At 31.9% G+C, this 230,686-nt stretch carries 204 protein-coding genes, 4 tRNA genes, 1 pseudogene and 1 riboswitch (2 of these 210 running past the window's edge); of the genes and pseudogenes, 115 read left to right on the top strand and 94 right to left on the bottom strand.

The window, feature by feature from the left end:
* Positions 1 to 859: the 3' portion of an FAD-dependent monooxygenase gene (locus ACEWL1_RS01850; protein ID WP_409231585.1), read on the top strand. 233 nt of this gene lie to the left of the window's left edge; 859 of the gene's 1,092 nt are visible here — the last part of the coding sequence; the start codon falls outside the window, past its left edge; the stop codon is at positions 857 to 859.
* Here ACEWL1_RS01850 and ACEWL1_RS01845 read toward each other — a convergent pair.
* From ACEWL1_RS01845 to ACEWL1_RS01830, 4 genes are all read right to left on the bottom strand, one after another.
* Positions 856 to 1,620, bottom strand: a complete 765-nt coding sequence (locus ACEWL1_RS01845) for a LytR/AlgR family response regulator transcription factor (RefSeq protein WP_409231584.1) — start codon at positions 1,618 to 1,620, stop codon at positions 856 to 858. The genes ACEWL1_RS01850 and ACEWL1_RS01845 overlap by 4 nt on opposite strands.
* A gap of 95 nt (positions 1,621 to 1,715) precedes the next feature.
* A complete protein-coding gene (locus ACEWL1_RS01840) occupies positions 1,716 to 2,723 on the bottom strand; it encodes a sensor histidine kinase (protein WP_409231583.1) in 1,008 nt (335 codons plus the stop codon).
* Complete coding sequence (locus ACEWL1_RS01835) at positions 2,713 to 3,261, bottom strand: hypothetical protein (RefSeq protein ID WP_409231582.1); 549 nt, start codon at positions 3,259 to 3,261, stop codon at positions 2,713 to 2,715. The genes ACEWL1_RS01840 and ACEWL1_RS01835 overlap by 11 nt, the downstream gene beginning before the upstream one ends.
* A 16-nt stretch (positions 3,262 to 3,277) precedes the next feature.
* A complete protein-coding gene (locus ACEWL1_RS01830) occupies positions 3,278 to 5,650 on the bottom strand; it encodes an outer membrane beta-barrel protein (RefSeq protein WP_409231581.1) in 2,373 nt (790 codons plus the stop codon).
* A gap of 216 nt (positions 5,651 to 5,866) precedes the next feature.
* Here ACEWL1_RS01830 and ACEWL1_RS01825 point away from each other — a divergent pair, with 216 nt between their 5' ends.
* The 6 genes from ACEWL1_RS01825 (at position 5,867) to ACEWL1_RS01800 (ending at position 10,250) form a co-directional block, all read left to right on the top strand.
* Positions 5,867 to 6,898: an asparaginase gene (locus tag ACEWL1_RS01825; protein ID WP_409231580.1), complete on the top strand. Its 1,032-nt coding sequence runs from the start codon at positions 5,867 to 5,869 to the stop codon at positions 6,896 to 6,898.
* Positions 6,899 to 7,170: 272 nt separating this feature from the next.
* Positions 7,171 to 7,890 carry a MotA/TolQ/ExbB proton channel family protein gene (locus ACEWL1_RS01820; RefSeq protein WP_409231579.1) on the top strand — a complete coding sequence of 240 codons (720 nt, stop codon included), beginning with the start codon at positions 7,171 to 7,173 and terminating at the stop codon, positions 7,888 to 7,890.
* Between the two features lie 8 nt (positions 7,891 to 7,898).
* The gene (locus tag ACEWL1_RS01815; RefSeq protein ID WP_409231578.1) at positions 7,899 to 8,360 is read left to right on the top strand and encodes a hypothetical protein; all 462 of its coding nucleotides are present in this window, start codon (positions 7,899 to 7,901) and stop codon (positions 8,358 to 8,360) included.
* 3 nt (positions 8,361 to 8,363) lie between these two features.
* The gene (locus tag ACEWL1_RS01810; protein ID WP_409231577.1) at positions 8,364 to 8,984 is read left to right on the top strand and encodes an ExbD/TolR family protein; all 621 of its coding nucleotides are present in this window, start codon (positions 8,364 to 8,366) and stop codon (positions 8,982 to 8,984) included.
* 21 nt (positions 8,985 to 9,005) lie between these two features.
* The gene (locus tag ACEWL1_RS01805) at positions 9,006 to 9,473 is read left to right on the top strand and encodes an ExbD/TolR family protein (protein ID WP_409231576.1); all 468 of its coding nucleotides are present in this window, start codon (positions 9,006 to 9,008) and stop codon (positions 9,471 to 9,473) included.
* 102 nt (positions 9,474 to 9,575) lie between these two features.
* Positions 9,576 to 10,250: a porin family protein gene (locus tag ACEWL1_RS01800; protein ID WP_409231575.1), complete on the top strand. Its 675-nt coding sequence runs from the start codon at positions 9,576 to 9,578 to the stop codon at positions 10,248 to 10,250.
* Here ACEWL1_RS01800 and ACEWL1_RS01795 read toward each other — a convergent pair.
* The 10 genes from ACEWL1_RS01795 to rplM form a co-directional block, all read right to left on the bottom strand.
* On the bottom strand, positions 10,245 to 10,844 hold the full coding sequence (locus ACEWL1_RS01795; RefSeq protein ID WP_409231574.1) for a hypothetical protein: 600 nt from the start codon (positions 10,842 to 10,844) through the stop codon (positions 10,245 to 10,247). The genes ACEWL1_RS01800 and ACEWL1_RS01795 overlap by 6 nt on opposite strands.
* Positions 10,845 to 10,847: 3 nt before the next feature.
* A complete protein-coding gene (rpoN, locus tag ACEWL1_RS01790; RefSeq protein WP_409231573.1) occupies positions 10,848 to 12,305 on the bottom strand; it encodes an RNA polymerase factor sigma-54 in 1,458 nt (485 codons plus the stop codon).
* A gap of 20 nt (positions 12,306 to 12,325) precedes the next feature.
* On the bottom strand, positions 12,326 to 13,759 hold the full coding sequence (gene asnS / locus ACEWL1_RS01785; protein ID WP_409231572.1) for an asparagine--tRNA ligase: 1,434 nt from the start codon (positions 13,757 to 13,759) through the stop codon (positions 12,326 to 12,328).
* A 106-nt stretch (positions 13,760 to 13,865) separates the two neighbouring features.
* On the bottom strand, positions 13,866 to 16,247 hold the full coding sequence (locus tag ACEWL1_RS01780; RefSeq protein WP_409231571.1) for an efflux RND transporter permease subunit: 2,382 nt from the start codon (positions 16,245 to 16,247) through the stop codon (positions 13,866 to 13,868).
* A gap of 101 nt (positions 16,248 to 16,348) precedes the next feature.
* Complete coding sequence (gene frr / locus ACEWL1_RS01775) at positions 16,349 to 16,903, bottom strand: ribosome recycling factor (RefSeq protein ID WP_409231570.1); 555 nt, start codon at positions 16,901 to 16,903, stop codon at positions 16,349 to 16,351.
* Positions 16,904 to 16,931: 28 nt separating this feature from the next.
* The gene (pyrH, locus tag ACEWL1_RS01770) at positions 16,932 to 17,639 is read right to left on the bottom strand and encodes a UMP kinase (protein ID WP_409231569.1); all 708 of its coding nucleotides are present in this window, start codon (positions 17,637 to 17,639) and stop codon (positions 16,932 to 16,934) included.
* A gap of 163 nt (positions 17,640 to 17,802) precedes the next feature.
* A complete protein-coding gene (tsf, locus tag ACEWL1_RS01765) occupies positions 17,803 to 18,774 on the bottom strand; it encodes a translation elongation factor Ts (protein WP_409231568.1) in 972 nt (323 codons plus the stop codon).
* 24 nt (positions 18,775 to 18,798) lie between these two features.
* Complete coding sequence (rpsB, locus tag ACEWL1_RS01760; protein ID WP_409231567.1) at positions 18,799 to 19,584, bottom strand: 30S ribosomal protein S2; 786 nt, start codon at positions 19,582 to 19,584, stop codon at positions 18,799 to 18,801.
* 149 nt (positions 19,585 to 19,733) lie between these two features.
* Complete coding sequence (rpsI, locus tag ACEWL1_RS01755; protein WP_409231566.1) at positions 19,734 to 20,120, bottom strand: 30S ribosomal protein S9; 387 nt, start codon at positions 20,118 to 20,120, stop codon at positions 19,734 to 19,736.
* Positions 20,120 to 20,575 carry a 50S ribosomal protein L13 gene (rplM, locus tag ACEWL1_RS01750; protein WP_409231565.1) on the bottom strand — a complete coding sequence of 152 codons (456 nt, stop codon included), beginning with the start codon at positions 20,573 to 20,575 and terminating at the stop codon, positions 20,120 to 20,122. The genes rpsI and rplM overlap by 1 nt, the downstream gene beginning before the upstream one ends.
* 256 nt (positions 20,576 to 20,831) lie before the next feature.
* Here rplM and ACEWL1_RS01745 point away from each other — a divergent pair, with 256 nt between their 5' ends.
* Positions 20,832 to 23,492, top strand: coding sequence for a DUF5916 domain-containing protein (locus ACEWL1_RS01745; RefSeq protein ID WP_409231564.1), 2,661 nt, complete (start codon positions 20,832 to 20,834; stop codon positions 23,490 to 23,492).
* A 33-nt stretch (positions 23,493 to 23,525) separates the two neighbouring features.
* On the opposite strand, the gene ACEWL1_RS01740 is transcribed toward ACEWL1_RS01745, so the two are convergent.
* The 5 genes from ACEWL1_RS01740 to polA form a co-directional block, all read right to left on the bottom strand.
* Entirely contained in the window at positions 23,526 to 25,202 is a 1,677-nt protein-coding gene (locus ACEWL1_RS01740; protein ID WP_409231563.1) for an RluA family pseudouridine synthase, read from the bottom strand.
* A 65-nt stretch (positions 25,203 to 25,267) separates the two neighbouring features.
* Positions 25,268 to 25,984: a LamG domain-containing protein gene (locus ACEWL1_RS01735; protein WP_409231562.1), complete on the bottom strand. Its 717-nt coding sequence runs from the start codon at positions 25,982 to 25,984 to the stop codon at positions 25,268 to 25,270.
* A 157-nt stretch (positions 25,985 to 26,141) separates the two neighbouring features.
* Positions 26,142 to 27,182: a ligand-binding sensor domain-containing protein gene (locus ACEWL1_RS01730; protein ID WP_409231561.1), complete on the bottom strand. Its 1,041-nt coding sequence runs from the start codon at positions 27,180 to 27,182 to the stop codon at positions 26,142 to 26,144.
* A gap of 155 nt (positions 27,183 to 27,337) precedes the next feature.
* The gene (locus tag ACEWL1_RS01725) at positions 27,338 to 27,718 is read right to left on the bottom strand and encodes a hypothetical protein (protein WP_409231560.1); all 381 of its coding nucleotides are present in this window, start codon (positions 27,716 to 27,718) and stop codon (positions 27,338 to 27,340) included.
* An 11-nt stretch (positions 27,719 to 27,729) separates the two neighbouring features.
* The gene (gene polA / locus ACEWL1_RS01720; RefSeq protein ID WP_409231559.1) at positions 27,730 to 30,594 is read right to left on the bottom strand and encodes a DNA polymerase I; all 2,865 of its coding nucleotides are present in this window, start codon (positions 30,592 to 30,594) and stop codon (positions 27,730 to 27,732) included.
* Between the two features lie 309 nt (positions 30,595 to 30,903).
* Between polA and ACEWL1_RS01715 the strand changes: the two genes are divergently transcribed.
* Entirely contained in the window at positions 30,904 to 31,197 is a 294-nt protein-coding gene (locus ACEWL1_RS01715) for a thioredoxin family protein (RefSeq protein ID WP_301402527.1), read from the top strand.
* Here the strand turns inward: ACEWL1_RS01715 and ACEWL1_RS01710 are convergent.
* Together ACEWL1_RS01710 and ACEWL1_RS01705 are read right to left on the bottom strand one after the other, a co-directional pair.
* Entirely contained in the window at positions 31,194 to 31,838 is a 645-nt protein-coding gene (locus ACEWL1_RS01710) for a polysaccharide deacetylase family protein (protein WP_409231558.1), read from the bottom strand. The two genes, ACEWL1_RS01715 and ACEWL1_RS01710, sit on opposite strands and share 4 nt — an antisense overlap.
* An 11-nt stretch (positions 31,839 to 31,849) precedes the next feature.
* Complete coding sequence (locus ACEWL1_RS01705; RefSeq protein ID WP_409231557.1) at positions 31,850 to 34,963, bottom strand: DUF2723 domain-containing protein; 3,114 nt, start codon at positions 34,961 to 34,963, stop codon at positions 31,850 to 31,852.
* A 160-nt stretch (positions 34,964 to 35,123) separates the two neighbouring features.
* On the opposite strand from ACEWL1_RS01705, the gene ACEWL1_RS01700 reads away from it, so the two are divergent.
* Positions 35,124 to 35,195, top strand: a tRNA-Gln gene (locus ACEWL1_RS01700).
* A 54-nt stretch (positions 35,196 to 35,249) separates the two neighbouring features.
* On the opposite strand, the gene ACEWL1_RS01695 is transcribed toward ACEWL1_RS01700, so the two are convergent.
* On the bottom strand, positions 35,250 to 36,077 hold the full coding sequence (locus tag ACEWL1_RS01695) for a universal stress protein (protein WP_409231556.1): 828 nt from the start codon (positions 36,075 to 36,077) through the stop codon (positions 35,250 to 35,252).
* Between the two features lie 165 nt (positions 36,078 to 36,242).
* Between ACEWL1_RS01695 and rimP the strand changes: the two genes are divergently transcribed.
* From rimP to infB, 3 genes are all read left to right on the top strand, one after another.
* The gene (gene rimP, locus ACEWL1_RS01690; protein WP_409231555.1) at positions 36,243 to 36,704 is read left to right on the top strand and encodes a ribosome assembly cofactor RimP; all 462 of its coding nucleotides are present in this window, start codon (positions 36,243 to 36,245) and stop codon (positions 36,702 to 36,704) included.
* Between the two features lie 12 nt (positions 36,705 to 36,716).
* Positions 36,717 to 37,973: a transcription termination factor NusA gene (nusA, locus tag ACEWL1_RS01685; RefSeq protein WP_409231554.1), complete on the top strand. Its 1,257-nt coding sequence runs from the start codon at positions 36,717 to 36,719 to the stop codon at positions 37,971 to 37,973.
* 97 nt (positions 37,974 to 38,070) lie between these two features.
* Positions 38,071 to 40,851 carry a translation initiation factor IF-2 gene (infB, locus tag ACEWL1_RS01680; RefSeq protein ID WP_409231553.1) on the top strand — a complete coding sequence of 927 codons (2,781 nt, stop codon included), beginning with the start codon at positions 38,071 to 38,073 and terminating at the stop codon, positions 40,849 to 40,851.
* A gap of 59 nt (positions 40,852 to 40,910) precedes the next feature.
* On the opposite strand, the gene ACEWL1_RS01675 is transcribed toward infB, so the two are convergent.
* Positions 40,911 to 41,261: an SPOR domain-containing protein gene (locus ACEWL1_RS01675; RefSeq protein WP_409231552.1), complete on the bottom strand. Its 351-nt coding sequence runs from the start codon at positions 41,259 to 41,261 to the stop codon at positions 40,911 to 40,913.
* 223 nt (positions 41,262 to 41,484) lie between these two features.
* Between ACEWL1_RS01675 and ACEWL1_RS01670 the strand changes: the two genes are divergently transcribed.
* From ACEWL1_RS01670 to ACEWL1_RS01610, 13 genes are all read left to right on the top strand, one after another.
* Complete coding sequence (locus ACEWL1_RS01670) at positions 41,485 to 42,771, top strand: c-type cytochrome (protein WP_409231551.1); 1,287 nt, start codon at positions 41,485 to 41,487, stop codon at positions 42,769 to 42,771.
* 29 nt (positions 42,772 to 42,800) lie between these two features.
* The gene (locus ACEWL1_RS01665) at positions 42,801 to 45,935 is read left to right on the top strand and encodes a TAT-variant-translocated molybdopterin oxidoreductase (protein WP_409231550.1); all 3,135 of its coding nucleotides are present in this window, start codon (positions 42,801 to 42,803) and stop codon (positions 45,933 to 45,935) included.
* A gap of 21 nt (positions 45,936 to 45,956) precedes the next feature.
* On the top strand, positions 45,957 to 47,351 hold the full coding sequence (gene nrfD, locus ACEWL1_RS01660) for an NrfD/PsrC family molybdoenzyme membrane anchor subunit (RefSeq protein WP_409231549.1): 1,395 nt from the start codon (positions 45,957 to 45,959) through the stop codon (positions 47,349 to 47,351).
* On the top strand, positions 47,344 to 47,868 hold the full coding sequence (locus ACEWL1_RS01655) for a DUF3341 domain-containing protein (RefSeq protein ID WP_409231548.1): 525 nt from the start codon (positions 47,344 to 47,346) through the stop codon (positions 47,866 to 47,868). Before nrfD ends, ACEWL1_RS01655 begins: the two co-directional genes overlap by 8 nt.
* A gap of 11 nt (positions 47,869 to 47,879) precedes the next feature.
* The gene (locus ACEWL1_RS01650) at positions 47,880 to 48,434 is read left to right on the top strand and encodes a c-type cytochrome (protein WP_409231547.1); all 555 of its coding nucleotides are present in this window, start codon (positions 47,880 to 47,882) and stop codon (positions 48,432 to 48,434) included.
* A gap of 26 nt (positions 48,435 to 48,460) precedes the next feature.
* Positions 48,461 to 49,840, top strand: coding sequence for a quinol:cytochrome C oxidoreductase (locus ACEWL1_RS01645; protein ID WP_409231546.1), 1,380 nt, complete (start codon positions 48,461 to 48,463; stop codon positions 49,838 to 49,840).
* Between the two features lie 26 nt (positions 49,841 to 49,866).
* On the top strand, positions 49,867 to 50,874 hold the full coding sequence (locus ACEWL1_RS01640; RefSeq protein WP_409231545.1) for a cytochrome c oxidase subunit II: 1,008 nt from the start codon (positions 49,867 to 49,869) through the stop codon (positions 50,872 to 50,874).
* A gap of 32 nt (positions 50,875 to 50,906) precedes the next feature.
* Positions 50,907 to 52,676, top strand: coding sequence for a cytochrome c oxidase subunit I (locus tag ACEWL1_RS01635; RefSeq protein ID WP_409231544.1), 1,770 nt, complete (start codon positions 50,907 to 50,909; stop codon positions 52,674 to 52,676).
* A 131-nt stretch (positions 52,677 to 52,807) separates the two neighbouring features.
* Complete coding sequence (gene ruvB, locus ACEWL1_RS01630) at positions 52,808 to 53,830, top strand: Holliday junction branch migration DNA helicase RuvB (RefSeq protein WP_409231543.1); 1,023 nt, start codon at positions 52,808 to 52,810, stop codon at positions 53,828 to 53,830.
* Positions 53,831 to 55,558 carry a SulP family inorganic anion transporter gene (locus tag ACEWL1_RS01625; RefSeq protein WP_409231542.1) on the top strand — a complete coding sequence of 576 codons (1,728 nt, stop codon included), beginning with the start codon at positions 53,831 to 53,833 and terminating at the stop codon, positions 55,556 to 55,558.
* Positions 55,559 to 55,573: 15 nt separating this feature from the next.
* On the top strand, positions 55,574 to 56,986 hold the full coding sequence (locus ACEWL1_RS01620) for an MBL fold metallo-hydrolase (protein WP_409231541.1): 1,413 nt from the start codon (positions 55,574 to 55,576) through the stop codon (positions 56,984 to 56,986).
* A 5-nt stretch (positions 56,987 to 56,991) separates the two neighbouring features.
* Positions 56,992 to 57,384 carry a rhodanese-like domain-containing protein gene (locus ACEWL1_RS01615; RefSeq protein ID WP_409231540.1) on the top strand — a complete coding sequence of 131 codons (393 nt, stop codon included), beginning with the start codon at positions 56,992 to 56,994 and terminating at the stop codon, positions 57,382 to 57,384.
* Complete coding sequence (locus ACEWL1_RS01610) at positions 57,384 to 57,656, top strand: heavy-metal-associated domain-containing protein (RefSeq protein ID WP_409231539.1); 273 nt, start codon at positions 57,384 to 57,386, stop codon at positions 57,654 to 57,656. Before ACEWL1_RS01615 ends, ACEWL1_RS01610 begins: the two co-directional genes overlap by 1 nt.
* A 95-nt stretch (positions 57,657 to 57,751) precedes the next feature.
* Here ACEWL1_RS01610 and ACEWL1_RS01605 read toward each other — a convergent pair whose 3' ends face one another.
* The 7 genes from ACEWL1_RS01605 to ACEWL1_RS01575 form a co-directional block, all read right to left on the bottom strand.
* Complete coding sequence (locus tag ACEWL1_RS01605) at positions 57,752 to 60,109, bottom strand: TonB-dependent receptor (RefSeq protein ID WP_409231538.1); 2,358 nt, start codon at positions 60,107 to 60,109, stop codon at positions 57,752 to 57,754.
* A gap of 384 nt (positions 60,110 to 60,493) precedes the next feature.
* On the bottom strand, positions 60,494 to 60,898 hold the full coding sequence (arfB, locus tag ACEWL1_RS01600; RefSeq protein ID WP_409231537.1) for an alternative ribosome rescue aminoacyl-tRNA hydrolase ArfB: 405 nt from the start codon (positions 60,896 to 60,898) through the stop codon (positions 60,494 to 60,496).
* 9 nt (positions 60,899 to 60,907) lie between these two features.
* Positions 60,908 to 61,675, bottom strand: a complete 768-nt coding sequence (locus tag ACEWL1_RS01595) for a phosphatase PAP2 family protein (protein WP_409231536.1) — start codon at positions 61,673 to 61,675, stop codon at positions 60,908 to 60,910.
* Between the two features lie 189 nt (positions 61,676 to 61,864).
* Entirely contained in the window at positions 61,865 to 62,464 is a 600-nt protein-coding gene (locus ACEWL1_RS01590; protein ID WP_409231535.1) for an AAA family ATPase, read from the bottom strand.
* Positions 62,425 to 63,135, bottom strand: coding sequence for a nicotinamide riboside transporter PnuC (gene pnuC / locus ACEWL1_RS01585; RefSeq protein WP_409231534.1), 711 nt, complete (start codon positions 63,133 to 63,135; stop codon positions 62,425 to 62,427). Before pnuC ends, ACEWL1_RS01590 begins: the two co-directional genes overlap by 40 nt.
* Positions 63,136 to 63,154: 19 nt before the next feature.
* Positions 63,155 to 63,880: a phosphoglycerol geranylgeranyltransferase gene (locus ACEWL1_RS01580; protein WP_409231533.1), complete on the bottom strand. Its 726-nt coding sequence runs from the start codon at positions 63,878 to 63,880 to the stop codon at positions 63,155 to 63,157.
* Positions 63,881 to 64,008: 128 nt separating this feature from the next.
* On the bottom strand, positions 64,009 to 64,632 hold the full coding sequence (locus ACEWL1_RS01575; RefSeq protein WP_409231532.1) for a 4'-phosphopantetheinyl transferase family protein: 624 nt from the start codon (positions 64,630 to 64,632) through the stop codon (positions 64,009 to 64,011).
* A 64-nt stretch (positions 64,633 to 64,696) separates the two neighbouring features.
* Between ACEWL1_RS01575 and ahcY the strand changes: the two genes are divergently transcribed.
* From ahcY to ACEWL1_RS01560, 3 genes are all read left to right on the top strand, one after another.
* Positions 64,697 to 66,010 (top strand): adenosylhomocysteinase, encoded by a 1,314-nt coding sequence (gene ahcY, locus ACEWL1_RS01570; protein ID WP_409231531.1) that lies wholly within the window; start codon positions 64,697 to 64,699, stop codon positions 66,008 to 66,010.
* A 432-nt stretch (positions 66,011 to 66,442) separates the two neighbouring features.
* The gene (locus ACEWL1_RS01565; protein WP_409231530.1) at positions 66,443 to 66,913 is read left to right on the top strand and encodes a DUF1569 domain-containing protein; all 471 of its coding nucleotides are present in this window, start codon (positions 66,443 to 66,445) and stop codon (positions 66,911 to 66,913) included.
* Positions 66,914 to 66,995: 82 nt separating this feature from the next.
* Positions 66,996 to 68,429 carry an alpha/beta hydrolase gene (locus tag ACEWL1_RS01560; RefSeq protein WP_409231529.1) on the top strand — a complete coding sequence of 478 codons (1,434 nt, stop codon included), beginning with the start codon at positions 66,996 to 66,998 and terminating at the stop codon, positions 68,427 to 68,429.
* Here the strand turns inward: ACEWL1_RS01560 and ACEWL1_RS01555 are convergent.
* Positions 68,426 to 69,961, bottom strand: coding sequence for a YifB family Mg chelatase-like AAA ATPase (locus tag ACEWL1_RS01555; RefSeq protein ID WP_409231528.1), 1,536 nt, complete (start codon positions 69,959 to 69,961; stop codon positions 68,426 to 68,428). The two genes, ACEWL1_RS01560 and ACEWL1_RS01555, sit on opposite strands and share 4 nt — an antisense overlap.
* A gap of 255 nt (positions 69,962 to 70,216) precedes the next feature.
* Here ACEWL1_RS01555 and ACEWL1_RS01550 point away from each other — a divergent pair, with 255 nt between their 5' ends.
* Entirely contained in the window at positions 70,217 to 72,961 is a 2,745-nt protein-coding gene (locus ACEWL1_RS01550; RefSeq protein ID WP_409231527.1) for a TonB-dependent receptor domain-containing protein, read from the top strand.
* 69 nt (positions 72,962 to 73,030) lie between these two features.
* Here the strand turns inward: ACEWL1_RS01550 and ACEWL1_RS01545 are convergent, their stop codons facing one another.
* From ACEWL1_RS01545 to ACEWL1_RS01520, 6 genes are all read right to left on the bottom strand, one after another.
* A complete protein-coding gene (locus ACEWL1_RS01545) occupies positions 73,031 to 74,521 on the bottom strand; it encodes a S10 family peptidase (protein WP_409231526.1) in 1,491 nt (496 codons plus the stop codon).
* 58 nt (positions 74,522 to 74,579) lie between these two features.
* Complete coding sequence (locus ACEWL1_RS01540; protein ID WP_409231525.1) at positions 74,580 to 76,568, bottom strand: protein-disulfide reductase DsbD family protein; 1,989 nt, start codon at positions 76,566 to 76,568, stop codon at positions 74,580 to 74,582.
* A gap of 112 nt (positions 76,569 to 76,680) precedes the next feature.
* Complete coding sequence (gene tilS / locus ACEWL1_RS01535; protein ID WP_409231524.1) at positions 76,681 to 77,991, bottom strand: tRNA lysidine(34) synthetase TilS; 1,311 nt, start codon at positions 77,989 to 77,991, stop codon at positions 76,681 to 76,683.
* A 17-nt stretch (positions 77,992 to 78,008) separates the two neighbouring features.
* Positions 78,009 to 79,271: a serine hydrolase domain-containing protein gene (locus tag ACEWL1_RS01530; protein ID WP_409231523.1), complete on the bottom strand. Its 1,263-nt coding sequence runs from the start codon at positions 79,269 to 79,271 to the stop codon at positions 78,009 to 78,011.
* A gap of 38 nt (positions 79,272 to 79,309) precedes the next feature.
* Positions 79,310 to 79,558 (bottom strand): hypothetical protein, encoded by a 249-nt coding sequence (locus tag ACEWL1_RS01525; RefSeq protein ID WP_409231522.1) that lies wholly within the window; start codon positions 79,556 to 79,558, stop codon positions 79,310 to 79,312.
* The gene (locus tag ACEWL1_RS01520; RefSeq protein WP_409231521.1) at positions 79,530 to 80,873 is read right to left on the bottom strand and encodes an anthranilate synthase component I family protein; all 1,344 of its coding nucleotides are present in this window, start codon (positions 80,871 to 80,873) and stop codon (positions 79,530 to 79,532) included. Before ACEWL1_RS01520 ends, ACEWL1_RS01525 begins: the two co-directional genes overlap by 29 nt.
* Positions 80,874 to 80,971: 98 nt before the next feature.
* Between ACEWL1_RS01520 and ACEWL1_RS01515 the strand changes: the two genes are divergently transcribed.
* The gene (locus ACEWL1_RS01515) at positions 80,972 to 82,792 is read left to right on the top strand and encodes a sodium:solute symporter family protein (RefSeq protein WP_409231520.1); all 1,821 of its coding nucleotides are present in this window, start codon (positions 80,972 to 80,974) and stop codon (positions 82,790 to 82,792) included.
* Between the two features lie 12 nt (positions 82,793 to 82,804).
* Here ACEWL1_RS01515 and ACEWL1_RS01510 read toward each other — a convergent pair whose 3' ends face one another.
* Both ACEWL1_RS01510 and lpdA read right to left on the bottom strand, forming a co-directional pair.
* Positions 82,805 to 83,998: a hypothetical protein gene (locus ACEWL1_RS01510; RefSeq protein ID WP_409231519.1), complete on the bottom strand. Its 1,194-nt coding sequence runs from the start codon at positions 83,996 to 83,998 to the stop codon at positions 82,805 to 82,807.
* Positions 83,999 to 84,127: 129 nt separating this feature from the next.
* On the bottom strand, positions 84,128 to 85,528 hold the full coding sequence (gene lpdA, locus ACEWL1_RS01505; RefSeq protein WP_409231518.1) for a dihydrolipoyl dehydrogenase: 1,401 nt from the start codon (positions 85,526 to 85,528) through the stop codon (positions 84,128 to 84,130).
* A 97-nt stretch (positions 85,529 to 85,625) separates the two neighbouring features.
* On the opposite strand from lpdA, the gene ACEWL1_RS01500 reads away from it, so the two are divergent.
* Positions 85,626 to 86,099, top strand: a complete 474-nt coding sequence (locus ACEWL1_RS01500) for a heme-binding domain-containing protein (protein WP_409231517.1) — start codon at positions 85,626 to 85,628, stop codon at positions 86,097 to 86,099.
* A complete protein-coding gene (locus ACEWL1_RS01495) occupies positions 86,100 to 87,347 on the top strand; it encodes a glycosyltransferase (RefSeq protein WP_409231516.1) in 1,248 nt (415 codons plus the stop codon).
* Here the strand turns inward: ACEWL1_RS01495 and ACEWL1_RS01490 are convergent.
* The 7 genes from ACEWL1_RS01490 to ACEWL1_RS01460 form a co-directional block, all read right to left on the bottom strand.
* Complete coding sequence (locus tag ACEWL1_RS01490) at positions 87,336 to 87,848, bottom strand: hypothetical protein (protein ID WP_409231515.1); 513 nt, start codon at positions 87,846 to 87,848, stop codon at positions 87,336 to 87,338. The genes ACEWL1_RS01495 and ACEWL1_RS01490 overlap by 12 nt on opposite strands.
* A 271-nt stretch (positions 87,849 to 88,119) precedes the next feature.
* A complete protein-coding gene (locus ACEWL1_RS01485) occupies positions 88,120 to 88,689 on the bottom strand; it encodes a hypothetical protein (RefSeq protein ID WP_409231514.1) in 570 nt (189 codons plus the stop codon).
* Positions 88,690 to 88,784: 95 nt separating this feature from the next.
* Positions 88,785 to 90,002, bottom strand: a complete 1,218-nt coding sequence (locus tag ACEWL1_RS01480) for a carboxypeptidase-like regulatory domain-containing protein (protein ID WP_409231513.1) — start codon at positions 90,000 to 90,002, stop codon at positions 88,785 to 88,787.
* Between the two features lie 56 nt (positions 90,003 to 90,058).
* Positions 90,059 to 92,080: a M3 family metallopeptidase gene (locus ACEWL1_RS01475; protein WP_409231512.1), complete on the bottom strand. Its 2,022-nt coding sequence runs from the start codon at positions 92,078 to 92,080 to the stop codon at positions 90,059 to 90,061.
* 90 nt (positions 92,081 to 92,170) lie between these two features.
* A complete protein-coding gene (gene purE, locus ACEWL1_RS01470; RefSeq protein ID WP_409231511.1) occupies positions 92,171 to 92,650 on the bottom strand; it encodes a 5-(carboxyamino)imidazole ribonucleotide mutase in 480 nt (159 codons plus the stop codon).
* Between the two features lie 69 nt (positions 92,651 to 92,719).
* Positions 92,720 to 93,883 (bottom strand): 5-(carboxyamino)imidazole ribonucleotide synthase, encoded by a 1,164-nt coding sequence (locus ACEWL1_RS01465; protein ID WP_409231510.1) that lies wholly within the window; start codon positions 93,881 to 93,883, stop codon positions 92,720 to 92,722.
* Between the two features lie 59 nt (positions 93,884 to 93,942).
* Entirely contained in the window at positions 93,943 to 94,368 is a 426-nt protein-coding gene (locus ACEWL1_RS01460) for a hypothetical protein (protein ID WP_409231509.1), read from the bottom strand.
* Positions 94,369 to 94,485: 117 nt separating this feature from the next.
* On the opposite strand from ACEWL1_RS01460, the gene greA reads away from it, so the two are divergent.
* The 4 genes from greA to ACEWL1_RS01440 all read left to right on the top strand — a co-directional run bounded on the left by greA (position 94,486) and on the right by ACEWL1_RS01440 (position 96,775).
* The gene (gene greA / locus ACEWL1_RS01455; RefSeq protein ID WP_409231508.1) at positions 94,486 to 94,959 is read left to right on the top strand and encodes a transcription elongation factor GreA; all 474 of its coding nucleotides are present in this window, start codon (positions 94,486 to 94,488) and stop codon (positions 94,957 to 94,959) included.
* 117 nt (positions 94,960 to 95,076) lie between these two features.
* Positions 95,077 to 95,514 carry an RrF2 family transcriptional regulator gene (locus tag ACEWL1_RS01450; RefSeq protein ID WP_409231507.1) on the top strand — a complete coding sequence of 146 codons (438 nt, stop codon included), beginning with the start codon at positions 95,077 to 95,079 and terminating at the stop codon, positions 95,512 to 95,514.
* Between the two features lie 48 nt (positions 95,515 to 95,562).
* Positions 95,563 to 96,288 (top strand): iron-sulfur cluster repair di-iron protein, encoded by a 726-nt coding sequence (gene ric / locus ACEWL1_RS01445; RefSeq protein WP_409231506.1) that lies wholly within the window; start codon positions 95,563 to 95,565, stop codon positions 96,286 to 96,288.
* 94 nt (positions 96,289 to 96,382) lie between these two features.
* Positions 96,383 to 96,775 carry an HIT family protein gene (locus ACEWL1_RS01440; protein WP_409231505.1) on the top strand — a complete coding sequence of 131 codons (393 nt, stop codon included), beginning with the start codon at positions 96,383 to 96,385 and terminating at the stop codon, positions 96,773 to 96,775.
* On the opposite strand, the gene ACEWL1_RS01435 is transcribed toward ACEWL1_RS01440, so the two are convergent.
* Complete coding sequence (locus ACEWL1_RS01435; RefSeq protein WP_409231504.1) at positions 96,772 to 97,920, bottom strand: sensor histidine kinase; 1,149 nt, start codon at positions 97,918 to 97,920, stop codon at positions 96,772 to 96,774. The two genes, ACEWL1_RS01440 and ACEWL1_RS01435, sit on opposite strands and share 4 nt — an antisense overlap.
* An 81-nt stretch (positions 97,921 to 98,001) precedes the next feature.
* Here ACEWL1_RS01435 and ACEWL1_RS01430 point away from each other — a divergent pair, with 81 nt between their 5' ends.
* The 3 genes from ACEWL1_RS01430 (at position 98,002) to aat (ending at position 99,965) form a co-directional block, all read left to right on the top strand.
* On the top strand, positions 98,002 to 98,862 hold the full coding sequence (locus ACEWL1_RS01430; RefSeq protein ID WP_409231503.1) for a flavin reductase family protein: 861 nt from the start codon (positions 98,002 to 98,004) through the stop codon (positions 98,860 to 98,862).
* Between the two features lie 8 nt (positions 98,863 to 98,870).
* Positions 98,871 to 99,236 (top strand): DUF3127 domain-containing protein, encoded by a 366-nt coding sequence (locus tag ACEWL1_RS01425; RefSeq protein WP_409231502.1) that lies wholly within the window; start codon positions 98,871 to 98,873, stop codon positions 99,234 to 99,236.
* Positions 99,237 to 99,323: 87 nt separating this feature from the next.
* The gene (gene aat / locus ACEWL1_RS01420; protein WP_409231501.1) at positions 99,324 to 99,965 is read left to right on the top strand and encodes a leucyl/phenylalanyl-tRNA--protein transferase; all 642 of its coding nucleotides are present in this window, start codon (positions 99,324 to 99,326) and stop codon (positions 99,963 to 99,965) included.
* Positions 99,966 to 99,968: 3 nt separating this feature from the next.
* Here aat and ACEWL1_RS01415 read toward each other — a convergent pair whose 3' ends face one another.
* The 4 genes from ACEWL1_RS01415 to ACEWL1_RS01400 all read right to left on the bottom strand — a co-directional run bounded on the left by ACEWL1_RS01415 (position 99,969) and on the right by ACEWL1_RS01400 (position 103,503).
* Complete coding sequence (locus ACEWL1_RS01415; RefSeq protein ID WP_409231500.1) at positions 99,969 to 101,426, bottom strand: aminopeptidase P N-terminal domain-containing protein; 1,458 nt, start codon at positions 101,424 to 101,426, stop codon at positions 99,969 to 99,971.
* Between the two features lie 61 nt (positions 101,427 to 101,487).
* Positions 101,488 to 102,555 carry a ribosome small subunit-dependent GTPase A gene (gene rsgA, locus ACEWL1_RS01410; protein WP_409231499.1) on the bottom strand — a complete coding sequence of 356 codons (1,068 nt, stop codon included), beginning with the start codon at positions 102,553 to 102,555 and terminating at the stop codon, positions 101,488 to 101,490.
* On the bottom strand, positions 102,552 to 102,971 hold the full coding sequence (locus ACEWL1_RS01405; protein WP_409231498.1) for a GNAT family N-acetyltransferase: 420 nt from the start codon (positions 102,969 to 102,971) through the stop codon (positions 102,552 to 102,554). Before ACEWL1_RS01405 ends, rsgA (ACEWL1_RS01410) begins: the two co-directional genes overlap by 4 nt.
* A complete protein-coding gene (locus ACEWL1_RS01400; protein ID WP_409231497.1) occupies positions 102,964 to 103,503 on the bottom strand; it encodes a TetR/AcrR family transcriptional regulator in 540 nt (179 codons plus the stop codon). The genes ACEWL1_RS01405 and ACEWL1_RS01400 overlap by 8 nt, the downstream gene beginning before the upstream one ends.
* 98 nt (positions 103,504 to 103,601) lie before the next feature.
* Here ACEWL1_RS01400 and ACEWL1_RS01395 point away from each other — a divergent pair, with 98 nt between their 5' ends.
* Positions 103,602 to 103,928, top strand: coding sequence for a nucleotide pyrophosphohydrolase (locus tag ACEWL1_RS01395; protein ID WP_409231496.1), 327 nt, complete (start codon positions 103,602 to 103,604; stop codon positions 103,926 to 103,928).
* Positions 103,928 to 104,176, top strand: coding sequence for a hypothetical protein (locus ACEWL1_RS01390; RefSeq protein ID WP_409231495.1), 249 nt, complete (start codon positions 103,928 to 103,930; stop codon positions 104,174 to 104,176). Before ACEWL1_RS01395 ends, ACEWL1_RS01390 begins: the two co-directional genes overlap by 1 nt.
* 44 nt (positions 104,177 to 104,220) lie before the next feature.
* On the opposite strand, the gene ACEWL1_RS01385 is transcribed toward ACEWL1_RS01390, so the two are convergent.
* A complete protein-coding gene (locus ACEWL1_RS01385) occupies positions 104,221 to 107,331 on the bottom strand; it encodes a WD40/YVTN/BNR-like repeat-containing protein (RefSeq protein WP_409231494.1) in 3,111 nt (1,036 codons plus the stop codon).
* An 88-nt stretch (positions 107,332 to 107,419) separates the two neighbouring features.
* Between ACEWL1_RS01385 and ACEWL1_RS01380 the strand changes: the two genes are divergently transcribed.
* The 4 genes from ACEWL1_RS01380 (at position 107,420) to ACEWL1_RS01365 (ending at position 112,013) form a co-directional block, all read left to right on the top strand.
* On the top strand, positions 107,420 to 108,625 hold the full coding sequence (locus tag ACEWL1_RS01380) for a 3-phosphoshikimate 1-carboxyvinyltransferase (RefSeq protein WP_409231493.1): 1,206 nt from the start codon (positions 107,420 to 107,422) through the stop codon (positions 108,623 to 108,625).
* A gap of 74 nt (positions 108,626 to 108,699) precedes the next feature.
* Positions 108,700 to 109,749 (top strand): tRNA preQ1(34) S-adenosylmethionine ribosyltransferase-isomerase QueA, encoded by a 1,050-nt coding sequence (queA, locus tag ACEWL1_RS01375; protein WP_409231492.1) that lies wholly within the window; start codon positions 108,700 to 108,702, stop codon positions 109,747 to 109,749.
* An 89-nt stretch (positions 109,750 to 109,838) separates the two neighbouring features.
* Positions 109,839 to 110,876 (top strand): 23S rRNA (adenine(2503)-C(2))-methyltransferase RlmN, encoded by a 1,038-nt coding sequence (gene rlmN, locus ACEWL1_RS01370; RefSeq protein ID WP_409231491.1) that lies wholly within the window; start codon positions 109,839 to 109,841, stop codon positions 110,874 to 110,876.
* A gap of 159 nt (positions 110,877 to 111,035) precedes the next feature.
* Entirely contained in the window at positions 111,036 to 112,013 is a 978-nt protein-coding gene (locus tag ACEWL1_RS01365) for a polyprenyl synthetase family protein (protein WP_409231490.1), read from the top strand.
* 7 nt (positions 112,014 to 112,020) lie between these two features.
* Here the strand turns inward: ACEWL1_RS01365 and ACEWL1_RS01360 are convergent, their stop codons facing one another.
* A complete protein-coding gene (locus tag ACEWL1_RS01360) occupies positions 112,021 to 113,892 on the bottom strand; it encodes a mucoidy inhibitor MuiA family protein (protein ID WP_409231489.1) in 1,872 nt (623 codons plus the stop codon).
* 137 nt (positions 113,893 to 114,029) lie between these two features.
* A complete protein-coding gene (locus ACEWL1_RS01355) occupies positions 114,030 to 115,565 on the bottom strand; it encodes a GH3 auxin-responsive promoter family protein (RefSeq protein ID WP_409231488.1) in 1,536 nt (511 codons plus the stop codon).
* Positions 115,566 to 115,677: 112 nt separating this feature from the next.
* Here ACEWL1_RS01355 and ACEWL1_RS01350 point away from each other — a divergent pair, with 112 nt between their 5' ends.
* On the top strand, positions 115,678 to 116,469 hold the full coding sequence (locus ACEWL1_RS01350) for a DUF2797 domain-containing protein (RefSeq protein ID WP_409231487.1): 792 nt from the start codon (positions 115,678 to 115,680) through the stop codon (positions 116,467 to 116,469).
* Positions 116,470 to 116,542: 73 nt separating this feature from the next.
* Positions 116,543 to 117,499 carry a carbon-nitrogen hydrolase family protein gene (locus ACEWL1_RS01345; protein ID WP_409231486.1) on the top strand — a complete coding sequence of 319 codons (957 nt, stop codon included), beginning with the start codon at positions 116,543 to 116,545 and terminating at the stop codon, positions 117,497 to 117,499.
* Here the strand turns inward: ACEWL1_RS01345 and ACEWL1_RS01340 are convergent.
* The 5 genes from ACEWL1_RS01340 to ACEWL1_RS01320 form a co-directional block, all read right to left on the bottom strand.
* Entirely contained in the window at positions 117,441 to 118,769 is a 1,329-nt protein-coding gene (locus tag ACEWL1_RS01340; RefSeq protein ID WP_409231485.1) for a mannosyltransferase, read from the bottom strand. The genes ACEWL1_RS01345 and ACEWL1_RS01340 overlap by 59 nt on opposite strands.
* A gap of 101 nt (positions 118,770 to 118,870) precedes the next feature.
* Positions 118,871 to 120,364 carry a cellulose synthase family protein gene (locus ACEWL1_RS01335; RefSeq protein ID WP_409231484.1) on the bottom strand — a complete coding sequence of 498 codons (1,494 nt, stop codon included), beginning with the start codon at positions 120,362 to 120,364 and terminating at the stop codon, positions 118,871 to 118,873.
* The gene (locus ACEWL1_RS01330; RefSeq protein WP_409231483.1) at positions 120,361 to 121,065 is read right to left on the bottom strand and encodes a glycosyltransferase family 2 protein; all 705 of its coding nucleotides are present in this window, start codon (positions 121,063 to 121,065) and stop codon (positions 120,361 to 120,363) included. The genes ACEWL1_RS01335 and ACEWL1_RS01330 overlap by 4 nt, the downstream gene beginning before the upstream one ends.
* Positions 121,066 to 121,107: 42 nt before the next feature.
* A complete protein-coding gene (locus tag ACEWL1_RS01325) occupies positions 121,108 to 122,730 on the bottom strand; it encodes a 4Fe-4S binding protein (protein ID WP_409231482.1) in 1,623 nt (540 codons plus the stop codon).
* A gap of 5 nt (positions 122,731 to 122,735) precedes the next feature.
* Positions 122,736 to 124,076, bottom strand: coding sequence for an NAD(P)/FAD-dependent oxidoreductase (locus ACEWL1_RS01320; RefSeq protein ID WP_409231481.1), 1,341 nt, complete (start codon positions 124,074 to 124,076; stop codon positions 122,736 to 122,738).
* A 140-nt stretch (positions 124,077 to 124,216) separates the two neighbouring features.
* Between ACEWL1_RS01320 and ACEWL1_RS01315 the strand changes: the two genes are divergently transcribed.
* Both ACEWL1_RS01315 and ACEWL1_RS01310 read left to right on the top strand, forming a co-directional pair.
* Positions 124,217 to 125,221 (top strand): glycoside hydrolase family 113, encoded by a 1,005-nt coding sequence (locus ACEWL1_RS01315; protein ID WP_409231480.1) that lies wholly within the window; start codon positions 124,217 to 124,219, stop codon positions 125,219 to 125,221.
* A gap of 85 nt (positions 125,222 to 125,306) precedes the next feature.
* On the top strand, positions 125,307 to 126,140 hold the full coding sequence (locus ACEWL1_RS01310) for a universal stress protein (RefSeq protein ID WP_409231479.1): 834 nt from the start codon (positions 125,307 to 125,309) through the stop codon (positions 126,138 to 126,140).
* A 22-nt stretch (positions 126,141 to 126,162) separates the two neighbouring features.
* Here ACEWL1_RS01310 and arsM read toward each other — a convergent pair whose 3' ends face one another.
* The 6 genes from arsM to ACEWL1_RS01280 all read right to left on the bottom strand — a co-directional run bounded on the left by arsM (position 126,163) and on the right by ACEWL1_RS01280 (position 131,005).
* Entirely contained in the window at positions 126,163 to 127,131 is a 969-nt protein-coding gene (gene arsM, locus ACEWL1_RS01305) for an arsenosugar biosynthesis arsenite methyltransferase ArsM (RefSeq protein ID WP_409231478.1), read from the bottom strand.
* A gap of 80 nt (positions 127,132 to 127,211) precedes the next feature.
* Complete coding sequence (locus tag ACEWL1_RS01300) at positions 127,212 to 128,027, bottom strand: purine-nucleoside phosphorylase (protein WP_409231477.1); 816 nt, start codon at positions 128,025 to 128,027, stop codon at positions 127,212 to 127,214.
* Positions 128,028 to 128,029: 2 nt separating this feature from the next.
* The gene (locus tag ACEWL1_RS01295) at positions 128,030 to 128,728 is read right to left on the bottom strand and encodes a TIGR04282 family arsenosugar biosynthesis glycosyltransferase (protein ID WP_409231476.1); all 699 of its coding nucleotides are present in this window, start codon (positions 128,726 to 128,728) and stop codon (positions 128,030 to 128,032) included.
* A 60-nt stretch (positions 128,729 to 128,788) separates the two neighbouring features.
* Positions 128,789 to 129,841 carry an arsenosugar biosynthesis radical SAM (seleno)protein ArsS gene (arsS, locus tag ACEWL1_RS01290; RefSeq protein ID WP_409231475.1) on the bottom strand — a complete coding sequence of 351 codons (1,053 nt, stop codon included), beginning with the start codon at positions 129,839 to 129,841 and terminating at the stop codon, positions 128,789 to 128,791.
* A gap of 78 nt (positions 129,842 to 129,919) precedes the next feature.
* Entirely contained in the window at positions 129,920 to 130,252 is a 333-nt protein-coding gene (locus tag ACEWL1_RS01285; protein WP_409231474.1) for an arsenosugar biosynthesis-associated peroxidase-like protein, read from the bottom strand.
* Between the two features lie 51 nt (positions 130,253 to 130,303).
* A complete protein-coding gene (locus tag ACEWL1_RS01280) occupies positions 130,304 to 131,005 on the bottom strand; it encodes a queuosine precursor transporter (RefSeq protein WP_409231473.1) in 702 nt (233 codons plus the stop codon).
* Positions 131,006 to 131,083: 78 nt separating this feature from the next.
* Between ACEWL1_RS01280 and fabD the strand changes: the two genes are divergently transcribed.
* On the top strand, positions 131,084 to 131,968 hold the full coding sequence (gene fabD, locus ACEWL1_RS01275) for an ACP S-malonyltransferase (RefSeq protein ID WP_409231472.1): 885 nt from the start codon (positions 131,084 to 131,086) through the stop codon (positions 131,966 to 131,968).
* A 56-nt stretch (positions 131,969 to 132,024) separates the two neighbouring features.
* Here the strand turns inward: fabD and ACEWL1_RS01270 are convergent, their stop codons facing one another.
* From ACEWL1_RS01270 to ACEWL1_RS01255, 4 genes are all read right to left on the bottom strand, one after another.
* Positions 132,025 to 132,219 carry a hypothetical protein gene (locus tag ACEWL1_RS01270; RefSeq protein WP_347173724.1) on the bottom strand — a complete coding sequence of 65 codons (195 nt, stop codon included), beginning with the start codon at positions 132,217 to 132,219 and terminating at the stop codon, positions 132,025 to 132,027.
* A gap of 265 nt (positions 132,220 to 132,484) precedes the next feature.
* Entirely contained in the window at positions 132,485 to 133,549 is a 1,065-nt protein-coding gene (corA, locus tag ACEWL1_RS01265; protein ID WP_409231471.1) for a magnesium/cobalt transporter CorA, read from the bottom strand.
* 71 nt (positions 133,550 to 133,620) lie between these two features.
* Positions 133,621 to 134,634, bottom strand: a complete 1,014-nt coding sequence (gene galE, locus ACEWL1_RS01260) for a UDP-glucose 4-epimerase GalE (RefSeq protein WP_409231470.1) — start codon at positions 134,632 to 134,634, stop codon at positions 133,621 to 133,623.
* Positions 134,635 to 134,739: 105 nt separating this feature from the next.
* On the bottom strand, positions 134,740 to 135,867 hold the full coding sequence (locus ACEWL1_RS01255; RefSeq protein ID WP_409231469.1) for a DegT/DnrJ/EryC1/StrS family aminotransferase: 1,128 nt from the start codon (positions 135,865 to 135,867) through the stop codon (positions 134,740 to 134,742).
* Between the two features lie 109 nt (positions 135,868 to 135,976).
* Between ACEWL1_RS01255 and ACEWL1_RS01250 the strand changes: the two genes are divergently transcribed.
* Complete coding sequence (locus ACEWL1_RS01250; RefSeq protein WP_409231468.1) at positions 135,977 to 138,358, top strand: penicillin acylase family protein; 2,382 nt, start codon at positions 135,977 to 135,979, stop codon at positions 138,356 to 138,358.
* Positions 138,359 to 138,775: 417 nt separating this feature from the next.
* Here the strand turns inward: ACEWL1_RS01250 and ACEWL1_RS01245 are convergent, their stop codons facing one another.
* Genes ACEWL1_RS01245 through ACEWL1_RS01220 form a run of 6 tightly spaced genes read right to left on the bottom strand, consistent with a single transcriptional unit; the run spans position 138,776 to position 144,037 of the window.
* Positions 138,776 to 139,513 (bottom strand): nitroreductase family protein, encoded by a 738-nt coding sequence (locus ACEWL1_RS01245; protein WP_409231467.1) that lies wholly within the window; start codon positions 139,511 to 139,513, stop codon positions 138,776 to 138,778.
* A 3-nt stretch (positions 139,514 to 139,516) separates the two neighbouring features.
* Positions 139,517 to 140,893, bottom strand: a complete 1,377-nt coding sequence (locus ACEWL1_RS01240; protein ID WP_409232253.1) for an aldehyde dehydrogenase — start codon at positions 140,891 to 140,893, stop codon at positions 139,517 to 139,519.
* Between the two features lie 5 nt (positions 140,894 to 140,898).
* Positions 140,899 to 141,930 (bottom strand): alkane 1-monooxygenase, encoded by a 1,032-nt coding sequence (locus tag ACEWL1_RS01235; RefSeq protein ID WP_409231466.1) that lies wholly within the window; start codon positions 141,928 to 141,930, stop codon positions 140,899 to 140,901.
* A 32-nt stretch (positions 141,931 to 141,962) separates the two neighbouring features.
* On the bottom strand, positions 141,963 to 142,649 hold the full coding sequence (locus tag ACEWL1_RS01230; protein WP_409231465.1) for an RluA family pseudouridine synthase: 687 nt from the start codon (positions 142,647 to 142,649) through the stop codon (positions 141,963 to 141,965).
* A 5-nt stretch (positions 142,650 to 142,654) separates the two neighbouring features.
* On the bottom strand, positions 142,655 to 143,266 hold the full coding sequence (yihA, locus tag ACEWL1_RS01225) for a ribosome biogenesis GTP-binding protein YihA/YsxC (RefSeq protein ID WP_409231464.1): 612 nt from the start codon (positions 143,264 to 143,266) through the stop codon (positions 142,655 to 142,657).
* 6 nt (positions 143,267 to 143,272) lie between these two features.
* Positions 143,273 to 144,037 carry an alpha/beta fold hydrolase gene (locus tag ACEWL1_RS01220; protein ID WP_409231463.1) on the bottom strand — a complete coding sequence of 255 codons (765 nt, stop codon included), beginning with the start codon at positions 144,035 to 144,037 and terminating at the stop codon, positions 143,273 to 143,275.
* A gap of 210 nt (positions 144,038 to 144,247) precedes the next feature.
* Between ACEWL1_RS01220 and mraZ the strand changes: the two genes are divergently transcribed.
* From mraZ to ACEWL1_RS01100, 24 genes and pseudogenes are all read left to right on the top strand, one after another.
* A complete protein-coding gene (gene mraZ, locus ACEWL1_RS01215) occupies positions 144,248 to 144,712 on the top strand; it encodes a division/cell wall cluster transcriptional repressor MraZ (protein ID WP_409231462.1) in 465 nt (154 codons plus the stop codon).
* On the top strand, positions 144,699 to 145,595 hold the full coding sequence (gene rsmH, locus ACEWL1_RS01210) for a 16S rRNA (cytosine(1402)-N(4))-methyltransferase RsmH (RefSeq protein WP_409231461.1): 897 nt from the start codon (positions 144,699 to 144,701) through the stop codon (positions 145,593 to 145,595). The genes mraZ and rsmH overlap by 14 nt, the downstream gene beginning before the upstream one ends.
* 4 nt (positions 145,596 to 145,599) lie before the next feature.
* Complete coding sequence (locus ACEWL1_RS01205) at positions 145,600 to 145,929, top strand: FtsL-like putative cell division protein (RefSeq protein WP_409231460.1); 330 nt, start codon at positions 145,600 to 145,602, stop codon at positions 145,927 to 145,929.
* Positions 145,930 to 145,985: 56 nt separating this feature from the next.
* On the top strand, positions 145,986 to 147,953 hold the full coding sequence (locus tag ACEWL1_RS01200; protein WP_409231459.1) for a penicillin-binding protein: 1,968 nt from the start codon (positions 145,986 to 145,988) through the stop codon (positions 147,951 to 147,953).
* Positions 147,954 to 147,958: 5 nt separating this feature from the next.
* Positions 147,959 to 149,422, top strand: coding sequence for a UDP-N-acetylmuramoyl-L-alanyl-D-glutamate--2,6-diaminopimelate ligase (locus ACEWL1_RS01195; protein WP_409231458.1), 1,464 nt, complete (start codon positions 147,959 to 147,961; stop codon positions 149,420 to 149,422).
* A 2-nt stretch (positions 149,423 to 149,424) separates the two neighbouring features.
* A complete protein-coding gene (mraY, locus tag ACEWL1_RS01190) occupies positions 149,425 to 150,651 on the top strand; it encodes a phospho-N-acetylmuramoyl-pentapeptide-transferase (protein ID WP_409231457.1) in 1,227 nt (408 codons plus the stop codon).
* Positions 150,652 to 151,989, top strand: a complete 1,338-nt coding sequence (gene murD, locus ACEWL1_RS01185; protein ID WP_409231456.1) for a UDP-N-acetylmuramoyl-L-alanine--D-glutamate ligase — start codon at positions 150,652 to 150,654, stop codon at positions 151,987 to 151,989.
* A gap of 6 nt (positions 151,990 to 151,995) precedes the next feature.
* Complete coding sequence (locus ACEWL1_RS01180) at positions 151,996 to 153,186, top strand: FtsW/RodA/SpoVE family cell cycle protein (protein WP_409231455.1); 1,191 nt, start codon at positions 151,996 to 151,998, stop codon at positions 153,184 to 153,186.
* Entirely contained in the window at positions 153,170 to 154,267 is a 1,098-nt protein-coding gene (murG, locus tag ACEWL1_RS01175; protein ID WP_409231454.1) for an undecaprenyldiphospho-muramoylpentapeptide beta-N-acetylglucosaminyltransferase, read from the top strand. Before ACEWL1_RS01180 ends, murG begins: the two co-directional genes overlap by 17 nt.
* A gap of 63 nt (positions 154,268 to 154,330) precedes the next feature.
* Positions 154,331 to 155,677 (top strand): UDP-N-acetylmuramate--L-alanine ligase, encoded by a 1,347-nt coding sequence (gene murC / locus ACEWL1_RS01170; RefSeq protein ID WP_409231453.1) that lies wholly within the window; start codon positions 154,331 to 154,333, stop codon positions 155,675 to 155,677.
* A complete protein-coding gene (locus tag ACEWL1_RS01165; RefSeq protein ID WP_409231452.1) occupies positions 155,678 to 156,397 on the top strand; it encodes a cell division protein FtsQ/DivIB in 720 nt (239 codons plus the stop codon).
* A 6-nt stretch (positions 156,398 to 156,403) separates the two neighbouring features.
* On the top strand, positions 156,404 to 157,720 hold the full coding sequence (ftsA, locus tag ACEWL1_RS01160) for a cell division protein FtsA (RefSeq protein ID WP_409231451.1): 1,317 nt from the start codon (positions 156,404 to 156,406) through the stop codon (positions 157,718 to 157,720).
* A 53-nt stretch (positions 157,721 to 157,773) separates the two neighbouring features.
* On the top strand, positions 157,774 to 159,669 hold the full coding sequence (gene ftsZ, locus ACEWL1_RS01155) for a cell division protein FtsZ (RefSeq protein ID WP_409231450.1): 1,896 nt from the start codon (positions 157,774 to 157,776) through the stop codon (positions 159,667 to 159,669).
* A 115-nt stretch (positions 159,670 to 159,784) separates the two neighbouring features.
* Complete coding sequence (locus ACEWL1_RS01150; protein ID WP_409231449.1) at positions 159,785 to 160,234, top strand: GatB/YqeY domain-containing protein; 450 nt, start codon at positions 159,785 to 159,787, stop codon at positions 160,232 to 160,234.
* A 98-nt stretch (positions 160,235 to 160,332) separates the two neighbouring features.
* Positions 160,333 to 160,518 (top strand): annotated as a pseudogene (locus tag ACEWL1_RS01145) (GIY-YIG nuclease family protein); the annotation flags it as partial.
* Positions 160,519 to 160,572: 54 nt separating this feature from the next.
* Positions 160,573 to 160,646: transfer RNA gene (locus tag ACEWL1_RS01140), tRNA-Arg, on the top strand.
* A 223-nt stretch (positions 160,647 to 160,869) separates the two neighbouring features.
* Positions 160,870 to 161,472 carry a hypothetical protein gene (locus ACEWL1_RS01135; protein ID WP_409231448.1) on the top strand — a complete coding sequence of 201 codons (603 nt, stop codon included), beginning with the start codon at positions 160,870 to 160,872 and terminating at the stop codon, positions 161,470 to 161,472.
* 11 nt (positions 161,473 to 161,483) lie between these two features.
* Positions 161,484 to 162,035 (top strand): hypothetical protein, encoded by a 552-nt coding sequence (locus ACEWL1_RS01130; RefSeq protein ID WP_301402670.1) that lies wholly within the window; start codon positions 161,484 to 161,486, stop codon positions 162,033 to 162,035.
* Between the two features lie 119 nt (positions 162,036 to 162,154).
* Positions 162,155 to 162,952, top strand: coding sequence for a LuxR C-terminal-related transcriptional regulator (locus ACEWL1_RS01125; RefSeq protein WP_409231447.1), 798 nt, complete (start codon positions 162,155 to 162,157; stop codon positions 162,950 to 162,952).
* Between the two features lie 291 nt (positions 162,953 to 163,243).
* Entirely contained in the window at positions 163,244 to 164,404 is a 1,161-nt protein-coding gene (locus tag ACEWL1_RS01120; protein WP_409231446.1) for a toxin-antitoxin system YwqK family antitoxin, read from the top strand.
* Positions 164,405 to 164,423: 19 nt separating this feature from the next.
* Positions 164,424 to 164,660: a hypothetical protein gene (locus ACEWL1_RS01115; RefSeq protein ID WP_409231445.1), complete on the top strand. Its 237-nt coding sequence runs from the start codon at positions 164,424 to 164,426 to the stop codon at positions 164,658 to 164,660.
* Positions 164,661 to 164,712: 52 nt separating this feature from the next.
* Positions 164,713 to 165,615, top strand: coding sequence for a formylglycine-generating enzyme family protein (locus ACEWL1_RS01110; RefSeq protein WP_409231444.1), 903 nt, complete (start codon positions 164,713 to 164,715; stop codon positions 165,613 to 165,615).
* Positions 165,616 to 165,618: 3 nt separating this feature from the next.
* Positions 165,619 to 166,335 (top strand): formylglycine-generating enzyme family protein, encoded by a 717-nt coding sequence (locus tag ACEWL1_RS01105; protein WP_409231443.1) that lies wholly within the window; start codon positions 165,619 to 165,621, stop codon positions 166,333 to 166,335.
* Positions 166,335 to 166,955 (top strand): hypothetical protein, encoded by a 621-nt coding sequence (locus ACEWL1_RS01100; protein ID WP_409231442.1) that lies wholly within the window; start codon positions 166,335 to 166,337, stop codon positions 166,953 to 166,955. Before ACEWL1_RS01105 ends, ACEWL1_RS01100 begins: the two co-directional genes overlap by 1 nt.
* 15 nt (positions 166,956 to 166,970) lie before the next feature.
* Here ACEWL1_RS01100 and rpe read toward each other — a convergent pair whose 3' ends face one another.
* From rpe to ACEWL1_RS01085, 3 genes are all read right to left on the bottom strand, one after another.
* Entirely contained in the window at positions 166,971 to 167,621 is a 651-nt protein-coding gene (rpe, locus tag ACEWL1_RS01095) for a ribulose-phosphate 3-epimerase (protein ID WP_409231441.1), read from the bottom strand.
* A 353-nt stretch (positions 167,622 to 167,974) separates the two neighbouring features.
* Entirely contained in the window at positions 167,975 to 168,838 is an 864-nt protein-coding gene (locus tag ACEWL1_RS01090) for a sigma-70 family RNA polymerase sigma factor (protein WP_301402685.1), read from the bottom strand.
* A 290-nt stretch (positions 168,839 to 169,128) separates the two neighbouring features.
* Entirely contained in the window at positions 169,129 to 169,743 is a 615-nt protein-coding gene (locus ACEWL1_RS01085; RefSeq protein WP_347173621.1) for a deoxynucleoside kinase, read from the bottom strand.
* A gap of 131 nt (positions 169,744 to 169,874) precedes the next feature.
* Between ACEWL1_RS01085 and ACEWL1_RS01080 the strand changes: the two genes are divergently transcribed.
* From ACEWL1_RS01080 to ACEWL1_RS01070, 3 genes are all read left to right on the top strand, one after another.
* Complete coding sequence (locus tag ACEWL1_RS01080) at positions 169,875 to 170,294, top strand: hypothetical protein (RefSeq protein WP_409231440.1); 420 nt, start codon at positions 169,875 to 169,877, stop codon at positions 170,292 to 170,294.
* A gap of 190 nt (positions 170,295 to 170,484) precedes the next feature.
* A complete protein-coding gene (locus ACEWL1_RS01075) occupies positions 170,485 to 171,621 on the top strand; it encodes a geranylgeranyl reductase family protein (RefSeq protein ID WP_409231439.1) in 1,137 nt (378 codons plus the stop codon).
* Complete coding sequence (locus tag ACEWL1_RS01070; RefSeq protein WP_409231438.1) at positions 171,621 to 172,376, top strand: hypothetical protein; 756 nt, start codon at positions 171,621 to 171,623, stop codon at positions 172,374 to 172,376. Before ACEWL1_RS01075 ends, ACEWL1_RS01070 begins: the two co-directional genes overlap by 1 nt.
* Before the next feature lie 171 nt (positions 172,377 to 172,547).
* On the opposite strand, the gene ACEWL1_RS01065 is transcribed toward ACEWL1_RS01070, so the two are convergent.
* From ACEWL1_RS01065 to metK, 4 genes are all read right to left on the bottom strand, one after another.
* Positions 172,548 to 172,970 carry a DsrE family protein gene (locus tag ACEWL1_RS01065; protein ID WP_409231437.1) on the bottom strand — a complete coding sequence of 141 codons (423 nt, stop codon included), beginning with the start codon at positions 172,968 to 172,970 and terminating at the stop codon, positions 172,548 to 172,550.
* Positions 172,967 to 173,377 carry a DoxX family protein gene (locus ACEWL1_RS01060; RefSeq protein WP_409231436.1) on the bottom strand — a complete coding sequence of 137 codons (411 nt, stop codon included), beginning with the start codon at positions 173,375 to 173,377 and terminating at the stop codon, positions 172,967 to 172,969. The genes ACEWL1_RS01065 and ACEWL1_RS01060 overlap by 4 nt, the downstream gene beginning before the upstream one ends.
* 69 nt (positions 173,378 to 173,446) lie before the next feature.
* Complete coding sequence (locus ACEWL1_RS01055) at positions 173,447 to 173,797, bottom strand: hypothetical protein (protein WP_409231435.1); 351 nt, start codon at positions 173,795 to 173,797, stop codon at positions 173,447 to 173,449.
* A 183-nt stretch (positions 173,798 to 173,980) separates the two neighbouring features.
* On the bottom strand, positions 173,981 to 175,237 hold the full coding sequence (gene metK, locus ACEWL1_RS01050; RefSeq protein ID WP_409231434.1) for a methionine adenosyltransferase: 1,257 nt from the start codon (positions 175,235 to 175,237) through the stop codon (positions 173,981 to 173,983).
* A 280-nt stretch (positions 175,238 to 175,517) separates the two neighbouring features.
* Positions 175,518 to 175,642, top strand: a riboswitch (SAM riboswitch).
* A 122-nt stretch (positions 175,643 to 175,764) separates the two neighbouring features.
* On the opposite strand from metK, the gene ACEWL1_RS01045 reads away from it, so the two are divergent.
* The 10 genes from ACEWL1_RS01045 (at position 175,765) to ACEWL1_RS01000 (ending at position 188,019) form a co-directional block, all read left to right on the top strand.
* On the top strand, positions 175,765 to 177,057 hold the full coding sequence (locus ACEWL1_RS01045; RefSeq protein ID WP_409231433.1) for an O-acetylhomoserine aminocarboxypropyltransferase/cysteine synthase family protein: 1,293 nt from the start codon (positions 175,765 to 175,767) through the stop codon (positions 177,055 to 177,057).
* Positions 177,058 to 177,084: 27 nt separating this feature from the next.
* Entirely contained in the window at positions 177,085 to 178,050 is a 966-nt protein-coding gene (locus ACEWL1_RS01040) for an alpha/beta fold hydrolase (protein ID WP_409231432.1), read from the top strand.
* A 17-nt stretch (positions 178,051 to 178,067) separates the two neighbouring features.
* Positions 178,068 to 180,485 (top strand): bifunctional aspartate kinase/homoserine dehydrogenase I, encoded by a 2,418-nt coding sequence (gene thrA, locus ACEWL1_RS01035; protein ID WP_409231431.1) that lies wholly within the window; start codon positions 178,068 to 178,070, stop codon positions 180,483 to 180,485.
* A gap of 10 nt (positions 180,486 to 180,495) precedes the next feature.
* The gene (locus ACEWL1_RS01030) at positions 180,496 to 181,665 is read left to right on the top strand and encodes a trans-sulfuration enzyme family protein (RefSeq protein ID WP_409231430.1); all 1,170 of its coding nucleotides are present in this window, start codon (positions 180,496 to 180,498) and stop codon (positions 181,663 to 181,665) included.
* On the top strand, positions 181,658 to 182,671 hold the full coding sequence (locus tag ACEWL1_RS01025; RefSeq protein ID WP_409231429.1) for a homocysteine S-methyltransferase family protein: 1,014 nt from the start codon (positions 181,658 to 181,660) through the stop codon (positions 182,669 to 182,671). Before ACEWL1_RS01030 ends, ACEWL1_RS01025 begins: the two co-directional genes overlap by 8 nt.
* Positions 182,672 to 182,673: 2 nt before the next feature.
* On the top strand, positions 182,674 to 185,349 hold the full coding sequence (gene metH, locus ACEWL1_RS01020) for a methionine synthase (RefSeq protein WP_409231428.1): 2,676 nt from the start codon (positions 182,674 to 182,676) through the stop codon (positions 185,347 to 185,349).
* A gap of 150 nt (positions 185,350 to 185,499) precedes the next feature.
* A complete protein-coding gene (gene metF, locus ACEWL1_RS01015; protein WP_409231427.1) occupies positions 185,500 to 186,456 on the top strand; it encodes a methylenetetrahydrofolate reductase [NAD(P)H] in 957 nt (318 codons plus the stop codon).
* A 115-nt stretch (positions 186,457 to 186,571) separates the two neighbouring features.
* Positions 186,572 to 186,889 carry a thioredoxin gene (trxA, locus tag ACEWL1_RS01010; protein WP_409231426.1) on the top strand — a complete coding sequence of 106 codons (318 nt, stop codon included), beginning with the start codon at positions 186,572 to 186,574 and terminating at the stop codon, positions 186,887 to 186,889.
* A gap of 71 nt (positions 186,890 to 186,960) precedes the next feature.
* Complete coding sequence (locus ACEWL1_RS01005) at positions 186,961 to 187,881, top strand: DUF58 domain-containing protein (protein WP_409232252.1); 921 nt, start codon at positions 186,961 to 186,963, stop codon at positions 187,879 to 187,881.
* Positions 187,882 to 187,945: 64 nt separating this feature from the next.
* A tRNA-Asp gene (locus ACEWL1_RS01000) sits at positions 187,946 to 188,019 on the top strand.
* A gap of 46 nt (positions 188,020 to 188,065) precedes the next feature.
* Here ACEWL1_RS01000 and ACEWL1_RS00995 read toward each other — a convergent pair.
* Positions 188,066 to 188,389, bottom strand: a complete 324-nt coding sequence (locus tag ACEWL1_RS00995) for a potassium channel family protein (protein ID WP_409231425.1) — start codon at positions 188,387 to 188,389, stop codon at positions 188,066 to 188,068.
* A 268-nt stretch (positions 188,390 to 188,657) separates the two neighbouring features.
* Here ACEWL1_RS00995 and ACEWL1_RS00990 point away from each other — a divergent pair, with 268 nt between their 5' ends.
* The 9 genes from ACEWL1_RS00990 (at position 188,658) to ACEWL1_RS00950 (ending at position 198,974) form a co-directional block, all read left to right on the top strand.
* Positions 188,658 to 189,485 carry a prephenate dehydratase gene (locus tag ACEWL1_RS00990; protein ID WP_409231424.1) on the top strand — a complete coding sequence of 276 codons (828 nt, stop codon included), beginning with the start codon at positions 188,658 to 188,660 and terminating at the stop codon, positions 189,483 to 189,485.
* The gene (locus tag ACEWL1_RS00985) at positions 189,482 to 190,627 is read left to right on the top strand and encodes a pyridoxal phosphate-dependent aminotransferase (protein WP_409231423.1); all 1,146 of its coding nucleotides are present in this window, start codon (positions 189,482 to 189,484) and stop codon (positions 190,625 to 190,627) included. The genes ACEWL1_RS00990 and ACEWL1_RS00985 overlap by 4 nt, the downstream gene beginning before the upstream one ends.
* Positions 190,628 to 190,721: 94 nt before the next feature.
* On the top strand, positions 190,722 to 191,570 hold the full coding sequence (locus tag ACEWL1_RS00980) for a prephenate dehydrogenase (RefSeq protein WP_409231422.1): 849 nt from the start codon (positions 190,722 to 190,724) through the stop codon (positions 191,568 to 191,570).
* A 20-nt stretch (positions 191,571 to 191,590) separates the two neighbouring features.
* Positions 191,591 to 192,673, top strand: coding sequence for a chorismate mutase (locus ACEWL1_RS00975; RefSeq protein WP_409231421.1), 1,083 nt, complete (start codon positions 191,591 to 191,593; stop codon positions 192,671 to 192,673).
* Between the two features lie 96 nt (positions 192,674 to 192,769).
* Entirely contained in the window at positions 192,770 to 193,729 is a 960-nt protein-coding gene (gene rsgA / locus ACEWL1_RS00970; RefSeq protein WP_409231420.1) for a ribosome small subunit-dependent GTPase A, read from the top strand.
* Positions 193,730 to 194,182 (top strand): D-aminoacyl-tRNA deacylase, encoded by a 453-nt coding sequence (dtd, locus tag ACEWL1_RS00965; RefSeq protein WP_409231419.1) that lies wholly within the window; start codon positions 193,730 to 193,732, stop codon positions 194,180 to 194,182.
* 106 nt (positions 194,183 to 194,288) lie between these two features.
* A complete protein-coding gene (locus ACEWL1_RS00960; protein WP_409231418.1) occupies positions 194,289 to 194,921 on the top strand; it encodes a YceI family protein in 633 nt (210 codons plus the stop codon).
* 89 nt (positions 194,922 to 195,010) lie between these two features.
* Positions 195,011 to 196,936, top strand: a complete 1,926-nt coding sequence (locus ACEWL1_RS00955) for a DUF3857 domain-containing protein (protein WP_409231417.1) — start codon at positions 195,011 to 195,013, stop codon at positions 196,934 to 196,936.
* A gap of 10 nt (positions 196,937 to 196,946) precedes the next feature.
* Entirely contained in the window at positions 196,947 to 198,974 is a 2,028-nt protein-coding gene (locus ACEWL1_RS00950; protein WP_409231416.1) for a DUF3857 domain-containing protein, read from the top strand.
* 36 nt (positions 198,975 to 199,010) lie between these two features.
* Here the strand turns inward: ACEWL1_RS00950 and ACEWL1_RS00945 are convergent, their stop codons facing one another.
* The gene (locus tag ACEWL1_RS00945; RefSeq protein WP_409232251.1) at positions 199,011 to 199,469 is read right to left on the bottom strand and encodes an Lrp/AsnC family transcriptional regulator; all 459 of its coding nucleotides are present in this window, start codon (positions 199,467 to 199,469) and stop codon (positions 199,011 to 199,013) included.
* 154 nt (positions 199,470 to 199,623) lie between these two features.
* On the opposite strand from ACEWL1_RS00945, the gene ACEWL1_RS00940 reads away from it, so the two are divergent.
* From ACEWL1_RS00940 to ACEWL1_RS00930, 3 genes are all read left to right on the top strand, one after another.
* Positions 199,624 to 200,823, top strand: coding sequence for an aminotransferase class I/II-fold pyridoxal phosphate-dependent enzyme (locus ACEWL1_RS00940; RefSeq protein ID WP_409231415.1), 1,200 nt, complete (start codon positions 199,624 to 199,626; stop codon positions 200,821 to 200,823).
* A 249-nt stretch (positions 200,824 to 201,072) separates the two neighbouring features.
* Positions 201,073 to 202,557 carry a Na+/H+ antiporter NhaC gene (gene nhaC, locus ACEWL1_RS00935; RefSeq protein ID WP_409231414.1) on the top strand — a complete coding sequence of 495 codons (1,485 nt, stop codon included), beginning with the start codon at positions 201,073 to 201,075 and terminating at the stop codon, positions 202,555 to 202,557.
* Positions 202,558 to 203,016 (top strand): GNAT family N-acetyltransferase, encoded by a 459-nt coding sequence (locus ACEWL1_RS00930; RefSeq protein ID WP_409231413.1) that lies wholly within the window; start codon positions 202,558 to 202,560, stop codon positions 203,014 to 203,016.
* Between the two features lies 1 nt (position 203,017).
* Here ACEWL1_RS00930 and ACEWL1_RS00925 read toward each other — a convergent pair whose 3' ends face one another.
* Positions 203,018 to 203,254: a hypothetical protein gene (locus ACEWL1_RS00925; RefSeq protein WP_409231412.1), complete on the bottom strand. Its 237-nt coding sequence runs from the start codon at positions 203,252 to 203,254 to the stop codon at positions 203,018 to 203,020.
* Between the two features lie 80 nt (positions 203,255 to 203,334).
* Positions 203,335 to 205,281 (bottom strand): putative porin, encoded by a 1,947-nt coding sequence (locus tag ACEWL1_RS00920; RefSeq protein WP_409231411.1) that lies wholly within the window; start codon positions 205,279 to 205,281, stop codon positions 203,335 to 203,337.
* 84 nt (positions 205,282 to 205,365) lie between these two features.
* Here ACEWL1_RS00920 and ACEWL1_RS00915 point away from each other — a divergent pair, with 84 nt between their 5' ends.
* The 3 genes from ACEWL1_RS00915 to ACEWL1_RS00905 all read left to right on the top strand — a co-directional run bounded on the left by ACEWL1_RS00915 (position 205,366) and on the right by ACEWL1_RS00905 (position 207,614).
* A complete protein-coding gene (locus ACEWL1_RS00915; protein WP_409232250.1) occupies positions 205,366 to 205,965 on the top strand; it encodes a ribonuclease HII in 600 nt (199 codons plus the stop codon).
* 75 nt (positions 205,966 to 206,040) lie between these two features.
* Positions 206,041 to 207,090: a nucleoid-associated protein gene (locus tag ACEWL1_RS00910; protein WP_409231410.1), complete on the top strand. Its 1,050-nt coding sequence runs from the start codon at positions 206,041 to 206,043 to the stop codon at positions 207,088 to 207,090.
* Between the two features lie 32 nt (positions 207,091 to 207,122).
* Positions 207,123 to 207,614, top strand: a complete 492-nt coding sequence (locus ACEWL1_RS00905; RefSeq protein WP_409231409.1) for a hypothetical protein — start codon at positions 207,123 to 207,125, stop codon at positions 207,612 to 207,614.
* Positions 207,615 to 207,617: 3 nt separating this feature from the next.
* Here ACEWL1_RS00905 and lipB read toward each other — a convergent pair whose 3' ends face one another.
* The gene (lipB, locus tag ACEWL1_RS00900) at positions 207,618 to 208,316 is read right to left on the bottom strand and encodes a lipoyl(octanoyl) transferase LipB (protein ID WP_409231408.1); all 699 of its coding nucleotides are present in this window, start codon (positions 208,314 to 208,316) and stop codon (positions 207,618 to 207,620) included.
* Positions 208,317 to 208,400: 84 nt separating this feature from the next.
* Here lipB and ACEWL1_RS00895 point away from each other — a divergent pair, with 84 nt between their 5' ends.
* Positions 208,401 to 210,620, top strand: a complete 2,220-nt coding sequence (locus ACEWL1_RS00895; protein ID WP_409231407.1) for a reprolysin-like metallopeptidase — start codon at positions 208,401 to 208,403, stop codon at positions 210,618 to 210,620.
* Positions 210,621 to 210,681: 61 nt separating this feature from the next.
* Entirely contained in the window at positions 210,682 to 211,575 is an 894-nt protein-coding gene (gldA, locus tag ACEWL1_RS00890; protein WP_409231406.1) for a gliding motility-associated ABC transporter ATP-binding subunit GldA, read from the top strand.
* On the opposite strand, the gene ACEWL1_RS00885 is transcribed toward gldA, so the two are convergent.
* On the bottom strand, positions 211,572 to 211,976 hold the full coding sequence (locus ACEWL1_RS00885; RefSeq protein WP_409231405.1) for a hypothetical protein: 405 nt from the start codon (positions 211,974 to 211,976) through the stop codon (positions 211,572 to 211,574). The two genes, gldA and ACEWL1_RS00885, sit on opposite strands and share 4 nt — an antisense overlap.
* A gap of 6 nt (positions 211,977 to 211,982) precedes the next feature.
* On the bottom strand, positions 211,983 to 212,396 hold the full coding sequence (locus ACEWL1_RS00880; protein ID WP_409231404.1) for a hypothetical protein: 414 nt from the start codon (positions 212,394 to 212,396) through the stop codon (positions 211,983 to 211,985).
* Between the two features lie 115 nt (positions 212,397 to 212,511).
* On the opposite strand from ACEWL1_RS00880, the gene ACEWL1_RS00875 reads away from it, so the two are divergent.
* Positions 212,512 to 212,766: a hypothetical protein gene (locus ACEWL1_RS00875; protein WP_409231403.1), complete on the top strand. Its 255-nt coding sequence runs from the start codon at positions 212,512 to 212,514 to the stop codon at positions 212,764 to 212,766.
* Here ACEWL1_RS00875 and dnaE read toward each other — a convergent pair.
* Positions 212,763 to 217,142: a DNA polymerase III subunit alpha gene (gene dnaE, locus ACEWL1_RS00870; RefSeq protein WP_409231402.1), complete on the bottom strand. Its 4,380-nt coding sequence runs from the start codon at positions 217,140 to 217,142 to the stop codon at positions 212,763 to 212,765. The genes ACEWL1_RS00875 and dnaE overlap by 4 nt on opposite strands.
* A 150-nt stretch (positions 217,143 to 217,292) precedes the next feature.
* Between dnaE and ACEWL1_RS00865 the strand changes: the two genes are divergently transcribed.
* The 6 genes from ACEWL1_RS00865 to ACEWL1_RS00840 all read left to right on the top strand — a co-directional run bounded on the left by ACEWL1_RS00865 (position 217,293) and on the right by ACEWL1_RS00840 (position 221,852).
* Positions 217,293 to 218,027, top strand: coding sequence for a glycerophosphodiester phosphodiesterase family protein (locus ACEWL1_RS00865; RefSeq protein WP_409231401.1), 735 nt, complete (start codon positions 217,293 to 217,295; stop codon positions 218,025 to 218,027).
* A gap of 13 nt (positions 218,028 to 218,040) precedes the next feature.
* Entirely contained in the window at positions 218,041 to 219,579 is a 1,539-nt protein-coding gene (locus ACEWL1_RS00860; protein ID WP_409231400.1) for a glycerol-3-phosphate dehydrogenase/oxidase, read from the top strand.
* Positions 219,580 to 219,756: 177 nt separating this feature from the next.
* Positions 219,757 to 220,344 (top strand): 30S ribosomal protein S16, encoded by a 588-nt coding sequence (locus tag ACEWL1_RS00855; RefSeq protein ID WP_409231399.1) that lies wholly within the window; start codon positions 219,757 to 219,759, stop codon positions 220,342 to 220,344.
* A gap of 22 nt (positions 220,345 to 220,366) precedes the next feature.
* Positions 220,367 to 220,894, top strand: coding sequence for a ribosome maturation factor RimM (gene rimM, locus ACEWL1_RS00850; RefSeq protein WP_409232249.1), 528 nt, complete (start codon positions 220,367 to 220,369; stop codon positions 220,892 to 220,894).
* Between the two features lie 66 nt (positions 220,895 to 220,960).
* Positions 220,961 to 221,045, top strand: a tRNA-Ser gene (locus ACEWL1_RS00845).
* A gap of 84 nt (positions 221,046 to 221,129) precedes the next feature.
* Positions 221,130 to 221,852 (top strand): tRNA1(Val) (adenine(37)-N6)-methyltransferase, encoded by a 723-nt coding sequence (locus ACEWL1_RS00840; RefSeq protein WP_409231398.1) that lies wholly within the window; start codon positions 221,130 to 221,132, stop codon positions 221,850 to 221,852.
* Between the two features lie 101 nt (positions 221,853 to 221,953).
* Here ACEWL1_RS00840 and ACEWL1_RS00835 read toward each other — a convergent pair whose 3' ends face one another.
* Positions 221,954 to 223,324 (bottom strand): saccharopine dehydrogenase family protein, encoded by a 1,371-nt coding sequence (locus ACEWL1_RS00835; protein WP_409231397.1) that lies wholly within the window; start codon positions 223,322 to 223,324, stop codon positions 221,954 to 221,956.
* 106 nt (positions 223,325 to 223,430) lie between these two features.
* Here ACEWL1_RS00835 and ACEWL1_RS00830 point away from each other — a divergent pair, with 106 nt between their 5' ends.
* Positions 223,431 to 223,808: a DUF423 domain-containing protein gene (locus ACEWL1_RS00830; RefSeq protein WP_409231396.1), complete on the top strand. Its 378-nt coding sequence runs from the start codon at positions 223,431 to 223,433 to the stop codon at positions 223,806 to 223,808.
* 102 nt (positions 223,809 to 223,910) lie between these two features.
* Positions 223,911 to 225,503 (top strand): phosphoenolpyruvate carboxykinase (ATP), encoded by a 1,593-nt coding sequence (pckA, locus tag ACEWL1_RS00825; protein ID WP_409231395.1) that lies wholly within the window; start codon positions 223,911 to 223,913, stop codon positions 225,501 to 225,503.
* A 66-nt stretch (positions 225,504 to 225,569) separates the two neighbouring features.
* Here pckA and ACEWL1_RS00820 read toward each other — a convergent pair whose 3' ends face one another.
* The 3 genes from ACEWL1_RS00820 to ACEWL1_RS00810 form a co-directional block, all read right to left on the bottom strand.
* Complete coding sequence (locus ACEWL1_RS00820) at positions 225,570 to 228,089, bottom strand: sodium-translocating pyrophosphatase (RefSeq protein ID WP_409231394.1); 2,520 nt, start codon at positions 228,087 to 228,089, stop codon at positions 225,570 to 225,572.
* Between the two features lie 117 nt (positions 228,090 to 228,206).
* Positions 228,207 to 228,734, bottom strand: coding sequence for an inorganic diphosphatase (locus ACEWL1_RS00815; RefSeq protein WP_409231393.1), 528 nt, complete (start codon positions 228,732 to 228,734; stop codon positions 228,207 to 228,209).
* Between the two features lie 85 nt (positions 228,735 to 228,819).
* Positions 228,820 to 230,686 carry the 3' portion of a DUF5686 family protein gene (locus ACEWL1_RS00810; protein WP_409231392.1) on the bottom strand. It continues 635 nt past the right edge of the window, so the window shows 1,867 of its 2,502 coding nt (coding positions 636-2,502); the start codon falls outside the window, past its right edge — the gene reads right to left on this strand; it ends in the stop codon at positions 228,820 to 228,822.

Below are 230,686 nucleotides of genomic sequence, written 5' to 3'. Positions count from 1 at the left end.
ACAAATCAAAGTTGAAGCTTATATTTTAGACAAAAAGAAAGTGCACCAAGAATTAATCGCATCTTTAGACCCTAATTTTGTTGAGATACAATTAGGAGTTCATGTTAAAAATATTTTAACAAATTCTGAAAACAATTTTACTTCTGTTACAGATAAAAATGACACTAAATTTGAAGCTAAAATATTTGTAGATGCTTCGGGTACAATGGGTGTTTTAAGTAAAAAAATTGGTATAATTCCTAAAACTACAGAGCTAGCCACAGGTGTTGAGTATAATGTTAAATATCTTGGATTGGATAATGAAGCACATTTAATGATCGGAAAAGATTATAAAGGAGGTTATGGTTGGATTTTTCCATTAAAAAATAAAAGAGCTATAGTTGGGTTTGGCACTTTTGATAAAACCATGGTAAAAGGGTTAAAAGATAATTTACATGCTATTTTACAATTGCCAAAGATTAAGGAGTTGGTTGTTAAAGATAATGATCAAGTTGAAGGAGGAAGCGTACCTATAACTCCTGTTTTAGATAAATTTGTAAAAAATAATCTTGTTTGTGTTGGCGACTGTGTTTCTCAAGTAAACCCAATTGTTGGAGAAGGTTATAAATTTATTTTTGAATCTGCAATTATGGCAAGTAAAGCGATCCATGAATCGTTATTAAAAGATGATTTAAAACTACTTTTAGACTATGAAACTGAATGGAGACAACGATTTTTGCCTAATTATAAGCGTTCAAAGGTGGCTCAACAAAGAATTTTTTCGTTCTCTAAAAATGATTTTTTAACAGATTTTGGAATGATATTATTAAAATTAAGAGCAAACCACAAAAATGTTCAAACGCTTTCTGGAGAGTATTAATTTTCTAACCATTTTCTAAAATCAGAAGTTGTAGAAGAACTTGTCATTACTTTTTCTTTGACATTGTAGATTGTAATTAACAGCCTGTTTTTAAAATAACTTTCTATATGTTCTATCGCATCAATACTTACAATTTCACTTCTGTTAATTTTAAAGAATTTTGCTGGATTTAACTGCTGAAGAATCAATCCTAAGGTTTGTGAAATAGCATGTCTTTTTCCGTCTTTATCTGTGGCAATACAGAAATCACCAGAAGCTTCTATCAAACAGATATCAGTAACGTTTAACAACTGGATTCCTGTTGCTTTTTTAATGACAAAACGTTTTTTATAAATAGTGTTTTCTTCCTTTAAAGCAGATTTTAAATTAGACAAGGTTTCAGTGTTTAAGGCGTTGTAATTTCCTTGTTTAAATAAAGATTGATATTTCTCAATTGCCTTATTAAACTCATCTTGAGAATAGGGTTTTAAGATGTATGCAATTCCGTTTGTGTTAAAAGCTTTGAACAAATATTCATCGTGAGCAGAACAGAAAATAATTGGACAATCAATTGAAACTGTATCAAATAAATCGAACGAAATTCCGTCTAACAATTGAATGTCAGACACGATGAAATCGTATTTATTTTTAGATAAAAATTCTTTTCCTTCTTTGTTGGTTCTTGCCCAATCGAAAGATATTTTTACATCAAAAAACAGATCAAAACAATTGATTAATTTTTGATATGCCGGAATTTCATCTTCGAGAATTAGTATTTTCATATTGTTTACTTTGACTGTCATTTCGACTTTATGGAGAAATCTTTTTATTTTTGATGAGATTTCTCAATTCCACTTCGCTTTATTCGAAATAACAATTAGCTACTTAATTCAATTATTGGTATAAATACTTCAAACTTTTTATCCATATCATGAATTTGAATTTGCTGATCTGATAGTAATTTATAACGCGCTTTTAAATTTTCTAAACCTGTGCCAAAAGATTCTTGATTTGTAACAATTTTAGATTTTGTGTTTGTAATAATTAACCAACCATCATTAATTGTAATTGTTGTTTTAATAGGTTTATTATCTTCAGATTTATTGTGCTTTACAACATTTTCTAGCAATGCTTGAATTGCTCCAGTTGGAATAAATTTATCAATAATATTGGTGTTTGTTTCGATGTTAAATTCGTAATCATTTCCAAAACGAGTTTTCATTAAGAAGATGTAATTTTCGGCAAACTGTAGTTCGCTTGAAAGCTCCATCACTTCGGCATCTTTTGTTTTAATCAAGTAGCGATAAATTAAAGACAATCTGTTAATATATTCTTTTGCTTTTTTAGCATCTGTATCTATTAAAGAATCTAAGGTGTTTAAATTATTGAACAAAAAATGTGGATCTATTTGCGAGCGTAATAACTTCAATTCGTTCTCCTTTTGTTGTTCTTTAATTTTTGAAATTTGAGATTGAGATTCGTAAAATTTCTTTGTAAGTAAAACACCTAACGCAAGTCCGATAGAATCTGAACCATTAAAAATAGAATATAATATCAAATTAAAAACTGAAGGAAAATTTTCTAAAGCTGCTCCGCTTGATAAAAAGCCAGCTACCCTTTCTAATATTCCTATGAAACAAACTGTAAGAAGTCCCCAAAAAGCAAAAAGCAAATAGTTTTTTTTCTTAATTAAGAATGCAGGAATGATAAAGTACATAAAAGCAATAACACCTAAAAAAGAGGTAATCATAAACACAGGAATGTCTATTAAGTATTCAATTAGATCCTCTTGGTCTTGATAGTAATCTAAAATGTTTATTGCAGCACTTATTATGTAAAAAACGGCAAGAATTATATAATCAGATTTGTTAAGTTTAGTGTTCATTAATAAGTGGTTTTTTATAGAAGATAACACTATAACCTATTGCGGTAGTTAAGTATACAACTATCAATCTAAACGGAATAAATCGACCGAAAAATAAAATGAATGTTGCTAAAATAATAAACAGAACACCCAGTTTATTTTGTTTAAAATAATTGAGTGCTAAAAGGAATAAACCAACATTTAAAAAATTTGGACCTGTTGTAATAAAGGGTTTCCATATACTAGGAATTTTAGATATTTGACCCGCAAATTCATTTCTAATTTCTTGTGTTGGCTGACTCCACCAAATAAAATCTAACACACACATTCCTATAATACACACAATACCAATAATTATAGTTGGAACACCAATATAAGTAAATATACTTTTTGGAAACTGTCCTAATTGTGGCATTAATAATGCAACTCCCATCAATAAAGACCAATGCGCAAAATCTATTGGTTTTAATGCGTACACAAAACCGTTTCCTTGTGCTAAAAGAATTTGACCGAAAGCTTCAAGCAATAAGCCAATTATAAATAGTGGTTTGTAGTTCATGTTAATTCAAAGTTACTTAATTATTGTTATTAATTCTTTCTTCTTCGTCTTTTGCAGAGTTTCTTCTAGACTTCTTTTTTCCGAATTTAGAACCAAAACTATAGGTTAACCTCAATTGTATATTTTGACGAGAACCATTACTTTCTACACTTGCAACTCCGTTTCCATAATCAATGGTTCCAACAAATCCACGATTTAATACTTTATTAATTCCTAGGTTTACTTTTAATTTATCGGCTAAGAATTTTTTACCGAAAGACATATCTACTTCTGCCAACCAATCAACTTCAATCTGTCCTTCTAAAGCACCAGTTCCGTAATTTCCACTTAATTCAAAATTAACATCCCAAGGCAATTTATAATTTGCTTGTACAAACCAGAACAAGTTCCATTTATTTAAATCTACATTAAAAGTTGATGATTGATAATCGGTGTTCATTACTATAAAACCAGTATAACCATCAACTCCTTTTATAAAGCTTAACGGTGCAAATAATCTAATATTCCAGTTAGAATTGTTTTCTACATTTACATCTCTTTGTCTTATTTGAGCGGTTGCATTGTCTTGTTGAATCAACTGAAAAATAACATCTTCAGTTTTACTATATCCAACAGAAAAGAAAGGTTGACCTTCATATGTTAAATTAAATTGATAATTGTTTGTAAAAGAGGGTTTTAAATTTGGATTTCCAACTCCAGAAGAATATGGATCTAAATAGGTTGCAAAAGAATTTAAACTGTTGTACGATGGTCTTTGAATTCTATAACTATACGATACACTTGCGCCTAAAACTTCAGAAATTTCTCTGCTAAAAGAAGCACTCGGAAAGATTTTATTAATTGGTCTTTTATTAGTTTCTATTGTTGGAACTCCATTTTTGATAAAATGCGATGTTCCGTTTGTATTGCTGTTTTCATAGCGCAATCCACCAGAAAATGACCATTTACCGAAAGTTGCATTTACTTTAGAATAGATGGCGAAAATAGATTCATCAATTAAAAATTGACTGCTATTATCAACGTCTGCATCAAATCCGTTTGTGTTATTTTCTGTAAAAGATTGCAAATCGTTGTCTGTGTTTACAGCTGCATATTTACTTCCGAAACTCAATTTTAAATTGTCAGAATAGGTTTTAGAATAATCTGCTTTGTAGGTTTTGATATTGTATTTTCCGTTTTGAACATATCTTTTATCTTGATATGTAATTGTACTTCCAGCAACATCAGATAAGGTATTCATGCTATTATTTTCATAATCGATATAATTAAAATCGATGACTAATTTTTCCGAATCTGTTTTGTATTCGTAATACGGATTGAAGTTAAAATTTTTACTAACTCGATCAAAAACATTTTCTGAAAACAACACATTTGAAGTATTTGCATCAGAAATAATGGTTTTACTTGAAACAATTCTGTCAGAAATTCTTTTGTTCCAACGACCGCCAATTCCGATTGAATGTTTATCACTTAAATAATAATCCACATTTCCGCTATAGGTTAAATTGTTTGGATTGTGTGGTTCCTTCGTTTCTTGATTATAGGTTTCGTTGCCAACAGTTCTAACTAAAAATAAATCGTCTCTCCAAGTAGGTTTTGAGTGGTTCACATTTGTTTGCCAATTTAATTTATTCTTATAACTGGCTAAAGTAAATCCTGTTCCATATTCAAAACCATTGTCTTTTCCAACCCAACCATTTACACTTCCGTGCGTTCCTAAACGCACATTTTTCTTTAAAATAATATTGATAATTGCACCAGAACCAGAAGCTTCATATTCTGCACCAGGTTGTTCAACGATTTCAATTTTAGAAATATTATCCGCAGGAAAATCGCGCAACAAGGTTTCTACATCCATATATTCTGTAGTTTTGCCGTTGATAAGAATTCGAACACCACTTTTGCCAGCAATCGAAATTCCGTTATTGGTAACTAAAACACCAGGAATTTTACGCATTATATCTTGTAAAGTGGTGTTTATCATTTCAGATTTTTCTAAGTCAACAGTTAGTTTTTCTGCAGTTTGTTTAATTACGGGGCGCCTGCTTGTGATAACCACTTCATTTAAAGTCTGACTTTCTTCTTTTAAAGTGATGTTGAAAATTTTGTCTTCATTTAATTGAAATTGATTGATTTTTTGAGTTTCAAAACCAAGCATCGAAATTTCAATTTTATAATTTCCTGCTGCTATGTTTTCAAATTTATAATTCCCATTGTCATCAGAAACAGTTCCTTTCGGATTTTTTTCTTCTCCTATTTTATATAAAACGATGTTTGCATAAGGTAAAGTTTGATTTTGAGCATCAACTATTTTTCCTTTGATGCTGTTTTGAGAAAACCCAAAATTGAATGCAAAGAGTAATATTAGTGTTGTTGTGATAAATTTCATAATTGTCTTTTTTTGATTGACACTTCAAAAGTGCAGTGCTTTTATTGTTTTAAAAATCAAAATCTGATGAAACGGTATAAATTACCGACGAACAGATATTGAGAATCTATGTAAGTAGAGACGCTAAGTAGTTGATAATGGTTTCCTCGAAGCAAAATCTTTATTTCTAATTCAATTATTAATGATAAATTTACCCGACAATAACAGACATCAAAAATGACAAAGCCAAAAATTTTACTAATATATACAGGAGGAACCATTGGAATGGTAAAAGATTACGAAACCAATGCATTAAAAGCATTTAATTTCGAACAACTTTTAGATAGAGTTCCAGAGTTAATTCAGTTAAATTGTACCATAGACACCTATTCATTTAAAGAACCCATTGATTCTTCTAATATGAATACCGAATATTATGTAACTATCGCAGAAGTAATAGAAAATAATTATTCTAAATTCGATGGATTTGTTGTTTTAACTGGTTCTGATACGATGGCATACACATCATCAGCAATTAGTTTTATGTTAGAGAACTTAGCAAAACCAATCATATTTACGGGTTCGCAATTACCAATTGGTCACTTAAGAACCGATGCAAAAGAAAATTTAATTACATCCATTGAAATAGCTTGTTCTAGAAAAGATGATAAACCCGTAATTTCTGAAGTGTGTTTGTATTTTGAATATAAATTATACAGAGCAAACAGAACCACAAAAATAAATGCAGAACAGTTTGAGGCGTTTGCTTCGTTAAACTATCCTCCTTTGGCGGAAAGTGGTGTGCATTTGCACTTTAATTACGATTTACTTTTAAAGCCAACCACAAAAGATGCTCACCTTATTGTGCGTAAAACATTGAATAATAATATAGTTGTATTAAAATTATTTCCAGGTTTGACAGAGGAAGTGGTAAAAAGCATTATCGAAATTAAAAATTTAAAAGGCATTGTGTTAGAGACTTATGGCTCTGGTAATGCCCCGACGTATCCGTGGTTTATCCAATTGTTAGAAAAAGCTGTAAAAAATGGCATACAAATTGTAAATGTTACACAGTGTGTAGGAGGAAGTGTTATTTTAGGACATTATGAAACCAGTGTAGAATTAAAGAGAATTAAGGTAATTGATGGAAAAGATATTACCACAGAATCTGCCATTGCAAAATTAATGTACTTATTAGGAGAAAAAATTTCGAATAAAGAGTTTAAGGAAGTATTTGAAAAACCATTAAGAGGAGAATTAGATTTTTAAAAAAAAATGATATTTCATGTAAATTTAATAGTGTAAAAGTTACTTCATTATTAAATTAACATACAATTGAGTTAAATTTTACTTTTTAAGTATAAAAATCTTCCATTTTTTTTTAGAGACTCAACAATTTTTTGTTAATTGGCACTCTCAAAACGATAAAATTTGAATTTGAATAATTTTTTTCTAAAATTTGAAAAGACATTTTTTGTTAATTTGAAATTAAAATCAATACCTTTAAACCCGTTAACTATTAAAATTAATTTATAACAAAGATGAAAAAAGTATCAAACATCCTAACAGTAGCAGGATTCATGTTTTTTGGAGCTATTCAATCAACTTTTGCTCAAGAAGCAGCTCAATCAGAAACTTTCCACCAAGAATTAAAGAAACGTTTTATTGAAGGAGATCCTCAATTTATGGGAATTGTATTAGTAGCCTTAATCTTAGGGTTAGCAATTGCCATCGAAAGAATTATTTATTTAAACATGGCAACAACAAATACTAAGAAATTAGTGGCTAGTGTTGATGAAGCATTAAGTTCTGGTGGTGTAGAAGCTGCAAAAGAAGTTTGTAGAAACTCAAAAGGTCCAGTTGCATCTATTTTCTATCAAGGATTAGACAGAATGGACGAAGGCGTTGAAGCTGCAGAGAAAGCTGTTGTTGGATATGGTGGAGTTCAAATGGGGTTATTAGAGAAAAATGTTTCTTGGTTGTCTTTATTTATTGCTTTAGCACCGATGTTAGGTTTCATGGGAACAGTAATTGGTATGATTGAGGCATTCGATAGAATTGCAGTCGCAAATGATATTTCTCCAGGAGTTGTAGCAGGTGGTATTAAAATAGCACTTTTAACAACTGTATTTGGATTAGTAGTAGCAATTATTTTACAGATTTTTTATAATTACATTGTTTCTAAAGTAGATAGTATTGTAAACAGCATGGAAGATGCGTCTATCTCTTTAATTGACTTATTAGTGAAATATAAAAAATAATTATAGTTATGAATCTATCAAAAATATTAAGTTTATTTGTTGCTCTAATTGCGGCGATAGGAGCTATTCTATTTATTAGAATCTTCTCAGCCGATGCCGATGCAATAGTAAACGACCCTGAGGTTCAGGGTAGCATTATAGACCCAATTATTACTTTTTCAACAATGTTATTTTATTTAGCTGTTGGAACTGCTGTAGTAATGTCTGCTTTAGCTTTAATTAAAAACCCAGAAAGTTTAAAAAAGACCTTACTTGGTCTAGTTGCTTTAGGAGTTATTTTAGTATTAGCATATTTTACTGGAGATAGTTTAGCTGTAACAGATCCACAAGGAAAAATACTTCCTGGAGGAGAAGCTGGTTCTTCTGTAAATAAATGGGTGAGTACTGGAATCTGGTATAGCATGTTCTTAGGAATTATTGCCGGAGCATTCTTTGTATACGATTTAGTAAAAGGATTAATAAAATCTTAAATTATGGCAAGAAGAGAAACCCCAGAAATTAATGCAGGTTCTATGGCGGATATCGCCTTCTTGTTATTAATCTTTTTCTTAGTAACTACTACTATGGATGTGGATTCAGGAATTTCAAAAAAATTATCTGAAAAACCACCTAAAGATTATGTACCTCCTGTTATTAAAGAGAAAAACATATTTGAAGTTAATATCAATAGAAATAATGAATTGCTTGTTGAAGGTGAAACTATGAAATTAGGAGAACTTAAAGAAGCTGCGATAAAGTTTATTGATAATGGAGGTGGTGAAGGAAAAGAAATTGACGGTGTCTCTACAGGTCCTTGTGATTACTGTAAAGGTGCAAGAAGTGCTACTTCTTCAGACCATCCAAATAAAGCTATTATTTCTGTTCAAAGTGACAGAGGTACAGAATATGGAATGTATATTAAAGTGCAAAACGAGTTGTTAAGAGCTTATACGGAGCTAAGAAATAGATTGGCTTTAGAAAAGTATAATGTTTCTTATGATCAACTAGAAGAAGACTTTAAAAAGGATTTAAAAAATGAAGATTTGAAGAAAAAAGTTGAGTTTGTAAAAACTAGCTATCCTCAAATTTTATCTGATGCAGAACCAACATCATAATCAATTAAAAAAATAATAAATATGTCTAAATTCGGAAAGAAGAAAAAAGAAATGCCAGCTGTAAACACGGCGTCTTTACCTGACATTGTTTTTATGTTATTGTTCTTTTTTATGGTTACCACAACGATGAGAGAAACAGATTTAAAAATTGAAAACCCAGTACTTCCAAATGCTACAGAAGTAAAAAAATTGGAGCATAAAAGTTTGGTTAGTACGATTTACGTTGGTAAAGCAAAAGATAAAAAACTAGGAGGTGGAGATAAAATACAATTGAATGATAAGATTGCAACTCCAGATGATGTAACTGCATTTATTTTAAACGAAAGATCTCAAAGATCTGAAGCGGAAGTACCATTTATGACTACTTCAATTAAAGCAGATATTAAATCTAGTGTTGGTACGATTACAGATATTAAACTAAAACTTAGAGACGTAGGTGCTTTAAAGTTGAGTTTATCTAGTCGTAAATCAGAAGCAATTCAAGAATAAGTTATTTCTATAGAATACTTTAAAAAAGGGCAATCATTTGATTGCCCTTTTTTTATACAAAAACTGTATATTTATACGTTCTAAGTTTGTCAATACTGGTATATGAAAAAGCTATTTTCAGTTTTATTTTTAATGTTGTCTTTATGTGTTTTTGCACAAAAGGATTCCTTGAACTTAGGAGATGCATATTTGGAAGACCAATTGTATGTTAGTCTTAGTTATAATCAATTATTTAATCAACCAAACAATGTAATTGGGAGCGGTTTTTCATACGGAATCAATACAGGTTACATCAAAGACATCTCATTGGTTAAGAGTGGTAGATTCGCTTTAGGAATCGGTTTTGGATATGCTTTCGATTCTTTTAATCATGGGTACAAAGTTACCAAACCAAATAATACTGTAATTATAGATGTCGATTCAAATATTACTACTAGAAGCGGACTTAAATTACACTCTTTAGAATTGCCTTTTGAAATAAGGTGGAGAACGTCAAATGCAAATAAGTACAAGTTTTGGAGAATTTATACGGGTTTTAAAATTAGTTATAACTTAAAAAACACCATTGAGTATACAACAAATAATGTTTTAACAGAATATAATACCATTGAACGTTTAAATAAAGTACAGTACGGATTAACTATAGCCGCTGGCTATTCTACGTTTAATTTTAGCTTGTATTATGGTTTAACTCCGCTATTAAAGTCATCTACTTTAGGAACTAATCCAATAGACACAAAAGTTTTAAAATTAGGGTTGATTTTCTATATCTTATAACAAACTATAGGCAATAAACTGTCCGGCTAAACCAATAAAAAAACCAAGATATATTTCTTTTTGATTGTGTGCCTTTAGATATAATCTTGAGCTTGCTAAAACTCCTATTAGTAGTATTATAATAATCGCTATTGGTAAAATAGAGATAGAATATACATTCCCTAAGAGAAGAAAAAATCCTAAAGCACTACTCAAAGACATAATATGCAAGCTAGATTTTATTTGAAATGAGAATAATAAATAAATAATAGCTAGAGAAACATTTGTCCCGTAAAATAGCATTCCTAACTCTTTAAAATCTGAAATTTGGATAAGATTTCTTCCTAAAATATAAAAAATAAGCAACATTAAAAAGAGCGGAATCTTCCGTTCATTTATGCTTTCTACTTGAAAACTTTTAATAAACCCAAGTGTTTTTAAGATGATTAATGAAATTAAGGGAACAATATAAGTTGAAAAAAACACAATACTAATCAATAAATATTGACGTTCTTTTCTGATTTCATTTGGTGTAATGCTAAGAAATAATAAAACTCCAATTGTTGGTATTACAATTGGATGTAAAATTACGGATATGAATTTGTGAAACTTCAAAAACTAAATTTCTTTTCGTAATCTAGCAACAGGAATGTCTAATTGCTCTCTATATTTGGCAATGGTTCTTCTGGCAATTGGGTATCCTTTTTCTTTTAAAACTAAAGAAAGTTTATCGTCTGTTAATGGTTTTCTTTTATCTTCTTCGCCAATAACATTTTGTAATATTTTCTTAATTTCTCTTGTCGATACATCTTCACCTTGATCATTCTTCATCGATTCTGAGAAGAATTCTTTAATCAATTTTGTTCCGTAAGGTGTAGAAACATATTTGCTATTTGCAACTCTAGAAACCGTAGAAATATCCATTTTAATTTGATCTGCAATATCTTTTAAAATCATAGGTTTTAACTTTCGCTCATCGCCCGTTAAAAAATAGTCGTATTGATAATGCATGATGCTGTTCATAGTAACCAACAAGGTTTGTTGTCGTTGTCTGATGGCATCAATAAACCATTTTGCAGCATCTAATTTTTGTTTGATAAACTGTACAGCATCTTTTTGAGACTTAGATTTCTCTTTAGACTCTTGATATCCTTTAAGCATATTATTATACTCTCTAGATACATGCAATTCTGGCGCATTTCTAGAATTTAGCGTCAGATCTAATTCACCGTCTATAATTTTGATAGAAAAATCTGGAATAATCTGTTCGGCAAATTTATTATTACCAGCATATGAGCTGCCAGGTTTTGGATTTAATTTACTAATTTCTTGAATAACCTCTTTAAGTTCTTCTTCAGAGATATCAAATTTCTCCATTAATTTTTTGTAATGTTTCTTTACAAAATGATCAAAAGAAGTTTCTAAAATGGAAATTGCTAAAGCTCTTATTTTTTGAACTGGTTTTGCTTTTAGCTGTATGATAAGACATTCTTTTAAATCTCTTGCGCCAACACCTATTGGGTCTAGTTTTTGAACCACATTAATCAATAATTCAAGAACTTTATCTTCACTTGTGTATACGTTTTGTGTAAAAGCCAAATCATCTACTAGGTCTAAAATGCCTCTTCTAATATATCCACTATCGTCTATACTACCTACTAAAAATTCTGCAATAGCTCTTTCTTCATCATTAAGGCGAAACGTGTTTAATTGGTTTTGTAATGATTGATGAAAAGAGGTTCCAGATGCATACGGCATATCTCTATCTTCATCATCAGCAGCGTAGTTGTTAGCTTGTGTTTTATAAGTAGGAATTTCATCGTCACTTAAATATTCATCAATATTGATGTCTTCTGTATCAATTTTTTCGTTCCCATCATCTTCGTATTCATTCTCTAAAGAATCTTCAAAATCTTCGGGTTCTTCTTTGCCTGTATCTAATGCCGGATTTTCTTCTATTTCTTGTTTTAAACGCTCTTCAAAAGCTTGTGTAGGCAACTGAATTAACTTCATCAGCTGTATTTGCTGTGGAGATAATTTTTGTAGTAGCTTAAAATTTAAACTTTGTTTGAGCATTTAATTTTTATAAAATAATATTAAAATTCTGCGTTTTGTGGCGTTCTAGGAAATGGAATTACATCTCTAATGTTCCCCATTCCGGTTGTAAACTGAACCAATCTTTCAAATCCTAGGCCAAATCCAGAATGCACAGCTGTTCCGTATTTACGAAGATCTAAATACCACCATAATTCTCTTTCATCAATATCTAAAGCAGCCATTTTTTCTTTCAACACATCTAAACGTTCTTCTCTTTGAGAACCACCAACAATTTCTCCAATTCCGGGAAACAAAACATCCATGGCTCTAACTGTTTTTCCGTCTTCGTTTAAACGCATGTAAAATGCTTTTATGGATGCAGGATAATCAAATAAAATAACCGGGCATTTAAAGTGTTTTTCTACTAAGAAACGTTCGTGCTCAGATTGCAAATCTGCGCCCCATTCGTTAATTGGATATTGAAATTTCTTCTTTTTGTTTGGTTTGCTATTTCGTAAAATATCAATTGCTTCTGTATAACTAACTCTTTTAAAATTATTTTCAGTGATAAAATGCAGTTTTTCTAGTAAAGACATTTCACTGCGTTCTGCTTGTGGTTTTGATTTTTCTTCTTGTGTTAATCGTTGGTCTAAGAACGCTAAATCATCTTTACAGGTTTCTAATACATCTGATAAAACCGATTTGATAAAATCTTCTGCCAAATCCATATTGCCATCTAAATCCATAAAAGCAACTTCTGGTTCTATCATCCAAAACTCTGCTAAATGACGCGTTGTATTTGAGTTTTCTGCTCTAAAAGTTGGACCAAAAGTATATACTTTACCCAATGCCATTGCAAAGGTTTCTGCTTCTAACTGACCAGAAACGGTTAGGTTGGTTTCTTTCCCAAAAAAATCTTGTTTGTAATCTATATTTCCGTCTTTGTCTGTCGGAGCTTTGTTAGGTTCAAAAGTAGAAACACCAAACATTTCTCCAGCTCCTTCTGCATCAGAACCAGTAATTATCGGAGTATTTACATAGTTAAATCCGTTTTCTTGAAAGTATTTATGTACAGCAAAAGAAAGTGCAGAACGAACTCTCATTACGGCGCTAAATGTATTAGTTCTTACGCGTAAATGTGCGTTTTCTCTTAAAAACTCTAAACTGTGTTTTTTAGGTTGAATTGGAAACTCATCAGGATTCGAATCTCCTAAAATATCCAAATCAGAAACCTGAATTTCTACGTTTTGTCCTTTTCCTTGACTTTGAACTAAAGTCCCTTTTACACTTACTGCTGCACCAGTTGTAATTCTTTTAATTGTAGCTTCATCTGTTTTTTCAAAATCTACTACACACTGTATATTATGAATGGTAGAACCATCATTTAAAGCAATAAAACGATTGCTTCTAAAAGTTCTAACCCAACCTTTTACGGTTACTTCTTGTAAAATTTTGTCTGCTTGTAATAATTCTAATACGCTACTTCTAATCATCTTCTTAAAATAAAAAATTAACAGGATTACTAAGGTAATAATGAAAAGCAAAGATACCTTTTTAGCGTAAAATTAACAACGAAACTGTTGTTAATAAAATTTGAATTTATTCTGCCTCTTCTTCCTGATTTTCCTTTGGAGGAAAAATTCTCATAGAAGGTTCTTTAAACACTTTCTTATTGGTAATTTTCTTTTCAAAAGAAAGTAATAAAGAGGGTAATAACAGAAGGTTAGAAACCATTGCAAATAATAAAGTTACAGAAACCAAACCGCCTAATGCAATGGTGCCTCCAAAGCTAGAAACTGTAAACACTAAAAAGCCAAAAAACAATACTATGGAAGTGTAAAACATACTCACACCAGTTTCTCTTAAAGCGCTGTACACAGATTTTTTAATTCGCCAATTGTTGGCTTGTAATTCTTGTCTGTATTTTGCTAAAAAGTGAATGGTATCATCTACAGAAATTCCAAATGCAATACTAAATACCAATATGGTTGATGGTTTTATCGGAATGCCAAAAAAGCCCATTAATCCAGCTGTAATTAGCAATGGTAGCATATTCGGAATCAAGGAAATTAAGATCATTTGATACGATCTAAACATCCAAGCCATAAATAATGCAATTAATAAAATGGCGAGTGATAAAGAAATAACTAAATTATTGATTAAATAATTGGTACCTTTTAAGAAAACCAATGCTTTTCCTGTAAGGTGAACATCAAATTTATCGGCAGGAAATTCTTTAGCAATCACAGCATTTAAACGATCTTGAATGATAGTCATTTTATCGGTGCCAATGTCTTTCATAAAAGTGGTGATTCTAGCATATCTACCGGTTGAATCAACAAAATTAGTTAACATGTTAGAGTTGCTGTTAGAATTTTTGGTATATGCAAAAATATAACTTTGTTCTTGCGATGTTGGTAATTGATAGTATTTTGGATTTCCTAAATAATAGGCTTGCTTAGAATATTTTACCAAATTTGTAACAGAAATGGGTTTAGATAACTCAGGAAATTGTTCAATAGCATCATTGATTTTTTCCATCTTTTTTAACGTAGAAAGTTTCATGACACCTTTTTCTTTTTGGGTGTCAATAAAAATCTCTAACGGCATTATTCCGCCAAATTCTTTTTCGAAAAACTTAATGTCTTTGTAAAACTGCCTTCCTTTTGGCATGTCTTCAATCAAACTTCCAGAAACTCTAATTTGATAAACTCCTATTATTCCTAAAATGATAATAATAACTGTTGTTATATAAATAGCAATTCTGTTATGGCGCACCATTTTTTCCATCCAATTAACAACATTATCAATCCATTGTTTTTCTAAATGATTTAGATGCTTTTTCTTTGGCAAAGGCATAAAACTATAGATAATCGGAATAATTAATAAGGCCAAAATAAAAATACCAACGATGTTTATAGAAGCGATAATTCCGAATTCTTTTAAGAGCTGACTCTTCGTAAAAACAAAAGTTGCAAACCCAGAAGCCGTTGTAATATTGGTCATTAAAGTGGCATTTCCTATTTTAGAAATAACACGTTGTAACGATTTTGCCTGGTTCCCATGTTTCTTAACTTCTTGTTGATATTTATTAATTAAGAAAATGGCATTTGGTACACCAATTACAATAATTAAAGGCGGAATTAAAGCTGTTAAAACCGTAATTTCATATCCGAATAAACCAATAAAGCCAAATGCCCAAGTGACACCAATCATCACAACTAAAAGTGTAATAAAAGTTGCACGATACGATCGGAAAAAGAAGAAGAAAATAATTGCTGTAATTAATAATGCGCCAACGACAAATAGCAAAATTTCGTCTTGTATATTTTGAGAATTTAAGGTCCTTATATAGGGCATACCAGAAACACGAACTTGTAGGTTGTGCTCTTTCTCAAACTTTTCTATTGTGGGAATTAATACATTAAAGATAAAGTCTTTACGAACGGGTGTGTTAACAATTTTTTTATCAATATAAATTGCTGTTTGAACTGTTCCGGTTTTTTTATTGTATAATAAATTGTCATAAAAAGGAAGGTTTTCGAACAATTGTTTTTTTATTGCCGAAACTTCTTTTTGGGTAGTAGGAGTTTTATTTAATAGTGGTTCTAAAACAAATTTTCTGTTTTTTCTATCTGCTTTTAATTGTTGAACATCCGCAATTGAAACAGAAAATTCTACTTCTTCAGTAGCATCAATTTCTTTGGTAAGATTGTTCCAAGCATTAAATTTTTCTGGAGTAAATAATGTAGAGTCTTTAACAGCAAGGATGATTAAATTTCCTTCTTCGCCAAAAATTTCTAAAAACTGATTGTATTCTATATTGGCTTCATGATTTTCTGGAAGTAAGTTTGCTTCTGTATATGAAAATTTCATATACTTTGTTTGTGAGGCCAAAAAAGCAGTAAAAGCTGCAACTAATACTAAAACAAGATATCTATTTCTTAAAATTAATCCGGCAACTTTGGTCCAAAAATTCATGCTGTAAAATTTATGCAAATGTAGGAAATGTTTAAGAACCTATCGCATAAAAAAAGGAGCGTTCTAGAACGCTCCTTTTTTATTTTATACATATTTCTTTATTAAACAGTCATGATCTCTTTTTCTTTAACGTCAAGAATTGCATCAATTTCTTTTACATATTTATCTGTTAAAGTTTGTACTTCTGCTTCAGATACTTTCTTTAAATCATCAGAAATATCTAATTTTTTAATTTCATTATTTGCGTCTTTACGAGCATTTCTAACTCCAATTTTAGCATGCTCACCTTCAGCCTTTGCTTGTTTAGATAAATTAATTCTTCTTTCTTCAGTTAAAGGCGGAACGTTTATCATGATAAGGTCACCATTATTCATCGGATTAAAACCTAAGTTTGCAATTTGAATGGCTTTTTCAATTTCTTGTAACATGTTTTTCTCCCAAGGCTGAATGCTAATGGTTCTTGCGTCTGGCGTGTTTACGTTTGCAACCTGACTTAACGGAGTTTGAGAGCCGTAATAATCTACCATTACGTTTGTTAACATTGCAGGTGTTGCTTTACCAGCTCTAATGGCTCTTAACTCTTTTATCAAATGCTCAATAGCATTTTGCATTTGTTCTTTTGCGCTGTCTAAAATAAATTCAACTTCTTCGTTCATCACTTAAAATTTTATAAAATATAGCTAATTAATTATTAACAATTGTACCTATTTTTACTCCAGAAACTAACTTTAATAAGTTTCCTTTTGTATTCATATCAAAAACAATAATAGGTAATTTATTTTCTTCACTTAAAGTAAAAGCGGTCATGTCCATTACTTTTAAACCTTTTTCAATGACTTCTTTAAAAGTGATGTTTTCGAACTTTATTGCATCTTGATTTTTCTCAGGATCTGATGTATAGATGCCATCAACACGTGTTCCTTTTAAAATGGCATCAGCATTAATCTCGATAGCTCTTAAAACTGCAGCAGTATCTGTTGTAAAATATGGGTTCCCTGTTCCGGCTCCAAAAATAACAACTCTTCCTTTTTCTAAATGACGAACTGCTCGTCTCTTAATAAAAGGCTCTGCAACCTGTTCCATTTTTATAGCAGTTAGCAATCTTGTTTTAACACCAGCAGATTCTATGGCGCTTTGTAATGCTAATCCGTTTATACAAGTAGCTAACATTCCCATATAATCTCCCTGTACGCGATCCATTCCGTTACTGGCTCCTGCAACACCTCTAAAAATGTTTCCACCACCAATAACAATTGCAACTTCAATACCTTTTTCTACGACTTGTTTTATTTCTTTTGCATATTCAGAGAGACGTTGCGGGTCAATTCCATATTGTCTATCTCCCATTAATGCTTCTCCGCTTAATTTTAAAAGAATTCTTTTGTATTGCATGTGTTGCTTTTATATTTAAAAGGTTTCCACTTTCGTGGGAACAAAGGTTTGGCAAATATAAGAATTTCCTAGAAAGCTTTTTGTATTGATGATTGTGATTTTGTAAATAAAAAAAACCATCCTAAAGAGGATGGTTTTTGATATAATTCTTGAGAATTTAAGATTACCCTAAAGTAACTCTTTTAAATCCGCTTATAGCAACATCTCCATACGATTTAACGTATTCTGCAACATTTTTCTTCTCGTCTTTAATAAAAACTTGATCTAATAAACATTGTTCTTGATCTAATGTTGTGTTGTCAGAAATAAATCTTTCCATTTTACCTGGTAAAATTCTATCCCAAATTTGTTCTGGTTTTCCTTCAGCTTTTAATTCAGCTTTTGCAGCTTCTTCAGCTTTAGCTAAAACTTCTTCAGTTAATTGAGCCATAGAAATATATTGAGGAACATTTTTCAATGTTTTTCCTAATCTACCTAACTCAATATTATCTTTTTCGATAACTGCAATTCTTGCTTCAGTTTCTGCAGCAATAAATGCAGGATCAAAATCTTTATAAGATAAAGTTGTAGCTCCCATAGATGCAATTTGCATTGCAACATCTTTTGTTAAAACATCTGCATTGTCAACAACACTAGTTAAACCTACGATTGCAGCAATTTTACCAATGTGAGTATAAGAACCAACATAAGCAGCTTCAATTCTTTCAAAAGCTGTGATGTCTAATTTTTCACCAATAACTCCTGTTTGTTCAACTAATTTTTCTGCAACCGTCATTCCTTCAAAATCAGCTGCTAAGAATTCTTCTTTGCTTTTGTAATTTAAAGCGATGTCTGCAAATTGACCAGCTAAAGCCACAAAAGAATCATTTTTACCTACAAAGTCAGTTTCACAAGCTAAAACGATAGCAACACCAGTAGTGTTGTCTGCGTTAATTCTTGTTACTGCAACTCCTTCTGTAGATTCTCTATCAGCTCTTTTTGCAGCAATCTTCTGACCTTTTTTACGTAAAATATCAATTGCTTTGTCAAAGTTTCCTTCTGCTTCTACTAATGCCTTTTTACAGTCCATCATTCCAGCTCCAGTTGCTTCTCTTAAATTTTTAACATCAGCAGCACTAATCTTTACTGTTTCCATGTTATGTATGTTTTTTGATTATAATTATTTTGTTTCTTCAGTAGAAGTTTCAGTTTTTTCAGCCTTAGGCGCTTTCTTTTCAGAAGCTTCTTCTTTAACTTCTTTTGTCTTTTCTTTTCCTGCTTTTCTTTCAGCTAAACCATTGGCAATAGCATCAGTAATATAACTCAATACTTTTTCAATAGATTTAGAAGCGTCATCGTTTGAAGGAATCACAAAATCAATTGGTCTTGGGTCAGAATTAGTATCAACCATTGCAAAAATTGGAATGTTTAAGTTTTTCGCTTCTGCAATTGCAATGTGCTCTTTCTTAACATCAACTACAAAAATTGCACCAGGTAAACGAGTCATATCAGTAATAGAACCTAAATTCTTTTCTAATTTTTCTCTTTGACGGTTGATTTGTAATTTTTCTCTTTTTGACAATGCATCAAAAGATCCATCTAACTTCATTCTATCAATAGTAGCCATTTTTTTAACAGCTTTTCTAATTGTAATAAAGTTTGTTAACATTCCACCAGGCCATCTTTCTGTGATGTAAGGCATGTTAATGTCTTTTGCTTTTTCAGCAACGATGTCTTTTGCTTGCTTTTTAGTTGCAACGAATAAAATTTTTCTACCTGAATTAGCGATTTTCTCTAATGCAGCAGCAGTTTCTTCTATTTTTGCAGCAGTTTTATACAAGTCAATGATGTGTACACCATTGCGTTCTGTATAAATGTAAGGAGCCATGTTTGGATCCCATTTTCTAGTTAAGTGACCAAAATGCACTCCACTATCTAGTAATTCTTTAATGTTTACTTTTGCCATTGTTTACTTTCTTTTAATTGTAGCAATAAGTAAGTAGCCTTATAAAAAGAGTCTTACCTATTTAGATGCTAAACTGTTTATTTAAATTATAAATGAACAATTCACTGCCACGTTTGAATAGAAATATCGAAATAAATTCGAGTATGCTATTAACGTTTCGAGAATTGAAATTTCTTTCTTGCTTTTTTCTGACCAAATTTCTTTCTTTCTACCATTCTTGGATCTCTTGTTAATAATCCATGAGGTTTTAAAATCGCTTTGTCTTCTTCGTTTATAGAAACTAATGCTCTAGTAATTGCTAAACGAATGGCTTCAGCTTGACCAGTTACACCACCACCAAAAACATTTACTTTAATGTCATAAGACGTTAAGTTATCTGTTAATTGTAGCGGTTGTTGAACTTTATATTGTAAAGTTGAAGTTGTAAAGTAATTTGTAAACTCTCTTTTGTTGATAGTAATATTACCTTTCCCTTTTGTAAGATAAATACGAGCAACAGCTGTTTTTCTTCTACCTATTTTGTGTACAGTTTCCATTATCTAAGATCGTTAAGGTTAATAGCTTTTGGCTCTTGAGCAGTTTGTTGGTGCTCAGCCCCAGCATATACATATAAATTTCTAAAAAGTGCCGCTCCTAATTTATTTTTAGGTAACATTCCTTTTACTGCTTTTTCGATTAATCTTGTAGGATCTTTCTCAAACATTTCTGTTGCAGTTAGCGATCTTTGTCCACCAGGATAACCTGTGTGACGGATGTACGATTTATCAGCCCATTTGTTTCCAGAAAGGGTGATTTTTTCTGCGTTAATTACTACAACGTTATCACCACAATCTACGTGAGGTGTAAAGTTGGTTTTGTATTTACCTCTAATTAGCATTGCTATTTTAGAAGCAAGACGACCCAATGTTTGCCCGTCCGCATCAACAACCAACCACTCTTTTTTAGCAGTTTCTTTGTTTGCTGATACTGTTTTGTAACTTAATGTGTTCATTACACTTTAGTTTTTGTCAATTAATAAATAAATTTTTTCCCTTAAAAAAGGTCTGCAAAGGTACAACTAAATATGAAATAGACAAACACTGTTTGCGTTTATTTTATATGCTGGATATTAAGTGGATACATAGAAGTTTTAACAAATAATTAAGATAGTAAAAACCTACTTTCGTTTTGTCAATGTAACAATTCCATTTTTTCGAAGTCTTTTTAAAAGTAAAAGAACTTTTTCGATTAAAAATCAATTATTAAGGATGATAAAAAAACTCTCAATTTTTCTTGCATTTTTTGTTGTGCAAATAACCTATAGTCAAGAAGATACAAACAAAAAAGTACCAAAAAGAATTTACACTACAAAAAAAACAAACAAAGCACCAATTATCGATGGTAATATTACTGATGAAACTTGGAACGCTGTTCCTTGGAATGCTAATTTTACACAATTATCACCTGTAGAAGGGAATCCACCAACACAAAAAACAAAATTTAAAATTATTTATGACGACAAGAATTTATATTTAGCTGTTCGTTGTTTTGATTCTGAGCCAGATAAAATTGTAAAACGCTTGTCTCGTAGAGATGGAAATGACGGAGATTGGATTGAAATAAATTTAGATAGTTATCACGATTTAAGAACGGCTTTTGCATTTACAGTAACTGCTGCAGGAGTGAAAGGAGAAGAATTTGCTTCTTTAAACGGTAAAAGTTGGGATAAAAGTTGGAACCCAATATGGTTTGTAAAAACCAAAATTGACGAAGAAGGTTGGACGGCAGAATTTAAAATTCCGCTTTCTCAAATTCGATTTACAGATGCTGTAGAACAAGTTTGGGGAATGCAAATTCAACGAATGGATTTTAGATTAAATGAACGTACGCTTTGGCAAAGAATGCCTAGAACTGTTTCTGGTTGGATTAGTAATATGGGAGAATTACACGGAATTAAAAATATCAAACCACAAAAACAATTAGAAATTCAACCTTATGCAGTTGGACAAACAGAAACGTTTGAAAAAGAAATCGGAAATCCGTTTGCAACAGGAAAAAGAAGCAGCACCAATTTTGGATTAGATGGTAAAATTGGAATTACAAATAATTTAACGTTAGATTTTACGGTAAATCCAGATTTTGGCCAAGTTGAAGCAGATCCATCTGCAATTTCGTTAGATGGTTTTCAAATTTTTCAAGAAGAACAACGTCCGTTTTTTGTAGAAAATAAAAACATTTTTGATTATCAAGTTACCAAAGCAGAAGCTGGCGGTCCTTTTACAAGAGACAATGTTTTTTATTCTCGTAGAATTGGTAGAAGTCCGCAAGGAGGAACAACAGCAGGAACTGGAGAATTTGTGCAAAGACCTGGAAATACTACAATTTTAGGAGCCGCAAAATTCTCTGGAAAAACAAAATCAGGTTTATCCATCGGAATTTTAGAAGCAGTTACTCAAGAAGAATTTGCAGAAATAGACATTAACGGAACGCGAAGACAAGAAGTTATTGAGCCTTTAACAAACTACTTTTTAACAAGATTGCAAAAAGAATACAACAATAGTAATACGCTTATTGGCGGAATTTTTACGGCATCAAATAGAAATTTAACAGACACACATATTACCGATATTCATAATGCTGCTTATACTGGCGGAGTTGATTTTAAACATCAATGGAATGAAAGAACTTGGTACGCCTCAGGAAACTTAGTTATGAGTAAAGTTTTAGGAAGTAAACAAGCAATTTACAATACGCAAACAAGTCTTAGACACAATTTTCAAAGAGTTGATGCAACGCATGTAAATGTTGATCCAAACAGAACTTCTTTAACAGGAACTGGAGGAAATTTTAAAGTAGGAAAAGGTGGCGGAGGAAAATTCCTTTTTGAAAGTGGAGTAACTTGGCGTTCACCAGAATTAGAAATGAACGATATGGGTTTTCAACGAAATGCGGATGACATCACGCATTATAATTGGATGGCGTATAAATCATTAAAACCATTTTCTGTTTTTAGATCTTTACAAGTAAATTACAATCATTATGCTTCTTGGAATTTTGAAGGAAAACATACGTATTTAGGTTTTAATAATAATGCACATGCAACATTTAATAACAATTGGGGAACTGGTTACGGAATGCACTATGCTGTTGTAGACTTTACAGACTCTGCTTTGCGTGGCGGACCCATGTTGCGTTTGCCAAAATCATTTGAAACAAATTGGTATTTACAAAGTGATGAAAGAAAAAAACTTCAATTTAGAATAAGCTTAAATCAAACCAAAGGTGAAAGCAATTCGTTTACAAGAAAAAACGCATCGATAAACTTGAAGTATGTACCAATAAACTCGTTCAATATTTCTGTATCTGCAGGTGTTAATTCAAACAATCAAGAATTGCAATATGTAACTTCTAACACTTTTGGAAACGGAAATAATAGCATTGCAAGATATATCAATGCAAGTTTAGACCAAGATACTTTTAATTTGTCGCTAAGATTAAATTATACAATTACTCCAGAATTAACCATTCAATATTATGGTTCTCCGTTTATTTCTAGAGGAAGATATAGTAACTTTAAATACATTACCAATTCGTTGGCGAGCAATTTTACAGATAGATTTCAACAATACAATAGCAATCAAATTATGTACGATTCTAATTCTGACAGCTATTTGGTGGATGAAAATACAGATGCAACTACAGATTATACTATTGGAAACCCAGATTTTTCTTTTATCCAATTTCAATCTAATTTAGTTGCCCGTTGGGAATATATTCCGGGTTCTGAAATCTTTTTAGTTTGGTCTCAAGGATTGACGAGAAACGGAAATCCGATGGATAATTTATTGCCCAGTTTAAACGATAATATTTTTGGACAAACAGCACACAATATCTTTTTGATAAAAGCAACGTATCGATTTATGTTGTAGTTGATTATAAATAGATACCAGAAAGCCGAGTTTTTAAAACTCGGCTTTTTTATGAAACGCCATTTTCTCTTTTGTTGTTGGGTGTGTAAATTCTAGAAAAGCAGCATGTAAATGCAATCGATTTGCTTTTTTACCATACAAATCATCGCCAATTATTGGTGTATTTAATCCCAAAGAATGCGATGTGTGAACTCTTAATTGATGTGTTCTACCAGTTATTGGAAATAAATGAATTCTTGTTTTGTTGTCTTTTCGTTCGATAACTTCCCATTTAGTTTCTGCTTTTTTTCCGTATTCAAAACAAACCAATTGTCTTGGTCTGTCATCTAAATCTACTCGCAAAGGCAAACTAATTGTTCCAGAATCTTCTTTAAGATTCCCATCCAATAAAGCCACATATTTTTTGGAAACTGTTTTATTGATAAACTGACTTTGTAAGTCTTTGTGTGCCTTTTTGTTTTTTGCCAAAACTACTAATCCAGAAGTAGACATGTCTAATCGATGTACAATTATTGGCCCTGAAATTGTTGGACATAGTTGTTTGATTCTCGTATAAACAGAATCTTGAATGTGAATTCCAGGAACCGATAAAAACTCAGCAGGTTTGTAAACAACGATTACATCTTCATCTTCAAAAATGATTTCGAGTTCTTTTCCAATTGCAGGATTTTGCAGCATCGGATTTGTGTCCATTTCAATTTCGGATAACATGTGTGCTAAAATTGGTTTGCACTTTCCTTGACACGCTGGATAAAAATATTGGTGTTTTCTGACTTCTGTATTTGGCGATTTTCCCCACCAAAACTCAGCCATTGCAATGGGTTTTAAATTGTGTAGAAATGCATGTTGTAATAATTTTGGGGCAGCACATTCTCCAGAACCCGCAGGCGGATTTTGTTCTGTTGTTTTCGCAAAAAGTTCTGATAAATTTTTAGATTCTTTTGCCGAATTTAAAAACTGATATTGTTCAAATAAATACTGTTGTAAAGCAGCAGATTTTAGTTTTCGCTCTTCTTTTAAAGCATCAATTTGAGTAGTAAAAACAGCAAGTTTTTCTTTGATAGCATTTAAAGTATGTTCCCAAAAACGAGTTACATTGTTAAAAAAATATTTAGCTTCTAAACTTTCTGTACTCAACAATTCTTCATAAGCGGCATAGGCTTCGAGTTGCAATTCTGATTGTGCTTTTATTCTTTTGATATCGCGCTCTTTTTTAGCAGCTTTTAAAGCTTCTTTTTTCTCTCGAATATCAATCGCCGCTTTTTTCTTTTCTGATTTTAATTGAGAAATCAACTCTATATATTCTGTATTGTTTTCTAGGTTCTCAAGTTTAGAATTGATGTCATTTAAAACAGCTTCTTCCTGTAAGAAATAAGAATCTTTGGTCAACATATCAAAAACGGGCGGAACAAACTTTTTATGAATATTTGTATTGGCTAATTTCCCAGAAACCGCAGTAATATAACCAATTTGGTTTTGTTGGTTTTCAACAACCAAAACACCAAACATTTTTCCAATAGCCAATCCTTTTTTAGAAGGATCTAAACCAAAATTATGCTCAAAATCAGTTTGAGTTTCTATATAGTTTTGTACTTCTTTTGCTGCTATTTCACATAACAAATGCGGTTCATAATAAAACGGAAATGTAAACTTTTTGGGAAGTTCAATTTCGTTTATAGATCTAGAAAAGGTTTGAAAATATGTAGACACAAAAGCTTGAATAAAATTGTATGCAAATATACTTTATAAAATTCAGGTTTTTAAAGTTGGTTTTTTTAATGAAACGTAAAAGAATTAAACAGCACATAATTTTCTTTAGAAGGTAAATGTTCTCCCATAAACGATAAATTTTCTAGACTGTTATGAACAGTAAACTTGTGTTTTGTTTTTATTTTGGTTTGTAATGTTTTTACCAAAACATCATTAATATACCATTTTACAAAATATCTATTCTTTTTTTCTGTCAATTCAAGTTTAAAAGTATGCCATTGTTCGGTAATTACTTTAAAAGTACCAGAAGAATTAGGGCTGTATTGCGATGTGCAATGTACAAGTGCTTCATTAGGTTTTGCGTTTACTTCTTTTCGATCTTCCTTGTTTCCTGATCCTATTTCAAAATCTATTTCGTAAGATGTTTTTCCTGAATGATAAATAAAAGCACCAATACTGCATTGGTCGTTTAAGTCAAATTGTGGTACATATATATTCCATTGATAAGTGCCAAGTCCAAAATCTTTTCGTACAGTTTTTACTTTTACTCGGTCTTTTCGGTGAGCACGAGTTGTAATTTTTAAACGATTGTTTTCTAAGGAATACGATTTTGGATGCCCAAAAGAGTTGTCTTTCCAATTTGAATTAAATGTTTCTTGATTATCAAAATTCGCTACAAAAGGAACGTTTTTTACAGGAACATTTTTTAGAAATAAATAATTGGTACAACTGTTCATAACAATAATTAGTAATATCAGAAATGCTTTAGAATTGGTGTTCATTTAAAATGGGCAACTAAGTTGAACTTTAAAGATAACATTATTTTATATGAAAAAAAACAACTGTTGTTTTATCTGTTTTGTGTTTGATTAGTTGCAAGGATTTTTATAAGTAGGCGAGAACTAGTCATTAATTATATACGGTGTTAGCTGCTGCCTTTTATTCATTTTTCAACTGGGTTAGGTCGGTCAACTTCTCTCCATCATATTTCCACAAATTTCCTTTTCTGCCACCAAACCACAAATTTCCATCTTTATCTTCTATGATTGTTCTTATTGAAATTCCTGATAATTTGTCTAAAGATTTGAAACTCCCATTTTCAAAATAGCAAAGAGCTTCTCTGTCGCTACCTAACCAAACTTTTCCGTCTGAACTTTGGAATATAACGGCAATATTATTACTGCACAAACCATTACTTTCATTAAAGTTTCTAAAGTTTTTTCCGTCAAACTTATCCAATCCACCATTTCGATTTCCATTTGTTCCTATCCAAACATTCCCTTCTTGGTCTTGATAGACATAACGAACCATATTATCACTTAATCCACTTCCTGTTTTGAACTCTTGGAATGTATCTCCATCGTATTTCGTTAATCCGCCATTACTCATTGAAGCAAACCAAATGTTTCCAGCTTTGTCCTGTATTATGCTTTGTATAACGTTGTGATGAAGGCTATCTTCATATTTCCTGCCTTTCTCAGCCAATATGTTTTGAAATGTTTTTCCGTCATATTTGTAAGCTCCACCACCTGAAGTCCCAATCCAATATATTCCATCTTTATCTTGAATTATTGAATTTGCCTGATTTGGGTTTACTGTTGGGTAAACCCTTTTGTACCATTCACTACTTGTGTCAATGTAAGGAATTGTAATCTGGGTAAAAGTTTTACCATTGTATTTGAACAAGCCCTTATTTGTTGCCAACCAAATAATTCCTTTGTCATCTTCAATGATGCTCCAAATTTGGTTAGTGCAAAGTCCATCATCTTCATTAAAATTTGAGAATTTTTCACCATCAAATTTATAAAGACCTTCGGTTGATGTCCCAAACCATAGGTCTCCATTTTTGTCTAATAAACTGCTTGTAACAATGTCAGCACTCGTATAAACTTTAGGCTCTTTTAATTCAACTGTTTTTGGTTTCTGTCCGTTACAAGAAAAAAATAGAAGCAAAGTTATTATTGAAATCAGAAAGTTCATTATTCTTTTTTTGTTGTGTTAGGTTGCAGCGAATGTCTAGTTATATACTAACAAATATAGGTGTTTAACAGTATATGTTCCGGAATAATAAAAGGTTTTTGTTTTTTTATAAATAGACGTTAAGCATTGATTTTCTTTAAAATAGAACCTTTTTTTTACCAACTCGCAGTCGGTGAAAACAATAAATCAGTTGGATTGTCAATATCATATAAATATTGAAAACCTCTAGATTCTTTCTGGCAAAAAGGTTCTAAAAGCTGCACCATGTTTACAAAACTTTCCATGGTTAAAACACAGAAAAAGGTCTCATTGTCTTTGGTAAGTATTCCTTCGTCAGAATTAAATAAACCAAAAAGTAAATTGCAATTGCGAGGCTGAATAAAATCAACTTCAGATAAATCTAATCGCTGCTTTTTAGCAATAATAATGTCTTTAATTAAATCTCTAAATTGAATTGCTTCAGCTTTGTCAAAGTTGTACAACCGAACTACGTTTTCGCCATGATTGTTTACATTTTCTATGTAATCTAATTCCATTTACAATTTTATTAATGTGCTTCCAACCAATTTTGCCCAATTCCCATTTCTACATCTAACGGTACCGCCATTTTAAAAGCATTTTCCATTTCTTCTTTGATAATTGGTTTGATAATTTCTAACTCGTCTTTATGTGCATCAAAAACCAATTCATCATGTACTTGCAATAACATTTTAGACTTAAAGTTTTCTTTTTCAAAACGTCTAAAAATATGAATCATTGCGAGTTTAATAATATCCGCAGCCGAACCTTGAATTGGCGCATTTACCGCATTTCGTTCAGCAGCATTTCTAACAACTGCATTTCTAGAATTGATGTCTTTTAAATAACGACGTCTTTTTAAAACCGTTTCTACATACCCATTATCTCTAGCAAAATCTACCAAAGAAGACATGTAACTTCTTAACTTTGGATAAGTTTCGTAATACGTATCAATTAACTCTTTGGCTTCGCTTCTAGATAAATCTGTTTGATTGCTCAACCCAAAAGCAGAAACGCCGTAAATAATTCCGAAGTTCACCGTTTTTGCATTGCTTCTTTGTTCGCGAGTTACTTCGTTTAACGGAACATTAAATACTTTTGCAGCGGTTGAAGCGTGAATATCTTCACCGTTTTTAAATGCTTCAATCATGGTTTCTTCTTCACTCAAAGAAGCGATAATTCGCAATTCAATTTGAGAATAATCTGCCGCCAATAAAACATGATTTTCATCACGCGGAATAAACGCTTTCCGAACTTCTCGTCCGCGTGCTGTTCTAATCGGAATGTTCTGTAAATTCGGATTGTTAGAACTTAAACGACCAGTTGCAGCAACTGCTTGTGCATACACGGTGTGAATTCTTCCTGTTTTTGGATTGACTTCATTTGGCAACGCATCAACATAGGTGCTTTGTAATTTTTTATACTGACGAAATTCTAAAATATCTCTAATAATTTGATGTTCTTTTGCCAAATAACTTAAAATATCTTCTGAAGTTGCATATTGTCCTGTTTTGGTCTTTTTAGGTTTGTCAACCAATTTTAGTTTTTCAAACAACACAATTCCCAATTGCTTTGGCGATGCTAAATTAAATTCTTCTCCAGCTTGTTCGTATACGCTTTTTTCTAAGCGATCAATGTCTTTTGCCAACTCAACCGACAATCCTTTTAAAAATTCAGAATTGATATTAATTCCTTCAATTTCCATTGCAGAAAGCACAGAAACTAACGGAGTTTCAATTTCGTTAAACAATTTGGTCACATTTCCGCTTTCTAATTCTTTGGTAAAATGTTCTTTTAATTGCAAAGTGATATCTGCATCTTCCACCGCATATTCTGTTTGTTCTGCAATAGGAATAACACGCATAGAAAGTTGGTTTTTTCCTTTTTTACCAATCAGTTCTGTAATTGAAACGGGTTGATAATTCAAATAGGTTTCTGCCAACATATCCATATTATGTCGCATATCTGGATTGATTAAATAATGTGCAATCATCGTATCGAACAATTTCCCTTTTACAGGCATTTCATAATTCGATAATACTTTGATATCATATTTTAAATTATGTCCAATTTTTTCAATTCCTTCGGATTCAAAAAACGGACGAAATTCTTCTAAAATCGTTTTCGTTTCTTCTTGATTTTCTGGAAACGAAACATAATATCCTTTTCCGATTTCGTATGAAAATGCAATTCCGATTAACTCAACTTCTAAGGCTTTTAAACCAGTGGTTTCGGTATCAAAACAAACCGATGTTTGTTGTAGTAGTTTTTTCAACAACATTTTTCGAGACAAAGGCGAATCGATATGTTGGTAAAAATGATTGGTTGTTTTTATGGTTTTAAATCCCGATGCAACTTCTTCTTCAGAAACGTTTCCAGTTCCTGGAGCAGCAAACAAATCAAATTGTCCGTCTTTATTGTTGTTTACAGGTTTTTTGTGTTTTTGTTCGCTGAGCGTAGTCGAAGCGACCACTTTTGTTTCAGTAGTTTTTGTGGAATTTTCTTCTTCTTTAACGGCGAATGTTCTGGTAAAGTTGACCAATAAATTTCTGAATTCTAATTCGTTAAAAAGTTCGGTAACTTTTTCAATATCTGGTTGATCAAGTTCAAAATCCTTTGCGTTAAACGTCACAGGAACATCCAACATAATTGTGGCTAATTTTTTAGAAAGCAATCCTAGTTCTTTTGCGCCTTCCACTTTCTCCTTCATTTTTCCTTTTAGCTCATGTGTATTTGCTAACAAGTTTTCCATAGAACCATAAGCGGTTAAAAACTTTTTTGCAGTTTTTTCTCCAACGCCAGGCAAACCAGGAATGTTATCAGAAGAATCTCCCATCATTCCTAAAAAATCAATGACTTGTAACGGATCTGTAACTCCAAATTTTTCTTGCACTTCCGGAACCCCCCAAACATCATAACCACCCCCAAAACGAGGTTTGTACATAAAAATATTTTCTGAAACTAACTGAGCAAAATCTTTATCTGGCGTTACCATAAATGTTTGATAACCTTCTTTTTCTGCTTGTTTAGAAAGTGTTCCAATCACATCATCGGCTTCAAAACCTTCTTTTACCATAATTGGAATGTGCATGGCTTTTAAGATTTCTTGAATATATGGAACTGCAATTTTTATGGCTTCTGGAGTTGCGTCTCTATTTGCTTTATAAGCTTCAAATAGTTCAACTCTATCAACACTTCCGCCTTTGTCAAAACAAACCGCCAGTTTATCTGGTCGTTCGCGTTTTATAACATCTAATAATGAATTCATAAAACCCATAATTGCAGAAGTATCTAAACCTTTGCTATTGATTCTTGGGTTTTTGATAAACGCATAATATCCACGGAAAATTAATGCATAAGCATCAACTAAAAAAACTCTTTTTTGTTCTGACATTGTAAAAATATTGAAGTTATAAATCTACAAAAACTTATGCGTTTTTAAGTTTAGATTGCATTAGAAATTTATAAAGACAGCACTATTACTTTTGTTGTTAGTGAAGGATGACCAAATGATCCTTTACAGGAGGTTAAAATTTGTTTATTAATAGTTGAAATTATTAATATTGATTGTGTTTTTGATAGCAAATCTTTTTTGAGAGTGTTGAAAAATCCTTGATAATCAGTAGATTTAATCAAAAATGTTATATTTGTAAACTAACAAATAGGTAACTAGTATGTTTTTCCTCCTAAAAACTTATAGATTATGACAAAATTTGGTGAGTTAATTAATGTAAAAAAGCCCGTTTTAATAGACTTTTATTTTGATTGGAACGACGAGGAAAATAACCTTGATACATTAAAAGATGTTGCAGCTGCTCTTGGCGATAAAGCTAAAGTGATTAAGATTGATATAAAAAAGAACGAAATTCTTGCTGACACTTTGCGTGTTAAAGGAAATCCAACTTTTATGATTTATAAAAATGGCGAAATGAAATGGCGTCAAACGGGTGAACAAGATGCAAACACTCTAATTGGTTTGGTACAACAATATGTTTAAGCAATAGCTTTAAAAACAAATCCTTTTTCAGTATAATATTTCAATACTTTTGGTAAAACGTATGTTAGTTTTTCTGACGCTTTTACGCTGTCATGAAAAACAATAATGCTTCCGTTTGTAGTGTTTTTTAATACGTTTTCTAAGCATTTCTTTTTGGAGATAGAAGTGTCAAAATCTGCACTCAACACATCCCACAGAATAATCTTAAAACCTAAGCTTCGTAATTTTTTTGTTTGACTTCTTTTTATTTTACCATAAGGAGGGCGAAATAAATTAAGGTTCAAAGGTTCAAAGTTAGAAACTTTCAAAGTTTTTTCAACTTCTAAAACATTTTCTAAGTAGTTGTTTTTTTTATGCTTCCAACCATTTAGATGATTTTGAGTGTGGTTGCCAATAGTATGTTTTTCGGATATAATTTTTTTGAAAACTTCAGGATGCTTTTTTATATTTTTTCCAATACAAAAAAAAGTAGCTTTTGCATTGTGTTTTTTTAATTCAGATAAAACAAATTCGGTTATTATAGGAGTTGGACCATCATCAAAAGTGAGGTAAATTTCTTTTTTATCCGAAGAAAAACGCCACGTATAATTCTTGAAAATCTGTTGAATTATACGGGGCGTTTTTGTAAGATACAATTTCATAAGTTGGCTTCTTATTCTTCCATCAAATGGTCAAATAAATTCATAGAATCCATAAAGTCTTGTTGTAGTTTTTTAGCATAAACAGTGTCTCTATCACTTGTTATCACTTGTTCTAAAACACCTCTTTTGTACATCAACAGCACATTTTGTAATTCTTCAATAATCACATTACTGTATTTAAGATCATAAGTGCTATACCAAAGTAGTTTCTGTTGTAGTATTTTAATCAAAGTGTCAACTGTTTTCCTAGCTTTTTCTGGTTTTCCAATTTGATAATAAATCTCTGGATAGCCTAAAGCAATACTATAATGATCAAACTCTTCAATTGGCATTTTTTCTAGAGATAAATCTAGAATTTCTTCTGCTTTTTCAAAGTTGTTTTCATCTGCAAAAGTTTCTGCCAAACGCAGCATATTATTACGCAATGAGATGGCATTTTTACGTGTTTGTTCGTCAATATAAATTTTACCGCTATTGATATTTCTCCATTCTAATTTCTGAATATTGTTGTACATTTTTTCAGAATCGATGCGTCCCATATCAAACATGGTTCGCTCTCTAATTTTATTTCCAGCAGCATCAACTTCAATCATTGGTGTTTTAATAGGAACCAATTTAAAAGCCATTCCGTCTAACTGTAAATAATCTTTTAACCAAATATATTCTCCGTCTTCATTTGCGCCACCTGTAAAGTAAATAGGTTGTTTCCAATCAAAATTTGCTAAGATGTCTAACATTAAAATTCGGTTTTTAGACAAGCCTCTTTCATCAATAGTAATGTCGATAAAATCAACCATTTTATCTGCATCTTTTGCAGCTACAATTCCACTTTTTAACGCATTTTCTTTGTTAACGGGAATTCTAATTCTGTTTGTTGGATATGTTTTTAATCTGTCTTCTTCATTGATATAATACGTAACATCATTATCGCTTGCTATCCATCTCATAAAATCTTTTATTCCGATAACTGAATCTTTAAACTGTGGATGTGGTAAATGATAGGCAACATCTAAAGAGCCAGTTTTGTACTTGTCGTGTGTTAATTGCGAAGGAATTGGTGGCGCTTCATAGGTTGCTCTTTTCATTTGATCTATGTACCAATCGGTTGCAAATAAGCTGGTGTTTACTAGTTTTACATCTCTTCGAATTCCTTCAACTTCTTGCATGTACCAAAGCGGAAACGTATCATTATCGCCAATGGTAAACATAATTGCATATGGGTCTGTAGATTCTAAATACGCTTGTGCATTTAAACGCGTTGTAAAGCGATTGGATCTGTCGTGATCGTCCCAGTTTTCGGATGCCATTAAAGTAGGAACTGCCAATAATGAAATTACAGAAACGGCAATTGCAATGGTTTTTTTGTTTCCTAAATGTTTTAAATATTGATACAAGGCAAAAACCCCAAAACCAATCCAAATGGCAAAAATGTAAAAGGAGCCAACAATGGCATAATCTCGTTCTCTAACTTCAAATGATTTTGGATTTGTATAGAAAATTACTGCAAATCCTGTAAAAACAAAGAATAAAAATAAGGAATAGAAATTTTTCTTATCAAATTTTACTTGATACAACAATCCTATAATTCCTAAAATTAAAGGTAAAAAGTAGTATTTATTTCTTCCTTTATTATCTTTTACGTCGTCTGGTAAATTTTGCTGAGAACCCAATCTTGCTTCATCAATAAAATCAATTCCGCTAATCCAATTTCCATTAAAAATATCTAATTGCCCTTGTTTATCATTTTGTCGTCCGGCAAAATTCCACATAAAATAGCGTCCATACATATAGCCAAATTGAAAACTCAGCATAAAATGAATGTTCTCAGAAAAAGTTGGTCGTCTTTTAGAATTTGCTGGAATGCCAACAATTGCTTTGTAATTGGCTTCTCGATCTGGATCTACCATTCTTGGAATAAACCCTTTGTGTCTTGAAGAATAATTAGGGTCTGTGTTTTTGTATTTATTTACAATAACATATTTTTTATTCTTTAAATCTTTTTCATATTTTGGTTTTCCATCTACATACGGGTTGTTTTTATCTAAATCGTCTGTATTGTATTTGATAGAATAATAGGTGTCGTAAAAAACATTGGCATCGCCATATTGTTCTCTATTATAATACGCTAATAATTCTCTTGCACTAGACGGATTGTTCTCGTTAATTGTAGTGTTTGCGTTAGCTCTAATTGGCAACATTAACCAAGATGAGAATCCCATCATAATAAACAGTATTGATAAGATTAGCGTGTTTAAGTTTACTTTGTTCTTTTTACGTGTGTATTTTATACCGTAATAAAACACAGCAATTAAAATGATTGCGGCAATAATACTTCCAGAATTAAAGGGTAATCCGATGGTGTTTACAAAGAATATTTCTGTTGAACTGAAAAATTGTAATGTGTACGGAAATAAAAACTTAAAGACAAACGCTAAAATAACAACAGAGATTACTGTTGCAACTGCAGTAGTTTTTATAGTTATAGTATGATATGTTTTAAAGAAATACAACATTACAATTGCAGGGATCACCAATAATGATAAGATGTGAACACCAAACGATAATCCAACCACAAAACTAATAAGTAGTAACCATCTATTTCCTCTTGGTAAATGCATTTCATTTTCCCACTTTAAACCAAGCCAAAATAAAATTGCCATTAAGAATGACGACATTGCATATACTTCTCCTTCAACAGCACTAAACCAAAAACTATCTGAAAAAGTATAAGCTAAAGCTCCAACAACTCCAGATCCAAGAATAGCAATCACACTAGATAATGATGAGTCACCTTCATCTTTTGTCATTTTTTTAGCCAAATTGGTAATGGTCCAAAACATAAATAAGATGGTAAATGCACTCGCCAAGGCAGACATAAAATTGACCATTTTTGCAATTCCGTCTAATTCACTCGTAAACATAGCAAAAAAAGCTCCCAGCATCTGAAACAATGGCGCTCCTGGTGGATGACCAACTTCTAATTTTACAGCTGTAGAGATATATTCTCCACAATCCCAAGCACTCACTGTTGGTTCTAATGTTAGTGTGTAAGTTATTAGGGCAATGGCAAATACAAACCATCCGGCAATTGTATTCCATTTTTCGTAAGTAGATTGTGTCATCATTAAATTTAAATATGTGTGGCGAATTTACTAAATTATAAGTAAATTTAGGTTGTTAAAACGTGGCAACTAGCAATTTACTGTGATAAAAAACTGTTAAAAATAAAAAAACTAAAAAAACATTTGCAATATTAAAAGTTTGAATTAAATTTGCACCCGCAATTGGCCTATGGTGTAATTGGCAACACACCGGTTTTTGGTACCGACATTCAAGGTTCGAGTCCTTGTAGGCCAACAAAAAACCTCACTATTTATAGTGAGGTTTTTGCTTTTTATGCTTTTTTGTAACCTAGATAAAGAAAGTAAACACTGGTTTTAAAGATTTTTTAGAAAGACTTTTACTGATGCTTCTGTTAAAAAGTCTAAAGATACCACTGCTTTCATGAGTGGAAAGTGCTATTAAATCGGCATTTATTTCTTTAGAAAAGTTTAAGATCCCGTTTTCTATAGAATCATCATCATATACATTGATAGAATGTTCTAAGTTTTGGTATGAACTTAAAAAAGTCTCCATTTTTTGTTTTGATTTTTTAGTGCTTTTAAAGCGATTCATTGTATTAACATTTAATAGATGAATTTTGCTTTTAAACTTTTTAGAAAAATCTAATAAAACCTCAAAAGATTTTCTGTCTTCTTCATTAAAATTAGATGTGAAAACCAATTCTTTTACATTAAATTCTTTAGGGTCGTTCTTGACCACTAAAACAGGTGTGTTAGCGTTTCTAACAGTTCTTTTAATATTTGAGCCAATTAATAATTCATCAAAAATGCTTATTTCTTTTGATCCCATTAGAATAAGGTCGGCATTTATTTTTGAGTTAAATTTTAAAATGCCTTCAGAAGGTTTGTCAAAGCGAATTGCATACTTGACTTTAGTGTCAGAACTAAAAAAATCTTTTTTAATTTTAATAATTTTCTCTTGTGTCTTTTGAATGTAAAACATGCTTTGAGGTATGCCAAAATTACTCCCAGAACCCATGTCTACATGGCCTTTAGGAAGTTCTAGTAAATGTAAGAGGTGTACTTCTATTTCTGTTTCATTTGCAATTTTTGAAGCTAATTTCATCGCATACTCAGACTGTACAGAAAAATCTATAGGAACTAGAATTTTTTTCATAGTTGAAAAATTTTAAAAAAAAAGTTACAGGAGGTTCACAAATGTACAAAAAAAATATTTAACTCTAAGCTATTTGGGTATTTATGAATAAGTTAGTATATTTGCAGCAAAAATAACGTAAAAGAAGAATGAAGGGGGCTATAAGCCCCTCTTTTTATACCAAAAATGAATAAAAAAAAGATTCAAGATTTATTAGAGGAAGCGTTGGAAGAAAACCAATCTTTGTATTTGATTGAATTGTTTTTTTTACCAGGGAACAAAATTCAGATTGTGATTGATGGTGATCAAGGCGTTTCTTTAAGTGAATGTATAAGAATTAATAGAAGTATTGAGGGGAACTTAGATAGAGAAGTAGACGATTTTGCGTTAGAAGTTACTTCTCCTGATATTGCAGAGCCTTTAAAGGTTAAAAGGCAATACATTAAAAACCTTAACAGAATTATAACTGTTAAAATGATTGATAAAAAGGTAGAAGGAACTTTAACAGAAGTAAATAAAGATAATATCATAATATCTTGGAAAGCAAGAGAGCCAAAACCAATAGGTAAAGGGAAAGTTACTGTTGAAAAAACAGAAACAATAGCTTATTCGGATATAGTTGAAGCAAAAGTGAAGATAATTTTTTAATAAAAGAGTTGAATGGAAAATATAGATTTAATTGATTCATTTTCAGAATTTAAAGACAATAAGAGCATAGACAGAGTAACATTGATGTCTATTTTAGAAGAAGTTTTTAGAGCTGCATTGAAGCGTAAATTTGGATCAGATGATAATTTTGATATTATTATTAATCCAGATAAAGGAGATTTAGAAATTTGGAGAAATAGGGTTGTTGTTGCAGATGGAATGTCAGAAGACGATAATGAGGAGATTGAATTAGCGGAGGCAAGAAAAATTGAGCCTGATTTTGAAATTGGCGAAGATGTATCTGAAGAAGTAAAATTAATTGATTTAGGAAGAAGAGCTATCTTAGCTTTGCGTCAGAATTTAATTTCTAAGATTCAAGAACACGATAGTACAAACATCTTTAAGCAGTTTAAAGATTTAGAAGGAGAAATTTATAGTGCAGAAGTGCATCATATTCGTCATAATGCAGTAATTTTACTAGATGATGAAGGTAATGAATTGGTATTGCCTAAAAGCGAACAAATTCGTTCAGACTTTTTTAGAAAAGGAGATTCAGTTAGAGGTGTTATTAAGACGGTAGAATTAAGAGGAACAAAACCAGCAATTATTTTATCAAGAACTTCACCAAACTTCTTAGTAAAGCTATTTGAACAAGAAATTCCAGAAGTTTTCGACGGTTTGATTACTATTGAAGGTGTTGCAAGAATTCCTGGAGAAAAAGCAAAAGTAGCTGTAGATTCTTATGATGATAGAATTGACCCAGTTGGAGCGTGTGTTGGAATGAAAGGATCTCGTATTCATGGAATTGTACGTGAATTAGGAAATGAAAATATTGACGTAATCAATTATACAAAAAACGAACAATTATACATTGCCAGAGCATTAAGTCCAGCAAAAATTGTTTCAATGGAAATTAAACCCGCAGAAGAAGTAATAGATGGTAAAAAAGGACGTGTAAATGTGTTTTTAAAACCAGAAGAAGTTTCTAAAGCAATTGGTAAAGGTGGTGTAAATATTAGATTAGCAAGCCAATTAACAGGATATGAAATTGATGTACAACGAGAAGGAATAGAGGATGAAGATGTTGAATTAACAGAATTTGGTGATGAAATCGAAGGATGGGTAATTGACGAATTGAAAAAAATAGGATTAGACACTGCAAGAAGCGTCTTGGAAAAAGACGTAGCAGAATTGTTGAAAAGAACAGATTTAGAAGAGGAAACAATTCTAGAGGTTCAACAAATATTAAAAGACGAATTTGAAGATTAATATGTATGTGTTAATCTTAAAATCATAAATTATTCTGAGAATATAACTATACATTGTATAAAGTGTATTTTCTTTAAAAGCAAAATAGTAAAAATATATGGCTGAAGGCAAAACAATGAGGCTTAATAAAGTTTTAAGAGAATTAAATATTTCTCTAGATAGAGCGGTAGAACATTTATCAAAAAATGGACACGAAATAGATGCGCGTCCTACTACTAAAATATCTGGGGATGTATATCAAGTTCTACTTGATGGTTTTCAAACAGATAAAACTAAAAAGGCAGCTTCTAAAGAAGTTGGAGAAGAAAAAAGAAAGGAAAAAGAAGCCATTAGATTAGAGCTAGAAGCTAAACTAGAGAAAAAGCGTTTAGAAGAAGAAGCTAAAAAAGAAATTTTAAAAGCAAAAGCTGAAAAGGTAGAGGTTAAGACAGTCGGTAAGATTGATATCAATCAGCCTGTTGCTAAAAAACAACCTAAGGTAGAAGTAGAAAAACCTGTCGAAAAACAAGTTGAAAAGCAAGCGGTAAAAGAAGAAAAGCCTGTTGAGAAGAAAGTTAAGAAAGAGGAGAAGCCAAAAGCTGTAGCCAAAGTAAAGGCTGAAGAAAAGCTAAAAGTAGCAGAGAACGTAAAAGTTAAAGAAACTAAAAAGGTTGTAAAAGCAGAGGTTACTCCCGAGGTGGTAGAGGAAATTACTGCAGAAAATGCAGAAAAACTTACCACACAATATAAAAAATTAGACGGTCCAAGAATTACAGGTCAAAAAATTGATTTAAAGCAATTCGAAAAGCCTAAAAAGAAGAAGCCAGAAACTAAGCCAGCTTCTAAAAATGCTGCTGCTGACAAAAAGAAAAGAAAAAGAATTGTTAAGCCAGCAAATAATGCTAGAAACAACCCTGGAAGAGCTACTGGTGGAAACAGCAGAGGCGGATTTAAAGGAAGAGGACCAGCAAGACCAGCTGTAAAAAAAGAAGAACCAACAGAGGCAGAGGTTCAAAAGCAAGTGCGTGAAACCTTAGAGAGACTTCAAGGAAAATCTAGCAAAGGAAAAGGAGCAAAATACCGTAGAGATAAAAGAGATCAACACAGACAACAATCAGAAGTAGATCAAGAATTAGCTGCTGCAGAAAATAAAATTTTAAAGGCAACAGAATTTGTTACCGTAAGTGAAGTTGCAACCATGATGGATGTTCCTGTTACTGATATCATTTCGGCATGTATGTCTTTAGGAATGATGGTAACGATGAATCAGCGTTTAGATGCTGAAACATTAGTAATTGTTGCTGAAGAGTTTAATTACAAAGTAGAATTTGTTGGTGCAGAAGTAGAAGAAGCTGTAGTTGAAATAGAAGATAAACCAGAGGATTTAGAAACTCGTGCGCCAATTATTACGGTTATGGGTCACGTAGATCACGGTAAAACATCTTTATTAGATTATATTAGAAAAGCAAATGTTATTGAAGGAGAGTCAGGAGGAATTACACAACATATTGGTGCATATTCTGTAAAGGTTGGAGATCAAAAAATTGCATTTTTAGATACTCCTGGTCACGAAGCCTTTACGGCAATGCGTGCTCGTGGAGCTCAAGTTACAGATTTAGTAATTATTGTAGTTGCAGCTGATGATGATGTGATGCCGCAAACTAAAGAGGCAATTTCTCATGCGCAAGCAGCGGGAGTTCCAATCATATTTGCAATCAATAAAATTGATAAACCAAATGCCAATCCAGATAATGTAAAAACACAATTATCTGCGATGAATTTATTAATAGAAGAATGGGGAGGAAATATTCAATCACAAGATATTTCTGCTAAAACCGGAGAAGGAATTCCAGAATTATTAGAAAAAGTATTGCTTGAAGCTGAGGTCTTAGAATTAAAAGCAAATCCGAATAAATTAGCCACCGGAGCAGTTGTTGAAGCTTTATTAGATAAAGGAAGAGGTTATGTTACTACAATTTTAGTACAAGCCGGAACTTTAAAAATCGGAGATTACATGCTAGCTGGTAAAAACAGCGGTAAGGTAAAAGCAATGTTCGATGATAAAGGAACCAACTTAACAGAAGCTGGGCCATCAACTCCAGTATCCATATTAGGTTTAGATGGCGCTCCACAAGCTGGAGATAAATTCAATGTATTTGAAGATGAAAGAGAAGCAAAACAAATTGCATCTAAACGATCTCAATTACAAAGAGAACAATCTGTGAGAACTCAGAAAACATTAACACTTGATGAAATCGGAAGAAGAATTGCGTTAGGAGACTTTAAAGAATTAAACATCATTTTAAAAGGAGATGTAGATGGTTCTGTAGAAGCATTAACGGATTCATTTCAGAAATTATCTACAGATGAGATTCAAGTAAATATTATTCATAAAGGAGTTGGAGCAATTACAGAATCTGACGTATTATTAGCATCAGCATCTGATGCAATTGTAATCGGGTTTAACGTTCGTCCACAAGTAAATGCAAGAGTTATTGCAGATAAAGAAGAGGTAGATATTAGAAACTACTCAATTATTTATGATGCTATTAATGATCTTAAAGATGCGATGGAAGGAATGCTTTCTCCAGATATGAAAGAAGAAATTACTGGAAATGTTGAAATTAGAGAGGTGTATAAAATCTCTAAAGTTGGTAACATTGCGGGTTGTATGGTGATGTCTGGTAAAATACTAAGAAACTCAATGATTAGGGTTATTAGAGAAGGTATCGTGGTTCATTCTGGAACTTTAGAGGCATTGAAACGATTTAAAGATGATGTAAAAGAAGTTGCTAAAGGATATGATTGTGGTATTCAGATAAAAGGCTACAATGATATTAAAGTTGGCGACATTATTGAAGCTTACCATGAAGTAGCGGTTAAGAAAAAATTGAAATAAAAATCAATTATAAGCATAAAAAAAAGGAGCGAATTTTCGCTCCTTTTTTTTTGATATTTTTATCTAGGGACAATAATTGCCGAAGGAAATTTCATTTTAATTTTATTCAAAACTTTATCAGCCTCTAGCCTTGTTTTATAATCTCCAATTTGAACCTTCCATTCAGGAGATTCAAATAAAATATATGTTTTAATTGTTGGGTGTTCTAATCTAAATTTACTTTGGGTAGTTTTTATAACGGTTTCTGGTCCGCTATCTAGTTGGATTCTAAAGCCATAGCCATTTTTTTTATTGTATTCAATTTTCTTTTTAATAAGTGATTTTACTTCGTTACTTGTTGTTGTTTGTCCATTTATGTTTGTTATCCCAAGAATAATTGTAAATAAAAAACACACAAAAACTGATTTCATATTCATCATTTTAAAACTTTTTTACAAAAGTAACAACTTGTTTCATACAAGTTTAGTATTCAACTTTATTTAGAATGGATATAAATTATGAATTAACATTATATTAGCATTTCAAAATTTGGAGATAAATGCTACTTTTGTGGAGCTGTTCAAAGATCTATTTTATTTAGGTTTTGAATTTAATATAAGCACCAAACTAGATAGAAAATTTATATTTTATAATATGAAAAGTGTGGAAAATCACAGTCAATTAAGCAGATTACTATTAAAAAGTTTCACTTTCCTTTTATTTTTTTTAATGACATTTTCTTTGCAAGCTCAAGACGGAGTTGATGCAGAGAGGCAATCAGAAGGGAGAAAGTTGTTTAAATCATTATGTTCTTCATGTCATAAGCTTGATAAAAAGTTCGTAGGACCAGCTTTAGGAGGGATTGAAGAGAGAAGAGAGGCAGATTGGTTAAAGTCTTGGATTAAAGATAACAATGCTTTAAGAGCATCTGGAGATGCAGATGCAATAGCAATTTTTGATGAGTACAATGGTTCTCCAATGACACCTTTTCCTCAGTTAAGTGATAAAAATATTGAAGATATTATTTATTATACAACGGTAGGTGATCCTAAGAAAGCTGGAGCTACAGCTGTGGGAACTGTTGTTGCTGCTGAAAAGGAGGCTTCACCTTGGTTGACTAGAATTTTAATAGCAATTATTGTAGTTGGAATTTTAATTATTTCTAGCTTGTTAAAAGTGATTAGTGAATTAAAAGGGGCACCAAAAACTCCAGGTTTAGCAGGAAACATTCAAGATTTATGGATAGGATTTAAAAGAAATACATTTTTACATGTATTGCTTACAATTTTCTTAGCCTTAACTACAGCATATGTTTTGTTTGGTACCTTATTTCAAATAGGAGTTGACGAAGGATATCAACCAATTCAGCCAATTGCATTTTCACATACAATACACGCCGGAGATAATAAGATAGATTGCCAATACTGTCATTCTTCAGCAAAACATAGTAAAACATCTGGAATTCCATCAGTAAATGTTTGTATGAATTGTCATAAAAACATTTCAGAAGTAGCAGAAGATACTAAAATTGAATCTATGGGCTTCGGAAAAGCTGAGTTAGATGCTGAAATACAAAAATTATATAAAGCAGCTGGATGGGATGCAGATAACTTGTCTTATACTGGAGAAACACAGCCTATTAAATGGGTAAGAGTGCATAATCTGCCAGATTTTGCATATTTCAATCACTCTCAACACGTAACCGTTGGGAATCAAAAATGTCAAACATGTCATGGTCCTGTTGAGACTATGGATGAAGTATATCAGTTCTCTCCGTTAACGATGGGTTGGTGTATAGATTGTCATAAAGAGACTAAAGTAGATTTAAAAGGAAATGCATATTATACTAAAATCCACGAACAGTTATCTAAAAAGTATGGTGTTGAGTCTGTTACAGTTGCTCAATTAGGGGGAAAAGAATGTGGTAAGTGTCATTATTAATAATTAGAAAGTAAAAAACAAATATATACATGGCTTCAAACAAAAAATACTGGCAAAGTGTTGAGGAACTTAAAGAAGGTTCTATTGTTGAAACGCTAAGTAAAAATGAATTTGTAGAAGAAATTCCAACGGATGAATTTTTAGGAGATAAGGAAACATTAGAAGCGTCATCTACATCTAGAAGAGATTTCTTGAAATATGTAGGATTTTCAACTGCAGCAGCTTCTTTAGCTGCCTGTGAAGGACCTGTTAGAAAATCGATCCCTTATGTAGTAAAACCAGATGATATTACAGTGGGTGTTGCAGATTGGTATGCAACAACAATTGCAGATGGTTACGACTTCGCAAATATTTTAGTAAAAACTAGAGAAGGACGCCCTATTTTAGTGATGCCAAACAAAGAGGCAAACGGAACAACAAATGCACGTGTTCAAGCTTCAGTACTGTCTTTATATGATGGTCAATTACGATTAAAAGAACCACAAAACAAAGAGTCTTTTTTAACGTGGGATGATGCAGACAGTCAAATAGCTAAAAAATTATATGATTTAAAAACAGCAAATGAAACTGTTGTTCTTTTGACTGGATCATTAGCTAGCCCTTCTACAGAAAAAATTATTTCAGAATTTACAACTGCATTTCCAAATGTAAAACATGTTGTGTATGATGCAATTTCAGAATCTGGAGCTTTAGATGCATTTGAGGCATTTTACGGAACACGCTCATTGCCTACTTATCATTTTGATATTGCAAAAGTTATTGTTTCTGTTGGAGCAGATTTCTTAGGAGATTGGCAAGGTGGTTACGATAAAAGTTATACAGCAGGTAGAAAACCAGCCGAAGGGAACATGTCTCGTCATATTCAGTTTGAGTCTAACATGACATTAACTGGAGCAAATGCAGACAAAAGAGTTATTTTAAAACCTTCTGAACAAGTTTTTGCTTTAATCAATTTATACAACGAAGTAACTAGTTCTAATTTGACTTCGAAAGCAACACCTGTTGATGCTGAAATAAAAAAGGCGGCAAATCAGCTAAAGAAAGCTGGGGCTAACGGAGTTGTAGTTACTGGTTTAAATGATAAAAATGCTCAAATAATTGCAATGGCAATTAATATTGCATTGCAAAGTAAAGTGATGGATGCTGCTACAACTAATAATATCAGACAAGGAAACGATGCTGATGTTGCTCAGTTAGTTGCAGATATGAAATCTGGTAAAGTAAAAGGATTAATTACTCATAATGTAAATCCTGTTTACTCTTTAGCCAATGGGAATGAATTTGCTGAACAAATTGGAAAATTAAAATTATCGGTTGCATTATCAGAGCAATTTGATGAAACGGCAAGTGTAACTGAATTTGCATTACCAATGTCTCATTTCTTAGAGTCTTGGGGAGATGTTAGTTTAACAGCAGGAGTATATAGTTTAATTCAACCAACCATTCAACCATTATTTAATTCTCGTCAATTACAAGATGTAGTATTAAAATGGTCTGGAAACGCAACTTCTTATTATGATTATTTAAAAGCTTTTTGGGCTTCAAATATATTAGACGGACAATCTTGGAATCAAGCATTGCATAATGGAACATTTAAAAAAGCTGGTTCAAAATCAGTTTCTGCAAAATTTGTGGACACTGCGGCAGCTGCTTCTAGCTTAAATAAAGTAACAAAATCTTCTAGTATGGAATTAAACTTGTTTACATCAATCGCTTTAGGTGATGGAAAACAAGCAAACAACCCATGGTTACAAGAATTGCCAGATCCATTAACAAGAGCAGCTTGGGACAACTACATTACCATGTCTATGCCAGATGCTAGAGAATTAGGTTTTTCTAACCCTGTGCAAGATAATGGAGCAATTAACGGACAGTATGCAAACATTACTGTTAATGGAGTAACGATTTCAAATATTCCAGTGATGATTCAACCAGGACAAGCAAAAGGTTCTATTGGATTAGCCTTAGGATATGGAAGAACTCAAAATTTAAAAGATGCAATGGTAGTTGGAGTAAATGCATTTCCTTTTTACTTCAATTCAAATCATATACAGACAGATGTTTCTATAGAAAAAGCTAGTGGAACACATAAGTTTGCTTGTACACAAGTACAAAAAACAATTGCAGGAAGACATGACATTTTAAAACAAGCTACTTTAGCGCAAGTAAATGATCATTCTTTAGATCCAAAACATACTTGGAACAAACCCGCTACAGCATCATTAAATCATAAAGAAATAGAAGCAAATTCTGTTGATCTTTGGGACAAACATGATAGAAGTGTAGGGCATCATTTTAATTTATCAATCGACCTTACATCTTGTACAGGTTGTGGAGCTTGTGTGGTTGCATGTCACGCAGAAAACAATGTTCCAGTTGTTGGTAAAAACGAAGTAAGAATTGGTAGAGATATGCACTGGTTGCGTATTGATAGATATTATTCTTCTGAAGTAAGAGAAACAGGTTCTAAAGAAGGAAAAATAACAATAGAAGAGTTTTCTAAAAAGTACCCAAACATTGCAACTAAAGATTTAGAAAGACAATATGCAGAGAAAGTTCTTGAATTAAGTGGGGGAGATTTATTCTCAAGCATAGAAACAGAAGCAGAAAATCCAACAGTTGCTTTTCAACCAATGATGTGTCAACATTGTAACCAAGCACCGTGTGAAACTGTTTGTCCTGTTGCGGCAACTTCTCACGGACGTCAAGGTCAAAATCAAATGGCATATAACCGTTGTGTTGGTACAAGATATTGTGCAAATAACTGCCCATATAGAGTACGTCGTTTTAACTGGTTTAATTACAGTAACAACAACGAATTTGATTTTAACATGAATGATGAATATGGTAAAATGGTGTTAAACCCAGATGTAGTAGTTCGTTCTAGAGGAGTTATGGAAAAATGTTCTATGTGTATTCAAATGACACAAGCAACGATTTTAAAAGCAAAAAAAGAAGGTAGAAAAATTAATAAAGATGAATTTTCTACAGCATGTTCATCAGCTTGTACAACAGGGGCAATGGTCTTTGGAGATATAAACAATCCTGAAGATACTGTAGCACAATTAAAAGAAGACAAAAGAGCTTTCCATGTGTTAGATTATATTGGTACAAAACCAAATGTGGTTTATCAGGTGAAGGTTAATAATACAAACGAAGCGTAATTAAAAATTAAGATATAGAAGATGTCTCATTACGAAGCACCCATTAGGGAACCATTAATATTAGGTAACAAAAGTTACCACGATATTACTGAAGATATTGCAAGACCTATTGAAGGAAAGGCAAATAAAAATTGGTATATAGCATTTTATATTTCTTTAGCAGCAATGTTATGGGGATTTGGATGTATTTTTTATACTGTAGGAACCGGAATTGGAGTTTGGGGATTGAACAAGAACATTGGATGGGCTTGGGATATTACAAACTTTGTATGGTGGGTTGGTATTGGTCATGCCGGTACATTAATCTCAGCTGTACTACTATTATTCCGTCAAAAATGGAGAATGGCTATAAACCGTTCTGCAGAAGCAATGACAATTTTTGCTGTTTTCCAAGCAGGATTATTTCCAATTATTCACATGGGAAGACCTTGGAACGGGTATTGGGTATTACCAACTCCTAACCAATTTGGATCATTATGGGTAAACTTTAATTCCCCATTACTTTGGGATGTATTTGCAATATCTACGTATTTATCTGTATCATTAGTTTTCTGGTGGACAGGTTTATTGCCAGATTTTGCAATGATTAGAGATAGAGCAGTAAAACCTTTTCAAAAGAAAATTTACGCTTTATTATCATTCGGATGGTCTGGAAGAGCAAAAGATTGGCAACGTTTTGAGGAAGTGTCTCTAGTACTTGCAGGTTTGGCAACTCCTTTAGTACTTTCTGTACACACTATTGTATCGATGGACTTTGCAACATCAATCAATCCAGGATGGCACTCAACAATTTTCCCACCGTATTTCGTAGCTGGAGCAATCTTTTCAGGGTTTGCAATGGTACAAACCTTATTGGGAATAATGCGTAAAGTAACAAATTTAGAGAACTACATTACTCGTTTGCATGTGGAGTATATGAATATTGTAATTATCTTAACAGGAGGAATTGTAGCTGTAGCTTATGCTACAGAATTCTTTATTGCTTGGTACACAGGTTCTCCATATGAAAACTATACTTATTTGTCTGTTGGAGCTGCAACTGGACCATATGCTTGGGCGTTTTGGTCATTGATTATCTTTAACATATTAATTCCACAATTGTTATGGATTAAAAAGGTAAGAAGAAGCTTTATTTGGTCTTTCATTATATCTATTGCAATTAATATTGGAATGTGGTTTGAGCGTTTTGATATCATCGCAATTGTATTAAGTAAAGGACATTTACCATCAACTTGGTGGCGTTTTGAACCAACATTTGTTGATGTCGGTATCTTTATTGGAACTATAGGATTCTTCTTTGTGTTGTTCTTATTATACGCTAGAACTTTCCCTGTAATTGCACAAGCAGAGGTAAAAACAATCTTGAAATCTTCAGGAGAGAATTATAAAAAATTAAGAGACGGAAATCATGAGTAATAAAGTTATACACGCATTTTATAATGATGATGAAGTTGTTCTTGACGCCGTTAAGAAAGTAAAAACAGCAAATCATCATATCGAAGAAGTATTTTGTCCTTTTCCTGTTCACGGACTAGACAAAGCAATGGGCTTAGCACCAACACGTTTAGCAATTACTGCATTTATGTATGGAATTACAGGTTTGGGTATTGCTATTTGGATGACAAACTACATGATGATCCAAGATTGGCCTCAAGATATTGGAGGAAAGCCAAATTTTTCTTGGTGGTTAAACATGCCAGCATTTGTGCCAATTATGTTTGAATTAACAGTTTTTTTTGCAGCCCACTTAATGGTGATTACTTTTTATATGAGAAGTAGAATTTGGCCATTTAAAGTAGCAGAAAACCCTGATCCAAGGACTACAGATGATCATTTTTTAATGGAAATTCCTGTTCACAATAATGAAGAAGAATTAACAACATTATTAAAAGAGACTGGAGCTGTAGAAATAAACGTAGTAGAAAAGCACTAATTAAAGAGACGATGAAGAATTTTACAAAAATAATTTTCGCTTTAGTAGCATTAGTATCTGTGGTATCTTGTGGAGATAAACGCACTAGAAGTGTACAATACATGCCAGATATGTATGTAGCAGTTCCTTATGAGCCAAATGGAGCAAACGGGTTAAATGACAACATTAATGGTTCTAATTTAAAACCGGTTGATGGAACAATCGCAAGAGGACAAGTTCCTTATGATTATCCTAATACTACTGAAGGATATGATACTGCTTTAAATGAATTAAAATCTCCATTAGATGTTAATGAAGAAATCATGGCAAATGGAAAAAAAATGTATGCTATTTACTGTGCTACCTGTCATGGTACAAAAGGAGATGGAAACGGTGTTTTAGCACAGAGAGAAAAATTTAACGGTGTGCCAAATTACAAAGATAGAGCAATTACTGAAGGAAGTATTTATCATGTAATTATGTATGGTAGAAACTTAATGGGGTCTCACGCATCTCAATTAACAGTAAAAGAACGTTGGCAAGTTGTTCACTATGTAGAAAAACTAAGAAACGATTTATTAAACTAAGTCTTTAAAAGATAGAATTAAAAGATATGTATCAATTCTCAGGTAAATTAAAAACATTCTCAATTGCTTTAATGATTATTGGAGCTTTGGGTGTTGGATATAGCTTTTTAACTGCACCAAAAACGGTTGAAGAGGCTAAAGAAATTATAGCAAGTCAACATGATAGCCATGGAGTAACTACAGCAACACATGCTCCAGTAGCAGATTCTCACGACAATAATACTACAGCTTCTGAACACGCAGATGATGAGCATGCAGAACATGTATTACATGCATTACAAAACAAACCTTGGGCTGCAAGTTATGTAGCATTGTTTTTCTTTTTAGGAATAACATTACTTGTATTGGCATTTTATGCAATCCAAAGAGTCGCACAAGCAGGTTGGTCTATTGTTCTTTTTAGAGTAATGGAAGCCATTACTGCTAATATAGTTCCAGCAAGTATTTTAATGTTTGTACTAGTTATGACTTCAGCTGGACATTTAAATCATTTATTTGTATGGATGGCTGATGGAACCTTTGACCCTTCAAGTCTAAATTACGATGCTATCGTTGATGGTAAAAAATGGTGGTTAAATATTCCAGGTTGGACTATTAGAAGTGTTGTTTACTTGTTAGGATGGAATGCATACCGTTTTTTATCTAGAAAATGGTCTATTGCAGAAGATACTGCAAATGATGGAAATAAAATATATAAGAAAAACTACCACGCATCTGTTGTATTTTTAGTATTCTTTATGATTACTGAATCTATGATGTCTTGGGATTGGATAATGGGATTAGATCCACACTGGTTTTCTACATTATTTGGATGGTATGTTTTAGCAACTCTATTAGTAAGTGCTTTAACAGTTATTGCATTTGTAACAATTTATTTACGCTCTAAAGGTCATTTGCCTTTTGTAAATGATAGTCATTTACACGATTTAGCTAAATACATGTTTGGTTTTAGTGTGTTTTGGACCTATCTATGGTTTGCTCAGTTTATGCTAATTTGGTATGCTGATATGTCAGAAGAAACAGTGTATTTCATTGCAAGATTTAATGAATATAAATTACCGTTTTTATCAATGGTAGTTATGAACTTTGTATTCCCTGTATTGTTGTTAATCAATAGTGATTTTAAAAGTAAATCTTGGTTTGTTGTTATTGGTGGATTGGTAATCTTAGCTGGGCATTATTTAGATGTGTTTATAATGATTATGCCAGCAACAGTTGGAGATCAATGGTTTATTGGTATCCCAGAATTAAGTGCTTTAGCATTTTTTATTGGACTATTTATATTTGTTACTTTTAGCTCATTTGCAAAAGCGGCACCTTTACCAAAAGGAAATCCATTTTTACATGAAAGTGAACATTTCCATTATTACAATATTGAACACGAAGGAGAAGAAAATCATCATTAATAATTAAATAATTAAGACAAAATAATATGCTAGCTTTATTTTATATTTTTATAGCTGTTGCAATAGGTGTAAGCTTTTGGCAAATCACTAGAATTTTAAATTTTAGATCAGTAATTGCTACAGACAAAGATAATGACACACAAGGGAAATTATTTCTTTGGTTTACAGCTTTCTTATACGCAATGATGATTTATTGCTTAATCTTTATGAATGTATTGATGTTGCCAGAATCTGCTTCTATCGAAGGAGAACACGATGATAACTTATTCAATATCACTTTTATTTTAATTGGAATCGTTCAATTTATAATGCAATTTTTATTATTCTATTTTGCTTATAAATACAGAGGAAAAGAAGGTAAGAAAGCATTATTTTATGCAGATAGTCATAAATTAGAAGCAATCTGGACAATTACACCAGCAGTGGTTTTAGTTGTTTTAATTGGTTACGGATTATGGCAATGGAATAATATTATGGATTTATCAGATGCTGAAGATCCATTAATTATAGAAGTGTATGCAAAACAGTTTCAATGGGAAGCGCGTTATGCAGGTGAAGATAATGCACTGGGTAGAGGAAATGTAAATTACATTAAAGGGGTTAACACAATGGGTGTTGATATGACAGACCTAAATGCACAAGACGATAAAAAAGTTACCGAATTACACTTACCAAAAGGCCGTAAAGTAATTTTTAAATTCCGTTCTCAAGATGTATTACACTCTGCATACATGCCTCACTTTAGAGCGCAGATGAACTGTGTTCCAGGAATGGTTACTGAGTTTGGATTTACGCCAAAGTTTACTACAGAAGAAATGAGAGAACAATCTGAAGTTGTTGCTAAAACGGCAGATATTAATAAAATTAGAAAAGCAAAAGGTGAAGATCCATACGAGTTTGATTTCATATTGTTATGTAATAAAATTTGTGGAGCATCACACTTTAATATGCAAATGAAAATAGTTGTTGAAGAAGAAGAAGCTTTTAATAAGTGGATTGCACAACAACCAACTTTAGCAGAAGTTATTAAATAAGATATTTTAAAGTAGATAATAAAAAATAAGATATGTCAGAGCATCATCATAAAGAAACATTTGTAACTAAATATATTTTTAGTCAAGATCACAAAATGATTTCTAAGCAGTTTTTAATAACTGGTATTTTTATGGGAGTTATTGGAGTGTTTATGTCAATGTTATTTCGTTTGCAAATTGCATGGCCAGAAAAATCATTTACAATTATTGAAGCTTTCTTAGGAAGTAATCAAACAGATGGAGTAATGGACCCAGATATGTATCTAGCTTTAGTTACAATTCATGGTACAATAATGGTTTTCTTTGTATTAACAGCTGGTTTAAGTGGTACATTCTCTAATTTATTAATTCCATTACAAATTGGAGCTAGAGATATGGCATCAGGTTTTTTAAACATGATTTCTTATTGGTTGTTCTTTATTTCTAGTGTTATTATGGTTGTTTCTTTATTTGTTGAAGCTGGACCAGCTTCTGCAGGTTGGACAATTTATCCTCCTTTAAGTGCATTGCCACAAGCAATTCCAGGTTCTGGATTAGGAATGACATTATGGTTAACATCGATGGCTATATTTATTGCATCTTCTTTAATTGGATCTTTAAACTATATCGTAACCATATTTAACCTGAGAACTAAAGGAATGAAAATGACAAGATTGCCATTAACAATGTGGGCATTCTTTGTAACTGCTATTATTGGAGTCGTTTCTTTCCCAGTATTATTATCTGCTGCACTTTTATTAATTATGGATAGAAGTTTTGGAACTTCATTTTTTTTGTCAGATATTTTTATCAGTGGAGAAGTTTTACATTATCAAGGAGGTTCGCCAGTTTTATTTGAACACTTATTCTGGTTCTTAGGACACCCAGAAGTATATATTGTTATTTTACCAGCAATGGGTATAGTATCTGAGGTTATTGCAATTAATTCACGAAAACCAATCTTTGGTTATCGAGCAATGATTGGATCAATTTTAGCCATTGCATTTTTATCAACAATTGTTTGGGGTCACCACATGTTTATTTCAGGAATGAATCCTTTCTTAGGATCGGTATTTACTTTTACAACGCTATTAATTGCAATTCCATCAGCTGTAAAAGCCTTTAACTGGATTACCACTTTATGGAAAGGTAATCTCCAATTAAATCCCGCCATGTTATTTTCTATCGGATTAGTTTCTACATTCGTTACTGGAGGTTTAACAGGATTGGTTTTAGGAGATTCTGCATTAGATATTAATGTTCACGATACGTATTTTGTTGTTGCTCACTTTCACTTAGTAATGGGTGTGTCTGCAATCTTCGGAATGTTTGCTGGTGTGTATCACTGGTTCCCAAAAATGTATGGTAAAATGATGAATAAAGTATTAGGTTATTGGCACTTTTGGATCACAATTATTGCTGCGTACGGAGTATTCTTCCCAATGCACTTTATTGGATTAGCAGGTTTACCAAGAAGATATTATACCAATACAAGTTTTCCAATGTTTGACGACGTTGCGGATGTAAATGTTGTAATTACATTATTTGCAATCTTAGGAGGTTTAGCACAAATAATTTTCTTAGCAAACTTCTTTATCTCTATTTATAGAGGAAAAAAAGCAACACAAAACCCTTGGAAAGCAAACACATTAGAATGGACTACACCGGTAGAAGCTATTCACGGAAACTGGCCAGGTAAAATTCCAGAAGTACACCGTTGGCCATACGATTACAGTAAGGTTGATGAAAATGGAGAATATACACATGGAGAAGACTTTGTGTTACAAACTGTACCATTAAAAGACGGAGAAGATCCTTCTTAAGAATTATAAAAATTAAAAAGCCTTTCCAAATTGGAAAGGCTTTTTTGTATATTAGAGTTTTCATAAAAGGGATAGATTTCGTGTAACATTTATTGCTTAATGAAAATTTAAATTCAGTTATCTTTGTACGTATGAATGAAAACTTAAATCCTGAAAACACAAATCTTTCAAATGAAGAACTGGATGTAGAAAAAAAATTACGTCCATTATCATTCGACGATTTTACAGGGCAAGATCAAGCAATTGAGAATCTTAAAATATTTGTAGAAGCTGCAAATCAAAGAGATGAAGCTTTAGATCATACCTTATTTCACGGACCACCAGGTTTAGGGAAAACAACCTTAGCGCACATTTTAGCAAATGAATTAAATGTAGGAATTAAAGTTACTTCTGGCCCTGTTTTAGACAAACCAGGAGATTTAGCAGGTTTGCTAACCAATCTTGATGAGAGAGATGTCTTATTTATTGATGAAATTCATCGTTTAAGTCCGATTGTAGAAGAGTATTTGTATTCTGCGATGGAAGATTATAAAATTGATATTATGATTGAATCTGGTCCAAATGCCAGAACCGTTCAAATCAATTTAGAGCCTTTTACATTAATTGGTGCAACAACACGTTCTGGTTTGTTAACATCTCCAATGCGAGCTCGTTTCGGAATTAGTAGCCGTTTAAATTATTATAAAAAAGAATTATTAACAACGATCGTTCAGCGTAGTGCAGAAATATTGAAAGTTCCTATTTCTATGGAAGCTGCAATAGAAATTGCTGGTAGAAGTAGGGGAACACCAAGAATAGCCAATGCGCTGTTACGAAGAGTTAGAGATTTTGCACAAATCAAAGGAGACGGTAAAATTACTATTGAAATAGCACAATATGCGTTAAAAGCATTGCGTGTAGATGCTTTTGGTTTGGATGAAATGGATACAAAAATACTAACAACCTTAATCGATAAATTTAAAGGTGGACCAGTAGGAATTTCTACATTGGCAACTGCAGTTGGAGAAAATGCAGAAACAATTGAAGAAGTATACGAGCCATTTTTAATTCAAGAAGGATTTATCATGAGAACACCAAGAGGAAGAGAAGTAACAGAAGCGGCCTACAATCATCTTGGAAAACAAAAAGGTATCAATCAAGGAGAGTTGTTTTAAATGAAAATTAAAAAAATAATACCCATATTAGAATGGTTACCAAACTATACAACCTCTAGGTTCAAAGGAGATTTTATAGCTGGAATTACTGTGGGAATTATTTTAATCCCACAAGGAATTGCGTATGCTTTAATTGCAGGTTTGCCACCAATTTATGGTTTGTATGCAGCGTTAGTTCCACAAGCAATGTATGCTATTTTTGGATCTTCTAGACAAGTAGCAATTGGTCCAGTTGCAATGGACTCATTAATCGTTGCAGCAGGAGTTTCAACATTGGCTTTAGTAGGTTCTGATAGTTATATTGCAATAGCAATTTTATTGGCTTTGGTTGTTGGAGCAATTCAGTTTTTGATGGGCGTTTTTCGCTTAGGATTTATTGTTAATTTCTTATCGAAACCAGTTATCACAGGTTTTACATCTGCAGCAGCACTAATTATTGGCTTTAATCAATTTAGAAATTTATTTGGAGTCGATTTTGTTAGAAGCAATCAAATACAACATGTAATAAAAGATGTTTGGAATAATATCTCATCTTTTAATATGCATACTACAATTCTAGGATTTGTTGCCATCATCATTATTTTATCACTTCGAAAAATAAATAAAAAAATTCCGAATGCACTAATTGTTGTCATCTTCGGAATACTAGCAATAAAATATTTTGGAAAGAGTTTGTCTGATGTTGATATCATTAGAGAAGTGCCTTCAGGATTACCGTCATTTAGCATTCCAGAAATAGATTTTCAACAGATTAAAGAATTACTACCAATTGCTTTAACCTTGGTGTTAGTTGGTTTTTTAGAAACCATTTCTATCGGAAAATCATTAGAAGCAAAACAAGACGAATATAGAATACGTCCAAATCAAGAGTTAATTGCTTTAGGCTTAGGAAACATGGCTGGCTCATTATTTAAAGCATATCCAACAGCATCCAGTTTTTCACGTTCGGCAATTAATCAAGAATCGGGAGGAACAACCGGAATGTCTGCTTTAATTTCAGTAGCGATGGTTGTCATCACCTTATTGTTTTTAACCCCAATTTTTTATTTTTTACCTAAAACAGTTTTAGCCGCAATTATTATTGTAGCGGTTTTTGGTTTGGTAAAAGTAAAAGATGCTATTTATTTATTGAAAACCAATAAATTAGATTTCTCTTTATTGCTAACAACCTTTTTGGCAACACTCTTTTTAGGAATTGAATACGGAATTTTTGTTGGAGTAGGAATGTCAATAATCATCTTAATTTTTAGAACTTCTAAACCTTATATTGCAGTTTTAGGAGCAGTTCCAGATTCAGATTTTTATAAAAATAGCGAACGATTTAAAAATGTAATTATAGAAGAAGATGTTTTAGTAATTCGTTTTGATGCACAATTATTCTTTGCAAATGCAAGTTATTTTAGAGATAATTTAGACGATTTGGCAGAGAAAAAAGGCGAGGCATTAAAATTGATTGTCATCGATGCAGAAAGTATCAATAGAATTGACAGTACTGGAGTAGAAATGTTAATAGAACGTATTCAGTTTTACAAGAAAAAAGGAATTACCGTTTATTTTGCTGGTGTAAAAGGACCAGTTAGAGACACGTTGTTTAGAGCAGGAATCTTAAATAGTATAGACATCAATCACTTTTTTATGAACATTTTTACAGCAGTAAAGTTTTATAAAACAGGCGATAGAGAACATCAAATAAAATATGCTGAATATATTCATCATACCTATAAATAAAGAGGAAAGTAAATTATGAGAGTTGAACAAATTTATACAGGTTGTTTAGCGCAAGGTGCGTATTATGTAGAAAGTAACGGAGAAGTTGCAATTATAGATCCATTAAGAGAAGTTTCTCCATATATGGAAAGAGCAAAAAAAGACAATGCAAAAATTAAATATATTTTTGAAACACATTTTCATGCAGACTTTGTAAGCGGACATGTGACGCTTGCAAAGAATACAGGCGCAAAAATTGTTTTTGGTCCAAATGCAGAAACGAATTACGAAGCATATATTGCAAAAGATAATGAAGAATTTAAAATTGGTGATATCACCATTATTGCACTTCATACTCCAGGGCACACTATGGAAAGTACTTCGTATTTATTAAGAGATAAAAACGGAAAAGATTATGCGTTGTTTAGTGGAGATACCTTATTTCTAGGGGATGTTGGAAGACCAGATTTAGCACAAAAAACAGGTGTTTTAACAGAAGAAGATTTAGCTGGATTTTTGTTTGATAGCCTACGTACTAAAATTATGCCTTTAGCTGATGAGGTTATTGTGTATCCAGCGCATGGAGCAGGTTCTGCTTGTGGTAAAAACTTAAGTAAAGAAACTGTTGGTACCATTGGCAATCAAAAAGAAACCAATTATGCCCTAAGAGCTGATATGACCAAAGAAGAATTCGTCAAAGAAGTTACGGATGGATTATTGCCTCCGCCAGCGTATTTTCCTTTAAACGTACAATTAAACAAAGAAGGTTATCAACATATTGATGAAATTATTACCAAAGGAACCACGGCACTTTCTGTTGAAGATTTTGAAAGAATAGCCAACGAAACGGATGCGTTAATTTTAGATGTGCGTCATCAATCAGAATTTATAAAAGGATTTATTCCGCGTTCAATTTTTATAGGAATTGATGGTGGTTTTGCTCCTTGGGTTGGCGCTTTAATTAAAGATATAGAACAACCTATTTTAATTGTTGCTCCTAAAGGGCGAGAAGAAGAAGTAATTATTAGACTCTCTCGTGTTGGTTTTGACAATACATTAGGATATTTAGACGGAAGTTTCTCCGCCTGGAAAAATGCTGGAAAAGAAGTGGACACCTTAACATCTGTTTCAGCCGAAACTTTAGAAAATGAAATAAACGAAAATAATGTTCCTGTTTTTGATGTTCGTAAACCTGGAGAATATACAAACGAGCATATTTTAGATGTTCCAAGTACACCATTAGATTACTTAAATAGTCATATTAACGAATTCCCAACAGACAGAAACTTTTATGTACATTGTGCTGGTGGTTATCGTTCTGTAATTGCTTCATCTATTTTAAAAGCAAGAGGAGTCCATAATGTTATTGATGTCGCAGGCGGATATAAAGCAATTAAAAAAACCGGAATTATAAGAACAGAAACTGTTTGTCCAACAACATTAAAATAAAAAAAATGAAAAAAATTATCGTAGTTTGTTTGTTTCTAGGATTCCTTTCTTGTAAAAGTCAAGAAAAAAAAGAAGCAATAGTTGTAGATGTAAATGTTGAAGAATTTCAACAACTTATTTCCCAAAAAGGAGTACAATTAATTGATGTTAGAACTCCAGCAGAGTTTAAAGAAGGATATATAAAAAATGCAATACTGATTGATTATATGGCGGCAGATTTTAAAGAAAAAGCCTTCGAAGGATTAGATAAATCGAAACCAGTTTTATTGTATTGTGCTTCTGGAGGTAGAAGTGCGAAATCTGCAAAAATCTATAAAGAAGCAGGATTTACAAAAGTGTATAATCTTTTAGGAGGTTTTAGAGCTTGGTCTGCTAAAGGTTTAAACATAGAAAAATAATGGAAACAAAAATTTATATAGAAAATTTAAAATGTGGTGGCTGTGCCGCTACAATTAAAAAAGGAATTTTAACTGTTGATGGAGTTACAGACCTCAACGTAAATGTAGACGAATCTTTTGTAGAAGTTACCACAAAAAGCGATGTAATTTCTGCAGTAAAAGAGAAGTTAGCTAAAATGGGATATCCAGAAATTGGCGACGTAAATACTTTTTTACACAAAGCAAAATCGTATGTAAGTTGCGCAACAGGAAAAATGAGCTCAGAAGCGTAAACAAAAATTTAAATTTAAAAAACCCGATGTGTTACTGAAATAAATTCAGCATAAACACATCGGGTTTTTTGTTTCTTTTTAAATAAGAATTCTCCCTAAAATTTTAATGTAACTCCAACTAAAAAGTTACGTGTTGCTTGCGGATAATATCCTGCGCCATCTAATGTTGTGGTTTGGTTTGGTGTAGACCAAGTATCATCATAGGTATAATAATAACCTCTATCTACATATTCTTTATTAAAGATATTGTTTATCAATCCTGAAAAAACAACTTCACTAAAAATGCTTTTTGGTTTTAAAACATAAGTAAAATTAACATCCGAAGTAAAGTAACTTTCTAAAACATCATTTGAAGAGACTTTGCTATTTAAATTACTCATATATTGTTTGCCAACATATTTAGATAAAAACGAAAATTGTAAATTCTCTAAAGGAGAAAACACCAATGCATTTCCTGCAACAACGGATGGCGAAAACGAAATATCTGTATTTCCTAAATCTTCTAAATTTCCGTGAATTGATGAAACAAAATTAGTGTTTTTGTTATTGCTAAAAGCAATATTTGGTCTAATCCTAAATTGATTTGAGATTTTAATAGTTGCATCAATTTCCAACCCTAAACGGTAACTTTTTCCGCTTGTTGCTCTAACCGGAGCACCAACGCCATCAATAGCACCAGTTAACACCAATTGATTTTTATACAACATATAGTATACATTGGTATTTAACGTAACCGACTCGTTTTTTAAACGCCAACCTAACTCGTAATCGTTTAAATTTTCTGGAGTTGTAATTCCGTTTTCAAAATCATTTCTATTTGGTTCTTTATTGGCAACAGCAAAAGAAAAATACAAATGCTGATTGTCATTTAATTGATAGGTCGCACCAAATTTTGGGTTGAAAAAACTAAAATTTTCATCAACAGCTATCGGATTTCTATCCGAAGTTAAACCCTTGGTTTTAAAAGCCACATTTCTGTATTGTAAATCTGTATAAAAGCTCATTTTATCACCAACTTTAAATGTAGCTTTAGAGAAGATGCTAAAGTCATTTTTTGTAGAATAGCTATCGTAATAATGATCTCTTATATTTGCAGTTGGAGCAAATTCTTTTGCCCAAATTACTTCTCCGAAATGTTTGTTAGAATAGTTGCTGTAAGAAAATCCTGAGATAATTTCTACTTCTTCTTCTTTATAAGTAGCGTTAAAATTTGCTACATAAAATTTATTGTCTAACCAACGACGAACAATAACATCTGTTTTTCCGTTGTTTGTTGCAACCACTAAATTTGCATAATCTGCAGGATCTTTATCGGCTTTGTATTGTTCAAAATACCCTTGTCCTTTTGTGTAGTTCAACCCAATATTTGTTGACCAATTTTCGGTGATTTTTTCATTCCAATGCAATTGATAATGATCTTGTTGATAATCGTCAATTTCGTTTTCGTAGGTGTACGGATTTTGTCTTCTATCGGCTGCTAATTGCGTAGCATCAATACCTGCCCAAGCTTGATAGGTTTTTTCTTTACCACCAAAAGTAATTGCTTTAATCAAGGTATTATCATCTACATAAGATGCTTGCAAAAAGTAGGATTTTAAATCTGTAAAAGCCCTATCAATATAACCATCAGAATAAATTTTTGACAAACGCCCCGCAATTTCAACATGCTTATTTATTTTTCCGGTGCTAAATTTCACGGTATGCTTTTTGGTGTTGTAAGATCCAAATGAATTGGAAATTTCTGCAAAAGATTTTTCGGAAATCACATCTGTTAAAATATTTAAACTCGCACCAAATGCTGCTGTTCCGTTTGTTGATGTTCCAACGCCACGTTGTAGTTGTAAACTTTGTGTAGAAGAAGCAAAATCTCCTAGATTTACCCAAAAAGTTCCTTGACTTTCGGCATCATTATACGGAATTCCGTTGATGGTCACATTAACACGTTCTGCATTTGAACCACGCACATTAATGTACGTATAACCAACACCAGCACCAGCATCCGAAGAAGTTACAACAGAAGGTAAATAGTTTAGTAAAATAGGAATGTCTTGCCCTAAATTACGTTTTGCGATTTCTTTTTTTGACAAGTTAGAATGCGTAACGGGCGAGTTTGCTTTTACACGAACCGCAGAAACCAACACTTCATCTAACACATTCTCTTCTGGTTGTAAATCAAAATTTACAATCACATTTTGATTTGTAATTGTTACCGTTTTAGAGATTGATTTGTAACCAATAAATCGGACTTCAACTTCATGTGTTCCAGTAGAAACTTTTAGTTGGTACTTTCCATCAAAATCAGAGGAAGTTCCTTTGTTAGCATTTTTGATAAAAACAGAAGCGCCAACTAAAGGATCTTTGTTTTCATCAATAATTTTTCCAAAAATTGTAAAACTCTGGGAGTTTACAAGCGTGCTTGTAAACAAGAACAAAAAAATGGTAATTTTTTTCATTTTAAAAAATTTTAAAACGAATAAAAAGAGGTAATTATTCTTGTGATTAATAGTGAATAATTAATTGTTGAACTTACTAAACTTTTAGTTTGTAATGTCACCTCGAGCGGAGTCGAGAGGTTTTGTAGTTCTCGACTCCGCTCGAACGGACAACTAATCCATTTAGTTTAGTTCGAATTTTCCTAAACAGCATTACCTGTTCTAGGTTCAATGGGTATGATCTCAGCCTTTTTGTAAGTTGAAAGTTAAAAAGTTAAAAGGTTGAAAGTTTGAAAAACTACTTACTGATAACTGTTCACTGATAACTGTAAAAGCACCCCTTTATGAGAACGCTGCAAATATAATTATGAATTATGAATTATGAATTATGAATTGCGATTTTATTTACTCTAATCCTGGTTTTTTACGCAACGCTTTTTTTACAGAAATTTTCTTTTTATTTTCTGCTTTTCTTCTAACAGAAGCCTTGCTTGGTTTTGTAGGTTTTCGCTTTTTTGGAATGATTAATCCTTGTGTAATAATGGCTAAAAAACGTTGAATTGCCATCTCTTTATTTTTATGTTGACTTCTACTTTCATCACAAGTTAGGATTAGGATGTTTTCTTTTGTAAGTCGTGTTGCTAAGTTTTTAAGTAGTAAACTTTTTTCTTCTTCAGAAAATTGGGCTGAGTTTTCTAGGTCAAAAAACAATTCAATTTTAGAAGACACTTTGTTTACATGTTGTCCGCCAGCACCAGAACTTCTAGTTGCTTTAAAATGGAGTTCTTTTATTAGCTCTATAGAATTCAAAATGTTTTTTTAAAAAGTTCCTACTATATGTAATCCTGTAAATTCTGATGAGTATTGAGGAACAATATTAAATGATATGCTTTTCTCCTTTTGTATTTGTCCATTAATATTTCTTCTTTTCCAACTACTTAAAACAATAGACTTTCCTATTAACGTTCCAACAATTCCACCAACTACCAAATCACTTACCCAATGATTATGTTTTTTCATTTCTGAAAGATAAATTACAGACATAAACCCATAGGGTATCCAATAATTATCATATTCCATTTGAAAAACTTTAGCAATAGCAAAATATGCGGTAGTATGTAAAGAAGGGAATGCAGAAGCCTCTGCACTAGAAAAAAGATACTCCTTTCTTTTATTAAAGAAATCCCAATTATCATTTGTCCAAGGTGCTGTTGCAGGTGAAGATAAAGGTCTATGTGGTCTATTTCTTCCAAAAACCGTTTTTAAACCTAATTGTGTAATTATAGTTGAGTATTGTATAGCTTTTAAAGCATTAATAGAAGCATATTGACCTCTTTCACTATTTGAAAAAAAAGAAAATACATAATTTCCAATAATAGGATAAGACATATAAGCATTGTCTCCAACTAACCATTGATGACTTGAAGACGAGTTCACAAAAGAAATATTTGGTAAATCGTAATTTAGATATGGCTCTAAATTATTGTGTAAAAAATTAGTAGTTATTTTATCAACAGCAATTAATCCAACAATTCCACCAATATAATATCCAGTTTTTTTCCAATCATTAGAGATTTCTTTTCCCATGAATTTAAAGTCATCCGGTATTGACAAAACACTATTTTTAATCACATTTCCAGAGGTTTTAAATATAGTATTGCTTTGAGAGTATAAGTTACACGTTATAAAAAGGAAAAGAATAAGTTTAAAATGTTTTTTCATAGCGATAATTAAATAAAGAAGTTAAATATAGTTTTTTTTAGTGAATCAAGTTTTTCATTCTAAAGAAGAGGAAAAAGAACTTAAATTTTTTCTACTTTTAATAAGTTCATCAATAGCTTTTACAGCATTCTGTAAACGAGTTTCTTTATTGCCTTCTAACATAATATATGGTCGATTGTGTTTTTTTAATGCGTTTTCAAAAGCATCAAACATTTCTCTTCGTAAACCTGGTCTGTCTCGTAAATCGTCTTCTTCCCAAGGCGTATCTATAAAGGTTAATAGATATAAATCGTAGGTATTATTTTTTGCTGCTTTGTCTAAAATTGGATCTACAAATCCGCCATAATATTCTTCAGAATACACTTTGGTTTCTAATAAATCGGTGTCGCAAATTAAAACACGATCGGCTTTTTTAACCAACTTGTTTTCCAATTTCATTTGCCCGATTGCAATCGGAACCAAATCATCAGCTTCACAAGTTTTACGTTCGTTATTCCACTTTTTTTGCAAATATTCTCTTGCGTATTCTGGTGCCCAAACGGTGTGATAATAACGTGCTAATTGTTTAGAAAGAGTTGTTTTCCCTGTAGATTCTGGTCCAAATAAAACAACTTTTATAATGTTTGCTGGTTGCTGTTTAAGCTTTTCTTCCATGCTGTATATCCTTGTATTGCTAAGATTAAAAAGATGGTATATTGAATTCCAGTAAAACCGTATCCTTTAACAAAATATAAAGGAATTGAAACGATGTTACCTGCAATCCAAAAAATCCAATGTTCAATTTTTTTATTTGCCATTAACCACATTGCGGCAAAAAAGATTCCTGTTGTAAATGTGTCTAAATAAGGTGTTCCTTCTCTAAAATTAGTCAAATTTCCTGACATAAGTTTCTCAGAAGCATAATTTATACTTTCTGTAAAACCAAGATTATTTGGCATTACATTATAATATCTATATACAATAATTACAAATATTGAAGTAAATGCAAAAATACCAAAAGCTTTTAGTTTGTCGGATGTATTGGTTCTAGAAATTGGAATATGATTTTTTTTATCATCTGTAAACTGTCTCCACATATACCAACCATAAACGCTCATAATTGTATAATATACATTGATGATGAGATCGCCATATAAATTCCATTGAGACAACAGATACACATAGATAGCTGTGCTAATTATTCCTGTAGGAAAGACTAAAATGTTTTCTTTTTTAGCATAAAATACACTGATTACACCAAAGAATGCAGCAGTAAATTCTAATAGAATATTAAGTGTAGTTGCAGTTTTGTAGGGTTCTAAGAAAAAGTCAATAATTTGATCCATAATGAAGATGTAAAAATACTTATTGTTTTTTCAAATCATTAAAAAAAGAAACATCATTTTCAAAAGCTGTTCCGATGACAACCAAATCTGCACCAGCATTCAAAGCAGTTTCTAATTGGGTTTTTGTTTTTATTCCGCCTCCAATAAGTAAAGGAATGTTTAGTTGGGACTTACATTTCTTAATAATAGTTGCGTTCACAGGCACTGTGGCACCACTACCAGCTTCTAGATACATCAATTTTTTTCCAGAAAATTCTCCAGCTAAAGAAGTGTTTATAATTAAATCAATGTTATTTTGAGAAATGGGTGTTGTATTGCTTATTTTTTGAACAGCAGTTTCTTTTCCTCCATTAATTAAAAGATAACCAGTCGGAATAATTTCTAAATCAGATTTTTGTAAAATCGGCGCAGCTTGTATCTGTTGTTCAATTAAATATTCAGGATTTCTACCAGAAAGTAAACTTAAAAATAAGATTCCGTCTGCCTTATTTGTAATCTGATCTACATCACCAGGAAATAAAATAACAGGAAGTTTTGTTGCTTTTTTTATTGCAATTACAAGGTTTTTTGTTTGATTATTTCTATCGGTACTTCCGCCAACAAAGATATGTGTAGCAATAGATTGATGTACTTTTTTAAAAAAGGACGGAACGTTTTCAAGTTTCATTTTTTCAGGGTCAATTAAAACCGCGAGTAGTTTTTTGCCTTCTTTTTTTGCTGATACAATGTTTTGGTAAATGTTCATATTAGATTTCAAAAATACGTCTTTACGAGGAAGAATGACAAAGTAATCTGTTTTTAAAATAAGAGATTGCTTTGTAAACTCGCAAAGACTTAGCTCTGACACTTTGAGCCTTTGTCTCTTTGTAACTCCTAGAAAGCATAGACACAGGTAAAATTTTCAAACTCTAAAAAGCGAACTTGATAGGTGTTTGTTTCTCCGTTATAATCAATTTGTCCACTTGTCGCTTCATCTTCAAACTTAAAATCTTCGATGTATATATGTTCTAAAAAGCGAAGTTTTTTCTTCCCAAAAATTTTATACAAACTTTCTTTTGCGCCCCAAACAATGGTTAATTTACTAATCAACGCAGTATGATTTGCAATGGTTTTATATTCTTGAAAAGGTGTAAATTTATGTGCGATGTTTAAAATTTTATCGCGTTGCATTTCAATATCAATTCCAACAGGAACATCAGAAATTATAATTCCAGAAAACGTAAATGAATGTGTAATAGAAATAAATCTTCCGTTTTTTAGATGCGGTTTTCCATATTCATCATAAACTAAGTCAGCATCAACCAAACCAACTTCTTTTAATAAATGACGAATGCTTAAAAATCCTCTTTGATGCAATTCAGATTTCATGCTATCAACTCTCGTTTGATTTGCTGATGTTAAAGAAATTCCGTCAGATAAATCTGCATAACTTTCTTCTATCTTCCAAATCAATACTTTAGTAGCATTATTAACAATTATCGTTTTGTAAAGAGGCATAAATTTTAAAAGTTATTATGTAACTTTGCAGTTCTAAATTTTGATATAAAACAAATATACTAATATGAGTACAAAAACAGCTTACGTACCAAACAAAGTTAAGGATATTTCTTTAGCGGCTTGGGGAAGAAAAGAAATTAAATTAGCAGAAGCAGAAATGCCAGGATTAATGTCGTTAAGAGAAGAATACAAAAACTCTCAACCTTTAAAAGGAGCAAGAATTGCAGGATGTTTACACATGACAATTCAAACTGCTGTTTTAATTGAAACTTTACAGGCTTTAGGAGCAGAAGTAACGTGGAGTTCTTGTAATATTTTTTCTACACAAGATCAGGCTGCTGCTGCAGTTGCTGCTGCAGGAACTGCTGTGTACGCATGGAAAGATATGACAGAAGAAGAATTTGACTGGTGTATAGAACAAACATTGTTTTTTGGTGAAGATAGAAAGCCATTAAATATGATTTTAGATGATGGTGGAGATTTAACCAACATGGTTTTAGATAAATATCCAGAATTAGCTGCAGGAATCAATGGTTTGTCAGAAGAAACTACAACTGGTGTTCATAGATTGTACGAAAGAGTAAAAAACGGAACACTGCCAATGCCAGCAATTAACGTAAACGATTCGGTTACAAAATCTAAATTTGATAATAAATACGGATGTAAAGAATCTGCAGTGGATGCCATTAGAAGAGCAACCGATATTATGTTAGCAGGAAAACGTGTAACCGTTTGTGGTTATGGTGATGTTGGAAAAGGAACAGCTGCGTCTTTTAAAGGAGCAGGTTCTATTGTAACGGTTACAGAAATTGATCCTATTTGTGCTTTACAAGCTGCAATGGACGGATTTGAAGTAAAGAAATTAGAAACTGTTGTTGCAAATTCTGATATCATTATTACAACAACAGGAAACAAAGATATTATTCAAGGACGTCATTTCGAAGCAATGAAAGACAAAGTAATTGTGTGTAACATTGGTCATTTTGATAATGAAATTGACATGGCTTGGTTAAATAAAAATCACGGAAATACAAAAGATACCATCAAACCACAAGTTGATAAATACAATATCAACGGAAAAGATATTATCATTTTAGCAGAAGGACGTTTGGTAAACTTAGGTTGTGCAACCGGTCATCCAAGTTTTGTAATGTCTAATTCATTTACAAACCAAACCTTGGCCCAAATTGAATTGTGGACAAATAAAGACGCTTACGAAAACCAAGTGTATATGTTACCAAAACACTTAGATGAAAAAGTAGCAAAATTACACTTGGCAAAAATTGGTGTTGAGCTAACTGAGTTAAGAGAAGATCAAGCAAGTTACATTGGTGTAACTGTAGATGGTCCTTATAAGCCAGAACATTATAGATACTAAAATATCTGTCATTGCGAGGAAGTAATGACGTGGCAATCTCATTTTTGATTGTAAAATAGTTAAAAACCCTTACACTTATTTGTGAGGGTTTTTTCGTTTTCTGTCATTCCGAAATGAGAGAAGAATAAACGATGGAGGAATCTCACAATAATAAAGAGAATTTCTTTTTGGGCGTTTTAACAGGCTATCCACTATATCTTTTTATGCTGAATTTATTTCAGCACCTTTTCCTTAACAAAAGGAATTGAATTCATCATTACAGATACTGAATCGAGTTCAGCATAAAAAGGATGCCGTTTCTATCCTTAACGCATGGGGTATATAATTTTTAAAAAGTAGTGTCACATCGAGTGAATTTGATTTTTCATCAAATTTGTATCGAGATGTTTCTCAATGATTACTTTTCAGTACCTTTCAAAAAATAAACTTAGAATGAAAACAGTACACACTAAAATTTTAGAAAATAGATTAGCACTTTTAGAAAGTTATATTCCAAAGTACGAAGACACAAATACGAAAGTTTCAAAAGCGAGTGTTGCTTGGCATTTAGACCATAGTTTAAAAGTAATCAATACTGTGGTAAAAAGTATGGAAAAATCAGATCCAACGTTGTATGAAAATAATTTTAAGTTTATAGGAAAAGTATTTTTAAGGCTTGGTTTTTTTCCAAGAGGAAAAGCCAAAGCCCCAAAATATGTTAAACCGCCAGAAGTTATTTTAAAATCAGATATTAGTATACAGTTAGCAGAAGCGAAACAACACATAAAAGCAATTCAAGATTTGGATGAAAATGCCTATTTTAAACATCCTTTGTTTGGAAACACAAATAAGTTTAGAGTAGTTCGTTTTTTAGATACACATACAAATCATCATTTAAAGATTGTAAAAAGTATGTTGAAGTAGGTTTTTTACTTACTGATTTTACAATAGTTCTATTACCTTCTCATTTTTTGTATATTTATAACATCAATAAAATCAACGAATTATGAAACGTATCTTTCTTTTGCTATTTTTAATTACATTTTCAGTTTCGCAAGCGCAAACCAATACCGTAGTTTTTGAATTGACTAACAATATAAAAACGTACAATTCGCAAAACTGTTTAACCAACAAAACAGATTATAGCAAAGTCTTTTTAGATTTTGTAAAAGGAGACGAATCTGACATTAAAACGTTTAAACTAATCATCTCTTTAAACAACGAAATTAGATACACGTTTAATAGTTACAGTGAGTTAAGAAATACAGATCCGTTAAGTTGGTTAGAAGGAAATAAAGCGTTTCAACAATTTAAAGCCATCAATTTTGCAATAGAAGTTGTATTGCCAAATAATAAAAGAGAAACTCAAAATTTTAGTGTTTGTCTTAGAGAAATAACAACCACAACTGTAGTAACTAGATCGCTTACCAATACAGCGGGCACTAAAGATTATATCGAAATACCTGTTTCGTTTGCAACCGATAGAAATGACACAAAAGACAGTGATTTAAACGAACGATTTGGCGGTAAAAGAGCAGAAATTCAATATGGTAGAACCATCGTTAGTATTCCGTATACACACAAATTAGGCGAAATAGAAAGGCCCTCGTATTGGAGATTAGAATTTTCTGAGGATCCAAAAAAACACATCATGATGCAGTCTTTGCAAAAGCAAGATAAAGACGCTTTTTTCAATCAAATGAAAACAAGAATTGCCAAAAACGGAAAGAGCACTTTTTTGTTTGTACACGGTTATAATGTGTCGTTTGCTGATGCAGCAATGCGTACTGCACAAATTACGTTTGATTTACGTTTTAGTGGAGAACCTGTTTTTTACAGTTGGCCTTCACAAGGTACAACAACTGGTTATACTGTTGATGAAGCAAATATTGAGTGGGCAAGATTAAATATGAAAAACTTCTTAAAAGACTATTTAACCCGAACAGAAGCTGATGATATTTATTTGGTTGCGCACAGTATGGGAAATCGTGGGTTGACAAAAGCATTGATTGAATTGATGAATGAGAATCCGGAGTTAAAAGATAAAATTACAGAAGTTATTTTGGCAGCTCCAGATATTGATGCAGATGTTTTTAGAAGAGATATTGCGCCGCAAATGGTAAAGAAAATAGCAAAACCTATTACCTTATATGTTTCCTCAGACGATTTAGCGTTGATTGCTTCAAGAAAAGTACATGGAAGTAAACGTGCTGGTGATGCAGGAAAAGGAGTTGTAATTGTAAAAGGTGTAGAAACTATTGATGCTTCTGGAGTGGACACGAGTTTTTTAAGTCATTCTTATTTTGCAACTACAAAATCAATAATGGAAGATATTTTAGATTTAATGAAATCAGGAAAACGTGCGCCTTTTAGAGAAACTTTAGAAAGAGTAAGTAGAGAAAATGTGATTTACTGGAAAGTAAAACAAGGAAAAAATTAACCCAACCAACCATCTCTATCTAAACTTCTATATTGTATGGCTTCTGCAATATGAGTTGGAGTAATGTTATCAGAATTGTCTAAATCTGCAATCGTTCTCGCAACTTTTAAGATACGATCGTACGCTCTAGCTGATAAATTTAATTTTTCCATCGCTGTTTTTAATAAAGACATGCTTTCATCAGAAAGGTTGCAATATTTTCTGATTTGTTTTACATTCATTTGTGCATTGTAATGCAAGTTTTCAAAAGGTGTAAAACGCTCAGACTGGATTTCTCTTGCCGCCGTTACACGTTTTCTTATTTCAATAGAAGATTCTCCTTTGCGTTCTTCTGTCAATTTTTCAAACGGAACGGGAGTTACTTCTATATGAATATCAATTCGGTCTAATAAAGGTCCAGAAATTTTACTTAAATACCGTTGCATTTCTTGTGGAGAAGAGGTCATTGGCGAATTTGGATCGTTAAAATATCCAGACGGACTCGGATTCATACTCGCCACCAACATAAAACTACTCGGATAGGTAACTGTAAATTTTGCTCTAGAAATAGTAACTTCTCTATCTTCTAACGGTTGACGCATGACTTCTAAAACAGTACGTTTAAATTCAGGTAATTCGTCTAAAAACAAAACGCCGTTATGAGACAAAGAAATTTCTCCAGGTTGCGGATATTGTCCACCACCAACCAAAGCAACATCAGAAATGGTGTGGTGTGGACTTCTAAACGGACGTTGGTATAACAATCCGTTGTTCTTCGTTTTACCAACTACAGAATGAATTTTGGTGGTTTCCAACGCTTCGTGCAACGTCATTGGTGGTAAAATAGAAGGCAATCGTTTTGCTAACATGGTTTTTCCAGATCCTGGCGGACCAATAAGAATAATATTATGCCCGCCAGCAGCGGCAATTTCCATACAACGTTTTATAGATTCTTGTCCTTTTACATCCGAAAAATCAAACTCTGGGAAATCGATATTTTTATAAAATTCGGCTCTTGTATCTACAATTGTTGGTGCTATTTTTTCATCACCATTAAAATGATTGATAACCTCCATAATGTTTTCCACTCCTAAAACTTCTAAATCATCTACAATAGCTGCTTCTTTGGCATTTGCATTTGGTAAAATAAAATATTTAAAACCTTCTTCTCTGGCTTTTATGGCAATTGGCAAAGCACCTTTTATAGGTTGTAAACTTCCGTCTAAAGACAATTCGCCCATAATAACATACTCGTCAATATTTGGTGATTTTATTTGTTCGGAAGCGGCTAAAACTCCAACAGCTAAGGTTAAATCATACGCAGCGCCTTCTTTTCTAATATCGGCGGGTGCCATGTTGATAATGATTTTCTTTCCAGGAAGCTTGTAATTATTGTTTTTCAGTGCAGCAGAAATCCTAAAAGAGCTTTCTCTAACAGCATTATCTGGCAATCCAACCAAATGATACCCAATTCCTTTATCAATATTTACTTCAACGGTAATGGTGGTAGCTTCTATGCCAAAGACGGCACTACCATAAACTTTAACTAGCATTTTTTTTCTTTTTTTAAAAATAAGAAAAAATTATGAACTTTTTAGGATATTAAAATCTTGTTAAATAATGTTAAATAGAAGTTGATATATATTTAAGCTCCATACATTTACGCATTGAAAACTTGAAAGTATTTACGTTGGTAAATGTTAAAGAAATATTAAAATAAAAAATTGCAATTAAACCTTTACAGAAAACAAAGGTCTTAGCAGAAGCTATTCTGATAAATAGAAACCAAACAAATCAATAAATAAATAATGATTAAATCAATTACAACAAAACTAGTAGTATTCGCTTTATTATTAGTTTCATCGAATGCAATTGCACAGAGTATTTCTGGTAAAATTATAGATGAAGAAAAAAATCCTTTAGAATTTGCTTCTGTAGCAGTTCTTAACGCAGCTGATTCTACTTTAATTAGTTATGCAAGCACAGACATTAAAGGAAACTTTAAAGTTGTAGAAATATCTAACGGGAAAAGAATTTTTCAAATTAACTTATTGGGATATCAAGTATATCAAAAGAAAATTGATTTTACAGGGAAGTCTTTAGATTTTGGGACTATCATATTAAAAGAATTAGACAATACTTTAGATGAAGTTGTGGTTTCTGCTGTTATTCCAATTACAATTAAAAAAGATACAATGGCTTTTAATGCAAAAGCATTTAAAGTTAGGGTTGATGATACCGTAGAAGATTTACTAAAAAAGTTACCTGGTGTAGAGGTTGATGCAGACGGAAAAGTAAAAGCACAAGGAGAAGATGTTTCTAAAGTGTATGTAGATGGAAAAGAGTTTTTTAGTGGAGATCCTTCTGTTGCTTTAAAAAACTTATCTGCAGATGCAATTAAGAAAATTGAGTTGATCGATGAAAAAAGTGATAAATCTAGAGTTACAGGAGTGGACGATACAAACCGTTCTAAAGTAATAAATCTTACTTTAAAAGATGATAGAAAAGTAAATGCTTTTGGTAAGTTTCAAGGAGGTTATGGTTCAGATGAACGTTATTTAACGAGTTTAAACTACAACCGTTTTTCTCCAAAAATGCAAGTTTCTATTATTGCAAGAGCAAATAATGTAAACAGTTCTGGTTCTGATATTTCTGAAATTATGTCTTTTGGTGGTGGTGGCCGAGGAGGTTTTAGAGTTAGTAGAGGTGGAAGCGGAGGAAGTTCTTCTGGTTTTATTACTACAGGTATTGCAGGTTTTAATTTAGGATATGAGTTAAAAAGTAAACAAAACTTAAATGCCGATTATTTTTACAATTCTGTAAACTCAGAATCAGGAAATGTATTCTCTAAAAGAACAGAATTTGTTGGGTCAGATAAATTATATTCTGAAAGTAGTTCTAATAGTAATAGTGAAACCAAATCTAATAAAGCAAACTTTAGCTATATAGATAGATCTAGTGATTTAAGAACAATAACCCTTAGAGGTAGATTAAACTCTAGTAGCACAAACGGAAGTAGTACAAGTACACTTGATGCTTTTGAGGCAAATGATCCCAATACAAAAAAATTAGAAAATACAGGTACTTCTAATAGCGATAATAAAAGTAACAGCGCTAGTGTAAATTTAGATTATATCAAAAGATTTAACAAAACAAGCAAACGTAGTTTTGAGGTAGAATTTGATTTTTCTTCTGATAAGAGCGATAATAATAGCGGAAACACAAATACAAAAGATTATACGGATGCGTCAAAAACGGATGAAGTTTCTTTGAGTACTCAGAAAAGCAATAATAGAGGAAGAAATATTAATTTTGAGTTGCAATATACAGAGCCTTTAAACGACAATCATTTTATTGAAATTGGTGGTGGAATCAAAGTGAATAATGAAGATGAATACACAGATCAAACTCAAACATTAAACGGTTCTAATAACGCGAGTTCTACTTTTACAGCAGATTTATTTGAAGAAAAAAGAACTACGTATGGTAGTTTAGATTATAAATATAATAATGAAAAAACGTCCATAACTATTGGATCAGAGTTCCAAGAACAAACACAAAATTTTGGTTTGACAAACGTTTCTAATTTCGAAAAAAAATACTCAAGTTTTAATCCATCTTTTAGATTTAGATATCGTCCAAAAAGAGGAAGTTGGGTGATGCTTAGATATAGTAAATCTTTAAATCTACCTAGCTTAAGTAAAGTTTCTCCAGTTGAAAACAATTTCAATCCTTTATTTATCAGAAAAGGAAATCAAAATTTAACTCCAGAAGATCAGCACTCATTATTTGCAATGTATGGTAATTATAATTTTGCAACAGGATTTAGTTTCTTTGCACATGTAAGTTATAATAGTACAAGCAACGCAATTGTAAACAAAGAAGATACAGATATTGCAACAAGAGTTAAAACAAGTAGTTATGTAAACTTAGGAGACAGAGATAACTTTAGTGCAGACGTAAATTTTGGAAATCGACTAAAGCAATTAGGAATCCGTTATAATTTAGGAGTAAATGTATCAACAAGTAATTACCAATCTGTAATTAATACCATAAACAATAAAACCAATACTAATAACACAAGTTTTAGAGTAACGTTAGAGAATAATAAGAAAGACTTTTTAGATTTAGCTGTTGGAGCAAACATCAGTAAAAACAATACTACGTTTTCTGGAACAACATCTAATAGAGAATATATTCAACAATCATATTACATAAAATCTGATTGGAATATTACAAAAGCATTCAACTTTAACACACAATATAAATACGATATTTATACAGATAGTAATTTTGGAACAGATCAAACCGTGCCAATTTGGAATGCTTCAGTTTCGTACAACTTCTTAAAGTCTAAAGCGATGAATATTAAGTTAACTGCATTAGATTTATTAAACAAAAGCGTTGGATTCTCTAGAAGTAGTTCTGATAACTATTTTGAAGAAACAACTAAAGATGTGTTAGGAACTTATTATATGGTTAGTTTAACGTATACATTAGGAACTCAACAAAGTAGCTCAAGAGGAAGAGGAAGAAGAATGATGAGGCATTAAGCTATATAAAATTTCACAAAAAAAAGCAGTTACTTTTGTAACTGCTTTTTTTTTATGCTTACTTAGTAATTAATATTTTGCTGGCTTTCCGTTAGAAGCACTTGCTTTTATAAAGTTTCTTATATCATCATTTGCAGCTTTTAAATCAGGTTTTCGTAAGTACATCATGTGTCCGCTTCTATATCCTTTAAAGCTCATTCTGTCTTTTAATTTCCCGCTAGGATCAACTTGCCACATCGTGTATTTTGTATTAAAATAGGTTGTTGCTCCATCGTAATATCCTGCTTGAAATAACACGTTTAAATACGGATTTGTAGCCATTGCTTTACGCAATTCCTCACGAGTATTATTATTTCTAAAATCCCAAGGATGAACAGGTCCAAACATATTGTATTTTACATCTGTGTTAAAATTTAAATGTTCTTTAATGTACAAATTGATTGCCGGGGTAAAAGAATGCAACCAAGAAGTTAATTCTGAGTTGTAATCTGGAGAATCTCCTGCTTCTTTTTTGTCGATTCCCATGTATCTAGAATCTAACCTTCCGATGGTTTTGCCGTTTTTGTTTCTTAATAACTCTTTCCAAAAGAAACTATTTGGAATTTCTAAATTGTGCTGTAAAATTACTTTTTTAGAAAGTCCGGTGAAATAAGCCATTTTTTCTGCAACCTGATTTTTTTCAGCTGCACTTATAAATCCGCCTTTAGCAATTGCAGGCATTAAAGTGTTGATTGCAAAGTCTTCGGATTCTGGTAAAATGGCTAATAAATCTTTGTTTTGTAAAGCTGGAGATAACATTTTGTGATACCAAGCGGCAGCAGTGAAATATGGAAAATCAATTGAAGAAGCAACAGCATTATCAGAATTTTTTGCTCCATAATCTGCAGGAGAAACTAAAATAACTCCGTTTAAATACATCCATTCGTTACTTTGTAAAGCATCTGCTAAACCAGAAACTCTAGTGCCTCCGTAACTTTCTCCAATAATATATTTTGGTGATGACCAACGATTATTTCTAGAAACAAAAGTGGTAATCCATTCTGCTAAATATCTAACATCAGCATTTACGCCAAAAAAATCTGCTTTATTAACTTTTTTTCCTTCACGTTCTACAATTCTTGAATAACCAGTATTTACAGGATTTACAAAAACAATATCTGCAACATCTAAAACAGAATGCGGATTGCTTTTGTATCCGTAAGGTTGTATGGGATAACCTTCGTCATCAATTTTTAAAACATTTGGCCCCGTATATGCTAAATGCATCCAAACGGATGCAGAACCTGGACCACCATTAAACGAAATTAGCAAAGGTCTATTTGCTGTATTTACATTGTTGGTTCGTTTATAATACGTGTAAAATAAAGTTGCTTTTGCACTTCCTTCGTTGTCCCATACAGGTTGAGTTCCCGTATAAGCAGTGTAATTAATTTTTTTTCCATTAATTGTTGTTGTATGATTTGTTACAACGGTTGTGTCTGTAGGAATTGTTCTTTTTTGTGCATAAGAAGTTATTGTTAAACACAAAAAAATTAAAATAGATGTGAGTTTTGTTTTCATTATTTGGTTACTTTTTTATAAAAGTAACCAAATATTCTGAATTCAATTTTTATCTAAATTATTTTTTAGAAGATTTTGTGAATTTCTCTAAGCCTTCTTTTAACCAATTGTAATAGGTGTCTCTATCTGTATATTGTTGTGCAGCATGTAAAATTTCTAAATCTGGACTCATTAAAACATAATAAGGTTGCGAAGCAGATTTAAAATTAATGGCTTGAAATGTTGCCCACTTATCACCAATAGTTTGAATTTTTTTAAGGTTTCCGTTTTTCTTTATAAAGTTAAATTGTGCATCTTCTGGCAATTCTTTTCTATCATCAACATATAAAGAAATCAGTACATAGTCTTCGTTTATAGTGGTGAAAATGTCGTTTTCTACCCAAACATTTTCTTCCATTTTTCTACAGTTTACACATGCCCAACCTGTAAAATCTAATAAGATAGGTTTGTTGTTTTTTGTTGCAAATTGTAATCCTTCATCAAAATCTTTAAAACAATTTAATCCCAATGGACAATCGGTATCTGTTTCGTAAATGCTGTAAAATTGTGGAGGTGGAAAACCACTTAATAAACGTAAATCCCAAGTAGGGTTTTTCATTGTTCCCGGAATTAAATATACCACAAATGCAATTACTAAAACTCCAAACGAAACTCTAGAAAAGCTTAATTTTTTAATTTTAGAATCGTGCGGAAATTTAATTTTAGCAAAAATATACAACGCCAATCCAACAAAAATTACAATCCAAATTCCGATAAATAGTTCACGTTTTAAAAGTCCCCAATGTTCTACCAAATCAGCATTTGATAAGAATTTAAAAGCAAAAGCCAATTCTAAAAACCCTAAAACAACTTTTGTGGTATTTAGCCATCCGCCAGATTTTGGTAATGAATTTAACCAGCCAGGGAATAATGCAAACAAAGCAAAAGGCAAAGCCAACGCTAACCCAAAACCACTCATTCCGGCAGTTAATTGCATGGCGCCACCATCCGATGTTAATGAGCCTGCTAATAATGAACCTAAAATGGGCCCGGTACAAGAAAAGGAGACAATTGCTAGAGTTAATGCCATAAAAAAGATTCCGATAATTCCTCCAATTCCAGATGCAGAATCTAATTTATTACCCCATGATGCAGGTAAAGTTATTTCGTAATATCCAAAAAATGAAAATGCAAAAAACACTAAAATGGCAAAAAAGAAAATATTTAACCAAACATTTGTTGAGATATTATTTAAGATTTCTGGATCCAAACTGTCTAGAAAATGAAACGGAATACTTAATAAAATGTATATGATTACAATGAATAATCCGTATAAAATGGCATTAGTTATTCCTTTCTTTTTGTTTTGTGATTGCTTTGTGAAAAACGAAACTGTTAATGGTATCATTGGAAACACACACGGTGTTAAAAGCGCTAATAATCCGCCCGCAAAACCTAATAAAAAGATATTTAGTAAGCTTGAGTTTCCGTCAGAACTTGATTCGTTTTCATTTTTTAAAATCTCTGTATTTTTTAAATCTAATCGTAATTTATCGCTTAATAACTTACTTTTTTCATCTAAAACTACTTTCTCCTTTACAGATGCTTTTCCTTTAAAAGTAAACGTAAAATCTTCATCTATTTGAATACAAACACCATTAATTTCTTTACAAACTTGTCCAGTTAAATTTAAGTTTACTTCATTAATAGTTGTGTCGTTTAAAAGAATGCGCTGTTTTAAAACAGCAGAATTATCAAAGTAAGATTCGTAGACTTCAAAAACATCGCTAAACTTTTTTATCGTGTCGCTTTCTACAGCTTTACCAACCAATTTAAAATTAGCGGTTTCATCGCCTTTTTTTATAATTATGGGTAAAGACCCGCCATCTTCTGTAAACTGAGAATACAAATGCCAACCAGGAATAATGTTGGCGGTCATAATTAAATCATACTCGGTTTCACTAATTTTTTCAAACGTAGAAGACCAAGTAACTGGAGTTTCTGTTTGTGCATTTACTACGCTAGAAAAACTAAAAAGTAGGGCGAATAATAGAAGTAATTTTTTCATAAATAATCCTCTGTTCAAATAAGTGGATAAAAATACGAAATCAATTTTGAATAACTAAAGTCTAGAAATTTATTAATCGGATATTCGTTAAAATTAACAAAGTTTTATACGTTTAGCAACCTGTTATTTTTAAAACAGTTGCTGTGTTTTTATCGGCTAAAAAACGATTGTCTTGTCGGTAGCCAACTATCCAAAGTACAGTTTCATTTGTGCACAACAACCATGTATTTTCTTTTTCTAGAAGAGAGAATTTTTCATCTTTAAAGTATTTAGAAACTTTCTTTTTTCCTTGCATTCCTTTCGGATAAAAATAGTCGCCATGTTGCCATTTTCTAAGAACTAACGGATAGGTTACTTTTTCTAAATCAACAAAAATTTCATTCGTGTTTTCTGAGGAAATCTCTGTCGTTTTTTTAAATGTTAAGTGTAACGGGATTGTGATTTCTAAAGTGTTTTCTGTAATTTTATATTCTAAATTTTTATTGTTTTCTTTAATTTCTGATAACAATAAAAAATCTCTATCTTTTAATAAGCGATGTGTTTTAGAAAGCACTTCTTTTCCCGATTGCGCGCTTAATAAGTGCGTAACATCGTTCCATTCTGTAAAACCAAATTCTTTTAATAATTGATATACATATGCTTTTGGGTTATTGGTTTTTTGAAGTTGAGAAATATCAATTTTTAAGGTACCGTTTTCTAAAACTTCAACTACTTTTTTTTTAAATTCAGAAATGGATGTGTCAATAATTTGTTGACTTTCTTGCAAGTATTCTGATGTTTTCTGAAAATTTTCTAATAAAGTTGGATTGATTTCTTTTAAAATCGGAACAATTTGATGTCGTATTTTATTCCGTAGATATTTCGAAGACGCATTGCTTTTATCTTCTCGCCAATTCATATTTTTTTCTTTTGCATATGTTTCAATATCATCACGAGAAAAAATTAAAAATGGACGCACAATATGATTGTTCACTTCCGGAATTCCAGTGAAGCCTTCCAAACCTGTTCCGCGCGTTAAATTGATAAGAAAAGTTTCTAAATTATCATCTGCATGATGTGCCGTTAAAACAAAATCAAAAAGATGTTGATTGGTTAATTCTTGAAACCAATCATAGCGTAAATTTCTTGCAGCAACTTGTGTTGAAAGCTGATTTTCTTTTGCATATTTTTCCGTTTCAAAACGGATTGAAAAAGTTGTTATGTCTAACTTTTTACCAAGTTCGTTTACAAATTCTTCATCTTTATCACTCTCAGTTCCACGTAAATTAAAATTGCAATGCGCTAAAGAAATATCAAAATTTAACTGATGTAAAAGATGTGTTAACACAACACTATCAACCCCGCCAGAAATAGCAATTAATAGTTTTTTCTCTTTTAAAAAAGAGAATTTATGAGCGATATGTTGTTCTAATTTTTCTAACACTTTATGTTGAAATTATTTTATTCTTTTAGTTTGTTTATTGCTTGATAAAAAACTTGCTGCACTTTTGGTCTCACATTTAAATTGTAAATATTTCTGTGTGTTCTGCTAGGATACACTCGGTTTGATAAAAAGATAAAAACCAAATCGTGTTTTGGGTCTGCCCAAACAAAAGTTCCTGTAAATCCAGCATGACCAAAACTTTCTGCACTTACTTCTGGAGCTGGATATGCTTCACTTATCGACAACGTGTCGTTGCCAATTAACGGTTTGTCAAAACCCAAACCACGACGATTGCCGTTTTCAGGAAATTGAATTTTTGTAAACTCTTTTAAGGTGCTTTTAGAAATGTATTGTTTGTAATTATAATATCCGTAATTAGCATACATTTGCATCATTTTTGCCAAATCTAAGGCGCTTCCAAACAAACCTGCGTTACCAGAAACTCCGCCCATTAAAGCTGCATTTTCATCATGAACCCAGCCATTCGTTAATTCGTGTCTAAACAAAGAATCTACTTCTGTTGGAATAATTTTATTAGTAAAATTCTTCGTTTTTGGTATGAATCCTAAAGTCGTTGCTTCAAGTGGTTTGTAAAAATTTTCTTGTAGATAATCGGTATAATTTACATTGGTAATATCAGAAATTATTTTAGGATACAGTAAAAATGTCAACCCAGAATATCTGTATTTTTTAACGTCAGAAACTTTAGATCTGTTGATTTGTCGATACATTTTATTTTTAAAACGATCTTTAACAAAAATGTTATCATAGGCCTGACTTGTAAACTTATTTTTAGCATTTGTCTTTACAAAACGAGATTTTAAAGACTTATCTTTCTTTAGTATTTCACTTAAAAAAACGATGTACGGATTTAATCCAGCTTGATGCGCTAATATTTCTCTAACAGTTAAATTCTTTTTGTCGCTTCTTCCTTGCCAAGGTTTCCAATACTTGCTAAAAGGAGCATCCAAATCTATTTTCCCTTCGTCATATAATTTCATAATTGCTGGCAGCGGACCTAAAATTTTTGTTACAGAAGCAATGTCATATAAATCATCTAAATGCACCTGTTGAATGCTATCGTAGGTTTGAAATCCGTAAGCTTTATGAAAAATAATTGTATGATTTTTAGCAACTAAAATTTGTGCTCCAGGAAATGCTTGTTGTTGAATTGCATCTGTAATAATTGAATCTATTTTTTGATGCATAAAGAGAGAATCCATGTGTACTTCAGACGGATTTCCATAAGTTAGTTTCTGGGCATTGATTGAAAAACTCATTACAAAGAAACTCAAAAAAAGAATTTTTTTCGTCAACATTATTGTTGTGCTTTTTTGTTTTTTGACATCCAAACTTGAATCATTTTTTTTAAAGAAACCTCTGGTTTTGGTAAAGGAATGGTTTTTCCAAACTGTTTACTTCGGTTAAATTTAGAATAATTTATTTTTAATTGTTTCCAATCTTCTGGATACAATGCAATAAATGTATTAAAAACATCCTGAACTTGATAAGTTCCTTCAAAAGAAGCAATTGCTTTCTTAAATTTTTCGTCTTGGTCGATAATCATTTGAATCAGATTTGGTTAGCGCATATTTCATCGCTTTGGCTTTTAATAAACACTCTTCGTATTCTTTTTCTGGAGTAGATTTTGCTGTAATTGCGCCTCCAACAGAAAAGGAAATGTATTTATTTTCTTCGTTGTATAAAATGCTTCTAATGACAACGTTAAAATCGAAATCGCCATTCGGAGTAAAATATCCAACGGCTCCAGAATACAATCCGCGTTTGGTTTCTTCTTGTTCCTCTATAATTTTCATTGCAGAAACTTTTGGCGCTCCAGTCATGCTTCCCATCGGAAAAGTTTCTCTAATAATATCTACAGGGTGCGTGGTGTTTTCTACTTCAGAAACTACAGTAGAAATTAATTGATGCACTTGTTTAAAAGAATACACTTTACACAATTCTTCCACTTTTACAGAACCTTTGATGGCAGTCTTAGATAAGTCGTTTCGCACCAAATCTACAATCATAATATTTTCTGATCGTTCTTTTTCATCTCTCGTTAAATCAAAAGCAATTTGGGCGTCATCCACTTTGCTAATCAATCTTTTTGCAGTTCCTTTTATGGGTTGAGAAATTACTTTTTTTCCTTCTTTTTTGATATATCTTTCTGGCGATGCCGATAATAAATACTGATGTTCGCATTTTAAAAAAGTAGCAAATGGCGGTTCAGAAATTTCATTTAAATGATGATATACTTCCAATGGATTAATCGTCGCGTTTTCTGCATAAAACTCTTGACAAAAATTTGCTTCGTAAATATCTCCTCTATTAATGTGATTTAAAATTGCAGTAATTTTTTGATGATATTCATCTTTCTGAATTCTTAGTTTTACTTTTATTTCTTTGGATGGTTTGTCAGGTTGAGCGGAGTCGAAACCTAAAGAAATTTTGTTTATTTCTTCAAAATCCGATTCAATTTCATCATCAATCATTTTTAAATAAGAAAATTCAATCGTGTTCCCTTTGATAAAAAGAATGCGTTGCGGTTGAAAGAAATACAAATCAGAAAAATCCAATCCGTCGAAATTCTTAGAAGATAAATTTTCAACATCGTTTTTTAAATCATAACTCAAATAGCCAAACAAATAATCGTTTGTAATAGATTGATACTCTTTTAGTTTGTCAAAAGCATTGGTGTAATCTGTTTTGATAGAGGTAAACTCATCAACCGCTAAAACAGCGTCAAAGGAAGAATATTTTTGGTTGTATTTGTTAGAATCTAACCAAGATATTGCTTCGTATTGTTGCGCCCAAATCAAAATTTTTGATTTAAACTCATCAATAGATTCTACCGAAAAACTTTTTTGTACTCTTTGCATGCAATTACAAAAATACAAATCTTAATGGTGTAGCTTCATTTTTATCTTGCAATTATTTTCTAAAAATGTAGTACTTTACAGCCTTCAAAAATTATACAATGGTTTCACTAAGTACATTTGATTACGTTTTAATTATTTCCTTTTTTGCAATTACACTTTTTATCGGAATATATGTTTCAAAAAAATCTGGGAAAAACTCTTCAGAGTATTTTTTATCAGGAAGAAATATGCCTTGGTGGTTATTAGGTTTATCAATGGTTGCAACCACATTTTCTACAGATACGCCAAATTTAGTAACAGATATTGTTCGTAACAACGGAGTTTCAGGAAATTGGGTTTGGTGGGCGTTTTTAATTACGGGTTTATTAACTGTTTTTGTGTATGCAAAACTGTGGAGAAAATCTGCTGTAAATACAGATATTGAATATTACGAATTGCGTTATGGTGGAAAACCAGCAAGATTTTTAAGAAAATTTAGAGCGGTCTATTTAGGAGTTGTTTTTAATATTTTGGCAATGTCTGCTGTTACTTTAGCAGCAATAAAAATTGGGCAAATTATGTTGGGTTTAGAACCTTGGGAAACCGTAATTTATGCCGGAGTTATTACAGTTGTATTTAGTGCTGTTGGTGGATTTAAAGGTGTTGTTTACACAGATTTTTTATTGTTTTTTGTTGCCATGGCAGGAGCCATCGGTGCGGCATATTATTTGGTAAATATTCCAGAAATTGGTGGTTTAGAAGCTCTGTTGACAAATGAAAATGTTGCTAATAAATTGTCACTTTTACCAGATTTTAATGATAAATCGGCTTTAATTACGTTATTAATTATTCCCTTAGCTGTGCAATGGTGGAGCGCTTGGTATCCAGGAGCAGAACCGGGTGGTGGTGGTTATATCGCACAAAGAATGTTAGCGGCAAAAGATGAAAATCATGCAATTGGTGCAACCTTCTTTTTTAATATTATGCATTACGCATTACGTCCTTGGCCATGGATTATTGTAGCGTTGGCTTCTTTGGTTTTATATCCAGATTTGGCAAGTATTCAAGAAGCTTTTCCGAATGTAACCCCAGATAAATTAGGACACGATTTAGCCTATTCTGCAATGCTAACAAAGTTGCCAAGTGGTTTGTTAGGATTGGTGTTGGCTTCTTTAGTTGCTGCGTATATGAGTACTATTTCTACACATTTAAATTGGGGTTCATCTTATATTGTAAATGATTTTTACAAACAGCAAATAAACCCTGATGCTTCAGAAAAAAAATTAGTTGCCGTTGGAAGACTATCAACAGTTGTATTAATGATTTGCAGCGCTTTGTTAGCGTTGGTTTTACAAAACGCATTACAATTGTTTGATGTAATTTTAATGTTTGGTGCTGGAACAGGATTGATTTTTATTTTACGTTGGTTTTGGTGGAGAATTAATGCGTGGAGTGAAATTGCGGCCATGTTTTCATCAGGAATAATTTCTATCATTATCAATTTTACTTCGGTAGGAGTTTTGTTATTTGGGACTAAAGAAGCTGCTGGTGTTTTGCCAGATTGGTCAAGATTTCCAATGATTGTATTTATAACAACTATTATTTGGTTGCTTGTTACATTCTTAACTCAGCCAGAAAGTAAAGATGTATTGCGTAATTTTTATCAAAAAATACAACCTGGCGGACCAGGATGGTCAAAAGTAATTGATGAGGCAAAGTCAGAGAATATTGATATTGTAAATGATAAAGAAGGTTGGAGTGTTCCGTCTGGAATCTTAGCCATGTTATTAGGTTGTGTGTTTATTTACAGCTGTTTGTTTGCAACAGGATATTGGATTTATGGAGAAACTACTTTGGCTATCAGCATTACAATTACTGCAATTATAAGTGGATATTTATTAAAAAGAGTTTGGATAAAGATTAGAGCAAAAATACTTTAATAATCAAAACCCTTATTTAGAAATCGGGATTTGAATACTGATTCCGGTTTGTGCATCGGGTGCGTTATTTACCAATAAATCTTCTTTTAAATATAAAGTAATTTTATAGTTTGGTCTTCCGTGCGTATACAAAAATGTCCAAGCAGATAAACCTTCATACAACGTTGTAAATCCATGATGCCAACCTGCTTTTATTTCTTGCCATTTTCCCTTTAAGTGATAATAACTTGCTTCATCATGTTTGTTATATCTCGTTTGAATTTGATAATGAATTCCGAATGAATGATAGTTCTTTTTTCGTGTAAATTTTGTGAATTCTATTTCACTTTCTACACTTCCTAAAAATTGATTATTTCCTAAATCAACAACATCTTTAAAGTTGATCAGATTCTTTCTCAGCAAACTTCCGCCTAAAGCAATATTGAATTCGTTTTTGTTTTGTAGTTGAATTTTATGAATCAGATTTGCAGAAAACCCAACATCTAAAGACGAGTTAAATTTGGAAGTGTTGATTCCTAAATGTGTTCCAAAATTGACAAATAAATTTCTTTTCTTATTGATTAAAAACTTAGGGTAATAATGATGGTTAAATTCAATCCCGCCTAAAAAAAACTCGTTGTTTTCAAGTTCTAAAACATTTCCATATCGATCAGTATATTTAAAATGTACTTGATTTAATCCGTAATATCTTCGTCCATAAGGATCTTCTCCTCCAGCAATATTACTGTGAAACCATTCGATACTTTCATCACTTGTAATTAAAGAAAAAGGGTCGTTCCCTTTGGTAATTAGATAGGAGCGAAGTGTAATTCCGAGTTCATGTTCTTTGGCAATCGGGAATGCAATTTGCAACCGAAAACCTCTTATAACAGCGTCGATAATAATGTTAGAATATTCTGCCGGAGTTGTTGCCTGATCGATAAAAGCAAACTGTCTGTTAAACCAAATTTTTTTGCTAAAATCTTCTCTTATAATTGGATCTTTTGGGAGATACATTTCTACAAAAGGATGAAATGTATTTCCGCTTTCTGAGCTAAACGTAAAAGTGGTTTTTGTAGGAGTTTTTAATTTAAAATTTTGATTAATTCTTGCGCTAAAAATCCCAAAATGATGTGTTGTTAATAAACTCGGATTTTCGATTCCGTTTTTAAAATATAAACTGTCTTTTTCTTGAGAAAAAGAAAGAATTGAAAAAAGAAAAAACACAAGAAAGCACCATTTTTGCATTCGATAAAAATACGCTAAAGTTTTAAAAAGAAAAAAGCAACTCTTTTTGGTTACTGAGCGTAGCCGAAGAAGAGTTGCTTTTTCGAATATTTATATAAAATTTATTTTTTATGCATTTAATGGTTTTCCGTCCCAAGCAGTTTTTGCAGCTTCTTTAATGGCTTCAGAATAGGTTGGATGACCATGACAAATTCTAGCTAAATCTTCAGCAGAAGCTCTAAATTCCATGGCAACTGCAGCCTCCATAATTAAATCTGCAGCACGTGCTCCAACTATATGAACTCCTAAAATTTCATCTGTAGTTTTATCAGCCAACACTTTTACAAATCCATCTAAATCTCCACTTGCTCTAGATCTTCCTAAAGTTCTCATAGAAAATTTTCCTGCTTTATAAGCTACACCAGCAGTTTTTAATTCGTCTTCTGTTTTACCAACAGCAGCAACTTCTGGCCAAGTATACACAACACCAGGAATTAAATTATAATCGATATGTGGTTTTTGTCCAGCTAAAAATTCAGCAACAACAACACCTTCTTCTTCTGCTTTATGTGCTAACATTGCACCTTGAACAACGTCACCAATTGCATAAATGTTAGAAATATTTGTTTGTAAATGCTCATTTACTTCAACTTGATTTCTATTGTTTAATTGTACACCAGCATTTTCTAAGCCTAATCCTTCAGTATACGGTTTACGTCCAACAGCTACTAAACAATAATCACCTTTAAACTCAATTTCTCTATCTTTTTTATCAGTAGCTTTTACAAGTATTTCATCACCATTTCTCTCAACAGAAGTAACACCGTGACTTACTGCGAATTTCATTCCTTGTTTCTTTAGTACTTTTTGTAGTTCTTTAGAAACATCAGCATCCATAGTTGGAGTGATTTTCGGAGCATATTCTACAACGGTAACATCCGCACCTAAACGCTTATAAACCGAACCTAATTCAAGTCCGATTACTCCACCACCAATAACAATTAAATGTTTTGGAATTTCTTTTAACTTTAAGGCTTCAGTAGAAGTAATAATACGTTCTTTATCTATAGTGATAAAAGGCAACGTTGATGGTTTTGAACCCGTTGCAATAATGATATTTGTTCCTTCAATCGTTTCCTCAGAACCATCATTTTTTGTAACTTTTACATGTGTTGCATCAACAAAAGAACCCAATCCTTCAAAAACAGCTACATTGTTTTTGTCCATTAAATATTTGATTCCTCCAGTAGTTGTTTCTACAATGTTTGCTTTGCGTTCAACCATTTTAGAAAAATCTACTTTTGGAGCTTCAACAGAAATTCCATGAGCATCTAAATGATTAACTGCATCGTAATAATGATGCGAAGAATCTAACAATGCTTTTGAAGGAATACATCCAACATTTGTACATGTTCCACCTAAGCTTGAGTATTTTTCAATAATTGCTACTTTTTTGCCTAATTGAGAAGCTCTGATTGCAGCTATATATCCTCCAGGACCAGAACCAATAACGATGATGTCGTATTTCATTTTTAATATAATTTTGGAATACAAAAGTAAACATTATTGTTTAAAAACGATAGTATTCAGAAGAATTACTATCTTTAAATCTTTAAAATCTACACAAATGAAAATAGTAAAAAAAATAGGCTGGTTGCTGCTATTCGTTTTTATAGTTGCTCAGTTTTTTGGGCCCGAAAAAAATGAAGGAGATTTCACTTCTTTAGCAACTTTTATAGAAGAAACAAGTCCGCCAGAAGAAGTACTTAAAATCATGAAATCATCTTGCTTTGATTGTCATTCAAATACTACGAATTATCCTTGGTATAGTTCTATTACACCTGTTAATTATTGGATGGATGATCATATAAAAGTTGGAAAAAAGAAACTAAATTTCTCTAAATGGAGCGAGTATTCTTTAAAACGAAAAGAACATAAATTTGAAGAATTACACGAAGAAGTAGAAAAGAAAAACATGCCATTAGATTCTTATACATGGACACATTCTGAAGCAAATTTAACCGATGCACAAATTAATACAATTGTAGATTGGGCAAAAGGAGTTCAGTCTAATTATGCAGTACAACTAAAAGCAAAATAATTGACCAATCAATCTGTTTTAATCATTGGGGCTGTTTGGGTTGAGCCAAATTCTTCGGCTGCTGGGAGTAGAATGCTGCAATTAATTGAGTTGTTTTTAGAACAAAATTATGCAATTACATTTGCAACAACTACTCAACAAACAAACAATGCTTTTGATTTAAAATCAATGAATGTTGATGCCATTTCTATTGAATTAAATTCGATTTCTTTTGATGATTTTGTAAAAGAACTAAATCCTACGATTGTAGTTTTTGATCGCTTTATGATGGAAGAACAATTTGGATGGCGCGTTGCAGAAAATTGTCCAAGTGCAATCCGAATTTTAGATACAGAAGACTTACATTGTTTGCGAAAAGTTAGAGAGGAGTCCATAAAAAAACAAGAGAATTTTACAATTGAAAAATTAGTAACTTCTGATATTGCTAAAAGAGAAATTGCAGCAATTTTACGTTGTGATGTATCTTTAATCATTTCTACTTTTGAAATGAATTTACTAAAGTCTGTTTTTAAAGTTGATGAAAGTATATTGTATTTCCTGCCTTTTTTACTGGATAAAATAGATCAACATCAAACTAAAAAATGGAAAAGTTTTTCTAAAAGAAACCATTTTGTGTTTATGGGTAATTTCTTTCATAAACCAAATGTTGATGCAGTGATTACTTTAAAAAAATACATTTGGGGCGCAATTAGAAAAGCAATTCCAAAAGCAGAAGTTCATATTTATGGAGCTTATATTACTGAGCAAATTCAACAGTTACATAATCAAAAAGAAGGTTTTATTGTTAAAGGTTATGCAGAAAATGCAAAAGAAGTAGTGCAAAATGCAAAAGTAGTTTTAGCTCCGTTACGTTTCGGCGCAGGAATAAAAGGAAAACTCACCGAAGCAATGCTGTGTGGAACACCGAGTGTTACAACTACAATTGGAGCAGAAGGAATGCATGATAATTTTCCTTGGAATGGTTTTGTAGAAGATGATTTTTCCCTTTTATCTAAAAAAGCGATTGCACTTTATTCTGATAAAAATTTATGGAATCAATCTCAGAAAAAAGGAATTCTAATCATCAATAAAATATACGATAAAGAAAAAATAGGAACACAATTTATAAACCGATTAGCGTCACTTCAAAAAGAAATTATACAACACAGAATTCAGAATTTTATGGGAAGTTTAGTACAACATCAAACATTACAAAGCACAAAATACATGAGTAAATGGATCGCAGCTAAAAACAAATTACAGTGTTAGTTTTATTCCAATAAAACCACTTCCTATAAATTTTGTTTTAGAATTATATAATGCTTTTAAATCGGGTCTTTGTCCAACCTGATATACATAACTCACAGCAATTCTGTTGTTAATTCTGTAGGCAATTTCTCCATTGACATTGAAACTTAATCCATCATAGTATCCGCCTCTTTTTAGTTTTCCGTAGTCTGCTGAAGCACCAATATCGAAGTTTCGAAAGAGGTTGTGTATGTTGTAACCAACTCCAGCTCCATATCTTTGATAGTTTCCTCCAATTAGGTCAGCGTATTCAATTACTGGATATACAAATAAAGTGCTTGATGAATATTCTTTTACAGGGAATTCTGCTTTTAATAAAAGGTTAACAGTAATTGGATTATTTCCTTTATTGTCTCCAATAAGAAGGAGTTTGGCATCGTGGTGAACCGTTAAGTTTACTGAAGATTGGCTGTTGCCAAAGGTATAGCTGAATATGGCTATACATAATAGTAAATTTTTCATTATAAGTGATTTCAGATTGTTAATAACACTCCAAATTTACAGGTAGCTTATAGGTTAAGGTCGCAAAATTCGTTCACAGCATAGGATTGTTTCGGCGAAAGGGAATAATTATGCTTTAAAGCAGGTTAAATTAGTTTTATAAATAAATTGCTTCAAAAAAATAGTGTACAACACAGAACTCAAAACTTTATGGGCAATTTAGTACAACATCAAACATTACAAAGCACAAAATACATGAGTAAATGGATCGAAGAAAAGCATAGAAAATAGTTTACAAAGCAAGTTTCACCCCAAGAAAAACACTTCCTTTTATGTTGGTTGTACTTCCAAACCTAGAAGTTAAATCTCTCCTGTCAATTGCCTGGTATAAAAGGGACAGTCGCATTTTTTGAGAAATTGGATATGTGGTTTCAAAATTGATACTTAAACCCATAAAAGAAGATTCTTCATCTATCTTTTTTGAAGGTGGTGGTTTATTTTTAGCTAAAAAACTATTCTTACCTCTTAAAATTATTCCGTGATCAATATAAAGTCCAAATATAAATTTTTCTGAAAAAGAAAACTTTGTTTGATAGCCAATTCCTAATAAAAAACGCTGAAAAGCAGCACTATTTAAATCAGCATATTCAGCGCCAAAATACAATTTGAAACTGCTTTTTTTTAACTTAAAAGCTTCAACTTCAAATCTAATTAATAAATCGGGTGTAAAGGCAGAATTACCACGCTCATCACCAATAAAAAGTAATCTTACATCTTGATGCACAGAAATACTCATCATAGATTCTTGTCCTTTGCTTGAAAGAAAAGAAAATAAACAAAAAAAGAGCAATAATACTTTCACTTCAATAGTTTATTAACATTCAGCTTAATGTTAGGGGGCTAAAACTGGAAAGATATTTGAATTACAAGATAGGGTTTTATTTTTAAAATTAAAGATTAGTTTATTGTTGGGATAAAATCTAAAGGCAACATATTTGCAAAAGACTCAAAAGCCCAATATCCTTCTACAAATATTGCGCTTGGATTAACAAGTACACCTGTGTGGTCAATAATAGATTTTCCATCAACAAGTGTTATGTTTGAAGTTTGAACTCCAGATGGTTTTTTTCTTTTCCCAAACTTTCCTATTAAATAATTTTCTTCTTCTTTTTCGTTTTTATAAATAATAGAAAGATGATTTTCGAAATCAAGAAATGGAGTTTGTTTTTCGAAAGAAATCATATCGTTATAATCAACATTTCTTTTATATAAAAAATCTTGATATTTTGGTAAAGAGCTTTTCTGTGCAATAACTAAAGCACTATCTAAAGGGCTTATGGGGTTTGAAATATTTTTTGAATACTTAACGATTTCTTTATTTAAATAAATCAATTCTCTTGCAGATTTAATTTCTTCGTCTGTAGGTCTTTCTGGGTTTAGTTCTCTTTTAAATTGGTTTATTACAAACCCATCTTGAGTAAGGTTTTTATTTAGCAAGCTCCTTAAGAAGTGCATTTGAGAACCGTAATAAGCCTCAAGTCTATTTCGTTTCCATTTCTTTTTTATTTTCTTTTTTAAATTGGTATATCTAGCGTAACCACTAAAAAATAAACGATTCTTTTTAACAGAAAAGTTAACTAAATCATAAGTAATTAAATACCCTAAACCTTCATGTTTAATTTTAAGCGGTTCTTTGGCTTCAGCAATTAATTCGTCAGTTTTTATATTGTATTCAAAATGCAGTGTTTTTGGATTTAAAATAATAGCTTTTTCAGCTAATTTAGTTTTTCCTAAAAACAAATTTTTAAATCGAGATAAATTATACTTCCAGTCTTCATCGTACTTTGTTTTTTTAAGTACAACTTCATTTAAAATATTAGTTTCTGGCTTTAATACGAAACGTAAAAAATCAACCTCTAAATTGGTGTTTATCTTAATTTTAGATGTTGTGTACCCTATAAAAGAAACTATTAAGTCGAAATTGCCCTTGTTTACCTGTAATATAAACTCCCCGTTGCTATCTGTGGTAGTTCCAATGGTTGTGTTGTTTAAATAGACCGATGCTCCTTCTAAGTTTTCATTTGTATCTGTGGTAACTTTACCCTTAATATATGTTTGAGAAAAAGCGGCGAGGGAAATACACAATAAAAGAAAAGTAAAAAGTCCTTTTTTCATAGAAAATAATTTCGATAAAAATAAGGACTTCAACGCAATGTTTTAAGAAGTAAAAGTTAATTATTAATTAAACCTGCTCTTTTTAACAGCGCATCTGGTTTTGGTTCGTGTCCGCGAAAGCGTTTGTACAATTCCATTGGTTTTTCTGTTCCGCCTTTTGATAAGACATTTTCTTTAAATTTTGTAGCAACTTCTTTGTTGAAAATTCCTTTTTCTAAGAAATATTCAAATGCATCAGCATCTAACACTTCAGCCCATTTGTACGAATAATATCCTGCAGAATATCCTCCTTGAAAAATATGAGAGAAAGCAGTGCTCATACAATTTTCTGCCACATCTGGATATAATTTTGTTTCTGAAAAAGCGTCATTTTCAAATTCTTTTACACTCTTTATTTTTGATGGATTTTCACTGTGCCAACTCATGTCTAACAAACCAAAACTCAATTGACGAAGTGTTTGCATTCCTTCATGAAAACTGGCCGATTCTTTGATTTTTGCAACATATTCCATCGGAATGATTTCTCCAGTTTCATAATGTTTAGCGAATAACTCTAAAGCTTCTTTTTCGTAGCACCAATTCTCCAACACTTGACTAGGTAATTCAACAAAATCCCAAGAAACTGAAGTTCCAGACAAACTATTATACGTTGTATTTGCTAGCATTCCGTGTAGTGCATGCCCAAACTCGTGAAACAATGTTGTAACTTCATTAAAAGTTAATAATGAAGGTTTGGTTTCAGTAGGTTTGGTGAAATTGCATACGATGGAAACGTGTGGCCTTTCGTTAATTCCGTTTTTAATTTGTTGCGGTTTGTAAGAAGTCATCCAAGCGCCATTTCGCTTTCCTTTTCTTGGATGAAAATCTGCATAAAAGACAGCAATAAAGTTCCCATTTGTATCTGTTACATTGTATGTTTTAACATCTTGGTGATATTTGTCAATGTTAAAAACCTCTTCAAATTGTAAATCATATAAACGATTTGCAATTTCAAAAACACCATCAATAACATTTTCTAATTTGAAATAGGGTTTTAAGATTTCTTGATCTAAATTAAAACGCTCTTTCTTTAGTTTTTCTGCATAATAAGAACCGTCCCATTTTTGTAATTGATCAATTCCGTCAAGCTTTTTTGCATAGGCTTCTAGTTCCTCAAATTCTTTTTGAGCGGCTGGTTTAGCTTTGGCTAATAAATCGTTCGAAAAAGTAATTACTTTTTCTGGAGTTTCTGCCATACGTTCTTCTAACACAAAATGTGCATGTGTTTTATAACCTAATAAATTTGCGCGTTGATGACGCAATTTCACGATGTTTAAAACAATCTCTTCATTATTATATTTGTTATCTTGAAACGCTTTTTTACCAGCAGCGATTGCTAGTTTTTTTCGTAATTCACGATCGTCTGCATAGGTCATAAAAGGAATATAACTCGGATAATCTAAGGTAAAAATCCAACCTTCTTTTTCGTTTTCTTTTGCTAATTGATGTGCTGCTTCTTTTACACTTTCTGGCAACCCAGCAACATCATCTTCTTTCGTTAAATGCATTTCAAAAGCATTGGTTTCTGCCAATACATTTTCTCCAAATTGTAAAGATAATTTTGATAATTCAGCATCAATTTTACGCAATTCAGATTTTTTTTCTTCGGATAAATTTGCGCCATTTCTAGCAAAACTTTTGTACTGTTTTTCTAACAACATGTGTTGTTCGGCAGTTAAATCTAAATTTTCTTTTTGATCAAAAACCGATTTTACGCGTTCAAATAATTCCTTGTTTAATTTGATGTCATTAGAGAAATCACTCAGCCAAGGAGAAATTTCTTGTGCAATTTTCTGAACTTCATCATTGGTTTCAGCAGAATTTAAATTGAAGAAAATACTGGTAATTCTTCCAAGTTTTTCGCCTGTAAAATCTAATGCAACGGTGGTGTTTTCAAAAGTTGGCGCTTCTGGATTTGAAACGATTACATCAATTTCTTTTTTAGTTTCTTCAATGGCAGTTTTAATTGCAGGTTTGTAGTCTTTTGTAGAAATTTTAGAAAAAGGTGCTGTATTAAAATGGTGTAAAAGTGGATTCATTAGATAATTTATTGGTAATTAATGTCATCTCGAGCGGAGTAGAGAGGTTTTTAAGGTCTCGACTCCGCTCGACCAGACAAAAGAAGTGTTTTATTTTCTTACTCTATCAGAAGCTTGTTCAACTTTTAGCTTTAATTCTTCTTTGTAAGCAATAATTTTATCGAGTACATTTTTGTCTGAAGCTCCGATAATTTGTGCCGCTAAAATTCCGGCATTTTTTGCACCGTCTAAAGCAACAGTGGCAACTGGTACACCGCCAGGCATTTGTAAAATGGATAAAATAGAATCCCAACCATCAATAGAATTTCTGCTTTTTACAGGAACTCCGATTACAGGTAACGGACTCATAGAAGCCACCATTCCTGGTAAATGAGCTGCTCCACCAGCACCAGCAATAATTACTTTTATTCCGCGTAAGTGAGCGTTTTTTGAATAGTCAACTAATTTTTCTGGAGTTCTGTGTGCAGAAACAATATCCACTTCAATTTGAATGTCAAAACTTTCTAAGATATCGATTGCTTCTTGCATGATTGGAAGATCTGAATCGCTTCCCATTATAATTCCTACCATAAATTTATCAATTATCAATTATCAATTATCAGTTATCAGTTGTCGATGAGATCTGATTACTATTTACTGTTAATTGTTTTTACTAATTACTCTAATTGTTTCTTTCACTTTTTGAGCCGTTTTTCTTGCCTTGTCAATATCTGTATCAACAATTGTAACATGTCCCATTTTTCTGAAAGGTTTTGTTTTTTTCTTTCCATAAATATGCGGAGTAACACCATCAATTTGTAATACTTTTTCAATATTTTCATACACAACATCGCCAGAAAAACCTTCTTCACCAACCAAATTTACCATAATTCCGGCAACTTTGCTATCGGTATTTCCTAAAGGAAGATTTAAAACGGTTCTTAAATGCTGTTCAAACTGATTTGTATAACTAGCTTCAATCGAATAATGCCCAGAATTGTGTGTTCTTGGCGCCACTTCATTGACTAAAATTTCATCGTTTTCTGTTTGAAATAATTCTACAGCTAACAAACCAACGTGTTTAAAAGATGCTGCAACTTTTAAAGCGATTTCTCTTGTTTTTGTTGCAACAGAAGCATCAATTCTTGCAGGACAAATTACATATTCAACCTGATTTGCTTCTGGATGAAACTCCATTTCTACAACAGGATATGTTTTTACTTCTCCGTTTGCATTTCTAGCAACAATTACCGCTAATTCGTTTTTAAACGGAATCAATTTTTCGATGATACAATCTGTATCTGCTAAATTCTGAATATCATTTTCGGTACGAACCACCTTTACGCCTGTTCCATCGTATCCAAATTGTGCAGATTTCCACACAAAAGGAATTTGAAACTTGTTATTTTCAAAAGCAGTAATTAATTCGCTTTTTGTCGCAAAGCGTTGATGAGGTGAAGTCGGAATGTTATTTTTAACAAAAAAATCTTTCTGTTTTCCTTTGTGTTGAATAATTTCAATCACAGAAGGTTGCGGATAAATTTTCAATCCTTCTTTTTCTAATTGATATAAAGCATCAATATTAACATGCTCAATTTCTATGGTAAGTACATCAACCAATTTTCCGAAGTTGTAAACCGCATCAAAATCTAATAAATTTCCAATGTGAAATTCGTTGCAGATTTGTGTGCAAGGAGCTTCGGGTGAAGCATCTAAAATTACGGTGTAAATATCGTATTTCTGAGTTTCGGCAAGTAACATTCTTCCTAATTGGCCGCCGCCTAAAACGCCTAATTTAAAATCGGAAGAAAAGTAGTTTTTCACTTTAGTAAGTTTGTTGTGTTTGTTCTTGCAAAAATAACAATCTATTTGATTTAGAACTATTAAAAGTTCGTGATTCGTAAAATAGTTCCGTTTAAATTGGTTACTAAGTATTCTCTTGCAGAATAGGTAATTCCGCTTGTTCTTGGAGCTCCGTTAATAATTTGAAACTCGCTGTCATCACAAGGACATTTCATTATCAAACTATTTTCAACAACCATTTGAGAACACGCACTAAGTTGAATATGTGGCGCTGCGCGCTCAAAAGCTTTAAAACTTGTGTTATTTAAACGGTAAATTATAATACCTTTTAATCCGCCTCTTCCATAAGCCCAATTTCCAGGGACATTCAAATCTACAAATTCTGGTAAATTTAAATCTATAGTTTCATTAACTTGAACATAAGGTAGTATGTCGTTGTTTTGAAAATCAGAAGAACAATTGCTAAAAATTAGAATTGTTATAAAAGCAAAAATGACTTTTTTCATCGATAAATGTTGTGTTAGATTTAAACGATGGCAAGTTACAAATATTTTGTACATTTGTAATTGAATCTCATTCTGATAAAACGGCAATGAGATTTTGTATTTTAAAACTATACGATTATGAGTGAAGTATCATATTATACGCCAGAAGGACTTAAAAAGCTAAAAGAAGAGTTAGAGCATTTAGAACATGTAGAGCGCCCTAGAGTTACGCAAGAAATAGCTGATGCTCGTGATAAAGGGGATTTAAGTGAAAATGCAGAGTATCATGCAGCAAAAGAAGAACAATCTCATTTAGAATTTAAAATTGCAAAATTAAAGAATGTGGTTTCTAATGCTAGAATTATTGATGAATCTCAGTTAGATACATCAAAAATATTGATCCATTCTGTAGTGAAATTAAAAAACACTGCCAACAAAATGGAATTTACCTATACGTTGGTGGCAGATTCAGAATCGGATGTTAAAAACGGAAAATTATCTGTAAACTCTCCAATCGGTAAAGGATTGTTAGGGAAAAAAGTTGGTGAAATAGCTGAAATTCAAGTTCCAAACGGAATTATGAAGTTTGAAATTATAGATATTTCAAGATAATACTTATCAAAATCCTTGTCTATTGAGAGAAGGATTTTTTTTTACTTCAAAAATAATAAAAGATAAATTTGTCCTTTATATAAAAATAGCTATCTTTGTAGCGAAAAAAACGAATATATGTTTTCAAAATCTTGCGAATATGGTTTAAGAGCAGTGTTATTTATAGCACAAAGCTCTCTTTCTGGTACTAAAGTTAGTTTGGTAGAAATTGCGCAAGAAATTGATTCTCCATCAGCTTTTACAGCAAAAATTTTACAGCAATTGTCAAAAGCAAACATTATAGAATCTACCAAAGGTCCAACAGGCGGGTTTATAATGTCGCAAGAAAATTTAAAAAATCAAACATTGGCAGATGTGGTAACAGTCTTAGATGGCGATAAAGTTTATAACGGTTGTGGTTTGGGATTAAAACAATGTGACGATCAGTTTCCTTGTCCTGTTCACGATCAATTTTTAAAAGTAAGAACAGAACTAAAAGCAATGTTAGAAAACACCAATTTATATGATTTAGCAATTAAAATTGATGGAGGATTAACTTGGCTGAAAAGAGCTTAAAAAAAAATTAAATTAATAAAGGATAAAAATGTCTTAAAATAATGAATTATGAAATTACAAGCAGACACACTAGTAAGCGATATTGTAGCAGAGAATTACAATGCCGCAGCCGTTTTTAGCAAATATAAAATAGATTTTTGCTGTAACGGTAACAGAAGCTTAGCAACTGTAACAGAAAAGAAAGGGATCAGTTTAGAGGAGGTTTTAGAAGATTTAGAAAATCAAATGAAAACCAAAGAAGATCAATCTAATTTATATCAAAATTGGGGAATCGACTTTTTATCAGATTATGTTGTAGAAACACATCATACATATGTAGAAAAAAGTATTCCTCCAATTAAACAATATGTAGATAAAATTAGTAAAGTTCATGGCGAAAGACATCCAGAGTTATTAGAATTAAGAGAATTGTTTTTCGGTGCTGCAGATGCCCTAACTACGCACATGAAAAAAGAAGAATTAATTTTATTTCCGTTTTTCAAGAAATTAGCAAAATTAAAGAAAGAAGGTGGGGTTTATGAAAAACCAAATTTCGAAACTGTAGAAAACCCTATTGCAATGATGCATCACGAGCACGATGTAGAAGGTGAGCGTTTTAGAAGAATTGCAGAATTGACAGATAATTATACGCCGCCATCGGATGCATGTACAACGTATAGAGTTGCATTTTCTATGTTAAAAGAATTTGAGGAAGATTTACATAAACACATCCATTTAGAAAATAACATCTTGTTTAAAAGAGGAATTAAATTAGAACAAGAATTATCGATGTGAAAAGATATCCCCTAAATAGTTGAGAAAGCAGTAACAATCCCCTATGTATGTTATTGCTTTTTTTTATATTTAATGCTCAATAAATTGATGAAGTATGAGCAGCATTTTTACAAAGATTATCAACCAAGAAATTCCATCGTATAAAATAGCAGAAGACGCACATTTTTATGCTTTTTTAGACATCAATCCAAATGCAAAAGGACATACATTAGTCATTCCAAAAAAGGAAGTTGACAAATTGTTTGATTTAGATTCAGAAACGTATTTAGGTTTAATGAAGTTTGCGCATAAAGTTGCCAAAGCCTTAGAAAAAACAATTGCTTGTAATAGAATTGGAATGTCTGTTGTTGGATTGGAAGTTCCACACGCACACGTGCATTTAATTCCGATAAACCGAGTTGCTGATATCAATTTTACGAGTAAAAAATTAAAAATGCAACATGAAGATTTTATGAAATTAGCGGAAGAAATTTCTAAAAATTTTTAAGCTTTCAGAAGGGAAATCTGAATACTGGTTCCTTTATTAATTTCAGATTTTTTTACAAATATTTTTCCGTTGTGATATTCTTCTACAATACGTTTAGAAAGCGATAAACCCAAACCCCAACCACGCTTTTTTGTTGTGAAACCAGGTTTAAATATTTGTTTAAATTGTGATTTAGGAATCCCTTTTCCAGTATCAGTAATTATAATTTCTATTGTTTTGCTTTTCTCATAAATTGTTAGTAAAATACTTCCTTTTCCTTTCATCGCGTCAATGGCATTTCTCACCAAATTTTCGATTACCCAACCGAATAATTCTGCATTGATGTTTGAAAATAATTTGTTTTTATCAGCGTTAAACTCGAACGATAGTTGTTTAGAACTCCTGCTTTTTAAATAGTCAAAAGATTTTTTTGTAATCGAAATAATTTCATTTTTTTTCAATTCTGGTGCAGAACCAATTTTAGAAAATCTGTTGGCAATTATGTTTAATCGATGTACATCATTTTCTATTTCATCAACATATTTTTCGCTAATATTTTCTGCTTTTAAAATGGCAATCCAACCTAATAAAGAAGATAGCGGAGTTCCGATTTGATGCGCAGTTTCTTTTGCCATTCCTGTCCAAAGTTTATTTTGTTCGGCAATTTTGTTAGAAGAAAACAACATATAAATCACTGTTAAAAATAAGAGTAAAATTAAAATTAAAGCAATCGGATAATAGGTGAGTTTGTCTAATAAATCAGAATCTCGATAATAGACATATTCGGTTACATTTAAATACTTAATTTCTATTGGCGCATTTTGTTTTTTCATTTTTGCCAATTGATTTTCTAAATATGTAGGATTATCTGTTTTAGAAGGATCTAAATTTTGCCAATCTTTAATGGTTCCGTCTTCATTTACTTGAATTAAAGGAATATTGGTAATGTTTTCAAAAATCTTTGTTTCTAAATTAATATTTGCATTTAAATCTGGATTGGTTGCTAACTCCTTAATTGCAGTTGCAAAAATTTCCATTTTTGCGCGTTCATCTTGTTTAAATTTTTGGAAGAAAATATAGGTGTTCCAAAGAATTAGGGAAACAATAACAAATAAGACAAAAATGACTATTCGTTTGGTTAGCACAGTATTTTTAAAAAAGCTCATCTATTACAAATATAATCTATATTATAACATAACACATTTTATAAAATGATAGTATATTTACAATTCAAAATAAATTAAAAAATGATTTCTATAGACCCAAAAGAAATAGCAACAGGCAAATTACACGGTTATTTATTAGGCGCAATTGCACCAAGGCCAATAGCTTTTGCAAGTACAATTGATGCAGATGGAAATCCAAATTTATCGCCATTTAGCTTCTTTAATGTGTTTAGTGCAAATCCGCCAATTTTAATTTTTTCTCCGGCACGTAGAGTTCGAGGAAATACTACAAAACACACCTTAGAAAACGCATTAGAAACCAAAGAAGTTGTTATAAATGTGGTCAATTATGATATTGTTCAGCAAATGTCTTTAAGCAGTACAGAATATGCAAAAGGCGTAAATGAATTTGAAAAAGCAGGCTTTACCATGTTAAAATCTGATGTTGTAAAACCATTTCGAGTTGCAGAATCTCCAGTACAATTTGAATGCAAAGTAACTGAAATTATCCACTTAGGAAAAGAAGGCGGCGCAGGAAATTTAATTATTTGTGAAGTTGTGAAATTACACATTAACGAAGCTGTATTAGATGAAAACGGAGCCATTGATCAACATAAAATTGATTTGGTTGCAAGAGCTGGTGGAAGTTATTATTCGAGGGCAAAAGAAGGTTTTTTTGAAATTCCGAAACCAATTTCTACCTTGGGAATTGGAGTAGATGCAATTCCGAAAGAAATTAGAGAAAGTAATATTTTAACAGGAAATAATTTTGGTGTTTTAGGAAACGTAGAGCAAATGCCAACTCAAGAAAATGTTGATAACTTTGCAAAAGTCAATCCACAATTTATTGGGCTAGAAACCACAAAAAAACATACATTTGCCAAAGCCTTTTTAGAAAAAAACGATGTAGAAAGTGCATGGAAAGTACTTTTAATAAAATAGAATAAGATATGGAAGTAATTGGAAAAATTAAATTAATTAACGAAACACAAACTTTTGGAACTAGCGGATTTAGAAAACGTGAAGTGGTTGTAACAACAGATGAGCAATATCCTCAAATGATTATGGTTGAGTTTGTACAAGATAAATGTGATTTATTAAACAGCTATAAAGTAGGACAAGATGTAAAAATCTCTATCAATTTACGAGGTAGAGAATGGATAAACCCAGAAGGAGTAGCTAAGTATTTTAACTCAATTCAAGGATGGAGAATCGAAGCAATGCAAGCTGCAGCGCCACAAGATTTACCTCCAGTAGATCAATTTCAACCAGCTGATACTACAACTTCTGCTGAACCAGACGATTTACCTTTCTAGGAAAACCGTAATAATTTTTAAAAAGCAACTTTATGCTGAATTCATTTCAGTATTTGGTTGCTTTTTTATTTTTAATACTTTTGAATAATGATTTGGCTAACAGATAAAATTGAATTTCCAAAACCAGAAACGACTTCTGAAGAAGGCGTGATTGCTTTGGGCGGAGATTTATCTGAAGAACGTTTAAAGTTGGCGTATCAAAACGGAATTTTTCCTTGGTATTCTGAAGGCGAACCAATTGTTTGGTATTGTCCGCTAAAAAGAATGGTGTTATATCCAGAAGAATTAAAAGTTTCTAAATCGATGCGAAAAATTATCAAAAAAGGAAATTTTACAATTACAGAAAATACCGCTTTTAACGAAGTTATTTTTAATTGTAAACACATTCTTAGAAGTGATGATTTTGGTACTTGGATAACCGATGAAATGGAGCAAGCGTACATTAATTTACATAAAAAAGGAATTGCAAAATCTGTAGAGGTTTGGTTTTACGATACAGCAACAAAAAAACAAATTTTGGTTGGCGGTTTGTACGGAATTGATTTAGGAAATGGAATTTTTTGTGGAGAAAGCATGTTTAGTTTGATGAGTAATGCATCAAAACTGGCGTTTATTCATTTAATACAAAACCATAATTACAAGCTAATAGATTGTCAAATGTATACAGATCATTTAGCAAGTTTTGGCGCAAGAGAAATTTCTAGGGAGGAGTTTTTGGAAATGCTTTAAATTTTAATTTTTTAAAGGCAATTTTTCAGCAGGTCTAAATTCTGTAATTCCTTTTTCTTTGATTGTTTTTTCAATTTCTTTAATGGTTGTAGGAACAAAAGCACTCATATTTTCTACACCAGTTGCAGTAATAACCGCAACATCTTCAATTCGTACATACAAGCGTTCTTCTGGAATCCAAATCATTGGATCAATTGTAAAAACCATGCCTTCTTTTAATTTAACATTTCCACGAACTCTTCCTACATCATGAACTCCCATTCCAACTGGATGTTGAAAATGCCCTCTAAATGTTACACCATTTTGTACTGCTTTTAAATGATTTGGATTTGCAAATTTCTTTCCCTTTAAATAGTTTTTCATGTCTGCTGAAGCTTTGTCTAAAACGTAATTAGCAGTTACACCCGGTTTTATGTATTTAAATAAAGCATCTTTATACGCAATGATGTATTCGTATAAGGCAGTTTGCGCTTTGTCAAATTTTCCGTTTACAGGCCAAATTCTAGTAACATCACTTGTGTAGTATTTGTAGTCAGGCGCGTAATCCATCAAGACCAAATCACCATTTTTTAAGACGTCCGTTTTATGAAAATAATGCCCCATGAAAGCATTAGTTCCTCCACCAATGATTGCGGGATATGCATCTCCTTGGGCGCCGTGTTGATAAAAAACATATTTTGCTGCTGCTGCTAATTGGTATTCATACACTCCAGCTTTGGTAGATTTCATTGCTTCAATAATTGCCAAGCCAGCAATTTGGGTTGCTTTTCTAATAATGTCAATTTCTTTTTTGCTCTTTATCAAACGCATGTCATCTAAAGTTGGAGACAAATCTTTGATTACAAACTGAGGAAAGCGTTCATTTAACAATCGTTTAAAATGCGCTTCTCTTGATGCTTGTCCGTCCCAAGGATCTGATGCAGCTCTTGCTTGTCCGTGAACCAATTCATCTCTACTATCTGTTCCAGTTTCTGCTGGACTTAAAGGCGTATATAAAATTGGAACTCCATCTTTTATCAATCCAGATCCTGCTAAATCAGACGATAAAAACTCAATTGCTTTAACTTGATTTACTCCTGTAAGTTTGATAATTAGTTCTGCATCTTCTGCAGATAATATTTTTCCTTGACTGCGTTCTCTTCCCATATCTCTATGAGGTAAATACAAGGTTGTGGTTTTTCTTTTTCCGCTGAATAATAAATACGCATGACCCGTTTCAATTCCGGTTAAATAATAAAAAGTATTTGTTTGTCTAAAGGCTTCAAATCCATCGACACTTCTTGCACCTTGAATTAATGCAATTCCGTTTGGACCAATTGCATCGAGAATCTTGGCTCTACGTTCTTGAAAATCTTGAATTGAAAAATCTGTTTGGTAATAGTGTTTTTCTTGGGCTTGAATACTTATTGGCAGTAAGAAAGAAAATAAAAAAAATGCTTTAAAGATGTAGTTTGTTTTCATACTTATTAATTAGGTTAGCGTTTTTCTGCTGTTGTATTATAAGAAGCAATTTAAGGTATTTTTAATGTTTATTCCTCTTTTTATTTTTTTGAGCAAATTTTATCAATTTTCCAAGATTTTTATCTTTCTTTTTTTTGTCTTGTGTCGTAGATTCGAAGAATTGTTTTTCGCGTTCCATTTTTAAATAATTGTCATAACTATCTTCATCAATTTCTCCATCTTCAATGGCACCTAAAATTGCACAACCATTTTCGTGAATATGTGTACAATTGGAAAATCGACATTGTGTTGCCAATTTAAAAATAGTTTTAAAAGTGTTTTCTAATCCACCAGAATTCTCAGTAATTCCGACTTCTCGCATTCCAGGATTGTCAATAATAATCCCTCCATTTTCTAAAACGATCAACTCTCTATGTGTTGTTACATGTTTTCCTCTGTCAATACTTTCGCTAATTGCTCCAGTTTTCATCAGTTCTTCTCCAGAAATAGAATTGATTAATGTTGATTTTCCAACACCAGATGAACCCAATAAACAATAGGTTTTTCCTTTTTCGATTTTCGATTTTATGTTGTCAATTCCAATATTGGTCTCGTTACTAATCGGAATGATTTCTGTATTTTTTACTCGGTTAGAAACCTCTTTTAAGATCGCTTCTAATTCCGTTTCAGAAATCAAATCAATCTTGGTTAAAATAATTATTGGAGTAACATTGGAAGCGTTACAAATGGTTAAGTAACGTTCTAACCTGTTGATGTTAAAATCTCTGCTTATTGCTTGTACAATAAAGCCAACGTCAATATTTGTTGCAATAAGTTGTTTTTCTCCGTGTTTGCCAACAGCTTGTCTTTCTATTTGAGAATTTCTTTTATAAACATGATGAATTAGTGCCTTATTGGTATCGTATTCAGATATGGCAACCCAATCACCAACAGCAGGGAAATCACTTCTTTCGGTTGCAGTAAAACGTAAATTACCAATCAACTCAGCTTCAAAATCTCCAGTTTCATTTTTTACAACATAACGTTCTTTATGTTCTGTAATGACTCGAGCAATCTTAAAATTTGACAAGTTATTTTTAATTCGATAATGTTCTAATTCGGTTGTGTATCCTAAATCTTCTAACTTCATTTTTGCATTCTTAAAACTTTCTGATTGGTTTCTTCCATCACATATTCTTTGATCACTTTAAAACCATATTTTTCATAAAAAGGTTTTCCGATTTTGTTTTTTTCAAAAACGTCTACTTCTAAAGTATCATGAAACTGACTGATGTGTTTTACTAGCGCGGTTCCAACCCCTTTTGATTGCTGATTTGGATCAACAAATAATCCTCCAATTTCATTATTTTGCATCGCAATAAAACCAATAATGGTTCCAGATTCTATATACACCCAAGTATCAGAATTTGGTAAATACATCTCTTTCATCGCTTTTTTTACCATTTGATGAAATTCATCTACTAAAAAAGGATGTGCAATTAAGGCTGCAGCTTCCCAAATTTCTAGTAACCTTAGAATCTCAGTTTCTTTATATTTTCTAATCATTTTTATACTTTTTTATCAATTGATTTTTTATCTTTTCTAAAGGATATTCTTCAAAAGAAGAAAGATAGTTTAAAGCGATTCCATCTATTTCTGCTATAAAAACATAACTTAAAAGCGTGCTTTTATTGGGGTCAGTTTCATCAAAAATAGACTGCACGGTGTTGAATAATTGAGCTGCCCTTTCTTTAATTTGATTTTCTAATATTTGCCTCGTTGATGGCTGAAACATGATGTTTAAATTCAATAGATAAAACAGTTTGTTATTTTCAAGTTGAAAGAAAACAAGATTGATAATGTCAATTAGTTTGCCTTGTTTCGCTTCTGAAGTGGTACTGCTTAAATTGATCATCTCTAAAGTAGATTGTTCATAAATGGCAATTAATATTTCTTCTTTAGATTTAAAATGATGATACACCAACCCTTTCGAAACATTAGCATTTTCACAAATAGCGGCAACAGAAGTTTTTTCAAACCCTTGATGTGCAAAGAGATTTGTTGCAGTTTCTAATATAAGTTCTTTTTTAGTTTTCATTTTTAATAATACAAACCGACCATTCGGTCTGTAAAAATAATCTTTTTTTTTAAATTAGAAACTATATCTTTGAATACTTAAAGATAAAACCACAATTGATGGGAATAAAAACGACACAAAAGCAAGTTGATGATTGGATTCAAAACCATGGAGTTCGTTATTTTAACGAATTAACAAACATGGCGCAATTGACAGAAGAGGTTGGAGAAGTAGCACGAATTATTGCGCGACGTTACGGGGAACAAAGCGAAAAAGAAAGCGATAAATCAAAAGATTTAGGAGAAGAACTGGCAGATGTTTTGTTTGTTACCTTGTGTTTGGCAAATCAAACAGGAGTTGACTTACAAGCTGCTTTTGAGAAAAAATTAGATATTAAAACAAAGCGTGATCACGATAGGCATCACAATAATAAAAAACTACAATAATGACGATATTAGAAAAAATGAAATCACCAGGCTTCTGGACAAACGTATTTAAAATAGCGTTGCCTTTTTTTATATTAGTAACGGTAATTTCATTATTTATGAACAGTTGGCGAGAAATTTTTGCAGGCGATTTTGCAAAAGTAAACGAAGCAAATTTTACCGATGGAAAATGGCAACGGTTTTTCGCTTTAAAAATAATAATTAGTTATTTTTACGCGTTGTATGTTGCACTTAAAAAGACGAAATAAACAAAAGAGGCTTTTAAGCCTCTTTTGTTTTCATTTTATATCTTTTATTTATCTATCTGAATCAAATCAATTTGACTGTCTTTTACTTTTTGATTCAATTGTTTTACTTGGTTGTCAAACAAGACATACAGCTTCGATAATTCTTTATCAATTTCTTTAGTGATTTCATTTTTAAAAGCAATTGCTTGATCAGTTGGTTTGTAAGTTCCCATTCTTGTGAGCGAATTTAAATGCGCTAATTTATTATTTAATCGTATCGGAAAGTTCAATGGATCTTGACCGCTTTTACTTTTTGTTTGATATAATGTAGTTTCAATTTTTGTAATTTTTTTTGTCAACTCATCAGCAAAAGACAATAACTCTTTGTGTTTTTGTTTCTCTTTAATTGAGCTTTTTAACGTTTTAATCTGCGCTTTTACGTTACCAACATTTATCAAAGCTTTATGAATCTCTGAAATTTTAGTATTGATGTCATTGATGAAATCGAATTGTAATTTCATATCCGCCAAAGAATTTTCGGAAACAGGATTCTTTAAAATAGTAAATGGTTTTTCTAAAGTAGTTTTATTTGCAGTTAAACCAACTATGTAATTCCCTGGTAATGCCATTGGACCGTTTAAAGAAGCCCACCATAAAATCATTCCTTTTACTTTTGTTGCATCAGGATACATCATGTTCCAATAAAAAACATTGCTACCTTTTTTAACGGATAGCTTTTTCTCGTTTTCTTTTGCATTTGGATGCGAACTGAATTTCTGAATCACTTTTTTAGAAGCATCATAAAAGGATAATGAAATGGTATCTTTTTTAGAAAATTCATTCACATTAAAATACACCGCAACTCCACCAGGGTGATTTGTTCCTTCGGTTTTTGAAGTTCTACCATTTCCGCCACTTAATTGATAACTAGCTTTTGGCGTAAATAAGGTTACTTTTTCTTTCGTTAAATTTGTTGTTAATTGATGAATTGGTGTTAAATCATCAATCATCCAAAAAGATCTACCTTGAGTTGCAGCAATTAAATTATCGTCTTTAATCGCCAAGTCTGTTATCGGAACAATTGGTAAATTCAATTGAAATTTTTCCCAATTAGCACCATCGTTAAACGAAATATACATTCCTCTTTCTGTTCCTGCGTACAATAAGCCTTTACGTTTTGGATCAGCTCTTAAAGTTCTTGTGAAATCTTCACTTTCAATACCGTTTACAATTAATTTCCATGATTTTCCGTAGTTTTCTGTTTTGTAGATATATGGTTTGTAATCGCCAGATTTGTATTTTGTCCCTACAATATAAACACTCCCTTTTTCAAACGGATTTACTTCAATAGAATTTATCATCATCCACTCTGGCATCTTTTTAGGCGTTACATTTTTCCAATTTTTTCCGCCATCTCTAGTTACATGAACCAATCCATCATCAGAACCTGTCCAAATTAGATTTTTTTCTGTTGGAGATTCTGCAACAGCAAAAATAGTTCCGTAATATTCTACTCCAGTATTGTCTTTGGTAATTGGCCCACCAGAAGGGCCTAAAGTTTTAGGATCGTTTCTTGTTAAATCTGGACTGATTAATTCCCAAGATTGCCCTTCGTTATAGGTTACATGTAAATGATTTGATGCAGCATATAATTTGTTCTTTTGATTTGGAGAAAATAGCACAGGAAAATTCCATTGAAAACGATATTTAAAATCTTCAGCTCCGTGCCCCATCGGATCATCTGGCCAAACATTAATTGCTCTAGCTTCACCAGTTTTATGATTTTTTCGAGTTAAAAAACCGCCATAACTTCCACCATATACAATATCATTATTATTTGGATCAATTGCTATGTGAGCACTTTCTCCACCTGCAGTCGATTCCCAATCTCTATCCGTAATAAACCTCCCTCCGGTTCTATGCGAAATCCGTACGGTCGAATTGTCTTGTTGTGCACCATAAATTCGATACGGAAAATGATTATCGGTTACAACTCTATAAAATTGTGCTGTAGGTTGATTGTTCATGGTTGACCAATTGATTCCTGCATCAAAAGAAATTTGAGCACCACCATCATCGCCAATTATCATTCGTTGATTGTCTTCTGGAGCAATCCATAAATCATGATGATCTCCATGTGGAGCATTAAATGTTTTATACGATTTCCCTCCATCAGTAGATTTATGATAGTTAACATTTAAAACATAAATACTATTTTCATCTTTTGTGTCTGCATATAAACGGGTATAATACCAAGCTCTTTGTCTTAATTTACGTTCGTTATTTATTAATTTCCAAGTTTTTCCTGCGTCTTCAGATTTATAAACCCCACCGTCTTTGTTTTCTACTAATAACCAAACAAAATCAGAATTTACTGGAGAAACGGTAACACCGCTAATTCCCCATATCCCTTTTGGTAAACCTTTGTTTTCTGAAATGTTATTCCAAGTTTCTCCACCATCTGTACTCTTCCATAATGCAGAACCATCGCCACCACTAGATAAACTATAAGGTGTTCTTCTAACATTCCAAGTAGTTGCGTATAAAACGCGCGCATTATTTGGGTCAATAATCAAATCAATTACACCTGCATCTTTATTTGCAAATAATACTTTTTTCCAGGTTTCTCCTCCGTCTATAGATTTATACACACCACGTTCGTCAGTAGATTTGTATAAATCTCCCATTACTCCGGCATACACAATATCTGCATTTTTAGGATGAATTCTAATTCTTGGAATGTGTCTAGAATTTGACAATCCCATATGTTTCCATGTTTTTCCTGCATCAACTGTTTTCCAAATTCCGTCTCCAGAAGAAACATTTCCTCTTACTGTTTTTTCTCCGTTTCCTACATAAATAACATTGTTGTCCCATTCGCTAACAGCAACCGAGCCAACTGAACCGCCAAAAAAACCATCAGAAATATTGGACCAGGAATTTCCTGCATCTGTAGTTTTCCATACTCCACCACCAGTTGAACCCATATAAAATAAATTTGATTTCCCAGAAACCCCAGTTACAGCAGCACTTCTTCCACCCCTAAAAGGACCGATGTTTCGCCATTTTATTGCGCTATAATTTTCTTCAGAAAATTTGGTAGTATTCTTTTGTGCATTAACTTTGTGGCTAGTAGCAATAAGAAGTATCGCCACTGATAAAATTAAGTTTTTCATAAATATTAGTTTGATTAATGGTTTCTAAAATTACAAATTTTTAACGAATACAATATTGATTTTTAATCTATCAACAAATAAGAGAAAATTGAATGCAGAAATTGCAATTTCTGGTTCTAAAAGTGAATCTAATAGATTGTTGATTTTGCAACAACTAATTGATGGTTTAGTAATAGAAAATGTTTCAGACTCTGATGATTCTAAGTATTTAGAAAAAGCATTAAACTCTACGGTTGAAACCATTGACATTGGTCATGCCGGAACGGCTATGCGTTTTTTAACTTCCTATTTTTCGATCAAAGAAGGTAGAGAAGTTGTTTTAACGGGTTCTGAAAGAATGCAAAATAGACCGATTGAAATTTTGGTAAATGCGTTGCTAGATTTGGGCGCAACCATTTCTTATGAAGATAAAATAGGGTATCCACCAATTCGTATAAAAGGAACGAAATTGACTAAAGATAAAGTTCAAATAAATGGAAATGTGAGCAGTCAATATATTTCTTCTTTAATGTTAATTGCTTCGAGTTTACCAAATGGTATAGAAATTGAGTTGTTAGGTAAAATTACTTCTGTTCCGTATATAAACATGACGTTAATTTTATTGCAAGAACTCGGAATTGAAGCAAGTTTTGTAGAAGATAAAATCATCATAAAACCTTTTCACTCATCAATAACAAAAAAGATAATTGTAGAATCTGATTGGAGTTCTGCATCGTATTTTTATAGTCTTATTGCTTTGAGTGCTATTGGCTCAGAAATCAAATTATCATCTTACAAAGAAAATAGTTTGCAAGGCGATTCTTGCTTGGAAGAAATTTATCAACATTTTGGAGTTACAACTACTTTTAAAGAAGACTCAATTGTACTTGAAAAAACGAATGTCATTTCGAGCAAAGTCGAGAAATCTCATTTAGAAGTTAATTTGAGTAACGCTCCAGACATTGCGCAAACAATTGCTGTTACTTGTTTCGGATTGGGAGTTTCTTGTGAGTTAACAGGTTTGCATACCTTAAAAATTAAAGAAACAGACAGATTGGTTGCTTTAGAAAACGAATTGATAAAATTAGGCGCAACTATTTCTGTAACAAATGAAAGTTTAACGCTGAAAAAATCTACAAAAATCAACTCGAATATTGCAATAGAAACTTACAAAGATCATAGAATGGCAATGGCTTTTGCTCCGTTAGCAATCAAAGTACCAATCACCATTTTAGATGCAAATGTGGTAACCAAGTCATATCGAAATTTTTGGAAAGACATGCAACAAATAGGTTTTCAAATAGACTCAAATTAAATTAAACAGCAAAACACTTGACAACGCCTATTTCGATGTCGTATATTTGCCAGCATTCTTAGAAAAATAAGCACATGAAATTATCGAATTTTAATATTGAATTGCCAAATGAATTATTGGCAAAATTTCCAGCAGAACACAGAGACGAATCTCGTTTAATGGTGTTAAACAGAAAAGAACAAACGATAGAACACAAAAGATTTAAAGACCTGATTGATTATTTTGATGAAGGTGATGTGATGGTTTTGAATAATACAAAAGTATTTCCGGCTAGAATGTTTGGAAATAAAGAAAAAACCGGAGCACGTATCGAAGTGTTTTTGCTAAGAGAATTAAATCAAGAAAACAGATTGTGGGATGTTTTAGTAGATCCAGCAAGAAAAATTAGAATTGGAAACAAATTGTTTTTTGGAGAAGATGATAGTTTAGTTGCAGAAGTAATTGACAATACAACTTCTAGAGGTAGAACTTTACGATTTTTATTTGATGGTTCTTATGAAGAATTTAGAGTAAAATTATTGGAATTAGGACAAACTCCATTGCCAAAAGAGATAGACAGACCTGTTGAAGAATCTGATACAGAACGCTATCAAACAATTTATGCAAAACACGAAGGGGCTGTTGCAGCGCCATCAGCAGGATTACATTTTTCTAAACATTTAATGAAGCGTTTAGAAATTAAAGGTGTAGATTTTTCTGAAGTTACCTTACATGTTGGTTTAGGAACTTTTGCTCCAGTTGAAGTTGAAGACTTATCGAAACATAAAATGGATTCTGAGCAAATTATTATTTCTAATGAAACATCAAAAAGAATAAACGACGCTTTAAATAATAAAAAAAGAGTTTGTGCTGTTGGTACAACAGTAATGCGTACAATTGAATCTTCAGTATCATCAAACGGAAGATTAAATGCTTTTGAAGGTTGGACAAATAAATTTATTTTTCCTCCGTACGATTTTAGCATTGCAAATTGTATGATTACAAACTTCCACAAATCTAAATCTACGTTATTAATGCAAGCTGCCGCTTTTGGTGGTTACGATTTTGTAATGGAAGCATACGAAGTAGCAATTAAAGAAAAATACAACTTCTCTTCTTACGGAGATGCTATGTTGATTATATAATTTGAATATTTAAAAATTCAAGAATTGAAAAACTGGTACTTTTTAAGCTACCAGTTTTTTAATTTAACTTTACAACTTAAACTTTTAGTGTGAAAAAAAAGAAAGACATACGCGCATTAACCAAAGATCAATTAAGAGACTTTTTTGTAGAAAACGGAGATAAAGCTTTTCGTGGAAATCAAGTTTATGAATGGTTGTGGGGAAAAGTGGTGCATTCTTTTGAAGACATGACAAATATCTCTTTAGAAACAAGAGAAATGTTGCAAGACAATTTTGTTATCAATCATATTGAAGTTGATAATATTCAGCGAAGTAAAGACGGAACCGTAAAAAACGCCGTTCGTTTACACGATGGTTTGGTGGTAGAATCTGTATTGATTCCTACAGATACAAGAACAACAGCTTGTGTTTCTAGTCAAGTTGGTTGTAGTTTAGATTGCAAGTTTTGTGCAACATCGCGTTTAAAGAGAATGCGGAACTTAAATGCGGATGAAATTTACGACCAAGTAGCAGCCATCAACAAAGAAAGTTTGTTGTATTACAATCATAAATTATCGAATATTGTGTTTATGGGAATGGGAGAACCATTGATGAATTACAATAATGTGATCAAATCGATTGAAAAAATCACTTCCCCAGAAGGATTGGGAATGTCGCCAAAAAGAATAACCGTTTCTACTTCTGGTGTGCCAAAAATCATTAAAAAAATGGCGGATGATGAAGTGAAATTTAATTTAGCAGTTTCTTTGCATTCTGCAATTGATGAGGTAAGGACTTCTATAATGCCATTTAATGCAACGTTTCCATTGAAAGATTTAAAAGAATCCTTAGAATATTGGTACGAAAAAACGCAACGGAGAATTACCTACGAATATGTTGTTTGGGGTGGAATTAACGACCGAAAAGAAGACATTGAAGCATTGATTAAATTCTGTAGTTACGTGCCGTGTAAAGTCAATTTGATAGAATACAACCCGATTGATGATGGCGAGTTTCAACAAGCAAGTCCGCAAGCAATTAACAATTATATTTCTAATTTAGAAATGCACGGAATTGTAGTAAATGTGCGTCGTTCTCGTGGAAAAGACATTGATGCGGCATGTGGCCAATTGGCAAATAAATCATAGAGAAATTATGGGGCTGTTCGAGCATTACTGAAATCAAAATATATTTTGATTGAAAGTAGCAAACGAAGTTTTCGAGAACTTCTTATGATAGAAAATTTCCTTACTTTTGATTTTAAAATATAGACCTCTCGACTCCGCTCGAGGAGACATGAATAATCGATGAAACCTGTAGAGCAAATAAAACTTCCTATTAAAAACGAAATGGAACTCTTTGAAGAGAAGTTCAAAGAATCGATGCTGACTAAAGTTCCGTTGCTAAACAGAATTACCTATTATATTGTTCGTAGAAAAGGAAAACAAATGCGTCCGATGTTTGTTTTTTTAGTCGCAAAAATGGTTTCTGAAGGGGGGTTTGATGAACGGACATATCGTGGAGCTTCTGTTGTAGAATTGATTCATACTGCTACTTTGGTACATGATGATGTTGTTGATGATAGCAATAGAAGAAGAGGTTTTTTCTCTGTAAATGCACTTTGGAAAAATAAAATTGCTGTTTTAGTAGGCGATTTTTTATTGTCTAAAGGATTATTGCTTTCTATTGATAATGAAGATTTTGATTTGCTAAAATTGATTTCTATCGCGGTTCGAGAAATGAGTGAAGGCGAATTATTGCAAATAGAAAAAGCACGTAAATTAGATATTACCGAAGAGGTGTATTTTGAAATAATCCGTAAGAAAACAGCAACTTTAATTGCTGCTTGTTGCGGAATTGGAGCAGCTTCTGTTGGTGCAAATCAAGAAACGGTTCAGCAAATGAGAAAGTTTGGTGAGTGTATCGGAATTGCTTTTCAAATTAAAGATGATTTGTTCGATTATACGGATGACAAAATTGGAAAACCTACCGGAATCGATATCAAAGAACAAAAAATGACCTTGCCTTTAATTTATACCTTAAATAATAGTTCTGAAAAAGATAAAAACTGGATTATCAATTCGGTAAAAAAACACAACAAAGACAAAAAACGCGTAAAAGAAGTCATCACTTTTGTAAAAGAAAATGGAGGAATTGAATACACCATTGCTAAAATGAACGACTACAAAAATAGAGCGTTAACTATTTTAGAAAACTACCCAAAATCTCCTTATAAAGATTCACTTATTCAAATGATAGATTACGTTGTGGAACGTAAAATTTAATTGCTTATTACTCCAAAGTTAACTCTCTGTCCTTTGGGTATTTTACAGAATATCTTAAATTCAAATTTTTAGTAGAACTCGGATTCAACTCAAATCTCCATAAAATTTCTCCATTTTCTGCATTAAATTTACCAGTGTTAGATTTATCTAATTCTACTTTAATTTCTTCTAAAGTAGAAACTGGAATTTGATCAAAAATAGAAATGCTAATTTTTTGAGATTTATTATTTTTTATTGAAATATTCCAAGCTCTATTTTCTTGTTTTTTACTTCCAATAAATTGTCTAGTTGTAAAATCTTTCGTTTTTTCTCTGTTTACAATGATATTTTTATCTCTACCTAAAGAGATTTTTAATTTATCAGTAATAAAACGAGTGTCTAATAAAGATTTACCAATATACGTTCCTTCAAAATAAATATTAGCTTCTCCTTCCAATAAATTTAGTTTTTCCCAATTGTCTGCGTAGGCAATAAGAAAAGCATTTTTATCAATTTTTGGAATGCTATAATATTGATAATCTACATTTAATTCATACGTTTTCATTCCGACAGAATAATTCTTATTATCAGATTTTAAAGAATATGGGGAAGCAATTTCAAAATTAACAGTTGTTTGATTTAAAACTTGGTTTGTTGGAATTGAATAGTTATTTTCTTTTTTTCTCGAATCATTAGTAATTTGAACACCAGAAATTTTTCCCTTTAAAACAGAAGTGAGAGTTTTTTCATTTCCGTATCCTGTAACAACAACTTCATCTAAAACATTTGCGTCTTCTTTCATTTGAACATTTATATTAGAACTATAAATATTTCTTTTAACTGTACTGTATCCTAAATAAGAAAAAGTTAAAGTTGAAGCATTTTTTGGAATTGTGATAGAATAATAACCATCAAAATTTGTTTCAGTTCCAATGGTTGTTCCATCAATTAAAACACTAACTCCTGGCAACGCGCCGCTATTATCAGAAACAATTCCTGAAACAGTTTTAATGTTTTTTGTATATACTGGTGGAAGCGAATTGTAATTTAAAAAATACGTTTTTAATTCTGGCGCTTCGCTTGAAACACTTGGATCTGATGATGAAAAACTCAGTTTTACATTGTCCCAATCTACTTTTGTGTTCTGTTTTACATTTGCTTTATACACTAAATGTAACGGACTATTAATGTCTTTTACTCTAATGTCATACGTTGGAAACCAACCTGCATTTGCAACATTATACACCAATTCAAGTTGAATAGTTGTTGTTTTTGTTGTTTTTATTTTTACTAAAGCTTCACCAGAAGCAAACTCTTTTTTAGTTGAAAAACTATTAATTTGGTTATTAATATCGCTAAAATTTTTATTGATTGAGCTTATACGTTCATTAATTTTTAAAGCTTCTAATTTTAACGCTTTGTATTTAGCTCCATAATAGGTTGCAGCATTTTTAAGATTAATTGCTGTTAAAGTTTGGTTTTTACCTCCAATATTTCTGTTAGATTGTAAAAATTTAGTTTCTTCTACATTGATATTTAGCAACGTCTTTTCTAGCTCAAGTTTTTTGTGAATAGTTTTTAAATCAGTCTCAAGTTTTCTTATTTCATCACTTTTGGTTTGCTTATCTAAATAATTTTTCTCAAAATTTACAGACTGAATTTCAACATCATTTGTTGTTTTAACTTGAATGCTTTTTCCATCAATAAAAGGAGAAAGTTTGGTAAATCTTAAAATGGTAGTTCCTTTGTTAATTATTACTGTTTTCTTTCTTGTTATTTGAGCACTTTCAAGAAAAACAGTAACTTCATTTACTTTTGAAGTAACTTCTTTTTCTAAATTTATTTGAGAATAAATAGAAAGTGAGCTTAAAAAAGCTAGTATTAAAATATATTTTTTCATAGCTGGAGGTTTTTAATATAAAAATAGTAATAATATTTTGATGTTTGTTACAATTTCAAAATGTATTCGTTTAATAAGTAAGTAAACTAATAAAACAAAGTGTACCTTAGAATTGTAGTTACCAAGAACTAAATAGATTATAATTTTGCACTTTGTTGCTTGGTAGCAATTTTTAATAATTCTTCAAGATAATCTCTTTTATTAGACAATCTCGGCACTTTATGTTGTCCACCTAATTTCTGCTTTTGCTTTAGCCAATTGTAAAATAATCCTTGTTCTGCAACATGAATTTTAGGCAAAGCCAACGTCATATTATGATACCGTTTTGCTTCGTAATCAGAATTTATCGATTTTAAAGCATTGTCTAATAGTTCAGTAAAATATTCTAAATTTTTTGGTGCTCTTTTAAACTCAATCAACCATTCATGTCCGCCACTAGATTTTCCTTCCATAAAAATAGGAGCAACGGTATAATCTGTAATGGTTGCCTTTGTTTTTTTACAGGCTAATTTTAAAGCGTCTTCTGCGTTTTCAATAATCAATTCTTCACCAAAAACATTGATAAAATGCTTGGTTCTTCCTGTAATTTTTATGCGATGCGGATTTGTAGATGTAAACTTTACAGTATCGCCAATTAAATAGCGCCACAAACCGCCATTTGTAGTAATTACCATGGCGTAGTTTACGTTCTTTTTTACTTTTGATAACGGAATAGCGGTTGAGTTTTCGCCTTCATAAGCATCCATCGGAATAAATTCATAAAAGATTCCGTAATCTAACATTAACAACAATTCTAGCGAATTATTTCTGTCTTGTAATCCGAAAAAACCTTCTGAAGCATTATAGGTTTCGTAGTATTTAAAATCGGCCTTCGGAATCAGTTTTTTGTATTGTTCTCTGTATGGATTAAAATTTACACCGCCATGAAAATACACTTCTAAATTTGGCCAAACTTCTAAAATAGTGTCTTTTCCTGTTTTTTCTAACACACGATTTAACAATAATAACATCCAACTTGGAACACCAACTAAACTTGTAATATCTTCGTGAATCGTTTCATTAATTATCGCTTCCATTTTGGTTTCCCATTCGCTCATTAATGCTGTTTCTTGACTCGGAGCAGAACTGAAATCAGCCCAAAAAGGAAGATTTTCTGTGATAATTGCAGACAAATCTCCGAAATACGAATTGTTGTCTTCATAAATAGCAGAACTTCCGCCAAGCTTTAATCCTTTTCCTGTAAACAATTGCGTGTCTTCATTATTGTTGATGTACAAACACAACATGTCTTTTCCGGCTTTTAAATGACAATATTCCAACGCTTCATCACTCACAGGAATAAATTTACTTTTAGCATTTGTTGTTCCGCTAGATTTTGCAAACCATTTTATTGGAGTTGGCCAAAAAAGGTTTTGCTCTCCTCTTCTACAACGTTCAATTAAAGGTTCAATACTTTCATATTTCTGAATCGGAACGGCGTTTGTGAAATCGGTATAATCTCTAATGGATGAAAAATAATGCGCTTTACCAAATTCTGTATTTTTTGCTGTATTCAATAATCTAAATAACAATTCGTCTTGAACATCTAAGGGATATTTTAAAAATAGCTCCATTTGATGCTTTCGTTTCTTTAAAAACCAAGAAATAATTGAATTTACGAAAGGAAATGCCATTTGGTTAGGTTCTCTTTAATTTATGAATACAAAATTCTTAAAACTTGCTTTTTTATAGTAAGTTTGTTTGTTGCCGATTGGCATCGGAGTTAAAAATACTAAAAATAGTTGTATGCAATATCAAGGAGTCTTAAAAAAAATGCCAACCGAAAATTTAGAGATCATTCAATATTATTTAGAATTGGGTGATGACTTTTTAAATATGAATCAGTTATTGGGTAAAACCATTACAATGATTTTTGTAAAATACGAATGCTTAAATTGTCATTTAAACAAAGAAATTTACCGACAAGGATTTTGTAAAAGTTGTTTTTTTGATACTCCAACTGCTGGCGATTGGATAATGAGACCCGAATTAAGCACCGCACATTTAGGTATTGAAGACCGAGATTTAGAATACGAAAAACAAGTGCAATTAAAACCACATATTGTGTATTTGGCAAATTCTAGCAATGTAAAAGTTGGTGTTACTAGAAAACAACAAGTTCCGACACGTTGGATAGATCAAGGAGCGCACGAAGCAATTGAAATTGTAGAAGTGCCGAATCGATATTTAGCCGGAATTACAGAAGTTGCTTTAAAAGAACATGTTGCCGATAAAACCAATTGGCGCAAGATGTTGAAGAATGATATTGAAGATGAAAATTTAGTAGAATGGAGAAATAAATTAGCCCAATACATTCCGGAAGAAGCCGCAGCATATTTTATAGAAAATAACACCGAAACCAATCTAAATTTTCCGGTGGATAAATATCCACTAAAACCAAAAAGTTTGAACTTGGTAAAACAACATTCTTATACAGGAACGTTAGTGGGCATAAAAGGACAGTATTTAATTTTTGAAGACGAAACTGTTTTTAATGTAAGAGCAAATGAAGGTTTGGTGGTAAGTATTAATGTGTAAATGAATTAATTTTTTAATGTAACAATTGCTCAACTTTGTGACTTTGTTACTCTTTTAACTTTGTAACTGAAAAATGAAAAATAACATCCTAAAAGTCGCATTAGCACAAATTTCACCCGTTTGGTTGAACAAAGAAAAAACACTTCAAAAGATTGAAAAATCAATTATTGATGCTGCAAAAGAAAATTGTGAGTTGATTGTTTTTGGAGAAGCATTATTGCCTGGTTATCCATTTTGGATTGCGTTGACAAACGGTGCAGAATGGGATTCGAAAATTCAAAAAGAAATTCACGCTCATTATGTTCGTAATTCTATCACGATTGAAAAAGGCGAATTAAATTCGATCTGTGAATTGGCAAAAAAGCATCAGATTTCTATTTATCTAGGGATTATGGAACGTGCAGAAAATAGAGGCGGACATAGTATTTATGCAAGTTTGGTGTATATCAATCAAGAAGGAGAAATAAAATCTGTTCATAGAAAACTACAACCAACTTTTGATGAACGTTTAACGTGGGCGCCTGGAGACGGAAATGGTTTGCAAGTACATCCATTAAAAGAATTTACTGTTGGCGGATTGAATTGTTGGGAAAATTGGATGCCATTGCCAAGAACTGCTTTATACGGTTTGGGAGAAAATTTACACATTGCAGTTTGGCCAGGAAGTGATCATAATACCAAAGATATTACACGATTTATCGCAAGAGAATCGCGTTCTTTTGTAATTTCAGTTTCTAGTTTGATGGCAAAATCAGATTTTCCAAAAGAAACGCCACATTTTGATAAGATCATAAAAGATGCGCCAGAAATTTTAGCAAACGGAGGTTCTTGTATTGCTTTTCCAAACGGAGAATGGTTGGTAGAACCAGTAATTAATAAAGAAGGTTTGATTATTGAAACATTAGATTTTAATCGTGTGTTAGAAGAACGTCAAAATTTTGATGTTGTTGGGCATTATTCGCGTCCAGATGTTACGAAACTGCATGTGAATCGTGAGCGTCAAAGTACTGTTTCTTATGATGATTTTTAAAAAATAATTCCCAAATTAAATACCCATAAACGATTGCGTATTCTAATCCAACGAACCACAAATTTTCTTTCCAAGGAAGATTTGCATAGGCTTGGTAACTTAGTATAATTACCAAACTCCAAACAATTGGAAACCGATATTTGGTGAAAACAGATAGCAATACTAAAGTTGCTAAATACCACGGATGCATGGTTGTTGTGGTAAAGTAATAAAAAGACAATCCGAATAACAACCCAGTAATGAGCTCTTTCGGACTTTTATTTTTTCTAAAAAAAGTAATAAACCCTAAAAAGACAATTGTTAAAAGCGGAATGATTTTTCCAATAACTGCAATTTCATTATAACCTCTAAACAAATATCCAATTTCTCTAAAAACATAATAGAAACTTGCATTGAATTCGAAACTTCTGAACCATAATCCAACAGAATTAAAATAATTATCAATCAATTCTGAATTGTAAAAAGGCAAGAAAAATAGGAGAGAAGTTGAAATGATAATGACATAAAATAACATCAATTTCAAAAACCCTTTTATTCTCGATTCCGCTCGAACGGACATTGTTTTGTCATCTCGAGCGGAGTCGAGAGATCTGTTCACAAACCATTGATAAAACAACGGTAAAAACAACAACGGAATTAACTTCACAGAAATAGAACACGCTAATAATACTGCAGCCCAAATCCATTTGTGATTAAAAAGCAAATACAAACTCCAAATTAAAAAGAACAATAGCACAGGTTCAAAATGGATGTTCCCTGTCAGTTCAATAATTATAAACGGATTTAAAGTGTATAAAAAGATATTGTGAATTGGCAATTTCAGTTTTTCTAAAATCTTTTTTCCAAAATACATAATTCCAATATCCGCTAAAATTAGTTGAAGTCTAAACACAATTACGGCACCTAAAATATTGTTGCCAGCAAAAAGTGCCGCGATGTAAAAATTCAATTGATTTAACGGTGGATAATTGGTGTAATTACTTCCGTTTAAAGATCCCATTCCGGCATACAGTTCTGTCGCTTGATTTACTGGGAATTCGTGTTGGTTGATAAAAGTTTCTGGTAAATACAAATACGGATTCAATCCTTCAAATAGCATTCTTCCGTCCCAAATAAAACGGTAAAAATCTTGTGACAAATTGGGAATTGAAAACAAGAAAATCAACCGAAATAAAATGGATAAACTGGTTAATAACTTCGTGTTCTCTTTTCCTTTTTTTAAAATGTAAAATGATGATGCAAAAATTGAAACATATAAAAAAAGCACCATTGAAAATTGTGACCTTTCTACATAAAATGCAAATAAAAAATAGAGGATAATTGTAAGAGTTACTGCAATGATCAACCCTGTATTTTTTCTGCTATAAACCATTATGCTTTAGAAAAAATAGATTTAAAAAACACGTAACCAAACCCTAAAAACAACATTAAATGAAAAGGGAACAAACCAAAATCGCCGCCTTGATTTCCAACTACAAAAGCGCTGTACATTCCAAATGCAAAATACAAGGCTAACAACCCCTCAAGAATTACATGAACAGAAACTTTTTTAGAAATGTATTTGTTGTTTTTCCAACTGTCTTTTAATGAATTAATATTGAATTTAGGTGTTCTAATAAAATCACTTTTCTTGCCTAGATGACCTTCTAAAACGGCTATTGAATTGTGTAAAGAAAACCCCATTGCAATTGAAAAAAATGTAAAAAATGTAACAAGATATTTTAAGAAGTTTTTAATTCCACCACCATAAATATTTTTAAACATAAACCAATAACAAACAAAAAAGATGAAAGAACTTATCACAAAGAAACTCATCAAATAAAAATAGTTTTTTAAATGTGTGTATTCATTTTTAATATACAACATGGGCACGCTTAAAACCGCAACAATGAATACGTTTAAAAACATGGTGCTGTTTAATAAATGTAAAATTCCGTGAATTTTAGTTTTAAAAGTTGCTTTTTTATTAGACAAAACGCGTTTTGCCATTTTTTGAAAATTTTCTGCGCCGCCTTTGTTCCACCTAAATTGTTGCGATCTTGCTGCGCTAATAACAACAGGCAATTCAGCCGGAGTTTCTACGTGTTCTAAATATTTGAATTTCCAGTTTTTTAGTTGCGCTCTATAGCTTAAATCTAAATCTTCGGTTAACGTATCGCCTTCCCAATTTCCAGCGTCGTAAATACATTCTTTTCGCCAAACACCAGCAGTTCCGTTAAAGTTGATGAAGTGATTTTTACTATTTCTACCAACTTGTTCTAGCGTAAAATGTGCATCCAACGCAAAAGCTTGAATTCGTGTAAGTGTAGAATAATTTCTGTTGATATGACCCCAACGTGTTTGTACAACGCCAATTTTTGAGTTTTTGAAATACGGAATGGTTTCTAGTAACCAATTTTCTTTTGGTAAAAAATCTGCATCAAAAATGGCAATGAATTGACCTTTTGCAGTTTTTAAACCTTCTTTTAATGCTCCAGCTTTGAATCCTTTTCTGTTGGTTCTTTGGATGTGTTTAATGTTGATTCCCGATTGTTGAAGTTCTTCTATTTGCTTCGATGTAAAAATAACAGATTCATCTGTAGAATCATCCAACACTTGAATTTCTAACTTCTCTTTTGGGTACTTTAATTTTACAATATTGGTTAACAAACGTTCCATTACATACAACTCATTATACACAGGAAGTTGAATGGTTACAAACGGAATTTCATCAGAATTAGAAAAATCAAATTGCTCAGCAATGTCTTCTTTATTTTGCGCTTTTAAATAATTGAAAAGCAAGTTGAGTTGTGCAATGGCATACATAAAAATGAGCACCAAAGCAATCGTATAAATCGCTATAATGATATACGCAACAACAATCATTTAAAACTATATTTAAAAATCCAACCTAATATTTTAATTCCCGCCATCACACTTCCTTTTACAGTTCCAGAAACTTTAGAAACGCCAATTCTGTTTCTGTATTTCATCGGAATTTCTACGTAAGTCAGTTTTTGTTTCAATGCTTTTAATTGCATTTCAACGGTCCAGCCGTAAGTCTTATCTTCCATGTTTAAGGCTACTAATTTGTCATATTTAATGGCTCTAAACGGACCTAAATCTGTAAATTTTGCTCCAAAAAAAAGGTTCATTAAAAAGGTCGCTAACCAATTCCCGAAGACTTGTTGCGGTGTCATAGAACCTGTTTCTCGTAGTCGTTTTACTCTTGCGCCAATTACAAAATCGATGTTATCATTGATAATTGGAGCAATAATTTCTGTTAATTGTTCTGGATAATCAGAATAATCGCCATCTAAAAAAACAATGATTTCTGGCTTTTTATTTGGGTCGCTGAGCGAAGTCGAAGCGATATAATCCATTCCTTTTAAACAGGCAAAACCATATCCTTTTCTAGATTCTTGTATAACCGTCGCTCCAGCATTTTTAGCATTTTCTTCAGTTTTATCTGTAGAATTGTTGCTAACCACAATAATTTCATCAACAATTGATGGAATATCATGAATGACATTTGCAATAGAATCTTGCTCGTTATAAGCGGGAATGATGACTTTTATAATTGGCATTAAAAATTTTTAAGTTTCGGCAAAAATACGATTGTTTCTTTATTATTTATCGTTAATCAACTTCATTAAATCAACATCATTTCCTAATAAAATTTCTGTCGGATTGATACGTCCATCTTCTGGTCCGTTTTCTAATTTTAAAACGCCACGTGGACAAACAGCAGAACAAATTCCGCAACCCACACAGCTAGAACGCACAATGTTTTCTCCTTTCTGCGCGTAGGCTCTCACGTCAATTCCTTGCTCACAATACGTAGAACAATTTCCGCAAGAAATACATTGTCCGCCATTTGTAGTAATTCTAAAACGTGATTTAAAACGTTGTACAAATCCTAAATATGCGGCTAACGGACAACCAAAACGACACCAAACTCGGTTTCCAAAAATGGGATAAAATCCAGTTCCGATAACGCCAGCAAACCAAGCACCAATTAAGAAACTATACGAATCTTTTATCCATTGCGAATTGATTCCTAAAAAGGATTGTGATCCTGTAAAGTAACAATACAATGTTACAGCGGTCATCACTAAAGAAAAAATTAACACTGAATGAATGATCCAGCGTTCTAATTTCCATGATTTTAACGTTTTACTAGAATGTTGTCTGTACGGATCGCCCAATGTTTCTGCCAATCCGCCACAACCACAAACCCAAGAACAATACCAACGTTTACCGAAGAAATACACCATTACAGGAACTATAACTAAGGTTAGTACAATTCCCCAAACTAAAATAAAAAGTCCGGTGGATCCGCTACTTTTTAAAGTTCCTAAATTCCATTCAAAGAAAAAATCATAATCCAAAGGGAAAGCATTTTTAAAATCATAACCAGGCATATTTAAGCTGGTCATAATTTCTGGAATTAAAAAAGCAAAGACAATTTGAAAAAATAAGACAGAAGTTGTTCTAATAATTTGATATTTATTGTGTCTGTATTTGATGTACATTCTTGTTGCCATCACCAACATAATTACAGAATATAAAAAACCGTACACAAACCATTGTGAAGCTAAACCGCCATTAAAAAATTTACTAAGCGGATCAAAAATGAATGTCCAGTTTACAATATAATCTGGCACAAAATACAACACCAAATAAAATGAAACCAAATAGACAAGTACCAACCAAGCAATCCAACCACGATTTGTACTCGATTCTAAATAAATTCCGTTGTTTTTAATTCCGGCTTTTCCTAATAAAATAGCGTTTGGTAATATAAAAAGAAGTGCACCAAAAATTGCCAAACCAAAAGTAAGCCACCAAAATAAAACCGCATTTTCTTTTACAAAACCATTGCCAGCAATTTTTGCCAATTCAAAACTTAGCGTATGTGGTTTTCCGTAAATTTTATATTGATATTGTTCTCCTTTTTTATCCCAATTTTTTTCTGAATCGTATTTTGCAATTAATGCATCATAATGATCGTTTGAAACTTTAAATGCATTTCTAACACGACTAGAAAATTCAAAGATGTTTAAATCTTCTGAAGTGACAATTGCCTTTTGTAGTTCGTCTTTTATCAGTTCATTTTTAAAGTTCTTCTCTTTGATAAAAGTATCTAATTGATCAGAATTTAATTGAAAAGAACCTGTAAAAATAGTTCCAGTAAAAATTGCCAACCCGATTAAAAAAAAGACGAATCCTGTATGTTTTATTATTTTCATAACTATTATGCGCTAAAAATTCTTTTCCAGCTTTTCTTTTTCAGTTGGATGTTTGTATTGTTTTCTTGATTGAATTTTGCTACAATTTCTGCTTCGTGTAGTTTGTAAAACTCAGGGTCAAAATTAGCATCTGCTAAATGTTCTAAGACATCATTTACAGATTTTTTTTCTGTGAGCATCTTATCAAAAAAGGCGTGTCGCATTCTTATTCCGAAGGTGTTAATTCCAATAAATTCTCCAGTATTTTTATCATAATTGATATGAATACATTTTTTACCTTTTTTATGTTCCCAATAAAAATGAGTTTCATTTTTTTTAGGTTCTGCCCAAACCCAACCATAGGTTTGATATTCGATATCAAAAAACTTTGCGGAATTAAACCAATGTCCGGGTTTGTATTCAATTCTATTTCCGCAAATTGTTTGCGCAACGGTTTCTCCCATCATTCTACCAGTGTACCAAACCGCTTCAATAGGTCTTCTTTGTCCAATTGCTTCGTGTTGTTCTGCGCAATCACCAATTGCATAAATATTTTTAATATTGGTTTCTAAAAAGCGATTTACTTTTACACCACGACCAATTTCAATATCAGAATTTTTTAGGAAATCTACATTTGGAGAAACTCCAGCGGTTAATCCAACAACAGTACATTGAATTTCTTCATTAGTTTCTGCAATAATTACGGATTTTACATTTCCGTTTTCATCAGCAATAATTTCTTTTAAATTGACTCCCAATCGCAAATCAATATGATTGTCTCTAATTTCTTTATTGATGATTTCAGATTCTTCTTTTGGCAATACATTTCCCCAAAAACTTTGTTCTCTAACTAAAAAAGTAACCGGAACATTTCTGCTGTGTAACATTTCTGCTAATTCAATTCCGATTAAACCACCGCCAACAATTACAGCACGTTTACACGTTTTATTATCGGGCGCAAATTTTTCTAAAGTTTCTAAATCTTGCTTGTGATACATTCCAAAAACGCCATTTAAATCTTGACCAGGCCAGCCAAATTTATTGGGTTTAGAACCTGTTGCAATAATGAGTTTGTCGTAATTTAATTTTTCGCCATTAGAAAATTCAAGTTCATTTACATCAGAATTTACTTTTGATACAAATCCTTTTTTAAGGTTGATGCGATTTTTTTTCCAAAACCAAGATTCGTACGGTTGCGTATGTTCGAATTTTAGATGCCCCATATACACATACATCAACGCAGTTCTAGAAAAGAAATACTCGGCTTCTGCAGAAACTATCGTGATTTCTTTGTCAGAATTTTTTCTAATATGTCTTGCGGCTGTTACGCCAGAAATTCCGTTTCCTATAATAACAATGTGCTCCATAAATTTCTTTGTTGGCTATTCTGTCGAGTTGTAAGTTACAAACTTAATATAAGATTCTAATTTATAATCAATTCAGATAAGTAAACTATTTTTAATTTCTGTTTGCTATTTATTTTATCAAAAAAACATACTTTAGAAGAATGAAAATCACGAATTTTATTTTTCTTTTAATATTGCTGCTATCTTGCGCGAAACCGCATCAACAAGAAAAAATAAACGGAATTAGTTTTGTTGCTTCAAATGCTGCAATTGACACAAAACACGTTGAACCAGTTGTGGCGATTCATGGAAATTTTGTTGCTTTAATGCCTTTTGGTTTTTTTAGAGATTTAAAAAACCCGAAAATTATATACAATTCACAAAGACAATGGTTTGGTGAAACTCGAAAAGGATTAGAACATTACGCGAAAGAGTTTAAAAAACGGAATGTAAAAATTATGATGAAACCTCAATTGTGGGTTTCTAGAGGTTTGTATACTGGTTATATTGATATGGAATCAGAAGAGAGTTGGAAAATTTTAGAAGATTCGTATGAAGATTTCATCTTAGAATTTGCAGAAATTGCTCAGCAAATCAATGCAGATATTTTATGTATCGGAACTGAATTAGAAAAATTTGTAGCGAAAAGACCTGAATACTGGAATCAATTAATTGCAAAAATTAAAAAGATTTATACAGGTAAATTAACATACGCAGCAAATTGGGACGAGTTTAAAAGAGTTCCTTTTTGGAATGATATAGATTTTATTGGAGTGGATGCTTATTTTCCGTTGAGTGATAAAAAAACACCGACGGTTTTAGATTTTGAAAACGGATGGAAACCTCATAAGGCATCGATTAAAGAAATTCAACAAAAATTTAACAAGCCAATTTTATTTACAGAATTTGGTTATAGAAGCATCGATTTTAACGGAAAAAAACCTTGGGAATCGAATAGAGTAGAAGGAAGTGTGAATTTTGAAGCTCAAAAAAATGCCACACAAGCAATTTACAATCAGTTTTGGAAAGAAGATTGGTTTGCTGGCGGATTTATCTGGAAATGGTATCATAATCATGAAGATGTTGGCGGAGAAAACAACAACAGATTTACTCCGCAAAACAAACCAACAGAAGCTTTGTTAAAAAAATTATTTGAAATTAAATAAAACTTAAAAAAACCAAAACATGATAAATGTTATAATTTACAAGATATCAATAACTTAAATTTGTTTTTATCCTAAATTATTTATCATGAAAAAAGTTATTGTACCAATAGATTTTTCTGAACATTCTGAATATGCTTTAAAAGCTGCAGCACTTTTAGCAAAAAGAAATACAATAGAAATTGTTGTGTTACACATGTTAGATATTAACGTATCATCGTTAAGTGAAAGTGCAAGTGACATTCAAGCGCAATCCGTTTTTTATTTAAAATTAGCAGAAAAAAATTTTAAAACCTTTTTAAAGAAAGATTATTTAGAAGGTTTAAAAGTAACCCCAATTATAAAACATTACTTGTCATTTAAAGAAATAAATGAGATTGCAGAAGAAGTAAATGCAGATTTAATTATCATGAGTTCTCATGGCGCAACCGGAATGAAAGAACTTTTTGTTGGTTCTAATACCGAAAAGGTTGTTCGGTTTTCAGATATTCCTGTTTTAATTTTAAAAGAAGAATTGTTCGATTTAAATTTTGAAGACGTGGTTTATGCGTGTGATTTTTCTGAAGAGTCAATTCCTGCTTATAAAAAAGCATTAAAATTGATGGAGTTTTTTAAAGCAGAATTGCATTTGTTGTATGTGAATACGCCAAATGACAAGTTTAAAGCTTCGTCTGAAATGCAAGATATGGCGGTTCATTTTTTAACCAAAGCAAACCAAGATATTAGTAAGTTAAAAGAAATTACTTTTGAGTGTGAATCTACAATTGAAAAAGGAATTTTAAAATTTTCTAACTTAATAGGAGCAGATTTAATAGCAATTAGCACAAACGGTAGAAAAGGATTGTCTCATATCTTTAAAGGAAGCGTTGCAGAAAATGTCAGTAATCATTCTTTATTGCCCGTAATTACAATTAAAATATAAGGGATAAAAATAATTGTTGATTTTAACAACATCCGCCGCCATCATAATGAAAAGTAGAAGGAGAGAAAAAGATGTCGTCTCTTCCTAAATCTTGTAATGCTTTTGCCGTTTTATCACAAATTGCCAATGGTTGGTTTTTTAACAACGTATGCCCTAATCCGTCATCAAAATAGGCTGAATCACCATAATAGATTGCTGCTTTTCCTGTAAAAACACAAGGTCCATCTTCTGGCATTGGATCTTTAATTGCGGCAACTTCAATAGATTCTATATAAATTAATTCGTCTGTTGGGTAATTTTTTGGATCTAAAATTCTGTAGGGCTTTCTAGCTCTAATTTCTATCGTTCCAAAACCCGCATCAGTCAAAGCTTTTATATAATCAGCAATAGATAAACTTCCGCTTAAACACAAAGCACGCAAACGTTCGTTGTTTCGCAATTCATCATTCATTGGTTGCTCACAAGTAGGGTCGCTCATCACCAAACGTCCATGAGGTTTTAAAACTCGGTACATTTCTGCAATGGCTTTTTTTAAGTCGTCGGACTTAAAAATATTGAACAAACAGTTTTGAGCAGCAACATCAATCGAATTGTCTTCCACAGGTAAATTCATTGCGTCACCTCTTCGTAAATCCACAAAATCAGATTTGAACCAATCGTTTTGCTCTTCTGCAACTTTAAAATTTTTACGAGAAGCTTCTAACATTTCATCTACAACATCCAAACCAATTACACCGCCTTTTTGACGATTGAAATATGAAAATTGTAGTAATTCCATTCCGCCACCAACACCAACATATAACATTTTTGGATTGTTTGTTAAATCTCTTGCATGTACAGTAGAACCACATCCGTAATTCATCTCTTGCATGATTCTAGGAATCTTCAATCCTGGTAATTCCCAAATCGGATTTGTTGTGCAACACAAGCCTACATCTGGAGTTAAAGCTGCTTCTTTATATACGCTATGTGTTTCGTCTAAATAACTCATTTTATGTTTTGTTTGTCATTGCGAGGAAGTATGACATGGCAATCTTTTGATGAGATTCCTTCACTTCGTTCGGAATGGCGTTATATTTTTTTGATTAATTCTTTAAATAATACAATCATTTTAGGCTCTGCTTTACCTGCAATTGCAATGATTTCAGAAATATCTACTGGTTGTAAATTTTTCGGATCACATTCGTCTGTTAATACAGAAATTGCAGCACAAGGCAGCTCTAATTGTTTAGCGACAATCACTTCAGGAACTGTACTCATTCCAACTGCATCCGTTTCTAATATTTGCAACATTCTATATTCTGCTCTGGTTTCTAATTGCGGACCAACAACACTGGTGTAAATTCCTTCGTGCAATTGGATGTCGTTTTCTTTCGCAATTTCTTTCAATTTCTTATTCATTTTTACTGAATACGGTTCTAGCATATCCGCAAAAATATTTCCAAAATCATTGGCGCCTTTAAAAGCTAAAGGAGAACTTCCTTGCAAATTGATGTGATCTTCAATCAGCATGATATCGCCTTTTTTATAATTTAGATTGATAGCACCAGCAGCATTTGAAATCAATAAATTTTTGATTCCTAAAGCGTGCATGGTTCTGATTCCGTAGGTTACTTCCCATAAACTATAGCCTTCATAGACATGAAAACGACCAGCCATTACGATTACTTTTTTACCAGATAAGTTCCCGTAAATTAATTTTCCAGAATGAAATTCTATAGTTGCTTGAGGAAAATTTGGAATATCAACATAGGCAATTTCTTTTTCGATATCGATTTCATCAACCAGTTTTCCTAAACCTGTTCCTAATACAATTCCGATTTCTGGAGCTGTAATTCCGTTTGCTTTTAAATAATCTGTTGTTTCTTGTAGTTGTTGTTTTTTCATGTTTATGCTGAACTTGTTTCAGTATCTTTTTGTTTTATTGCTCTATTTTGTTGTACAATTTCTTGAATTTCCAAATTCTTTTTATAAAAATCTGATGTAATTAAATCTTCAAAAGTATCGATGTCGTTTAACGTTTCTATCAACCCAATAGTTTTTTTTTGTGTTTTTAATTCTGCTAAAGTTACAGTTAATAATTCTGATTGACTCCAAGGTTTATTTTCAAAAATGGATGGAATCATTTTAGACAATCCAATTAAATAATAGCCACCATCTTCAGCTGGACCAAAAACCACATCATTGTTTTCTAATTTTTCAAAAGCTGAATTAATAATATTTTTAGAAATATCAGGTAAATCAGAACCAATCAATAGGATGTTTTCATACCCTTCATCAAATCCATTTTGAAAAGCATTTTGCATTCTACTTCCTAAATCTTTTCCTTCTTGTATAAATTTTTTATCGCCTTTCCATTTTGATGAAATAATGACATCAGAAAAATAAATGTGTTTGCCAGCTGTAATATTAGTTGTTGCTTTTTCAGTAATATCTACCAATTCTGAATAAATTTTAAAAGCCCCAATAGCACCAATCGATTTAGCCAAACGTGTTTTTACTTTGCCTAAGATAATGTTCTTTACAAATACAATAAGCAAATCATTTTTTTTCCTAGTTCTTTTCTCTTGATTCTTTTTATCACTCATGAATTTAAACTTCTTACTTTTTTCGCTACTGATTACTGGTAATTGTTAACTGAAACTGATTTACGCAACAACTCCTTGGCAACTACTTCCTGCGCCAGCAGTACACCCGTAGCAATGTTGATTGATAATAATATTTCTATTTTGCAGCAATTCTTCATTGTAGTCAGCAATGTGTTTAACGTTAGAGTTTACTTTTAAATTTAACATCTGATTGAAATCACAATCGTATAAAAATCCGTCCCAACTGATAGAAATGGTATTGGTACACATAACGTTTTCAACTGCTAACGGATTGTAAGCTTCAACCAAAGCAAACATATATTCTTCATAATTTTCTGAGGCAATTAAATAATCTAAAAACCTACTTATTGGTAAATTGGTAATCGCAAATAAACTGTGAAAATCAATATTAAAATCGTCTTTTAATGCTTTCTTAAAATCGTTTTCTAATGCTTGTTGATCTCCTGGTAAAAATGCGCCTGACGGATTGTACACCAAATCTAATTTTAATTCAGAACCCTCAATTCCATAACCAACTTTATTCAGCATTTGCAATGTTTTGATTGATTTGTCAAAAACGCCATCACCACGTTGTTTATCCGTTTTTCCTTGCGTATAATGTGGCATCGAAGAAATTACATGTACGTTGTGTTTTTTAAAAAAATTAGGTAAATCGTGGTATTTTTTATTGGCTAAAATAATGGTTAAATTAGATCGGACAATAAAATCTTTAATTCCTGCTTTACTTGCTTCTTCAACAAACCATCTAAAATTCGGATTCATTTCCGGAGCGCCGCCAGTTAAATCCAACGTATGTGCATCGGTTTTTTTGATGACTTCCAAACATTGATTCATCGTTTCAATCGTCATAATTTCTTTTCGGTCTGGACCAGCATCAACATGGCAGTGTGAGCAAACTTGGTTGCACATATAGCCTAAATTAATCTGTAAAATTTCTAATTTCTTTGGACGTAACGGGAACTGATTTGTTTCCTTAATTTTATTTGCAAACGTAGGTAATTCACCATCAGCAAAAACTCCGTTTGATAGAATTTCTAATTGACGCTCTGTATTTGCTAAATCGTTATTTCTTGCTTGAAGAGATTTTTTCATTTAATTACGAATGTAGAATTATGAATTACGAATAGGAGTACAAAACTCATAATTCGTAATTTAAAATTCATAATTTATTTACATCTCAAGTTTATTTACTTTATTCATCATTTGAACTCCATGAACCAACGTTGCGCCACTTTTTATTGCCGCTCCAACATGAACAGCTTCCATCATTTCTTCTTTAGTAATTCCGCGTTGTAAACCATCTTTTGTGTACGCATCAATACAATACGGACATTGTTCTGTATGTGCAACAGCCAATGCAATCAATGATTTTTCTCTTGCAGTTAACGCGCCCTCTTCAAACACTTTTCCGTAGTAATCAAAGAATTTTTCACCAAGTTCTTCGCTCCATTCTGTTATATTTCCAAATTTTCTTAAATCAGCCGGGTCGTAATATGTTTTCATAAAATAGTATTTGTGATTTTTTGTCGTAAAAAAAAGTAATTGTATACAAAGTTACTCGGTAATTTCTTCTCCGGGTTTTAAATTGAATTTTTTTCGAAACCAAAATACAATTATATAAAGAATTGGAGTGTCTAAAGCGGCAATGCAAATTTTAAAAAGAACACCTCCAATTAATAAACCCCAAAACTTGTCCCATGCAATAATGTTAAAAGAGCAAAGTAATGTTAAAACGGTAAAAGTATCTATAAACTGAGATGTAAATGTTGAAAAATTATTTCGCAACCAAAGATGTTTTCCTTTGGTAAATTTTTTCCAAAAATGATACACTCTAATATCAATAAATTGAGCAAATAAATAAGCCATCATCGACGCAAATACAGCTAACGGTGCAGCGCCAAAAACATTTAAAAAAGTTTCATCATTTACTTGCGACCAAGTAGTTGCGGGAACTTGTTTGGACACAAAAATAATTAATAACGAAAAAAAGGAAGCGAATATCCCGGCGATTACAACTTGATTTGCTTTTTTCTTCCCATACACTTCGGATAAAATATCAGTAATTAAAAAAGTAATTGGATAAGGTAATAAGCCAACTGATAATTCAAATAATTTAACATCAAAAATAGTAATATCAAAAGGATACCAATAAAAGAATTTTTGAAATATTAAATTAGACGTAACTAACGAAGCAATAAATAATGCCGCTAAAATCAAATAAATTAATTGCGCAGAAGATTTTTGTTGTTTGGTCATAGAACGAAAGTAAGAATTTAGTTTGATTTTAAAAATTTGTATGTTTGCAGAATCAAATAAAGAATAAAAAAGAAGCACATGAAGGCATATATTTTTCCAGGTCAAGGAGCACAATTCTCAGGAATGGGATTAGATTTATACGAAAAGTCAACCATAGCACAAGAGTTATTTGAACAAGCAAATAAAATTTTAGGTTTTGCAATTACAGACATTATGTTTGAAGGAACAGCAGAACAATTAAAAGAAACGAAAGTTACACAGCCTGCTATTTTTTTACATTCCGTAATTTTAGCAAAAGTAATGGGAGATTCTTTTCAACCAGAAATGGTTGCAGGACATTCTTTAGGAGAATTATCAGCATTGGTTGCAAATGGTGTTCTGTCTTTTGAAGACGGATTAACATTGGTTTCTAAGCGAGCTTTAGCAATGCAAAAAGCGTGTGAAATACAACCATCAACAATGGCAGCAGTTTTAGGATTAGATGATAACGTGGTTGAAGAAGTTTGTGCAGCAATCGATGGAGTTGTAGTTGCCGCAAACTATAATTGTCCTGGACAATTGGTAATTTCTGGAGAGGTTTCTGCAGTAGAAAAAGCTTGTGAAGTTTTAACAGAAAAAGGAGCAAGAAGAGCTTTGTTGTTGCCGGTTGGAGGTGCATTCCATTCGCCAATGATGGAGCCAGCAAGGGAAGAATTAGCGGCTGCAATTGAAGCAACAATTTTTAGTGAACCAACGTGTCCTGTGTATCAAAATGTTACTGCAAGTGCAGTTACAAGTCCAGATGAAATTAAGAAAAATTTAATGTTGCAATTAACAGCACCAGTTCGTTGGACACAATCTGTGCAACAAATGATTGCTGACGGAGGAACAGAATTTATAGAAGTTGGTCCAGGAAAAGTATTGCAAGGATTGATGCGTAAAATTGATAGAAATGTTGCTGCAAGTGGAGCTTCAATTGGGTAAAGTAAAAGAGATGAATAAAAAAATCCCACTCAATTTGAGTGGGATTTTTTTATTGTTTATTTTGAAAGAACACAGTCTTCACAATCTTTAATTTCACCATAATACGTTTCCCTGTATTTATGAAGAGTTTCTAGAGGAATAATGTTTAAAAACATTTTTTTAATATAAGTAACTCTAGTGTGTAATCGTCCCATTTGTGGAGTAAATCTCTTTTCTAAACGGGTTTTTCTTTTAATTTGAATCAGTTTCATCTTGTCTTTTATCATTAAATTAATATGATACAAAGATATGGAGATGGATAGGTTATGTCAATTTTTAAATGTTAAAACATTAATTTTCAGTTAATTAATATTATATTGAAAATTATAATGCGTAATTTTTACGGATATGTTAAGTATATCCGTTTTTATTTAAGTATTTGCAATCTTAAAAAGGTAAATTTTAATAAAAAATGATAAAAAAAGCTAAAAATCATTCAAAAATGAGTAAAAAATGAATAAAAATGGCATTTTTTTATTAAAACCACTTTTTCTTTTTAAAATAATACAACATTCCGATTGCTATAATTGCCATAGCGCCTAACATGATAAAATAACTGTATTTATAATGTAGCTCTGGCAGTACATCAAAGTTAGTTCCGTAAATACCAGCAATAAAAGTAAGCGGAATAAACACAACAGAGAACACGGTTAAAAACTTCATAATATCATTTAATTTAGTACTAACAGTTGTGTGATATATATTTAATTGATCTGATAAAATTTCTCTATAACTATCAGAAATTTCTACTGCATGACTGATGTTGTTTTGTAACTCTTTAAAATGAATGTGATTTTTAGTACTGATATAATCAGAATCAATTTTAGTTAAACTTAAAAGCATTTCTCTAGCAGGAAGTATGTTTTTTCGTAAGTAATTTAATTCTTTTTTATGGGTGTTTATTGTTTCTATGATTGATTTATTTGGGTTCTGAAGTAACTCTTCATCTAGGTTCTCGATCTTATTTCCAAGAATACTTAAAATGTAAATATAATTATCAATAACTACATCTAGCAGTGCAAATAATAAATAATCTGGACCCGAGTTTCGTATTCTCTTCTTTTGTTTACGAAGGCGATTTCTTACCGGTTCAAAAACATCACCTGTTTTTTCTTGAAACGATAGTAATACAGATTTAGTAACAATTAAACTTAAATTTTCAAAAGAAATTAAGTTAGAGTTTTCATTTATTTGAAGCATTTTTATGGATAAAAACAAGCAATTATCGTTTTCTTGTGCTTTTGGTCTTGCATGCGTATTCATTACATCTGCTATGATAAAATGATCGAACTGAAAACCTTCAGCAATTTGTTGCATGATTGCAGTTTTGTCAATTCCGTCTACATTAAACCAAGTGGTAGATTTTTTTTCTTGGTATGCCAAGGCTTCTTCAACAGAATTAATAGGAATTTCTTCTAAGTTGTTTTTGTCATAATCGATGATTCTTAGAACGGTATTTTCTGTCTTTTTTTTACCAATAAATATTAATTCGTCAGGAGAAGCACCAATTTCCTTTTGATGTTTTTTTATAAATCTAGCCATAGAAAAATCAATTTAATCATCAAACTTTGGTTTGATAAGTGAAAGGTAATTTTTTTTATTTAAAACAACAATTATGATTGTTGTTTTAATTGCCACTTCCAAGCAGACTCTAATGCTTCATCGAGAGTTTTTTCTGTTTTCCAATTCAACTCCTTATTCGCAATTGTGGTGTCCGCAAAAGCAGCTGTGATATCGCCTTCACGTCTTCCAACAATTTTATAATTAAGTGGTTTTCCAGAAACTTTCTCGAAAGATTTGATGACTTCTAATACCGAACTTCCTTTTCCTGTACCCACATTAAAAAACTCGAAATTTGTTTTATTTTTGTTGTTGATTAGTCGTAGTAAAGCCGCAATATGTGCTTTTGCTAAATCTACTACGTGAATATAATCACGAACTGCTGTTCCGTCAATTGTTGGATAATCATCACCAAAAACAGACAATTCTTTTCTGATTCCAGCTGCTGTTTGTGTAATAAACGGAATTAAATTTTGTGGAACGCCAAGTGGTAATTCACCAATTTTTATGCTTTCGTGTCCGCCAATCGGATTAAAATATCGCAAAGCAATAGCGTTTAAATTGTATGCTTTACAGCTTTCTTTGATGATTTCTTCTCCAATTTGTTTGGTGTTTCCGTACGGAGATTCCGCTGGTTTTGTTGGTGCGTTTTCTGTAATTGGCAACTCATCGGCTTGCCCATAAACTGTACAGGAAGAGCTAAAAATAAAATTATCTAGATTTCTATTTTTCATTTCTTGTAGCAAATACACCAAAGAACCTATATTGTTTTCGTAATACTCTAAGGGTTTTTGTACGCTTTCTCCAACTGCTTTAAATGCTGCAAAATGTATAATTCCATCAATAATATTATTCTCAAAAAAAGAAGTTACATTATTTTTAATACGTAAATCTAGTTGATGAAATTCAGGTTTTATTCCTGTAATATCAGTAATGTTGTCTAAAACATTTATAGATGTATTTGATAAGTCATCAATAATTACAACGTTAAATCCAGCGTTTTGTAATTCTACAACGGTGTGAGAGCCTATAAAACCTAAACCTCCAGTTACTAATATTTTTTTCATATTTTTTATTTTAATGTCAATACGAGGAGATAGGGTGAAGCAATCAGTTTTCTAATGATGAGATTTCCACGTCATACTTCCTCGCAATGACACTTCAATTATTTTTTATCCAACAAAATCTAAAATAGTTTGTGTAATAAACTCTAATTGATCTTGTTCTAATTCGGTATGCATTGGTAATGAAATTACTGTTTGTATCAATTGATTTGTAACAGGAAAATCACTTTCATTATAACGTTCGTCTGCATATGCTTTTTGTGAATGCAACGGAACAGGATAATAAATAGCATTTGGAATGTCTTTACTTAATAAATGCTTGTGTAATTCGTTGCGTTTTCCGTTGGTGATTTGCAATGTGTACTGATGAAAAACATGTGTTGTAAAATCACTAATTTTTGGAGTGATAATATTTTTATTACTTGCAAAAGCATTCGAATAAAAAGTTGCAGCTTTTCTACGCGCATCACAATAACTATCTAATAATGGTAATTTTGTTTTTAATACTCCAGCTTGAATAGAATCTAAACGAGAATTTACACCAACAACATCATGATAATAGCGTGTGTACATTCCGTGATTTACAATTCCACGTAAAGTATGCGCTAATTCATCATCATTTGTAAAAATTGCGCCACCATCACCATAACAACCTAAGTTTTTTGAAGGAAAAAATGAAGTCGTTCCAACATTTCCAATTGTTCCGGCTTTCTTTTTTGTTCCGTTTGCAAAGGTGTAATCTGCACCAATTGCTTGTGCATTATCTTCAATTACAAACAAATTATGTTCTTTCGCAACTTCTAGTATAGCTTCCATATTTGCACATTGTCCAAATAAATGAACAGGAACAATGGCTTTTGTTTTTGGTGTTATTGCTTTTTTCAAAGCATCAATATTCATATTAAAAGTATCCGCTTCAACATCAACCAAAACAGGCGTTAATTTTAACAATGCAATCACTTCTACGGTTGCCGCAAATGTAAAATCTGCAGTAATCACTTCATCGCCTTGTTCTAAACCTAAACCCATCATTGCAATTTGCAATGCATCGGTTCCGTTTGCACACGGAATTACATGTTTTACGCCTAAATATTTTTCTAAATCTGCCTGAAAATCATGGACTAAAGGGCCATTTATATAGGACGATGAATTTAATACTTCTTGGATCGAAGCATCAACTGTATCTTTTATTTTAGCATATTGACTTTGTAAGTCAACCATTTGAATTTTTTTCATCTAATTTGTTTTACAACGAGTAACAAAAGTACAAAATTCTGCTTGTTAAAAGTAGTTTCTTTTTTGATTGATTTTTCTACTATCTTTGAGGAAATTCTAATTTAATTTCATGAAAACTTTCAAAAAAATTCTAAAAGTATTTGCCGTATTAGTTGTTTTATTTTTTGTTGGACTTTGGTTGTTTACAAGAACTTTATACCCAACATATGATGGAGAATTAGAGTTGGCAAATATTTTTGATGAAGTTACTGTGTATTATGATGAAGTTGGCGTTCCGCATATCAATGCGCAAAATCAAAAAGATGCTTTTACTGCTTTAGGTTATGTGCATGCGCAAGATAGATTGTGGCAAATGGAATTAATTAGAAGAATTGCCGCAGGAAGATTGGCAGAAATTTTTGGAAAAGAATTGCTAAAAACAGACAAGTTTTTTTCTGGATTAGGAATTGAAGAAGCATCTGCAAAAACGATAAAAAACTTAGACACAAATTCTGAAGCCTACAAATTAACGATGGCGTATTTAGACGGAATTAATCAGTTTATGGAAAACGGGCCAACGCCAATAGAGTTTTTATTAGTTGGCGTTGATAAAGAAAAATATACGCTAAAAGATGTGTATAATGTGTTTGGTTATATGGCGTTTAGCTTTGCTGCTGCTCATAAAACAGATCCGATGTTAAACGAAGTAAAAGAAAAATTAGGAGCAGCTTATTTTAATGAAATTAGTTTGTCGAATATTAAAAATACGGAGATCATTCAAAATGAAAAGAAACCAATTTTAATGGCAAGTGTTGCTACCGCAATGCAAGATTTGTATAAAAATTTACCATTATCACCATTTATTGGAAGTAATTCTTGGGTAATTGGAGCAGATAAAACTAAAAACGGACGCGTAATTTTTGCAAACGATCCTCATATTGGATTTGCGCAACCTTCGGTTTGGTATCAATCTCATATTAAAACTCCAGATTACGAAATGTATGGTTTTAATTTAGCGCTTTCTCCGTTTTCATTAATCGGACATAACAGAGAATATGCGTACGGAATGACCATGTTTGAGAATGATGATGTCGATTTTTATTTCGAAAAAGAAAATCCAAATAATCCGAATGAATACATAACAGAAAACGGTTATAAAACCTATGATGTTATAGAAAAAAGAATCAAAGTAAAAGACGAAGAAGATGCTGTGTATCAAATTAGAGTGAGTCAACACGGACCAATTATGAATGATTTAATTGAGCATATTGATGAAGAAAGACCCATGGCAATGCAATGGATTTATACCAAATTAAACAATGAGTTATTAGAAGTTGGTTACGATTTATCGCATTCTAATTCGTTAGCAGAATTTAAAAACGCAGCGGCCAAATTACATGCGCCAGGATTAAATATGATGTATGGAGATGCTAAAAATAACATCGCTTGGTTTGCAGCTGGAAAACTATATAAATACAGAGAAGGCATCAATACAAAAACCATTTTAGATGGCGCTTCTGGTAAAGATGAAATCTTAGAATATTTTGATTTTGAGGAAAATCCAATGTCTATAAATCCGAGTTTAAATTATGTGTATTCTGCAAACAATCAACCAGATTCTATAAAAGGAGGTTTGTATCCAGGATATTATTTGCCAGAAGATAGAGCCAAAAGAATTGTTGCTTTATTAGAAGCTAAAAATGATTTTACAAAAGAAGATGTAGCTAAAATGATCTACGATGTAACTTCTGCAAGTGTTTCAGACAATATTACAACTTTAGCAACTGGAATCGATAAAAAGAACTTATCACCAAGCGAAAAATTAAGTTTAGATTATTTGGAAAAATGGAATGGTTTCTACGGACAAAAAGAAATTGCACCAACCATTTACAACCGATTTATTTATGAAGTTTTGGTTGCAACATATCAAGATGAAATGGGTAAAAGTTTCCATCAATTTATAAATACGCCGTTTCAAGATAAAGCATTTGCAGAGCAAATTGTACGAGAAGAATCTGTTTGGTGGGACAATATTAAAACTATAAATAAAAAGGAAACGAGAACAGATATTATTACCAGTTCGTATAAAAAAGCCATTGCGTTTTTAGGAAATCAATTGGGAGAAAACGTACAAGATTGGACTTGGGATCGAGTTATTTCTGTAGAATATGAACACGCTTTAGGTAAAGTTGCTGCATTGCGTAACTATTTTAATGTTGGACCTTTTAAAACTGGTGGAGGAAACGAAGTGATAAACAATCAAATTTTTAATTTAGATAGCACAGGCGTTTATAAAATTAAAGCTGGGCCTTCTACACGTAGAATTGTCGATTTTTCTGATGTTGAAAATAGTTTGGGAATTTTACCAACCGGACAATCTGGAAATGTTTTTAGCGATCATTACGATGATCAAGCGCAAAAATATATTGATGGCGAATTTGTAAAAATGAAACTGAATCAAAAAGAAATTGAAGCTTCTGAAAATGTGTTGATTTTTAAGCCTAAAGAATAGAAGTCATTTTAAAACCATTTAATGTTATTTCTAATAGAATAGACAGAATAAACGGTAAGAGCAATTATCATTATCATATATAATATCGAGACTACAAAAGAAAGCTTTTTATTAGTCTGACTAAGTTTGTTGAATTTTTTCAACACATCTATATATTGCTTTTTTCTTGAGTAAAAGTAATGGTTTAAAAATAATATTATTGTCATAACTATAAATCCAGGAGTTTTACTTTCTCCAATGATTAAGTTTTTGTTGTCTAAAATTTGAAACCGATAAAAATCAAAAATAAATAAAAGTGTGAAAAACTGATATGTAGAAACACCTATAATAGTTGAGAAAATAGGATAATCTTTGTTTTTGTATAGTTTGGTTACCAACCAAAAATTCACGCTAAAAAAAATGTTAAATATTTTCATTTTAAACCTCCTTATAAACTTCTTCAAACGGAATTCTAAAACGTTCTCCGTACACACCTTTTTCGGTTCTAATTCCGCAAGAAACAATCATGTTTATTTCTGCGCCAAAAGGCAAACCCAAAGCACGTTTTACACGCCACGTATCAGAACCTTCCATTGGGCACGTATCATAATTAATTGCCGCCATACTTGTCATAAAATTTTGCGCAGCCAAACCAGCAGATTTGTGTGCTACAACACGCATGTCTTTTTGACGAACTTCTCTATAAATGGGTCTAAAAAGTCCTGTTATTAAAATGATTAAATATTTGATCCAACCTAAAATTCCGAAAAAATCTACGTATGCAAACGGAATGATTTTTCCGTAATAATTTCGAGCTACTTTTTCTCTACTACGTTGTTCAGACTTCGGATTGTTTTCGCCAAAAACAGCATCCATATATTTTAAATTTGCTTTTGCGCGTTGTTTCCATAAATCTTTTCTGACTACAAAAACAACTAATTGTTGTGCGGTTGTTGCTGCATTTTGATTGAAACAAAAAGGCGCAATTTTGGCAATCATGTTTTTTGATGTAATGTGATAAAACTCCCACAATTGCATATTGCTGCTATTTGGAGCAAGACTTGCTTGCTCAATACATTTTTTTACTAGAGAAGTGTCTAATGGTTTTTCTGCGTCAAATATTCTTACAGAACGCCTGTATTGTATCGCTTCTGAAACTGTTTTTTCGTTGGTCATATTTTATGAAAATAATTTCATGAAGGTTTTTAATGTCTTTAATTTTCCTTTATAAGGAGCATACCTCATTGGTAGATCGAGCCAATTATAACGTTTTGTTACTCCTTTTTTGTGTGAAAACAACTCAAATGTTTGCTTGCCGTGATAACTACCAATTCCGCTTTCTCCAACACCACCAAAAGGTAAATTGTGATTTGCAAAATGTACGGTTGTATCGTTAATGGTTCCACCACCAAAAGAATATTTGGCAATCATTTTATTTGCAAATTTTTTATTTCCAGAAAATACGTAAAGCGCTAAAGGTTTTTCGTAGTTGCCAATTATTTTTTCTAAATCTCCTTCAGTTTGATAAGAAATCACAGGAGAAATTGGGCCAAAAATTTCACCTTTCATTACTTCGCTATCCAAACTCGGTTCATCAATTAAAGTCGGAGCAATATAATTGTCTTCTCGGTTTGTTTTTCCGCCAACTAAAAAGGTTTCATTTTCTAACATCTCTGCTAATCTATCAAAATTGCGTTGATTTACAATTCGTGGATAATCGTTGGAGTTCTCAGGATTTTCTCCATAAGCGTTGGTGACTTCTTTCTGATAATATTCAACAAATTTTTCTTTTACAGAAGTATGAATTAACAAATAATCTGGAGCAATACAAGTTTGTCCGCCATTGATTAATTTCCCCCAAACAATTCTTTTTGCTGCTAATTTAATATTGGCAGTTTCATCAATAATACATGGATTTTTCCCGCCCAATTCTAAGGTAACTGGAGTTAAAAATTGTGCAGCAGCTTTTGCCACAATTTTACCAACTTGTACACTTCCTGTAAAGAAAATATAATCCCAACGTTGATTAAGTAATTCTGTAGAAACATCCACACCGCCTTCAACAACACTTACTAATTTCTTATTGAAAACTGACTCGATAATTTCTTTGGTTATTTTACTGGTGTTTGGTGTTAATTCTGATGGTTTTACAACAGCAGTATTTCCTGCTGCAATTGCACCAATAAGCGGAACTAATGCGAGTTGATATGGATAATTCCAAGGAGCAATTATTAAAATAGTTCCGTAAGGTTCTTTGTAGATTCTACTAGAAGACGGAAAGTTTAAAAATGCAGGCATCACGCTTTGTGGTTTTGCCCAAGCATTGATGTTTTTAATGGTTCTTTTGAGTTCAGAAATTACAATGGAAGTTTCTGTCATTACACTTTCGTATTCCGATTTTTTAAAATCTACATACAGCGCATTTACAATGTCTTTTTCTCTTTTAGTAACTTCTGAAAGTAACCTTTTTAAAAGTTTTTTTCTGTTGGAAATGTCTTTGGTTTGTTGCGAAGCAAAATATGTTTTTTGCTCTTGTACTATTTGCGGAATATTCATAAATCCTATTGTTCTTTTAGTTTTGTATGCATCACCGAAAACCATAATGGAGGTACTAATGCTAAGATGACCATTCCTGGATAACCTGTTGGCATTTGTGGGCTTTCTGGCAACGATTTTAAAATTTGATAATGCTTGCTTCCGTTGTAATGATGATCTGAATGACGCGATAAATTAAACAACATTAATTTACCAATGACATGATCTGAGTTCCAAGAATGTGTTCTTTTTACTTTTTCGTACCTGCCACTTTCAGATCGTTTTCGCAAGAGTCCGTAATGTTCGATGTAGTTTACACTTTCTAATAGTAAAATTCCAATTACTGATGCAATTACAAAGCAAATCAGCACAAATGTTCCGAAGAAATAAAAGATGGATGAAAGTAAAATGAGGTTTAATAAAGTATAGATAACCATTCTGTTCTGATAATGAAACCAACTTCTGCCAGAAAGTTTTAAGCGCTTGTTTTCTAATTGCCAAGCTTGTTTGTAGCTTGTAAAATGAGAGCGAATCCAAAAGCTATAAATAATTTCGCTTTTTCTAGCAGTAGCCGCATCTTTTGGAGTGGCAACGTTAAAATGATGGCCTGCATTATGATACGGTAAAAAATGAGTGTTTATAGAACTTAATAATAAAATTTCACCTAAAAACTGGTCAAATCTGTTGTTTCTGTGACCTAATTCATGTCCCACATTTATGCCAAGTGTTCCAGACATTAATCCCATTCCAAAGAGTCTTCCGATCAATTCAAAAGTGGTTAAATGAGGTTCTTGGATTGCATAAAAAAACAAATACAAAAAGTACAATTGCACAGGAACAGTTAAATATAAAATATAGGTGTACATTTTATTTTCTTTTTCAATTTGCTCTTGTTCTTTGTTAAAATTTTCTGGTGTTGGTTTAAATAAAAACTCTAAAACAGGAACAATTCCGAAGAATAAAAATAAAGGTAAAAAAGTGTACCAGCCATTCATGGTGAATGAAAAATATACGCTAATTGGTAATGTAAAAACGGTAAGAAATTTTAGGCTTTTCATTTAAAAATTGATTTCAGCCTAAAGATACAAAATTAACTGCACGAATCCCAAATAGGATCTTTTGATAAAGGAGCAATTACAGAAATTTCTTCTTTGCTTACAGGATGAATAAAATTTATTTTTCGTGCATGTAAATGAATACTCCCATCTTTATTACTTCTGTTAAAACCATATTTTAAGTCGCCTTTTATTGGTGATCCAATTGTAGCTAATTGACACCTAATTTGATGATGACGACCGGTTTCTAAATCGATTTCTAACAGCGAATAATTATCGAGTTTTTTGATGGTTTTATAATGTAAAATGGCTTTTTTACTTCCACCAATTTCTTTAGAATAGGCTGTGGATTTATTATTCTTCGGATTTTTTTTTAAGAAATTAATTAAGGTGTCTTGTTCTTTTGTTGGTTGATTTTTTACAACTGCCCAATAGGTCTTTTTAATGGTTTTATCACGCAACATTTTATTTAAACGTTCCAAAGCTTTTGAAGTTCTTGCAAAAATAATAATTCCACTTGTTGGTCTGTCTAATCTGTGGACAACTCCTAAAAAAACATCGCCAGGTTTGTTGTATTTCTTTTTGATGTATGCTTTGACAACATCACTTAAGGGTTTGTCACCTGTTTTATCACCTTGAGAAATATCTCCAGCACGTTTGTTTACAATAACAATGTGATTGTCTTCATATAAAACTTGCAAATTTTCTTTGGTAGATAACATGGCTGTTATTTGAAGTTGTCAGCAACATCAACGTTTACAGTATCAATAAAATCTAATAGTTCTTTTCTTCCAAGACTTGTTGATGAAGATGTTAAAAATGATTCAGGAAGTGTTTCCCAATAGGTAAGTAATTTCTTTTTGTAAGAGGCAATTTGGTTGTTTATTTTAGAGTTACCTAATTTGTCTGCTTTTGTAAAAACGATGCAAAACGGAATTTGATTTTCTCCTAAAAACTGCATAAACTCGATGTCAATTTTCTGCGGATCGTGTCTGCTATCAACCAATACAAAAGTGCAAACTAGTTGCTCTCTTTCTTTAAAATAGTTTTCTATAAAATGCTGAAAAATAGTTCTTTTCTTTTTTGAAATTTGCGCATAACCATAACCAGGTAAATCCACTAAAAACCAAGATTCATTTATTTTAAAGTGATTGATTAATTGTGTTTTTCCAGGTTTTCCTGAAGTTTTTGCTAAATCTTTTCGCTCCATCAGCATGTTGATTAGAGAAGATTTACCAACATTAGAACGCCCTATAAAGGCGTATTCTGGAATTCTGTCTTTGGGTGCATTTGTAACATTACTGTTACTCATTACAAACTCTGCTGATTTGATTTTCATGTGAAATTAAATATTTCTAGAAGTAAGCCAAGCGTCTAAAACTTTATTGAATTCTTCTGGTCTTTCCATCATTGCTGCATGTCCGCATTTTTCTATCCAAAACAAATCAGAATCCGGTAAAAGTTTATCAAAGTCTACTGCAACTTGCGGTGGAGTTACTTTATCGTGTTTTCCCCAAATCAAACAAGTTGGTTGATTCATTTTAGGCAAATCTTTTGCCATATTATGTCGAATAGCACTTTTGGCAATAGCTAAGGTTTTAATCAACGAATTCCTGTTGTTAATTACTTCGTACACATCATCAATTAATTCTTCTGTTGCTATCGCAGGATCATAAAAAACATCTTGTGCTTTTTTAGTTACATAACCTCTGTCGCCTCTTTTTGGGTAGCTGTCTCCCATTGAGTTTTCGTACAAGCCAGAACTTCCTGTAAGTACTAATGCTTTTACTTTTTCTGGATAATGCTTTGTAAAATATAAGCCAATGTGTCCGCCTAAAGAATTTCCAACTACTACTACTTTTCCGAGTTTTTTATACTCGATAAAATCGTTTAAAAACTTTGCTAAATTTTTGACGTTTGTTTTTAAAATTGGCAATGAATAAAGAGGTAATTCTGGAATTAAAACTTTGTACCCATTTTTAGAAAAATGATTAAAAGTGGCATCAAAATTACTTAATGCACCCATTAGCCCATGCAATACAACTATTGCTTGTCCTTCACCTGCTTCTGCGTACGTAAACTTACCTTCCGTAATTAAGTTTTCTGTCATGGTCTAAATTGATTTTGACTTTGGAGCAAATGTAGTTTTTTTTTAGGACATATGCATTTTTAACACAATGCCTAGAATTCTAAACCTATGTATTAAAGGGTCAATATTTTAGGTAAAAATGAATTTTTTATAATAAAGTGGTAAAAAGTGGTAAAAAGTGGTAAAAAATTTCTATTTTTGAAAATCGAACTAAGAGGTAACTAGAAATTAATGAATCTAATTGGTACATACGAATGCAAGGCCGACGCTAAAGGAAGAGTGATGTTTTCATCGGCTCTAAAGAAGCAGTTGTTGCCTGTTGTATCTGAAGGATTTGTAGTGAAAAGAGCGGTTTTTCAATCTTGTTTGGAGTTGTATCCTATGAAAGAGTGGAATTTGATGATGGATAAAATTAACAAGTTAAATCGGTTTGTAAAAAAGAATAATGATTTCATTAGAAGGTTTACAGCTGGTGTAAAAGTGGTTGAGTTAGACGCTTCTGGACGATTATTAATTCCGAAAGATTTATGTCAATTTGCTGGTATAGAAAAGCAAGTTGTACTATCATCTGCGGTGAATATTATTGAAATCTGGGATAAAGATAGGTATGAGAATGCAATAGATGATGCTGCTGTTGATTTTGCAGAATTGGCAGAAGATGTAATGGGAAATACTGATGCAGATGAGTTATCATGATCCGGTTTTATTAAAGGAAAGCGTTGATGCTTTAGATATTAAAGAAAACGGAATTTATGTTGATGTTACGTTCGGTGGCGGTGGTCATTCTAGAGAAATATTAAGTCGTTTAGGGAAAGACGGAAAGTTGTTTGCTTTTGATCAAGACCCAGACGCGCAAGAAAATAAGATTGATGACGAACGTTTTGTTCTGATTGCAGAAAATTTTAGACACATAACAAGGTTTTTAAAATTTTATAGAATAAGAAAAGTAGATGGAGTTTTAGCTGATTTAGGAGTTTCGTCACATCAATTTGATGAAGCAGAAAGAGGTTTTTCTACTCGATTTGACGCAGATTTAGATATGAGAATGGATCAGAAATCTAAAACATCTGCAAAACATATTGTAAACAAATATTCTGAAGAACGATTGTCGGATGTGTTGTTTTTATATGGCGAATTAAGAAGCGCAAGAGCGTTAGCAAAAGAGATTGTTGAGGCAAGAGTAGAGGCAGAAATTGAAACAAGTTTTCAATTAAAAGAAGTGTTGAAGAGGCATTTGCCTAAGGCAAAAGAACATAAAATTTTAGCTCAGATTTATCAAGCTATTCGAATAGAAGTAAATCAAGAGTTAGAAGTATTAAAAGAATTTTTAAATCAAATTCCAGATTTGTTAAAAGAAGATGGAAGATTAAGTGTAATCTCTTATCACTCTTTAGAAGATAGATTGGTAAAGAGATTTATAAGAACAGGATTATTTAGTGGCGAGCCCAATAAAGATTTTTATGGTAATACAAATGAACCCTTAAAAAAAGTTGGAAAGTTAATAGTGCCTACCCAAGATGAAGTTAAATTGAACAACAGGGCTCGCAGCGCTAAATTAAGAGTGGCAACATTAAAATAGAATAATGACAAAAGCGAAAAGAAATATTTACGATGTATTACGTGGAAGTTTCCTTACTGATGCTTCGGCATTTAAAAACTGGCGCATTATCATTTTTGTTGTTGGCCTTTTATTATTTATGATTACTAGCGGACATAAAGCCGATGGTAAGGTTATTAAAATTGCAGAATTAAATAAGAAGAAAAGAGAGCTTAGAGCAGAATATGTTGATACAGGAACCATTTTAATGCGAATGAAAATGGAATCAAATATTCGACAGAAGGTAAAATCTAGAGGAATATTTCCTTCGCAAACGTCTCCACAAAAAATTAAAATCATCCGAAAAACGAATTAACTTTGGCAACCATTAAAAAGAGCATATTAAACAAACTATATATAGTCACTGCTTTAATGACGCTTTTTTTTATTGTTATTATTGGACGAATTGTAAATATTCAATATGTACAGGGAGATAAATACAGAAAACTTTCTGTAGAAAGTACGGTAAAAAATGATACTATTTTTTCTAACAGAGGAAATGTATATGCTGCCGACGGAAATTTATTAGCAACATCGATGTACAAGTATACAATTCGTATGGATTTGGTTGCGGTAAAAAGTACAGTCTTCGAGAAAAACATCAAAGCGTTATCAAACTCATTATCTGAACTGCTTGGCAAACCAGCTTCTTATTATCAACAAAAATTAAGAAATGCCCGTAAACGAAAAAACAGGTATTTATTAATTGCGAGAAACTTGGGGTACAACGATTATATGAAAATGAAGCAGTTTCCTATTTTCAAATTGGGTCCCTATAAAGGAGGTTTTATCACAGAGCAAAAAACAGTAAGAGTAAAACCAATCGGAAAAATTGCAGAAAGAACAATTGGTTATGATGATTATCGTGGTGGTGCAGGAATTGAAGGTGCTTTTGCAAAATATTTAGAAGGAGAAAATGGCTGGAGATTAAAACAAAAAATTGCACAAGGGCAATGGAAGCCCATTAATGATGTGAATGAAAAAGAACCTATAGATGGAAGAGATGTTATAACAACAATAGATGTTAACATTCAGGATATTACGCATCATGCTTTGTTAAGACAAATGGAGTTTTTTGAAGCAGAACATGGATCGGCTATTGTGATGGAAACTGAAACGGGAGAAATCAAAGCAATTGCAAATCTTGGGAGAACGTCAAAAGGAACGTATTACGAGAAAAGAAATTATGCAGTTTGGGAATCTCATGAACCTGGATCTACTTTTAAACTAGCAAGTTTAATGGCTGCTTTAGACGATAAAGTGATTGATACATCTACAGTGGTTGATACAGGAAATGGAGTTTTGATGCTGCACGGAAGTAAGGTTGAGGATTCTCATCGTGGAGGATACGGAAAAATATCTGCTGCACGCGTTTTTGAAGTTTCTTCAAATGTCGGAATTGTAAAATTGATTCGAGAACATTATGATGATGATCCAATGAAGTTTGTAAACAAAATGAGATCTTTTGGGTTAGATAAAAAATTAGGGATACAAATTCAAGGAGAAGGAAAACCTTTTATTCCGTACCCAGGGAACACAAGAAACCCTTGGAATAAAATTTCTCTAGAATGGATGGCTTGGGGTTATGGAGTTTCTATAACACCGTTGCAAATGCTAACATTTTATAACGCAGTTGCTAATAATGGTGAAATGGTAAAACCACGGTTTATTAAAGAGTTGCGAGTTCAAAATAAAACAGAAAAAGTTTTTGAGAAAGTAGTTATTAAAGAAAGAATTGCAAGCCAAGAAACCATAAATAAGGTTAGAAAAGTAATGGAAAATGTTGTTGTAAAAGGAACAGCAGATAATATTTATTCTCCAAATTTTTCTATGGCTGGTAAAACCGGAACTGCAAAAAAATGGATTGATTCATATACAGATAATGAGGGAAAATTTATAAAAGGGCATTATTCAAGTAAATATTATGTGGCGTCTTTTGCAGGTTTTTTTCCTGCAGATAATCCTAAGTATTCGTGCATTGTTGTAATTCATGAACCAAACAAAGAAAAAGGATATTATGGAGCAACAGTTGCTGCTCCAGTTTTTAAAGAAATAGCTCAAAAAATTTATACAACTACACCAATTGATGTACAACAAGTTACAGATCAACCAACAATTACGGGAATTGACACGAAATATCAAGACTATTATAAAAAAGTACAAAAAGAACACGATGTTGTTCCAGATGTAAAAGGGATGTCAGGTATGGATGCGGTTTCTTTATTAGAAAACTTGGGATTAAAAGTAAAGTTTAATGGTGTTGGAAATGTAGTAACACAATCAATAATCAAAGGATCAAAATTTAAAAAAGGAGATGTAATTCTCTTGAAATTATCATAAATAAATTGAAAAAATTAAAAGACATATTATATAAAGTAACTATCGAAGAAGTTCTTGGGTCAATCGATATTGAAATACATTCAATTCAGTTTGATTCTCGTAAAGTGAAATCGAATGATATGTATGTTGCGCAAAAAGGTGTAACAGTTGATGGTCATTTGTTTATTGAAAAAGCCATTTTATTAGGAGCAACCGCAATTATTTGTGAAGAATTACCAGCTGCAATTTTAGAAAATATTTCTTACATCAAAGTAAAAGACGCTAAAAGTGCATTGGCAATTTCTGCTTCAAATTATTTTGAGAATCCATCATCAAAATTAAAATTAATTGGAGTTACCGGAACAAATGGTAAAACCACCATTGCTTCTTTATTGTATCAATTATTTAAAAAAGCTGGATTTAAAGTTGGTTTACTTTCAACCGTAAAAGTTGTAGTTAACTATAAAGAATACAACGCAACACATACAACTCCAGATTCAATGTCCATCAATTCGTATTTAAACGATATGATTAACGAAGGTGTTGATTATTGTTTTATGGAAGTGAGTTCGCACGGAATTCATCAAAAAAGAACACACGGTTTACATTTTGAAGGCGGCGTTTTTACAAACCTTTCTCATGATCATTTAGATTACCACAATTCATTTGCAGCATATAGAGATGTTAAAAAAGCATTTTTTGATTCCTTGCCAAAAACAGCTTTTGCTTTGGTAAATATTGATGATAAAAACGGAACGGTAATGTTGCAAAATACCAAAGCAACAAAAAGAACGTATGCGTTAAAAACCATTGCAGATTTTAAAGGAAAAGTTTTAGAAAAAAGAATGTCTGGAACTTTATTAACGGTAAACGGAACAGAAATTTGGTCTAAACTCATCGGAACTTTTAATGCGTATAATTTATTAGCAATTGTTGGAACTGCAGAATTGTGTGGTTTAGAAAAGTTAGAGATTTTAAGACTGGTAAGTGAATTGGAAAGTGTAAGTGGTCGTTTTCAGTATACAATTTCAAAAACAGGAATCACAGCAATTGTAGATTATGCACACACACCAGATGCGCTAAAAAATGTGTTAGAAACCATTGCTGATATTAAAACAGGTAAAGAAAAGGTAATCACAGTTGTTGGTTGTGGTGGTGATAGAGATAAGACAAAAAGACCAAAAATGGCAAGAATTGCTTCACAATTAAGCAATCAAGCAATTTTTACTTCTGATAATCCAAGAACAGAAAATGCACAAACGATTATTGATGAAATGGAAGTTGGAGTTAGCGAAGAAAACCTTGCAAAAACCTTGTCGATTGTAGATAGAAAGCAAGCTATAAAAACGGCCTGTAAATTATCTGAAAGTGGAGATATTGTGTTGGTTGCGGGAAAAGGTCATGAAACTTATCAAGAAATACATGGAGAACGATTTCATTTTGATGATTTAGAAGTTGTTACCGAATGTTTAATTCAATTAAATAAGTAAGAATGTTATATTATTTATTCGAATATTTAGAGAGTCAATTTAGTTTACCAGGAGCAAGTGTGTTTCAGTTTATCACATTTCGTGCTGCTTTGGCGTTTATATTTTCGTTGTTGTTTTCAACGATTTTTGGAAAAAGAATCATCAATTATTTGCGAAAGCAACAGGTTGGAGAAACAGTGAGAGATTTAGGTTTAGAGGGTCAGGCTCAAAAATCTGGAACTCCAACTATGGGAGGAATTATCATCATTCTAGCAACCTTAATTCCGGTAGTCTTATTAGCAAAATTAGACAATATTTATGTAATCATATTAATCATAACAACCATTTGGATGGGTTTTATTGGTTTTGTAGATGATTATATAAAAATATTTAAAAAAGACAAAGGCGGTTTAAGTGGAAAATTTAAGGTATTAGGTCAGGTTGGTTTGGGATTAATTGTTGGCTCTATGCTGTACTTTCATCCAGAAGTAACCATTAAAGAACAATTACCAGTAGAACAACAAATTGTGCAAGAAAACGGAAGAAAACAAGTTTTTGGTGATGTACATAAATCTACTAAAACTACGATTCCGTTTTTAAAAGACAACGAATTAGATTATTCAAAAGCATTGAGTTTTTTAGGAGATGGATATGAAACCTACGCATGGATTATTTTCATTTTTGTAGTAGTTTTTATTGTAACTGGAGTTTCTAACGGAGCAAATTTAACAGACGGAATTGACGGATTGGCCGCAGGTTCATCCGCAATTATAGTCATAACATTAGCCGTTTTTGCTTGGGTTTCTGGGAACATCATTTTTGCTGATTATCTTGATGTAATGTACATCCCAAATTCTGGAGAAATGACCGTTTTTATTTTGGCTTTTGCAGGTTCGTTAATCGGATTTCTTTGGTACAATACATTTCCGGCTCAAGTTTTTATGGGAGATACAGGAAGTTTGACAATTGGCGGAATTATCGCAGTAATTGCTATATCAATCCGCAAGGAATTGTTGTTGATTTTTTTAGCAGGAATTTTTGTTGTCGAAAATATGTCGGTGATTTTACAAGTAGGATATTTTAAATATACCAGAAAGAAATTTGGAGAAGGAAGACGCATTTTTAAAATGTCGCCATTACATCACCATTATCAAAAATCGGGATATCACGAAAGCAAAATTGTAACGCGTTTTTGGATTGTTGGAATTCTGTTAGCCGTATTTACAATTGCAACTTTGAAATTAAGATAAATGAAAAGGTTAGCGATTCTTGGTGGAGGAGAAAGTGGTGTTGGTACAGCCATTTTAGCAAAGCAAAAAAACTATGAAGTTTTTGTTTCTGACAAAGGAACAATTGCAGAGAAGTATAAAAAAGTTCTTTTACATAATGATATTGAATTTGAAGAAAATCAACATACAGAAGCGAAAATTTTAAATGCTGATTTGGTGATGAAAAGTCCAGGAATTCCTGAGAAAGTTAAGTTAGTTCAAAAATTGATACAAAAGCAAATTCCTATAATTTCAGAAATAGAATTTGCGAGTCAATTTACAGATGCAACGATCATTGGGATTACAGGATCAAACGGAAAAACAACAACAACGCTATTAACACATCATGTGTTAAAGAAAGCAGGCTTACATGTTGGAGTTGCAGGAAATATTGGAGATAGTTTTGCGCAACAAGTTGCAGAGCAGAATTATGATTCGTACGTGTTAGAATTGAGCAGCTATCAGTTAGATGGAATTGAAAAATTCAATTCACATATTGCCATTATAACGAATATAACACCAGATCATTTAGACAGATACGAATATGATTTTAATAAGTATGTAGAGTCAAAATTTAGAATTACAAAGAATCAAACAGAAAACGATTATTTGATTTATGATGCAGATGATGAAGCAACTAATAATTGGTTAAAAGAAAATAAAACGAAAGCAACATTAATTCCTTTTTCCATAGAAAGAGAATTAGAATTTGGAGCTTTTATAAAGGGAGAAAATATAATAACGAAAATAAATACAGAAGAATTTACTATGCCACTATCAAACCTAACCTTACAAGGTAAGCACAATGTTAAAAATGCGATGGCATCTACCATGGCAGCACAATTATTAAAAGTAAGAAAGCAAACCATTAAAGAAAGCCTTTCAAATTTTGAAGGTGCAGAGCATCGTTTAGAAAACGTGCAAAAAGTAAAAGAAGTACAATATATAAACGATTCTAAAGCAACAAATGTAAATGCAACTTTTTATGCATTAGAATGTATGAATAATCCAACGGTTTGGATTGTTGGCGGAGTTGATAAAGGAAATGATTATCACGATTTATTACCATTGGTAAGAGAAAAAGTAAAAGCAATTGTGTGTTTAGGAGTTGATAATAAAAAGATTATTGAAACTTTTAGCAACGTGGTAGATATTATTGTAGAAACTGCCGGGGCAGAAGAAGCTGTTAAGGTTGCTGCAAAACTGGCTACAAGAGGAGACAATGTATTATTATCACCAGCATGTGCAAGTTTCGATTTATTTGATAATTATGAAGATAGAGGAAGACAATTTAAAAAAGCAGTAAGATCAATTTTATAATTTAAAGTGATACACCTACTCAAACATATAAAAGGAGATAAAACCATTTGGACTATTGTTGCAATATTGGCGATTTTTTCGTTTATGCCAGTATATAGCGCAAGTACAAATCTGGTATATGTTGTGGGTTCTGGTTCAACATTTGGATATTTAATAAAACACATGATTTTACTAATTATGGGTTTTGTAATTATTTATGGAGTTCATAAAATTCCGTACAGATATTTTAGTGGAGGTTCTGTACTAATGTTGCCAATAATTATCTTATTGTTGATTTATACCTTGTCTCAAGGAACTACAATTGGTGGAGCAAATGCAAGTAGATGGATTCGTATTCCGTTTGTTGGTGTAGGTTTTCAAACATCAACATTAGCAGGATTAATACTGATGGTGTATGTAGCAAGATATTTAGCAAAAAACAAAGAAAAGAAAATAGAATTTAAAGAAAGTTTATGGCAATTGTGGTTGCCAGTTGCCTGTGTTTTAGTATTGATTTTACCCGCTAATTTTTCTACAACAGCAATTATTTTTACCATGGTAATTTTGTTAGCATTTATTGGCGGATATCCAGCAAAATATATCGGATTCATATTAGGAATTGGAGTTGTTTTTCTAACATTATTTGTGTTAACAGCAAAAGCTTTTCCAGATGCGATGCCAAATCGTGTTGCTACTTGGGAAAGTAGAATAGAAAGTTTCTCAAAAAGTGATGGAGTAGAAGGCTATCAAGTTAACAAAGCAAAAATAGCAATTGCTACTGGCGGATTAACAGGAAATGGACCTGGAAAAAGTGTACAAAAAAACTTTTTACCACAATCGTCCTCAGATTTTATTTATGCAATTATTATTGAAGAATATGGTTTGGTTGGAGCATTTTTAGTGCTTTTTATTTATTTTTTATTGCTGTTTAGAATTGTAATTGCTGCTAAAAAAGCAAATACAGTTTTTGCCTCTTTATTAGTAATTGGAGTTGGTTTGCCGATTATTTTTCAAGCAATGATAAATATGGCGGTGGCCAGTAATTTATTCCCGGTAACCGGTCAAACGTTGCCGTTAATAAGTAGTGGTGGTACATCAATTTGGATGACCTGTTTTGCGCTCGGAATGATTTTAAGTGTAAGCGCATCAAAAGACGAAACAGAAGAAACAATTTTAGATGATAATCCTTTAGATATTTTACATGAAGCGATCGATTAACATTCTAATAAGTGGCGGTGGAACAGGCGGACATATTTATCCGGCGATTGCGATTGCAAACGAATTAAAGTTGCGCTATCCTGATGCAAAATTTTTGTTTGTTGGCGCAAAAGATAAAATGGAAATGGAAAAAGTCCCGCAAGCTGGATATGAAATAAAAGGATTGTGGATTTCTGGAATTCAGAGAAAACTGACCTTGAAAAATTTATCATTTCCTTTTAAGCTGATTAGTAGTTTGTGGAAAGCATCTAGAATTATCAGAGAATTTAAACCAACAATAGCGATTGGAACTGGCGGATTTGCAAGTGGTCCAACGCTTATGATTGCAAACAGAAAAGGGATTCCGACGTTGATACAAGAACAAAATTCGTATCCAGGAATTACCAATAAATTATTAGGGAAGAAAGCGAAATCAATTTGTGTGGCTTATGATAATTTAGAGCGATTTTTTCCTGCCGATAAAATTGTAAAAACAGGAAACCCTGTAAGACAAGATTTATTAACGATTCATAATAAAAAAGAAGAGGCGTTAAGTTTTTATGAATTAGATGCAGCTAAAAAAACAATATTGGTTTTAGGCGGAAGCTTAGGAGCAAGAAGAATCAATCAATTGGTTGAAGAACAATTAGCCTTTTTTAAAGAACAAGCTATTCAACTGATTTGGCAATGTGGGAAGTTATATGTTGATGAATATCAGCAATACAATAAAAATGAAAATGTACAAGTACATCAATTTTTAAACAGAATGGATTTAGCCTATGCTGCAGCAGATATTATTATTTCTAGAGCTGGAGCAAGTTCGGTGTCAGAATTATGTATTGTGGGAAAACCAACTATTTTTATTCCATCGCCAAATGTTGCAGAAGATCATCAAACTAAAAATGCAAAATCAATTGCAGATAAACACGGAGCAATTTTGCTAAAAGAAAGTGAGTTAGAAACGTTTCCAATTGTTTTTGAAACGTTGATGAAAGACAAAGGAAAACAACAAAGTTTAAGTGAAAATATTAATGAGTTGGCTTTGCCAAATGCAACAAGTCAAATTGTGAACGAGATAGAAAAATTATTAAATAAAGAATGATGTTTCCTCGAGCGGAGTCGAGAGATTTAGTAGGTCTCGACTCCGCTCAAACAGACACGTAATATGAATTTAAATACTATACATAACGTTTATTTTATAGGTATCGGCGGAATCGGTATGAGTGCACTTGCGCGTTATTTTAAAGCAAATGGTAAAAATGTTGCCGGTTACGACAAGACGCCAACAAACATTACAAGTGGTTTGTCAGCATTGGGAATTGCAATTCATTTTGAAGATGCTGTAGAGCATATTCCAACAGATTTTCTGTCAAAAGAAAAAACATTGGTGGTGTTTACGCCAGCAATTCCGAAAGATCATGTAGAATATAAGTATTTAAAAAAAGAAGGATTTACTATTTTAAAGCGTGCGGAAATTTTAGGAAAAATAACCGAAAACACGTTTTGTTTGGCAGTTGCAGGAACACATGGAAAAACGACAACATCATCAATTTTAGGGCATATTATGCAGCCAAGTAAAGCGACTTCCTTTTTAGGCGGAATTGCAGAGAATTATAACTCGAATTTAATTTTAGGAGAAGATAAAGTTTCGGTTGTGGAAGCCGATGAGTTTGATCGTTCTTTTTTACAATTATCGCCAAATATTGCCTGTGTAATATCTATGGATGCAGATCATTTAGATATTTATGGAGACCATAATGAGTTGATAAAAACGTTCAATGATTTTTCAAATAAAGTGTCAGACAAATTAATCGTTGCCAAAGGATTGCCAATTGAAGGGCTGACCTACGCTATTGAGGAAGCTGCAGATTACAAGGCATTTAATCTTAAAATTGAAAGAGGTAAATACATTTTTGATGTACAAACGCCAACAGAAACTATAAAAAATATTGAATTCTATTTGCCAGGAAAACATAATGTAATGAACGCTTTAGCGGCATTAGCTATGGCAAATGAATATGGAATTCCGCTTGAGTTAATCAAAGAGCAATTAAAAACGTTTAAAGGAGTACAACGTAGATTTTCGTATAAAATTAACACACCAGAATTGGTGTTGATTGATGATTATGCGCATCATCCGACAGAAATAAAAGCAGTAGAAAATTCGGTTAGAGAAATGTATCCAAACGAAAAAGTCTTGGCGGTTTTTCAACCACATTTATTTAGCAGAACCAAAGATTTTGTAGATGGTTTTGCCACCGAGCTTTCAAAATTTGACGAAGTATTGTTGTTGGATATTTATCCAGCGAGAGAATTGCCAATTGAAGGGGTAAATTCTGAATGGTTGTTGCGTAAAATCAATTCAAAAAGTAAAAAAGTAGTAGAAAAAAATAATGTAATTACAGAGATTCAAAAATCATCCGCAAAAGTTATTGTGATGATTGGAGCAGGAGATATTGGTGTTTTGATAAATGATGTGGTAAAAGAAATAAATCAAAAGAAAATAAACTAAGTGAAAAAAGCTGCAACATATCTGTTTTTTATACTGTTAATAGCATCTTTGGTGTTTTTATATAGTTTCTCTTCGGTTAAAAATTCGAATAAAAAAATAAAAAAAATAACCATAGAATTTACTGAAGGTCCAAATGATTTTTTAACACAAGAAATGGTTAATAAATTGTTAATACAAAATAATAAAGAGCTTAAAAAACAACCAAAATCTGTCATAGATTTACAAGAGCTAGAACATGCTGTACTTTCAAATCCATATATAGAAAGTGCAACGGTATTTTACACGATAGATGGTGTGTTAAAAACAACAGTAAAACAACGCACGCCAATCGCAAGAATTAACAATGTTGATTCGTCTTATTATATTGATAAACACGGGTTTGAGGTTCCGTTGTCAGATAACTATTCGGCAAGAGTAATACTGATAACAGGTGCTGTAAATAAAGGAAATTTACAAGAATTAACAAAGTTTGTAAATGTAATTTTAGCTGATGATTTTTTAAAAAAAGAAATTATTGGTATACATAAAACGCAGAATAATGAATTTATTTTAAGCGTTAGGAGCGGGCAATATAAAATTGAGTTCGGTTTTTTAGAAGATACTAAGGTGAAATTTAAAAAATTAAAGGCATTTTATAATAAGGCATTTGTTGATAAAACAATTGATCAGTACAAAACAATAAATTTAAAATATCACAATCAAGTTGTGTGCGCAAAATAAGACAAGATGGAAAACAATAAAATAGCAGTAGGTCTTGATATTGGTACAACCAAAATTGTTGCCATGATTGGTAAGAAAAACGAATACAATAAATTAGAAATTTTAGGTATTGGTAAAGCTAAAAGTTTAGGGGTAAAAAGAGGTGTTGTAAGTAATATTACACAAACAATTCAGTCTATTCAACAAGCTGTTGAAGAAGCAGAAAGTGTTTCTGGACAAAAAATTGAGGATGTAGTCGTTGGGATTGCTGGGCAACATATTAGAAGTTTACATCATAGTGATTATATCACAAGAAATAATGCTGAAGAGGTTATTGATGTGAATGATATCGATAATTTGGTAAACCAAGTTCATAAATTGGTAATGCTTCCTGGAGAAGAAATTATTCATGTATTGCCGCAAGAATTTAAAGTGGATAGTCAAGGAGAAATCAAGGAACCTATTGGAATGTACGGCGGAAGGTTAGAGGCTAATTTTCATGTTGTTGTTGGCCAGGTTTCATCAATAAGAAATATTGGTCGTTGTGTAAAAAGTGCAGGTTTAGATTTATCTGATATCACACTAGAGCCTTTAGCATCAGCATCAGCTGTACTGAGTCAAGAAGAAAAAGAAGCAGGTGTTGCATTGATTGATATAGGAGGTGGAACAACAGATTTAGCCATTTTTAAAGACGGAATTATTCGTCATACAGCAGTGATTCCGTTTGGTGGAGGGGTAATTACAGAAGACATAAAAGAAGGTTGCTCAATTATTGAAAAGCAAGCTGAATTATTAAAGATAAAATTTGGTTCTGCGTGGCCAGGAGAAAATAAAGAAACAGAAATTGTTTCAATTCCGGGATTAAGAGGAAGAGAACCAAAAGAAATTACGTTAAAGAATTTGTCTAAAATTATACATGCAAGAGTTCAGGAAATTATAGAGCACGTGTATTTAGAGATTAAAAACTACGGACACGAAACAGCAAAGGGCAAACTAATTGCCGGAATTGTATTAACAGGTGGTGGAGCACAATTAAAACATTTACGTCAGTTGGTAGAATATATCACCGGAATGGATGCAAGAATTGGGTATCCAAACGAGCATTTAGCAGGAGATTCTGATGAAGCACTTTCTAGTCCGGCTTACGCAACCGCAGTTGGTTTGTTGATGGAAGGGTTAGAGAAAGAAGGAAAAGAGTTTGTTGCAGAAAAAACAGAAGAAGAAATAGCAAATGCAGCTACTTCAGAAGAAGTAAAAATAGAAGAAAAACCGGTTGAAAAAAGAAAATCTTTTTTCGACAAGTTTACAGAGCGTTTCAAAGAGTTTTTAGACAACGCAGAATAAAGAATTAAAGAATAAAAAATAATATATAAACCCTATAAAATAGAAAAGTTATTATGAGCGATGAATTCGATAACATTTCATTTGAAATGCCAAAATCACAATCAAATACTATTAAAGTAATTGGTGTTGGTGGTGGTGGAAGTAATGCTGTAAATCATATGTTTCAGCAAGATATTAAAGGAGTAGATTTTGTAATCTGTAATACAGATGCACAAGCATTAGAAAATAGTGCAATTCCAAATAAAATACAATTAGGTGCAAACTTAACGTCTGGTTTAGGTGCTGGTGCAAATCCAGAAGTTGGAGAAAAAGCAGCTCAAGAAAGTTTGATTGAAATTCAGCAAATGTTAAGCACGCAAACCAAAATGGTTTTTATAACTGCCGGGATGGGTGGTGGAACCGGAACAGGTGCTGCACCAATAATTGCTAAAATAGCCAAAGACATGGATATTTTAACCGTTGGTATTGTTACAATGCCTTTTCAATTTGAAGGAAGAATGCGCTCAAATCAAGCTCAAATTGGAATAGATACATTAAGAAATAATGTAGATTCTTTAATTGTCATCAATAACAATAAATTAAGAGAAGTTTATGGAAATTTAGGGTTTAAAGCTGGTTTCTCTAAAGCGGATGAAGTATTGTCTACAGCTGCAAAAGGAATTGCAGAAGTAATTACACATCATTACAAACAAAACATCGATTTACATGATGCTAAAACCGTGCTTTCTAATAGCGGAACAGCAATTATGGGTTCTGCAAAAGAATCGGGTGTAAACAGAGGTAAAAATGCCATAGTAAAAGCGTTGGATTCTCCGTTGTTAAACGATAATAAAATTACAGGAGCCAAAAACGTATTGTTATTAATTGTTTCTGGTGTTGATGAAGTTACCTTGGATGAAATCGGTGAAATAAACGATTATATTCAGATTGAAGCAGGTTATGATGCTAATATTATTATGGGAATTGGTGAAGATGAAGCGTTAGGAGATGCCATTTCTGTAACAATTGTTGCAACAGGTTTTGCTGCAGATCAGCAAAGTACAATTACAAATACAGAAGTTAAAAAAATTATTCATACGTTAGAAGATGAACAAAAAGCAACCTATGATTTTTCTGAAAAAACAGTTACTAAATCTAGTACTTTAGATACACCAACATCAAGTAAGCCAGAAGCTAAAATTGTTCATGTTTTAGAAGAAGATGTTGTGGAAGAGAAAACAACATTGACTCCAACAACAAAATTCATCAATAATATTGATGTAGTTTATGATGAGATTCAAGACGAAACAGTTTTTGATGATGATTTTATTATTACAGATGCAACGCCAACTATAGAAGAAGTTGTTGAAGAAAAATCAGCTCCAATTCAAATGGAAACGTTGTTTGATTTACCATTAAACAGTTATGAAGAAATTAAGCCAGAATCCAAAGAGGTTCGTTTCGATTTATCTATTGATGATGTAAATGAAATTGAAGTGAATGATGCTACCGAGATTGTAGCAGAAGCTACAGATGTTGTTGAGAAAAGATATGTTTTAGAAGATTTTGATACAGAACCAACTATTGGAAAAAGCTCTATGTTAAGTCAACAAAAACAAAGCGTTGTTAAAGAAGATGAAGAGTTATCATTTACGATAAAAACAAAAAAAGTTGAAGAAATAGAGACTATTTCTGAAGAAATTTCTCCGTTAAGTATTACTATTTCAGAGCTTGAAAAAACAGCAGAATTACGCCGTCAAAAAATGAAAGGATTTAACTATAAGTTTGCTGATCAGGTACATAAAAACATAGATGAGATAGAAAAGCAACCAGCATATAGAAGATTGGGTGTAGATTTAGATGAGGTGAATTCTGATTTAAGTAAATCAAAAACTACATTAAGTACAGATGCAAATGATGAAGCACAATTAAGATCTAATAACTCATTTTTGCACGATAATGTAGATTAATAATTTTTAAAAAAAACAATCAACTATTCCCTAAATTACTTGATTATTTTTTTAAAATTCCTAAGAGATTAGGAATTTTTTTTATGCCTATATTTGTAGTCCAAAAAGCAAGAAAATGAGTTTAGAAAAATTAATAATGAATCAACTTAAGGCAGCAATGAAATCGAAAGATACGGTTGCTTTACAAGCATTAAGAGCAGTTAAGTCGGCTATTTTATTAGCGAAGACTGAAAATGGAGCAGGAAATGAATTGCCAGAAGATTTAGAGTTGAAAATTTTACAGAAACAAGTAAAGCAACGTAAAGATAGTGCTGCAATTTTTTTAGAACAAGGAAGACAAGATTTAGCAGAACCCGAATTGGCAGAAGCTGCAATTATAGAGCAATTTTTACCAGAAGCTTTATCGGAAGAAGAAGTTGAAAAAATTGTGATTTCAGCAATTCAAAAAACAGGAGCAAGCGGAATGAAAGATATGGGGAAGGTAATGGGAATGGTTTCTAAAGAATTAGCTGGACAAGCAGATGGGAAAACCATCTCTACTCTAGTGAAAAAGAATTTATCTTAAATTTAAATAATGGCTCCATAGTTCAACTGGATACCTGCCTGCCGCAGGCAGGGAATATCAGATTTTTTTAATTAATATTTTTTAAAAAATCAACTTATATGTTTGTTGTTTATGTAATTCAAAGTCAAAAAGATTCAAGATTATATAAAGGTTTTACAAAAGATATTGAGAAAAGATTAAAAGAGCATAATAGCGGAAAAACAAAATCAACAAAAGCTTATTTGCCATGGGTTTTAGTTTACTCTGAGAAATTTTTCAGTAGAGTTGAAGCAAGAAAAAGAGAGAAATACCTTAAATGGGGAATTGGCAGAGATTATTTAAAAGAAATATTAAAAAAAGGCTCCATAGTTCAACTGGATAGAATATCAGATTTCGGCTCTGACGGTTGAAGGTTCGAATCCTTCTGGAGTCACAAGTAGCAAAAAACCAAAGCGAAAGCTTTGGTTTTTTTGTTTTCTAAAAAATATAGATACGGATTAAATTTATTTAGCTCTTGAATTAAGAATAACAAAGCAATTCTAAAATACCTAAAACCAGGTATTTTTTTATATAAAAGAAATTTTTTCTTTTATCTATATTCTTAAAAGATGATTATAAAGAGGCAAATTTTAGTATTATTTTTTCTGTTATTATTTATGTTTAATATTAAGGGGTATACACAAATAATTAAGTATAATAAAAATAAAGGATTTACACAAAACATTAAAAAGAATACAGGTGTTCTTACAGTATTGGGTGATTATAATGAAGATGTATTGAAAAATTTTTCAATTCATTATAAAGTGCCTTTAATTATTATTTCTTCAAAAATATACCTCCCAGGAAAAGAATGTTTGGATGTAAGGAAAATAGGAGGTGATACAGAAAATAGAAAGCTGGGTGGAGATACAGAGAATAGAAAATTGGGAGGTGACACAGAAAACAGAAAGTTAGGTGGTGATACTGAGAATAGAAAATTGGGAGGCGATACAGAAAACAGAAAGTTAGGCGGTGATACAGAAAACAGAAAGTTAGGTGGTGATACAGAGAAGAGAAAATTAGGCGGTGATACTGAGAATAGAAAATTGGGAGGCGATACAGAAAACAGAAAGTTGGGCGGCGACACTTCAGTATTAAAATGTAAAAAACTAGAGAAAGAAAGAGGGTTTGAAATATTACATGCGAATCCAAATGCAACAATTAAAGTATACTATCAAAAACAAATACATATTGTAAAAAACTTACAAGTAAAATATTAATTCTTCTTATTATGAAATCAATTTATTTAAGTGCTTTTTGTTTATTGTTAATGTCTTGTGCAACTGTACCCCAATTTACATATTATAAAAAAATCCCAAATGAAACCTTAACTATAGGAACCGAAGGAGTTGTTATAGAGGCTGAAGATGGTAGTTTTAAATGGGAATCAGGTAAGGTCAACGATGTAACAAATTTTAAATTTAACAACGGTTGGAATTCATCGGGAGCAGCAACTAAAATTTCACTAAGCACAGAAAATTTTGCTGGATTAAATAAAGAAACCGCAACAAGAGTTAAAATTACAACGCCTTATTCTGATAAGACTTATTATGGACTTTTAGAAATGGCAGGAATTTATTCTAAATGTAAAGACAAATCACCAGAAACTAGATCCTACTATGTTCAGATTCCAAAAAGCTATATAGATGCTGCAGAAGGAGGTAGAGTCTCTGTAGTCTATGAATATTACTCCTGTGAAAGAGGGTATTTTTCTAACAATACCAAAGTAATAAAAAGAGCAATGACTACTTGGGTATTATGGTTGTCAGATAGGCCATTGTAAATACTTTAAGAATTTATAAAAACCAAAGCAAAAGCTTTGGTTTTTTTTGTCTCCAATTTTTATCATAAAGAATAAATTAATAATTTGTATATTTATTTTCATCAAATAATGTTAATGTCATGAAGTTGGATTACAATACATTAATTAATGTATACAAATCACACGATACATATCTTGGAAGTAAATCTATTCAATTAGAAAACTTCAATATACAAAAGCAACTGACTGATCTTTTTTGCCCTGGTCCAAATTTTTATTTTATTATAGACTCTCCTACGCTTACTATTGATTTTGTTAGTGAGTCTGTTCAAGAAATTTTAGGAATAAAACCAGAAGACTTAGAGCTCGCAAACTTCATAGATATTTTACACCCTGGAGATGTACAGTTTTTTGTAAAATGCGAAGATTTAGTAGCATATTTTTTAACAAGAATTGTTAAGCCTAATAAAATAACAAGCTATAAAATAAACTATTGTTTAAGGTTAAAAACCAAAGAAAATAGTTATAGGTTATTTTTACTGCAGATCATTACCTTAAAGGTGGATGAAAAAGGTTCTTTATTAAAAGTTTTTGATTCCTTTACAGATATTAGCCACTTAACCACTTTAAATAATTATAAATTATCAATTTTTGGATTGGACGGAGAATTATCTTATCCTGAGATAGATGTTTTTAAAGAAAATCCTTTTGATGATTATGTTCCGTTTAATTTAGATGCTGAAGGGCACCCTTTTACAAAAAGAGAGTTTGAGATTATTAATTTTTTAATAAAAGGTTTTAGCACAAAAGATATTTCTAATAAATTATTTATATCTCCTCAGACAGTTTTAACACATAGAAGAAATATCTTAAAAAAAACAAATGCAAAGAATACACTAGAGTTGATAGCAGATTTGATCAGTAAAGGGTTTATTTAAAATACCCATTTATGAGTATTGTTTTAACAAAGGCTCTTTCTTATTTTAGTTCTTAATTGATAAAGTTGATAAAACATGAATTATTGTACTATAAATTTATTTTGACTTCTGCTTTTGCTCTAATAACTTTTTTAGTTTTTTTTCAAAGAAGTAAGTTTGATTAGGTTAAAGTGTCTTTGCTAAAACATTTTTTTTGCATATTTGTATTTGTAATGATTTGTTTTTGATGCTTTTAAGGATTTGGATCTTCATAAGTTCAAAGACTTTAACCTATCATTTTAAAAATTATACATGTATATAAACTTTAAATGGTTTTTAATGAAAACAAAAATATTTGGATTATTGATGTTGCTAAGCTTTGTTAGTGTTGCGCAAACAAAACAACAAATAGAAGCTACTATTAAAAATTATTTCAATGCCTACGGAATCTTTATGCTTAACGGCATAAGTCAACAAATGGCTTCCAGTATAACATTTAAGAATAATGTGATTGAAATTATGGTAACACACAGTAATTATCCTAATTCGATAAGTAATTTAAATGTGGTTGTTACTTCTTCAATGAAAATAGAAAAATATACTTTTAATATTGATGCTTTAAAATTCAAAGAAAATGAGGGGTTAGATTTTAATATTCTTCAATACAACGACAAGGGTGGAGAAATTGTTCTATACCTAAATGTTTCATCCGCGCAAAAAATGTCTTATTCTGTTATTGAAGGTCATCATAAGGACAATTTAAATAAAAAATATCACGCAATAAAAGGGCAACTACCTAATAAGTCAAATGTAACTTTATATGATGACCCTAACGCTTGGACTAAACTAGGGTTTACACCTACAAAGTATATAAGAATTCCTTTTAAAGTGGCGTCTATTGCAGAGCTTAATAGAGTTAAGAATGCTTTAAACAAGCAGTTTGTTAAGTACGTAAACTTAAATAGAGATGTTATTTATAAATATAATAATAAAGGAATAACAATGTCAGAAACATACCTTTTAAATAAAGTAAGACATGGCAAAAGGATTTTTTACCATGAAAATGGTAAGATAAGGCTAGTGGAATTATGGGAAAATGGAAAACGAATTGCTTTTTTAAATCAGTTTCTTAAAGATGGAACTCAAGTTTTAAAAAATGGCAATGGAACTTTTATGGTTTTTGATACTCAAGGTAATAGAACTTTTGAGGCTGAATATTTAAATGGCAAAAGAGAAGGAAAGGCAACTTGGTATTATAGTAATGGCCAGATTCTTGAATCTGTTTTATATAAATCTCAGATGGATAATCAATCTAGTTTAAGGTGGGAAATCTTATCATCGTTCCATAAAAATGGTGAACCAAGAGAGAAAGGAAACTTAAAAGAAGGTAACGGAACATGGGTCGTTTATGATAAAGAAGGGAAGGTGAAAAAGGTGCTAGCCTTTAAAAATGGACAAGAAATAAAAAAATAAAATTTTAAAAAGAAAAAAAATGATAAAAAAAATGAAAACAAATGTTATGTGGACAATTGTATTATTTATAATTGCTCACGGAATTAGTTGGTATTTAGATGGTTTGGATGCAACTAAAAATGCTTTTTTAGAATATTGGTGGATCTGGTTGATTTTACCTTTTGCTCTACGCTTGTATGCTTGGTGGCGGAATTTAAAAAGAAAAGCATTTAATTATGGCGCAGGTATAAAAGAAGATAAATCAAAGAAAGAATAGCAGTTTTAAAGTGATAAAAGCAATTCGATATATTAGATGTCACATTTTTTTTGTGCTACTTTGTTTTTTTAACAATCAATTGTATGCTCAAAAAGAAAATATAGCTTCAGATTTTGTAGAAATACAAAAAGATACTTTAGGAAAACAGTATCATTTTTATATTTCTAAATATGCTGTTTCTGTTAAAAACTATCAGGATTATCTTAATTTTTTAGGATTAGAGCTTTCGGAATCTCCAGATTATGGTTGGAGTGATAAAACTTTGCCAATGGTTTTAGTTTCCTATAATGATGCTTTGAGTTATATCTACTGGATGACTGATGTATTTCAGATTCAATTTAGATTGCCAACAGAAATCGAATGGACCTTAGCTGCAGACAGCAATCAAAAACAATTACATATATCTAAAGAAATTCCAATCTGTACAGATTGTGCTAGCCCAAATAAAAATGGAATTTACGGAATGAATGGCAATGTTTGGGAATGGACATCTACTTTAAAAGACAAAGAATTCAACATCTTAAAAGGTGGTAGTTATGCCGATGATTCTGATAAAAATTTGAAAGATAATACCTTTGCAATTAGTCCAAGTTTAAAGTTAATAGATGTTGGTTTTCGGTTGGTTATGGATGTAAATGAAATGAAGAAATTCGAGTTTGCCTTTAAGGTAGAAGAGATTCTGAAAAAACTATTTCCAGAATATACTAATATTAGAGTAGAGCCTTACGGACTTTATTTAAATGATGGAGAAATTCTTTGGAAGCAAAAAAAACCTATTGTAGCAATTGATTATAAGGAATTAAAATTAAAACTATGTTGTGTAAACTACGAAACAAAATCAAACAGTAATATACAACCAAAAATAGTTGAATTTTTTTTTGATAAAAAAGAGATCAAACTAGTAGAAGAGCTTCAGAAAATAATTCATACAAGAGACTTAACTATTTTTGAGTAAAAGATGAAAACAAAAATTAAGACAGTATTTATTTTAGTTGTTTTGTTGAGTATAGATGTTTTCTCTCAATTAAACATTCCTGCTCATTTTGCGTATGTAAAAGGAGGGAACTATAAAGAGTTTTCTAGAGATAGCTCACAGGTGTATGAGCAAAAAATAGAAGCTTTTTATATGTATCGTTTTGAAGTTAGTGGAATGGATTATTTAAGGTTTTTAAAAGCTGTAAATAAACAAATACCTAAAGATTTAGATTTAAAAAGACCTGTGATTAATGTTACTTATTCTGATGCTCAGGCCTATTGCAGTTGGTTACAATCAATTTATAAACTCCACTTTAGATTGCCTACAAAAGAAGAATGGGAGTTTGCTGCAAGAGGAGGAAACTTTGAGAACAATAATTATATTTACAACAATACTTTACCTAATAATTATGTAATTTATAAGGGCAATTCAGAAGAGGAAACAAATTGTACAAGCTGTATGAAACCTAATGAACTGGGACTTTATGGAATGGTTGGTAATGTTTGGGAATGGACAGAACAACGGTTAAAAGGCTTTGAGACATTTATTGTTGGAGGTAGTTTTATCGAAGATATACATCATGTGAAAGTAACCACTAAAAAAGCAATGAAAATGGATCGAAAGCAAAACGATCTAGGTTTTAGAATGGTTGTTGATGCTAAAGAATATGAGTTGTATTTAAGAAAGAATAATAAGTAATGAGATTTACACAACCTCCATACCCAACAGTTTTTTTTAGCGAAAAAATAATTGTTAAATGTAATGAATGTAGTGGTGTTGGAGTTGTTAGTACAAAGCTAGGTACATACACAATTCCTTTCCCTCATGATCACAAATCAACGTTTACGTGTACAAGTTGCGGAACCATAAAGAAGCATTCAAAAGATTGGCACGGATATTATCAAGGTTTTTTAACGATACCTTGCGGTTCTTGTGGGAGCAAAATTGTTTACACTACCAAACCAGAAAAAAAAATAACAGAGACTACTCAAATCCAATGTGAGACTTGTAAAAAAGTAAAAGATTATCAATTAGTATGGTATCGATATCGAAAAGACAAATCTATCGACCCTTATTTCGGATTAGATTTATGGCTTCAAATTAATTTTAAAAATCATTTTTTATGGGTGTATAATTTGGAGCATTTAAAATATTTAAAAGAATATGTTGCTTCTAAATTAAGAGAAGATAATGATAGGCATAAGTATTCTATGATTACAAATCTACCACAATGGATTAAATCTGCTAAAAACAGAGACGCTCTTATAAAAAAACTACATACGCTAGAAAAGGAAATTCAAAAAATAAATAGGCCTTAAAAAAAGGATTTAGTTTTATAATGCTTTCAAATTAGCGATTGTTGCTGTCGGATTATCACTTTTAAAAACAAAACTCCCTGCAACTAAAACATCAGCACCAGCTTCTACCAAAGCATTTGCGTTTTGATCTGTTACTCCGCCATCAATTTCTATCTGACAATTTGAGTTAGAAAATTCAATTAAGTGTTTTAGTTGACTTACTTTTTTATACGTATTTTCTATGAATGATTGTCCGCCAAACCCAGGATTTACACTCATAATACACACCAAATCTAAATCAGCAATAACATCTTCTAAAACGGCAATTGGCGTGTGCGGATTCAATGCAACTCCGGCTTTCATTCCTGCTGCTTTAATAGCCTGAATTGTTCTATGTAAATGTGTACAAGCTTCAAAATGTACTGTTAAAACATTGGCTCCTAAGTCTGCAAAAGTTTGTATATATCTATCAGGATCTACAATCATTAAATGTACATCAATTGTTTTTGTAGCATGTTTAGAAATTGCTTTTAAAACAGGCATTCCAAAAGAAATATTTGGTACAAAAACACCGTCCATAATATCAATATGAAACCAATCGGCTTCACTATTATTTACCATTTCGATGTCGCGTTGTAAGTTGGCAAAATCTGCCGCTAAGATTGAAGGTGCAATTAACTTATTCATTTGTTTGTTGTTGTGTTGTTATGTTGCAAAGGTAATTAATTTGTCATTGTAAGGAACGAAGCAATGTCTTAAAAATGCAACATTAATTTATTAAAAAAGGCGACCACATAGAAAAATTGACTTTATTTGATAAAGAAGAAAAGCTAATAGATAGGTTTAGCCCTGATTGAAGTGGCATCCTTTTTTTCTGTTAGTTCGAGTGAATTTTGAAGAATGAAAAATCAGTACCTGCCTGGCGGCAGACAGGTTGAGAACAGAAGTGAAAAAGATACAACGAAAAGCAGGAAATAGCTTCAAAAAAAAAACTCCCAAAATAATTTCGAGAGTTTTACAGTTTTATGTATAAATAACGACTACCCTAAGTAAGTCATTAAAATTTTACTTCTTGATGTATGTTTTAATCTGCGAATTGCTTTTTCTTTAATTTGACGAACACGCTCACGAGTTAAGTCGAACGTTTCACCAATTTCTTCTAAAGTCATTGGTTGGTGTTCTCCTAAACCAAAGTACAATTTTACAACATCTGCTTCTCTTGGAGTTAATGTTTCTAAAGCTCTAGAAATTTCTACTCGCAAAGATTCATGTAATAATGCTCTGTCTGGATTTGGAGATTCTCCTGAGTTTAATACATCATATAAGTTAGAATCTTCTCCTTCAATTAATGGTGCATCCATTGATACGTGACGACCAGAATTCTTCATGGATTCTTTTACGTCATTTACAGTCATGTCTAATTTCTTAGCAATTTCTTCTGCACTTGGCGGACGTTCGTTTTCTTGTTCTAAGAAAGCGTACATTTTATTAATCTTGTTAATAGAACCAATTTTATTTAAAGGCAAACGCACAATTCTAGATTGTTCTGCCAATGCTTGTAAAATAGATTGACGAATCCACCAAACAGCATATGATATAAATTTAAATCCACGCGTTTCATCAAAACGTTTAGCAGCTTTGATTAATCCTAAATTACCTTCATTTATTAAATCTGGTAAGGTTAAACCTTGATTTTGATATTGTTTTGCAACCGAAACAACGAAACGTAAATTTGCTTTTGTTAACTTTTCTAAAGCGATTTGATCTCCAGCTTTAATTCGTTGTGCTAATTCTACTTCTTCATCAGCAGTAATTAAATCAACTTTTCCTATTTCTTGTAAATATTTATCTAATGATGCAGTTTCTCTATTAGTAACCTGCTTGGTAATTTTAAGTTGTCTCATTCTATTTTACTGGTTTTATTAAAGAGCAACAACACTCTACATACCTTTATACGTTCAATTATCAATTTATGTTACAAAAAAGTAGTTTTATTTTATAAATGATCTTTAGGTATTCAAGTTCTATTTAAAAAGAATGAAGTAAATGTTTAAAACATACACGTACTAATATTGTGTGAAAATTAAATATTTTTTTGTAACTTGCACACTGATAGGTATTGGGGGATTTCTATCAAAAAAAACAAAAAGCCATTTACTTATGTAAGTGGCTTTTTACTTTCTTGACACTTTAGTTAAAACAATCCGTTTATTTGAGCATCAATTCTATCAATAATATATCCTAAATCTTCTTGGTTGTCAACAAAATCTAAATTATCTACATCAATAATTAATAATTTTCCTTTTTTATAAGTAGAAACCCAAGCTTCATAACGCTCGTTTAACCTGCTTAAATAATCTATACTGATAGAGTTTTCGTAATCTCTTCCTCTTTTATGAATTTGTCCAACTAAGTTTGGAATGCTAGAGCGCAAGTAGATTAGTAAGTCTGGCGGAGTCACTAGTTTCTCCATCAATTCAAATAACGAACTGTAATTCTGAAAATCTCTATTAGTCATTAATCCCATTGCATGAAGATTTGGTGCAAAAATATGTGCATCTTCATAAATAGTTCTGTCTTGTATGATTTTTTTACCTGTTTCTCTTAATTCTAAGATTTGTCTAAACCTACTATTTAAAAAGAACACTTGTAAGTTAAAAGACCAACGTTCCATTTCTGCGTAAAAATCATCTAAGTATGGATTTTCATCAACAGATTCAAAATGAGGCTTCCAGTTGTAATGTTTGGCTAATAATTTGGTTAAAGTGGTTTTACCTGCTCCAATATTTCCTGCAATGGCTACATGCATAATTTATTTTTTCTAAAAGATTTAAAAAGGGTCGATAAAGTTAATCAAATTTTAGAATTAGCAATGGATTTAGCAAATCAATTTATAGCTTTAGGCACTAGCATTAATAATTAAATCTTTTATATTTTATTATGTCTAAATCTACAAGTACAATTGCATCTTATCAAGACATAGATAACAACCCAAATACTGCGCCTGTAAGAGTTGAAGAAGAAAGAGATTCAAAATCATTTTCGCAAACTTATAAAGTAGGGATTAGTTCTAACTTTAGAACAGCGCCAAATTTTGATTTCGGATATAATGTGACTGTAAATGATTATAATCAAGGAGGAAATGCAAATAAGTTTTATACACACAGTCCATATTTAAATTTAGATATTTTGTTCTTAAAGAACTTTACATTTACTTCTAGATATACTTATAATAATTATAAAGACGAAACCAAAACAATTAATAATTATAGTTTTTTAGATTTAACTTATCAAAAGAAGGGTAGTAAATGGGAATATTCGTTGGAAACAACAAATGCTTTTAATACAACTTCTTATTAATAAAGATAATAATAATGCTGTTTTTAATAGTACACCTTCGTAGGTAATTCAACCTAGATTTACAGTGTTTAGCGTAAAATATAATTTATAATTAATTAGAATTTTAATCTTAAAAAAGCGAATAGAAATATTCGCTTTTTTTTAGTGTAGAAATTCATTAATAGATATATTTACAAAAAAAATCTAAAAGATGAATGAATTTGACGTTGCAATAATTGGAAGTGGACCAGCAGGAGCAAGTGCCGCATTAAAGCTGGCTGAAAATGGAATTTCAACGGTAATTATTGAAAAAGAAACGTTACCAAGATATAAAACATGTGGTGGAGCGTTTAGCTACAGAGGCAAAAGACTTACAGAATATGATGTGAGCTCTGCAGTTGAAAGAGAGTTTTATAAACTTGATATTTATTTTGACAAACTTGATCTACATTTTTCTACGAAGAGAGATGTGCCAATTGTGAGTATGGTAATGCGAGAAGATTTTGACAATTTAATTGTTGAGAAAGCCAAAAAATCTGGTGCAGTCGTGTTGGAAAATCACAAGTTATTAAACATGACTTTTGCTGAAAATATAACACTACATACTTCACAAGGAGATGTTAACGCAAAATATGTTATTGGAGCAGATGGTGCATTGAGTCCAACAGCTAAATTAACTGGTTGGAAAGAAACAAGATATTTAATTCCTGCATTAGAATATGAAGTAGAAGTTGAACCCGATGAGTTTAAAAGATTATCAAAAGAAGTAAGGTTAGATTTTGATGCTGTTCCTTTAGGTTATGGTTGGGTTTTTCCAAAGAAAAACCATTTATCAATTGGTGTAGCTTCGGCAAGGAGAACAAAAATTAACCTAAAAAAGTGCTATAGTGAGTATTTAGAATTACTGAATGTAAAGAGTGTAATTAAAGAAGAATTTCATGGGTTTCAAATCCCTTTAACTTCAAGAAAAGATGGCTTTGCAAGAAAGAATGTTTTCTTAGTTGGTGATGCAGCTGGTTTTGCAGATCCTTTTAGTGCCGAAGGAATCACAAATGCAATGTTATCTGGAATAATGGCAGCTGAATCTATAATTGAGAGCGATATCAATGGAGGAAATGCTGAAGAATTATACACAAAAAAATTAGAAGAAAAATTACTTCCAGAAATAAAAATTGCTGAATTTTTGTCTAAATTCTTTTACGAAAGCAAGGCGTTAAGACATTTCTTAGTAAAGAAATATGGCGAGCGAGTTTGTGAGGCTATGACAGATATATTGATTGGAGATAGAGAATACCCAACAGACATTAAAAAAAGAATTAAAGAGAAAATTAAAACACCATTCTTTTAATGATGCAAATTGATAAAGTGAAATTATTGTTATCCGCTTCTTTTAAACGAATAGGATATTTATTTCTATATATCTTTTTTGGTTTGATGTTAGACAGTCAATATTTTGCTGATAATTATGCTTATGGTCAATTATGGGCGTTTTTTGCTTTGTTAATAGGATTTCTAATTATCTATTTTAGAGTTGGTAAAAGAGTAAAAGAGCAAATGATATTTGCTGTAATTATTGGGTTTGTTGGAGAGCATTTATTTTCTATTTGGCTAGGTATGTATACTTATAGATTAGAGAATATCCCTTTTTATATTCCTTTAGGCCATGCTGTAATTCTTGTAACTGCTATATATTTTTGTAAAGAATCAATAGTTAAATCTTACAGGAAATTATTAGAAAATATTTTCACCGGATTTATTGTTTTGTACGCTCTTAGTTTCTTGATTTTTGCAAATGATATTTTTGGATTTATCATGTCAATGTTAGTGATTTTTTTACTGAGAAATAAACCAAGAGAGCGCTTGTTTTATTTAACCATGTACTTACTGGTGGCATTTTTAGAAATTATAGGAACTGCATATGGTTGCTGGTATTGGCCAGAAACTGCTTGGGATACAATTTCTTTTTTGAAAAGTGCAAATCCGCCAAGTGGAATTAGCTTGTTCTATTTTTTATTAGATTTAGGAAGTTTATGGTTGTATAAAAAACATCATAAAATTGCTTGGGCGAGAATGAAGAATATTAGAAAATTGATGGAGAATTAGAGGGTTTCGCTAACGTTGCATATAAGAATAGTAGCTGACTATGAAAAACAACCTTTCCGTTTAAGACTGACTGTAAATATAAAAAAGCGACTTTGATTAAACACCAAAGCCGCTACTATTTTTATACATTGTTAGCTTTTGTTATTTTTTTATACTAACATTTTCCATTCTTTAAATACTAAGGGTGATAAATCCTTCTTTCTTTAATTGAAAACTATACAAAATTCCATTGTCGACAACAGTTATATTTTCAGGTAATTGATCTGGATTAATATTAAACTTTTTAAGAGAAAGACCACAAGCAAAAATGTTTACATTTTGTGCTTTTGCTTTTTTTAATATTTTATCTAAATCAGAGTTATTTGTAAGTTCAGTTACCGTTTTACCGCAAATTACTACATAAAACTCACCATACTTTTTACCATCCTCTTTAGCCAATTCGTTAGCCGTTAACAAAATTGGTTTTAGTTGCTGTATGTTTTTTGATAATACTAAATAGTTATTTTTTTTTTGATTAATATTTTGTGCGTTTACTTGTGTTGCTCCGTAAGTTAAGAAACATACTGTTGTTAAAAATATAAATAGATTTTTCATTTTTTTTGAATTTTTAAATTTGAATTAATACTAAAAAAAAGAAGCCCACCAAGAATGGCTACATTCTTAAACAGCGGACCTAAAGTTTTAATTTGACCAACTTGTACGGTTAGCGTAATAGGGATTAAAACAGCTATTAATACTATTGCAGCGATTTGAGTTTTGAAGCCGATAAGTAATAAAATACCTGAGGTCAACATTATAATACCTGATAGAATCACAGCTGTTTCAGGTGTTCCTAGAATATTTCCAATAAAACCCATTGATGAATTTTCTATTCTGCTCACGGTTTTTTCGGTATTAAAAAAATGACTGGTGCTTGCTATTATAAAGATTAGGCTAAGCATAATGCGAAGGATAACTACAGATTTGTAGCTAACTTCAAGTGTTTTTTCTTGAGATTTCATTTTTGTTATTTGTAATTGATTAATAGCAGTTATAATAACTACTTTAAGTTTTCTTGGTCAGAATATCAATTACGAATAAACCTTGAGGTTCTGATATAAAATATAGAGAGGAACATCAGAAACCTGTTGGTTTCTTGATGTATTAAGATTAAAAGAATTCTTAAATAGATAGGAAGCAAAATTAAAAGGAGAAGCTCCCGAAATTAGAAAGTCAGGTTGCTGAAAAGTTGGTTTTGTGATAGTCTGAATAGTTTCAGAAAACTCAAAAGTCTGGCAATTTGATTCTGAAATTGTAGATTGATTCTTGTTTAATACTTCGATTTGAGGAATTCCTAATTCAGCTTGAATAAAATTCCTAACCTTACAAGGTGAAATCACTAGCAACAACACAAGCCCAAAAATGGACAAGATTGAATTCATTTTATTTATTTTACAATTTTCTTTCACTTTGCAAATATAGATACAATTTTTTCGGAATATGTTATTTTTTTCTTAATGAAAGTTATCTAAAAATACATTTAGAAGCAAGCTAAATTGTTATTTCATAAAAAACCTCAAACAAATTTGTTTGAGGTTTTTATTATATAATTTAAATAAAGAGTTTTAGAAACCAAAAGCTTCTTTTACTTTATCTACATAATCTAATTTTTCCCAAGTAAATGTTTCTACTTCTTGCGAAACAGTTTCTCCCATTGGGTTAGAAAAAGTTACTGTTTTTACTTCTGGAGTTCTTCCCATGTGTCCGTAAGCAGCAGTTTCAGAATAAATTGGAGATCTTAATTTTAAACGTTGCTCAATAAAATATGGACGCATATCAAAAATGCTTTCCACAATTTTACTAATTTCTCCGTCTGTTAAATTTAAGGTTGATGTTCCGTAGGTTTCAACATTAATACTTGTTGGTTTTGCAACTCCAATTGCATACGAAACTTGTACTAACACTTCTTTACAAACTCCAGCAGCAACTAAATTTTTTGCAATATGTCTTGTTGCATATGCTCCAGATCTATCTACTTTAGAAGGGTCTTTTCCAGAAAAAGCTCCACCACCGTGAGCGCCTTTTCCACCGTATGTGTCCACAATAATTTTACGTCCTGTTAATCCAGTATCACCATGTGGTCCACCAATAACAAATGTTCCAGTTGGGTTGATGTGATAGGTAATTTGATCTGTAAATAGTGCTTGAATATCTGCAGGTAATTTTGCAATGACTCTCGGAATTAAAATGGTTACAATGTCAGATTTAATTTTTGCTAACATCACCTCATCATTTTCATCAAAATCATCGTGCTGTGTAGAAATTACAATGGCATCAATTCTTTGCGGAATATTATCATCAGAATATTCAATAGTTACTTGAGATTTTGCATCTGGTCGTAAATACGTAATGTCTTTATTTTCTCGCCTTAATTCGGCCAATTCAATCAATAATCGATGCGATAATTCTAATGCCAAGGGCATGTAATTTTCGGTTTCATCTGTTGCGTAACCAAACATCATCCCTTGATCTCCTGCACCTTGTTCTTCTTTGTTTGCTCTATCAACTCCTTGATTAATATCTGGTGATTGTTCGTGAATTGCAGAGAAAACTCCACAAGAATTTCCATCAAACATGTAGGCACTTTTTGTGTATCCAATTTTGTTAATTACATCTCTTGCGATTTGTTGAACGTCTAAATAGGTGTTTGATTTTACTTCTCCGGCTAACACAACTTGCCCTGTAGTAACCAAAGTTTCACAAGCAACTTTTGATGAAGGGTCAAAAGCTAAAAAATTATCAATTAACGCATCAGATATCTGATCGGCTACTTTGTCTGGGTGACCTTCTGAAACGGATTCAGAAGTAAATAAATAGGACATAATTATATCTTTTATTATAAATTAAACTTAGAAAAAAGAAAGGATTGCTTTGATGCGAAAGTAGTAGAAATTACTGCTTTAGCTTTTTTTATAGAGGTTGCAATCAGTTCAAATTTTTCCTCGAAATATCGATTGCAAAGGTACAGCTTAAATCGATACTAAAAAAGAAAAGCATTAAAATGTCATTTTATAAATTAAATAAAAAAAAGTAAAAATAAATTAGGATATTAATTTTTTCTTACTGAATATTTGTGCTCAGAAAGTTCATCACTTATTGACAATGTTATCAAGAAAGGCGGAGGGATTAGACCCGATGAAGCCTTAGCAACCCTTTACACTTAGTAATGAAGGTGCTAAATTCTACTTAATTTCAGATTCATTTATCAGAAATTGGATAGATAACTCAAAAAACAAGTACTGACGAGTACTTGTAATAATTCTTTATAACATTTTTCTAGTAAGTACATCAATTTATTGATGCATTTGACTTTTGATTTAATCATTTATTAACTCAAAAAACAAGAAAAATGAGTACACAAAAATTCGCAACCAATGCGTTGCACGCTGGACACGATGTTCAGCAACATGGAGGAGCAAGGGCTGTTCCTATTTATCAAACAACCTCGTATGTTTTTAACAATTCAGAACATGCAGCCAATCTTTTTTCATTAAAAGAATTAGGGTTTATTTACACGCGATTAAACAATCCTACAAATCAAATTTTGCAAGATCGTTTAGCGGCATTAGAAGGTGGAGTTGGAGCCGTAGTTTTTGCTTCAGGAACAGCAGCAGTTGCAACAGGACTGCTTACACTTTTAAAAGCGGGAGATCATATTGTAGCTTCAAGCAGTTTGTACGGTGGAACCTTTAATTTATTAAATGTAACGCTACCAAGATTAGGAATTACAACCACTTTTGTTGATGCAGATAATCCAGCTAATTTTAGAGACGCAACACAAGAAAATACAAGAGCATTTTTTGTAGAATCTTTAGGAAATCCGAAGTTAGATGTGTTGGATTTAAAAGCAATTTCTGTTCATGCAAATGCGGCAGAAGTTCCTTTTATTGTAGATAATACAGTAGCAACTTCAGTATTGGTAAAACCTATAGAACATGGGGCAGATATTGTAATTCATTCGCTAACAAAATATATTGGCGGACAAGGAACTTCGTTAGGAGGCGCAATTATTGATGCGGGAACTTTTAATTGGGCAAATGGTAAGTTTCCCGAATTTACAGAGCCTTCAGCAGGATATCACGGTTTAAAATATTACGAAACTTTAGGCGCAGCATCTTATACTTTTAAATTAATTTTAGAAGGATTACGTGATTTTGGTGGCGCATTAAGTCCAACAAATGCTTTCAATATTATTCAAGGATTAGAAACTTTACCAATTAGAATTCAGCAACATTCTCAAAATGCATTAGCAATAGCAGAATGGTTAGAAGAACAAGCCGAGGTTGCTTGGGTAAATTACCCTGGATTAGAAAGTAGCAAATATAAAACCTTAGCGGATAAATATTTGCCAAACGGACAAAGTGGTTTGGTTACTTTTGGAGTAAAAGGCGGGTTTGAATCCGCAAAAATAATTGCAGATACCACGAAACTATTCTCATTACTAGCAAATATTGGCGATACAAAGTCTTTGATTATCCATCCTGCGAGTACTACACATCAGCAATTGTCTGCAGAAGAACAAAAAAACGCTGGAGTTTCTCAAGATTTAATTCGATTGTCTGTTGGTTTGGAAGATGTAGAGGATTTAAAATCAGATTTACAAGAAGCATTTACAAATATTCAAGAAGCAGTTTTAGTTTAGAATTGATTTTAGGTTTTAATTTTTAAAATGAAAAACACATTACCTTTTATTACTATTCTTAGTTATGCTACAGAAAGCGGAACTCAATTCAAAAACATTCAATTAAGTTATCAATTGTTTGGAAAAAAATTGGGTACCGCTCCCGTGGTATTGGTAAATCACGCACTAACAGGTAATAGTAATGTTGCAGGAAAAGACGGTTGGTGGAAAGATTTAATTGGAGAAAATAAAACGATTGACACGAATAATTATACGGTGTTGGCTTTTAATATTCCTGGAAATGGTTTTGATGGTTTTGTGATTGATGATTATAAAAGTTTTATTGCAAGAGACATTGCGAAACTATTTTTAATTGGATTAAAAGAGTTACAAATTGAGCAACTTTTTGGGTTGATTGGAGGTTCTTTAGGTGGTGGAATTGCTTGGGAAATGGTGGTGATAAGTCCTAAAATAACTACACATTTTATTCCGGTTGCGGCTGATTGGAAATCGACCGATTGGTTGATTGCAAATTGTAAGATTCAAGAACAATTTTTAATAAATTCTAGCAATCCAGTTCACGATGCACGAATGCACGCCATGGTGTGTTACAGAACTCCAGCTTCTTTTAAAGAACGTTTTCAGCGATCAAAAAACGATGAATTAAAAATATTTAATGTAGAAAGTTGGTTGTTACATCATGGAAAAAAACTGCAAGAACGTTATCAATTATCATCGTATAAATTAATGAATCAGTTATTAAAGACGATTGATGTAACCAATAATGGAGAAAATTCGATTGAAATTTTAGACCGTATTGAAGCGGCGATTTACATTATTAGCGTGAATTCAGATTTGTTTTTTACTGCGGATGAAAATAAAGATACGCATCAAAAATTAGCAATTACAAAAACAAATATTACGTACAACGAAATACATTCTGTACACGGACACGATGCTTTTTTAATAGAATACAAACAATTAAAAAAAATTATTGAACCGATATTTAATTAAGGTTTGAACAACATAACATGAAAATATTAAAATTTGGAGGCAAATCTTTGGCAAACGGAGAAGGATTACAAAATGCCATTAATATCATTGCAAGTAAAATTGAGGCTGGAGAACATATCGCCATTGTGGCTTCTGCAAGAGGAAATTCTACGGACGAATTAGAAGAAATTCTAGAGAAAGCAGCAAGTAATACCTCTTATAGTGAGCAGTTAGCAGCGTTTAAAAAGTATCAATTAGAAACCAATGCACAAGTAGATTTTTCAAAAGAATTTTTAAAGTTAGATACTATTTTTGAAGGTGTACAATTGTTAGAAGACTATAGTCAGAAAATTAAAGATGAAGTTTTGGCGCAAGGTGAATTGTTGTCTGTTAAACTGATTGAAAGTTTATTAAAAGAACGAAATATCAACGCTTATGCAGTTGATGCAAGACAATTGATAATTACCAATGAAAATTTTGGAAATGCACAACCTTTCAACAAAATTTCGAAAGAAAAAGTACAGCATTATTTTAAAAAGCATCAAGATACAATACAAGTTGTCACGGGTTTCATTGGAGCTAATCTCAAAAACCAAACAACAACATTAGGTAGAAACGGAAGTAATTATACGGCGGCGTTATTGGCGAATTATTTAGATGCAGAAGAGTTGCAGAATTATACGCATGTAAACGGAATTTTTACTGCAAATCCAGATTTGGTGACTGACGCAAAAAAAATTGAACAATTATCGTTTTCTGAGGCCAATGAAATGGCAACTTTCGGAGCAACTATTTTACATGCAAAGACGATCATTCCGTTGTTAGAGAAAAACATCAATTTGCGAATTTTAAATACCTTTAATAAAGATGATAAAGGAACTTTAATTACATCAAAAGCTATTGAAAAAGGCATCAAATCTATTTCTGTTCTAAAGAATGTAGCACTCATTAATTTTGAAGGAAGAGGTTTGTTAGGGAAAGTGGGAGTTGATGCAAGAATATTTAAAACTTTGAGTGATAGAGATATTAGTGTGAGTATCATTTCTCAGGGGTCATCAGAACGAGGAATCGGTTTAGTTATCAACAAGGACAAGGCAACCGAAGCTGTTTTAGCATTAGAAAAAGAATTCGAAAATGATTTTTATTCACAAGATGTGCATCAGATTTCTATTCTGGATAACGTAGCTGTAATTTCAATTATCGGGCAAGATTTAAGTGAGTTTCATCATCCGTATAACGCGTTGATAAAAAATCAAATTGTACCACTTTTATTTAACAATACCATCACTGGGAAAAATGTGAGTTTGGTGGTGAAAAAAGAACAATTACACAAAGCTGTAAATGTAATTCACGGACAAGTTTTTGGTATTGCTAAAAAAATAAATATTGCCGTTTTTGGAAAAGGTTTGGTTGGCGGAACCTTAATTAATCAGATAATAGAAAACACAAAATCGGTTTTAGAACGTCGCAAAATTCAACTAAATATTTTTGCGATTGCAAACTCAACAAAAATACTGTTCAATGAAATAGGGGTTTCTAAAAATTGGGAAAACGAGCTTTTAGAAAAAGGAACAGAAAATAGTTCTATTGAAGCGGTTATCAATTTTGCAAAACAACATCACTTAGAAAATTTAATAGCAGTTGATAATACAGCAAATTCCGATTTTGTTTCGAATTATATCCCGTTGGTGGAAGCAGGGTTTGATTTGGTTTCATCCAATAAAATAGCCAATACCATTTCTTTTTCTTTTTATAAGGAATTGAGAGAGAAGTTAAAGAAAAACAAAAAAGAATATTTGTACGAAACCAATGTTGGTGCAGGATTACCTTTGATTGATACCATTAAACTACTGCACGAATCTGGAGAAAATATCACCAGAATTAGAGGTGTTTTTTCGGGCTCATTGAGTTATTTGTTCAATCAATTTTCTTCGGATGATGTTCTGTTTTCTACCGCTTTACAAGAAGCGATTGATTTAGGATTTACAGAGCCAGATCCTCGTGAAGATTTATGCGGAAATGATGTGGCTAGAAAATTATTGATTTTAGCGCGAGAACTAGATTTGGAAAACGAGTTTGAAGATATTGCAATAGAAAATTTAATTCCGACCGAGTTTAGAGAAGTTTGTTCTAATGCATTTTTATCAAATTTAAGTCAATTAAATAGCGTGTTTCAAGAAAAGAAATTAGCGCAAAAAGAAAATCATGTATTGAGATATATTGGTGATTTATCGGGTGATTTATTTCAAAATAAAGGGCAATTGGAGGTGAAATTAGTATCGGTTTCTAAAAATTCGCCCTTAGGATCCTTAAAAGGATCGGATGCAATTTTTGAAATTTATACAGAATCATACGGAGAACAACCAATTGTGATTCAGGGAGCTGGAGCCGGAGCAAAAGTCACAGCTCGTGGCGTTTTTGGAGATATTTTACGATTGGCAAAGAATAATAACTAAATAATTAATAATGAAATACCATTTCGAAACTGAAGCTATCAGAAATCAAACAGAAAAATCACAATTTTCTGAACATTCTGTACCGTTATATCTTACTTCAAGTTTTGTGTTTGATGACGCAGAAGATATGCGAGCTTCGTTTGCAGAAGAGAAAGAAAAGAATTTGTATAGCCGATTTTCAAATCCGAATACGACGGAATTTATCAATAAAATTGTTGCAATGGAAAAAGCAGAAGCAGGGTATGCTTTTGCAACAGGAATGGCAGCAATTTTTTCAACTTTCGGAGCGCTGTTAAATGCTGGTGATCATGTGGTTTCTTGCCGTTCTGTTTTTGGTTCTACACACACGTTGTTTACAAAATATTTACCGAAATGGAATATTGAAACCAGTTATTTTAAAGTCAATGAAGTTGATGCAATTGAAAGTTTAATTCAGCCAAACACAAAAATTTTATATGCAGAAACGCCAACAAATCCGGCAGTAGATATTTTAGATTTAGAAATACTTGGAAAAATCGCAAAAAAGCACAATTTATTATTGGTGATAGACAATTGTTTTGCAACGCCGTATTTGCAAAAGCCAATTGATTTTGGAGCAGATATTGTCATTCATTCTGCTACAAAATTGATAGACGGACAAGGAAGGGTTTTGGGCGGAGTAGCCGTAGGAAAAACAAATTTGATTCGAGAAATTTATTTATTTTCTAGAAATACAGGTCCGGCCATGTCGCCTTTTAATGCGTGGGTGTTATCAAAAAGTTTAGAAACCTTAGCGGTAAGAGTAGAAAAACATTGCGAAAATGCGTTGAAAGTTGCCGAGTTTTTAGAAAGTCACTCAAAAGTAAATTTGGTGAAATATCCTTTTTTAAAATCGCATCCACAGTTTGAAATTGCAAAAAAACAAATGCTTTTAGGTGGAAATATTATTGCTTTTGAAGTACAAGGAGGAATTGAGACTGGGAGGAATTTCTTAAATGCAATTCAGCTTTGCTCATTGTCAGCAAATCTAGGTGATACAAGAACAATAGTTACACATCCAGCAAGTACAACTCACAGCAAATTGTCTTTAGAGGATAGGTTAGAAACCGGAATTACAGACGGATTAGTTCGAATTTCTGTCGGATTAGAACATGTAACCGATATTATAAACGATTTAAAACAAGCGTTAGAAAATGCCTAATATTTATAAAGAAATACAAAAAAGAATCCTTGTGTTAGATGGCGCAATGGGAACAATGTTGCAAGCCTATAAATTCACAGAAGAAGATTTTAGAGGAGAACGATTTAAAGAGTATCCGACTCCTCTACAAGGAAATAACGATTTGCTTTCTATAACGCAACCAGAAGCTATAAAAACTATTCATGCAAAATACTTTGAAGCAGGAGCAGACATTATAGAAACCAATACATTTTCTGGAACTACCATTGCGATGGCGGATTATCAACTAGAAGATTTGGTGTACGAATTGAACTATCAATCAGCAAAAATAGCGAAAGAAGTTGCAGAAGAGTTTACAGAAAGAGAACCAAATAAACCTCGTTTTGTAGCTGGTTCAATTGGCCCAACAAACAGAACGGCAAGTATGTCTCCAGATGTAAATGACCCAGGTTTTAGGGCTGTAACTTTTGATGAGTTAAGAATTGCATACAAACAACAAGTTGAGGCTTTGATTGATGGCGGAGTCGATATTTTATTGGTAGAAACCGTGTTTGACACCTTAAATGCAAAGGCAGCTTTGTTTGCAATTGAACAAGTCAAAGAAGAAAAAAAGATTGATATTCCAACCATGCTAAGTGGAACAATTACTGACGCATCTGGAAGAACTTTATCAGGACAAACTGCAGAGGCTTTTTTAATTTCTGTTTCTCATATTCCGTTATTATCCATCGGATTTAATTGTGCTTTAGGAGCCAATTTATTACAACCACATTTAGAAGCAATTGCTCATAAAACTGATTTTGCAATTTCTGCGCATCCAAATGCAGGGTTGCCTAATGCATTTGGAGAATATGACGAAACTCCGGAGGAAATGGGAACACAAATTGAAGAATATTTAAAGAGAAACTTAATCAATATAATTGGCGGTTGTTGTGGTACCTCACCAGAGCACATTAAAGTTATAGCAGAAATAGCTGCTAAATACAAGCCGAGAAATATTATTAGTTTGAAAGAAATCGAGAATTAATTATGAAGGTGAAGCAAACAAAATACATGAAACTATCTGGTTTAGAGCCTTTGATTTTAAACGAAAACAGTAATTTTATCAATGTTGGTGAGCGAACAAATGTTGCAGGGTCAAGAAAATTTTTACGATTGATAAAGAATGAGCAATTTGATGAGGCTTTAGATATTGCACGACATCAAGTGGATGGTGGTGCGCAAATTATCGATATTAATTTTGATGATGGTTTGATCGATGGAAAAGTAGCGATGGTTCGTTTTTTAAACCTGATTGCTGCTGAGCCAGATATTTGCAGAGTTCCAATGATGATTGACAGTTCTAAATGGGAAATTATTGAAGCTGGATTACAAGTTGTACAAGGAAAATGTGTTGTAAATTCTATTTCGTTAAAAGAAGGAGAAGAAAAATTTATTTGGGAAGCAAAACAAATTAAACGTTACGGAGCTGCTGTAATTGTAATGGCTTTTGATGAAGATGGGCAAGCAGATAATTACGAACGTAGATTAGAAATAGCCAAAAGATCTTATAAAATATTGGTGGACATTGTCCACTTTGCATCCGAAGATATTATTTTCGATTTAAACATATTTCCTGTAGCAACAGGAATGGAAGAACACAAAAAAAATGCACTCGATTTTATAGAAGCAACACGTTGGGTTCGCCAAAATTTACCAAATGTTAGTGTAAGTGGCGGCGTTAGTAATGTTTCGTTTTCATTTAGAGGAAACGACGGAGTTAGAGAAGCCATGCATTCTGTGTTTTTATATCATGCAATTCAAGCAGGAATGAACATGGGAATTGTAAATCCGGCTTTACTAGAAGTCTACGATGATATTCCAAAGGATTTATTAGAGTATGTTGAAGATGTTATTTTAGACAGAAGAGACGATGCGACAGAACGTTTGTTAGATTTTGCTGAAACAGTAAAAGGATCAAAGGTAGAAAAAGGATTGGATTTATCTTGGAGAGAAAATCCCCTACAACATAGAATTACCCACGCTTTGGTAAAAGGAATTGATGCTTTTATTCTCGAAGATATTGAACAAGCAAGGCAAGAAGCAGAAAAACCAATTGATGTGATTGAAGGACATTTAATGATTGGAATGAATGTGGTTGGAGATTTGTTTGGCGCAGGAAAAATGTTTTTACCGCAAGTAGTAAAATCTGCTCGTGTGATGAAAAAAGCAGTTGGTTACTTAAATCCGTTTATAGAAGCAGAAAAAACAGAAAAACAAGAACCTGTTGGTAAAATATTGATGGCAACCGTAAAAGGCGATGTGCATGATATTGGAAAAAATATTGTAAGCGTTGTGCTGGCGTGTAACAATTATGAAATTATTGATTTAGGCGTGATGGTTCCACCAGAAAAAATTATTGAAATGGCGATAAGTGAACGCGTTGACGCTATTGGTTTATCAGGATTAATTACGCCATCGTTAGATGAAATGGTGTATTTGGCAAAAGAAATGCAACGTCAAAATTTTGAATTACCGTTGCTAATTGGAGGAGCAACAACATCCAAAGCACACACAGCTGTTAAAATTGATACACAATATAAAAATGCGGTGGTTCATGTAAATGATGCATCAAGAGCAGTAACTGTTATGGGTGATTTATTAAATAAAAAATCATCAAATGAATATGTTGCCAAATTGAAAAAAGACTATGACGAATTCAGAACTAAATTTTTAAAACGAGGTAAAGAAAAATCTTATATTTCTATTGATGAAGCGAGAAAAAGAAAGTATAAAATTGATTGGGAAACTTCAGAAATTAAAAAGCCAAACGAACTTGGAATTCAGACTTTAGAACAATTAAGTCTTAAAGAATTGTTGCCTTACTTAGATTGGAGTCCGTTTTTTAGAAGCTGGGATTTACATGGGAAGTTTCCAGCTATTTTAAGGGATGAAGTTGTTGGTGAACAAGCGTCAATAATGTATGAAGAAGCGCAACAAATGATTCAAGAAATCATTGCAAAACAATTACTAAAACCCAAGGCAATTTTTGGTTTGTTTGAAGCAAATTCTATAAATGACGATGATATTTCTATCCAAAAGAAAGGGAAAGAAATTGCTGTTTTTAGAACGTTACGTCAGCAGCTAAAAAAACGAGAAGGAATTCCAAATCATGCGTTAGCAGATTTTATTGCTCCGAAAGAAACAAACAAACAAGATTATATGGGCGCGTTTAGTGTCGGTATTTTTGGCGCACAAGAATTGGCAGAAAGTTATAAGGCAAAAGGCGATGATTACAATGCAATTATGGCGCAAGCAATTGCCGATCGATTCGCAGAAGCGTTGGCTGAATATTTGCACAAACAAATTAGAACAAAACATTGGGGATACGCAGCAAATGAAGATTTAACAAACGACGACTTAATTAAAGAAAGTTACAAAGGAATTCGTCCTGCGCCTGGATATCCTGCTTGTCCAGATCATTTAGAAAAAGAAACCATTTGGGAATTATTAAACGTAGAAGAAAAAATTGGAATACAACTTACAGAAAGTTTAGCAATGTGGCCAGCGGCGGCGGTTTCAGGATATTATTTTGGAAATGCTGAAGCGAAGTATTTTGGTGTAGGTAAAATCACAAATTCTCAAGTGGAAGATTACGCAAATAGAAAAGGAATTACAAAAGAGAAAGCTAGAAAATGGCTACACGCAACTTTAGCTGAAGAATAAACTTGCGTTAGCGATTGAAACGACATCCTTTTTGTTGTCTCTTTGTACGCAGTCGAAAAGTTGTCAATAAAAAGACCTGCCTGCCCGGCAGGCAGGTATAGTGAAAAACGCGACCTGAAGGGAACGCCCAAAAAATAAAGTTCAAAAAACATGAAAGTAACAGAGCACATTAAAAAAGCAAACGGAAAAACATTATTTTCTTTTGAAATTTTGCCGCCTTTAAAAGGGCAAAACATTCAATCTATTTTCGATAATATTGATCCTTTGATGGAGTTTAATCCGCCATTTATTGATGTAACCTATCACCGAGAAGAATATACCTACAAAGAGTTAGAAAATGGGTTGTTAAAAAAACAAGTGGTTAAAAAACGCCCTGGAACGGTAGGGATTTGTGCTGCAATTCAGAATAAATATCAAGTAGATGCTGTGCCGCATATTTTGTGTGGAGGTTTTACAAAAGAAGACACAGAGAATTTTTTAATTGATTTAGATTTTTTAGACATTGATAATGTTGTTGCACTTCGTGGCGATGCGGTAAAAACAGAAACGTATTTTAAACCCGAAAAAGAAGGACATCTATTTGCATCAGAATTGGTAAATCAAATTCAGGATTTAAACAATGGAAAGTACTTAGATAGCGGATTGTTGAATTCTTCAAAAACAGATTTTTGTATTGGTGTTGCTGGGTATCCAGAAAAACATATGGAAGCACCGAGTTTAGATTCTGACATACATTTTTTAAAGCAAAAAATTAAAAATGGTGCAGATTATATTGTAACTCAAATGTTTTTTGACAATCAAAAATATTTTGATTTTGTTAAAAAATGCAGAGCAGAAGGAATTACCGTACCCATAATTCCGGGTTTAAAACCAATATCAACCAAAAAACAATTGAATATAATTCCGCATAGATTTAAGGTAGATTTACCGAATGATTTAATTAATAAAATTCTTAAATGTAAAGACAACAAAGCGGTAAGGCAAGTTGGAACTGAGTGGTCTATTGCTCAAAGTAAAGATTTAGTTGCAAACAATGTTCCGTTGTTGCATTACTATTCTATGGGGAAATCAGATAATATTTATCAAATAGCAAGTGCAATTTTTTAATATCAATTCTGTTGATACTTCTATTGTAAAAAGTAATTTTTTTATAAATGTAAAAGAAAAATATTTAATTACATTTGTAATATAAAATTGAATTAAGAACTTAAAAATAAATAAAATGGCATTAGAAATTACAGATGCAAACTTTGAAGAAGTAGTATTAAAATCTGACAAACCAGTTTTGGTTGATTTTTGGGCAGCTTGGTGTGGGCCGTGTAGAATGGTTGGGCCTATTGTTGATGAAATTCATACTGAATATGAAGGGAAAGCTGTTGTTGGTAAAGTAGATGTTGATGCCAATCAAGAATTTGCAGCAAAATACGGTGTACGTAATATTCCAACAGTTTTGGTATTTAAAAACGGAGAAGTAGTAGATAAACAAGTTGGTGTAGCACCTAAAAATGTGTATACAGGTAAAATTGATGCTGCTCTATAAAGAGATTTAACAGAAGATAAATAGAAAAGGTTTGGCTGGCGTCAAACCTTTTTTTATTTTCGACAAAGATGATGCACGTATCAAAAATACAATCCACAGAAATAACGAACCTAGATTTACTTGCAAAACAAGTTGTTGAAGGTTTTATTACAGGAATGCATAAAAGTCCATTTCATGGGTTTTCTGTCGAATTTTCTGAACATAAACTGTACAATAACGGAGAAAGTACACGTCATATTGATTGGAAGCTGTTTGCCAAAACAGAAAAATTATATACGAAGAAGTACGAAGAAGAAACCAATCTTCGTTGCCATATAATTATTGATAATTCCGCATCAATGCATTATCCTGTGGTAAAAAAACAAACTTTAGAACACTTAAATAAAATAGGGTTTGCAGCTGTAGCATCCGCTTCTTTATTAGAAATTTTAAAAAGACAACGAGACGCAGTTGGCTTAAGTATTTACTCAGATACTTACGAATATTATGCCCCAGAAAAGGGTAGTGATCGGCATCGTAAAATGATATTGCATCAGTTAGAAAAATTGCTACACTCTAAACCAAGATCAAAAACAGAAACCTATCGGTTTTTACATGAAATTGCAGAGAAAATTCATAGGCGTTCCTTAATTTTTTTGTTTACAGACATGTTCCAAACGACTACAGATAAAGAAGCTTTATTTGATGCATTACGTCATTTAAAATACAATAAACATGAGGTTGTTTTGTTTCATACCTATGATAAACAGCATGAATTAGATTTTGATTTTGAGAGTACAGCCAAAAAATTTGTAGATGTAGAAACAGGAGATGAACTTAATATTTATACATCTAATATAAAAGAAACATATCAAAAAGCTACAAGTAATTATTTTAAAGAGTTGAAAACAAAATGTTTGCAATATCAAATAGATTATGTTGCTGTGAATTGTAATGATAGTTTTGAAACCGTTTTAACTAGTTACTTAATTAGTCGAAAAAAGTTTTTGTAATTTTTTTTCTTTTTCTTTTGCAAATACTAAAATCCGACTTATATTTGCATCCGCTAAGAGCAACGGTCTGGTAGTTCAGCTGGTTAGAATACCTGCCTGTCACGCAGGGGGTCGCGGGTTCGAGTCCCGTCCAGACCGCTAAAAGCTTCTCAATTTTTGAGAAGCTTTTTTTGTTTATGTAGATCTATAATTTAGTTTGCTTTTTATTCTTCTTTTTGGTTTCATCGTAATGATTGTAAACGGTATTGATAAAACTTAGAATAATTCCAATTCCAATTACAATATAAAAAATAGTGAATAATTTTCCTTCAGGTGTTGCTGGAGCGAAATCTCCAAAACCAATAGTAGTTAGTGTTATTACAGAGAAATAGATAGAGTCTATCCAACTCCATCCTTCTAAGTAATGATAAATAACACTTCCAAACCCAATAATTATTACAGTAGTGATTAATAAATCGCGATATTGTTTGTCTTGAAAATAAGCAAAAATGGTTTTAAAAAATATCATAAAAAAAGGGTTTTTAAGAGATGCAAAATAGTTGTAACTCAAAGATAATTAATAATAGTAGCACTTTTTTGATAAAAAGTTTGTTTATACTAATTAAATTTTTAGATTTGCTTCGTACAACAAAACAATAATGATGTTACAAAACGTTTGGCAAGGTTTCTATTTTTACTTTTATTTTTTTAATAAGAGTTGAGACTTTGTACAGTATTGTTAACACAAATAATATATCATAAAGTCTCGAATTTCGAGACTTTTTTTTATGCTTAAAATGAAAAACAAAATAGCCATACAAGGAGCCGAAGGTTCTAATCATCATAAAGTAGCAAGAGATTTCTATGGAGATACGATAACATTAAAAGAATGTTTGTCTTTTGATATTTTAGTAGATAGCTTGCTAGATAAAACTGCTCAAATGGGAATTATGGCAATAGAAAATACGATTGCAGGATCAATCATTCCTAATTATGCTTTAATTGATGCCAATAATTTACATATTTGTGGCGAGCAATATTTAAATATTCATCATCATTTAATGGCATTACCTGGTCAAAAAATTGAAGATATTAAAGAGGTATGTTCACATCCAATGGCGCTATTACAGTGTAAAAAGTTTTTTAAAAATTATCCTCATATAAAATTAGTGGAAGATGTTGATACGGCTGAGGTTGCTAAAAGAATAGCTAAAAATCAATTAAAAGGAGTTGCGGCAATTGCGCCAAAATTGGCTGCAGAAATTTTTGGATTGGAAGTTTTGGAAGATGAAATTCAAACGATGAAAGACAATTCAACTCGATTTGTAATTGTACAAACTGAAAAACCAAATAACGGAATTGATCAAATAAATAAAGCATCACTAAAATTTCAGTTAGATCATAAAAGAGGAAGCTTGGCAGCAATTTTAAATGTGTTGAGCGATTGTAAAATGAACTTAACTAAGATTCAGTCGTTGCCAGTGATAGAGTCTCCTTGGAAATATTCATTTTTTGTTGATGTCACTTTTGATGAGTATAAAGAATATGAAAAAGCAATTGCAATTATAGAAATAATGGCATCAGCATTTAAAGTGTTGGGAGCTTATAAAAACGGAAGAAAATGATTGAAGCAGCAAAAAGATTAAATACTGTTGAAGAATACTATTTTTCAACAAAACTAAGAGAAGTTAGAGCATTGGCTGCGTCTGGAAAACCGATTATCAATATGGGAATTGGAAGTCCAGATTTACAACCACCAACAAAAGTAATTGAGGCCATTCAACAAAGTTTTAACGATGCTTCTGCACATAAATATCAGAGTTATCAAGGTTTGCCAGAATTGCGAAGTGCAATTTCAGAATTTTACAAACAGAATTTTAAAGTTGCTTTAAATCTAGAAAATGAAATTTTGCCCTTAATGGGAAGTAAAGAAGGGGTAATGCATATTTCGATGGCTTTTTTAAATGAAGGCGATCAAGTGTTGATTCCGAATCCTGGATATCCAACCTACAGTTCGGTAACAAAACTAGTTGGAGCGGCACCTGTTTTTTATAATTTGGATGAAACGCATCATTGGCAACCAAATTTTGATGAATTAGAGCAACAAGATCTATCGAAAGTAAAAATGATGTGGATCAATTATCCCCACATGCCAACCGGAACAAATGCACTAAAAGAAACTTTTAAAAAGTTGATTGCATTCGGGAAAAAATATCAAATACTCATTGTAAATGACAATCCGTATAGCTTTATTTTAAACGAAAATCCAATTAGTATTTTAGAGGTTGATGGAGCAAAAGACATCGCGTTAGAGTTAAATTCGTTGAGCAAAACTTTTAATATGGCTGGTTGGCGAGTAGGAATGGTGTTGGGGAATTCTAATTATATAAATCAAATATTAAAAATAAAAAGCAATATGGATTCTGGGATGTTTTACGGAATTCAGAAAGGAGCAATAGAGGCCTTACATGTATCGGATGATTGGTTTAAAAATCAGAATAAAGAGTACAAAGAGCGTAGAAATTTGATTTGGAAATTAGCGGATAAGTTGCAATGTACTTATGATAAAAATTCTACTGGATTGTTTGTTTGGGCAAAAACTCCTGAAGGAAAAACATCCGAAGAAGTTACAGATCACATTTTATATGAAAGAGATATTTTTATTGCGCCAGGAACTGTTTTTGGATCAAACGGAGAAGGTTATATTCGATTTTCATTATGTGTGTCAAAAGAGATAATTAAAGAAGCAATTGGTAGGTTTACTTAAAGGTAGGTAGTAAGCAGTCGCAGTTTGCAGCTGGTTGGTTAAAAATAAATTAATAAGTCCCCTTTCCTTTGGAAAGGGTTAGGGATAGGAAAAAATGAACGTATTTGTAATAGGAATTGGATTAATAGGTGGAAGCTTGGTGTTGGATATAAAATCTAAATATCCAGAAGCAGTTATTTACGGAATAGACACTAACGAAAGTCATTTAGATAAAGCGTTAGAATTAGGTGTGATTGATGTAAAATCAAATTTTGATGAACTTGAAAAAGCAACAATTGTAATTGTTTCTATTCCGGTTGATGTCCAATTAGAGGTAATTCCGAAAGTATTAAATGCAATTAATGATGATTGTTTGTTGATGGATGTTGGCTCAACCAAAGAACACATTTGTAAAGTAGTAGAAAATCACCCAAAAAGAAGAAATTATTTAGCAACGCATCCAATAGCAGGAACAGAATTTTCTGGTCCAACTGCTGCACATTTAGGATTGTTTTATCAAAAAACAAATATTATTTGCGAAGTAGAAAAAACAGCTTTTAAATTGCAAGAAAAAGCGTTGGAGATTTTCGCAAAATTAGGAATGCGCATTCGCTATATGGATCCAAAATCGCACGATAAACACATTGCGTATGTTTCTCATTTGTCGCATATCAGTGCATTTATGTTAGGAAAAACAGTCATCAATAAAGAGAAAAATGAACGTGATATTTTTGACATGGCAGGTTCTGGATTTGCATCAACAGTTCGTTTGGCAAAAAGTTCTCCTGCAATGTGGACGCCCATTTTTGAGCAAAACAAAACAAATGTTATTGAAACATTAGATGAATATATCAACAACCTTCATCATTTTAAAACACTGATGGAGCAAAACGATTTTACCGAAATTTACAACGAAATGGAAAGTACAAATCACATTAAACAAATATTAAACGGCATAAAATAAACGCCAAAACAAGTAGAAAAATGGAAAATACAAAAGAATTAAAAACATGGTTGGATGATATGAAGCTTGCGCATCCACTAGTAATAGCAGGGCCTTGTAGTGCAGAAACCGAAGAGCAGGTTTTAAAAATTGCACACGAGTTAAAAGATTCTGATGTAAATTATTTCCGTGCGGGAATTTGGAAACCAAGAACAAGACCAGGAATGTTTGAAGGTGTTGGAGCAATCGGGTTAAAATGGTTGCAAAAAGTAAAAGAAGAAACAGGAATGAAAACCTGTACAGAAGTTGCCAATGCGGCTCATGTAAAATTAGCATTAGAATACGATATCGATTTATTATGGATTGGTGCACGTTCTACAGTTTCGCCTTTTATTATGCAAGAAATTGCAGATGCTTTGCAAGGAACAGACAAAATTGTGTTGGTTAAAAATCCTGTAAACCCAGATTTGGCATTGTGGTTAGGCGGAATTGAAAGATTGTATACAGCCGGAATTAGAAACTTAGGAGCCATTCATAGAGGATTTTCTACCTACGAAAAATCGAAATATAGAAATATTCCAGAATGGCAATTGGCAATTGAGTTTCAAAATCGTTTTCCAGACTTGCCTTTAATTTGTGATCCGTCGCATATTACAGGAAATAGAGATATGGTTTTTGATGTTTCTCAAACTGCTTTAGATTTAAATTTTGATGGTTTGATGATTGAAAGTCATTTTGATCCTGATAATGCTTGGAGCGACGCTGCGCAACAAGTAACACCAACTGCTTTAATACAAATGATGGAAGATTTAAAAATCAGAAAAATTACGGATGATGAATCTGATTATAGAGAATCATTAGGTAATTTACGTGCTCAAATTAATGTTGTTGATGGTCAACTAATAGAAATGTTAGGAAGACGAATGAAAGTTGCTGATAAAATTGGAGAACTTAAAAAAGAGAAAAACGTTGCGGTTTTACAATCTAAACGTTGGAACGAAATTTTAGGAAACATGATTTTAGAAGGAGAAAGCAAAGGCTTAAGTGAAGAATTTGTTTTAAAAATGTTTAAAGCAATTCACCAAGAATCTATAAATCATCAAGAAAAGATTATCAAAGGATAATTTTTTAAATAAACTATTTAGCCACAAATTCACGAATCATTAGTGAATCTGTGGCTATTTTTTTTTAATCATTTTTTTATTCTCATCTTTGTAGCAATGACAGGAATAGTGTACAAATCTACAGGAAGTTGGTATCTGATAAAAGCAGAAAACGGATCGTTTTACGAATGTAGAATGAAAGGTAAATTTAGAATTCAAGGAATTAAAAGTACCAATCCGGTTGCTGTTGGTGATGTAGTAGATTTTGAAATAGAAGCCAAAAATGATACAGAAACCGGAGTTATTAATACAATTCACGAACGTAAAAATTACATCATCCGTAAATCTGTAAACTTATCGAAGCAAACTCATATTATTGCGGCGAATGTAGATTTGGTGTTTCTACTAATTACGATTGATAATCCGCCAACTTTTACAACATTTATAGATCGGTTTTTGGTAACCGCAGAAGCATATTCGGTTGACACTGTTTTGGTTTTTAATAAGATAGATTCTTATGAGCTAGAACAAAGAGCAGAAGTGATGTATTTGAAAGATATTTATGAAAAAATTGGATATACTTGTGTAGAAGTTTCTGCAACAGAGAACAAAAATGTAGATTTTATTAAAGTAATGATGCTTGGTAAAACAAGTATGTTTATTGGTCATTCTGGCGTTGGAAAAACAACTTTGGTAAATGCCATTGAACCCTCTTTAGATTTAAAAACCAAAGAAATATCAAATCAACATAAACAAGGGCAACACACAACAACATTTGCAGAAATGTTCGATTTAAGTTTTAATGCATCCATTATTGATACACCAGGAATTAAAGGCTTTGGTGTTGTAGATATGGAAAAAGAAGAAGTTGACGATTATTTTCCTGAGTTTTTAGCTGTAAAAAACGATTGTAAATTTAATAATTGTCTACATGTTGAAGAACCAAAATGCGCAGTAAAAGACGCTGTTGAAAACGAGGAAATTTCTTTTTCGCGTTATAAAAGTTATTTGCAAATTATTGCCGGAGAAGAAGAACATTATAGAACCGATTTTTGGGAAAACGAAGACGAAGATTAAATGAAAGCAGTAATTCAAAGAGTTAAATACGCTAGTGTAACTGTTGATGGAAATAAAATTGCAGATATTCAAAACGGCATTTTATTATTGCTAGGAGTTGCAGAAAATGATTCAAAAGAAGATATTAATTGGCTGTCAAAAAAAATTGCTAATCTTAGAATTTTTAATGATGAAAATGACGTGATGAATAAATCTCTTATAGATATTAACGGAGAAGTAATTGTTGTGAGTCAGTTTACATTACAGGCAAGCACCAAAAAAGGAAACAGGCCGAGTTATTTAAAAGCAGCGAAACCAGAAATTGCGATTCCGATTTATCAAGAATTTATACATCAATTTGAAACAGAAATTGGTAGAAAAGTACAAACTGGTGAGTTCGGGGCAGATATGAAAGTTGAATTGCTAAATGATGGTCCGGTAACCATTATTATTGATACCGAAAACAAAATTTAAGTCCAATTTTTTTAAGATAAATTTAAGTAAAAATAATTTATTTTCCATGGAAAATAAATTTAAAAAGAGTATATTTGTCGTTCATAAAAAATAAAACAATCAAAAAATGAAAAAACTAGTAATTTTAGCTATCGCATTTTCTGCGGTATTGGTTTCTTGTAAAGAGAATAAAAAAGTAGAAGTAAAGGAAGAAGTTGAAGTTGTGAAAACAATTTCTGACTTAAATAATGTAGATGTAACTGCATCAGTATTAAACTGGAAAGGAGCTAAGCCAACAGGAGAACACAACGGAACAGTTGCCTTAAAAAGTGGTGGAATTTTAATTGAAGATGGAGCAATAACTGCAGGGGAATTTGTAATCGAAATGAATTCAATTATAAATTTAGATATGAAAGGCAAAGAAGGAGCTGCAAAATTAGAAGGACATTTAAAATCTGCAGACTTTTTTGATGTTGCAGTGTATCCAACAGCTAAATTTGTAATTACAAAAGTTGAAGAGAACGAAGGTAAATTAGCTGTAACTGGAAACTTAAATATTAAAGATGTAACAAAGAGCATTACAATTCCGGCCACACTTTCTGAGGTTGATGGTGTACATGTTTTTAAAAGTGAAAACTTTAATATTAATAGAGCAGATTTTAATGTAAAGTATGGTTCAAAATCATTCTTTGACAATTTAAAAGATAAGTTTATTGATGATTTAGTAGAAATGTCTTTCGAGGTAAAAACTACAAAATAGTATCCATAAAAATTTATTTAAAAGCCGTAAATCATTTTTGATTTACGGCTTCTTTTTTTTAACTTGCATTTTTGTTGTTAAAAAATGCTATGAGAAAATCTTCCCCAAAAATACTATTACTAGTTTTAGTATGTATTGTGCAGCTTTCTTTTGCACAAAAAATTGAATATTCTTCAATATTAATTCCGGCTGAATTATTAAAAAACGCAAATGCAGTTGTTAGAAACAATGCAACAACAATTGATGTGTACTCTACAGATGAAATGACTGTTAAAGTAGATAGAGTTGTTACTGTGTTAAACAAACTTGGAAATGGTAAAGTTGGAGCCTATATTGGTTATGATGACAATTCTAAAATTGCAAAATTATCAGCAAAGATTTATGATGCAGCTGGTAGAGAAATAAAAAAAGTATCTAAGAATAAGTTTGTAGATGTAAGTGCTTTTGATGGCGGAACATTATACTCAGACTCGCGTGTAAAATATTTAGATTATACACCAATTTCATACCCTTATACAGTTCATCTTCAATACGAATACAATACTTCTTCAACTGGGTTTTTACAAAACTGGAGCCCTTTAGAAGGGTATTTAGTAAGCATAGAAAACAACTCTTATGTCGTAAATTTAAACAATGGAAAAATTAGAGTAAAGGAATTGAATTTTGAAGGATACGAAATAGAAAAAAGTGTTTCAGAATCTAAAGTTTTCTATTCCGTAAAAAATATTTCAGCTATAAAAAACGAAAGTTTGAGTCCGTCTTTAACAGCTTATAAACCAAAAGCATTGGTGGCGTTAAATAATTTTAAAACAGATGGTGTTGATGGATATTATACCAATTGGGATGAGTTTGGAAGATGGATGTACAGTTCATTATTAGACGGAAGAGGCATTGTTGATGGAGCAACAAAAATTAAAATTTTAGATTTAGTAAAAGGTGTAGAGGACCCGATAGAAAAAGCAAAAATTGTCTATAATTTTATGCAAAACAAAACACGCTATATAAGTGTGCAAGTTGGTATTGGTGGCATTCAGCCAATTCCGGCAAACGAAGTAGATAATGTTGGTTATGGCGATTGTAAAGGTTTAACAAATTATACAAAAGCATTATTAGATATTGTTGGCGTAACCTCTTATTATACGCATGTAGAAGCAAATAGTTTTGAGCCTGTTTCTTTTGAAAAAGATTTTGCATCCTTAGAACAAGGCAATCATGTGATTTTAAATATTCCTAATAATGGAAACGATATTTGGTTAGAATGTACAAGTCAAGTCACACCTTTTGGGTTTTTAGGTGATTTTACAGATGATAGAGACGTGCTTGTTATTACACCAGAAGGCGGAGTTTTAAAGCGAACAACTTCTTATAAAAATGAACAAAATTTGCAAAAAACAAATGCAACTATTGTTCTAAAAGCAAACGGGTCTTTGAAAGCCGATGTTTTAATAAAATCAGAAGGAACTCAATACGGAAGTAAATACGAATTAGAAACTTTAAATCTAAAAGAGCAAAAAAACTTCTATAAATCTAATTTGTGGAGCTATAATAACAATACAACAATAGATGAAATAGAATTTACAAACGATAAAGATAGTATTGTTTTTACTGAAAAAATTGCTGCTACAATTAAAGATTATAGCTCAATGTCTTCTGATAAAATTTTGTTTAGAGTAAATGTATTTAATAGAAATAATAACACACCCAAAAGGTATAGAAATAGAGTTTTGCCTTTAAAAATTAGACGCGGTTATAAAGATGTAGATGAATATACAATTACGTTGCCAGTTGGTTATAAGATAGATGGAGTGTTGATGAACGAAAAAAAGATTGAAAATAAATTCGGGTTTTATTCAATTTCATTAGAAAAAGTAAACGAAACGCAGATTAAGTACAAAAGAACTTTATTAATAAAAGAAGGAACTTATCCAAAAGAAGATTACAAAACGTATAGAACTTTTAGGAGAACTATTTCTAAATACGATAACTTAAGAATTGCACTTGCAAAAACTAACTAAACCTAAAAAAATGAAAAATCAATTGCTAATACTATTATTGTGTTTTTACGCAACAACAATTTTTTCTCAGGATTTTAAATTCGGAAAAGTATCAGTTCAAGAATTACAAGAAAAAGTACATCCATTAGATTCTACGGCAGATGCATCTTACTTGTATAAGTATAGAAAAACAGCATTTAATTATACAGAAAGTCAGGGTTTTACTGTGGTTACAGAAATTCATGAAAGAATTAAAATTTATACCAAAGCTGGTTTTGAGAAAGCAACACAAAGCATTAAATATTATAAACCAGATTCTGGAAGTAAAGAAAAAGTAATCGCAATTAGTGGCTATACTTTTAATCTTGAAAAAGGGAGAGTGAAAAAAGAAAAACTAGCTAAGAAAAACATCTTTGACGAGAAGACCAGCAAATTTAGAAGTGTCAAAAAAATTACAATGCCTTCTATAAAAGTAGGTAGCGTAATAGACTTAAAATACAAAATTGTTTCTCCTTATTTTGATATTAAGGATTTAGAATTTCAGCATGACGTACCTGTAAAGAACCTAGAATTTATAGTAGAGATTCCAGAATATTATAAATTTAATTCTAGACCCAAAGGATATTATTACATTACTCCAATAATTGAAAAAGGGAAAGGTGTTATTACAAGTACAGTAAAAATTCGTGAAAATAATGATACAAGTTATAATGGAAGCAGTAATAACAAAACTGTCGTAAATAAAAACAGAATGGAGTATTTAACGACTATAACTAATTACAATGCTAAAAATATTCCAGGATTAAAAAACTCAGAGCCTTATGTTAGCAGTATTAATAATTATAAAGGTGGCTTAAAGTTTGAATTAACTGCAATTCAATATCCGAATTCTATGCCTAAATACTATTCTACAACTTGGCCAGATGTAGCACGTAGAATTTATGATTCTTCTAATTTTGGTGAAGAATTAAAAAGAACAAGTTATTTTAAAAATGATTTAAAAACCATTCTTTCAAAGGCAACAACTCCATCACAAAAAATAGCCTCTATTTTTAATTTTGTAAAGATGAAAGTAAAATGGAACGGTTATTATGGTTTGTATTCAGATATTGGTGTTAGAAAAGCGTATAGAGAAGGAGCTGGAAACACTGCAGACATCAATTTAATGTTAATTGCAATGTTAAATGAAGCTGGTATAGAAGCGAATCCTGTATTAGTAAGCACAAGAGATCATGGTGTTCCTTTTTTTCCAACAATAGATGGTTTTAATTATGTAATTGCGGCAGTAAATTTACCAACCGGATACATTCTTTTAGATGCAACAGAATTTTATAGTATGCCAAATGTATTGCCATTAAGAGCATTAAATTGGAAAGGTAGATTAATTAAAAAGGACAAAACTTCTAGTTGGTTAGAGTTAACTTCGAAAGCACATTCTGTAGAAGATAATTTTATGTCTATAAAGATAAATGAAGATTTTACAGTAAATGGAAGGTTAAGAACTACCTATAAAAATTTAGATGCAATAAATTTTCGCTCAAGTAATAATCACTTAAAAGAAGACGGTGTAATCACTTCTTTAGAAGATAGGTTTGGTGTAGAAATAGAAGATTATAAAGTTGTAAATAAAGCAGCGATTTATAAACCAGTTATTAGAAATATTTCTTTTGTCGGAGAAGATTTTATTGAAGTAATAAACGATAAAGTCTATCTTTCACCGTTACTTTTTTTAACATCTAGAGTAAATCCATTTAAACTAGAAGATAGAAAGTTTCCTGTAGATTTTGGCGCGCCTTTTAAGAATAAGAATTCAGTTTTTATGCAAATACCTGAAGGATATAAAGTAGAGTCAATTCCAGAATCATCTACAATCGGAATTAGAGATAACTTAGGTGTTTATGGTTATAAAGTTGTTGTTTCTGGGAATAAAATCAATATTATTTCTCAATTACAAATTAATTCTGGGCTGATAACACCAGAATATTATAAAGAACTAAAAGAGTTTTATAACCTAATGGTTAAAAAACAAATGGAGAAAATAGTTTTAGTTAAAGAATAAATCTAAAAACCCAAAACTTTCGTTTTGGGTTTTTATTTATAAGCTAATTGCAGTTGTATTTTTTACTTCTCCAATGGTAAAAATGCTGTGCGTACTTCCAATATGTTTTATTGCGGTTAGTTTGGTAATCATAAAATCTCTGTAAGATTCCATATCTTTTACATAGATTTTAAGAATATAATCGTAATCTCCACTTACATGAAAACACTCCGATACTTCGGGTAATTTTAAAACCTCCGATTCAAAATTACTTACATACTCTTTGGTGTGTTGAATCAATTTTATGTGACAAAAAACTAAAAAGGAACGTTCAATTTTGTTTTTGTTGATAATTGCTACATAATGCTTAATTACATTTTCTTTTTCCAGTTTTTTAATTCGTTCGTAAACGGCTGTTACAGATAAATTTAACTGTAAAGAAAGTTGTTTTGTAGTCTGTTTACTGTCTTTTTGTAAAAGGTGAATCAGTTTTTTATCTATGATATCTAATGTCATTCCGAAAATTTTTCTGGTTGATGTTGATAAAAACATCAATAATAGTTTTAAAAATTGCTTTATGGTGTAAATATAGAATAATAATCTATATATGATAAAATCAATTGATTAATAATCGGATATGTTGTTTCTTTGTGTATCAAAATAAAATATCATGAAATTTAAACCTGCAAACAATATTCAAGATTTACAATATTTCGGAGAATTCGGAGGCGTAAATCCATCAATTTCAGATTCATCAACCTATACCTTTTTATCGGCAAAAACAATGTTTGATACCTTTGAAGGAAATACCGATGGATGTTATTTATACTCTCGTCATTCAACACCAAGTAACTTATATTTAGGTGAAGCGTTGGCTGCAATGGAAGGAACTGAAACTGCAAATGTTGCCGCTTCTGGAATGGGTGCAATTACACCAACAATTTTACAAATTTGTGGTAATGGAGATCACATTGTTTCTAGCAGAACAATTTATGGCGGAACCTACGCATTTTTAAAGAATTTTACACCTAGAATGGGTATTGAAACATCGTTTGTAGATATTACAAATATTGCTATTGTAGAAGCTGCAATTACTAAAAATACCAAAATGATTTATTGCGAATCTGTAAGCAATCCTTTATTGGAAGTTGCAGATATCAAAGCATTATCCGCTTTGGCAAAAAAACACAATTTACAATTGGTGGTTGATAATACGTTTTCTCCTTTGTCAATTTCTCCTGCGCAATTAGGAGCAGATATCGTTTTACATAGTTTAACAAAATTTATCAACGGTTCTTCTGATACGATGGGTGGTGTAGTTTGTGGAACTTCGGAGTTTGTGAATTCTCAAAAAAGTGTGATTGACGGAGCAAGTATGCTGTTGGGCTCTTCAATGGATTCTTTGCGTTCTGCGTCGATTTTAAAGAATATGAGAACGTTGCATCTTAGAATGAAACAACACAGTAGAAATGCTGCTTTTTTAGCTGATAAATTTGAAGCAGACGGATTAAAAACAGTATATCCAGGATTAAAATCACATCCTTCTCACGAAGTTTTTAAATCGATGATGAACGAAGAATATGGGTATGGCGGAATGCTAACTGTTGATGCAGGTTCTTTAGAAAAAGCAAATGCATTGATGGAGTTGATGCAAGAAAAAAATCTTGGTTATTTAGCAGTTAGTTTAGGTTTTTATAAAACACTATTTTCTGCACCAGGAACTTCTACTTCATCAGAAATTCCGCTTGATGAACAAAAAGAAATGGGATTAACTGATGGTTTGATTCGTTTTTCTATCGGACTAGATAATGATATTGAAAGAACTTATGAAACGATGAAAGCTTGTATGAAGCAAGTCGGAGTTTTATAGTTTTCATTTCTTCTATCCTGTTATTAAGTGTTATAAAAATCTCTAAAGAGATTAAAATAAGTTTGGGTTTCGTTTAAAAACGAAACCCATTTCTGTCGTTTGCTGTTTTTTTTATTGATGATCATTTCTTTACAAATAGTACTATTATGAATCTGAGATTGCAAATCTAATTTGGCAATTGTTGTAAGCGAAATTGATTTGCATAGCTTCTTCTAAAATCGTAACATTACAACACAAAAATTTTACACAATGCAAGACGATAAAAATATTTCTGAAATTAAGATTGAAGACCAGAAAATAATTGAAAACAAAGAGCTGAGTATTTGGGAAGCCCTTTTTCCAGTGTTAATATTAATTGGAATGTTAGCCTACAATGTTTTTATTTTTGGTGATGATTCTTTAAGTGGATCTAATCAATTTATTCTTTTGATGGGTGGAGCAGTAGCGGCAATTGTAGGTTTTAAAAATAAAGTTTCTTTTGATAGAATGATTGAAGAAGTTGCAGAGAATATTAAATCGACTGCCGGTGCTATTTTAATTTTATTGTTAGTTGGTGCTTTGGCAGGAACTTGGTTGATAAGTGGAATTATTCCTGCAATGATTTATTACGGATTGCAAGTATTAAATCCAACCATATTTTTAGCGGCTTGTTTAATTATTTGTGCTGTAATTTCTATTGCAACAGGTAGTTCTTGGACAACGTCTGCAACAGTTGGTATTGCATTAATTGGAATTGGAGAAGCTTTAGGAATATCATTAGGAATGACAGCTGGAGCAGTATTGTCTGGAGCTTATTTTGGAGATAAAATGTCGCCAATGTCAGACACAACAAACCTTGCACCCGCAATGGCTGGAACAGATTTGTTTACCCATATTAGATACATGGCGCTTACTACGGTTCCAACAATTATTGTAACATTAATTGTATTTATCATTTTAGGATTTACACAGAGTACAACTGGACAAGCAGATACAAATTCGCTTTTGGTTGATATTGATAAAGCATTTAATATTACACCTTGGTTATTTTTAGTTCCTATTGGAGTAATTGTTTTAATTATAAAGAAAACTCCACCTTTAATTGCATTGTTAATTGGTACTTTATTAGCGGCTGTTTTTGCATTGATTTTTCAACCAGAAGTTGTAGCACAAGTAGCAGGAGTGAAAGAATTAGACTTTAATTCTGCTTATAAAGGAGTCATGCAATCAATAACTGTTGAAACAGCTGTTGCAACAGATAATAAAGCTTTAGCTGATTTATTTACAGCAGGCGGAATGGCAAAAATGCTTGGAACTATTTGGTTGATTTTATGTGCAATGACATTTGGCGGAATTATGGATGCAATCGGAGCATTGGCAAGAATTAGTAGTTTTATGTTAAGTCTTTTTGATTCAGTTTTTGGATTGTTTGCAAGTACAGTTGCTACCTGTATTGGATTAAATTTTACAGCATCAGATCAATATTTAGCAATTGTAGTTCCAGGAAAAATGTATGCAAAAGCATATGCAGATAAAGGCTTAGCGCCAGAAAATTTAAGTAGAACTTTAGAAGATTCAGGAACGGTAACTTCAGTTTTAATTCCTTGGAATACTTGTGGTGCATATCATTCTGGTGTATTGGGTGTTTCGGTGATAGACTATGCTTTTTACGCAGTTTTTAATTGGTTAAGTCCATTTATGACCTTGCTATTTGCAGCCTTTAATATTAAAATTAAGCAGTTAGTTAAAAAATAAATGATAGTTAAAGCTGTTGCTTCAGATGCCGAAATCCTAACACAAATTGCGATAGAATCAAAAGCATATTGGGGTTATACTTCAGAACAAATTGAAAGTTGGAAATCAGATTTAACAATTCTTCCAGAAACTTTTAATGATTGGAGAGGTTGTAAATTTATGATCGATACTGAAATTGTAGGTTTTTATTTGTTGAATAGAATAAACTCTAGAACCTGTGTTTTAGAGTTCTTATTTGTGAAGCCAAAATTTATAGGAAAAAATATCGGCAGACAATTAATAGAACATGCAATTTTAAATTGTAGAACAAATAGTTGTGAAGTATTAAATGTGCTTTCTGATCCAAACGCGGTAGCTTTTTATGCCAAATATGGATTTAAGACAATCTCTTTAAAAGAAAGTTCTGTTCCGGGAAGATTTTTACCTGAAATGGAAATTGAATTTCCAGAAAACATGTAGATTATTCCTTTTTTGTAAGATGTAAAACTCCAGCAATCAATAAAAGAACCCAAGGAGAACCATGTAGTACAACATCAAAATAATCTTGAAATTGCATTGCATTTTCTCCGAAAAAAGCATTTCCCCCAGCAACCCATTGAATTTTACCCCAAATATGTGGCGGATTAAATGGTGCTAAACCTAAAGTTAAACTTGCGATTAAAAAGAGTTTCCAATTGTCTCGTAATTTTTGTTTCATTTTTTGTTTATGTGTAATTACATCTCGACTCTGTTCGATGTGACAGTAAAACTGGCTTTTGCTTATTTGCCACATTGTGGCTAAATAAACCAATTCCAAACCAAACCAAAACGGATTACAAAATCTCTATAAGGATAGTTTGGAGCAGAGAAATAATTCTTCTTTAAAAACATCGAACTTAAGTTATCTGCTTTTAAATAAATACGTGTTCTTCTAATTTGTGCATTTACAAAAACATCAAACGTTGGGTAGCCAATTTCTGTAGTATTCTGAATTGTAAATTCGTTTAACAACGGATTAAATGCATTTGCTTTGTATTTAGAGAAATACTTAAATGTAATTCCGGTTTGTAAAAACAAGGGCTTTTTTTCAAAGAAAAAATCAGAATAATACAAGGTATTTCTAGAGACCAAATTCGGAACTCTAAATGCATCTTTTCCGCTACTTACTTGTTGATAAAGTATCGTGTTGTTCAATGCAAATTTTCCAAATTTGAACTCATTATTCGCTTTTACTTTTAAATACGTTACATTTTCTCCAGATTGTTGCGGTTTGGAAGTGTCATCAAAATAGGTGTAGTTTTCAATATTTGTGATGCTTGCATTTAGGTTTATCAATTTAGATTGCATGCCAAAAGCAATATTTCTTGTATTGATATTTTTAAACAAATCATTTTGCCAATTGTACTCGTCGTAAGCACTTTGATATAAAATGGTATTAAAGTTTGGCGATTTCGAATTGATGGAAACACTTCCTTTAAAAGTAGTTACACTATCTTTTTTAAAAATGGCTTCACTATAAAAATTTGAACCAGAAATTCTACCAGTTCCGGGTGTAAAATTGACTTCCGTATTTAATTGAAAATTGTTGATTCTTGCATTCCAATTTCCACCAAAAGAAATAGCAGAACCTTTAATTTCTGGATTTGTAATGGTGTTTATTGTCGAGTTTAAAACCGAATTATATCCGTAATTGTAATTTATTAAACCGGTATTAACTCTAAAGGTTCCTAAAATATATTTAGAATTAAATTCTAAAAATAATTGATTGTTGATGAGCCTGTTTTCTACTACATCCGTAAAACCAGAACTCACATTTGCACTTCCGAAAAAAGCAGTGTTTAAACTGGTTTCGGTAAATTCATATCTCTTAGTTTCGTGAGTAAATATGTGCCCGAATTTTAAATTGGTAAAGTTGTTTTTAATGCTGTCTTTAGATGAAAATAATTTATAATCGTGTTCAACAAAAAACCGATTTCCTTCTAAGATTGTTTCAGTTCCTTCTAAATTTACATCCAATCTTCCTCTGTCAGAAAAATTAGGATCATCAGATGTAAAAGCAGTTAAAGAAGTTGTGGTTAATCCGCCATTTTCTTGATTCATTAAATCTTGCGTTGCAATATGTCCTCTAATTGCATATCGATTGTTTTTAGTTTGATAACTAAAAACGGTTCTAAAATTTCCTTGAGAAGCCAATGAATTTCTGTAGTTTCCTAAAGAACGCAGACCTTTGTAAAGAATCCCAACATTAAATCGCTCAGAGAAATTTAAGGTAAATAAGGTTTCTAAAACTTGACCTTGTTGTAAACCGGTTCTGTATAAAATTTCTGATGTTGGCGTCGGAACTTTATAATAATCAATGTCTTCTTTTGACAAATAATTAAAATGTTTTGCGTTCATTCCGATTATTGGAAGTGAATTTTGATGTGTAAAATCGTATCCTAAATTGTTAAAAGTTTGTCCTTGATTGTGAAAAGCAAGCAACTCAAAATTGTCTTTTCGTAAAAAATTATAGGTGTATTCTTTTAAAATTGTTAGTGTTGTATCAATATATGTGGTATCTTTTTTAAAAGAAATAACCTTGTAATCTTTGTAATTGGTTTTGCCGTTTAATTTTACAATCGTTGTTTTTTTATTGATAAATGTAGAGTCTAATTGGTTTCTTCCATCCGAAGTACTAATTTGAGAATGGATTAAATGCACGCTAAAAAGCATGATGAGTAAGAAACTAAAAAAACGTTTTTTCATTGAAAATGATTGATACAGCAAATGTAAAATTTTTAAACGGAAATAAAGATGAATAATTTCTTGTAAAACTGTTAATTTGCAATGATGTTAAAAAGTAATTACAGCGGAAAAATTTTAGAAGCAGGAACAGATGAAGCTGGAAGAGGTTGTTTGTGTGGACCAGTTGTGGCAGCTGCTGTTATTCTGCCAGCAGATTTCGAACATCTTTTATTAAATGATTCTAAGCAATTATCAGAGAAGCAGCGAAAAGAATTGAAACCAATTATAGAACAGAAAGCAATCGCTTTTGGTGTTTGTTTTGTGGATGAAAAAGAAGTGGATACAATCAACGTGTTACAAGCTTCAATTACAGGAATGCAACGTTCTATTGCGCAATTACATCCGCAACCAGAGTTTATTATTGTTGATGGAAATAAATTTAAACCTTATAAAGAGATTCCGCACAAAACCATTGTAAAAGGCGATGCAAAATACTTAAGTATTGCAGCAGCTTCAGTTTTGGCAAAAACATATAGAGACGAATTTATGGAGAAAATTCATCAAGAATTCCCAATGTATCATTGGAAACAAAACAAAGGGTATCCAACAAAACAACACAGAAATGCCATACGGGAATTCGGAATTACGAAGTATCACAGAAAAACATTTCGTTTGCTTCCAGAGCAATTAAAGTTGGAGTTGTAATTGTTAATAATCAACAAGAATATTCTTGCTTACTTTTAAAAACTTCAACTATTTTAGCCACTCTAATTTTACAAGATGATAAAAAGAACACGTGCAGAAATTACCAAATGTATCATTCATAAAGTAGCGAATAAATACAATAGCGGACAAAATGTTTTTTCAGAAAGCATCATCCGATTTGATGAAGATAGTTACAATTTAATGGTTCCTTTTTTACTAAAACCATTTGTAAACTTGTCGCAAAGTTTTCGTTTTAGTCATCATGCAGATATTCGTTTAAACGAAATTAATAATTACGCAACAAACGTTTTTAAAGAGGAAAGTACTTTTATAGAAAATTCTAAAAACATTGTCAATCATTTGTATGAACAATCAAATTCAGCTCAAATTAAAAAAGGTGATGTTATTATCGCGTTGATTGAAGGCATAGAATATCAAGATGTGTTAACCGAAGCAATTGGTATTTTTAAAGTTGAAAATAAAACAGATTATTTTCAAACCTATTTAGAAGAAAATAGTTTTGATGTTGCTGTTCAGCAAGGAATTAGCACCAAAAAAATCGACAAAGGCTGTTTAATTTTAAATACAACAGACGCAGAAGGGACGGTTGTTTTGAGTGTAGATAATAATCAATACGATGCGCAATATTGGATTAAAAATTTCTTGTCGGTAAAATATGCAGATGATAGAAATCAACATACACAAAGTTATTTAGAATTGTGTAAAGAGTTCTCTGAAGAAGTGATAAAACCTGAATTTGGCAAACAAGAGCAGAGTCAGTTTTTAGCAAATACCGTAGATTATTTTAAAGAAAATGAATCGGTAGATTATCATGCATTTAAAGAAGAACTGTTTGAAGAAGACAAGCAAAAAGGCATGTTTGATGATTATAAAAAGCATTTCGAAACTTTGAATGACGTGTTAATTAGAAATAATTTTGAAGTTTCTGATGTGGTATTAAAGAAAGAAAAAAGCAAGATTAAAAGCATCATAAAACTAGATACAAATATCGAAATTAAATTAGATGTTGATGCGCCAGATGCTGCTTCAGAATACTTAGAACGGGGTTATGACGAAGAGAAGAAAATGAAATATTACAAAGTATATTTTAACGAAGAAAAATAGTATCTTTACGTAAACCAATTTTTACGACAGACATGAAAAAAATACTACTAACAAGTGTTTTGCTGTTTTTTGGACTTCATTTAGTAGCGCAAGAAAAAGCACAAACATACACATCAGAATTAGGTAAATTTTCTATGATTTCTTTCGGCGAAGTTACAGAAGATGTTAAAGAAGATAAAGCCAGCACTATATATAGAGCAGCATACAGACATAACGAAATGCTTTTTGCTATTTCTAGTAGTTTACAGGAAAATAAACCGAATAAAGTTTCAGATTTGTTAAACGCCTCTGTTATAACTTTTAAAACAGCGCTGAAAGGAACAGTTGTTGAGCAAAAAAAGATCAAAGAAAATAATCTCAATGGTATTTATGCTTCACTAATGATGAATAATGACGTAAAGGTTGAGTACAAGGTTTTTTCTAAAGGATTGTATTTATACCAAGTGATGGTGTTTGCAAAAAAAGAGAAATATAAAAAAGATGTTGCAGCAGCGTTTTTTAAATCGTTTGCCATTACAAAGTAAAATTTATAGAAAAGATTTTACTTCAAATAACTCGGTAAAATGTTTTAAAATTTTCTGTTGAACTTCTTCAATCGGAATTTTTTTACCCAATTCGGTTTCCATAGAAGCAACAGCTTTTCCTCTAATTCCACAAGGAATAATATTGTCAAAATAACCCAAGTTTACATTTACATTCAATGCAAAACCGTGCATGGTAACCCAACGTGTAGAACGAATTCCCATCGCACAAATTTTACGTGCAAAAGGTGTTCCTGCGTCAAGCCAAACTCCAGTTTCACCTTCGCTTCTTTCAGCTTTTAATCCGTAATCTACCAATGTCAAGATAATAACTTCTTCTAAGAAACGTAAGTATTTATGAATGTCTGTAAAGAAATTTTCTAAATCTAAAATTGGATACCCAACAATTTGTCCTGGGCCATGATAAGTTATATCTCCGCCACGATTTATTTTGTAAAAAGTTGCTCCTTTTTCTTTTAGCTGCTTTTCATTTAACAATAAGTTAGATAAATCACCACTTTTACCTAAAGTATACACATGCGGATGTTCTACAAAAATAAAATGATTCTTAGTTTCTTTAACTTCATTATTCTTTCTATTGCTAATTTTTTGATCAACAATTTCTTGTAATAATTCGGTTTGATAATCCCAAGTTTCCTTGTAATCTTTAACGCCTAAGTTTTTAAGTAGTATGTTTTTATTCATAATAGTAGACAGCAAAGATAAATATTTAATTACATTTGTTAGTAATATTTATAATTAACGATAACTGATTTTAGATATACTTTAATGATGAAGAAACACTATAAATTAACTTTCTTTTTCTTGTTTTTTACCTCTTTCTCTATGTTTTCTCAAAACATTTGGACGAAGCAAGATGCAAATTCAAGAATTATAGGAGAAGAGCTAGCGTACAGAGAAACAATGCCAACAGCATACGAGTTATTTGCTCTTAATATAAATGACGTTGATAAAAAGTTAACGATTTCTAATACACAAGAAACTATTATGGAGTTGCCAACTCCAAACGGTATTCAGCGTTTTTTAGTAAAAGAAGCTTCAGTTTTTTCAGATGAATTAGCAGCAAGATTTCCTGGGATTAAATCTTATGTTGGTGTAGGAATTGACGATGCAACTGCAAGGGTTCGTCTTAGCAAATCTAGCGTTGGTTTTCATGCCATGATTACTTCTGGTAATTATCCAATGTATTTAATTGATCCCTATACTAAAAATAAAAAAACAGCCATTGCTTATTATAAAAATAAAACAGTAAAATCTAATTTTGAATGTTTGGTTGAAGAAAATGTGACGAAAGTGCATCAAAGAAGTTTTCAGAAAGCAACAAATGCAAATGATGGAAAATTACGAACATATCGACTTGCAATTGTTGCAACTGGCGAGTATTCTCAATTTCATTTAAACAATCAAAACATACCTGCAACAGCAACAGATACAGAAAAGAAAGCCGCAGTTTTAGCAGCGATAAATACAACTATGACTCGTGTAAACGGAATTTTTGAAAGAGATTTAGGAGTTACCATGAAACTTGTTAGCAACAATGAAAATATTATTTTTTTAGATGGAACGACCGATGATTTAGATGATGATGATGCAGAAAATTTAATTAGTCAAACGCAAGCGCTTTGTGATAATGCAATTGGTGCTCCTTTTTATGATATTGGCCACGCGTTTAGTACTGGCGCTGGTGGTTTAGCTGGTTTAGGAGTGGTTTGTGAGTTTGGAACAAAAGCCCAAGGAGTAACAGGTTCTGCATCACCCATCAATGATACCTATGATATTGATTATGTTGCTCATGAAATGGGGCATCAATTTGGTGCAAATCATACATTTAATAATTCGTGTAATAGTAATAGAAATGGAGGAACGGCAGTTGAACCTGGAAGCGCTTCTTCAATAATGGGTTATGCAGGAATTTGTCCGCCAAATGTACAATCTAATAGTGATGCATATTTTCATTCAGTTAGTATTGCAGAAATGTGGGAAATAGTAACGACAACAGCAACTTGTGGAGTAGAAACTCCAACAAATAACAATGCTCCAGTTGCAAATGCAGGAAATGATTTTACAATTCCGAAATCAACTCCATTTGTATTAAAAGGAAGTGCAACAGATGCTGATACAGAAAATAGTTTGACTTACAACTGGGAGCAAACGGATACATCAATTGCAACAATGCCACCAGTAACAACGAGTACATCTGGCCCACTGTTTAGATCATTGCCATCATCAACATCACCAAATAGGTTTATGCCAGTTATAGATACAGTATTGGTAGGGAAAACCTCATGGAAATGGGAAGTTGTTCCTTCTGTAGCAAGAACAATGAATTTTTCTTTAACTGTTAGAGACAATGTTTTAAATAGTGGAGCAACAAGTAGAGATGATGTTATAATTACTGTTGATGGAAATTCGGGCCCCTTTATAGTAACTTCTCAAACCACAGCAACTACTTTAAATGGAAATTCAATACAAACCATTACTTGGGATGTGGCAAATACAACTGCATCACCCGTAAATGCAACTAACGTAAATATTTTACTTTCTACGGATGGCGGAATGACCTTTCCTGAAATATTAATTTCAAACACACCAAATGACGGAACTGAAGAGGTAGTAATACCAAACCATACAACAACTCAAGCGAGAATAAAAGTTGAAGCTGCAAATCATATTTTTTATGCTGTAAATAGTACTAATTTTTCTATTGATAAAGTAGCTTCGGTAAACGACGAGTTGTTTACAAATTTCAATTTGTACCCAAATCCATCTAAAGGAATCATTACAGTAAGTTTTGATTTGCAATCTTCAGATAAAGTATTCGTTGAATTGTTTGATATTAGAGGAAGAAAAATTAAAGGAACAGAATATAATGAGCCTGGAGCAACATTTACCAAAACTTTAAATTACCAATCGGTTGCAAAAGGTTTGTACATTTTGAAAATTCAAAATGGGCAAAATCGTATTTCCAAAAAAATTATTATTGATTAATTGTTTTTTCAACAACTTAAATAAACATGTATCGTTCACTTATAAAAATGTATTCTAATTTATGTCTATAGAAGTTGCATCAGTAACCAAAATATATGATACTCAAAAAGCAGTAAACTCTATCAGTTTTTCTGTAAAAAAAGGTTCTATTGTTGGGTTTTTAGGTCCAAATGGAGCTGGAAAATCTACGATGATGAAAATCATAACGGGTTATATCAACCCTTCAGAAGGTGTTGTTCTAGTCAACGGAATAAATGTGTTAGAAAATCCGATTGAAGCGCAAAAAAACATTGGTTATTTACCAGAAAACAATCCGTTATATACAGAAATGTATGTGAAAGAATATTTACAATTTCAAGCATCAATTTATAAAGTAGCAAAAAAAAATGTTGCAGAAATAATTGAAAAAGTTGGTTTAACTCCAGAAGTTCATAAAAAAATAGGTCAATTATCTAAAGGATATCAACAAAGAGTTGGTTTGGCTGCTGCACTATTGCACAATCCCGATGTGTTAATTTTAGACGAACCAACAACAGGTTTAGACCCAAATCAGTTGGTTGCAATTAGAGCGTTAATCAAAGAAATCGGTAAAGACAAAACCGTATTATTTTCTACGCATATTATGCAAGAAGTAGAAGCGGTTTGCGATCGTGTTATCATCATTAAAAAAGGAGAAATTGTTGTTGATAAATTGTTGAAGGACGTTCGTTCTAATCAACAACAAGTCATAGAAGTTACCTTTGATTTTAAACTCGAAGAACAATTTATCAAAAAATTACCCAACTTAGTTTCCTATAAAAACAATTACGATACTACCTGGTTTTTAACTTTTGATTCTGATAAAGACATGCGTTCTGTGGTTTTTGATTTTGCACAAGAAAACGGACTCAAAATTTTAGGATTGAATACGCAAAATCAAAATTTAGAAGCACTTTTTAGAGAAAGTACAAGTTAGTTTTCTTTGTGATATACATCTTTTCCAAAAAGAGTTTTTCTAAATTCATCTGGCTTTTTATTGTTTAATAGTTCAAGTTTTCCTTTTTCTTTTATCAATTCATCAAAGTGTTTTTCTCGAGCATCAAACTGAGCCTTGTTTTTATATGTTGTAATTAGCATAAAGCTAAAAGGTGCTTTTTTTGTTGGAGTAGTTTCTAGTAACTGATAAGAATCTATTTGATTTTTTTTAATTGCCATTTTGCGTAAAACCTTCCAATTGTTTTCGTAATAATAAACAACCTCTTTTTTGTTGTTGTTTAGAATTTGCACAAAATCAATCGTTGAGATTTTTGTGTTTTGTTGAGCAAAAATTGTTGAGTAAAAACAGCATGCAAGGATGTAAGATAAACATTTTTTCATTTGAAATTATGCATTTGAATTTGAAATTTTGGAAGCCAACAAAGCCATAGGTATATAAGCAAAGATAAGATCTACAGCATTAAACCACATTGGTGCAGGTAATACAAATACATTTATAGTTCCGAATATTAAAAAGATACATCCAACAATTAAAGCCATTGTTTTTTTCTTGGTTGCCGCAATTTTATAAGCAACTATTGCTGCAACTAAAGTGCCAAATGCGTGTGCTAAAAACGGAAACAAAAAATGTTTTGGTTCAAACAAATGCAACGATTCTTTTAATCCTTCCATAGTTGTAACATCTGCTCCGTTTGGAGGCGCAATTATAGAGCTACTCATCATGATGATTCCCATATTTACAATACTTCCAATAACTAAACCTGCAACAATCGCAAGTATATTTTTTAATGTAGAGTTCATGTTTAATTTTTTATCGTGATAAATATACTAAATATATTAAAAGCAATTTTTGTAAATAATTGAAAGTGAGTGGATAAAAATGTATATTTGAGATAAATTATAAAAAAATATTCCAATGGAAAATTTATCAGAACAACAAAGTGCAACGACAATGTCTTATAAAGAATGGGCATTGACTATTTTTTTAGCTTCATTGCCAATTGTCGGATTCATTTTAGTGTTGATTTGGGCATTTGATTCTAATACAAGAATCAACAAGAAAAACTGGGCAAAAGGAACATTACTCTTAATGGTAATTTACTTTATTATTGCAATGTTGTTTTTATTTATGTTTGGAGGAGTTGCCTTGTTAGCAGGATTGAATAGTTAATTTAACTTAAAAGTAACTTGCTCTTTTTCTAGCTTAGTCAACAATTCATTTGTAATTTTTATTTTAGGAGTTCTGCTTGGTAAATTCAGTTCTATTTTTTCTTTTTTATCCCAAATTGTAAAATACAAACTTTGTTTGCCAGGATTCGTTGCTAATAATTGTTGTAAGTTGTTAATTCTGTTTTCTGTTACTTCTTCAACAGGAATTTGAATGGTGATTTTTTTACACATTTCATCCATCGTGTCGTGCAATAATTTGAATTCTGTAAACTGCAATCTTGGTTCACCAACAATTCCGGTGTTTTTATTTGCCCAACCTGCTTTAATAACTGTTTTTACAAATAAGAAAGAATTAGGAACTAAGAAATGTCTAAATTTTAAATATTCTTCACCAAAAATTCGAAACTCATTATTGTTGTAATAATCTTCTATGAAGAAAGTTGCCCAACCTTTTCCAGCTTTAGAAACTCGATGTTGAACATCGGTAATAATTCCTGCAAAAGACAAATTCATGCCCACATACTTCGTAAGATCGCCTTTGAAATGAGATAAATTGGCGTTGCAAAAAGATAATTCATTTTTAAAATCATCTAAAGGATGTGCAGAAATATAAATCCCGACTACTTCTTTTTCTTTCCCAAGTGTTTCCATTGTGCTCCAAGTTTCACATTCTGGAATAATAGGTTCAGGTAATTGAATATCTGAAGCTTCGCCAAACAAAGAAACTTGTGAAGAATTTTCTCCTTCTTGATATTTGTTTCCATATCGTAAAGCCTTCTCAATAAAAGTTTGTCCTTTTTCGTCTTGAGCAAAATACTGTGCTCTATGCGTGTCTTTAAAAGAGTCAAATCCGCCCGCTAAAATTAATCCGTCAAAAGCTTTCTTATTGGCAACACGCAAATCAACACGTTTTGCAACATCAAAAATAGATTCGAAAGAACCATTTTTTTTACGTTCATCAATAATCGCTTTTACAGCCGAGCTCCCAACACCTTTAATTGCCGCCATTCCAAAGCGAATATTTCCTTCTTTGTTTACAGAAAACTTAGAATACGATTCGTTAATATCTGGACCTAAAACCGTTAATCCAGAACGCTTACATTCTTCCATAAAAAAGGAAACCGATTTAATGTCGTTCATGTTATTAGACAACACTGAGGCCATATATTCAGCCGGATAATGTGCTTTTAAGTAAGCAGTTTGATAAGCAATCCAAGCATAGCAAGTGGAGTGAGATTTGTTAAAAGCATAACTTGCAAATGCCTCCCAATCTTTCCAAATTTTCTCTAATTTTTCTGCGTCATGCCCATTTTTACTCGCTTGCTCAATAAACTTTGGTTTCATTTTAGCAAGTACAGAAGCTTGTTTTTTTCCCATTGCTTTACGCAAAACATCGGCTTCACCTTTGGTGAAATTTGCTAACTTTTGCGATAGCAACATTACTTGCTCTTGGTAGACTGTAATTCCGTAAGTTTCTGCCAAGTATTCTTCCATTGCTGGCAAATCATACTCAATATCTTCTGTTCCGTGTTTTCTGTTGATAAAAGACGGAATATATTCCATTGGTCCAGGTCTATACAATGCATTCATTGCAATTAAATCGGCAAAAACAGTTGGTTTTAAAGCGCGCATGTGTTTTTGCATTCCGGGCGATTCGTATTGGAAAATTCCAACCGTTTCTCCACGTTGAAACAATTCATACGTTTTTTCATCATCCAACGGAAAGTTTTCTGGATCTAATTCAACTCCGTGTTTCGCTTTTACAATTTTTACAGTATGTTTAATTAGGGTTAACGTTTTTAATCCTAAGAAATCCATTTTTAACAATCCTGCACTTTCCACAACTGAGTTGTCGAATTGTGTAACATACATGTCAGAATCTTTGGCAAGCGTAACAGGAACAAAGTTTGTAATGTCTGATGGCGTAATAATGACACCACAAGCGTGAATTCCGGTATTGCGAACAGAGCCTTCTAAAACACGTGCCTTGTTGATGGTTTCTGCACTTAAATCATTTCCTTCAGATAATTTTTTAAGTTCGTTTACCAATTCAATTTCTTCTGAACGCAGTTTTTCTTTGAGCTGTTTTTCGTCCAAAGAAAAGATTTTACTCAGTTTCATGCCGGGTATTAACTTTGCAATTCTGTCGGCTTCAAAAAGTGGTAAATCCAACACCCTTGCAGTATCTCTAATAGATGATTTTGCAGCCATCGTTCCGATGGTAATAATTTGGGCAACTTGGTTGGCGCCGTATTTATTAATTACATAATCCATTACTTTTCCACGTCCTTCATCATCAAAATCGATATCGATATCTGGCATCGAAACACGTTCTGGATTTAAGAAACGCTCAAAAAGTAAATCGTATTTAATTGGGTCTAAATTGGTAATCCACAAGCAATACGCAACAACAGATCCTGCAGCAGAACCACGACCAGGACCAACGGCAACATCCATATTTCTGGCTTCTCTAATAAAATCTTCTACAATTAAAAAATAACCAGGATATCCTGTTTTTTCAATTACAGACAATTCAAAATCTAAGCGTTCTCCAATAGTTTCTGTTATTTCTCCGTATCGTTTTTTTGCACCTTCGTAGGTTAAATGACGTAAGTAATTATTTTCTCCTCTTTTTCCGCCATCTTCTGCGTCTTTTTCATCTTGAAACTCTTTTGGAATATCAAAAGCAGGTAATAAAACATCTCTTGCTAACGTATAAGGCTCTACTTTATCAACAACTTCTTGAATGTTAGAAATTGCTTCTGGTAAATCAGCAAATAATTGCTTCATTTCATTTGAAGATTTGAAAAAGTATTCATCGTTTGGCAAGCCGTAACGATAACCTCTTCCACGACCTTTTGGCGTTGCTTGTTTTTCTCCGTCTTTTACACACAATAAGATATCGTGCGCATTGGCATCTGCTTTTTCTAAATAAAAAGTATTGTTGGAGGCAACGATTTTTATATGGTGTTTTCTAGAGAATTTTAATAAGGTTTCATTGACAATCTTTTCATCTTCTTGTCCATGACGCATTAACTCGATATAGAAATCATCTTTAAAAACAGCTTTCCACCAAAGCAACGCTTCTTCAGCTTGTTTTTCTCCTATGTTTAATATTTTACTTGGAACTTCTCCGTATAAATTCCCAGTAAGTACTATAATATCTTCTTTGTATTTTTCTACAATTGCTTTATCAATTCTTGGTACATAATAGAAACCATCTACAAATGCAATGGACGACATTTTTGCTAAGTTGTGATAACCTTTTTTGTTTTTTGCCAGCAGAACAACTTGATAGCCGTTGTCTTTTTTGCTTTTGTCTAAATGATTTTCACAAATATTAAATTCGCAACCCACTATGGGTTTTAAAATTGTTTCGGTAGGTGTTTCTCCTTCAGCTTCTAATTCTTTATTTTTTGCTTTTGCAGCTTTATTATGATTTAAAACAGCGCTAACAAAATGAAAAGCGGCCATCATATTTCCGGTGTCAGTTAGGGCAATCGCAGACATGTTGTCTTTTGCAGCAGTCTTTACAATATTGCTGATTTGCATGGTAGATTGTAGAACAGAAAACTGAGTGTGATTGTGTAAATGTGCAAATTGCACATCCTCTAAAGCTGCAATATTTTTAGTAGAAACTGCTGTGGTATCGGCATCTTTTTTTGCTTCTGCACGTTTTCTTATTTTTCCACTTTCTTTTTTTAGGTTGATGTGTTTTAAGCCAATTACTTGAATTGGTTTAGGGTTTGCTTCAGAGAATTTTTGAAAATAACTTTCATCAACATCTAATTCTTCTTTGGTAAATTCTCGTAAACGAATCAATTCTAAAAAACAACGTGTTGTAGCCTCAACATCGGCTGTTGCGTTGTGTGCTTCAGCAAAATCTTGCCCAAATAAATGTTTGTGTAACTCTGTTAAGGTTGGTAGTTTAAACTTGCCATATCTTCCGCCAGGAAGTTGACACATCAATGCTGTTTTCTCAGTACAGGTATCTAAAAGTGGTAATTTGGTTAAGTTATTTTCAATACCTAAACGATGGAATTCACATCCCATAATATTGATGTCAAAACCAACATTTTGACCAACAATAAACTTGGTTTTTTGCAATGCTTCATTAAATAACTGCAAACTTTCTGCTAAAGAAATCCCTTGTTCTTGAGCTAGCTCCGTAGAAATTCCGTGAATTCTTTCAGCGTCATACGGAATGTTAAATCCGTTTGGCTGAATTAAAAAATCATTATGTTCTATTAAATTCCCGAGTTCGTCATGCAACTGCCAAGCAATTTGAATACATCTTGGCCAATTATCTGTGTCGGTAATTGGTGCATTCCAGCTTTTGGGTAAGCCCGTTGTTTCGGTATCAAAAATTAAGTACATAAATGATTTTAAATTGTATTTTTAGAGACTTTAAAGATACTTTTTTTTGATATTTTTTTAAGTGAAGAAACGGTAATAGTTGTTAACAATTATAGAATCAAATTAAGTGTTAAAACGACTATATTCTATATCTTTACGAAACACAAAAAGATGAAAGATTTTACTTCGCAAATTATTGCGCATCGAGGCGCTTCTTTTAACGCTCCAGAAAACACACTTTCTGCTATTCAACTAGCTTGGAACTTGGGTGTTAAAAAAGTAGAAATTGATGTACATCTGTCAAAAGACCATCAAATTGTTGTTATTCATGATGAAAATACCAAACGACTCACAGGAAAAGATACTTTGGTTAAAGATCAAACTTTAGTAGAATTGAAGGGTTTAGAAGTTGGTGTAGAAACCGGTGTTGATAAAATACCAACTTTAAAAGAAGTTCTTAAAACGATTCCGAAAGAAAGCACTTTGATTATCGAAATAAAATGCGGAAAAGAAATTATTCCGATTTTAAAACGAGAAATAGCAACCTATTCTGATGTTTTTTTAGAGTTTATTTGTTTTGATTATGGTGTTATTTCTGAAGTTAAAAAAAGTTTTCCAAACTACAAATCCCTTTGGTTATTGGATTTAGATTATACAAATGAGACCAAAAAAGAGTATATTGGAATTGAATCAATTCTAAAAAAAACGAAACAAGCTAATTTAGACGGCATCGATGTTTGGGCAGGTAAAATTGCTGATAAAAACTTTGTAAGTACTGTGAAATCAGCAAACTTGCTTTTGTATATTTGGTCAACTAATTCAGTGGACTTAGCAAAATATTTTTTAAAATTAGGTGTTGATGCCATTACAACGGACAGGCCAAAATGGATTTTAGATCAACTTTAAAAGTGCAAAATTCATGAATAATAAAGAATTAGAAGAAACGCATTGGGATGTTTTAATCATTGGTGGCGGAGCAACAGGAGTTGGAGTCGCAATTGATGCAGCTTCTAGAGGTTATAAAACATTGCTTGTTGAGCAAAGTGATTTCGGAAAAGGAACCTCAAGTAAAAGCACCAAATTAATTCATGGAGGCGTTCGCTATTTGCAACAAGGAAATATTTCTTTAGTTTTAGAATCGTTGAAAGAACGCGCGATTTTAAAAAAGAACGCACCTCATATTGTACACGATTTAAATTTTGTAGTTCCGACATACGATTGGTGGGAAAGTCCATTTTATGGAATCGGACTTAAGTTGTACGACCTGCTTGCTGGTAAAGAAGGGTTTGGGAAATCTGAGTTTTTATCCAAAGAAGAAACCATTTCTTATTTACCTACGATAGAACAAGAAGGATTACAAGGAGGCATTTTGTATCATGATGGACAATTTGACGACACACGTCTTCTTATGAGTATGTTATTAACGGCAGAAAATCAAGGTGCTACTTTATTGAATTACACAGAATTAATTTCGCTGACCAAAAAGAATGCTAAAATTAGTGGCGGAATTATTAAAGATGTGCAGACAAAATCGACCTTTGAAATTAAGGCAAAAGTAGTGGTCAATGCAACGGGAGTTTTTGCAGATGCCGTTCGAAAAAAAGATCTTTCAGGTGTAAACAACAGAATGACGGGTAGTAGAGGTACTCATATTGTGTTGGATAAGAGTTTCTTAAAAGGAGAAACTGCAATTATGATTCCTCATACCAAAGACGGACGTGTTTTATTTGCTGTTCCTTGGCACGATAAATTGTTAATTGGAACGACAGATGTTGAAGTTCAAGAATACAATCTTGATCCTGTTTCTACAGAAGAAGAAATTAGTTTTTTGTTGAATCACACGGCTAAATACCTTACTAAAGATCCAACTAGAAAAGATATTAAAAGTATTTTTTCTGGTTTACGACCTTTGGTAAAAAATGATGCTTCTGAAAGTTCTTCTGAAATTTCTAGAGAACATCAAATAGAGATTAGCGAAAACGGATTGGTTAGTATTTTAGGAGGAAAATGGACAACCTATCGAAAAATGGCAAAAGATGTTGTAAATAAAGCTTCTACTTTTGCGGGTTTGCCGAGAGTAAAGTCAGAAACGCATAAATTACAGTTGAATGGTTTTCATGAAAATTCTAAAATTTTTAAAGCGTTGAGTATTTATGGGTCTGATGCTTTAAAAATAAATAAAATAAGTGCTGAGAATCCTGAATTAAAAGAAAAATTACATAAAGAGTATTCAATTATAAAAGCACAAATTGTTTTTGCAGTTCGAAATGAAAAGGCCAAAACAATTGAAGATTTTTTAGCAAGAAGAACACGCCTCTTATTTCTTGATGCAAAAACGAGTCTTGATGTAGCACCTGTTGTTGCAGAAATTATGGCAAAAGAATTGGGTGAAAATGAAGTTTGGATTCAAGCACAACTTATATCTTATCAAAAAGTAGCGAGTACATACCTTCCGTAGATTTTATCTAGTTTTATCAACAATTCAAAGCAGAGGTTCTATTGATTTTAAATCCTTGATTTTTAATTGGTTTTCTAACTTTAGTTTGAAAAATATTTTTGTATATTTGCACCCGCTTATTACGAGATAATAAGAATTTTAATAATCAAGGTCGAGAACCTTAAAAAATTAACAAAAATGCCAGTAAAAATTAGATTACAAAGACACGGTAAAAAAGGAAAACCATTTTATTCTATCGTAGCAGCTGATGCTCGTGCAAAAAGAGATGGTAAATTCTTAGAAAAATTAGGAACTTACAATCCTAATGTAAATCCGGCAATTATTGATTTAGATGTTGATGGTGCTGTAAAATGGTTACAAAACGGAGCGCAACCTACAGATACTGCGAGAGCAATTTTATCTTACAAAGGTGCAATGTTAAAAAATCATTTAGCTGGTGGAGTTCGTAAAGGAGCTTTAACTGAAGAACAAGCAGAAGCAAAGTTTGCTGCTTGGTTAGAAGAAAAAGCAACTAGAATTACTGCTAAAAAAGAAGGATTAACAAAAGAGCAAGAAGAAGCAAAAGCTACTGCATTAGCAGCAGAAAAAGCTGTAAACGAAGCTCGTGTAAATGCTGCTAAAGAAGCTGAAGCTGCAATTGTTGCAGAAAAAGAAGCTGCTGAGGCTGCATTAGAAGCAGAAAAAGTTGCTGCAGAAGCTACAACTGAAGAGGTTGTTGAAGAAGCTGCTACAGAAGAAACTACTGAAGAGAAATCTGCAGAGTAATTCAAAACATTAACGATTTATGATGCGTAAAGAAGATTGTTTTTATTTAGGCAAAATCGTTAGAAAACACAGTTTCAAAGGAGAAGTGGTTATCAAGTTAGATACCGACGAACCTGAACTGTATCAAGAAATGGAATCAATTTTTGTCGATTTAGGCAATAATTTGATTCCTTTTTTTATTGAAAAAAGTTTACTTCAAAAAGGAAATCAACTACGTGTTCAGTTTGAAGATGTGTACACCGAAGAAGAAGCGGATGGTATTTTAAAAGCCGATGTGTATTTGCCGCTAGATTTACTGCCAAAATTATCTGGAAATAAATTTTATTTTCATGAAATAATTGGCTTTAAAGCAGTTGATATACATTACGGATTGGTTGGTACCATTGAAGGAATAAACGATAAAACTGCACAACCTTTGTTTGAAATCAAAAATGGAGATAAGGAAGTTTTTATTCCGATGATTGATGATTTTATAAAAAAAGTGGATAGAGAAAATAACATTATTGAAGTAGAAACTCCAAAAGGATTGATTGAATTGTATTTATCCTAAATTTAGTTTAGGAACTTATAAATTTAAGTTCATTATTATACAGATTCTGAAACAAGATCAGAATAAAGAGAGGTGGCCGAGTGGTCGAAGGCGCACGCCTGGAAAGTGTGTATACGGCAACGTATCGAGGGTTCGAATCCCTTCCTCTCTGCAAGAGAGTACTAAGTTTAAAAGTATAAATTTTTAAAAGTTCTGCGTTAATTTTCGCGGAATTTTTGATTTAAGATTAGAAATATTGAGTCAACCATTTCAATTTAAAGAGTTTGCTATTCATCAAGATAAAACAGCGATGAAAGTTGGAACAGATGCAGTCTTACTCGGCGCCTGGTGTTCTCTAGATAAACACCCAAATACAATTTTAGATATTGGCGCAGGAACAGGAATTGTCGCGCTAATGTTGGCACAACGCTCTGATGCAACTACAATTGATGCGGTTGAAATTGATGAGAATGGATATGAGCAATGTGTAGAGAATTTTGAACGAAGCGATTGGTCAGACAGGTTGTTTTGTTACCATTCGTCTTTTGAAGAATTTATGAATGAAATGGAAGACCAAGAAGAAAAATACGATTTGATTATTTCTAATCCGCCATTTTATATGGATGCTTTTGAAACCGAAAATAAAGCTAGAAATAAAGCACGATTTACATCATCGCTTACTTTTGAAAATTTATTGTTGGGTGTTTCAAAAACACTTTCAGAATCAGGCGAGTTTTCTGTGATAATCCCGTTTAAAGAAGAAGAAAATTTTATTAAAATTGCAGGTCAAAACAACTTATTTCCAATTAGAATTTGTCGTGTAAAAGGAACAGATGCTTCAAAAATTAAAAGAAGTTTGATGTGTTTTTCTTTTGGTAAAAAAGAAACTCAAGAAGAAGTTTTAATTATTGAAAAAGGAAGACATCAATACACCGAAGCGTATAGCAATCTGACCAAAGATTTTTATTTAAAAATGTAATGATTTTTTGACTGTCATTGCGAGGAAGAATGACGTTCCAATCTCATCGTAATTAGTAATAATTTAAAAGAGATTGCTTCGTTCCTCGCAATGACAACAACTTATCCAATTACATTTTCTGGATTGTAACCCAAATAAGGAACTTCTTTTTCGGTAAATGAAATACCAAAGCTTTCTAATTCTTTTAAAATTGGCTCATAGACTTCTTTAGAAATTGGTCTTAAAACACCAGGCGTTTTAATGTCTCCGTTTAAAATTTTTAAAGCAGCAATTGCAACAGGTAAACCAACCGTTTTTGCCATTGCTGTGTAGGTTTGATTCTCTCCAATAGCAACCATGCTGCTTTCTATTTGTTGCTTTTTACCATTTAATTCGTAACCAAATTTATGGTGCATCACAATCATGTCTTTGTCATCCTCAGAAAGCGTCCATTTATCCATTAATATTTTTTGTAAAATTTGAGCTGGAGTTGCATTTTTTAAGCCAATTATTTTTGTTGGACTAAATATATTTAGCTCAATTAATTTTTCCCACATCACATCATCTTGGTCAATTTTTAAATAGGAGCGCAGTTTTAATTCTACTGAGTCTGTTGGGCTATATGCTAAAAATAAATTCACAAAATCACGATAACTCATGTGTTCTGAGTTTTCAATTGTATAGGTGTCATCTGTCATTCCTAATTGAATGAAAATATTCCAGGCTCTAGAAAAACCAACCTTTCTAATGGTTCCTCTGTACATTGTAGGAATGTCTTCTAAACCGTAAATAGATCTGTATTTTAATGAATCTCTGTTGGCGTATGCTTCAAATTTTCCACTTCCATTTATTTGTAAAAACTCAGTCCTTCTAAATAATTTATGATACGGAATGTATTTGTAAGTTCCTTCCTGGATAAACATCGCAGCGCCTCCTTGTCCAGCTGTTACAACGTTTCTTGGGTTCCAAGTAAATTTATAATTCCATAAATTAGTATCACTTTCTGGGGCAACCAATCCGCCAGTAAAAGATTCGAATAATAACATTTTTCCGCCTTTAGCGTGAATTTTATCAATGACTTGCATTGCACTCATGTGATCGATACCAGGATCGACACCGATTTCATTCATAAAAACCAAACCGTTTTTTTTAACTTCAGCATCTAGTGCTTTCATTTCATCAGAAATGTAAGAAGCAGTTACCATGTTTTTTTGAAATTGAATACAATCTTTTGCAACTTCTAAATGGAATCTTGCAGGCAGCATCGAAATAATAATATCTGCCTTTTTTATTTCGGCTTCTCTATGCACTTTATTAAAAACATCAAGCTGAATGACAGTTAGGTTTTTATGCTTTTCAATTCGATTATTGATGTCTTCTATGGAAATATCTCCAATTGTGATGTGTAAATTTTCATCTGAAGAGATGTCTAGTAAATATTTTATAAGTGAAGAACTAGATTTACCAGCTCCAATAATTAACAGGTTTCTCATTTTATTATTTTATAACTAGTTTTACGGTTGCGAATCGTGTAAATAATGTTTAGCTAAAATACACAATTCATTTAGAAAAGTTTGAAATAAAACAAAAATCAAAAAAATGAATAAAAATTTAACAATTACTTCTATTTTAGGAATTATAACAATAATTTTAGGAGCTTTTGGGGCGCATGCATTGTCAGAAATATTAACAGCAGATGGGATGAGTAGTTTTGAAACTGCAGTTCGTTATCAAATGTATCATATAATTGTGTTGCTATTTGTAAACACGTATCAAGGATTTACTGCAAAGCAAAAAAATCGAATAAGTTGGTTGTTTTTTGTTGGGATTTTGTTCTTTTCAGGATCTATTTATGCAATCCATTTACTTGGGGTTTCTGCTAAAGATAGTTGGTTTATTACACCTTTAGGAGGTGTGTTTTTAATGTTAGGTTGGTTGCAGATGGCTATTAGTTTTTTTAAAAGTAATGAACAATAAAAAGTTGATAAAAATTTGAAAAGGCTAAATCTTTGTAAAAATAATCTGTATTTTTGTTCCTTATTATTTAACACAACTAAATATATAACTTAAAAATTAAACATGGTAAATCTTGATTCAAAATCAATTTCACTAGATAGTTTAGGAATTAAAAATGCAACAACTCATTACAATTTAACTTCTGATGAATTACATGCATCAACTATTGAAAAAGAACAAGGAGTAGAAGTTTCTTCTGGAGCTTTAGCTGTTAACACAGGAGAATTTACAGGGAGATCACCTAAAGATCGCTTTATAGTAAAAGACGATATTACAAAAGATGAAGTTTGGTGGGGAAATATCAATATCCCTTTTGAAACAGATAAATTCGATAAATTATATAAAAGAGTAACAGATTATTTATCTGGGAAGGAAATTTTTGTTAGAGACAGTTACGCTTGTGCTGATGAAAAATACAAACTTAATATTAGAGTTGTAAATGAATATCCTTGGAGCAATATGTTTGCCCACAATATGTTTTTGAGGCCAACTACAGAAGAACTAAAGACTTTTTCTCCAGAATGGACTGTGATTAATGCGCCAGGTTTTATGGCGGATCCAGCAATTGATGGAACAAGACAGCATAACTTTGCAATTTTAAACTTTTCTAAAAAAATTGCATTAATTGGAGGAACAGGTTATACAGGAGAAATTAAAAAAGGAATTTTCTCTGCATTAAACTTTATTTTACCTGTTGATAAAAATACATTACCAATGCATTGTTCAGCGAATGTTGGTAAAAAAGGAGATACTGCAATTTTCTTTGGATTGTCTGGAACAGGAAAAACAACATTGTCTGCAGATCCAGACAGAAGATTAATTGGAGATGACGAACACGGATGGACAAATGAAAACACAGTTTTTAATTTTGAAGGTGGTTGTTACGCTAAAGTAATTGATTTAACTGAAGAAAAAGAACCAGACATTTTTCATGCGATAAAGAAAGGAGCAATTTTAGAAAATGTAATTCTTAAAAAAAATGGAGAAGTAGATTTTGAAGATACTTCTATCACGCAAAATACAAGGGTTAGTTATCCAATTTATCATATTGATAATATTCAGCCAGGATCAATTGGGAAAAACCCAAAAAATATATTTTTCTTAACTGCTGATGCATTTGGGGTGTTACCTCCAATCTCAAAATTAACACCAGGCCAAGCGGCCTATCATTTTATTTCTGGTTATACGGCAAAAGTTGCTGGAACTGAAGCAGGAATAGATGAACCAACACCAAGTTTTTCAGCGTGTTTTGGAGCGCCATTTATGCCGTTACACCCAACACGTTATGCAGAAATGCTTAGTAATAAAATGAAAGAATCAAACGTAAATGTTTGGTTGATTAACACAGGTTGGACAGGCGGTTCTTACGGAACAGGAAGCAGAATGAAATTAAAGTACACTCGTGCAATGATTACAGAAGCTTTAGAGGGAAGACTTGATAATGTTGAATTTATACAGCACCCAATCTTTGGACTTTCAATGCCAACAAATTGTGAGGATGTGCCAAATGAAGTTTTAAATCCAAAAGATACTTGGGCAGATAAAGCTTCTTATGATAATAAAGCGTTAGAGCTTGCAAATTCATTTAGAAAAAACTTTGCACAGTTTGAAGACTATGCAAATGAAGAAATTATGGCTGGTGGACCACTAATGTAGACCAAACCATAAAGCATAAAAAAGCATCTCAATTGAGATGCTTTTTTTATGAGTTGAATTCAAGAATTAATTGTCATGTTTTTCTTCATGAACTTCTTTCTTTATGATTTTTTTCATTTTTGTATGAGATTCAGATTTCTCTCCATATAGTTCATCAATTTTAGTTTTTACTTCAGCTTCTGTACCTTTAATATCTTGAGTAGTCTTAACCTTTTTTCCATCAACAGTAGTAATTATAGAAACAGTTGCAGTAACCAAATTACCTTCACCTTTTTTCATTTCTACATTTATTTCTTTTGTGTTGTGATTTGCATCATTATCAGCAATTAAAGTTGCATTATTTTTAATTTCGTGTTTTGTCCCATCTTTATCAATCCAAACTTTAACATTTACATCTGACTGTTTAGTGTCAGAAGTATGTCCTCCTAAAATCGGAGCAATTACCAATCCAATTAAACAAGTTAATTTAATTAAAATATTCATTGATGGTCCAGAAGTATCCTTAAAAGGATCTCCAACTGTATCTCCAGTTACTGCAGCTTTATGCGCTTCAGAACCTTTGTAGGTCATTTCTCCGTTAATTTCAACTCCGGCTTCAAAAGATTTCTTTGCGTTATCCCAAGCTCCACCTGCATTATTTTGGAAGATTGCCCAAAGTACACCCGATACGGTAACTCCAGCCATATAACCACCTAGCATTTCAGCAATGGCTAAATTATCCATTCCAAATAGCATTGGAACAAAAGCAATGATTAACGGAAATCCGATAGTTAATAATCCTGGTAACATCATTTCTCTTAATGATGCTTCAGTAGAAATAGCCACACATTTATCGTACTCTGGTTTCCCAGTTCCTTCCATAATTCCAGGAATATCTCTAAACTGACGACGAACTTCTTCTACCATTTCCATGGCAGCTTTACCAACAGCATTCATTGCCAAAGCAGAAAATACTACAGGAACCATTCCACCAACAAATAACATTGCTAAAACCGGAGCTTTAAAAATGTTAATTCCGTCTATTCCAGTAAACGTAACATACGCAGCAAATAATGCTAATGATGTTAAAGCAGCAGAAGCGATTGCAAAACCTTTTCCGGTTGCAGCAGTTGTGTTACCAACTGAATCTAAAATATCTGTACGTTCTCTAACGATTGGCTCTTGCTCACTCATTTCAGCGATTCCACCTGCGTTATCAGAAATTGGTCCAAATGCATCAATTGCTAATTGCATCGCAGTTGTTGCCATCATTGCAGAAGCAGCTAAAGCTACTCCGTAAAACCCTGCAAAAGCATAGGATGCCCAAATTGCACCCGCAAATAATAAAACTGAAGGGAATGTAGAAATCATCCCAGTAGCTAAACCAGCAATGATATTTGTTCCTGCACCAGTACTAGATTGTTGTACAATATTTAAAATTGGTTTTTTACCTAATCCTGTGTAATATTCTGTAACAGAAGAAATAACAGCTCCTACAACTAAACCTACTAAGGTTGCATAGAATACACGCATTGATGAAATTTCTTGTAAACCTTCACCAAAGAAATTCATTTTCATTGTTTCTGGCAACATCCAAGTCACTAAACCAAAACATGACACAGCAACTAAAATAATTGATGTCCAGTTTCCAATGTTTAAAGCTCCCATAACTTGAGCTTCTTTAGCATCGTTACTTTTTATTTTCACCAACATCGTTCCTATGATAGAAATAATAATTCCTGCACCAGCAATTGCCATTGGCAATAGAATTGGTCCAATTCCTCCGAATGCATCAGAAATAGAACCACCCATATCTTTAATTACATAATTACCAAGAACCATTGCAGCTAAAACTGTTGCTACATACGATCCAAATAAATCTGCTCCCATTCCAGCAACATCTCCAACATTGTCTCCAACATTATCAGCAATTGTAGCAGGGTTTCTTGGATCATCTTCAGGAATCCCAGCTTCTACTTTACCAACTAAATCTGCACCAACATCAGCAGCTTTTGTATAGATTCCTCCACCAACTCTTGCAAACAATGCAATAGATTCAGCTCCTAATGAGAATCCAGCTAAAGTTTCTAAAACGATAGTCATGTCCATTGTATTAGTCCATTCGCCTCCCATAAAAAAGTGAAAGAAAATTATAAAGAACGCTGTTAGTCCTAATACAGCTAAACCAGCAACACCTAATCCCATTACAGTTCCACCTCCAAAAGAGATTTTTAATGCATTTGGCAAACTAGTTCTTGCTGCTTGTGTAGTTCTTACATTTGTTTTTGTAGCGATTTTCATTCCAATATTTCCAGCATAAGCCGAAAACACTGCTCCGAAAATAAATGCAACTACAATTAGCCAGTGTGTAGTTGGTACTATAAAGGATACTGCGGCTAATAAAATACTTACGATTATTACAAAAATTGCTAAAAGTCTATATTCAGCATTTAAAAAAGCGAGCGCTCCTTCATAAATGTGATCAGAAATTTCCTTCATTTTTCCGTCACCTGCATCTTGCTTCATTACCCAAGATTTTTTGATTAACATGTAAATTAATCCTAATGCTGCCAATACTATTGGCATGTAAATCATCATTGATCCCATATTTATTTTGTTTAGATTAGTTTTTAATGGTCGTAAATATAACAAAATCAATGAGAAAGAAAAAGCCTTACAAATTAGATTGTAAGGCTTTTTAATTTTAAAGTAACATAGGGACACTTAAATAGTAAAATTCCCAGTCTTTTTGTGTTCACTTTTTTCGTATCTGTCGATGCATTTATCAACAATATCATAAGCTTCAGAAGCATTGCCCCAACCACCAACATCTACTTTCTTTTTTTCTAAATCTTTGTAAACTTGAAAAAAATGTGTAATTTCTTTTACTTGGTGTGGATTCATATCAGACAAATCACTTAGCTCATTCCAGATTGGATCAGAAACAGGAACACAAATAATTTTTTCATCGGGTCCTTTTTCATCTGCCATGTGAAAAACGCCAATAGGTTTTACTTCCATTACACACATTGGAAATGTTGGTTCTGAACCTAGAACTAATACATCTAGTGGATCGCCATCTAAAGCAAGCGTTTCTGGAATAAATCCATAATCTGCAGGATACATCATTGAAGAAAATAACATTCTGTCGAAGCGGATTTTATGTAAATCAAAATCGTATTCGTATTTGTTTCTACTTCCTTTTGGGATTTCTATTAATACATCAAATGTTTTTTTTTCTTTTGCAGTCATGTCTAGGTATTTCTATGTTTTTTTCGGACGACAAAAGTAGTAATATTTTAAGGTTTTTAAACTATAAAATAATGCTTATTTTTTATTAAAACCCAGCTTTTATACCAATACGAACTGCAAAACTCGGAGAAGGTAATCCGTTTACACTTGTATGTTTTCCTCGCCAAATAAAATCTACTCTTAACGGGCGGATGTCTTTATAGCCAATGTTTTCTAGCCCAACACCATATTCGTAATAAAGTTTATCTGTTGGTGCAGCATAGGTAATATTTGATTTGTTGATGGCAATATTTTCATCAGAAATGGTTCCGTAAACTGTTTTAAAAGTAAGTAAACTACGAAGTTTTAAATGCTTTATTAATGGCATTCTATTTAAAACAAATCCATTAAAATGATGTTCGAAATGTCCAGAAATATAAGTATCTGTTACAAAATCATAGTAATTCATTAACGAAAAAGTGTTTTTTGTTAACCAATACGTTTGATTTGCAGGAATGGGACTTAATAATGTAATTGGAACTTTTCCGAAAGTTTTTCCGCCATCAACCGTTGCAATTAGCATTCCTATTTTGCCTAAAAGTATTGGTTGGCTGTATTTAAATTGAATTTTATCATAATTAAAATCACCATTTAAAAAGCCTTTGTAGCCTCTATGATAATTTACAACCAAAGAAGGAAAAAGATTTCTTCCCATTTTTTGTTCTACGCCAAATCCGTATTCAAATCTCCCTGGAGTATAAGCGATATAAACATCTGTGCTTACATCGGTCACTTCAGACTGAATGTTGTTATTATCATCTAAATAATCTACTGAGAAATATGTTGGAGAAGCACTTTTTATAACATTATGAGCTGCAGAAATTCCGAAATGAAGGTTTTTCTTAATTTCAATATCAAATTTTAATGCTGTTCTATTTACATCTGATAGAAAATAATTATCTCCTCTAGAAAACAAGGCATTTGGATCAAAAACATTTGCATTTAATCCGTTTGTGCTAAGTAATTTTCCTCCTAGTTGTTCAATGTCTTTCAAGTAAGAAGCTCCAACTGCTATTCTAGGTTTGTAGTTGACTAAATATTTTACTTCTGTACCAAATTTATATCTTTTGTCTTTTGTTCCATAACCAACAAAACCACTTACTCTAAAGCGGTCATCAGTTGTTGTAAAAGTTCTATACCCTAATTTTATTTTTAAACCTTCTACACTGTTTTTCACAATGGTGTTCCAATATTGTCCAAATTGTAAGGTTGATCCGAGTGAAAAATATCCTGTAGACAGTGTGTTTAAAACTCCGCTTATCTGCTTTATTTTTTTCTTGTTTTTTACCGAATTTATAAGTTGATAAGTACTTTTTTTATCTGTTGATTTATGAACGCTATCCCAGTAAATTTCATTTTTATCAAACTGTTTTGGTTTGTAACGAATAATTTTTTCTGAGTAAAAATTATCGGATAATTTTTTATCAAAAACGTAATCAGAATAGGAACTAGTTTTCTTAATAGTTAGCCCCTTATTGTTGTCATTTTTATCTGTAAGTGTAAAATCTCCAGTATAAATATCTTTTTTTGGCAGATAAATACTATCATCTTTTATGGTAAATTCTTTTTCGAAAGACAATCTTCTAACAAAATTTAGATTGATGTCTTTATGAATTTTCATTTTAATTTTTGTGATAGAAAAGTTTTTATCAGCCACCCACAAAAAACCTTCAAAGGCTAAGTCTCCATCTCTTCTTGGGAAAAAATAAATTGCATACGTTTTTTTATTGTTTACAGTAATACTATCGTGTAAAACGTAGTCGTAGGTTTCAAAACCAGTTGTAGAAATAGGACTTACAAATGATTTTTTTAGTATTTCAATATTGTTTTTATGAATATCAATATCATTAAATGTGTTAGACATTCTTTCGAAAACAAAGCCATCTTTATTAACACCATCGTTTTTCTCTGCT

Origin of the sequence: Polaribacter gochangensis, from assembly GCF_046224025.1 — a bacterium.
GTDB lineage: Bacteria > Bacteroidota > Bacteroidia > Flavobacteriales > Flavobacteriaceae > Polaribacter > Polaribacter gochangensis.
This window is presented reverse-complemented; position numbering and strand designations above follow the sequence as displayed.

What these genes read in the sequence shown, in the direction of transcription:
- ACEWL1_RS01695 (WP_409231556.1), bottom strand. Translation starts at nt 36,077, where the DNA reads ATGAAAAAAATTCTAGTTCCTATAGATTTTTCTGTACAGTCTGAGTAT.
- ACEWL1_RS01475 (WP_409231512.1), bottom strand. Translation starts at nt 92,080, where the DNA reads ATGAATCCACTTTTACACCATTTTAATACAGCACCTTTTTCTAAAATT.
- rimM (WP_409232249.1), top strand. Translation starts at nt 220,367, where the DNA reads ATGCGTAAAGAAGATTGTTTTTATTTAGGCAAAATCGTTAGAAAACAC.
- ACEWL1_RS01710 (WP_409231558.1), bottom strand. Translation starts at nt 31,838, where the DNA reads ATGAAATTGTATCTTACAAAAACGCCCCGTATAATTCAACAGATTTTC.
- ACEWL1_RS01120 (WP_409231446.1), top strand. Translation starts at nt 163,244, where the DNA reads ATGTATATAAACTTTAAATGGTTTTTAATGAAAACAAAAATATTTGGA.
- arsS (WP_409231475.1), bottom strand. Translation starts at nt 129,841, where the DNA reads ATGAAAAAATCTCTTCAAGCAAGAAATAACGATTTAGCAAATACAGAG.
- dnaE (WP_409231402.1), bottom strand. Translation starts at nt 217,142, where the DNA reads ATGTACTTAATTTTTGATACCGAAACAACGGGCTTACCCAAAAGCTGG.
- rplM (WP_409231565.1), bottom strand. Translation starts at nt 20,575, where the DNA reads ATGAACACATTAAGTTACAAAACAGTATCAGCAAACAAAGAAACTGCT.
- ACEWL1_RS01735 (WP_409231562.1), bottom strand. Translation starts at nt 25,984, where the DNA reads ATGAACACCAATTCTAAAGCATTTCTGATATTACTAATTATTGTTATG.
- ACEWL1_RS01385 (WP_409231494.1), bottom strand. Translation starts at nt 107,331, where the DNA reads ATGAAAAACTTAATTTTATCAGTGGCGATACTTCTTATTGCTACTAGC.
- tsf (WP_409231568.1), bottom strand. Translation starts at nt 18,774, where the DNA reads ATGGAAACAGTAAAGATTAGTGCTGCTGATGTTAAAAATTTAAGAGAA.
- ACEWL1_RS01825 (WP_409231580.1), top strand. Translation starts at nt 5,867, where the DNA reads ATGACAAAGCCAAAAATTTTACTAATATATACAGGAGGAACCATTGGA.
- ACEWL1_RS01435 (WP_409231504.1), bottom strand. Translation starts at nt 97,920, where the DNA reads ATGAGCTTTTTTAAAAATACTGTGCTAACCAAACGAATAGTCATTTTT.
- pckA (WP_409231395.1), top strand. Translation starts at nt 223,911, where the DNA reads ATGGTAAATCTTGATTCAAAATCAATTTCACTAGATAGTTTAGGAATT.
- ACEWL1_RS01560 (WP_409231529.1), top strand. Translation starts at nt 66,996, where the DNA reads ATGAAACGTATCTTTCTTTTGCTATTTTTAATTACATTTTCAGTTTCG.
- ahcY (WP_409231531.1), top strand. Translation starts at nt 64,697, where the DNA reads ATGAGTACAAAAACAGCTTACGTACCAAACAAAGTTAAGGATATTTCT.
- ACEWL1_RS01615 (WP_409231540.1), top strand. Translation starts at nt 56,992, where the DNA reads ATGAAAAAAATTATCGTAGTTTGTTTGTTTCTAGGATTCCTTTCTTGT.
- ACEWL1_RS01350 (WP_409231487.1), top strand. Translation starts at nt 115,678, where the DNA reads ATGCAATATCAAGGAGTCTTAAAAAAAATGCCAACCGAAAATTTAGAG.
- ACEWL1_RS00910 (WP_409231410.1), top strand. Translation starts at nt 206,041, where the DNA reads ATGATAAAAAGAACACGTGCAGAAATTACCAAATGTATCATTCATAAA.
- trxA (WP_409231426.1), top strand. Translation starts at nt 186,572, where the DNA reads ATGGCATTAGAAATTACAGATGCAAACTTTGAAGAAGTAGTATTAAAA.
- ACEWL1_RS01745 (WP_409231564.1), top strand. Translation starts at nt 20,832, where the DNA reads ATGATAAAAAAACTCTCAATTTTTCTTGCATTTTTTGTTGTGCAAATA.
- metF (WP_409231427.1), top strand. Translation starts at nt 185,500, where the DNA reads ATGAAAGTAACAGAGCACATTAAAAAAGCAAACGGAAAAACATTATTT.
- ACEWL1_RS01085 (WP_347173621.1), bottom strand. Translation starts at nt 169,743, where the DNA reads ATGCATGTAGCCATTGCAGGAAATATTGGAGCAGGTAAAACCACTTTA.
- corA (WP_409231471.1), bottom strand. Translation starts at nt 133,549, where the DNA reads ATGGCTAGATTTATAAAAAAACATCAAAAGGAAATTGGTGCTTCTCCT.
- ACEWL1_RS01115 (WP_409231445.1), top strand. Translation starts at nt 164,424, where the DNA reads ATGATAAAAAAAATGAAAACAAATGTTATGTGGACAATTGTATTATTT.
- ACEWL1_RS01060 (WP_409231436.1), bottom strand. Translation starts at nt 173,377, where the DNA reads ATGAAATCTCAAGAAAAAACACTTGAAGTTAGCTACAAATCTGTAGTT.
- ACEWL1_RS00820 (WP_409231394.1), bottom strand. Translation starts at nt 228,089, where the DNA reads ATGGGATCAATGATGATTTACATGCCAATAGTATTGGCAGCATTAGGA.
- ACEWL1_RS01330 (WP_409231483.1), bottom strand. Translation starts at nt 121,065, where the DNA reads ATGCCAATTATAAAAGTCATCATTCCCGCTTATAACGAGCAAGATTCT.
- rpe (WP_409231441.1), bottom strand. Translation starts at nt 167,621, where the DNA reads ATGAATAAGTTAATTGCACCTTCAATCTTAGCGGCAGATTTTGCCAAC.
- greA (WP_409231508.1), top strand. Translation starts at nt 94,486, where the DNA reads ATGAGTGAAGTATCATATTATACGCCAGAAGGACTTAAAAAGCTAAAA.
- ACEWL1_RS01440 (WP_409231505.1), top strand. Translation starts at nt 96,383, where the DNA reads ATGAGCAGCATTTTTACAAAGATTATCAACCAAGAAATTCCATCGTAT.
- ACEWL1_RS01390 (WP_409231495.1), top strand. Translation starts at nt 103,928, where the DNA reads ATGACGATATTAGAAAAAATGAAATCACCAGGCTTCTGGACAAACGTA.
- ACEWL1_RS01315 (WP_409231480.1), top strand. Translation starts at nt 124,217, where the DNA reads ATGAAAATCACGAATTTTATTTTTCTTTTAATATTGCTGCTATCTTGC.
- ACEWL1_RS01460 (WP_409231509.1), bottom strand. Translation starts at nt 94,368, where the DNA reads ATGAAAAAAGTCATTTTTGCTTTTATAACAATTCTAATTTTTAGCAAT.
- ACEWL1_RS01525 (WP_409231522.1), bottom strand. Translation starts at nt 79,558, where the DNA reads ATGATTATCGACCAAGACGAAAAATTTAAGAAAGCAATTGCTTCTTTT.
- ACEWL1_RS01040 (WP_409231432.1), top strand. Translation starts at nt 177,085, where the DNA reads ATGAAAAACACATTACCTTTTATTACTATTCTTAGTTATGCTACAGAA.
- ACEWL1_RS01595 (WP_409231536.1), bottom strand. Translation starts at nt 61,675, where the DNA reads ATGGGAAAAGAAATCTCTAATGATTGGAAAAAAACTGGATATTATATT.
- ACEWL1_RS01340 (WP_409231485.1), bottom strand. Translation starts at nt 118,769, where the DNA reads ATGGTGCTTTTTTTATATGTTTCAATTTTTGCATCATCATTTTACATT.
- ACEWL1_RS01805 (WP_409231576.1), top strand. Translation starts at nt 9,006, where the DNA reads ATGTCTAAATTCGGAAAGAAGAAAAAAGAAATGCCAGCTGTAAACACG.
- pyrH (WP_409231569.1), bottom strand. Translation starts at nt 17,639, where the DNA reads ATGCAATACAAAAGAATTCTTTTAAAATTAAGCGGAGAAGCATTAATG.
- ftsZ (WP_409231450.1), top strand. Translation starts at nt 157,774, where the DNA reads ATGAGCGATGAATTCGATAACATTTCATTTGAAATGCCAAAATCACAA.
- ACEWL1_RS01030 (WP_409231430.1), top strand. Translation starts at nt 180,496, where the DNA reads ATGAAATACCATTTCGAAACTGAAGCTATCAGAAATCAAACAGAAAAA.
- rpoN (WP_409231573.1), bottom strand. Translation starts at nt 12,305, where the DNA reads ATGCTCAAACAAAGTTTAAATTTTAAGCTACTACAAAAATTATCTCCA.
- ACEWL1_RS00915 (WP_409232250.1), top strand. Translation starts at nt 205,366, where the DNA reads ATGTTAAAAAGTAATTACAGCGGAAAAATTTTAGAAGCAGGAACAGAT.
- ACEWL1_RS01705 (WP_409231557.1), bottom strand. Translation starts at nt 34,963, where the DNA reads ATGATGACACAATCTACTTACGAAAAATGGAATACAATTGCCGGATGG.
- ACEWL1_RS01090 (WP_301402685.1), bottom strand. Translation starts at nt 168,838, where the DNA reads ATGAGACAACTTAAAATTACCAAGCAGGTTACTAATAGAGAAACTGCA.
- ACEWL1_RS01540 (WP_409231525.1), bottom strand. Translation starts at nt 76,568, where the DNA reads ATGAAAAAATTACTTCTATTATTCGCCCTACTTTTTAGTTTTTCTAGC.
- infB (WP_409231553.1), top strand. Translation starts at nt 38,071, where the DNA reads ATGGCTGAAGGCAAAACAATGAGGCTTAATAAAGTTTTAAGAGAATTA.
- ACEWL1_RS01355 (WP_409231488.1), bottom strand. Translation starts at nt 115,565, where the DNA reads ATGGCATTTCCTTTCGTAAATTCAATTATTTCTTGGTTTTTAAAGAAA.
- dtd (WP_409231419.1), top strand. Translation starts at nt 193,730, where the DNA reads ATGAAAGCAGTAATTCAAAGAGTTAAATACGCTAGTGTAACTGTTGAT.
- ACEWL1_RS01235 (WP_409231466.1), bottom strand. Translation starts at nt 141,930, where the DNA reads ATGAAAAGCCTAAAATTTCTTACCGTTTTTACATTACCAATTAGCGTA.
- ACEWL1_RS01080 (WP_409231440.1), top strand. Translation starts at nt 169,875, where the DNA reads ATGTCTAAATCTACAAGTACAATTGCATCTTATCAAGACATAGATAAC.
- ACEWL1_RS01335 (WP_409231484.1), bottom strand. Translation starts at nt 120,364, where the DNA reads ATGATTGTTGTTGCGTATATCATTATAGCGATTTATACGATTGCTTTG.
- ACEWL1_RS01105 (WP_409231443.1), top strand. Translation starts at nt 165,619, where the DNA reads ATGAAAACAAAAATTAAGACAGTATTTATTTTAGTTGTTTTGTTGAGT.
- pnuC (WP_409231534.1), bottom strand. Translation starts at nt 63,135, where the DNA reads ATGGATCAAATTATTGACTTTTTCTTAGAACCCTACAAAACTGCAACT.
- ACEWL1_RS01565 (WP_409231530.1), top strand. Translation starts at nt 66,443, where the DNA reads ATGAAAACAGTACACACTAAAATTTTAGAAAATAGATTAGCACTTTTA.
- purE (WP_409231511.1), bottom strand. Translation starts at nt 92,650, where the DNA reads ATGGTAGGAATTATAATGGGAAGCGATTCAGATCTTCCAATCATGCAA.
- ACEWL1_RS01550 (WP_409231527.1), top strand. Translation starts at nt 70,217, where the DNA reads ATGATTAAATCAATTACAACAAAACTAGTAGTATTCGCTTTATTATTA.
- ACEWL1_RS01065 (WP_409231437.1), bottom strand. Translation starts at nt 172,970, where the DNA reads ATGAAAAATCTATTTATATTTTTAACAACAGTATGTTTCTTAACTTAC.
- ACEWL1_RS01230 (WP_409231465.1), bottom strand. Translation starts at nt 142,649, where the DNA reads ATGTTATCTACCAAAGAAAATTTGCAAGTTTTATATGAAGACAATCAC.
- rpsI (WP_409231566.1), bottom strand. Translation starts at nt 20,120, where the DNA reads ATGGAAACTGTACACAAAATAGGTAGAAGAAAAACAGCTGTTGCTCGT.
- nhaC (WP_409231414.1), top strand. Translation starts at nt 201,073, where the DNA reads ATGCAAGACGATAAAAATATTTCTGAAATTAAGATTGAAGACCAGAAA.
- ACEWL1_RS01245 (WP_409231467.1), bottom strand. Translation starts at nt 139,513, where the DNA reads ATGACCAACGAAAAAACAGTTTCAGAAGCGATACAATACAGGCGTTCT.
- metH (WP_409231428.1), top strand. Translation starts at nt 182,674, where the DNA reads ATGAAGGTGAAGCAAACAAAATACATGAAACTATCTGGTTTAGAGCCT.
- ACEWL1_RS01810 (WP_409231577.1), top strand. Translation starts at nt 8,364, where the DNA reads ATGGCAAGAAGAGAAACCCCAGAAATTAATGCAGGTTCTATGGCGGAT.
- ACEWL1_RS00920 (WP_409231411.1), bottom strand. Translation starts at nt 205,281, where the DNA reads ATGAAAAAACGTTTTTTTAGTTTCTTACTCATCATGCTTTTTAGCGTG.
- yihA (WP_409231464.1), bottom strand. Translation starts at nt 143,266, where the DNA reads ATGAAAATCAAATCAGCAGAGTTTGTAATGAGTAACAGTAATGTTACA.
- ftsA (WP_409231451.1), top strand. Translation starts at nt 156,404, where the DNA reads ATGGAAAACAATAAAATAGCAGTAGGTCTTGATATTGGTACAACCAAA.
- ACEWL1_RS01590 (WP_409231535.1), bottom strand. Translation starts at nt 62,464, where the DNA reads ATGGAAGAAAAGCTTAAACAGCAACCAGCAAACATTATAAAAGTTGTT.
- ACEWL1_RS00975 (WP_409231421.1), top strand. Translation starts at nt 191,591, where the DNA reads ATGGAAAATACAAAAGAATTAAAAACATGGTTGGATGATATGAAGCTT.
- rsmH (WP_409231461.1), top strand. Translation starts at nt 144,699, where the DNA reads ATGAGTTATCATGATCCGGTTTTATTAAAGGAAAGCGTTGATGCTTTA.
- ACEWL1_RS01270 (WP_347173724.1), bottom strand. Translation starts at nt 132,219, where the DNA reads ATGAAACTGATTCAAATTAAAAGAAAAACCCGTTTAGAAAAGAGATTT.
- ACEWL1_RS00865 (WP_409231401.1), top strand. Translation starts at nt 217,293, where the DNA reads ATGAAAGATTTTACTTCGCAAATTATTGCGCATCGAGGCGCTTCTTTT.
- ACEWL1_RS01395 (WP_409231496.1), top strand. Translation starts at nt 103,602, where the DNA reads ATGGGAATAAAAACGACACAAAAGCAAGTTGATGATTGGATTCAAAAC.
- ACEWL1_RS01625 (WP_409231542.1), top strand. Translation starts at nt 53,831, where the DNA reads ATGAAAATTAAAAAAATAATACCCATATTAGAATGGTTACCAAACTAT.
- aat (WP_409231501.1), top strand. Translation starts at nt 99,324, where the DNA reads ATGATTTGGCTAACAGATAAAATTGAATTTCCAAAACCAGAAACGACT.
- rpsB (WP_409231567.1), bottom strand. Translation starts at nt 19,584, where the DNA reads ATGGCAAAAGTAAACATTAAAGAATTACTAGATAGTGGAGTGCATTTT.
- ACEWL1_RS01280 (WP_409231473.1), bottom strand. Translation starts at nt 131,005, where the DNA reads ATGACCAAACAACAAAAATCTTCTGCGCAATTAATTTATTTGATTTTA.
- mraY (WP_409231457.1), top strand. Translation starts at nt 149,425, where the DNA reads ATGTTATATTATTTATTCGAATATTTAGAGAGTCAATTTAGTTTACCA.
- nrfD (WP_409231549.1), top strand. Translation starts at nt 45,957, where the DNA reads ATGTCTCATTACGAAGCACCCATTAGGGAACCATTAATATTAGGTAAC.
- ACEWL1_RS01715 (WP_301402527.1), top strand. Translation starts at nt 30,904, where the DNA reads ATGACAAAATTTGGTGAGTTAATTAATGTAAAAAAGCCCGTTTTAATA.
- ACEWL1_RS01835 (WP_409231582.1), bottom strand. Translation starts at nt 3,261, where the DNA reads ATGAACTACAAACCACTATTTATAATTGGCTTATTGCTTGAAGCTTTC.
- queA (WP_409231492.1), top strand. Translation starts at nt 108,700, where the DNA reads ATGAAATTATCGAATTTTAATATTGAATTGCCAAATGAATTATTGGCA.
- ACEWL1_RS01250 (WP_409231468.1), top strand. Translation starts at nt 135,977, where the DNA reads ATGAAAACTTTCAAAAAAATTCTAAAAGTATTTGCCGTATTAGTTGTT.
- ACEWL1_RS01580 (WP_409231533.1), bottom strand. Translation starts at nt 63,880, where the DNA reads ATGAACATTTACCAAAACATTGTATCAGCAAAAAAAGAAGGCAAAAAA.
- ACEWL1_RS01820 (WP_409231579.1), top strand. Translation starts at nt 7,171, where the DNA reads ATGAAAAAAGTATCAAACATCCTAACAGTAGCAGGATTCATGTTTTTT.
- ACEWL1_RS01205 (WP_409231460.1), top strand. Translation starts at nt 145,600, where the DNA reads ATGACAAAAGCGAAAAGAAATATTTACGATGTATTACGTGGAAGTTTC.
- ACEWL1_RS00985 (WP_409231423.1), top strand. Translation starts at nt 189,482, where the DNA reads ATGATTGAAGCAGCAAAAAGATTAAATACTGTTGAAGAATACTATTTT.
- ACEWL1_RS01575 (WP_409231532.1), bottom strand. Translation starts at nt 64,632, where the DNA reads ATGCCTCTTTACAAAACGATAATTGTTAATAATGCTACTAAAGTATTG.
- ACEWL1_RS01635 (WP_409231544.1), top strand. Translation starts at nt 50,907, where the DNA reads ATGTCAGAGCATCATCATAAAGAAACATTTGTAACTAAATATATTTTT.
- ACEWL1_RS01725 (WP_409231560.1), bottom strand. Translation starts at nt 27,718, where the DNA reads ATGGAATTAGATTACATAGAAAATGTAAACAATCATGGCGAAAACGTA.
- ACEWL1_RS01055 (WP_409231435.1), bottom strand. Translation starts at nt 173,797, where the DNA reads ATGAATTCAATCTTGTCCATTTTTGGGCTTGTGTTGTTGCTAGTGATT.
- ACEWL1_RS01200 (WP_409231459.1), top strand. Translation starts at nt 145,986, where the DNA reads ATGACGCTTTTTTTTATTGTTATTATTGGACGAATTGTAAATATTCAA.
- rsgA (WP_409231420.1), top strand. Translation starts at nt 192,770, where the DNA reads ATGACAGGAATAGTGTACAAATCTACAGGAAGTTGGTATCTGATAAAA.
- rimP (WP_409231555.1), top strand. Translation starts at nt 36,243, where the DNA reads ATGAATAAAAAAAAGATTCAAGATTTATTAGAGGAAGCGTTGGAAGAA.
- metK (WP_409231434.1), bottom strand. Translation starts at nt 175,237, where the DNA reads ATGTCCTATTTATTTACTTCTGAATCCGTTTCAGAAGGTCACCCAGAC.
- ACEWL1_RS01285 (WP_409231474.1), bottom strand. Translation starts at nt 130,252, where the DNA reads ATGAAAACATATTACGACCCGGCTGATTTAAGAAAATTTGGAAATATA.
- ACEWL1_RS01520 (WP_409231521.1), bottom strand. Translation starts at nt 80,873, where the DNA reads ATGCAAAGAGTACAAAAAAGTTTTTCGGTAGAATCTATTGATGAGTTT.
- ACEWL1_RS01005 (WP_409232252.1), top strand. Translation starts at nt 186,961, where the DNA reads ATGCACGTATCAAAAATACAATCCACAGAAATAACGAACCTAGATTTA.
- ACEWL1_RS01500 (WP_409231517.1), top strand. Translation starts at nt 85,626, where the DNA reads ATGAAAATAGTAAAAAAAATAGGCTGGTTGCTGCTATTCGTTTTTATA.
- ric (WP_409231506.1), top strand. Translation starts at nt 95,563, where the DNA reads ATGAAATTACAAGCAGACACACTAGTAAGCGATATTGTAGCAGAGAAT.
- frr (WP_409231570.1), bottom strand. Translation starts at nt 16,903, where the DNA reads ATGAACGAAGAAGTTGAATTTATTTTAGACAGCGCAAAAGAACAAATG.
- ACEWL1_RS01815 (WP_409231578.1), top strand. Translation starts at nt 7,899, where the DNA reads ATGAATCTATCAAAAATATTAAGTTTATTTGTTGCTCTAATTGCGGCG.
- ACEWL1_RS01650 (WP_409231547.1), top strand. Translation starts at nt 47,880, where the DNA reads ATGAAGAATTTTACAAAAATAATTTTCGCTTTAGTAGCATTAGTATCT.
- ACEWL1_RS01730 (WP_409231561.1), bottom strand. Translation starts at nt 27,182, where the DNA reads ATGAACTTTCTGATTTCAATAATAACTTTGCTTCTATTTTTTTCTTGT.
- ACEWL1_RS00815 (WP_409231393.1), bottom strand. Translation starts at nt 228,734, where the DNA reads ATGACTGCAAAAGAAAAAAAAACATTTGATGTATTAATAGAAATCCCA.
- ACEWL1_RS01295 (WP_409231476.1), bottom strand. Translation starts at nt 128,728, where the DNA reads ATGAGTGATAAAAAGAATCAAGAGAAAAGAACTAGGAAAAAAAATGAT.
- ACEWL1_RS01345 (WP_409231486.1), top strand. Translation starts at nt 116,543, where the DNA reads ATGAAAAATAACATCCTAAAAGTCGCATTAGCACAAATTTCACCCGTT.
- gldA (WP_409231406.1), top strand. Translation starts at nt 210,682, where the DNA reads ATGTCTATAGAAGTTGCATCAGTAACCAAAATATATGATACTCAAAAA.
- ACEWL1_RS01045 (WP_409231433.1), top strand. Translation starts at nt 175,765, where the DNA reads ATGAGTACACAAAAATTCGCAACCAATGCGTTGCACGCTGGACACGAT.
- ACEWL1_RS00995 (WP_409231425.1), bottom strand. Translation starts at nt 188,389, where the DNA reads ATGATATTTTTTAAAACCATTTTTGCTTATTTTCAAGACAAACAATAT.
- ACEWL1_RS00940 (WP_409231415.1), top strand. Translation starts at nt 199,624, where the DNA reads ATGAAATTTAAACCTGCAAACAATATTCAAGATTTACAATATTTCGGA.
- ACEWL1_RS00895 (WP_409231407.1), top strand. Translation starts at nt 208,401, where the DNA reads ATGATGAAGAAACACTATAAATTAACTTTCTTTTTCTTGTTTTTTACC.
- ACEWL1_RS00945 (WP_409232251.1), bottom strand. Translation starts at nt 199,469, where the DNA reads ATGACATTAGATATCATAGATAAAAAACTGATTCACCTTTTACAAAAA.
- ACEWL1_RS01240 (WP_409232253.1), bottom strand. Translation starts at nt 140,893, where the DNA reads ATGAATATTCCGCAAATAGTACAAGAGCAAAAAACATATTTTGCTTCG.
- arsM (WP_409231478.1), bottom strand. Translation starts at nt 127,131, where the DNA reads ATGAGTTATTTAGACGAAACACATAGCGTATATAAAGAAGCAGCTTTA.
- ACEWL1_RS01100 (WP_409231442.1), top strand. Translation starts at nt 166,335, where the DNA reads ATGAGATTTACACAACCTCCATACCCAACAGTTTTTTTTAGCGAAAAA.
- ACEWL1_RS01845 (WP_409231584.1), bottom strand. Translation starts at nt 1,620, where the DNA reads ATGAAAATACTAATTCTCGAAGATGAAATTCCGGCATATCAAAAATTA.
- ACEWL1_RS01425 (WP_409231502.1), top strand. Translation starts at nt 98,871, where the DNA reads ATGGAAGTAATTGGAAAAATTAAATTAATTAACGAAACACAAACTTTT.
- galE (WP_409231470.1), bottom strand. Translation starts at nt 134,634, where the DNA reads ATGAAAAAAATATTAGTAACTGGAGGTTTAGGTTTTATAGGCTCTCAC.
- nusA (WP_409231554.1), top strand. Translation starts at nt 36,717, where the DNA reads ATGGAAAATATAGATTTAATTGATTCATTTTCAGAATTTAAAGACAAT.
- lipB (WP_409231408.1), bottom strand. Translation starts at nt 208,316, where the DNA reads ATGAATAAAAACATACTACTTAAAAACTTAGGCGTTAAAGATTACAAG.
- ACEWL1_RS01665 (WP_409231550.1), top strand. Translation starts at nt 42,801, where the DNA reads ATGGCTTCAAACAAAAAATACTGGCAAAGTGTTGAGGAACTTAAAGAA.
- ACEWL1_RS01075 (WP_409231439.1), top strand. Translation starts at nt 170,485, where the DNA reads ATGAATGAATTTGACGTTGCAATAATTGGAAGTGGACCAGCAGGAGCA.
- ACEWL1_RS00960 (WP_409231418.1), top strand. Translation starts at nt 194,289, where the DNA reads ATGAAAAAACTAGTAATTTTAGCTATCGCATTTTCTGCGGTATTGGTT.
- ACEWL1_RS00950 (WP_409231416.1), top strand. Translation starts at nt 196,947, where the DNA reads ATGAAAAATCAATTGCTAATACTATTATTGTGTTTTTACGCAACAACA.
- ACEWL1_RS01515 (WP_409231520.1), top strand. Translation starts at nt 80,972, where the DNA reads ATGGTTTCACTAAGTACATTTGATTACGTTTTAATTATTTCCTTTTTT.
- asnS (WP_409231572.1), bottom strand. Translation starts at nt 13,759, where the DNA reads ATGATTAGAAGTAGCGTATTAGAATTATTACAAGCAGACAAAATTTTA.
- fabD (WP_409231472.1), top strand. Translation starts at nt 131,084, where the DNA reads ATGAAGGCATATATTTTTCCAGGTCAAGGAGCACAATTCTCAGGAATG.
- ACEWL1_RS01645 (WP_409231546.1), top strand. Translation starts at nt 48,461, where the DNA reads ATGTATCAATTCTCAGGTAAATTAAAAACATTCTCAATTGCTTTAATG.
- ACEWL1_RS01670 (WP_409231551.1), top strand. Translation starts at nt 41,485, where the DNA reads ATGAAAAGTGTGGAAAATCACAGTCAATTAAGCAGATTACTATTAAAA.
- ACEWL1_RS01780 (WP_409231571.1), bottom strand. Translation starts at nt 16,247, where the DNA reads ATGAATTTTTGGACCAAAGTTGCCGGATTAATTTTAAGAAATAGATAT.
- ACEWL1_RS00875 (WP_409231403.1), top strand. Translation starts at nt 212,512, where the DNA reads ATGGAAAATTTATCAGAACAACAAAGTGCAACGACAATGTCTTATAAA.
- ACEWL1_RS01480 (WP_409231513.1), bottom strand. Translation starts at nt 90,002, where the DNA reads ATGAAAAAAGGACTTTTTACTTTTCTTTTATTGTGTATTTCCCTCGCC.
- ACEWL1_RS01450 (WP_409231507.1), top strand. Translation starts at nt 95,077, where the DNA reads ATGTTTTCAAAATCTTGCGAATATGGTTTAAGAGCAGTGTTATTTATA.
- ACEWL1_RS01135 (WP_409231448.1), top strand. Translation starts at nt 160,870, where the DNA reads ATGTTTAATATTAAGGGGTATACACAAATAATTAAGTATAATAAAAAT.
- ACEWL1_RS01555 (WP_409231528.1), bottom strand. Translation starts at nt 69,961, where the DNA reads ATGCTAGTTAAAGTTTATGGTAGTGCCGTCTTTGGCATAGAAGCTACC.
- ACEWL1_RS00925 (WP_409231412.1), bottom strand. Translation starts at nt 203,254, where the DNA reads ATGAAACAAAAATTACGAGACAATTGGAAACTCTTTTTAATCGCAAGT.
- ACEWL1_RS01430 (WP_409231503.1), top strand. Translation starts at nt 98,002, where the DNA reads ATGATTTCTATAGACCCAAAAGAAATAGCAACAGGCAAATTACACGGT.
- ACEWL1_RS00830 (WP_409231396.1), top strand. Translation starts at nt 223,431, where the DNA reads ATGAATAAAAATTTAACAATTACTTCTATTTTAGGAATTATAACAATA.
- ACEWL1_RS01610 (WP_409231539.1), top strand. Translation starts at nt 57,384, where the DNA reads ATGGAAACAAAAATTTATATAGAAAATTTAAAATGTGGTGGCTGTGCC.
- ACEWL1_RS01360 (WP_409231489.1), bottom strand. Translation starts at nt 113,892, where the DNA reads ATGAAAAAATATATTTTAATACTAGCTTTTTTAAGCTCACTTTCTATT.
- ACEWL1_RS01530 (WP_409231523.1), bottom strand. Translation starts at nt 79,271, where the DNA reads ATGAGTTTTTCAATCAATGCCCAGAAACTAACTTATGGAAATCCGTCT.
- ACEWL1_RS01830 (WP_409231581.1), bottom strand. Translation starts at nt 5,650, where the DNA reads ATGAAATTTATCACAACAACACTAATATTACTCTTTGCATTCAATTTT.
- ruvB (WP_409231543.1), top strand. Translation starts at nt 52,808, where the DNA reads ATGAATGAAAACTTAAATCCTGAAAACACAAATCTTTCAAATGAAGAA.
- ACEWL1_RS00905 (WP_409231409.1), top strand. Translation starts at nt 207,123, where the DNA reads ATGAAAAAAATACTACTAACAAGTGTTTTGCTGTTTTTTGGACTTCAT.
- ACEWL1_RS01320 (WP_409231481.1), bottom strand. Translation starts at nt 124,076, where the DNA reads ATGGAGCACATTGTTATTATAGGAAACGGAATTTCTGGCGTAACAGCC.
- ACEWL1_RS01545 (WP_409231526.1), bottom strand. Translation starts at nt 74,521, where the DNA reads ATGAAAACAAAACTCACATCTATTTTAATTTTTTTGTGTTTAACAATA.
- ACEWL1_RS01800 (WP_409231575.1), top strand. Translation starts at nt 9,576, where the DNA reads ATGAAAAAGCTATTTTCAGTTTTATTTTTAATGTTGTCTTTATGTGTT.
- ACEWL1_RS01400 (WP_409231497.1), bottom strand. Translation starts at nt 103,503, where the DNA reads ATGAAAACTAAAAAAGAACTTATATTAGAAACTGCAACAAATCTCTTT.
- ACEWL1_RS01655 (WP_409231548.1), top strand. Translation starts at nt 47,344, where the DNA reads ATGAGTAATAAAGTTATACACGCATTTTATAATGATGATGAAGTTGTT.
- ACEWL1_RS00835 (WP_409231397.1), bottom strand. Translation starts at nt 223,324, where the DNA reads ATGAGAAACCTGTTAATTATTGGAGCTGGTAAATCTAGTTCTTCACTT.
- ACEWL1_RS01605 (WP_409231538.1), bottom strand. Translation starts at nt 60,109, where the DNA reads ATGAAAAAAATTACCATTTTTTTGTTCTTGTTTACAAGCACGCTTGTA.
- ACEWL1_RS00880 (WP_409231404.1), bottom strand. Translation starts at nt 212,396, where the DNA reads ATGAACTCTACATTAAAAAATATACTTGCGATTGTTGCAGGTTTAGTT.
- ACEWL1_RS01840 (WP_409231583.1), bottom strand. Translation starts at nt 2,723, where the DNA reads ATGAACACTAAACTTAACAAATCTGATTATATAATTCTTGCCGTTTTT.
- ACEWL1_RS00855 (WP_409231399.1), top strand. Translation starts at nt 219,757, where the DNA reads ATGCCAGTAAAAATTAGATTACAAAGACACGGTAAAAAAGGAAAACCA.
- ACEWL1_RS01365 (WP_409231490.1), top strand. Translation starts at nt 111,036, where the DNA reads ATGAAACCTGTAGAGCAAATAAAACTTCCTATTAAAAACGAAATGGAA.
- ACEWL1_RS01150 (WP_409231449.1), top strand. Translation starts at nt 159,785, where the DNA reads ATGAGTTTAGAAAAATTAATAATGAATCAACTTAAGGCAGCAATGAAA.
- ACEWL1_RS01415 (WP_409231500.1), bottom strand. Translation starts at nt 101,426, where the DNA reads ATGAAAACAAACTACATCTTTAAAGCATTTTTTTTATTTTCTTTCTTA.
- ACEWL1_RS01130 (WP_301402670.1), top strand. Translation starts at nt 161,484, where the DNA reads ATGAAATCAATTTATTTAAGTGCTTTTTGTTTATTGTTAATGTCTTGT.
- murC (WP_409231453.1), top strand. Translation starts at nt 154,331, where the DNA reads ATGAATTTAAATACTATACATAACGTTTATTTTATAGGTATCGGCGGA.
- ACEWL1_RS01620 (WP_409231541.1), top strand. Translation starts at nt 55,574, where the DNA reads ATGAGAGTTGAACAAATTTATACAGGTTGTTTAGCGCAAGGTGCGTAT.
- ACEWL1_RS00860 (WP_409231400.1), top strand. Translation starts at nt 218,041, where the DNA reads ATGAATAATAAAGAATTAGAAGAAACGCATTGGGATGTTTTAATCATT.
- ACEWL1_RS00885 (WP_409231405.1), bottom strand. Translation starts at nt 211,976, where the DNA reads ATGAAAAAATGTTTATCTTACATCCTTGCATGCTGTTTTTACTCAACA.
- ACEWL1_RS01220 (WP_409231463.1), bottom strand. Translation starts at nt 144,037, where the DNA reads ATGACAGAAAACTTAATTACGGAAGGTAAGTTTACGTACGCAGAAGCA.
- ACEWL1_RS01490 (WP_409231515.1), bottom strand. Translation starts at nt 87,848, where the DNA reads ATGAAAAATTTACTATTATGTATAGCCATATTCAGCTATACCTTTGGC.
- ACEWL1_RS01675 (WP_409231552.1), bottom strand. Translation starts at nt 41,261, where the DNA reads ATGAAATCAGTTTTTGTGTGTTTTTTATTTACAATTATTCTTGGGATA.
- ACEWL1_RS00930 (WP_409231413.1), top strand. Translation starts at nt 202,558, where the DNA reads ATGATAGTTAAAGCTGTTGCTTCAGATGCCGAAATCCTAACACAAATT.
- ACEWL1_RS00980 (WP_409231422.1), top strand. Translation starts at nt 190,722, where the DNA reads ATGAACGTATTTGTAATAGGAATTGGATTAATAGGTGGAAGCTTGGTG.
- ACEWL1_RS00990 (WP_409231424.1), top strand. Translation starts at nt 188,658, where the DNA reads ATGAAAAACAAAATAGCCATACAAGGAGCCGAAGGTTCTAATCATCAT.
- mraZ (WP_409231462.1), top strand. Translation starts at nt 144,248, where the DNA reads ATGAATCTAATTGGTACATACGAATGCAAGGCCGACGCTAAAGGAAGA.
- ACEWL1_RS01255 (WP_409231469.1), bottom strand. Translation starts at nt 135,867, where the DNA reads ATGAAAAAAATTCAAATGGTTGACTTACAAAGTCAATATGCTAAAATA.
- ACEWL1_RS01325 (WP_409231482.1), bottom strand. Translation starts at nt 122,730, where the DNA reads ATGAAAATAATAAAACATACAGGATTCGTCTTTTTTTTAATCGGGTTG.
- ACEWL1_RS00955 (WP_409231417.1), top strand. Translation starts at nt 195,011, where the DNA reads ATGAGAAAATCTTCCCCAAAAATACTATTACTAGTTTTAGTATGTATT.
- ACEWL1_RS01310 (WP_409231479.1), top strand. Translation starts at nt 125,307, where the DNA reads ATGAAAAAAGTTATTGTACCAATAGATTTTTCTGAACATTCTGAATAT.
- murD (WP_409231456.1), top strand. Translation starts at nt 150,652, where the DNA reads ATGAAAAGGTTAGCGATTCTTGGTGGAGGAGAAAGTGGTGTTGGTACA.
- rsgA (WP_409231499.1), bottom strand. Translation starts at nt 102,555, where the DNA reads ATGAAGTTAGAAGATTTAGGATACACAACCGAATTAGAACATTATCGA.
- polA (WP_409231559.1), bottom strand. Translation starts at nt 30,594, where the DNA reads ATGTCAGAACAAAAAAGAGTTTTTTTAGTTGATGCTTATGCATTAATT.
- ACEWL1_RS01405 (WP_409231498.1), bottom strand. Translation starts at nt 102,971, where the DNA reads ATGATTAGAAAATATAAAGAAACTGAGATTCTAAGGTTACTAGAAATT.
- ACEWL1_RS01300 (WP_409231477.1), bottom strand. Translation starts at nt 128,027, where the DNA reads ATGAAAAAACAACAACTACAAGAAACAACAGATTATTTAAAAGCAAAC.
- ACEWL1_RS01025 (WP_409231429.1), top strand. Translation starts at nt 181,658, where the DNA reads ATGCCTAATATTTATAAAGAAATACAAAAAAGAATCCTTGTGTTAGAT.
- murG (WP_409231454.1), top strand. Translation starts at nt 153,170, where the DNA reads ATGAAGCGATCGATTAACATTCTAATAAGTGGCGGTGGAACAGGCGGA.
- lpdA (WP_409231518.1), bottom strand. Translation starts at nt 85,528, where the DNA reads ATGAAATACGACATCATCGTTATTGGTTCTGGTCCTGGAGGATATATA.
- ACEWL1_RS01070 (WP_409231438.1), top strand. Translation starts at nt 171,621, where the DNA reads ATGATGCAAATTGATAAAGTGAAATTATTGTTATCCGCTTCTTTTAAA.
- ACEWL1_RS01640 (WP_409231545.1), top strand. Translation starts at nt 49,867, where the DNA reads ATGCTAGCTTTATTTTATATTTTTATAGCTGTTGCAATAGGTGTAAGC.
- thrA (WP_409231431.1), top strand. Translation starts at nt 178,068, where the DNA reads ATGAAAATATTAAAATTTGGAGGCAAATCTTTGGCAAACGGAGAAGGA.
- ACEWL1_RS01125 (WP_409231447.1), top strand. Translation starts at nt 162,155, where the DNA reads ATGAAGTTGGATTACAATACATTAATTAATGTATACAAATCACACGAT.